At 58.4% G+C, this 230,686-nt stretch carries 188 protein-coding genes, 2 tRNA genes and 17 pseudogenes (1 of these 207 running past the window's edge); 77 read left to right on the plus strand and 130 right to left on the minus strand.

The features are described 5' to 3' along the window. Positions 1-367: 367 nt before the first annotated feature. On the minus strand, positions 368-1,195 hold the full coding sequence (locus BLT55_RS22880; RefSeq protein WP_055000035.1) for a hypothetical protein: 828 nt from the start codon (positions 1,193-1,195) through the stop codon (positions 368-370). Between the two features lie 145 nt (positions 1,196-1,340). Between BLT55_RS22880 and BLT55_RS22885 the strand changes: the two genes are divergently transcribed. After that, positions 1,341-3,275, plus strand: a complete 1,935-nt coding sequence (locus tag BLT55_RS22885) for a RecQ family ATP-dependent DNA helicase (protein WP_074800933.1) — start codon at positions 1,341-1,343, stop codon at positions 3,273-3,275. A gap of 76 nt (positions 3,276-3,351) precedes the next feature. Here BLT55_RS22885 and BLT55_RS22890 read toward each other — a convergent pair whose 3' ends face one another. The 3 genes and pseudogenes from BLT55_RS22890 to BLT55_RS22900 all read right to left on the minus strand — a co-directional run bounded on the left by BLT55_RS22890 (position 3,352) and on the right by BLT55_RS22900 (position 5,523). Further along, entirely contained in the window at positions 3,352-3,795 is a 444-nt protein-coding gene (locus tag BLT55_RS22890; protein WP_042914253.1) for a hypothetical protein, read from the minus strand. Between the two features lie 116 nt (positions 3,796-3,911). Beyond that, positions 3,912-4,112 (minus strand): annotated as a pseudogene (locus tag BLT55_RS22895) (IS5/IS1182 family transposase); the annotation flags it as partial. Positions 4,113-4,293: 181 nt separating this feature from the next. After that, positions 4,294-5,523, minus strand: coding sequence for an IS91-like element ISPsy3 family transposase (locus tag BLT55_RS22900; RefSeq protein ID WP_074801460.1), 1,230 nt, complete (start codon positions 5,521-5,523; stop codon positions 4,294-4,296). Positions 5,524-5,729: 206 nt separating this feature from the next. Between BLT55_RS22900 and hopBM1 the strand changes: the two genes are divergently transcribed. From hopBM1 to BLT55_RS22915, 3 genes and pseudogenes are all read left to right on the plus strand, one after another. Further along, entirely contained in the window at positions 5,730-6,203 is a 474-nt protein-coding gene (hopBM1, locus tag BLT55_RS22905) for a type III secretion system effector HopBM1 (RefSeq protein ID WP_074800939.1), read from the plus strand. Between the two features lie 460 nt (positions 6,204-6,663). Next, positions 6,664-6,852: pseudogene (locus BLT55_RS22910) on the plus strand (AvrPphF family type III effector); the annotation flags it as partial. 85 nt (positions 6,853-6,937) lie between these two features. Then, positions 6,938-7,891: a hypothetical protein gene (locus tag BLT55_RS22915; RefSeq protein ID WP_074800942.1), complete on the plus strand. Its 954-nt coding sequence runs from the start codon at positions 6,938-6,940 to the stop codon at positions 7,889-7,891. Between the two features lie 104 nt (positions 7,892-7,995). Here the strand turns inward: BLT55_RS22915 and BLT55_RS22920 are convergent, their stop codons facing one another. Then, on the minus strand, positions 7,996-8,616 hold the full coding sequence (locus BLT55_RS22920; protein ID WP_074800944.1) for a recombinase family protein: 621 nt from the start codon (positions 8,614-8,616) through the stop codon (positions 7,996-7,998). Positions 8,617-9,095: 479 nt separating this feature from the next. After that, entirely contained in the window at positions 9,096-9,668 is a 573-nt protein-coding gene (locus tag BLT55_RS22930) for a recombinase family protein (RefSeq protein ID WP_004666660.1), read from the minus strand. 179 nt (positions 9,669-9,847) lie between these two features. Here BLT55_RS22930 and BLT55_RS22935 point away from each other — a divergent pair, with 179 nt between their 5' ends. Beyond that, on the plus strand, positions 9,848-10,099 hold the full coding sequence (locus BLT55_RS22935; RefSeq protein ID WP_003108276.1) for an AbrB/MazE/SpoVT family DNA-binding domain-containing protein: 252 nt from the start codon (positions 9,848-9,850) through the stop codon (positions 10,097-10,099). Continuing rightward, complete coding sequence (locus BLT55_RS22940; protein WP_004666661.1) at positions 10,096-10,491, plus strand: type II toxin-antitoxin system VapC family toxin; 396 nt, start codon at positions 10,096-10,098, stop codon at positions 10,489-10,491. Before BLT55_RS22935 ends, BLT55_RS22940 begins: the two co-directional genes overlap by 4 nt. Positions 10,492-10,651: 160 nt before the next feature. On the opposite strand, the gene BLT55_RS22950 is transcribed toward BLT55_RS22940, so the two are convergent. The 12 genes and pseudogenes from BLT55_RS22950 to BLT55_RS23005 form a co-directional block, all read right to left on the minus strand. Next, entirely contained in the window at positions 10,652-11,029 is a 378-nt protein-coding gene (locus BLT55_RS22950) for a hypothetical protein (RefSeq protein WP_004666662.1), read from the minus strand. A 305-nt stretch (positions 11,030-11,334) separates the two neighbouring features. Continuing rightward, on the minus strand, positions 11,335-12,438 hold the full coding sequence (locus BLT55_RS22955) for an IS5-like element ISPsy19 family transposase (protein ID WP_004663854.1): 1,104 nt from the start codon (positions 12,436-12,438) through the stop codon (positions 11,335-11,337). Between the two features lie 207 nt (positions 12,439-12,645). Beyond that, on the minus strand, positions 12,646-13,623 hold the full coding sequence (locus BLT55_RS22960; protein WP_007247761.1) for an IS5 family transposase: 978 nt from the start codon (positions 13,621-13,623) through the stop codon (positions 12,646-12,648). An 87-nt stretch (positions 13,624-13,710) separates the two neighbouring features. Then, positions 13,711-19,881 (minus strand): annotated as a pseudogene (locus BLT55_RS22965) (two-partner secretion domain-containing protein); the annotation flags it as partial. Positions 19,882-19,920: 39 nt separating this feature from the next. Beyond that, positions 19,921-20,454: a toxin-activating lysine-acyltransferase gene (locus BLT55_RS22970; protein WP_054998913.1), complete on the minus strand. Its 534-nt coding sequence runs from the start codon at positions 20,452-20,454 to the stop codon at positions 19,921-19,923. Positions 20,455-20,463: 9 nt separating this feature from the next. Beyond that, positions 20,464-22,238 (minus strand): annotated as a pseudogene (locus BLT55_RS34910) (ShlB/FhaC/HecB family hemolysin secretion/activation protein). A gap of 331 nt (positions 22,239-22,569) precedes the next feature. Beyond that, a complete protein-coding gene (locus BLT55_RS22980) occupies positions 22,570-23,301 on the minus strand; it encodes a hypothetical protein (protein WP_054998914.1) in 732 nt (243 codons plus the stop codon). A 125-nt stretch (positions 23,302-23,426) separates the two neighbouring features. Next, positions 23,427-23,839 (minus strand): annotated as a pseudogene (locus BLT55_RS22985) (type II toxin-antitoxin system HicB family antitoxin). 183 nt (positions 23,840-24,022) lie between these two features. Then, positions 24,023-25,107, minus strand: a pseudogene (locus tag BLT55_RS22990) (type I restriction endonuclease). A 244-nt stretch (positions 25,108-25,351) separates the two neighbouring features. Continuing rightward, entirely contained in the window at positions 25,352-25,555 is a 204-nt protein-coding gene (locus tag BLT55_RS22995) for a hypothetical protein (protein ID WP_054998915.1), read from the minus strand. Between the two features lie 173 nt (positions 25,556-25,728). Further along, a complete protein-coding gene (locus tag BLT55_RS23000) occupies positions 25,729-27,153 on the minus strand; it encodes an IS1182-like element ISPsy6 family transposase (RefSeq protein WP_167359965.1) in 1,425 nt (474 codons plus the stop codon). Positions 27,154-27,291: 138 nt separating this feature from the next. Then, positions 27,292-27,367: transfer RNA gene (locus BLT55_RS23005), tRNA-Thr, on the minus strand. Between the two features lie 768 nt (positions 27,368-28,135). Here BLT55_RS23005 and BLT55_RS23015 point away from each other — a divergent pair. Further along, positions 28,136-29,149, plus strand: coding sequence for a J domain-containing protein (locus tag BLT55_RS23015; protein WP_074800951.1), 1,014 nt, complete (start codon positions 28,136-28,138; stop codon positions 29,147-29,149). A 345-nt stretch (positions 29,150-29,494) separates the two neighbouring features. On the opposite strand, the gene BLT55_RS23020 is transcribed toward BLT55_RS23015, so the two are convergent. The 6 genes from BLT55_RS23020 to BLT55_RS33560 form a co-directional block, all read right to left on the minus strand. Further along, positions 29,495-30,766 carry a methyltransferase gene (locus BLT55_RS23020; RefSeq protein WP_055000900.1) on the minus strand — a complete coding sequence of 424 codons (1,272 nt, stop codon included), beginning with the start codon at positions 30,764-30,766 and terminating at the stop codon, positions 29,495-29,497. A gap of 1 nt (position 30,767) precedes the next feature. Beyond that, the gene (locus BLT55_RS23025; protein ID WP_055000901.1) at positions 30,768-31,457 is read right to left on the minus strand and encodes an ABC transporter permease; all 690 of its coding nucleotides are present in this window, start codon (positions 31,455-31,457) and stop codon (positions 30,768-30,770) included. Further along, complete coding sequence (locus BLT55_RS23030; RefSeq protein WP_055000902.1) at positions 31,454-32,149, minus strand: ABC transporter permease; 696 nt, start codon at positions 32,147-32,149, stop codon at positions 31,454-31,456. Before BLT55_RS23030 ends, BLT55_RS23025 begins: the two co-directional genes overlap by 4 nt. 66 nt (positions 32,150-32,215) lie before the next feature. Continuing rightward, positions 32,216-32,980, minus strand: a complete 765-nt coding sequence (locus BLT55_RS23035) for an ABC transporter substrate-binding protein (protein ID WP_055000903.1) — start codon at positions 32,978-32,980, stop codon at positions 32,216-32,218. A gap of 117 nt (positions 32,981-33,097) precedes the next feature. Further along, positions 33,098-33,871, minus strand: coding sequence for an ABC transporter ATP-binding protein (locus BLT55_RS23040; RefSeq protein WP_055000904.1), 774 nt, complete (start codon positions 33,869-33,871; stop codon positions 33,098-33,100). Positions 33,872-34,086: 215 nt separating this feature from the next. After that, positions 34,087-34,476 carry a hypothetical protein gene (locus BLT55_RS33560; RefSeq protein ID WP_156357545.1) on the minus strand — a complete coding sequence of 130 codons (390 nt, stop codon included), beginning with the start codon at positions 34,474-34,476 and terminating at the stop codon, positions 34,087-34,089. Positions 34,477-34,536: 60 nt separating this feature from the next. On the opposite strand from BLT55_RS33560, the gene gabP reads away from it, so the two are divergent. Further along, positions 34,537-35,928, plus strand: a complete 1,392-nt coding sequence (gene gabP, locus BLT55_RS23050) for a GABA permease (RefSeq protein WP_055000906.1) — start codon at positions 34,537-34,539, stop codon at positions 35,926-35,928. A 66-nt stretch (positions 35,929-35,994) separates the two neighbouring features. Here the strand turns inward: gabP and BLT55_RS23055 are convergent, their stop codons facing one another. After that, positions 35,995-36,924, minus strand: a complete 930-nt coding sequence (locus BLT55_RS23055) for a 2-hydroxyacid dehydrogenase (RefSeq protein ID WP_055000907.1) — start codon at positions 36,922-36,924, stop codon at positions 35,995-35,997. Between the two features lie 283 nt (positions 36,925-37,207). Here BLT55_RS23055 and gabT point away from each other — a divergent pair, with 283 nt between their 5' ends. From gabT to BLT55_RS23070, 3 genes are all read left to right on the plus strand, one after another. Then, on the plus strand, positions 37,208-38,512 hold the full coding sequence (gabT, locus tag BLT55_RS23060) for a 4-aminobutyrate--2-oxoglutarate transaminase (protein ID WP_055000908.1): 1,305 nt from the start codon (positions 37,208-37,210) through the stop codon (positions 38,510-38,512). 77 nt (positions 38,513-38,589) lie between these two features. Then, positions 38,590-39,246 carry an HAD family hydrolase gene (locus tag BLT55_RS23065; RefSeq protein ID WP_055000909.1) on the plus strand — a complete coding sequence of 219 codons (657 nt, stop codon included), beginning with the start codon at positions 38,590-38,592 and terminating at the stop codon, positions 39,244-39,246. A gap of 47 nt (positions 39,247-39,293) precedes the next feature. Further along, positions 39,294-39,782, plus strand: coding sequence for an Lrp/AsnC family transcriptional regulator (locus tag BLT55_RS23070; protein ID WP_002555947.1), 489 nt, complete (start codon positions 39,294-39,296; stop codon positions 39,780-39,782). Positions 39,783-39,809: 27 nt separating this feature from the next. On the opposite strand, the gene BLT55_RS23075 is transcribed toward BLT55_RS23070, so the two are convergent. The 9 genes from BLT55_RS23075 to BLT55_RS23115 form a co-directional block, all read right to left on the minus strand. Continuing rightward, a complete protein-coding gene (locus BLT55_RS23075) occupies positions 39,810-40,268 on the minus strand; it encodes an REP-associated tyrosine transposase (RefSeq protein ID WP_055000910.1) in 459 nt (152 codons plus the stop codon). Positions 40,269-40,634: 366 nt separating this feature from the next. Further along, positions 40,635-42,218 carry an ABC transporter ATP-binding protein gene (locus BLT55_RS23080; RefSeq protein WP_055000911.1) on the minus strand — a complete coding sequence of 528 codons (1,584 nt, stop codon included), beginning with the start codon at positions 42,216-42,218 and terminating at the stop codon, positions 40,635-40,637. A 1-nt stretch (position 42,219) separates the two neighbouring features. Beyond that, entirely contained in the window at positions 42,220-43,242 is a 1,023-nt protein-coding gene (locus tag BLT55_RS23085) for an ABC transporter permease (RefSeq protein ID WP_055000912.1), read from the minus strand. Continuing rightward, entirely contained in the window at positions 43,242-44,309 is a 1,068-nt protein-coding gene (locus tag BLT55_RS23090) for a microcin C ABC transporter permease YejB (RefSeq protein WP_055000913.1), read from the minus strand. The genes BLT55_RS23085 and BLT55_RS23090 overlap by 1 nt, the downstream gene beginning before the upstream one ends. Before the next feature lies 1 nt (position 44,310). Continuing rightward, positions 44,311-46,194: an extracellular solute-binding protein gene (locus BLT55_RS23095; protein ID WP_055000914.1), complete on the minus strand. Its 1,884-nt coding sequence runs from the start codon at positions 46,192-46,194 to the stop codon at positions 44,311-44,313. 144 nt (positions 46,195-46,338) lie between these two features. After that, complete coding sequence (locus BLT55_RS23100; protein ID WP_055000915.1) at positions 46,339-49,053, minus strand: TonB-dependent receptor; 2,715 nt, start codon at positions 49,051-49,053, stop codon at positions 46,339-46,341. Positions 49,054-49,256: 203 nt separating this feature from the next. Beyond that, on the minus strand, positions 49,257-49,658 hold the full coding sequence (locus BLT55_RS23105; protein WP_002555939.1) for an ExbD/TolR family protein: 402 nt from the start codon (positions 49,656-49,658) through the stop codon (positions 49,257-49,259). Continuing rightward, positions 49,658-50,344 (minus strand): MotA/TolQ/ExbB proton channel family protein, encoded by a 687-nt coding sequence (locus tag BLT55_RS23110; RefSeq protein WP_007248263.1) that lies wholly within the window; start codon positions 50,342-50,344, stop codon positions 49,658-49,660. Before BLT55_RS23110 ends, BLT55_RS23105 begins: the two co-directional genes overlap by 1 nt. A gap of 71 nt (positions 50,345-50,415) precedes the next feature. Beyond that, positions 50,416-51,240, minus strand: coding sequence for an energy transducer TonB (locus tag BLT55_RS23115; protein WP_074800957.1), 825 nt, complete (start codon positions 51,238-51,240; stop codon positions 50,416-50,418). A 422-nt stretch (positions 51,241-51,662) separates the two neighbouring features. On the opposite strand from BLT55_RS23115, the gene BLT55_RS23120 reads away from it, so the two are divergent. Beyond that, on the plus strand, positions 51,663-52,736 hold the full coding sequence (locus tag BLT55_RS23120; protein ID WP_074800012.1) for an IS630 family transposase: 1,074 nt from the start codon (positions 51,663-51,665) through the stop codon (positions 52,734-52,736). A gap of 904 nt (positions 52,737-53,640) precedes the next feature. On the opposite strand, the gene BLT55_RS23125 is transcribed toward BLT55_RS23120, so the two are convergent. After that, positions 53,641-54,795 carry a cysteine desulfurase family protein gene (locus BLT55_RS23125; RefSeq protein WP_054999867.1) on the minus strand — a complete coding sequence of 385 codons (1,155 nt, stop codon included), beginning with the start codon at positions 54,793-54,795 and terminating at the stop codon, positions 53,641-53,643. A gap of 531 nt (positions 54,796-55,326) precedes the next feature. Here BLT55_RS23125 and BLT55_RS23130 point away from each other — a divergent pair. Next, a complete protein-coding gene (locus BLT55_RS23130) occupies positions 55,327-55,797 on the plus strand; it encodes an Lrp/AsnC family transcriptional regulator (protein WP_007248268.1) in 471 nt (156 codons plus the stop codon). A gap of 83 nt (positions 55,798-55,880) precedes the next feature. Further along, a complete protein-coding gene (locus BLT55_RS23135) occupies positions 55,881-56,135 on the plus strand; it encodes a hypothetical protein (protein ID WP_007248269.1) in 255 nt (84 codons plus the stop codon). Here the strand turns inward: BLT55_RS23135 and BLT55_RS23140 are convergent. Together BLT55_RS23140 and BLT55_RS23145 are read right to left on the minus strand one after the other, a co-directional pair. Continuing rightward, complete coding sequence (locus tag BLT55_RS23140; RefSeq protein ID WP_074800961.1) at positions 56,057-56,623, minus strand: DUF4411 family protein; 567 nt, start codon at positions 56,621-56,623, stop codon at positions 56,057-56,059. The genes BLT55_RS23135 and BLT55_RS23140 overlap by 79 nt on opposite strands. Next, positions 56,620-57,756: an ImmA/IrrE family metallo-endopeptidase gene (locus BLT55_RS23145; protein WP_054999866.1), complete on the minus strand. Its 1,137-nt coding sequence runs from the start codon at positions 57,754-57,756 to the stop codon at positions 56,620-56,622. Before BLT55_RS23145 ends, BLT55_RS23140 begins: the two co-directional genes overlap by 4 nt. A 14-nt stretch (positions 57,757-57,770) precedes the next feature. On the opposite strand from BLT55_RS23145, the gene BLT55_RS23150 reads away from it, so the two are divergent. After that, positions 57,771-57,959 carry a hypothetical protein gene (locus BLT55_RS23150; RefSeq protein WP_054999865.1) on the plus strand — a complete coding sequence of 63 codons (189 nt, stop codon included), beginning with the start codon at positions 57,771-57,773 and terminating at the stop codon, positions 57,957-57,959. Between the two features lie 28 nt (positions 57,960-57,987). Here the strand turns inward: BLT55_RS23150 and BLT55_RS23155 are convergent. The 6 genes and pseudogenes from BLT55_RS23155 to BLT55_RS23185 all read right to left on the minus strand — a co-directional run bounded on the left by BLT55_RS23155 (position 57,988) and on the right by BLT55_RS23185 (position 61,901). Next, positions 57,988-58,660 (minus strand): annotated as a pseudogene (locus tag BLT55_RS23155) (HAD family hydrolase). Between the two features lie 313 nt (positions 58,661-58,973). Beyond that, entirely contained in the window at positions 58,974-59,477 is a 504-nt protein-coding gene (locus BLT55_RS23160) for a DUF6630 family protein (protein WP_310886902.1), read from the minus strand. Positions 59,478-59,555: 78 nt separating this feature from the next. Continuing rightward, on the minus strand, positions 59,556-59,921 hold the full coding sequence (locus tag BLT55_RS23165; RefSeq protein ID WP_007248273.1) for a histone-like nucleoid-structuring protein, MvaT/MvaU family: 366 nt from the start codon (positions 59,919-59,921) through the stop codon (positions 59,556-59,558). A 287-nt stretch (positions 59,922-60,208) separates the two neighbouring features. Next, positions 60,209-60,973 carry a hypothetical protein gene (locus tag BLT55_RS23170; RefSeq protein WP_054999862.1) on the minus strand — a complete coding sequence of 255 codons (765 nt, stop codon included), beginning with the start codon at positions 60,971-60,973 and terminating at the stop codon, positions 60,209-60,211. 482 nt (positions 60,974-61,455) lie between these two features. Next, the gene (yidD, locus tag BLT55_RS23180) at positions 61,456-61,662 is read right to left on the minus strand and encodes a membrane protein insertion efficiency factor YidD (RefSeq protein WP_074800967.1); all 207 of its coding nucleotides are present in this window, start codon (positions 61,660-61,662) and stop codon (positions 61,456-61,458) included. Next, entirely contained in the window at positions 61,659-61,901 is a 243-nt protein-coding gene (locus tag BLT55_RS23185) for a hypothetical protein (protein WP_007248277.1), read from the minus strand. Before BLT55_RS23185 ends, yidD begins: the two co-directional genes overlap by 4 nt. A 209-nt stretch (positions 61,902-62,110) precedes the next feature. Here BLT55_RS23185 and BLT55_RS23190 point away from each other — a divergent pair, with 209 nt between their 5' ends. After that, entirely contained in the window at positions 62,111-62,476 is a 366-nt protein-coding gene (locus tag BLT55_RS23190) for a hypothetical protein (protein WP_054999860.1), read from the plus strand. A gap of 1,736 nt (positions 62,477-64,212) precedes the next feature. Here BLT55_RS23190 and BLT55_RS23200 read toward each other — a convergent pair. The 5 genes from BLT55_RS23200 to BLT55_RS23220 form a co-directional block, all read right to left on the minus strand. Then, complete coding sequence (locus BLT55_RS23200) at positions 64,213-65,316, minus strand: IS5-like element ISPsy19 family transposase (RefSeq protein ID WP_074800621.1); 1,104 nt, start codon at positions 65,314-65,316, stop codon at positions 64,213-64,215. A gap of 208 nt (positions 65,317-65,524) precedes the next feature. Further along, positions 65,525-66,502, minus strand: a complete 978-nt coding sequence (locus BLT55_RS23205; protein WP_007247761.1) for an IS5 family transposase — start codon at positions 66,500-66,502, stop codon at positions 65,525-65,527. A 141-nt stretch (positions 66,503-66,643) separates the two neighbouring features. Next, positions 66,644-67,045: a hypothetical protein gene (locus BLT55_RS23210; protein WP_055000707.1), complete on the minus strand. Its 402-nt coding sequence runs from the start codon at positions 67,043-67,045 to the stop codon at positions 66,644-66,646. Positions 67,046-67,047: 2 nt separating this feature from the next. Beyond that, positions 67,048-67,452 carry a hypothetical protein gene (locus BLT55_RS23215; protein WP_055000708.1) on the minus strand — a complete coding sequence of 135 codons (405 nt, stop codon included), beginning with the start codon at positions 67,450-67,452 and terminating at the stop codon, positions 67,048-67,050. 73 nt (positions 67,453-67,525) lie between these two features. Next, positions 67,526-67,834 carry a hypothetical protein gene (locus BLT55_RS23220; RefSeq protein WP_139206432.1) on the minus strand — a complete coding sequence of 103 codons (309 nt, stop codon included), beginning with the start codon at positions 67,832-67,834 and terminating at the stop codon, positions 67,526-67,528. A gap of 69 nt (positions 67,835-67,903) precedes the next feature. Between BLT55_RS23220 and BLT55_RS23225 the strand changes: the two genes are divergently transcribed. The 6 genes and pseudogenes from BLT55_RS23225 (at position 67,904) to BLT55_RS23250 (ending at position 71,171) form a co-directional block, all read left to right on the plus strand. After that, positions 67,904-68,161, plus strand: coding sequence for a helix-turn-helix domain-containing protein (locus BLT55_RS23225; RefSeq protein ID WP_445941187.1), 258 nt, complete (start codon positions 67,904-67,906; stop codon positions 68,159-68,161). Between the two features lie 156 nt (positions 68,162-68,317). Continuing rightward, positions 68,318-68,394 (plus strand) — tRNA-Arg (locus BLT55_RS23230). A gap of 108 nt (positions 68,395-68,502) precedes the next feature. Continuing rightward, positions 68,503-69,555, plus strand: a pseudogene (locus BLT55_RS23235) (DUF927 domain-containing protein); the annotation flags it as partial. Positions 69,556-69,647: 92 nt separating this feature from the next. Beyond that, the gene (locus BLT55_RS23240) at positions 69,648-70,538 is read left to right on the plus strand and encodes a coiled-coil domain-containing protein (protein ID WP_055000710.1); all 891 of its coding nucleotides are present in this window, start codon (positions 69,648-69,650) and stop codon (positions 70,536-70,538) included. 16 nt (positions 70,539-70,554) lie between these two features. Beyond that, the gene (locus BLT55_RS23245) at positions 70,555-70,743 is read left to right on the plus strand and encodes a hypothetical protein (protein WP_055000711.1); all 189 of its coding nucleotides are present in this window, start codon (positions 70,555-70,557) and stop codon (positions 70,741-70,743) included. A gap of 62 nt (positions 70,744-70,805) precedes the next feature. Further along, complete coding sequence (locus BLT55_RS23250) at positions 70,806-71,171, plus strand: histone-like nucleoid-structuring protein, MvaT/MvaU family (RefSeq protein ID WP_055000712.1); 366 nt, start codon at positions 70,806-70,808, stop codon at positions 71,169-71,171. A gap of 126 nt (positions 71,172-71,297) precedes the next feature. Here the strand turns inward: BLT55_RS23250 and BLT55_RS23255 are convergent, their stop codons facing one another. Next, entirely contained in the window at positions 71,298-72,722 is a 1,425-nt protein-coding gene (locus BLT55_RS23255; protein WP_055001182.1) for an IS1182-like element ISPsy6 family transposase, read from the minus strand. Positions 72,723-72,846: 124 nt separating this feature from the next. Beyond that, positions 72,847-74,253 (minus strand): type I glutamate--ammonia ligase, encoded by a 1,407-nt coding sequence (glnA, locus tag BLT55_RS23260; RefSeq protein ID WP_007252775.1) that lies wholly within the window; start codon positions 74,251-74,253, stop codon positions 72,847-72,849. Between the two features lie 336 nt (positions 74,254-74,589). Between glnA and thiI the strand changes: the two genes are divergently transcribed. Beyond that, positions 74,590-76,044, plus strand: a complete 1,455-nt coding sequence (gene thiI / locus BLT55_RS23270) for a tRNA uracil 4-sulfurtransferase ThiI (RefSeq protein ID WP_055000943.1) — start codon at positions 74,590-74,592, stop codon at positions 76,042-76,044. Positions 76,045-76,186: 142 nt separating this feature from the next. Then, the gene (gene typA, locus BLT55_RS23275; protein ID WP_055000939.1) at positions 76,187-78,007 is read left to right on the plus strand and encodes a translational GTPase TypA; all 1,821 of its coding nucleotides are present in this window, start codon (positions 76,187-76,189) and stop codon (positions 78,005-78,007) included. 101 nt (positions 78,008-78,108) lie between these two features. Here typA and BLT55_RS23280 read toward each other — a convergent pair whose 3' ends face one another. From BLT55_RS23280 to BLT55_RS23290, 3 genes and pseudogenes are all read right to left on the minus strand, one after another. Then, positions 78,109-78,933 (minus strand): DeoR/GlpR family DNA-binding transcription regulator, encoded by an 825-nt coding sequence (locus BLT55_RS23280; RefSeq protein ID WP_054079881.1) that lies wholly within the window; start codon positions 78,931-78,933, stop codon positions 78,109-78,111. 123 nt (positions 78,934-79,056) lie between these two features. Then, on the minus strand, positions 79,057-79,830 hold the full coding sequence (locus tag BLT55_RS23285; RefSeq protein WP_055000940.1) for an L-iditol 2-dehydrogenase: 774 nt from the start codon (positions 79,828-79,830) through the stop codon (positions 79,057-79,059). Between the two features lie 39 nt (positions 79,831-79,869). Continuing rightward, positions 79,870-81,176 (minus strand): annotated as a pseudogene (locus BLT55_RS23290) (ABC transporter substrate-binding protein). 280 nt (positions 81,177-81,456) lie between these two features. On the opposite strand from BLT55_RS23290, the gene BLT55_RS23295 reads away from it, so the two are divergent. Continuing rightward, on the plus strand, positions 81,457-82,356 hold the full coding sequence (locus BLT55_RS23295) for an AraC family transcriptional regulator (RefSeq protein ID WP_055000941.1): 900 nt from the start codon (positions 81,457-81,459) through the stop codon (positions 82,354-82,356). Between the two features lies 1 nt (position 82,357). On the opposite strand, the gene BLT55_RS23300 is transcribed toward BLT55_RS23295, so the two are convergent. Both BLT55_RS23300 and BLT55_RS23305 read right to left on the minus strand, forming a co-directional pair. Continuing rightward, positions 82,358-83,614, minus strand: coding sequence for a cation:proton antiporter (locus BLT55_RS23300; protein WP_055000942.1), 1,257 nt, complete (start codon positions 83,612-83,614; stop codon positions 82,358-82,360). 274 nt (positions 83,615-83,888) lie between these two features. Beyond that, positions 83,889-84,218: a DUF2790 domain-containing protein gene (locus BLT55_RS23305; protein WP_007252783.1), complete on the minus strand. Its 330-nt coding sequence runs from the start codon at positions 84,216-84,218 to the stop codon at positions 83,889-83,891. A 214-nt stretch (positions 84,219-84,432) separates the two neighbouring features. Here BLT55_RS23305 and BLT55_RS33565 point away from each other — a divergent pair, with 214 nt between their 5' ends. Next, on the plus strand, positions 84,433-84,651 hold the full coding sequence (locus BLT55_RS33565) for a hypothetical protein (protein WP_007252784.1): 219 nt from the start codon (positions 84,433-84,435) through the stop codon (positions 84,649-84,651). A 397-nt stretch (positions 84,652-85,048) separates the two neighbouring features. Here the strand turns inward: BLT55_RS33565 and BLT55_RS23315 are convergent, their stop codons facing one another. After that, on the minus strand, positions 85,049-86,473 hold the full coding sequence (locus BLT55_RS23315) for an IS1182-like element ISPsy6 family transposase (RefSeq protein WP_055001182.1): 1,425 nt from the start codon (positions 86,471-86,473) through the stop codon (positions 85,049-85,051). A gap of 221 nt (positions 86,474-86,694) precedes the next feature. Here BLT55_RS23315 and BLT55_RS23320 point away from each other — a divergent pair, with 221 nt between their 5' ends. Beyond that, positions 86,695-88,047 (plus strand): MATE family efflux transporter, encoded by a 1,353-nt coding sequence (locus BLT55_RS23320; RefSeq protein WP_055000787.1) that lies wholly within the window; start codon positions 86,695-86,697, stop codon positions 88,045-88,047. Between the two features lie 105 nt (positions 88,048-88,152). Continuing rightward, positions 88,153-89,340 carry a phenylacetate--CoA ligase family protein gene (locus BLT55_RS23325; RefSeq protein ID WP_055000788.1) on the plus strand — a complete coding sequence of 396 codons (1,188 nt, stop codon included), beginning with the start codon at positions 88,153-88,155 and terminating at the stop codon, positions 89,338-89,340. Positions 89,341-89,450: 110 nt separating this feature from the next. Here the strand turns inward: BLT55_RS23325 and BLT55_RS23330 are convergent, their stop codons facing one another. Continuing rightward, the gene (locus tag BLT55_RS23330; RefSeq protein WP_055000789.1) at positions 89,451-89,993 is read right to left on the minus strand and encodes a helix-turn-helix domain-containing protein; all 543 of its coding nucleotides are present in this window, start codon (positions 89,991-89,993) and stop codon (positions 89,451-89,453) included. 151 nt (positions 89,994-90,144) lie between these two features. Between BLT55_RS23330 and BLT55_RS23335 the strand changes: the two genes are divergently transcribed. The 6 genes from BLT55_RS23335 to BLT55_RS23360 all read left to right on the plus strand — a co-directional run bounded on the left by BLT55_RS23335 (position 90,145) and on the right by BLT55_RS23360 (position 96,034). After that, a complete protein-coding gene (locus BLT55_RS23335) occupies positions 90,145-90,927 on the plus strand; it encodes an aldolase (RefSeq protein WP_055000790.1) in 783 nt (260 codons plus the stop codon). Positions 90,928-90,958: 31 nt separating this feature from the next. Further along, a complete protein-coding gene (locus tag BLT55_RS23340; protein WP_055000791.1) occupies positions 90,959-91,846 on the plus strand; it encodes a dihydrodipicolinate synthase family protein in 888 nt (295 codons plus the stop codon). A 267-nt stretch (positions 91,847-92,113) separates the two neighbouring features. Further along, a complete protein-coding gene (locus BLT55_RS23345) occupies positions 92,114-93,025 on the plus strand; it encodes a diiron oxygenase (protein WP_223862826.1) in 912 nt (303 codons plus the stop codon). A 2-nt stretch (positions 93,026-93,027) separates the two neighbouring features. Then, on the plus strand, positions 93,028-93,807 hold the full coding sequence (locus BLT55_RS23350; protein WP_055000793.1) for a TSUP family transporter: 780 nt from the start codon (positions 93,028-93,030) through the stop codon (positions 93,805-93,807). A gap of 3 nt (positions 93,808-93,810) precedes the next feature. After that, positions 93,811-94,896 (plus strand): 2Fe-2S iron-sulfur cluster-binding protein, encoded by a 1,086-nt coding sequence (locus BLT55_RS23355; RefSeq protein ID WP_244159010.1) that lies wholly within the window; start codon positions 93,811-93,813, stop codon positions 94,894-94,896. Between the two features lie 34 nt (positions 94,897-94,930). After that, complete coding sequence (locus BLT55_RS23360) at positions 94,931-96,034, plus strand: IS5-like element ISPsy19 family transposase (protein ID WP_004663854.1); 1,104 nt, start codon at positions 94,931-94,933, stop codon at positions 96,032-96,034. A 176-nt stretch (positions 96,035-96,210) separates the two neighbouring features. On the opposite strand, the pseudogene BLT55_RS23365 reads toward BLT55_RS23360, so the two are convergent. The 3 genes and pseudogenes from BLT55_RS23365 to BLT55_RS23375 form a co-directional block, all read right to left on the minus strand. After that, positions 96,211-99,363: pseudogene (locus BLT55_RS23365) on the minus strand (CusA/CzcA family heavy metal efflux RND transporter). A gap of 24 nt (positions 99,364-99,387) precedes the next feature. Next, on the minus strand, positions 99,388-100,656 hold the full coding sequence (locus BLT55_RS23370; protein WP_054998543.1) for an efflux RND transporter periplasmic adaptor subunit: 1,269 nt from the start codon (positions 100,654-100,656) through the stop codon (positions 99,388-99,390). Between the two features lie 67 nt (positions 100,657-100,723). Continuing rightward, positions 100,724-101,950: a TolC family protein gene (locus BLT55_RS23375; protein WP_074801496.1), complete on the minus strand. Its 1,227-nt coding sequence runs from the start codon at positions 101,948-101,950 to the stop codon at positions 100,724-100,726. A gap of 253 nt (positions 101,951-102,203) precedes the next feature. Here BLT55_RS23375 and BLT55_RS23380 point away from each other — a divergent pair, with 253 nt between their 5' ends. The 3 genes from BLT55_RS23380 to BLT55_RS23390 all read left to right on the plus strand — a co-directional run bounded on the left by BLT55_RS23380 (position 102,204) and on the right by BLT55_RS23390 (position 104,769). Beyond that, complete coding sequence (locus tag BLT55_RS23380) at positions 102,204-102,878, plus strand: heavy metal response regulator transcription factor (protein ID WP_003382360.1); 675 nt, start codon at positions 102,204-102,206, stop codon at positions 102,876-102,878. Beyond that, positions 102,875-104,266, plus strand: coding sequence for a heavy metal sensor histidine kinase (locus BLT55_RS23385; protein ID WP_054998970.1), 1,392 nt, complete (start codon positions 102,875-102,877; stop codon positions 104,264-104,266). The genes BLT55_RS23380 and BLT55_RS23385 overlap by 4 nt, the downstream gene beginning before the upstream one ends. A 116-nt stretch (positions 104,267-104,382) precedes the next feature. Then, positions 104,383-104,769 carry an MAPEG family protein gene (locus BLT55_RS23390; protein WP_054998971.1) on the plus strand — a complete coding sequence of 129 codons (387 nt, stop codon included), beginning with the start codon at positions 104,383-104,385 and terminating at the stop codon, positions 104,767-104,769. A 54-nt stretch (positions 104,770-104,823) separates the two neighbouring features. Here BLT55_RS23390 and BLT55_RS23395 read toward each other — a convergent pair whose 3' ends face one another. From BLT55_RS23395 to BLT55_RS23410, 4 genes are all read right to left on the minus strand, one after another. Then, positions 104,824-105,234: a DUF1090 domain-containing protein gene (locus BLT55_RS23395; RefSeq protein ID WP_007252798.1), complete on the minus strand. Its 411-nt coding sequence runs from the start codon at positions 105,232-105,234 to the stop codon at positions 104,824-104,826. Between the two features lie 52 nt (positions 105,235-105,286). Continuing rightward, positions 105,287-106,978, minus strand: a complete 1,692-nt coding sequence (gene ligB / locus BLT55_RS23400) for an NAD-dependent DNA ligase LigB (RefSeq protein WP_054998972.1) — start codon at positions 106,976-106,978, stop codon at positions 105,287-105,289. A gap of 222 nt (positions 106,979-107,200) precedes the next feature. After that, entirely contained in the window at positions 107,201-108,391 is a 1,191-nt protein-coding gene (gene metK, locus BLT55_RS23405; RefSeq protein WP_002555698.1) for a methionine adenosyltransferase, read from the minus strand. A gap of 20 nt (positions 108,392-108,411) precedes the next feature. Continuing rightward, entirely contained in the window at positions 108,412-109,407 is a 996-nt protein-coding gene (locus tag BLT55_RS23410) for an ArsR/SmtB family transcription factor (RefSeq protein WP_054998973.1), read from the minus strand. A 249-nt stretch (positions 109,408-109,656) separates the two neighbouring features. Here BLT55_RS23410 and tkt point away from each other — a divergent pair, with 249 nt between their 5' ends. The 7 genes from tkt (at position 109,657) to fba (ending at position 116,117) form a co-directional block, all read left to right on the plus strand. After that, entirely contained in the window at positions 109,657-111,654 is a 1,998-nt protein-coding gene (tkt, locus tag BLT55_RS23415) for a transketolase (protein WP_054998974.1), read from the plus strand. Between the two features lie 154 nt (positions 111,655-111,808). After that, complete coding sequence (epd, locus tag BLT55_RS23420; RefSeq protein WP_054998975.1) at positions 111,809-112,852, plus strand: erythrose-4-phosphate dehydrogenase; 1,044 nt, start codon at positions 111,809-111,811, stop codon at positions 112,850-112,852. 21 nt (positions 112,853-112,873) lie between these two features. Beyond that, a complete protein-coding gene (locus tag BLT55_RS23425; RefSeq protein ID WP_054998976.1) occupies positions 112,874-114,037 on the plus strand; it encodes a phosphoglycerate kinase in 1,164 nt (387 codons plus the stop codon). 27 nt (positions 114,038-114,064) lie between these two features. Next, positions 114,065-114,298: a hypothetical protein gene (locus BLT55_RS23430; protein ID WP_054998977.1), complete on the plus strand. Its 234-nt coding sequence runs from the start codon at positions 114,065-114,067 to the stop codon at positions 114,296-114,298. Between the two features lie 86 nt (positions 114,299-114,384). After that, positions 114,385-114,579, plus strand: a complete 195-nt coding sequence (locus tag BLT55_RS23435; protein ID WP_007252812.1) for a hypothetical protein — start codon at positions 114,385-114,387, stop codon at positions 114,577-114,579. A gap of 33 nt (positions 114,580-114,612) precedes the next feature. Beyond that, a complete protein-coding gene (locus BLT55_RS23440; RefSeq protein ID WP_007252811.1) occupies positions 114,613-114,939 on the plus strand; it encodes an MliC family protein in 327 nt (108 codons plus the stop codon). Positions 114,940-115,052: 113 nt separating this feature from the next. Further along, complete coding sequence (gene fba, locus BLT55_RS23445; RefSeq protein ID WP_007252810.1) at positions 115,053-116,117, plus strand: class II fructose-bisphosphate aldolase; 1,065 nt, start codon at positions 115,053-115,055, stop codon at positions 116,115-116,117. A gap of 277 nt (positions 116,118-116,394) precedes the next feature. On the opposite strand, the gene BLT55_RS23450 is transcribed toward fba, so the two are convergent. After that, the gene (locus tag BLT55_RS23450; protein ID WP_054998978.1) at positions 116,395-116,760 is read right to left on the minus strand and encodes a DUF3010 family protein; all 366 of its coding nucleotides are present in this window, start codon (positions 116,758-116,760) and stop codon (positions 116,395-116,397) included. A 55-nt stretch (positions 116,761-116,815) separates the two neighbouring features. Next, entirely contained in the window at positions 116,816-117,226 is a 411-nt protein-coding gene (locus tag BLT55_RS23455; RefSeq protein ID WP_007252808.1) for a lysozyme inhibitor LprI family protein, read from the minus strand. 228 nt (positions 117,227-117,454) lie between these two features. Here BLT55_RS23455 and BLT55_RS23460 point away from each other — a divergent pair, with 228 nt between their 5' ends. From BLT55_RS23460 to etfB, 6 genes are all read left to right on the plus strand, one after another. After that, positions 117,455-118,432, plus strand: coding sequence for a dipeptidase (locus BLT55_RS23460; protein WP_054998979.1), 978 nt, complete (start codon positions 117,455-117,457; stop codon positions 118,430-118,432). Positions 118,433-118,515: 83 nt separating this feature from the next. After that, positions 118,516-119,046 carry a DUF5943 domain-containing protein gene (locus tag BLT55_RS23465; RefSeq protein ID WP_054998980.1) on the plus strand — a complete coding sequence of 177 codons (531 nt, stop codon included), beginning with the start codon at positions 118,516-118,518 and terminating at the stop codon, positions 119,044-119,046. Positions 119,047-119,061: 15 nt separating this feature from the next. After that, positions 119,062-121,122 carry a dimethylglycine demethylation protein DgcA gene (dgcA, locus tag BLT55_RS23470; protein WP_074800976.1) on the plus strand — a complete coding sequence of 687 codons (2,061 nt, stop codon included), beginning with the start codon at positions 119,062-119,064 and terminating at the stop codon, positions 121,120-121,122. Between the two features lie 171 nt (positions 121,123-121,293). Beyond that, positions 121,294-123,255 carry a dimethylglycine demethylation protein DgcB gene (dgcB, locus tag BLT55_RS23475; RefSeq protein ID WP_054999603.1) on the plus strand — a complete coding sequence of 654 codons (1,962 nt, stop codon included), beginning with the start codon at positions 121,294-121,296 and terminating at the stop codon, positions 123,253-123,255. Further along, a complete protein-coding gene (etfA, locus tag BLT55_RS23480; protein ID WP_054999602.1) occupies positions 123,255-124,475 on the plus strand; it encodes an electron transfer flavoprotein subunit alpha in 1,221 nt (406 codons plus the stop codon). The genes dgcB and etfA overlap by 1 nt, the downstream gene beginning before the upstream one ends. Continuing rightward, positions 124,465-125,262: an electron transfer flavoprotein subunit beta gene (gene etfB / locus BLT55_RS23485; protein ID WP_054999601.1), complete on the plus strand. Its 798-nt coding sequence runs from the start codon at positions 124,465-124,467 to the stop codon at positions 125,260-125,262. The genes etfA and etfB overlap by 11 nt, the downstream gene beginning before the upstream one ends. Positions 125,263-125,264: 2 nt before the next feature. On the opposite strand, the gene BLT55_RS23490 is transcribed toward etfB, so the two are convergent. The 4 genes and pseudogenes from BLT55_RS23490 to BLT55_RS33570 all read right to left on the minus strand — a co-directional run bounded on the left by BLT55_RS23490 (position 125,265) and on the right by BLT55_RS33570 (position 137,336). Beyond that, positions 125,265-132,374, minus strand: coding sequence for a phosphoinositide-specific phospholipase C-related protein (locus BLT55_RS23490; protein ID WP_223862763.1), 7,110 nt, complete (start codon positions 132,372-132,374; stop codon positions 125,265-125,267). A gap of 906 nt (positions 132,375-133,280) precedes the next feature. Further along, positions 133,281-135,697, minus strand: a pseudogene (locus BLT55_RS23495) (fibronectin type III domain-containing protein). Positions 135,698-135,876: 179 nt separating this feature from the next. Further along, positions 135,877-137,175 carry a glycine-betaine demethylase subunit GbcA gene (gbcA, locus tag BLT55_RS23500; protein WP_054999600.1) on the minus strand — a complete coding sequence of 433 codons (1,299 nt, stop codon included), beginning with the start codon at positions 137,173-137,175 and terminating at the stop codon, positions 135,877-135,879. 23 nt (positions 137,176-137,198) lie between these two features. Further along, the gene (locus tag BLT55_RS33570; protein WP_156357518.1) at positions 137,199-137,336 is read right to left on the minus strand and encodes a hypothetical protein; all 138 of its coding nucleotides are present in this window, start codon (positions 137,334-137,336) and stop codon (positions 137,199-137,201) included. 148 nt (positions 137,337-137,484) lie between these two features. Between BLT55_RS33570 and gbcB the strand changes: the two genes are divergently transcribed. Next, positions 137,485-138,582: a glycine-betaine demethylase subunit GbcB gene (gbcB, locus tag BLT55_RS23510; RefSeq protein ID WP_054999599.1), complete on the plus strand. Its 1,098-nt coding sequence runs from the start codon at positions 137,485-137,487 to the stop codon at positions 138,580-138,582. A 129-nt stretch (positions 138,583-138,711) separates the two neighbouring features. Here gbcB and BLT55_RS23515 read toward each other — a convergent pair whose 3' ends face one another. Further along, on the minus strand, positions 138,712-138,978 hold the full coding sequence (locus BLT55_RS23515) for a hypothetical protein (RefSeq protein WP_054999598.1): 267 nt from the start codon (positions 138,976-138,978) through the stop codon (positions 138,712-138,714). Positions 138,979-139,101: 123 nt separating this feature from the next. After that, on the minus strand, positions 139,102-139,332 hold the full coding sequence (locus BLT55_RS23520) for a DUF6124 family protein (RefSeq protein WP_054999597.1): 231 nt from the start codon (positions 139,330-139,332) through the stop codon (positions 139,102-139,104). A gap of 380 nt (positions 139,333-139,712) precedes the next feature. Between BLT55_RS23520 and BLT55_RS23525 the strand changes: the two genes are divergently transcribed. After that, positions 139,713-140,549 carry a 23S rRNA (adenine(2030)-N(6))-methyltransferase RlmJ gene (locus tag BLT55_RS23525; RefSeq protein WP_054999596.1) on the plus strand — a complete coding sequence of 279 codons (837 nt, stop codon included), beginning with the start codon at positions 139,713-139,715 and terminating at the stop codon, positions 140,547-140,549. Between the two features lie 78 nt (positions 140,550-140,627). Here BLT55_RS23525 and BLT55_RS23530 read toward each other — a convergent pair whose 3' ends face one another. Beyond that, a complete protein-coding gene (locus BLT55_RS23530; RefSeq protein ID WP_054999595.1) occupies positions 140,628-143,726 on the minus strand; it encodes an autotransporter domain-containing protein in 3,099 nt (1,032 codons plus the stop codon). Positions 143,727-143,945: 219 nt separating this feature from the next. Between BLT55_RS23530 and BLT55_RS23540 the strand changes: the two genes are divergently transcribed. The 7 genes and pseudogenes from BLT55_RS23540 to BLT55_RS23575 form a co-directional block, all read left to right on the plus strand. Continuing rightward, positions 143,946-144,842: a TauD/TfdA dioxygenase family protein gene (locus BLT55_RS23540; RefSeq protein WP_054999594.1), complete on the plus strand. Its 897-nt coding sequence runs from the start codon at positions 143,946-143,948 to the stop codon at positions 144,840-144,842. A gap of 16 nt (positions 144,843-144,858) precedes the next feature. After that, complete coding sequence (locus tag BLT55_RS23545) at positions 144,859-145,719, plus strand: ABC transporter ATP-binding protein (protein WP_054999593.1); 861 nt, start codon at positions 144,859-144,861, stop codon at positions 145,717-145,719. A gap of 276 nt (positions 145,720-145,995) precedes the next feature. Beyond that, positions 145,996-146,862, plus strand: a complete 867-nt coding sequence (locus BLT55_RS23550; protein WP_054999592.1) for an ABC transporter permease — start codon at positions 145,996-145,998, stop codon at positions 146,860-146,862. A gap of 38 nt (positions 146,863-146,900) precedes the next feature. Further along, positions 146,901-147,920 (plus strand): ABC transporter substrate-binding protein, encoded by a 1,020-nt coding sequence (locus tag BLT55_RS23555; RefSeq protein ID WP_054999591.1) that lies wholly within the window; start codon positions 146,901-146,903, stop codon positions 147,918-147,920. Between the two features lie 352 nt (positions 147,921-148,272). Further along, positions 148,273-149,697 carry an IS1182-like element ISPsy6 family transposase gene (locus BLT55_RS23565; protein ID WP_055001182.1) on the plus strand — a complete coding sequence of 475 codons (1,425 nt, stop codon included), beginning with the start codon at positions 148,273-148,275 and terminating at the stop codon, positions 149,695-149,697. A 408-nt stretch (positions 149,698-150,105) separates the two neighbouring features. Then, entirely contained in the window at positions 150,106-150,309 is a 204-nt protein-coding gene (locus BLT55_RS23570) for a DUF6124 family protein (RefSeq protein ID WP_055000632.1), read from the plus strand. Between the two features lie 111 nt (positions 150,310-150,420). Then, positions 150,421-150,925 (plus strand): annotated as a pseudogene (locus BLT55_RS23575) (RHS repeat-associated core domain-containing protein); the annotation flags it as partial. A gap of 259 nt (positions 150,926-151,184) precedes the next feature. Here BLT55_RS23575 and BLT55_RS23580 read toward each other — a convergent pair. From BLT55_RS23580 to BLT55_RS23590, 3 genes are all read right to left on the minus strand, one after another. After that, positions 151,185-152,162, minus strand: a complete 978-nt coding sequence (locus tag BLT55_RS23580) for an IS5 family transposase (RefSeq protein ID WP_007247761.1) — start codon at positions 152,160-152,162, stop codon at positions 151,185-151,187. A 106-nt stretch (positions 152,163-152,268) separates the two neighbouring features. Further along, positions 152,269-153,372 carry an IS5-like element ISPsy19 family transposase gene (locus BLT55_RS23585; RefSeq protein WP_074800988.1) on the minus strand — a complete coding sequence of 368 codons (1,104 nt, stop codon included), beginning with the start codon at positions 153,370-153,372 and terminating at the stop codon, positions 152,269-152,271. 206 nt (positions 153,373-153,578) lie between these two features. After that, the gene (locus tag BLT55_RS23590; protein ID WP_007247761.1) at positions 153,579-154,556 is read right to left on the minus strand and encodes an IS5 family transposase; all 978 of its coding nucleotides are present in this window, start codon (positions 154,554-154,556) and stop codon (positions 153,579-153,581) included. 165 nt (positions 154,557-154,721) lie between these two features. Here BLT55_RS23590 and BLT55_RS23595 point away from each other — a divergent pair, with 165 nt between their 5' ends. The 5 genes from BLT55_RS23595 (at position 154,722) to BLT55_RS23620 (ending at position 163,294) form a co-directional block, all read left to right on the plus strand. Then, complete coding sequence (locus tag BLT55_RS23595) at positions 154,722-155,795, plus strand: IS630 family transposase (protein WP_004663932.1); 1,074 nt, start codon at positions 154,722-154,724, stop codon at positions 155,793-155,795. A gap of 859 nt (positions 155,796-156,654) precedes the next feature. Next, the gene (locus BLT55_RS23605; protein WP_223862761.1) at positions 156,655-157,653 is read left to right on the plus strand and encodes an RHS repeat-associated core domain-containing protein; all 999 of its coding nucleotides are present in this window, start codon (positions 156,655-156,657) and stop codon (positions 157,651-157,653) included. Between the two features lie 345 nt (positions 157,654-157,998). Next, positions 157,999-159,117, plus strand: a complete 1,119-nt coding sequence (locus tag BLT55_RS23610; protein ID WP_055000401.1) for an efflux RND transporter periplasmic adaptor subunit — start codon at positions 157,999-158,001, stop codon at positions 159,115-159,117. Further along, a complete protein-coding gene (locus BLT55_RS23615; protein WP_055000400.1) occupies positions 159,114-160,199 on the plus strand; it encodes an efflux RND transporter periplasmic adaptor subunit in 1,086 nt (361 codons plus the stop codon). The genes BLT55_RS23610 and BLT55_RS23615 overlap by 4 nt, the downstream gene beginning before the upstream one ends. Then, complete coding sequence (locus BLT55_RS23620) at positions 160,196-163,294, plus strand: efflux RND transporter permease subunit (RefSeq protein WP_055000399.1); 3,099 nt, start codon at positions 160,196-160,198, stop codon at positions 163,292-163,294. Before BLT55_RS23615 ends, BLT55_RS23620 begins: the two co-directional genes overlap by 4 nt. Positions 163,295-163,346: 52 nt before the next feature. On the opposite strand, the gene BLT55_RS23625 is transcribed toward BLT55_RS23620, so the two are convergent. The 13 genes and pseudogenes from BLT55_RS23625 to BLT55_RS23680 form a co-directional block, all read right to left on the minus strand. Further along, positions 163,347-163,817, minus strand: coding sequence for a hypothetical protein (locus tag BLT55_RS23625; protein WP_007252874.1), 471 nt, complete (start codon positions 163,815-163,817; stop codon positions 163,347-163,349). Positions 163,818-163,954: 137 nt separating this feature from the next. Continuing rightward, complete coding sequence (locus tag BLT55_RS23630) at positions 163,955-164,581, minus strand: class I SAM-dependent methyltransferase (protein ID WP_055000398.1); 627 nt, start codon at positions 164,579-164,581, stop codon at positions 163,955-163,957. 50 nt (positions 164,582-164,631) lie between these two features. Beyond that, positions 164,632-165,276 (minus strand): methionine ABC transporter permease, encoded by a 645-nt coding sequence (locus BLT55_RS23635; protein WP_005765584.1) that lies wholly within the window; start codon positions 165,274-165,276, stop codon positions 164,632-164,634. Beyond that, positions 165,266-166,396, minus strand: a complete 1,131-nt coding sequence (locus BLT55_RS23640) for a methionine ABC transporter ATP-binding protein (protein WP_055000397.1) — start codon at positions 166,394-166,396, stop codon at positions 165,266-165,268. Before BLT55_RS23640 ends, BLT55_RS23635 begins: the two co-directional genes overlap by 11 nt. Beyond that, on the minus strand, positions 166,393-167,181 hold the full coding sequence (locus BLT55_RS23645; protein WP_055000396.1) for a MetQ/NlpA family ABC transporter substrate-binding protein: 789 nt from the start codon (positions 167,179-167,181) through the stop codon (positions 166,393-166,395). The genes BLT55_RS23640 and BLT55_RS23645 overlap by 4 nt, the downstream gene beginning before the upstream one ends. A 256-nt stretch (positions 167,182-167,437) precedes the next feature. Continuing rightward, positions 167,438-168,797: pseudogene (locus BLT55_RS23650) on the minus strand (LLM class flavin-dependent oxidoreductase). Continuing rightward, the gene (locus tag BLT55_RS23655) at positions 168,797-170,002 is read right to left on the minus strand and encodes an SfnB family sulfur acquisition oxidoreductase (RefSeq protein ID WP_055000395.1); all 1,206 of its coding nucleotides are present in this window, start codon (positions 170,000-170,002) and stop codon (positions 168,797-168,799) included. Before BLT55_RS23655 ends, BLT55_RS23650 begins: the two are co-directional and overlap by 1 nt. A 25-nt stretch (positions 170,003-170,027) precedes the next feature. Then, positions 170,028-171,200: an SfnB family sulfur acquisition oxidoreductase gene (locus BLT55_RS23660; RefSeq protein WP_055000394.1), complete on the minus strand. Its 1,173-nt coding sequence runs from the start codon at positions 171,198-171,200 to the stop codon at positions 170,028-170,030. Between the two features lie 332 nt (positions 171,201-171,532). Then, a pseudogene (locus BLT55_RS23665) lies at positions 171,533-172,260 on the minus strand (hypothetical protein). A gap of 676 nt (positions 172,261-172,936) precedes the next feature. Further along, positions 172,937-173,680 (minus strand): L-cystine ABC transporter ATP-binding protein TcyN, encoded by a 744-nt coding sequence (gene tcyN / locus BLT55_RS31145; protein WP_055000392.1) that lies wholly within the window; start codon positions 173,678-173,680, stop codon positions 172,937-172,939. A gap of 3 nt (positions 173,681-173,683) precedes the next feature. Further along, positions 173,684-174,352, minus strand: a complete 669-nt coding sequence (tcyL, locus tag BLT55_RS31150; protein ID WP_074814126.1) for a cystine ABC transporter permease — start codon at positions 174,350-174,352, stop codon at positions 173,684-173,686. Next, on the minus strand, positions 174,349-175,146 hold the full coding sequence (tcyJ, locus tag BLT55_RS23675) for a cystine ABC transporter substrate-binding protein (protein WP_007252862.1): 798 nt from the start codon (positions 175,144-175,146) through the stop codon (positions 174,349-174,351). The genes tcyL and tcyJ overlap by 4 nt, the downstream gene beginning before the upstream one ends. Positions 175,147-175,338: 192 nt before the next feature. Then, complete coding sequence (locus tag BLT55_RS23680; RefSeq protein WP_055000391.1) at positions 175,339-176,337, minus strand: D-cysteine desulfhydrase; 999 nt, start codon at positions 176,335-176,337, stop codon at positions 175,339-175,341. Positions 176,338-176,534: 197 nt separating this feature from the next. On the opposite strand from BLT55_RS23680, the gene epsC reads away from it, so the two are divergent. Next, positions 176,535-177,488 carry a serine O-acetyltransferase EpsC gene (epsC, locus tag BLT55_RS23685; protein ID WP_007252860.1) on the plus strand — a complete coding sequence of 318 codons (954 nt, stop codon included), beginning with the start codon at positions 176,535-176,537 and terminating at the stop codon, positions 177,486-177,488. Between the two features lie 14 nt (positions 177,489-177,502). Here the strand turns inward: epsC and BLT55_RS23690 are convergent, their stop codons facing one another. From BLT55_RS23690 to hutC, 6 genes are all read right to left on the minus strand, one after another. Next, complete coding sequence (locus tag BLT55_RS23690; RefSeq protein WP_055000390.1) at positions 177,503-178,210, minus strand: anti-sigma factor; 708 nt, start codon at positions 178,208-178,210, stop codon at positions 177,503-177,505. Next, positions 178,207-178,773, minus strand: coding sequence for a sigma-70 family RNA polymerase sigma factor (locus BLT55_RS23695; protein ID WP_055000389.1), 567 nt, complete (start codon positions 178,771-178,773; stop codon positions 178,207-178,209). Before BLT55_RS23695 ends, BLT55_RS23690 begins: the two co-directional genes overlap by 4 nt. A gap of 103 nt (positions 178,774-178,876) precedes the next feature. Then, on the minus strand, positions 178,877-179,410 hold the full coding sequence (locus BLT55_RS23700) for a DUF3455 domain-containing protein (RefSeq protein WP_007252857.1): 534 nt from the start codon (positions 179,408-179,410) through the stop codon (positions 178,877-178,879). 105 nt (positions 179,411-179,515) lie between these two features. Then, positions 179,516-180,691, minus strand: coding sequence for a Na+/H+ antiporter NhaA (gene nhaA / locus BLT55_RS23705; RefSeq protein ID WP_055000388.1), 1,176 nt, complete (start codon positions 180,689-180,691; stop codon positions 179,516-179,518). 38 nt (positions 180,692-180,729) lie between these two features. Further along, entirely contained in the window at positions 180,730-181,338 is a 609-nt protein-coding gene (locus BLT55_RS23710) for a HutD/Ves family protein (protein WP_055000387.1), read from the minus strand. Beyond that, on the minus strand, positions 181,335-182,045 hold the full coding sequence (gene hutC, locus BLT55_RS23715) for a histidine utilization repressor (RefSeq protein ID WP_162839085.1): 711 nt from the start codon (positions 182,043-182,045) through the stop codon (positions 181,335-181,337). The genes BLT55_RS23710 and hutC overlap by 4 nt, the downstream gene beginning before the upstream one ends. 187 nt (positions 182,046-182,232) lie before the next feature. Here hutC and BLT55_RS23720 point away from each other — a divergent pair, with 187 nt between their 5' ends. Further along, a complete protein-coding gene (locus BLT55_RS23720) occupies positions 182,233-183,597 on the plus strand; it encodes a formimidoylglutamate deiminase (RefSeq protein WP_055000385.1) in 1,365 nt (454 codons plus the stop codon). Positions 183,598-183,839: 242 nt separating this feature from the next. Here the strand turns inward: BLT55_RS23720 and BLT55_RS23725 are convergent, their stop codons facing one another. The 6 genes from BLT55_RS23725 to BLT55_RS23750 form a co-directional block, all read right to left on the minus strand. Beyond that, positions 183,840-184,418, minus strand: coding sequence for a lipocalin family protein (locus BLT55_RS23725; RefSeq protein WP_055000384.1), 579 nt, complete (start codon positions 184,416-184,418; stop codon positions 183,840-183,842). Between the two features lie 3 nt (positions 184,419-184,421). Next, entirely contained in the window at positions 184,422-184,676 is a 255-nt protein-coding gene (bamE, locus tag BLT55_RS23730; protein ID WP_024675475.1) for an outer membrane protein assembly factor BamE domain-containing protein, read from the minus strand. A 257-nt stretch (positions 184,677-184,933) separates the two neighbouring features. Further along, complete coding sequence (locus BLT55_RS23735; RefSeq protein ID WP_007252848.1) at positions 184,934-185,944, minus strand: class 1 fructose-bisphosphatase; 1,011 nt, start codon at positions 185,942-185,944, stop codon at positions 184,934-184,936. Between the two features lie 134 nt (positions 185,945-186,078). Further along, on the minus strand, positions 186,079-187,428 hold the full coding sequence (locus BLT55_RS23740) for a DUF3999 domain-containing protein (protein ID WP_055000383.1): 1,350 nt from the start codon (positions 187,426-187,428) through the stop codon (positions 186,079-186,081). Positions 187,429-187,454: 26 nt separating this feature from the next. Next, complete coding sequence (locus BLT55_RS23745) at positions 187,455-190,259, minus strand: DUF2339 domain-containing protein (protein WP_055000382.1); 2,805 nt, start codon at positions 190,257-190,259, stop codon at positions 187,455-187,457. 251 nt (positions 190,260-190,510) lie between these two features. Further along, a complete protein-coding gene (locus tag BLT55_RS23750; RefSeq protein WP_007252845.1) occupies positions 190,511-192,961 on the minus strand; it encodes a glycogen/starch/alpha-glucan phosphorylase in 2,451 nt (816 codons plus the stop codon). A 279-nt stretch (positions 192,962-193,240) separates the two neighbouring features. On the opposite strand from BLT55_RS23750, the gene pip reads away from it, so the two are divergent. The 4 genes from pip to mdoH all read left to right on the plus strand — a co-directional run bounded on the left by pip (position 193,241) and on the right by mdoH (position 199,469). Then, positions 193,241-194,212: a prolyl aminopeptidase gene (pip, locus tag BLT55_RS23755; RefSeq protein ID WP_007252844.1), complete on the plus strand. Its 972-nt coding sequence runs from the start codon at positions 193,241-193,243 to the stop codon at positions 194,210-194,212. 42 nt (positions 194,213-194,254) lie between these two features. Continuing rightward, the gene (dtd, locus tag BLT55_RS23760) at positions 194,255-194,692 is read left to right on the plus strand and encodes a D-aminoacyl-tRNA deacylase (RefSeq protein WP_007252843.1); all 438 of its coding nucleotides are present in this window, start codon (positions 194,255-194,257) and stop codon (positions 194,690-194,692) included. Positions 194,693-194,950: 258 nt separating this feature from the next. Then, positions 194,951-196,894, plus strand: coding sequence for a glucan biosynthesis protein G (locus BLT55_RS23765; RefSeq protein ID WP_279615943.1), 1,944 nt, complete (start codon positions 194,951-194,953; stop codon positions 196,892-196,894). Next, the gene (gene mdoH, locus BLT55_RS23770) at positions 196,887-199,469 is read left to right on the plus strand and encodes a glucans biosynthesis glucosyltransferase MdoH (protein ID WP_055000380.1); all 2,583 of its coding nucleotides are present in this window, start codon (positions 196,887-196,889) and stop codon (positions 199,467-199,469) included. The genes BLT55_RS23765 and mdoH overlap by 8 nt, the downstream gene beginning before the upstream one ends. A gap of 441 nt (positions 199,470-199,910) precedes the next feature. Here mdoH and BLT55_RS34915 read toward each other — a convergent pair. The 14 genes and pseudogenes from BLT55_RS34915 to ubiE form a co-directional block, all read right to left on the minus strand. Next, positions 199,911-201,023, minus strand: a pseudogene (locus BLT55_RS34915) (methyl-accepting chemotaxis protein); the annotation flags it as partial. 15 nt (positions 201,024-201,038) lie between these two features. Continuing rightward, a pseudogene (locus BLT55_RS34920) lies at positions 201,039-201,590 on the minus strand (methyl-accepting chemotaxis protein); the annotation flags it as partial. Further along, on the minus strand, positions 201,526-201,852 hold the full coding sequence (locus tag BLT55_RS34925) for a methyl-accepting chemotaxis protein (RefSeq protein WP_375233520.1): 327 nt from the start codon (positions 201,850-201,852) through the stop codon (positions 201,526-201,528). The gene BLT55_RS34925 and the pseudogene BLT55_RS34920, both read right to left, overlap by 65 nt. 202 nt (positions 201,853-202,054) lie before the next feature. Then, a complete protein-coding gene (locus BLT55_RS35120) occupies positions 202,055-202,918 on the minus strand; it encodes a methyl-accepting chemotaxis protein (RefSeq protein ID WP_445941177.1) in 864 nt (287 codons plus the stop codon). 39 nt (positions 202,919-202,957) lie between these two features. Continuing rightward, a pseudogene (locus tag BLT55_RS35125) lies at positions 202,958-203,971 on the minus strand (methyl-accepting chemotaxis protein); the annotation flags it as partial. Between the two features lie 87 nt (positions 203,972-204,058). Next, on the minus strand, positions 204,059-204,766 hold the full coding sequence (locus BLT55_RS23790) for a 16S rRNA (uracil(1498)-N(3))-methyltransferase (RefSeq protein ID WP_055000378.1): 708 nt from the start codon (positions 204,764-204,766) through the stop codon (positions 204,059-204,061). Continuing rightward, positions 204,763-205,563 (minus strand): twin-arginine translocase subunit TatC, encoded by an 801-nt coding sequence (gene tatC / locus BLT55_RS23795; protein ID WP_007252837.1) that lies wholly within the window; start codon positions 205,561-205,563, stop codon positions 204,763-204,765. Before tatC ends, BLT55_RS23790 begins: the two co-directional genes overlap by 4 nt. Further along, positions 205,560-206,027: a Sec-independent protein translocase protein TatB gene (gene tatB, locus BLT55_RS23800; RefSeq protein ID WP_007252836.1), complete on the minus strand. Its 468-nt coding sequence runs from the start codon at positions 206,025-206,027 to the stop codon at positions 205,560-205,562. The genes tatC and tatB overlap by 4 nt, the downstream gene beginning before the upstream one ends. 4 nt (positions 206,028-206,031) lie before the next feature. Continuing rightward, complete coding sequence (locus BLT55_RS23805; RefSeq protein WP_007252835.1) at positions 206,032-206,307, minus strand: twin-arginine translocase TatA/TatE family subunit; 276 nt, start codon at positions 206,305-206,307, stop codon at positions 206,032-206,034. A gap of 44 nt (positions 206,308-206,351) precedes the next feature. Continuing rightward, positions 206,352-206,684 (minus strand): phosphoribosyl-ATP diphosphatase, encoded by a 333-nt coding sequence (locus BLT55_RS23810; RefSeq protein WP_002551631.1) that lies wholly within the window; start codon positions 206,682-206,684, stop codon positions 206,352-206,354. Positions 206,685-206,686: 2 nt separating this feature from the next. Further along, a complete protein-coding gene (gene hisI, locus BLT55_RS23815) occupies positions 206,687-207,079 on the minus strand; it encodes a phosphoribosyl-AMP cyclohydrolase (protein WP_055000377.1) in 393 nt (130 codons plus the stop codon). 67 nt (positions 207,080-207,146) lie between these two features. After that, positions 207,147-208,766 (minus strand): ubiquinone biosynthesis regulatory protein kinase UbiB, encoded by a 1,620-nt coding sequence (ubiB, locus tag BLT55_RS23820; protein WP_007252834.1) that lies wholly within the window; start codon positions 208,764-208,766, stop codon positions 207,147-207,149. Beyond that, complete coding sequence (locus BLT55_RS23825) at positions 208,763-209,386, minus strand: ubiquinone biosynthesis accessory factor UbiJ (RefSeq protein WP_055000376.1); 624 nt, start codon at positions 209,384-209,386, stop codon at positions 208,763-208,765. Before BLT55_RS23825 ends, ubiB begins: the two co-directional genes overlap by 4 nt. Further along, on the minus strand, positions 209,386-210,156 hold the full coding sequence (ubiE, locus tag BLT55_RS23830) for a bifunctional demethylmenaquinone methyltransferase/2-methoxy-6-polyprenyl-1,4-benzoquinol methylase UbiE (protein ID WP_007252832.1): 771 nt from the start codon (positions 210,154-210,156) through the stop codon (positions 209,386-209,388). Before ubiE ends, BLT55_RS23825 begins: the two co-directional genes overlap by 1 nt. Before the next feature lie 142 nt (positions 210,157-210,298). Here ubiE and BLT55_RS23835 point away from each other — a divergent pair, with 142 nt between their 5' ends. The 4 genes from BLT55_RS23835 to BLT55_RS23850 all read left to right on the plus strand — a co-directional run bounded on the left by BLT55_RS23835 (position 210,299) and on the right by BLT55_RS23850 (position 212,797). After that, a complete protein-coding gene (locus BLT55_RS23835) occupies positions 210,299-210,577 on the plus strand; it encodes a polyhydroxyalkanoic acid system family protein (RefSeq protein WP_007252831.1) in 279 nt (92 codons plus the stop codon). 111 nt (positions 210,578-210,688) lie between these two features. Beyond that, positions 210,689-211,438, plus strand: a complete 750-nt coding sequence (locus BLT55_RS23840; RefSeq protein ID WP_082438194.1) for an IS5 family transposase — start codon at positions 210,689-210,691, stop codon at positions 211,436-211,438. Positions 211,439-211,542: 104 nt separating this feature from the next. Then, on the plus strand, positions 211,543-212,016 hold the full coding sequence (locus BLT55_RS23845; RefSeq protein WP_055000585.1) for a phasin family protein: 474 nt from the start codon (positions 211,543-211,545) through the stop codon (positions 212,014-212,016). A 10-nt stretch (positions 212,017-212,026) separates the two neighbouring features. Then, positions 212,027-212,797 carry a phasin family protein gene (locus BLT55_RS23850; RefSeq protein WP_055000584.1) on the plus strand — a complete coding sequence of 257 codons (771 nt, stop codon included), beginning with the start codon at positions 212,027-212,029 and terminating at the stop codon, positions 212,795-212,797. Positions 212,798-212,947: 150 nt separating this feature from the next. Here BLT55_RS23850 and BLT55_RS23855 read toward each other — a convergent pair whose 3' ends face one another. From BLT55_RS23855 to alaC, 7 genes are all read right to left on the minus strand, one after another. Further along, positions 212,948-213,562, minus strand: a complete 615-nt coding sequence (locus BLT55_RS23855) for a TetR/AcrR family transcriptional regulator (protein WP_055000583.1) — start codon at positions 213,560-213,562, stop codon at positions 212,948-212,950. A gap of 51 nt (positions 213,563-213,613) precedes the next feature. After that, a complete protein-coding gene (gene phaZ / locus BLT55_RS23860; protein ID WP_055000582.1) occupies positions 213,614-214,471 on the minus strand; it encodes a poly(3-hydroxyalkanoate) depolymerase in 858 nt (285 codons plus the stop codon). 45 nt (positions 214,472-214,516) lie between these two features. Further along, a complete protein-coding gene (phaC, locus tag BLT55_RS23865; RefSeq protein WP_055000581.1) occupies positions 214,517-216,196 on the minus strand; it encodes a class II poly(R)-hydroxyalkanoic acid synthase in 1,680 nt (559 codons plus the stop codon). 202 nt (positions 216,197-216,398) lie between these two features. Then, positions 216,399-216,770: a gamma-butyrobetaine hydroxylase family protein gene (locus tag BLT55_RS23870; RefSeq protein WP_007252826.1), complete on the minus strand. Its 372-nt coding sequence runs from the start codon at positions 216,768-216,770 to the stop codon at positions 216,399-216,401. A 105-nt stretch (positions 216,771-216,875) separates the two neighbouring features. Beyond that, positions 216,876-218,213 (minus strand): ATP-dependent protease ATPase subunit HslU, encoded by a 1,338-nt coding sequence (hslU, locus tag BLT55_RS23875; protein ID WP_055000580.1) that lies wholly within the window; start codon positions 218,211-218,213, stop codon positions 216,876-216,878. Between the two features lie 66 nt (positions 218,214-218,279). After that, the gene (gene hslV / locus BLT55_RS23880) at positions 218,280-218,810 is read right to left on the minus strand and encodes an ATP-dependent protease subunit HslV (protein WP_003392345.1); all 531 of its coding nucleotides are present in this window, start codon (positions 218,808-218,810) and stop codon (positions 218,280-218,282) included. A 336-nt stretch (positions 218,811-219,146) separates the two neighbouring features. Next, positions 219,147-220,352 carry an alanine transaminase gene (gene alaC, locus BLT55_RS23885; protein WP_055000579.1) on the minus strand — a complete coding sequence of 402 codons (1,206 nt, stop codon included), beginning with the start codon at positions 220,350-220,352 and terminating at the stop codon, positions 219,147-219,149. A gap of 337 nt (positions 220,353-220,689) precedes the next feature. Here alaC and ilvD point away from each other — a divergent pair, with 337 nt between their 5' ends. Continuing rightward, on the plus strand, positions 220,690-222,537 hold the full coding sequence (gene ilvD, locus BLT55_RS23890) for a dihydroxy-acid dehydratase (protein ID WP_007252823.1): 1,848 nt from the start codon (positions 220,690-220,692) through the stop codon (positions 222,535-222,537). A 23-nt stretch (positions 222,538-222,560) separates the two neighbouring features. Further along, positions 222,561-223,840 (plus strand): IS3 family transposase gene (locus BLT55_RS31160; RefSeq protein ID WP_208601290.1). Its coding sequence is split into 2 segments (ribosomal slippage): positions 222,561-222,951 and positions 222,951-223,840, totalling 1,281 coding nucleotides; the frame shifts between segments, so codons are not numbered across the junction. Between the two features lie 102 nt (positions 223,841-223,942). Here BLT55_RS31160 and BLT55_RS23905 read toward each other — a convergent pair. From BLT55_RS23905 to BLT55_RS23940, 8 genes are all read right to left on the minus strand, one after another. Further along, entirely contained in the window at positions 223,943-224,266 is a 324-nt protein-coding gene (locus BLT55_RS23905; protein WP_005888321.1) for a DUF3392 domain-containing protein, read from the minus strand. A gap of 9 nt (positions 224,267-224,275) precedes the next feature. Continuing rightward, positions 224,276-225,490 carry a radical SAM family heme chaperone HemW gene (hemW, locus tag BLT55_RS23910; protein ID WP_055000081.1) on the minus strand — a complete coding sequence of 405 codons (1,215 nt, stop codon included), beginning with the start codon at positions 225,488-225,490 and terminating at the stop codon, positions 224,276-224,278. Continuing rightward, positions 225,487-226,083 carry an RdgB/HAM1 family non-canonical purine NTP pyrophosphatase gene (gene rdgB / locus BLT55_RS23915; RefSeq protein WP_055000082.1) on the minus strand — a complete coding sequence of 199 codons (597 nt, stop codon included), beginning with the start codon at positions 226,081-226,083 and terminating at the stop codon, positions 225,487-225,489. The genes hemW and rdgB overlap by 4 nt, the downstream gene beginning before the upstream one ends. A 30-nt stretch (positions 226,084-226,113) precedes the next feature. Continuing rightward, the gene (gene metW / locus BLT55_RS23920; RefSeq protein WP_055000080.1) at positions 226,114-226,734 is read right to left on the minus strand and encodes a methionine biosynthesis protein MetW; all 621 of its coding nucleotides are present in this window, start codon (positions 226,732-226,734) and stop codon (positions 226,114-226,116) included. 7 nt (positions 226,735-226,741) lie between these two features. After that, positions 226,742-227,881: a homoserine O-succinyltransferase MetX gene (metX, locus tag BLT55_RS23925; protein WP_055000079.1), complete on the minus strand. Its 1,140-nt coding sequence runs from the start codon at positions 227,879-227,881 to the stop codon at positions 226,742-226,744. Between the two features lie 187 nt (positions 227,882-228,068). Further along, positions 228,069-228,659, minus strand: a complete 591-nt coding sequence (locus BLT55_RS23930; protein WP_007252044.1) for a YggT family protein — start codon at positions 228,657-228,659, stop codon at positions 228,069-228,071. A 25-nt stretch (positions 228,660-228,684) separates the two neighbouring features. Next, positions 228,685-229,503 carry a pyrroline-5-carboxylate reductase gene (gene proC / locus BLT55_RS23935; RefSeq protein WP_007252043.1) on the minus strand — a complete coding sequence of 273 codons (819 nt, stop codon included), beginning with the start codon at positions 229,501-229,503 and terminating at the stop codon, positions 228,685-228,687. A 37-nt stretch (positions 229,504-229,540) separates the two neighbouring features. Further along, on the minus strand, positions 229,541-230,227 hold the full coding sequence (locus tag BLT55_RS23940) for a YggS family pyridoxal phosphate-dependent enzyme (protein ID WP_055000078.1): 687 nt from the start codon (positions 230,225-230,227) through the stop codon (positions 229,541-229,543). Between the two features lie 55 nt (positions 230,228-230,282). Between BLT55_RS23940 and BLT55_RS23945 the strand changes: the two genes are divergently transcribed. Then, on the plus strand, positions 230,283-230,686 hold the beginning of the coding sequence (locus BLT55_RS23945) for a type IV pilus twitching motility protein PilT (protein WP_007252041.1). 631 nt of this gene lie beyond the right edge of the window; 404 of the gene's 1,035 nt are visible here — the first part of the coding sequence; the start codon lies at positions 230,283-230,285; the stop codon falls past the right edge of the window.

Here is a 230,686-nt window from a genome sequence, read left to right on the forward strand (position 1 = left end):
CCCTTCTGAGCGTGCAGTGGGAGGGCGGTTATTCTGGCGTCAGGTATTTATTGAATCGTATCGCCTAGCCGACAGCAAAAATGCGGGCAATAAAAAACCCGCCGAAGCGGGTTTGTACCAAGACCATTCCAACTCCCTGTCGGCTGCCTTCCCGGCGATGGTCGATCGTCCCTGATCCTGATGAACTCCTTGTTCACCAGTTGTTGGATCCAATGTTACGGAGCACGCTAACATTGCAAAATAGCCAATTTCCTCGATTACGTGTAAGCCTTAGCCTACATGCGTGTGGGAAATAATCGATTGTCGGCCTTGTCCATTTACCCGCATAAACCCTGCAGGCCTCAGAAACCAAGGCTCTGGCGCAGATTCAGGGCGAAAACGTCGCTGTTATCTCGCAATAACGCTGCTCGGCATTTTTACTCGCTTCATCACGATCTCGCGCCGAACGCTTGCTCCACTCACGACACTGTTCTTTGAAATTGACCTGTGCCGACTTGCGGCATTCGCTTCTTTCCAATGAGTGACTGGCGAAGTTTTCACAGACGCTGTCGCCGTCGATGGTGTTGCCGTACACGCGCCATTGCGCGCTATAGCGATTGCGGCCATTCCATTCACGGATCGAAACGGTTGCAACGCTGTAAGGCCTGGATGACCGCGCAGGGTTACGCGTTGCATTGGTTTTGAAGTCGGCCATGTAGCTCGCAGAGACCATGCCTTTGGCTGCTTCCGCCTGAACGGGGCGCGGCACTTGGCCGAATCGGCAGTTGGCTACGCTCTCATCGATGACATTGCCGTTTTTCATGCAGTTGTCCAGCGGCTGCACGGCGGCGGGGTGTTGCGTGGTTGCTGCGACAGGCAAAAGCTCTGCCGTCTTGCGCAATTGCGCAGGGGCTTGTGCGGCGGCGGGCGCAGGCGCGGGTTGCGGCTCGGTATCGATTGTCGCGGCGTCGGGTGCTGGCTGTTCGACAGAGGGAAGGGGTACCGCTTTGGGACCTTTTAAGTGGGAGGCGATCAGCCCGGCGAGACATAAGGTAACGATCAAGCCCGCCAGCCACAGCCCATAGGGTTTTGAACGGCGAGGCGCAGCAACGCGCTTTCGACGTGGATGCGAGCCCAGCACGACGTCGACCTGACCTGGCACAAGACGCTGGATGCGAATAATCCCGTCGTCCTCGGGTTGCTGTAGGGATTCCATTCCTGCTCCTGATCAAGCGTTGTCCGTGCATGATATTACAACGCTATCGGCCGGGTATCGGGTTTCTGCAACGCTTTGGTGCTAGGTGCATTGAACTTGGCGCGCTAAGGTTGTGGCCGTTTTGATTGCTACGGAAGGACCGCACATGCACCAGCGTCTTGAGCAGGTTTTTGGTTACACGCAGTTCCGGCCGGGCCAAGAGGCTGCAATCAGTGCCGTGCTGGCCGGGCGCTCGGCTGCGGCGATCTTTCCGACCGGCTCAGGCAAGTCGCTATGTTACCAATTGCCTGCGTTGATGTTGCCGCATTTGACGCTGGTGGTCTCGCCCTTGCTCGCGTTGATTCAGGATCAACTGGCCTTTCTGCACCGCCATGGCATTTCGGCAGCGAGCATCGATTCGGCGCAGAGCCGGGATGATGTTGCGGACGTCATGGCCAGGGCACGCTCCGGAGAGCTGAAAATCCTGATGATCTCAGTCGAACGGCTCAAGAACGAGCGCTTCCGGAACTTCATTGCGCAAGTGCCGATTTCCTTGCTGGTGGTCGACGAGGCGCACTGCATCTCGGAGTGGGGGCATAACTTTCGGCCCGATTACCTCAAGCTGCCGGACTACCAGCGCGAGTTCAACATCCCCCAGGCCTTGCTGCTGACGGCGACCGCCACACCGCAAGTCATTATCGACATGCAGGACAAGTTCGCCATTGCCCCCGAGGACGTGATCACCACAGGGTTTTATCGCGCCAATCTGCACCTGTGGGTCAAACCGGTCAGCGGGCGTGACAAGCGGCGACGGCTGGTCGAGTGGCTCGATGGCAAGCGCGGGCAGCCGACCATTGTGTACGTGACCCTGCAAAAAACCGCCGAATACATCGCCGCGCACCTTGAACAGAATGGTCTGCCCGCCAGCGCCTATCACGCCGGGCTGCCCAACGTTCAGCGCGAGTCGATCCAGAAGCGCTTCATGGGCGGCAGCCTGAACTGCATCGTGGCGACCATCGCGTTCGGGATGGGCATCGACAAGAGCGACATTCGCAACATGGTGCATTTCGACCTGCCCAAGTCCATCGAAAACTACAGTCAGGAAATCGGCCGGGCAGGGCGCGACGGGGCTGCATCTGATTGCCTGGTGCTGGCCAACCGCGACAGCCTCAACGTGCTGGAGAACTTCGTGTATGGCGACACGCCTGAGCGCGAGGGCATCGCACGTGTGCTGGACGACTTGCTCAACGCCCGGCATGACGGCCAATGGGAGTTTCTGCTCGGGGCGCTGGCCGATCTGAGCAACATTCGCCAGCTGCCACTGAAAACCCTGCTGGTGCAACTGGAACTGCGCGGCATCATCGCGCCGCGTTACGCGTATTTTGCGGAATACCGTTTCAAGTTCCTGCTACAGCCCGCTGAACTGATGGCGCGTTTCGAAGGCGAGCGACAGCAGTTCGTGCAGGCGCTGATCAACACGTCCAGCCGGGCCAGGACCTGGGCTACCGTCGATTTCGATGCGATGTACCAGCAATACGGCGCCGAGCGCGGGCGTGTGGTCAAGGCGCTGGATTACTTTCAGGAAAAGGGCTGGATCGAGCTTGAAAGTAAGCAGATGACCGAGGTGTACAGCCTGCTGCGCAGCGATTTTGACCCGCAGGCGCTGAGCACTGAACTGCATGACTATTTCGCTCACCACGAAGCCACCGAGGTGGCACGCATTCACGCCATGCTGGAAGTGTTCTCCAGCGATCAGTGCCTGACCCATCGTCTGGCCCTATATTTTGGCGACCATAATGCCCCTGAGCAGTGCGGACATTGTTCGGTCTGCCATGGCGAAGTCGCCCATCTGCCAGAACCGCCTGCTCTGGAACCTCTGGCGAACCGGGACTTTCAGCAACTGTGTGGCGACTTTATCCACAAGCACCAGGACTACACCGGCCAGCCGCCAAGCGCTGAATGCCTGACCCGCTTCCTGTGCGGCATCAGCGTGCCGCTGTTCACCAAACTCAAGGCCCGTGCGACCACAGGGTTTGCCGTGTTGGAGGATTATCCGTATGCGCAGGTGAGGGCGTGGGTGCAGGGGATGTCTGACAAATGACACTTGAGCGTGCCCAAACGAAAACCGGCCGCTCAAGAGCGGCCGGTTCTGGATGTATCAACACTCAACGATCACATCAGTCGCGATCGTGACGGCGATGGCCGTAGTGCTTGTTACGTTTACCCCGATATTCGCGGCCTCCACGATCCCGGCGATCAGCGCTCTGACTCTTGTTGCCAAGATAGCTACCGAGTGCTGCGCCACCGCCACCACCCGCGGCTGCGCCTACCAGGCCGCTTGTACCGCTCCCGCCGCCTAGAACGTTACCGCCTGCTGCGCCCAGACCACCGCCAAGGGCCGCTTCTGTGCGGTTGCGGCGGTCAGCGCCGAGGGCGCCACCTGCAGCGCCGCCCAGACCTGCACCGATCGCCGAAGCGCCAGTGCCGCCGAGCTGCTGGCCAACCGCTGCACCGATTGCACCGCCAGCCGCGCCGCCCAAGCCTGATTCGAGTGTTCCGCCTGCTGATGCGACACCACTTGCCAGAGCAAGAGACAACAACAGTATCGAGGAATACTTCATGTGTGGAATCTCATAGGGATGACGACGCGATATTGGTGTCAAGTGAAGAATGTAGCAATCCAAATCCGACGAGTAACACCTTTGCCACAAATAAGCCTAAGAGGGTGTAGACAAAATCATGTAGTGAGTCGGCGCGCGAGTATTCGAGCCTCGGCCAACCAAACCCATGCCTCGCTTACCGCAAAAAGGCGATCATGATGCATGATCAGTCGCCGAGCTCTCTCATTCCAGGCATGAGTTCGCTCCACTACCCATCGCTTGGGCATGACCACAAATCCAGTCTGAACAGGCTCCACGGAAAATAGATCGCCTTGTTCTTGCATAGGAATTTCAATAATTCCTATGCAAGGTAATCCGCCGAAAAAGGTCCCCTCGGCGCGATGCCAACGTGGCGTCGATGTCGGCAAAAAGCTTTTTTAACCCATCACCCACGCCGAAAAATGGATTGAAAGCGACTTTTCTGTACCTTTTCCAGATTTTGGACGCACCTCTCCCGTATCAGGCCGGCACGTACCTCAATTGCGCGATGCTTTGAGCGTTGTTGATCAAGCCCTGCACGGTCAGGCCGGCGATGGCTGCGGTATAAACCATTCGTGCTCCGCACAGCACGCAGCTGAACGGATCCCGATGCAAGAACGCTTTGCTCATCTGCGCAAAATACAGTTTTTGCGCTTTGCCACGCCTTTCCATGCGTAGCGCCTCATACACCCGGGGTAGCTGTCGGCCACAGACGCGGTTGGCCAGAAATCCAAAATACCGGATCATCCGAAAGTGCTTCTCCGGGATGTGCTGCACCACCCGGCGCAGCATGTCGGGCTGGCTCAGCGTTTCCTGCTGATAGGTCTTGGTGCGGTGATCCAGGTAGGTAAAACTCAAGGTTGCGCTGTTGGTGTAATGGGCCAATCGGCTGCCCGAGATGGGCGGTTTTTTCAGGTAGCGGCCCAGGTAATTGACGGTCTTTTTGCCGTTTTTCGTCTTCTTCGACAAGTGGATGTGCCAGTGCTGACCACCGGCGTTGAGCACAAGGTGACGCCAGTCATTTTCGCTCTGCAGATGAGCGTTTTCAGGTGGGACGGTGGTGTGCTCCCACTGACTGAGCAGGTACTGGCGTACATTCCACATCCAGCGCCGACGCAAGGCTGATGGATGAAACGACAGATCTTTCCAGACACCTGCGTCATCGATCCCACCCAAGGTGACCGAGACATGGATGTGGGGGTGCCAGTTAAGTCGCCGGCCGTAGGTGTGGATGGCGCAGAAAACACCCACCTCCACGCCCCGGCGTCGGCCCGCATAGAGCAGGTTGTCGACGGCCAGGCGACACAAGGCATCGAGCCAGTGACGGTTATGAAAGAACAGCGGCCACAGGGTGTCAGGCAATGTGAACACCAGGTGTTGCCAGGTACACTCGGGTAAGCGGTGCTGTTGATTGGCGATCCACTGATCGGTAGCTTTTTTGCCGCAGGATGGACAGGCGCGGCAACTGCAGGTGTTGCACAGGTATTTGACGTGCGGGCAGCTGTCGTTGCCGCAGGTGTAGTGTTTGACGCCCAGGATCGAGGTGCCGCAGGCCAGCATTTTGGTGATGGACTCGACTTCGATGTCGCGTAAGCCGCCCTCCTCGAGGAGGTGTGCCCAGCACTGGTTAGCGGTGAAGAGGTTTTTGAGCGGTCGAGGCGTGTAGGCAGGACTCATCTGAAGCAGCAGCGGTGGGTAAGCAGGCTTCATGATGATCAATAATGGGCCTCATGGCAAAGCTCAAATCGATGTTCATTGCTCCCCGGCCCTCATATTTCCCCGCAGGCTGGGAACTGCCGGCTGGTGCGGCTCCACTAACACTTCCGTGCTCTCTACAAGCAATCGTATTTTTTGGTTTACGTATAGAGCCTAGTCATTCATTCTATTTATAAGAACCAGACAAGAGGACAAGTGCTATGAACAGGCTTCACAAGACCAGTCTGCTGGCGGCTATATTGACCGCATCCCCCTGCATTATGGCAGCTAACGCTCATGCTATGAGTTGTCCTGTCCCGCAAAGCGTGAAGTACGTTAATGGTATCTATATCGCGCCGGAAACGTTTGCTGGTTGGGAGGGGAACTGGGTTTCTCAACCACACAAGAAACACTCCATTAAAGAGTTTTCCACTGCTTTATATCTTTCAGTGGATAAAAGTCAGAAGGGAGGAACATTGACTAACTGTAGTTATTCACTAAGCGGAGATAATGGCGTAATAGATCTTGAGTATCGAAAAGCAGGAAATGAGAATAGACTAAAGACACTTATCGTTTCCATTGAAGGTCAGCACAATTGGATTAAAGAGCGTGGCGCGGTTGGAATTCAAGGATATGAATGTACAAAGTCAGCATCTGAGTGTCAGTTCGTTCCGCTGCGGCTAAACGAGGACTGATGAGTTTATGCATGGGGATTTTAAGATGCCTATGCATCAAGTTGACGTTATGAAGAAGGCGTCATGTCTTCATAGCCCCCTTCGAGGAGATGTGCCCAATACTGGTTAGCGGTGAAGAGGTTTTTGAGCGGTCGAGGTGCGTAGGCTGGACTCATCTGAAGCAGCAGCGGTGGGTAAGCAGGCTTCATGATGATCAATAACGGGCATCATGACAAAGCTCAAATCAATGTTTCTGCTGCTACGCGATCGTAAGAACGGGCGATTTGCAGCCGCAGGCTGCCCTGTTCGGCAAAACGGCGGATTTATCGAACCGCTTAACTGAGTTGGCTGTTCCATTGCTCCCCGGACCCCTGGCCATGGCCTGCGCCTTCCTGTGGCTACCCATGTGAAACGGGAACAGCCCCTAGGAGTAGCAGCTGAAATTAAAAAAACGTTCGATTTTAATTGAGGGGTGTTGTTTATGGGTAATATTTGTGGTATTTCCGGCTCCCATTGTGTATATAGTCCGCCAGTAAGCCCTCGACATGTATCGGGTTCGTCCACACCGGTGCACAGTGTAGGCGGCCAAGGCCTAACCTCGGTGTATCAACTTTCCGCTGAGGCACGAGATGATTTTCTTGATCGCTTTGACCAAATGCGAAACCTAGGGAGGCGCTGATTTATTCGATTTTTCGTCCCTGCAACGCTCTGGAGGCCTTGATTTATCTGGGGGCAACAGCTGGGTTTTAGAATAAATCAGCGTCTCCCTAGGTCTGAACTCGCATGACTCAGCCCATGAGTGGCAGGTCGTATTTTCAACCGATAGAAAGCAACTCGGCGCCTATCTTCTTGCACGCTATCTTGATGGTCGAGAAGTGAGCGAGTCACACGCACAATCACTTGCAGAGGCTAGTGAAACGCTGAAGGATACACGTGACGCGCTCTCTTTCGGTCGTGGCAATGTTGATGCGGATCTAGAGCTAACGCAAGGCGAAAGTGGACAGCGTGTCGCCGCCAGCCGTGTCGTAAATCAACGTTTGAAGGAAAGCGGCGCCAAACTCGGGACCTCGCATACGGTGGCAATGGCCGAATTGGTGAAAGCAGGCTTATGCTCCGAACACGGCGATGTTGCTGTCCATCGCCATATCCCCAAGTTGAAAACCGGTGAACAGATCCACAAGATCGCAGCCCCTCGCTCCGACCACGGATGGGCTGAACTACGCAGACCAGGCTCACCCAAAGAGAACGCTATCGTCATTGATGCTTGGGCGGAAGGCGGCCCCATCCTTGCTGAGGATGGAAGCTATACCCACCGTCACATTAGCGATGATGCGCGCGTGTCCAGATATGCTTACGGACCTGCTCTGGGACGGCGCGCATTGGCCAGCTTGGAAAAGAGTAGGGCACAGCTGAGCAATATTGCCGTTAGTGTAGAGAGCGCCCGTTCTGAACTGTCTGATAATGGCTACTGGCCTGAATCCGAGCGCATTTGGTCACCGGAGCCGGTCATTGAGAGCGGTTTCGCACAACGTGTCCAAGCGCAGTGCGAGGATAGTAAAAATGCTGAAAGAAACTGGAGCGCCGCGATGAGAATAGCCAGGCAATTAGGGTCTCCTGAAGAGACTCTAGAGAAAAATGCTCGGTCGCTTCTGGAGCTCGCATCCGATTTAAGGCAAGTCCCGCAGAATGCCAAGCGGCCCAACGTTTGACAATGACCAGACTAGGTGAAGATAGCCTCGTCCAGAGCCGGTGGGCTTTTTCAAAAGCGGGCTGGGTGCTTCGTGACGATGAGTAGGTCAGTGCCCTTAACCGACTAACGTTGCGCCAGCTCGTCGCGGACCTTCATGACGGTCGTAGTTGAACACGCAGCGTGCCTCGCTACTGCGCGGATCCCGAGACCTGCAGCCAGCAGCTCACGCACTCGGTTACGCAGTTCTGCGTCTGCGGGTCTGCCTTTGTAGACGCCTGAAGCTTTTGCCTTCTCAATCCCTTGTGCCTGGCGCAGTCTTCTTTGTTGATAGTCCTTCCTGGCGATGGCGGCCATCATATCGATCATCATGTAGTTGATGGCCGCCAGCATGCGGTCGGTGAACTCGTCCCCCGACTGGGCCGTCATGCCTTGATGACTGGTAGGCAGATCCACAGAGACGATCCGTATGCCTCGGTTATCGATTGCTGTTTTAAGGGATCGCCAAGCCTGGTCATCCATCCGCGACAGCCGATCGATGCTTTCCACCAGCAGCACGTCACCTCGGCGAGCATCTTTGAGTAGTCGAATTAATTCCGGGCGGTCGGCATGGCTGCCACTGGCATTTTCCATGTAGCACGATGCGATGGCCTTGCCGTAGCCGGAGACAAACGTTTCCAAATAATCGCGCGCTCGACTTGCGTCCTGGTCATCGGTCGATGCTCGAAGGTATTCACGAAGGAACATCAGTAGATTCGTCTCATTTTGGGTGTAGAGGTCCGGGGATCAATGGAACAGGGAAGTCAGTTAAGGCCTGTGCCTGTCCGTAAACCCGCATGCCGCCTGGCCGGTACGATAAAACCACCGTTTTGTGAAACTACTTCTGCGAGCACCAGGGAAGGTAATAACACCCCGAAAATCGGTTCGATAAACTCGTTCAGCAAATCAGAGTTCGCTAATCCCCACCACCTGAGGGGATTAGCGAACTCTAACCACGTCTTAAGGAGACGCTGATTTATTCTAAAACCCAGCTGTTGCCCCCAGATAAATCAAGGCCTCCAGAGCGTTGCAGGGACGAAAAATCGAATAAATCAGCGCCTCCTTAAGTGCGTTTACGGTTCCATTGCTCCCCGGACGCCTACAAGGCTTCCTGCTCGGCGTCCGACAGAATGGTCAATCGTTCGCTCTTGGCCGCCATTACAGTGCCGCTGCGCGTGAGGCGGTTGTCATTTTTGGAGATCTCGTGCGCTGGTGGATTGCAGAGCTGCATACAAGGCTGTTTTACTCACCTTGAGCCGTGTAGCGGCCTCCCGGACATTTAGCCCGTTGGCGATGTGTTTACGTGCCTGCTGCAACTTGTCGGCGGTGATGACTGGTTTGCGTCCGCCCTTGCGCCCGCGAGCGGCGGCGGCACTCAACCCGGCCTTGGTGCGCTCGCGAATCAGGTCGCGCTCGAACTGGCCCAGCGCGCCGAACACGTGGAAGATGAGCCGCCCGCCCGGCGTGGTGGTGTCGATGGCTTCCGTCAGCGAACGAAAGCCGACGCCTCGCGCTTCCAGCGCGCCTATCGTTTCGATCAGGTGCGGCATGGAGCGCCCAAGCCGGTCCAGCCGCCAGACGGCCAGCACGTCGCCGTTGCGCAGGTAGGCCAGCGCATCAGCCAAACCGGGGCGGTCAGCCTTGGCCCCGGAAGCCGTGTCCTCGAAAACGCGCTCGCAGCCTGCTTTGCGCAGCGCATCCGTCTGCAAAGCGGTGTCCTGTTCCGCCGTTGATACCCGCGCATAGCCGATCAGTGCCATTTGCCACCCATCTTGTCCGCTATTCCGTCCGTCTATTTTATTGTCCGAAAACCCGTTGCACAAGCAGTTTTCAGGACAGCGCCCGGCACGGCCGACTAACGATCGTTTGACGGACAGCACAAGTAAGGCTTTTTTGCATTACTATTGCGTCAACCCATGAGATTGCGAGGCACATCACCATGACCACATTGACCGTTACCGCACGTGGACAAGTGACGTTTCGGAAGGACGTACTGCAACACCTCGGCATTAGGCCAGGCGACAAGATCGAGCTTGACTTGCTGCCAGATGGTCGGGGAGTACTCAAGGCGGCACGGCCCGCAGGGACGATAGCCAGCTTTGTCGGCCTGCTCGCGGGTAAGACGCAGAAGGTTGCCACCATCGAAGAAATCAACGAGGCGGCTGCACAAGGATGGGCAGGCAAGCAATGAAGGTCGCAGTCGATACCAACGTCCTTGTGCGTGCTGTTGTGCGTGACGATCCCGCACAAGCGGACGTTGCCGCCGCAGTCTTGACCGATGCTGAGTTGATCGCGGTCGCGCTGCCGTGCCTATGCGAATTTGTTTGGGTGCTGATGCGCGTCTATGGCTTCCAGCAATCTGACGCGGCCGACGCGATCCGGGCGCTACTGGATGCCGCCAACGTGGAAGTGAACCGGCCCGCCGTGGAGGCCGGTTTGCTGGTGCTCGACGCAGGCGGTGACTTTGCCGATGGCGTCATTGCCTACGAAGGTAATTGGCTTGGTGGGGAAACCTTCGTTTCCTTCGATAAGAAGGCGGTGACACTTCTCTCTGTCCAAGGGCAATCAGCGCGTCTTTTGTGACGGACATGAGAATGAACGAATTTCGCCGACTGGCCACGAAGATCGACCAGCATATGAAACAGCTTGCCACCCAAGGTGTCAGTGAGGCCCATTCCATCATCAATCACATGATGGAGTACGTGCCTGACAACCGTGCAGCTGGGCCAGGTAGAGGGTCGGCTCACACGATCTTGCAAGGGATAGAAGCGTCCTCGTCGAAGCTATAGACGGCGCACAAACGGTGGTAGCCGTCGGCAACTACGGTGCGCTGGCCTTCCTGGCGCACCAGCAGCAGCGGTGACAGAGCGGTGCCGGACTGGATTTTTTTGAGGTCCCTTTCCACGTGTGCATTGCTCATTCCTAGCGGCGAGAGGCCGCTGGCGCGCAGGATGTCCTTGGCCTTGAAGGCCGACATGGGTGCCGCGTGCAGCTTACGCACCAGCTTGGCGCAGTGGGCGTCGTCATACAGCAGATTAAGATAGGACTGCGCAGCCGGATAATCATGTTCCTCCGGTTGAGCCAGCCAGGCGATTGTGTTCTTGTCGGTCTTGTCACCCATTAAAGTGCTCCCTCGTTGGTAGGTAGTGAACCACTGCTTCTTGATACGCCCAGAGTTCTGAACGACGCGAGCAACAAGGGTTGTGTTTCATAGAATAGGAATTTCGTTCCGGCGTTTCGGCCAACGGGAACTGATTACGACCCTGTGGCGACTCAGTTATTAGGCTCTGCACGAAAAGTAGCCGCTCATCGGTGATGCTGCGTTAAAAGCAGGCTCGTGCGCGAGCACGGTAGGGATTGTCATCTACAACCAGTAGATTCCGCTACCGTGCCTTTTTTGCCTTGCCTTAGAGGGTGTAGACAAAATCATGTAGTGAGTCGGCGCGCGAGTATTCGAGCCTCGGCCAACCAAACCCATGCCTCGCTTACCGCAAAAAGGCGATCATGATGCATGATCAGTCGCCGAGCTCTCTCATTCCAGGCATGAGTTCGCTCCACTACCCATCGCTTGGGCATGACCACAAATCCAGTCTGAACAGGCTCCACGGAAAATAGATCGCCTTGTTCAGAGTGCCATTGCCCTGTTCTTCTGTTATTCGGGCCACGGATCACTTGAACATCGATAGCGTGCAGTTGATGGGTGCGCTGTGCCCATTTTCCTGCGTACGCACTATCAACAAAAAGCGTGCTCAGTGACGGATATTTTTCCTTCGAGTACGCCACCGCATCATCCGCCGCGTCACGATCCTGCACGCTTGCAGCACTGATACTGACAGCCAGCAGCAGGCCCAATGTATCGACAATCAGACTTCGTTTACGCCCCTTCACTTTTTTGCCTGCGTCGTAGCCGCTGTCACCGCCTTGAGGAGAACTGCGGGTCGACTGTGAATCCAGGATCGCTGCTGACGGGCTGTCAGCGCGTTCTTCCCGCTCACGCCATTGAGCTCGCAAGCGATCATGCATTTGCTCGAACTTGCCTTGAGCGCTCCACCGGCGGAACGTTTTGTAGACATTGTCCCAATGAGGAAAATCGCGGGGTAGCATTCGCCATGAGCACCCCGTGCGTACGACATAGCAACAGGCTTCCAGCAACGTGCGCCGAGAGTGAAGCGGTGGCACTCCTCGTCCGCCCTGGCTTTCAAACAGGTCGGCGACCAGTGCCCACTCGGTATCTGTCAAGCAACTCGGATATAGCTGCTCCGGCAGTTGGCGGCGGTGGGTTTCATTGTAGCCATAGGCTTTATTAGGTTCAGGTGACTGAAAACTTCCCTTGGCCCGCTGCTTTACACGCGTAATCCCTGCCATTTTCAACGCTTTTGCAAAGGTGTCGGGATGCGCAGTGATACCGGTTTCGGCGAAGAATACGAGCGCCAATTCGGCCTGGCTGGAATAGGGCTGTGCATGAGCGAGTTTCACCAGCACGGGATAGTGCTCGGCGGCAATCGAGCGAGGACGTCCGGTTTTAGGCATGGCTTGAGGGCTATTCAGACAAGGGAGTGAAAGTTTAATTTATTTTGTCTACACCCTCTTAGGGAGACGCTGAACAATTAACCCGTTCGCACCGTCCCCATTTCCAAGCCGGTTTTTTTCAACCTGCCGGCCTTATTTTACGTTTCTCGAGCAGATTTCTGCCCTCATTTTGCTGAAAGGCGGGCCAGTCCCGCCTTTCAGACGGATTTATCCTGCCGTCTGTTGTAAATACCGCTTGGCCAGCATCAGATTGGCCAACCCAAACAAACTGAACAACTGCGCTGTATTCTTTTCCAGCCCACGGTAGCGAACCTTGCGATGATTGAAGCGCACCTTGATTACCTGGAAGGGGTGCTCGACCTTGGCACGCAGTTGCGCCTTGGCATATTCAATTTTGCGCTTGACCCGATACAGCACGCTGCCTTCGCCGTGCTGCTTGTAACTGCTTGGCCGTTCTGCAATCGACCAGATAACGTCCCGTTCAGCATGCTCCGGTCGCTTGGCCGCACCGGTGTATCCAGCGTCACCCGAAACATAGGTTTCGTCACCGTGAAGCAACTGGCCAACCTGGGTGACATCCGCCACGTTAGCGGCCGTCCCTACTACGCTGTGCACCAGCCCCGACGTGGCGTCTACACCAATGTGGGCCTTCATCCCAAAGTGCCATTGATTGCCTTTCCTGGCCTGATGCATCTCAGGATCACGCTTGCCTTCTCGGTTCTTGACCGAGGGCGGCGCGGCGATCAGAGTAGCGTCGACGATAGTGCCTTCCTTGAGCAGCAGCCCCCGGCTGGCCAGATGCTGGTTAATCGTTTCAAACAGCAGCCGGGTTAGCTGATGGACTTCCAGCAAGCGGCGAAAACGCAGCAAGGTGGTGGCATCCGGTGCAGACTCGCGACCCAGGTCGATACCCATAAAACCGCGGATGGCCTGGCTGTCGTAGACGGCATCTTCGCAACCTTCATCGGAGAAACCGAAACACTGCTGCACGACGTACATGCGCAACATGCGCGACACCCCTATCGCAGGGCGTCCGCGCTTGCCTGCGGTGTTGCTATAAAACGGCGCCACTTGCGCCTCCAGCAGGGCCCAGGGCACCAACTGTTCAAGGTCAGCCAGGAAGCGATCTCGGCGAGTCTGCTTTTTCTTGCCGGTATATTCGAGTTCGGAGAAGGTCTTCTGCACGCGCGTAACGCTCACGGAGAGGGAGGCTGTTGAAGGAACTTAGTGTGCCAAGGGTGGGGACAGTTGGCTATTTTTGCAGCGCCTCCCTAAGGTTTTCATACGTTTGTCATCGGTGCGATCTGATGCCACCTTCATACGCTGCGCTGTCTGTACTGCGCTGACTACAGGGTTGGTCAAGGTCAAGCTTACGCCCGACTGCTTAAAGCGTTGCTCCTGTTGCTGCGAACTGAGGTTGCGCGCTTCCAGGATATTGACCTCAGATGCCCTGATTGAAACATCGCCATAGGGCGCATTGACGTTACTGCCTACTTGGCGATATTGACCTCCGGCGCTAATCAGCACGTCGCCCTTGGTCGACCCCACCGTACTCGCCGCTGCGGTCTGGCGGGTAGTGAGGTCCTTGACGCTCTGCTGCTGCGTCCCGAGTGTGACCGCAATGCCGCCGCCGCTGAACAGGCCGCTTTTCTTCACCGACTTGTCGTGACGTTCGCTGCTGCTCTCGGTCGCGGCTTCGATGTTGATGTTGTTGTCAGCCGCCAGAACGGTCTGGTTGGTGGACACCACGTTGCTGCCGCTGACGTTGATGTCACGACCGGCCTGAACATAGGTTTGCTCGGCACTCAGCGTCGAGCCCTGCGCCTGGGTCTGGTTGACGGTGTCGCGTGTGGTGGTGGTCTTGCTGGAGAACAGGCCGTTCTTGCCTTTGAACTTGTGTGCTTCATCGGCGAACTGGGTGTTTTGTGCAGCCGTCAGGTTCACGTCGCGGCCGGCGTCGGCGATGATTGCGCCTTGCTGGCTGGTGACGCTCGCGCCCCGCGCGTTGAGGTCCTGCCCGGCGCTCAGGCGCACATCGCCCTGGCCTTGGACGGTTGAGCCGACTTCGGTCTGGCTTGCGTCCTTGCGCCAGTTGCTGCTGTTCCAGTTGACCGATTGCTGATGGGCTTCGCCAACCGTCGCCAGGTTGATGTTGTTGCCCGCCTGCAGCGACGTGCTGCCGCCCGTACCTGCGTTGACCACTTGGGCGCCGGTCAGGTTGAGGTCTTTGCCGGCGTTGACGTCCATGGTGCCGCCAGCGCCGCTGACGAACAGGCCGGCCACCCGTGACAGGTTGGTGCGCGTGCCCTGAGCGCTGCTGCTGTCGCGACTGCTGGACACGACGTTGACGTTTTGCCCGGCGTTGATGGCGAGGCTGTCTGTTGCGCCGATCAGGCCGCCGAGGTTGTCGAGGTTTTCCCGTGCCGTCAGCGAGACCTTGTCGGCCTGGATGCGGCCGCCGAGGTTTTCGATGTTCTGCGCGGTAATCGCCATCACGCTGCGCCCGGCCAGGCTGCCGCTGTTGACCAGATCGCCCGCGATGTTCAGGTTCAGGCGTTGCCCGGCAATCAGCGAGCCAGAGCCGTTGAGGTCGCTTTCCTGCACGCGCACGTAGACCTGCGGCACCAGCACGTTGCGGGTTTCGCCGCTGGCGAGGGTGACTTTTTTCTGCACCAGCCAGACGATGTCGCTGGTCAGTTGGGCCATCTGCTCGGGGGACAGTTCGACACCCGGCACCAGTTGCCACTGATTGGCGAGGGTGACGGCGTTATCGATCAGCGCCCGGTACTGCGCTTCGTCATTGGCATAGCCATCGAGGAAACGTCGGCCGGTGAGTTGCGCGACCTGTTCGCGAATAAGTTTCTGTTCATAGAAACCATCGCCAAGACGCTGCTGGGTCAGGGCAGGGTCGACTTGCAGGCGTTCCAGCATGTAATCCGAAGACAGCCAGGTGCGATAGCTGGCGAAACGCGGATCGGTTTCGATCAGGTAGTTGCTGGTGGTCTGTGGGTTGGTGGTGAACAGGCTGTTGTTTGGCAATTCTAGGGACGGACCGCCAGTGCGAATCTGCTCAGCCACGCCTTGGGCGTTCTGGGTCGTCTGCGCCGCAACCTGGACAATCGGTGCGACCTGAAAGGTTCGCGCCACGGGTGCGCTGACGGTGCCGGTGGCCGCGATCTGCTGGCCGACCGCCTGAGTGCCGCGCGCGCTGATCTGGGTGCCTGTGCCGCTGACTACCGAGTTTTGCGCGAAGACGGTCGGTTGCAGGGAGATTTCCTGAATCAACGGGGCAGGGGTGTAGGCTGCCGTGTTCGAGCCCTGCCGGTCGCGGCCCTTGCGCTGCATGCGGTAAAAGTTGGTGACGGTGCCGCTGTCGACGGTTGTGCGCTCGCCCGACAGTTCGGTGTTGGTCAGGCTGGTCACGTCGGCCTGCAACAGCCCACCGGCGATGATGTGACTCTTGTCGTTGAGCACATCGCCCGCGCTGATCTGCATCGTCCCGCCAGACAGGATCTGCGCCGGTGCCGAGGTGGCGATCTGGGTTTCGTTCACCACGCGGGTGTAGTCGTAGCGGTTCCAGTTGTCGCGCTGGCCCTCAGGGGTGACCAGGTAATTCACCTCGTCGTTGCGCAGCGAGATCTCGTTGGCTTGATAGCGGTTGGTCGAGCCAGTGAGCTGAAATTCCTGTTCCGGCGTGCGGCTGACTTCTACGTCGCGGGTGCTGAAGTGTTCGTTGGTGTTGCGCACGCTTTGTACGTTCAGCGACAGATTGCCGAGCGCTTCGACGGTCGCACTGGCGTTGGTCAGTAATTGAGCGCGGTCCTGAGCGGTGTCGAGAGCGCTGAGGGCGCCGCCGATGGCGAGGTCGCCGGCACTGAAGATCAGCGACTCCTCGCGGTTGTTCAAGGTGCCGGTGCCGATATTCAGCGACTCACGGGCTGCAATGGTCGCGGCGACGCCGTTTTCATCGAGGTTGTTCAATGTGCTGGTGGCTATCGCCAGTTGATCGCCATACAGGCGCGCGGTGCCCAGGTTGTTGAGCGTTGCGGCCTGCACGCGCACTTGCTGGCCATCGATCAGGCCCCGGTTAGTCAGCGTGTCAGCAATGTTCAGGCGAACCTGGCCCGCGCTGATTTCAGCGTTGGCACTGTTGTCGAGTGTCTGGGCATTGACCTGCAGCGCATTACCCGCCAGTAAACGCCCCGTGTTGTTGAGCGCCCCGGCGGTGTTCAGATCAACGTTATTGTTGGCCTGAATCTGCCCGCTCAGGTCCAGGCCGCTCTGCAAGCTGAAATTGAGGTCACCCAGGCTCAGCGCCCGACCTGTACCGCTGTAATACGCGGCGTTGAGCGACAACAGTTTGCCCGCAATCAGCGTACCGTCGAGGTTGTTCACCGACTGGCGACGCTGCGCAGTATCGCGGTCGCTGATCGTCAGGTCGCCGGTCGACGAGATCAGCCCGTTCTGGTTGTTCAGCGTCTGGCTGACGCCCAGCAGCAGGTTTTCATCGGTGCGCACGGCACCGCTCTGGTTGTCGAGGGTATTGACCGCCAGGTTCATGCTGCGGCCTTCAAGGCCTTGGTTGGTGCCTTGGGTGGCGCTGTTGTCGAGCGCGTCGGTGCTCAGGCTCAATGTGCCGGCACTGCGCACCAGACCGCCCTGATTGTTGAGTGTCTGACCTAGCACCAGCTCGACGTCGCCGAGGCTTTGCAATTGGCCGCCACGGTTGTCCAGTTGTGCGCCTTCGATGTGGACGGTTTTCTCACCAATGATCTGGCCACCGTCGGTGTTGCTCACATCGCTGGCGTTGAGCGACAGGTCGCCCTTGGCGCTCAGAAAGCCTGCACTGTTGTTGATGCTGGCGCTGCGGATGTCCACGGCATCCTGGCCGCTGATGCCTTTGGTGGTGCCCGATTGCAGGTTGTTCAGCGCCTGGCTGCCGGTGTCGATGACCAGCTTGCCGGTGGACTGAATCAGGCCCGCAGCGTTGCGCAATTCGCCGCTGCGCAGGTCGAGCGTGGCGCGCGCATCGAGTGTGCCGTCGCTGTTGTCGGCCAGATTGCCGTTGCTGTTCAGGTCCAGTGCCTGACCACTGATCACACCGCTGCGGTTATCCAGCCCCTGGGCTGAGACGTCGATGGCACCCTGGGCTTCCAGCCGCCCGCCAGTGTTGGTCAGCGCGCCGTTTGTCACGTTGATTGAGAGCCCGGATTGCACCGAGCCCAGCACACCATTGGTGTTGTTGAACTGCCCGGCGATGATCGCCATGCGCTGGGTCGACGCGAGCGTACCGCCGATGTTGTTCAACTGGCTGAACTGCGCTTGCAGCTCGCCACCGGCGCTGACCGTGCCTTGGGTATTTTCCAGACGGGCGCCGTTCAGTTGCGCGGTGCCGCTGGCCGCCAGTGTGCCGCCACTGTTGTCGATCAGATCATCGGCAGTGACAGTCAGCAGGCCGCCGTCAGTGGCGATGACTTTACCGCTCTGGTTGTTCAGCGTGCCGACATTGAGCGCCACAGTGCCTGGGCTGCTGACCTGGCCGCTCTGATTGTCGAATCGCTGGCTGGCGTTGATCTGCAACGGCTGAGCACCGGTTTGCAGAATGCGACCGCGCTGGTTGGACAGGTTGGTGGTGCCTAGGGTGATCTGCCGGCCTTGGGTCAGGCCATCATCGACCAGCACATCGGCGGCCTTGATCGACAGCGCGCCGTTGCTGGCAATGCTGCCTGTGTTGCCATCGAGCCGGTTGGCCTGGATATCCAGCGCACCTTGACCTGCGTGTTCAATGTTGCCGCCGCTGTTGTCGACGCGGTTGGCACGCAGGCGGGTGTTGTTGGCGTTGGAAGCAATGCGCCCGCTGCGGTTGTCGAGGGTCGCACTGGCGTTGATCAAGGTATCGGCAACGCCGGTCTGCACCAGTTCGCCGCCGACGTTGGACACGTCGCTGGCGTTCAGTTGCACGTTGTCGGCGTTGACGCTGGCGCTGTCGGTGCGCAGGGTTTTCGTCGCGCTGGCCGTGAGGGTCTGGCTGGCGTCGACCCGGCTGCTGCTGAGGTTGGCGTCGCCATTGCTGGCGGTCAGGGAGACATTACGCCCTTGAGTCTGGCTGCCGCTGAGGTCCAGATCATCGGCCTGAACGCTGAGATCGCCTGCCGCAAGGTTCTGACCCTGGGCCTTGACGCTGGTGGCGCGAACAGCCAGGTTGCCGCTGCTGCCCAGTTTGCCGTCCTCGCCTGCGCCCGCTGCCAGGCTTGAACCTTTGGTGCTGCGAATCGCCTTGGCGCTGATGCTGGTCTGATTCTGACTGGCGATGGTGCCGCTGTTATCGATATCGCCGGAGCTGGTGAGGTTCAGGTCACTTTTGGCGTACAGCGAGCCGCTGTTGTCGACGCTGGTGGCATTGATCCGGGTCGTTGTTGCGCTGCTGATTGCGCCCTGATTCTGCAATTTGCCATCTGCGCTGATGACCACTTCACCGGCCATGGCACCGATCTGCCCGGCGTTGCGCATGCCGACACCGGACTCGGTGCCCACCAGCATGATTTTCCCGGCGTACATGCCGCCCAGTTGCGGAACGTCGATCGCCACGGCAGGCTTGTCGCCCTCGGCTCCTGCCTGAGGCGCGGCCTGGGTGTTGTCGGCATTAACCTGATTGCGTCCGGCCGTGACCTTCAGATCGTTCGCCCAGATGCCCGCATTGACCTGCACCGTGCGGGCAATCAGGTCGGTGTAATCGGCGTCGCGGGTATCAAGGCCTTTGCCCTGAATAGTGATCGCGCCGCTGTTCACGGTGTAACCGGTGATGGCGCCGTTTTCCAGTTGCGCCTGGCCGGTGCTCAGGGTTGCGCGGTTGGCGTTGATGAAGCCGCAACCGTCACAGGTAATGCCGGCCGGGTTGGCGATCACCACCTGGGCGCGCTGCCCCGCGACTTCGACATAGCCCTGAAGCTGGCTGGGATTGCTGGCGTTGACTTCGTTGAGAATGACCCGCGCGTTGCCTTTGGCCATCGCCGCGTTGCCCTCGATCCAGCCACCCAGTTGCGTTTGGCTGTTGGCGCTGCTGTTGTTGAGGATCACGCCACGCTTGTCGACATCGAACTGGTTGTAGGTGTTGCGCGAAACCCCGGCGGCGCTCGGTGCCTGAATATTCACCTGTGGCGTGCCGTTGGCGCTTTGGATCACCGTCGGACGCTGACCCGCCGCAGCCGAAGGATCGGCCACGATGCCAGCTGCCCATGCTGGCACGACGCTCAAGGACACCAGCCCGATCGCGGTCATCAACGCAAAGCGCAGCGGCCCCAGCGTCGCGGTGCAACCCGGTGCGACGGCGGTGCGACTGGCGCGGGTGCCCGGCGCCTTGACCTGGCTGGCGACGTTCTCCGCCACCACCATCAAAAGACCGCGTGCCTTGTTGAAAACGATTCGGTACAGGTGCTTGTTCATAGCAATTCCATCTGCGGAGTCAGCCCGCGAAACCAGCGTTTATAAGGGGTCAGTTGACGGTGTAGTGGCGACCGGGTGAGCCGCAAACCAGGCCCTGGCCTGTTCAGGGATCACACCGATGCCCTGGAATGTCTTGATCCGCAGGCCTCGCTCTTCACCGCGGTGATAGAGCGCGCGCCCACATTTGTTGGCGAACAGTTGGCGGTGCAACACGCGCGACAGCGCTGCGCTGTGCCCGAACGGCGCTACCCAGTCGTTGAGCCAGATACGCTCGCCGCTGTTCCAGTCGGCCTCTTTCAACATCAGCGGCGACTGCTGCAGGTAGCGCCGCTCGGCCGCCTCATCGACGGTGAGCCAGGACAGGTAGCACACCGGTTTGCCGTCTTCGCTGCCGAGCACGAACTGGCGATGCTTGAGCGCGGGCAACAACAATGTCGGCAGGCTGTGCAGCGGCGCATCGCGATGCGCTTTGGAATGCATCCACAGCCACGTGACCGAGCCGAGCACTGCCGCCTCGTTCCACGGCTCGTCAATCAGGCCGGGTGCGGTGATGTCTAGCGTTTCGAAGCGCATGGCATGACCTCAGAAGGACCAGATGACGGTAAAGGCGCTGGTCACATTGGCGGTCTCGAAGCCATCCGGCTTCTTGAGCGGCGTGCCCACCGACCAGTCATAAGACAGCCCTTTGTAACCGCCGCGCACGCCGACCACGGCACCGGCCAGGCGCTTGCCGATCAGAAACTGGCTGGCCTGACCGCTGACTTCGCCATAGTCGACCCCGGTGTAAAGCTCCTGACCGGTCTGCCCCAGCGCGAGGCCGATTTCGTTGCGCAACGTCCAGCCGCGGTCCGCAGACAGGATGTTTTCCCCGTCAAACCCGCGCACGCTGTAGCGTCCGCCAATCGAGAAGCGGTCCTGAGGCACCAGCGGTGTACGGTTCCACTGCGAGCGCCAGCCGCCGATGTAGCGCAGGCGTTGATCGCTGAGGGTGAACGGCACTTGCAGCTGCGCGTCGGCGGTGATGATCTGCGAGCGCGAGGTCCCTGCGCCCGACGGCTCTTTCGGTGCCTGCAACGAGTCATGCGCGCCGGTGCCGCGCCGATAGGCGACCCCGAGGTCAAGAATCGAAGCACCGATGAATTCACGATGATCGAGGCCAAAATGCCAGCCCGCCATACGCCGATCCTGGTTGCCGATCTCGGTGTCATCGATGAAGTTTTCCGACGACCGTGTCCACACTCCGCCCCATGCCGTGGTCTTGCGCACCGCGTCGCGGTACAGCAGGCGTGACAAGCGCAAATCGTTGTTACGGCTCTCACCACGGTACTGGTAGGTCTGGGTAGCACCTGCGACTGACTGCTCGTAGTTGTACTCGCTGGTGGTGAATGCCAGTAACCGAAGGGCAGCGAGTAGTGGAACGTATTGCCATCCGAGCCGCGCCGCCCGGACTCGCCGCCGCCCAGGTCGTGGTTGAAGCTGGCGTAGAACAGATCGTTGAGCGAGAGCAGGTTGTCCAGAGACAACGACACGTTGCCCTGATATTTGCCAGTGGTCTTGCTGCCCGAGTTATCCACAGACAGGCTCACACGGGCCGGAAATTGCTGGCTCCACTTGATCACCACATCACTTTCGCCGGGTTTGGCATCCGCCGCACGGGCAGGCGTGATCTGAATGTCGGCCTCAGCGGTCGGCACGCGCTTGAAGTTCTCCAGTGCCTGCTCGATGTCACGCAGGTTGAGCAGATCGCCGGGGTTGGCCGGCATCGCATTCCACAGGTTGGCACGGCGGCTGGTGCCTTCCGCAAAACGAATCTCGCGAATGCGCCCCGGCACTATCGTCAGCACCAGAATCCCGCTGTTCAAATCCTGAGCTTCGGCGAGGACACGAGTGGTGACGTAGCCCGCCTCGATAATCGCGTTCTGCATACGCTTCATCGTCATGTTGATGCCCGCGCCACCCAGGCAACGGCCCACGGCAGGATCATCCTTGGGGTTGGCAGCCTTCAACGCCCACTGAAATTTCTCGGATGCCTCGCCAATCAGGCGAATGTCATTGATGGCAAAGCACGGCGCCTCTTTTGCAGGCAGACGCGTGCCACCCTCATCCAGCGTTGGTGCCTGAAGACGCACATCGGGCCGCGATTCCAATTGATCACGCAGCGCCCGCTCACGTTCCTGCTGGCGCAGCAACTCTTCTTCAGGCCCGGCCGCCTGGGCCGTAGCGGCCACCAAGAGTGTGCACATTGCCAACGCCGTCAGCGTGAGGTGTCTGGCATTCAATGACGACAAGCGAGTCACCTCCACAAAACGTCGAGCGGGGCTTGGCTTGAGCAGTGGGCAGCGTGCATCCGGGTGCATTTCACATCCTTGTGGGCAGAATCAGAGGCGCAATAAGTGCACCGCCTGGAACGGCAGTGACACTGAAGAAAGAGAAAAAAGTGAGTATTCGACGTGCAGAAAAAGAAATTTCCTACATGGCGTCGGAGAGTTCAGATAGCGGACCACGCCAAAAGTTTCGTGATGGGTACGCGACTTGATACAAAGTTCAAAAAATGTGACAACTTTCACACAGCCGGTAAGCAATATGAAACGTTCAGGGCCTCGGAATAGAGCGCTGAACGTCCAGAAACGCCGATATTGCGGGAGCATGCGGCCTGTTACCGGCAGGCTGCATACTCATCGCCTCGAATCAGCCCGCCGCTTTCTCCGCCGCTCGCGCAGCAAGCATGGCCGCTTCCGTTTCCTGAGTGTGCAGCACGCCTTTATAGGCAAGCTGATTAAAAAACATGCCATCGAATTGTTCTTTCGACGGCGTCGACGTCTTGGGAATAAACAACGCCCCGAGATCCAGCGAGCTGGCGAAGTTCTCCTTGGTCAGGTTGTAACGACCCAGATAACTGCCGCTCCAGGGCGAATCGGCATCGACCAGATCAATGGCCGTTTCCCGATAAGTAGCCGCTGCCGCTTTCAGCCCGCTGGATGCGTTCAGCAGCGTGTTCAACTGCTTGGTGTCCGCATCGCTCAACTCACCGGAACTGTTAGTCGCCTTCAAGTTGCCGTCAGCCTCGATCGTGAAGCCAAACTTCTTGTCGGCCAGATCCGGATAAACCGACGCCAGCGTCGACTTGAACGCGTCATACGACGTCTTCAACGCCTCCGTCGACGTCCTGTGCTGCGCCGCCATCTGCGGAAACTCAGGCGACTGAGAACGGCCTATCCAGGTCTCGAGCACCTCCATTGGCTCCGTCGTGGCAGGAACCTCAGTGCTTGGGTGATAGATGACAGCGGGCGTGTTGGCGGCAGCGTTCTTCAGCGCTTCTTTCTGCGCGTCCGTGAGCGGCTTCGGAGTGAGCGTCACGCCAGAATGGGGGAGGGTGATGGTTGGAGATGTATTGTTGCCGGGGGTGAGTGAGATAACCATTTCATCGATCCATGATTGCGGGGTGTAAAGAGGGTATCGACGGGGTTGGGGGGAGCTTTAGGCTGGTCACCAGTCAAGCTATTAGGCCTGCCATTTATGCAGGCCCGGTTACCGGGACGCAGAAATCAGATTCGTGATCCTTGCAAGACTTTAAGAGCGGCTGAGGCAAGGAAGGCTGAACGGCTTTTCTCTTCAGGATGGTGCTTTACATACTCATCGATCTTGGTCAGCAAATGACCCGGAAGCGTGATGTTCAGCTTTTCCGCTTTCCCCATGTATTTGGTGACGTCAATATCCACCAGCGCCCAAGTGCAGCCCTCAAAGTCAGGGTTTTGCGCATGCAGGGTAACTTTTTGTGCGATGGGAATCGGTGAACCGTCTTCTGCCAAAGTTTCGAGATGGCCTTCGATGGCTTCGCGAGCCATTGCCATGGCGTCATCAAGGTCATCACCGGCTGAAAAGCAGCCAGGAATATCTGGACCTCGACACCCCACGCGTGCTGCTCATCGCCGGGAAGAATCGCGACTGGATGTAGCAATGTCTTTCTCCTGGGACTGGTGTGGAATACCCCCGGCTCGCTAAAGCTGGGGTGCATTAATCTGGGCTTCGTCGGGTGTTCGAAGTGGTAGTGATTGTCCTTGCCTCATACCAGCCTCCGGCTTCAGTCCCTCCTGAGACGCGAATTGCAGTGGGCTACGATGGCACTTCGGCCGGTCTGGCTTTATTGTTCCGCATAGCTCAAGACGGTGTCTTTGAGAACATCGGTAAAGCCATAGATATCATCAAGCGACGCAATCGGATGACGCGTTTCGCCTTTGTCCTTTTCGAAATGCCGATGTATTTCTGGGCGCGGTTGAAATGCAGGCGGGTGATAGGTTTTCTGTTGTTGTCATCCAGAAGAATCCCGAAATAGCTCTGCGTATCACGATGAGCAATACGCTTTGCGTCCACCACAGTCCTGATGATTGATTTAACGATATGAAAGCCTTCCATCTCCTCCATCGTCGTTACGATGCGATCATCTATGGAGTCGGCTTTTTCGGGCTGGGTATTATTTTCGATAATAGTCTCTGCCACTGTCGGTACCGCTACGCCGCTCATGGCCAGTTTCAGCCGGTCATTGACTTGATCGTTCAGGAATTGCGACGTGGCCTTTCTGGTCAGGATGGTGAACTGCTCACGTACTTTCTGCGTGATCGCACCCTCGTAGATACGCGACGCGAAATAACGCACAAAGTCATCGTCCGGCTGACTGAATTGAGCCGCAATGACACGCTTGATCTGCCCCACGTACTTCAACTCGCCAGCGGCATTGAGAATCGACTCAACGTCAAATGACGACTTGGTCAGCTTCTGCAGTTCCGGTATGGCATGGTCATCAATGGCAAGCAAATCCAGTTCAAGGAAGGGCCTTTCGTCCATCTTGTTTGGTGCGTCCAGATCTGTAAAAAACTTGTAGACCCGGCCATTGGTAAGGATCGAAATCCTTGCGGTGGTTACATGGAAATAGCGGAAGAGCTGGCTGGCATGATTGATGTTCAGCGGCTCGCCAATTTTCTTGGTCTCTATAAGGATCTGAATATTGCCGTCTTTGACGATGGCGTAGTCGATCTTCTCGCCTTTCTTGGTTCCTACATCGCAGGTGTATTCCGGGACCACCTCAGATGGATCGAACACGTCGTAACCGAGTACTGTGTGGATAAACGGCATCACCAGAGCCGTCTTGGTCGCTTCTTCAGTATGGATGGACGCGGCTTGCTGGCGGACTTTTGCGGAAAGGGAATTGAGTGCTTCAGGAAAATCCATTTTTACTGCTCCGTGCCGGGCTCGCAAGCCCTCAGTCCTGTCGATAGAGGCGCAACGCTACTACGTTGGGCTGTGAAATAGCTATCGGATTTTGAGAAGTGGTCCGGGATTTCGGAGAAAATCGGAAAGGTCTTACGCGGGAGTCGACGCGGTAAGAGGCTTGCCCTTAACGCACGCTTTGGTTGCCTGATCTGCTTGGCGATTATGTTGATTAAAAAACAATTATGGATGATAGAAAGCTGCGCTATGTACTGGTTTTACGCGCAATCAATAGCGCGTGCAGAGCGGAAGGTTTGGCGGACCATATCCGATATTCATCCCAAGTCATCCCCAGATACTCATGCAACTCCATGTCTGCACCTTCAAGACCCTGATGCCAGTCTGCCACGAACCGGTCTATCTCATCTTCAAACACGTCACCATTAAGGTAGAGCTCGAAAAATCTCATTTCAGCCTCTCTTGCTCAACACCGAGATGCCCTCTCAGCGAGGTTTTTCAGCAAAAACAAAAAAAACCGCCAAAACAGACTGTGTGAAAACACACTGATGAAGGCCCAAGCAAACGCCCCGACTTGTTCGGGGCGTTTTTTTTGTATTGGCAGCAGACGAAAAAAATGTCCGCTCAGCCCATCAAAGCCATCAGATGGCGCACACCGAGCACTTTAATCGCTCGTTTCAGGTTATAGGCATTCACCGCCAAGGCCATTTCAGCTTTTGTACCCTCCAGTTGTCGCAGCAAGAAACGGCCATTACCAAATAGCCATTGCTTGAGGTTGCCGAAGGGGTGCTCAACGATGGATCTTCGGTTGGCCATCATCTCAGGATGCGCCTGCATTCTTTGCTCCATCCGCTCGAAAGCCTCTTCATGGGCATGTCGTGAGACATAACGGCGCCGGGCTCGAGTGCATTGCGTTTTCAGCGCGCAGTTGGCGCAGTCATCGACCTCAGCCTGATAGATCCGATCACCTTTGTTGTGCTGTTTTAGCGTTAACCATTTGCCTGCCGGACACTGGAAACGATCGTGTCCGGTCTCATAGATAAAGTCTTTTCGCTCAAAGAGCTGCTCTTCCTGACTGCCAGGGTTTTTCGAACGATTGGGCGGTACATAGGCCGTAATCGAAGCATCCTCGCAGGCCTGAAACTGCTTGCCATTGGAGTAGCCGGCATCGGCAGTGACCGTCAGATCATCTTGCTGTAACTCTGCTTTGGCGGCCTTGGCCATCGGCTCCAGTTGCTTTCGGTCATCGCCATCTTGGGTGACCTCATGATGCAAAATCAGGCAATGCTCGGCGTCCACGACGGTTTGCACGTTGTAGGCCACACGTGGCCCTTTGGCCGTGCGCATCATTCGGGCATCGCTTTCATGGGTGTTGAACTGCTCGATGCCCATCGAACGCATCAGTGCCTGGCAACTCTGATTATCCTGTTGTCGAGCCTCAAGCTGTGCCAGGGCTACCTTGATTGCGCTGCGATCAATTGAATCTGTGGTTTCAGCCTTGTCGGCCTCATCCAGCTCGGCCAGATACTGAGCGATGCGCTTATCCAGTTTTTCTTCCTGGCGCTTGAGCTGCTTCAAATTCACATGACGCCGTGAGGATGCGACCGCCTGAAACTTGCTGCCGTCGATGGCCACCAACTCACCGGCGATCAAGCCTGCCGTGCGACAAAACCGAACGAAAGCACGGCAGGTCGCGATGAAGGCGGGTTTATTGTTCTTGCGAAAATCGGCGATGGTCTTGAAGTCGGGCTTGAGCCGGTTGATCAGCCACATCACTTCGATGTTGCGCTGACACTCGGCTTCAAGACGTCGCGATGAGCGAATCCGCTGAAAATAGCCGTAGAGGTAGAGTTTTAGCTGATCGGCGGGATCATAAGCAGGGCGCCCCGTGCTTTTTGGAATCGCTTTATCGAAGCCCAGTTGCACCAGATCGAGCCTGGCAACGTACAGGTCAATGACACGAACGAGGTGATCCTCGGGGATCAACTCTTCCAGCGAGACCGGGAATAGGCTGGTCTGGCCGCGGGACTCACCTTGGATGTAGGCCATAACGAAAAATGCTCTGTATCTTTCGATACGGAGCATTTTCTTTGAGCGCTGCGCAGATTGCTAGGTTTTCACACAGTCTGAAAAGGCGGGTTTTTCGGAGATTCCAAAGGCTGCAAAAGCCACCTTTGAAACCTTGTATGGTGCCGGCACCAGGAGTCGAACCCGGGACCTACTGATTACAAGTCAGTTGCTCTACCAACTGAGCTATACCGGCGTAATGGGCTGCGAGTATATAGCTTCTGATGCGCTTGTAAACCCTAGCTGTCTGATTCAGTTGAAAAAAATTGACCGTTGGCGCCCCAGGTGGGATGTGGGCGGGTGGTTGTGCAGGACGTTTCCGTTGGTTTTGGGGGATTGGTCTGTTTGCTGCGTGCGAGTGCTGGGCTTTTGAGTGGTGATTTTGTCTTTTCGAGAGGGAGGCTCAGCATCAAGAGGCAGTGGATTTTTAACCCGTCCGCGCAAACCGCTGCGTTCAGCGCTGGTGGCGATTCGGGGCATCATCAGGACCTGAGCAAGGCAGAGCGTTTTTGTGCGGTTGCGCAGGGTCGGGGCTTTCCCTAGGCTTGTTCTCAACGGCCCGGCTACTGAGTCAGCAGCACAGGTCGTTAGCTTTTCAGCCAAGTAGATAAGGGACTATCTCATGAGTGGCACGATGGATCGTAACCGGGCTTTCGGGTGTTGTATGCCGCAGGCTGGTCATTCACTGAAGAGTGTGTTGACGTAAATTTGTATCGCGTCTGGCCCTCAGGGCTTTGCGCAAGGTGGGGCTGAAGATTGCTGTCTGAATCGCATGAATGTGCGTCTGGACGCTCACGAAAGCTTCATCGACGTTTAAATAAATGCCCGAATCCTGTGGATTCGGGCATTTTCTTGTGCGCTGGTTCCGGTTTTTCGGTTTGCGTGGCATTCGCATTGGAGTTCGGTGTTTCATGGCCGATACAGGTGTATCAAAAATGGCAGTCGGCCATGGACAGCAAGTGCAATGCAGAGAACACCCACGCATTACGAGCTGCTGAGTGTTGCTCGCGATGCCTCTCCTGAGCAGATCAAGAAGGCTTATCGCAAGCTGGCGCAGAAGCTGCACCCGGACAGGAATTCCGATCCTTACGCCTCGGAGATGATGGGCGTCGTCAATGCATCTCATGATGTGCTGGCGGATGCCGGACGGCGTGCGGCTTATGACGCGCTACTTGCTGCCGACGAGAATAAAGCGCGTGTGGAAGCGGCTCGTCGCAGACAGGCGCAGGCCGCAAAAGGGCAGAAGGTGCATGTTTATGGTTCGGCAGTGGCTCAGACTCCCGCAGCGCCTCAACGTACCGCTCAGCCTGGAGCGGCCGCCAGCGCTTCGTCATCCCCTCGATCACCGTCCAGTGACAAGCGGCGCCGCAGTGCGTGGCGCTGGGCGCTGCTGTTCGTGGTTTTCTGCGCGGGCGGGGCGTGGATGGGGTACGACCCTGGGGCTGGCAAGTCGTTTGTACCGGCCGAACCGCTCTCGGTCGCACAGACGCGGGTCAAGCCTGTGCCTGTGGTTCCGGTTGAGGAGCCTGTGGCCAGCCCCGTAAAGCCGGTTGATCCGGCGGCGTCCGAGTGCGGGGTGCCAGCGCTGGACCCGCTGGGCGCACCCTGGGCTGATAAGCCGGGTTATGTGAAGGATCTGCCGCTGCTCAAAGACAGCGGCTGGTCGCAGATCACGGTGGATAACACGGCGGGTGAGTCAGCCGTGTATGCCAAAGTCACGGATGCGGTGGGGCGCAAGGACTTTCGGCATGCGTATGTTCCGGCCGGGGCGACGTTTACGTTCAGCAAGATGAATCCCGGGCTGTATCTGCTCAAGTACAAGATGCTGAACACCGGCTGCGCTTTTGCGTCGGGGCGTATTTTGCTCGAGGAGACGCCGATGGGCAGTCAGATCAAGTCCAGCGCCTACAAGCTGACATTGCGCAAGCTGGCGAATCGCAGTGTGCCGTTTTCCCGGTTGAAAGATGATCAGTTTTAAAGGCGTAACAATGCAGCATCCATGGGTTCACCTGCCTGCACACTCTTTGAAATCCAACGCCAAAACCGCTTCGCACAGTGTGCGTTGTGCGCACGATTCGGGCGCGGAAAACGCCCGTGCCAGAGCCTTTACCAAATCTTTATGCACAATTGCACTATAAAGATTTGCGCGCGTGACCAGATATGTGCAGTTGGATCGAGTCAAGCGCAAACCACTGTTTTTGCGGGTTAACGGAAGGTTGGCGGGAAAAAATAAGTGGCTTCAGTAACTGGCGCGCCAAGCTTTAACGCACTCATCCACATTTTCATCAACAGACTTATCCACAGGTTGCTCAAGCGTTTTACATCACGCTTTTCGGGCCATAATCAGCAGGTTGCGAGGGGTAAGCTGGCTGTCACAGAAAGTGCCAACGCGAACGCTATAGCCCTGCTCTCGCACATACATCGCGCGATCCAGCACCAGCCAGACTTCCAGTGGGCGTCGAAACAGGTTTCGCAGCAGTTCCAGGTTGCGCACTTCGGCCAGTCGTTGCCAGCCGCTGGCCTCCCATTGCGCCCAGTCCTGCTTGCCCGGTGCCGGCAGGTTTTTCAGATTCGCCAGATGAGCGCAATAGTCGGCGTAGGGCGCGTCCAGCCATGACGTCGGGAGTGAAGGCGTGGGCAGATAATCATCAATGCCACGCAGACTGCGCTGTAGCAGGTCGAAGCCCAGGCGGCGCGCCATCGAGGTGTCACGTTGACGGCGCACGCGGGCGCCTGCCGTCACGGCTTCGCTCAGCGGCAGGCCAAGCTCGTCTCGCGACAGCTTCAGCCCCGAGGCCTTGCCTTCGCTGGACAGCGGCTGATAGATGTCGTGCCGGGTGCGGTTGTAACAGCACGGCGCGATTGCAATGTGCTGGCAGCCGGTCTGGCTGGCCAGTTCCATCAACTGAATGTGCAGATCGCCGCAGGCATGCAGCGCGACTGGCGTGTGATGCGCATGCAGACAGCGCCAGGCGTCATCGGCCATCACGTCCTGTCGCACATGCTTCGCGTCGATGCCTTGTCGGGCACTCAGGGTCAGGCCCGCTTCGATCAGCCCAGGGTCTTGCTCAAGGCAGGTGAGGCTCTGGTCGTTTGCGGTCAGACGACGCCCCAGGTGACCTTTGCCTGCGCACCAGTCCAGCCAGTGAGTCGTGCTGTCGCGCATGTCGAGATGGCTGGCGAACGCTTCGATCTGCTGCCATTTACGGCCAGGCACATCGACGCTCATTCGCATATCGACGGGCTCGAGAGGTGTAACAGGCAGCTCAGCGAGACGGCTCAACGCAACCGCTTCGGCAGCCAGTTGGGTGAAGGGGAAAGGCGCGTCGAGCTGTTCCGGGTGATTGTGTACTGCTTCGGCCTGCTCCAGCATGCGATGTCGCAGCCAGTTCGCCAGTTCCGGGTATTTGTCTTCCCATGGCAGGCGCAAGTGCGTGAATGGTTTCGGCCGCCACAAGGCCTGATGCGCGAACAGAAAGCTGTCCAGCGCACCGAAGTGGCTGCCAAGATGTTCATCCTGCAAGTATGGATCTGCGGGCATATCGGTGGTTTCGCGTGACGAGGTGCTGGCGGGGTTGATGCCAGCACCCTTCATATCAGCGTCCCTGACTTGCGTCTACGCGCAATAGCTTTTCCAGCAGACGGAAACCCTGGACCAGCACGAACGTCATGAGAAGGTAGAACATGCCCGCCGCAAAGAAGATTTCCACCGGCAGGTAGGTGCGAGCGATGATCGTGCGCGCCATGCCGGTCAGTTCCAGCAGTGTCACGGTGCTGGCCAGGGCGCTGGCCTTGAGCATCAGGATTACTTCGTTGCTGTAGGCGGGCAGGCCGATGCGCGCGGCACGCGGCAGGACGATGTAAAACAGCGCTTTCCACTTTGAAATGCCCAACGCCCGCGCCGCCTCGACTTCACCCACCGGCACGGCCTGAATCGCGCCGCGCAGGATTTCTGCGATGTAGGCGGCGGTGTGCAGGGTCATGGTGATCACCGCACGCCAGAACGGGTCGCGCAGATACGGCCACAGTGGCCCCTGACGCACTGCATCGAACTGCGCCAGGCCGTAATAGACCAGAAACAGTTGCACCAGCAATGGCGTGCCGCGAAAGAAGAAAATGTAGGCGTACGGCAGGGCGCGCACCGGCCAGTGCCGGGATGCGCGAGCGATGCCCATCGGGATGGCAAGGATCAGCCCGGCGATGACAGCGATGGCCACCAGCTCCAGAGTCAGAGTCGCGCCCTGCGCCAGTCGCGGCAGCCACTTGATTATCACTTCCCAGTTCATGACGCGCTCCGCAGAAAGCCGCGACCGGCGCGTTTTTCGAGGAAGTACATGCCGATCATGGCCAGTACCGTCAGGCCCAGGTACATGATGGCGGCGACCATATAGAACGTGAACGCCTCTTTGGTGAAGCTGACGGCAATCTGCGCGTGCCGCATGATTTCTTCCAGGCCAATCACCGAGACCAGCGCGGTGTCCTTCATCAGGATCATGAACAGGTTGCCCAGACCAGGCAGGGCGATACGCCACATCTGCGGCAGGACCAGTTTGAACAGGATGCGCGAGCGCGACATGCCCAGTGCCAGTCCGGCTTCGCGATGGCCTTTGGGAATGGCGAGGATCGCACCGCGAAACACTTCGGTGGCGTATGCGCCAAAGCACAGTCCCAGAGCGATAACCCCGGCAGCGAAGGCGCTCAATGCCAGATCGGGGATGCCGAACAGCTCACCCAGCGCACGCATGCCGTTGACGGTGCCGAAGTAAATCAGTAGCACCCAAAGCAGTTCGGGAATGCCGCGTACCAGCGTCGAATAAATACCGCCCAGCCATTGCAGCGGCTTGTAGGGCGAGGTCTTGGCCAAAGCGCCGAGCAGTCCGAGTATCAGACCCAGGCACAGCGCCGAGAGTGCAAGCTGGACAGTCATCAGCGCGCCAGCCGCAAGGGCCGGGCCGAATCCGAGGAGATCAATGTTCATGGGCAGGCTTTGTCAGGACCGGTCGCCGCGCTTCAGCGGGAAGCGGCGGCGACCCTGTCAGGTGAATCAGAGAATGCTGAAAGGGAAATACTTATCGTTGATTTTCTTGTAGGTGCCGTCAGCGATGATTTCTTTCAGGGCAACGTTCAGACGCTCGCGCAGCTCGTCACTGCCTTTGCGCACGGCGATACCAATCTTGTCGTTCTGCACGACAGGCTCGCCCTTGAACTCGAAGTTCTGGCCCGCCTCGCTTTTCAGCCACTCGTAGCTGACGTATTTGTCGGCCAGCATGACGTCGACGCGACCGGACAACAGGTCGAGGAACGCGTTTTCCTGAGTGTCATAGAGCTTGGCGTCCATGATCTCGAGCTTGTCTTCCAGCCAGGTGGCGGCCAGTGTCGAGCGCTGTGCGCCCACTGATTTGCCGGCCAGGCTTTCCTTGGCTTTTTCAATCGACGAAACATCAATGGAGGATGTCTTCGGCGCCAGAAACTGCAGCTTGTTCGAGTAGTACGGGTCGGTGAAATCAACCACCTGCTTGCGCTCTTCGGTGATCGACAGCGACGAGATCAGGAAGTCGAACTTCTGCGCGTTGAGCGCCGGAATGATGCCATCCCAGTCGGACGTCACCACTTCGCACTCGACCTTCATCTTGGCGCACAGGGCATCGCCGATCTCGCGATCAAAGCCGACGACCTGCCCACTCGCGTCCTTGTTATTGAACGGCGGATAGGCGCCTTCAATGCCCATTCTCATTTTTTCGGCAAAGGCACTGCTGCTGAACGCCAGAGTGGCTGCGGCAATCAGCAAGATCTTTTTATACATCTGCATGGGGTGTAGCTCCGTTAGGGAGGCGCTGATTTATTCGATTTTTCGTCCCTGCAACGCTCTGGAGGCCTTGATTTATCTGGGGGCAACAGCTGGGTTTTAGAATAAATCAGCGTCTCCTTAGCAGTGACTCGACATGAATTGTTTGCAGCGTGCCGACAGCGGGTTTTCAAACACTTGCTGCGGCGTGCCCTGTTCTTCGACCATTCCCTGATGCAAAAACACCACTTCACTTGATACCTGACGTGCAAAATTCATTTCGTGAGTCACCAGCAGCATGGTTCGGCCTTCTTCGGCCAGGGCGCGAATGACACCGAGCACTTCCTGGACCATCTCCGGGTCGAGTGCCGAGGTTGGCTCGTCGAACAGAATGACCTTCGGCTGCATGGCCAGCGTGCGCGCAATGGCGGCGCGTTGCTGCTGACCACCCGACAACTGCGCCGGGTAAGCGTGACGCTTGTCCGCGATACCGACTTTGGCCAGCAGTGCTTCGGCCACTTCAACGGCTTCAGCCTTGCTCTGGCCAAGCACGCGACGCGGCGCTTCGATGATGTTATCGAGCACGCTCATGTGCGGCCACAGGTTGAAGTTCTGAAACACGAAGCCGATTTCGCTGCGCAGGCGATTGATCTGCCGGTGATCGGCGGCAATCAGTTCACCGTTGCGCGCAGCCTTGAGTTTCAGCTCTTCGCCGGCCACCAGAATCTGACCCTGATGCGGGTTCTCGAGCAGGTTGATGCAGCGCAGCAATGTGGACTTGCCGGAACCGGATGAGCCAAGAATCGAAATGACATCACCATCACGAGCGGTCAACGAGATGCCTTTGAGCACCTCAAGCTGATCGTAACGCTTGTGCAGGTTGCGGATTTCCAGGGCGGGCGTGGCCTCGGCCATGTGGGGTCCTCATTAAGGTGTGCGCTTATTGCCGGCGAACGCCAAGCTAGGCTCTGCACGTAAAGTGGCTACGCTCGGTGATGCTGCGTTAAAAACAGGCTCGGAATGCTCATTTACAACACGTAGACTCCGCTTCCTCGCCTGTTTTTGCCTTGCCTGACCTTCGCTCGCCGACTTTTCGTACAGAACCTAGCACAGCGTTTGAAGGACAACCATCAGCGTCTTTCGCCCGAGGGGAACGTGTTCGGCGGGTTGTCGCATCTCGGCAGCGGACGGTCGCAAAAAGGCAGATTTGGTGCCCGGCTCAACAGGGTGTGCGCGAAAAAGGCGCGATGTTGCCAGCTTTGGCCGGGTGTTGGAAGCAGCTTTTGCTCAACGGCAGTCTGATCGCTGCACCATGTTTGAGCCTGGCAAGTCGGGTGGGGCATTTTTGGTGCGTGGATGTAGACGAATCTGAGGCGTTCGGTAACAAATCCTACAGGCAGTGCTTGAACATCTTCATTGCGCAGGCTGCGCAGACCAAGCCACAGCGCTTGTATTCTCTGAGCGACGTCGTTTTTGAAATATTTTGGCGCAATTCTTGTTAAAAAAATAAAGAACGGCACCGTAGGTTTCTCTTTACGTAACGCTCCGGTGTGTCTCGCTCGTCTTGCACAGGTGGTTTTATGAGCAGTACCGCTAACTCTTCCGAGCTCGAACAAGGGCTGAAACCTCGACACATCACGATGCTGTCGATTGCCGGCGTGATTGGCGCCGGTTTGTTCGTCGGCTCAGGCCACGCGATTGCCGAAGCCGGGCCTGCCGTGCTGCTGGCCTACGCTGCGGCCGGTACGCTGGTCGTGCTGGTGATGCGCATGCTGGCGGAAATGGCCGTGGCCTCACCGGATACCGGTTCGTTTTCGACTTACGCTGACCGGGCCATCGGGCATTGGGCCGGGTTCACCATCGGCTGGTTGTACTGGTGGTTCTGGGTGTTGGTGATTCCTCTGGAAGCCAACGCTGCCGCGACCATTCTGCATGCCTGGTTCCCGGACATCGCGATCTGGATGTTCACGCTGGTCATCACTCTGGTGCTGACCGCGACCAATCTGTTCAGCGTGAAGAACTACGGTGAATTCGAGTTCTGGTTCGCGCTGATCAAGGTGGTGGCGATCATCGCCTTCGTGGTGCTGGGTGTAGCGGCCATTTTTGGTCTGCTGCCGACCAGTAATGTCAGCGGCGTCAGCCATCTGTTCGATACCGGCGGCTTCCTGCCCAACGGCATGGGCGCAGTGCTGGCGGCAATGCTGACCACCATGTTCTCGTTCATGGGCACCGAGATCGTGACCATTGCGGCGGCCGAGTCCAAGAATCCAGGCAAGCAGATCACCAAAGCCACCAACTCGGTGATCTGGCGGATCTTCCTGTTTTATCTGGTTTCGATCTTCATCGTCGTGTCGCTGGTGCCGTGGAACGATCCGCGTCTGGCCGAGGTGGGTTCTTATCAGACGGTGCTCGATGCAATGGGCATTCCGAACGCCAAGCTGATTGTCGATCTGGTAGTGTTGGTCGCGGTGACCAGTTGCCTGAACTCGGCACTGTATACCGCGTCGCGCATGCTGTTTTCGCTCGGCAAACGCGGCGATGCGCCGGCGTTGTCCAAACGCACCAGCAAGGGCGGCACGCCTTACTGGGCGGTGATCATGTCGACTGCAGCGGCATTCCTGACCGTATTCGCCAACTACATCGCACCGGCGGCGGTGTTCGATTTCCTGCTCGCCAGCTCGGGTGCCATTGCGCTGCTGGTGTATCTGGTGATTGCCGTTTCGCAGTTGCGTATGCGTCAGAAACGTATCGCGGCGGGTGAGGCCATCGACTTCAAGATGTGGCTGTTCCCATGGCTGACCTGGGCGGTGATCGTGTTCATCGTGGCGGTACTGACCATCATGTTGATTCAGCAAGAGCACCGTATCGAAATCATCGCAACCGGCGGGCTCAGCCTGTTGGTGATCGGTGCCGGTATGATCGTCTCGCGCCGCCGCAATGCCGGGCGTGTGGGTGCTGCTGCGCTGGGTTGATTGGTTGATCTGCTGCCTGCTCGTTCCCTGTATCGGCGCGATCAGGCAGCACTGTTTCAGCGACCCTCAATAACCTTGCCCGCGGTCGACCTGGCCCTGCATCGCTTCGCCGCGTTCGAAACGACGGATGTTGTCGAGCAGGCCGGGGAACGCGCTTTCCGGCTGAGTCATGGCGGCCACGTGCGGGGTCAGCAGGATCTTCGGGTGCTTCCAGAAAGGATGCTCGGCGGACGCTGGCTCTTGCTGCAACACATCCAGCACGGCGGCGCTCAGCTGGCCGCTGTCCAGCGCTTCAAGCAGATCGACTTCTACCAGATGCCCGCCACGGCCCATGTTGATGAGTGCCGCACCTTTCGGCAGGCGCTCGAACAGATGACGATTGAGAATGCCCTCGGTCTGTCCGGTCAATGGCAGTACGCACAGCAGAATGTCGCACTGGCCCAGAAACGCATCCCGTTGCTCATCCCCCGCGTAACACGCGACACCGTCGATCTGATGCTCGCGGCGTGCCCAGCCCGACAGCTCGAAACCGAACGGCTTGAGGCTCGACAGAATATGCTGCGCCTGCAAACCCAGGCCCATTACACCCACCCGCCGCTTGTGCGCCGGTATCAGCGGGTGCGCCTTCCACACGCCTTCATTTTGCTGCTGGCGATAACGCAGCATCTCCCGGTGCAGGCTCAACACGGCGAATGACGCGTACTCGCACATGCCGTGACTGATGCCGGGGTCCAGCAGCCGAACCACCGGCAGGGATTTCGGAATACGGCTCAAGTCCAGTTGATCGACCCCGGCCGACAGGGCGAACAGCACTTTCAGGTTGGGCAGCAACGTCTGCACATCGTCCGGTGCCAGCCAGGCGCCCAGATAATGGATGTCGGCCGGATCTCCGATGTCCGGCCACACCCGCCATTCAATGTCAGGCGCGTGCTCGGCAAACAGAACACGCCATCGTTCGGCGCGTGCGGGGTCGGCTTTGTAGAGCAGGGCGGGCATGGGCATTTCCTGAGCGTGAAAGTGGGCCTTCATCATGCCGCAAGTCGAAAGCAGGATCTGTCGAAACAGTTGTCGACAGGGCTTTGCAACGCCTGAAAAGCAGCGTTGTCCGGCAGATTGCGTGGCGCTTCGAGGGTCTGAAGGATTCTGCCGTTTGATGGGCAAAAAACAGTCGATCTGGACATCTGGAGGGGCAAGTTCGGCGTAGATCATTTCGCTGAACGCTTAACCTGAACAGCATCGCAGCCACCCGCCGGCTGCCCGGCCCACGATAGGTATAGCCATGAACAGCAAAGTCGACGAAACCCCTCATCTGCTCCGCCAGCGCGACCAGTTCGTGCCGCGTGGCATCGTCACGGCCCACCCGCTGGTTATCGACCGCGCGCAAGGCTCTGAACTGTGGGACGTCGACGGCAAGCGCTATCCGGATTTCGTCGGCGGCATCGGCGTGCTGAACATCGGCCACAACCACCCGAACGTGGTCGCGGCGATTCAGGCGCAGCTTGCTAAAGTCACCCACGCCTGCTTCCAGGTCGCGTCTTATCAGCCGTATGTCGATCTGGCCAGGCGTCTGAGCCTGCTGATCGCGGGGCAGAGCGGCATCGATCACAAGGCAGTGTTCTTTACCTCCGGTGCCGAAGCGGTGGAAAACGCGGTGAAAATTGCCCGCGCTCACACCAATCGCCCGGCGATCATCTCGTTTCGCGGCGGCTTCCACGGTCGTACGCTGCTTGGCACAACGCTGACCGGCATGAGCCAGCCGTACAAACAGAATTTCGGCCCGATGGCGCCGGAAGTGTTCCACACCCCGTATCCGAACGAGTACCGCGGCGTGACCACTGAAGTGGCTCTGGCGGCGCTGCATGAATTGCTGGCAACCCAGGTTGCACCGGACCGTGTGGCTGCGATCCTGATCGAGCCGATCCAGGGTGACGGCGGCTTTCTGACTGCGCCAGTCGAATTCCTCAAGGCCTTGCGCGCGCTCACCGAGCAGCATGGCATCGTGCTGATTCTCGATGAAATCCAGACCGGTTTCGGTCGTACCGGCAAATGGTTCGGTTTCGAGCATGCCGGCATCCAGCCTGACCTGGTGACCGTCGCCAAGATCCTTGCGGGCGGCATGCCGCTGTCGGGCGTGGTCGGGCGAGCCGAGATCATGGATGCACCGCTTCCGGGCGGCCTGGGCGGCACCTATGGCGGCAATGCGCTGTCCTGCGCCGCGGCGCTGGCGGTGATCGACACGTACGAGCAGGACAATCTGCTGGCGCGTGGCGAACAGTTGGGCGAACACCTGCGTGCCGGGCTGCTCAAACTCAAAGCGCGTTACGCCTGCATCGGCGACGTGCGCGGCACCGGTTTCATGCTGGCCATGGAAATGGTCAAGGACGACGCAGCCCGCAGCCCGGACGCCGATCTCAATCAGAAGGTCATCGATCAGGCGCGTATCGGCGGCCTGCTGGTGATCAAATGCGGCGTGTACCGCAACGTGCTGCGCTTCCTGGCACCGCTGGTGACCACCGAACAGCAGATCGACGAGGCGCTGACCATCCTCGATGCCGCCCTGGCACGAGTATTGAAGTCCAGCTGAGCATAAGGGGGATCGCGGTTGTCGCCTGACGCCGCGATCACCGGTGCTGGTATCACGTAATGGAGACGTTGCCTGCCATGGGGCTTATTGATTACCGCGCACTGCTGATCGATTGTGATGAAGTTCTGGTGGATCGTGATTCGGGCATCTGGTCGGCCTTTCAGCCGTTGCTGGATAACAGCCTGAACACGCCCGGCAAGGATCAGATACTGACTGAGTTCAACGATGTCATCCGCACGCTGTATCCGCGTTTTGACGAGCTGGGTTTCAGCGGGTTGCTGTGCTTTGCGCATCGGCAGCTGGCCGAACGTCTGGGTATCAAGGCGAGTTGGGGGGAGGGCATGACCTTCGCCCGCTCGGTGCCGAACTGGACGCTGTTCGAGGACGCACCGGGCGCGATGCTCTATCTGCGCAAATTCTATCGGCTGCTGGTGTACGCCGACCGCGACGTGCAGGATCGCAGCCTGCTCTGCGAGCGATTGGGCCTCGAACCTGACAGCCTGCTGTCGCTGACCACGCACCCGCTGGACGATCCACGCTGGCTTGCCGAGATGGACCTGGACCCGCGCGAAACCCTGCGGGTCTCCCGTCCTCCGGCCTCGGCGCTGGCGACCGGCGGGCTGTGCCTGATCCGTCGTGGCCGTGAACAGCACCGCCAACCCTGCACGGCCGATATCTGCATCAACAGCATGGCCGATCTCGTGGCTCAGCATCAGCTGTCTTTACGGCGCTGATTTTGCTAGAAGGTAGGCACCGTGAATGGCAATACATGAGGTAGGTAATGGAAGGCTTGGTCAAACTGGATCGGATTGATATCAATATCCTGGTAGAACTCCAGAAAGACGGGCGCATGACCAACGTCAGCCTGGCCGACGCGGTCGGGCTCTCCGCGAGCCCTTGCCTGCAACGCGTCAAACGTCTGGAGTCGGCGGGCTACATCTCCAGCTACAAAGCGCACCTCAACCTCGCAAAAATCACGGAGTCGGTCACCGTGTTCACGGAAATTTCCCTGAGCGACCACAAGCGCGAAGACTTCGCCAAATTCGAAGCCAATATTCGCCATGTGGACGAAGTGCTGGAATGCCATTTGATCAGTGGTGGCTACGATTACCTGGTGCGCTTTATGACCCGCAGCATTCAGCACTACCAGGAAGTCATCGAAGAACTGCTCGACAAGAACATAGGCATCTCCAAGTACTTCAGCTACATCGTCATCAAATCCCCGGTCATGAAAGACGGCGTGCCGCTGCGCAAGTTGTTGCGGCATTGATACCGCGTAAAGTGTGGGTGCGGGGATTCACATCCAGATCGCGTCCCACAAGGGATAATCCCCTATCTTCTTCACCAGCCCTGCGCGCAGCGGATTTGCGACGATATAGCGAGCCAGACCGACCATGTTCTGCTCGCTGCGTACAGCCTGGTCGTGATACCCGGACTGCCATAGCGTTTCATGACAGGCTCTGATTTTCCCGATGGCTATCGAACTGCGTGCTTTGATCTGTCGCATCAGCATGGGCAGGTCATTCTTTTTGAGCTCAAGAAGCCAGTGGACGTGGTCAGGCATTACGACCCAGGCAAGCGATTTGACCAGTCCCTGCTCTTCGCATCGTCTCAGCTCTTGAACCAGCAAGCGCCCGAGTCGAACATCGGCGAATACCGGTTCGCGTCCTAGTGTGACTGACGTCACCATATATATCTGGCCTATTACAGAATATCGGCCTGTGCGCAAACGTCGTGACGCAGAGTAAACATGCATTCCCTTGCTCCTGAAGTCAGTTCAACGTCGAACTTTAGCGCTTGGTATCCGGGGCAACGGAGGAATGCTTTACAGCATGTAATTTCAATGATGCATTCGGTGTTTGATAGTCAGCCTTCGTGGACAAGTCCACTACAGTTGCATAGGTGCATAGGTGCATAGGTGCATAGGTGCATAGGTGCATAGGTGCGTGGGAGCGGACTTGTCCGCGAAGGCGTCAGGCCTGCCATCACCTGATGTGCGGCATAACGCAAATAGTGTATTTCTGAATGTATGCTTGGGCGTGTTTCTTCAATGATGTATTGGGTGGTTGAAAGTCAGCCTTCGTGGACAAGTCCACTCCTACAGTGATCTTTGTGTACAGGCTCATGCAAACACCAGCCCCGACGAGCGCAGCAGTTCTTGGGTGTAGGCCTGCTGCGGTGCGGCGAAGATTTTGCGGGATGGGCCTTGTTCGACCACTTTGCCGTCCTTGATCACGATCAGGTCATGGGCCAGCGCATGCACCACCGCCAGGTCGTGGCTGATGAACAGGTAGGTCAGGCCATGGCGGATTTGCAGGTCGCGCAGCAGCGCAACGATTTGCTTCTGCACGGTGCGGTCGAGGGCGGATGTCGGTTCGTCCAGCAGGATCAAATCCGGTTCAAGCACCAGCGCGCGGGCGATGGAAATGCGCTGGCGCTGGCCACCGGAAAACTCATGCGGGTAACGGTGCCGGGTCGCCGGGTCGAGCCCTACTTCCTGCAGCACCCGAATAACTGTCTGTTCACGCTCTTTCGGTGTGCCGATGTTATGCGTCACCAGCCCTTCGGCGATGATCTGTTCCACGGTCATACGCGGGCTCAGGCTGCCGAAGGGGTCCTGAAACACCACCTGCAACTGGCGACGCAGCGGACGCATCAAGTGCTGGCTGTGCAAACTCAGTTCCTTGGTACCGAAGCGGATGCTGCCCTCTGAATCCACCAGCCGCAAAATCGCCTGGCCCAGCGTCGATTTGCCCGAGCCGGACTCCCCGACAATGCCCAGCGTCTTGCCCTTGAGCAGCTCGAAACTCACCCCGTCTACCGCCTTCACATACTGCGGCTCGCGCTTGAACCAGGCTTTGCCCAGCGGGAACCAGACCTTCAGGTCCTGCACGGACAACAGCGTATTGCTGTGCGTGGACGGTACCGGTTCGCCATCAGGTTCTGCGTTGATCAGCAGACGGCTATACTGATGCTGCGGGCTGTCGAACAGCGCCTGACAATCGGCCTGCTCGACGATCTCGCCCTCACGCATCACACAGACCCGCTGAGCAATGCGTCGCACCAGATTGAGGTCATGACTGATCAACAGCAGCGACATATTCAGCCGCTGTTGCAGCGATTTGAGCAGTTCGAGAATCTTCACCTGCACCGTCACATCCAGCGCCGTGGTCGGCTCGTCGGCGATCAGCAGGTCAGGCTCGTTGGCCAGCGCCATGGCGATCATGACGCGCTGCCGTTGCCCGCCCGACAGTTGATGCGGATAAGCCTTGAGTCGCGACAGCGGATCACGAATGCCGACCAGTTCCAGCAGCTCCAGCGTTCTGCTCAGCGCCGCCTTGCCCTTCAGGCCCTTGTGGGTGACGAGGATTTCGCCAATCTGCTTTTCGACCGTGTGCAGCGGGTTCAGCGAACTCATGGGCTCCTGAAAAATCATCGCCACCCGATTGCCCCGCAGGCTGCGCAATTGCTTGTCGCTGGCCGTGACCAGGTCCAGCCCGTCGTAGCGAATCGAGCCTTGCGTGCTGACAGTTTTTGCCGGCAGCAAACGCAGGATCGAATGCGCGGTGACGGACTTGCCGGAGCCGGATTCACCGACCAGCGCCAGGCATTCGCCCCGACGGATATCGAGGCTGACGCCATGCACCACTTCGTGGCCATTGAAGGCGACCCGCAGGTCGCGAATTTCAATCAGATTGTCTTGCATGTCAGCTCCGAGGATCAAACGCGTCACGGCAGGCTTCGCCGATGAACACCAGCAACGAAAGGATCAAGGCCAGCACCACGAACGCCGTCAGGCCCAGCCAGGGCGCTTGCAGATTGCGCTTGGCCTCACCGATCAGTTCGCCCAGCGAGGCGCTGCCCGCCGGCATGCCGAAGCCGAGAAAATCCAGCGCAGTGAGCGTGGCGATGGCGCCGGTGATGATGAACGGCAGGTAAGTCAGGGTGCTGGTCATCACGTTGGGCAGGATGTGTCGCCACATCAGCGCGGCATCGGTCAGGCCCAGTGCGCGCGCCGCTTTGACGTATTCCAGATTGCGCCCGCGCAGGAACTCGGCGCGCACCACGTCCATCAGCGACAGCCAGGAAAACAGCGCCATGATGCCCAGCAGCCACCAGAAATTCGGTGACACAAAGCCGGACAGAATGATCAGCAGGTACAGCACCGGCAAACCCGACCAGATCTCCTGAATGCGCTGCCCGATCAGGTCGGTCATGCCGCCGTAATAGCCCTGAATCGCCCCGGCACAGACACCAATCACCGTGCTGATGATGGTCAGCAGCAGGGCAAACAGAATGGAAATCCGCGCCCCGAACAGCACGCGTGCGAGCACATCGCGCGCCTGTTCGTCGGTGCCCAGCCAGTTGATGCCATCCGGCCGGCTGGGGGACGGCGCGTCCAGGTCGTAATTGATGGTGTCGTAGCTGAACGGGATCGGCGCGAACAGCATCCAGCCATTCTTCGCGGCGATCAGCTTGCGCACGTAGTCGCTGGCATAGTCCGGTTCGAAGGGCAGTTCGCCGCCGAAATCGGTTTCCATGTAGGTGTGCAGCACCGGGTAATACATCTGGCCGTCGTAGCGGATCAGCAGCGGTTTGTCGTTGGCGATCAGCTCGCCGCACAGGCACACCAGCATCAGGGCGATGAAGATCCACAGCGACCACCAGCCACGCCGGTTGGCCTTGAACAGGTCGAAGCGTCGCCGGGTCTGGGGAGAGAACTCGAACATCAGGCGCTCCTCGCGGAAAAGTCGATACGCGGGTCGACCAGCGTGTAGCACAGGTCGCCGATCAGTTTGATCAGCAGGCCGAACAGCGTGAACAGGAACAACGTGCCGAACACGATGGGGTAGTCCCGCGAGACCGCTGCCTCGTAACTCATGCGCCCCAGGCCGTCGAGGCCGAAGATGGTTTCGATCAGCAGCGAACCGGCGAAGAACACTTCAATCAGGGCCTGCGGGATGCCGGCGATGACCAGCAACATGGCGTTGCGAAACACATGGCCGTACAGCACGCGATGCTCGGTCAGGCCCTTGGCCCGCGCCGTGACCACGTACTGGCGGCTGATTTCGTTGAGGAAGCTGTTTTTGGTCAGGATGGTCAGCGTGGCAAACCCGCCGATCACCAGTGCGCTGACCGGCAGCACCAGGTGCCACAGATAGTCCTTCACCTTGCCCCAGGTGCTCAGGCTGTCGGCGTTTTCCGAGAACAGCCCCTGCGCCGGAAACCAGCTCAGGTAGCTGCCGCCGGCAAACACCACAATCAACAGGATGGCGAACAGAAACGCGGGCGTCGCGTAGCCGATGATCACCAGCGTGCTGCTCCACACATCGAACGCGCTGCCATGCCGCACCGCTTTGCGAATGCCCAGCGGGATGGAAATCAGGTAGGTGATCAACGTTGCCCAGAGCCCGAGTGACAGCGACACCGGCAGCTTTTGCGCAATCAACTCCGTCACTGGCGCACCCCGGAAGAAGCTGGTGCCGAAGTCCAGTTGCGCGTAGTTCTTGAGCATCAGCCAGAGCCGTTCGTGCATTGGTTTGTCGAAACCGTAATGCTCCTTGATCTGCTCGATCAGCGCCGGGTCCAGCCCGCGCGTGCTGCGGCTGGCGGTGCCGCTTGCGGCCACTTCACCGCCGCCGCCACCCACCCCGTTGGGGCTGAAACCCTGAATGCGCGCGATGGCCTGCTCGACCGGTCCGCCAGGCGCGGCCTGCACGATCAGGAAGTTGACAATCAGAATCGCCAGCAGCGTCGGAATGATCAGCAGCAGGCGTCGAATCACGTAAGCCAGCATCTCAATGCTCCTTCGCAGCGGTGGTCTTGCCGGGGAGTGCAGCGGCCTGGGCGTTGGTCAGCGGCGTCGGGCTGATCTGCCACCAGGTTTCCAGGCCCACGTCGTAGATCGGCTCGACCTCAGGCATGCCGAAGCGGTTGGCGAACACCAGCGGTATGCCTTTGGAGTAGTAGTTGGGAATCATGTAGTAGCCCCATTGCAGGACCCGATCCAGCGACCTGGCGTAGAGCACCATGTCGTTGCGCGTGTTGGCGCTCACCAGCCCGTCGATCAGCGTGTCCACCGCCGGGTTGCGCAACACCATTGCGTTGGAACTGCCGACTTCGGTGGCGCTTTGCGAGCCAAACAGGTTGTACAGTTCGCGGCCTGGAGAAATGATCGGGTTGCCGCTCTTTGGCAGGCTGACCACGATCATGTCGTAGTCCCGCGCATTGAGCCGGTTGATGTATTGCGCCGAATCGATGCGCAGGAAATCCAGGGTGATGCCGATCTGCGCCAGAGTGCGTTTGAACGGCAGAATCAGTCGGTCGAAGCCGCCCTGACCGTCGAGAAAACTAAACACCATCGGCTCGCCCGCAGCGTTGACCAGCTTGTTGTCTTTCGGGTGCCAGCCCGCCTCGGCCAGCAGCTTCAAGGCCTGTAATTGCTTGTCACGGATGTAACCGCTGCCATCGGTTTTCGGCGGCTGATACACCTTGGTGAACACCTCATCCGGCACCTGCCCGCGCAAGGGCTCGAGAATCTTCAGTTCGGCGGCGGTCGGCAGTTCAGTGGCAGCCATGTCGCTCTTCGGAAAGTAGCTTTGTTCGCGCACGTAGAAATTGCGCATGACCCGCCGGTTGATCCAGTCGAAATCCCACAGCAGCGACAGCGCTTCACGCACGCGGCGATCCTTGAACACCGGCTTGTCCAGATTGAACACAAAGCCCTGCGCCGGCACTGGACGTTGCTGAGCGGCGATGCGTTTTTGCAGACGCCCGTCGTCGATGGCCGGGCCGCTGTAGCCGACCACGAAACCGGAAGACGAGAACTCGCGGTTGTAATCGAACGTCCCCGCCTGGAGCAGTTGGCGAGCGATTTCCGTGTCGCCGTAGTAGTTCACGGTCAGGCTGTCGAAGTTGTACAGGCCACGGCTGACTGGCAGGTCCTTGCCCCACCAGTCCTTGACTCGTTCGAAGGTGACGCTGCGCCCGGCGTCGACCTTGGCGACCCGGTATGGCCCGTTGCCCAGTGGCGGCTCGAAACCACCGCCGTTGGCGAAGTCGCGGGTCTTCCACCAGTGCTCCGGCAAGATATGCAGGCTGGCAATGTCCAGGGCCAGCATGCGATTGAGGTTGTTCTTGAAGTCGAAGCGAATCTGTAGCGGCCCTTCGATGGTCACCGCTTTGACGTCGGCGAACATGGGGCGATAACTGAAGCTGGCCTTGGTGGTCATCAGCTCGAAGGTGTAGCGCACGTCTTCAGCCGTGACGGGTTTGCCGTCCTCGAAACGCGCCTTGGGGTTGAGGAAAAAACGAATCCACAGACCGTCGGGGTCCATCTCCATTTTTTCCGCGACCAGCCCATAGACCGTGTACGGCTCGTCCAGCGAGCGGTAGGCCAGTGGCGAATAAACCCAGGTGTCGACTTGCACCACACTGATGCCCTGATCGACGTAAGGGTTGAGGTAGTTGAACTGGCCGATTTCTTCCGCCGAACGGGTCAGCGAACCGCCTTTCGGAGCGTTCGGGTTGACGTAGTCGAAGTGCTGGAAGCCAGCCGGGTATTTCGGTGCCTCGCCATAAACAGTCAAGGCGTGGGTCGGCGCGGCTTGCGCGACCTGCCAGCAACTCAATAGCGCTACACCCAGAATCAGGCGCCGCAAAAAACGGGTATGACGCAACATGGTGGGGCTTTCCTCGTACGCACTGAATGACGATGGGTCGCGAAAAAGCCCCCGGCCGGGGAAGGTGGATGAAACCTGGGCCGGAGGGGGCGAGCTCGCAATCTGACGTGGCCCACGGAGCGTGTATGGGCCACGTCGTCACACTCAGAAGTGGTAAGTCGCGCGTGCGAACAGGGTGCGGCCCAACGGATCGGCATAACGAGGGTCATAGCCGGACTGGAAGTTGTAGGCCTGGTTGGAGAACGGCGGGTTACGGTCAAACAGGTTGCGTACCCCGGCATCGATATCCAGCACCTTGTCAAAGGTGTGGCCGACCGACATGTCCCACAGCGCATACGACGCAACCCGCGCGTTGGTGGTGCGGTCGTAGTCGTTGTAGCCGCTGGTGAAGCGGTTGGTGAGGGAGGCGCGGGTGTCACCCAGCGACCAGGTGCCGGTCAACACGTGTTTCCAGCGCGCGATCACGCCATCGCCCTGGAAGTCGCCCACCTTGTCGGTGTACGGGCCGTCGATGATGTTCTGGAAGTCATAACGGGTTACGTAAGTGCCGGTCATGCCCAGACCGAACTGACCGTAAGGCGTGTTCGGAAAGCGATAGTCGAGGGTAACGTCGACACCGCTGGTCTTGACGATACCCAAGTTGGCGTTGCCGGTCACGATGTTGGCAATCGAACCATCGGCGGCGCGGATGTAGCGGTCGGCGTAGGTGTTCGGGTCATCGAACACGGTCGACTCAGGGAACGACTGAATCTGGTTGGAGATGTGAATCCACCAGAAATCCAGGCCCATCGACAGGTTGTTGACCGGCTGATAGACGAAGCCCAAGGTCATGTTACGGGCTTTTTCCGGGGCCAGATCCGTGTTGCCGCCGCTGTTGTTGAGGAATTGCTGCCCGCAGTCGCGACCGGCATTGCCGCCAGGCTGCACGGTGCCGCCTGCACACAGAACCGGATCGTTGTAATAGCCCTGAGTGAAGGTTGTGCTGCGTGGTGCATACAGTTCATAAAGCGACGGTGCGCGGAAGCCTTCGCTGTACGCGCCGCGAACCACCAATTGCTTGAACGGCTGATAACGGAACGAGTATTTCGGGTTGGTGGTGCTGCCGAAGTCGCTGTATTTGTCGTGACGGACGGCGGCAGTCAGCTCGAGGCTGTCCAGTACCGGTACGTTCAGCTCGGCGTACTCGGCTTTGACGCTGCGATCACCGCCTGCGCTGCCCGCCGCATCTGCACCAAGGCTGCTGATGTCGTTGACGAAGGCTTCGTAGGTCTGATGCATTTTCTCTTTGCGGTATTCACCGCCGAGCGCCAGACCTGCAGGGCCTGCGCCGAACCAGTCACCGATTTCCCGACTGATGCGCGCATCGAGTCCGGCCACGCGGCCCACGGCGCTGGAGTACTGGCCGTGGTATTCGTTGGCATCGATCAGCGCCTGGCCCGCTGCAGTTTGAGGTCCGAAGGGGTTAAGCGTGCCATTGGCCAGACCATTGATCATCGCCGCGTCACTGACATAGCCGCTGTCGACCGAGGAGAGCACTTTGTTCTGGTTGTACGAAGCGCCGACGTTGTAGTCCCAGCCGCCCACCAGACCGTCGAAGTTGAGCAGGAAACGCTGACTGGTGTTCTGGTCGCTTGAGCCACGCGCGCCGGCCGCCGTTTCGCGCCAGGCAGTTGTGACGGGTTGGGTCGGATCGAGGGTGAAGTCGGTCGGCGCCGGAGTGATGCCGTTGCCTGGGTAGAACGGCGACGATGAGTCCAGCGACAGGCCGGTGAGCGGCGCGGGACCAATGCCGGTCTCGTTATTGTTGCGTGCCCAGAAATATTCGAGGCTGACGTTGTGATCGTCGGCGAGCTTGCCGGTGGCCTTGCCGAAGAACGAGGTTTTTTCAGTCTGCGGGATCAGATCGATGTAGTTCCGGGTACTGAAGCGGCAGACACCATTGCTGGCAATCAGGTTCGGGCCGCCGCAGTTTGTGCCCAGCGGGTTGGCGGCATTGTCGCCCTGAAAATAGTTAGCGGGGTACGCGGTACCGGAGGTCTGGTTAAGACCGCGTCCTGGCCGATAATCTTTGGCAAATGAACGGTCGTTGGCGTCCAGGTTTTGCTGCTTGTTGTAGTTGAACACGCCCATCACGTTGAAGCGATCTTCCTCCAGATCGCCAAAGCCCCAGCTGGCGCTCATGTCTTTGGTCGCACCGCCGCCGCTGGCAGTCGGCGTTTCGCCGCCCAGCGTGAGGCTGCCGTCAGTCAGGGATTTTTTCGTGATGAAGTTGATCACGCCGCCAATAGCGTCGGTGCCGTACAGCGCCGAGGCCCCGTCACGCAGCACTTCCACACGGTCGATGGCGGCGAACGGAATCATGTTCAGGTCGACGGCACTGCCGCTGGGAACACCGGAAAGCGCGTTGTTGGCCAGGCGGCGGCCGTTGAGCAGCACCAGCGTCTTGTTCGCACCAATGCCGCGCATGTCGGCGTAAGAAGCCCCGCCTGTTCCAGACCCGATCGAACCCGCGCTGTTGTTGATCGACTGGCTGCCGGTGATGCGCTGGACCATTTCCTGAGTGGTGGTCACGCCCTGTTTCTTCAGGTCTTCGGCGCGCAGGATGGTAATCGGCACGGCGGTTTCGGCATCGACCCGGCGGATCGCCGAACCGGTCACTTCAACACGTTGCAATTGAGTCGTGGCAGGCACAACCGCTGCAGTCGAGGACACGGCCGAACTGCTCGTGTCTGCATCGACGGCATCTGCCGCCTGGGCACCGCTCATGCCCATGGCCAATGCACAGAGCAGGGCACGTGGATGACGCCGGACCGCGAGGGCCAGTGGTTTGAGGGTGCAACCGGGAAGATTCATCAGCATGGTTAGTTCCGACTTGATCCAGACATTATTGAAATGGCCTTGTGAGCCCTCTGTTCCCGACGCGGTTGTGCCGAGCGGGTATTCCACTTCTCTTCTTCCAGCAAGCCGCTCCCCTCCAGGGGCTTTTCAGCCCACGGACGACTGCATTCACGGGAGTCGGGTCAGACGGCTTCGCGCGGCGAAGCCCTCGGATCACACTTGGTTCATTTCGCCGTCATCACGGATATCTTCGTGATACCGGAACGCTCGATGGACGCCATGGCCTTGGCCACCTGGCCGTAGTTCACGGCGGTGTCGGCCTGCAACTGAACGCGGATTTCCGGGTCCTTGGCCTTTTCGTCCTGCAGGCTTTTTTCCAGCAGCTCCGGGGCGATTTCCGATTTGGCGAGGTAGAACTTGCCGTCCTGATCAACGCTGACCACCACCGGGTTTTTCTTCTCGGCAGGCGCGACCGCGTCGGTCTTGGGCAGGTTGACCTTGATGGCGTTGGTCATCAGCGGCGTGGTGACGATGAACACCACCAGCAGCACGAGCATCACGTCCACCAGCGGCGTGACGTTCATTTCGCTGAGCACTTCATCGCTGTCTTGAGTGGAGAACGACATTAGCTGGCCTCCCGAACGGCATGGCCGTTCTTGCTGGCGATGGGCTGACGGGTAACGGCAAAGGCGCTGCGCTGGGCGAGGGCGTCGAAGTCGTGGGCGAAGTCATCCATGTCGGCCACGGCGAGCTTGAGCCGGCGCAGGAAAAAGTTGTAAATCAGCACGGCAGGCACAGCGACAGCGATACCCACGCCGGTGGCGACCAGCGCGTGACCGATGGGGCCCGCGACCGCCTCAAGGCTGGCCGAGCCGGTCAGACCGATGCTTTGTAGCGCTTCCATGATCCCCCAGACCGTACCGAACAGGCCGATAAAGGGCGCGGTGGAGCCGATACTGGCAAGAATCGCCTGGCCGCTTTCCAGCGCACGACGCTCTTTCTGAATCTGCTGGCGCAGGTTGCGCTCCAGGCGGTCCGAGCGGTTGATGGTGTGCGCCAGTTGCTGCGTGGTCCGCGGCGACTCATCGACCGCCATCGCCTCGAAACCGCTGTTGGCGATACGTGCCAGGGCGCCAGGGTATTGCGCCGCATGCTCGGCGGCGGTGAGCAGATCCGGCGCACTCCAGAATGCCTTGGTGAACTGTTTGTTCTGCGACTTCTGGCGGACGTACTGCGCCGACTTGATCAGCAACAGGGCCCAACTCAACACGGAAAACACAATCAATGCCCAGAGCACGGCGGGGACGATCATGGAAGAGAGCGATGCGTTCATGGTTTAAACCTCACCAGCTTTAAATGAATTGTCGGTTGTCATGCGCCGGATCATTCCGGCAGCTTGAAGTCGATGGTCTGCGTCGCGAAGCCTTCTATCGGCGTATCGCCCCGCTTGGCCGGGATAAACTTCCAGTTGCGCACAGCCTCCACGGCCGCTTCGTCCAGTACCGGCTTGCCGCTGGATTTGGTCACCTCGACAGCCCCTGCGCGTCCGTTTGGCAGCACCTTGATGCGCAGTACCACGCGACCTTCCCAACTGCGACGCAGGGCCAGCCCCGGATATTCCGGCGGCGGATTGCCCAGGCTGGCGAGCCCGGAAACAGCCGCACTTTCCTTGGCCGGAGCGGGTGGCGCAGCAGGTGCCGGTGGTGCGGGCGTAGGTGTTGGCGGCGCAGGCGGGCTCGGCGCAGCAACCGGTGTCGGTGCAGGCGGCGTCGGCTTTTTCACCGGCTCAACCTTCTTGACCGGCTTGGGCTTCTCGACCTTCGGCTTTTCCACCGGCTTGGGCGGCGGCTCCACGGCGTCCGGGTCTTCGACGGGCTGTTCCGGCTCGGGTGGCGGCGGCGGTGGGGGAGGCGGAGGTGGTGGTTCGGGCGGCGGTGGTTCTGGCGCAGGTGGCGTCGGGCTGGTCAGTTCAATGGTCATTTCCGGAACTTGTGGCGCAACTTCCGGCAGCTCGGGCTGTGCGGTTTGCATGTACCACCAGATGACGCCATGGATAAGGACCGACGCAGTAATCAATACCATTACTTGCGGCCTGTTAAGGCCGCCTGGGCGAGACGTATTGGCTTTGAAAGGGATGCCCTGCCACGCCGTCGACGTTTCATCGGGCGATGGACCGGGGACCGCTTTCATTATAACCGCATCATTCATTAACGCTCCCTCGGGTAGTTGAAGGGCAATAAAAGTCCGTTCGAATATTTCGTGAATATTCGAATGCTGGATAGCCGCACGTTAGTCAGGTGCATGACACCATTGAACCTGCGCGCAGGCACAGGCTCAAACGGGGGAACGAGTTCTAAACCAAGCCATTCGCATTGCTCATCCTTGTGTTCTTATCGTCATGTACCAGGACGTACATTCGTGTTCCTGAAAAGTTACATTGCAACCGCTGTGCCAGAAACCCTCGTGCCAGAGGCTTGATACGCTTCTATGTCGCATTCCTGTAACTATTTAACGAATACAGCTTCCAAGGCGATGAAAGCGGGTCGATCCCCTAGTGTGCTGTTCGCGAAATATCTTTTCGTTATTTTCGGCTACACTTCAGATGTCATCCCAGCCGTGGAGAGCTTATCGTGAGCGCTCTGGACATCACGCTTAGCCTTGAAGAAACGATCGAACTCAAACGACGCGTTCGCTCTGCCACCATACCTCAGCGAGAGGGTCGTCGAGCACGCATAATCCTGCTGGCTGCCGAAGGTGAAACCCGAGACAACATTGCACGTTTGACGGGCTTTTCCTGCCCAACGATCACGCTCTGGTGCCAGCGTTTCCAGGCTCGTCGACTGGGCGGACTGGTCGACGAACCTGGGCGTGGACGCAAGTCATCTTTGCCTGCCGAGACAGTTCGCCGTGTCCTGGAACAGGTCACCCGTCCTCGCATCGGAGAACCACGCTGGAGCTGTCGGAGCATGGCAAAGGCGGCGGGTATTTCCTCGACCACCGTCCATAAGCTGTGGGCTGCCAATGATTTAAAGCCCCACCTGACGCGCACATTCAAGTTGTCCAACGATCCGCAGTTTGAGGAGAAATTCTGGGATGTGATCGGGCTTTATCTGGCCCCACCGGATAAGGCTTTAGTGTTGTGCTGTGATGAGAAAAGCCAGGTTCAGGCGTTGGAGCGAACACAGCCGGGTTTGCCTTTGGGCATCGGTCATATCCAGACTAAATCCCATGATTACACCCGTCATGGCACGGTCACGTTATTCGCCGCACTGGATTACCTCCAAGGAAAATTGATCAGCAGCATCGAGCGTCAGCACCGGCATCAAGAGTGGTTGGCCTTTCTCAAGAAGATCAATAAAGAAACGCCCAAACACCTCCAGCTTCATCTGATCGTCGATAACTACGCGACCCACAAGCATGCCGCAGTGAAGGCCTGGCTGGCGAAGCATCCGCGTTTTCATATTCATTTCACGCCGACCTCCAGCTCTTGGATGAACATGGTTGAACGCTTCTTTCGAGACATCACGGTGTATCTTCGCGACGGCAGTTTTGCCTCGGTTCGCGAGCTGGAGAGCTCCATTACAGCGTTCATGGCGTTACGTAATGCTCAGCCGACCCGATACGTTTGGAACGCAAAGGGAGAGGAGATTCTGAACAAAATTCAACGGGCGCGTGAAGCACTTGAAACCGCAGGCAATAAGTAACTTATTTCGAAAACATCACACTAGAACTTGCTATAAATATGAGGATGTATAGATACCCTCTGATAATTCAGACGAACTGAAAAAGCGTGACCTGGTGGTCGGTTTTCTGGATGCACCAACAAGGTCTGTTGGTGATCAAGTTGGTGCGTTAGTGGGTCATATTTTCAAAAGTGGACACTCCTGACAGGTGGCGATCGATAAAATCCCAAAAATAAATAGCCGCCGAAAGATGATGGCTAGATGAAGCTTTTTTAATAAAAATTGTCTGACAATCAAAGCTTGTTAGTTGCCAGTAGTAGCCGCGAAACAGGCGCTTTGTGTTTAGGAGGCGCGCAAGTACGCAAGGCCCTGATTAATCAATCAGAACAAGCAAAAAACAGCACAAATGATTTACGTAAAAAAGTGCCGGGCTTTCAGAAAAACGCCAACGGGCACAGCCAATGCTGAGGTGGCCGGGCAGGACGGCTCGTCGTCGACCGATAGCGCAGAGGCTGGTCGTCGGTGCAGCACGGGTTTGAAACGGTACTCATTTGGCACGCTTAGATTCCTTTCCTGGTGAGGCGCGAGACTTGTGATCAGGCGCCTGCACTGTTTATGGACGCTTTGGCGTCCGTGGACTGCATTTGGTGCGTGTGGGCACCCCTTCAATGCAGCAAGTGCCATTGGTTTATGGCACGCGTGTTCCACAAGAAAGAACTGTGCCAATTTGTGTCTTTTTGTATCTGGAGGGCTACATTTTCTTTAGGTGCTAGGTGCTAGGTGCTAGGTGCTAGGTGCTAGGTGCTAGGTGCTAGGTGCTAGGTGCTAGGTGCTAGCTGCTAGCTGCGAGCTTTGGAGTATTGGTCGGGAGGGGAAATCGAGGGAGAGCCGCCCATGACGCGGGCGGCTTGAGAGGCTTTGTGAATTACCAGAACGCAGCAGGCGCGCTGAGGGCTTTGTTGAACACTTCAATGGCACGTTCGACATCCGCCTGCGTCGTGTAGCGGCCCAGACTGACGCGCACGCTGGCGAGCGCCTTTGCCGGGTCCATCCCCAGAGCAAGCAATACATGAGAAGGCGCATTACTCGCCGAGTTGCACGCAGAGGTCGAGGACAGCGCCAGGCTGTGCGACAACTGTGAGCTGCTGAAACCGCTGCGGGTGATGCACAGGTTCAGCGTGTGCGGGATGCGCTGTTCAGGACAACCATTGAGGTGCACGTCCGGCAAAGCCAGCAGCCCTTCGCGCAAATGACTGCTCAGTTCCGCGATACGACGGTTTTCAGCCTCGGCCTGATCAATCGCCAGCGCAAACGCCGTGCCCATGCCGACGATCTGATGCGTCGCCAGCGTGCCCGAACGAAAACCGCCTTCGTGCCCGCCGCCGTGGATTTGTGCCTGTAACAGCGAATGAGCACGCGGGCCCACATACAGCGCGCCGATGCCCTTGGGGCCATACGCCTTGTGTGCGGAAAAGGACATCAGGTCCACGGCCAGATTCGCCAGATCGACCTTCACCTTGCCCACTGCCTGCGCAGCGTCCACATGAAACAAAGCGCCATGCTCACGCACCAGTGCGCCAATACTGGCGATATCGGTCAGCGTGCCCAGCTCATTGTTCACCAGCATCAACGACACCAGCAGCGTGTCGTCACGCAAGGCCGCTTGCACCGCCTGTGGCTGGATCAGCCCTTGGGCGTCCGGTTTCAACCAAGTGACCGGAAAACCCTGACGCTCCAGCGTGCTGACCGTATCGAGCACCGCCTTGTGTTCCAGCACGCTGGTAATGATGTGGCGGCGTGGCGCCTTTACGTCGTGAGCGATGCCCTTGATCGCCAGGTTATTGGACTCCGTGGCGCCCGAGGTCCAGACCACCGCCTGCGCAGGCGCACCCACCGCATCCGCCACCTGACGCCGCGCCTGCTCAACAGTCTGCCGTGCGACCTGCCCATAACCATGTCCGCTGGACGCGGGATTACCGAAATGTCCTTCACGGCCCATGCAGGCAACCATGGCTTCGATCACCTGTTCATCGACAGGCGTGGTAGCGGCGTAATCCAGATAAAGCGCAGAGGTGGTCATGAGCAAATTCACTTCGTGATCGGGTCAGAATCAGGGGGTAGCCGTATAAGGCCGATTGCATGAAAGATTACTGATGCAGGAGGGGAAAATTTTTGATATTTGCTCGGGTATCAGCATTTAATGCGAAAAATTATTCGCTTTTGATTGGATTAATACGATTAAAAATTCTAGGATGCTGTCAGGCGTGCAATCTTATAGCCAAGCACTTCTCGTTTCTCACGCTCCACACTCAGGGTTATGCAAGTCGCGATGAGCCCTGAATACGGCGCTGTCAGGCTTCTGCCCGCAGGGCGTGGGATACATCGGTTCTAAAGATTCCGCAGAGTGGGCTTCTGCCCCGAAGAGCGTGGGAGCGAACTTGTTCGCGAAAGGGCCGGTACATTCTCTGAAAATGTATCGTTTGAACTATCGTCTTCGCGAGCAACGCAGATCACCGCCCCGGCCGCCTCACGAGATGTATGTATATGTAAAGCTCAGCGTAGAACACGAAAAACGATCAGCATCTGCCCCGACTTCACTCAGGAACCCCGCATGGACAAATTCGACCGGGCAATTCTCGACATCCTGCAAACCGACTGCACCCGGCCCGTCGCAGACATCGCCGAGCGCATCGGCTTGGGCAGCACCGCATGCTGGCGACGCATACAGAAACTGGAAGAGGCCGGCATCATCGACCGCCGCGTTGCATTGCTCAATCCGCAACGGCTGAATGTATCCGTCAGCGTCTTCGCCGCCATCCGCACCAACCAGCACAACGCAGCCTGGCTCGAACAGTTCCACGCCGCCGTCGGCGACCTGCCCGAAGTGGTCGAGTGCTACCGCATGGCAGGCGACACCGACTATATGTTGCGCATCGTCGTGGCCGACATCGCAGGTTACGACGCCGTCTATAAACAGCTGATCAGCATCCCCGGCATCAGCGACGTGAGCTCAAGCTTCGCCATGGAACAAATCAAATTCACCACCGGCCTGCCACTGCAATACGCATCGTTCGGCGGATAAGCGCCACCACGCTCATCAATTCAATCGAACCCTCAGCGCCACGCCACGTCCACTTTCTTTGGCAAATGAAAAAGGTGGCTGACATGACAACCGATCCGATACTCACCGATCACGTCCCGAAAGAAGACCCGGCCAGCCCGGAGCTGGGTCAATACGACCGCGAAGCCGACCCAGTCCTGGCCATGAATTCAGACAAGCCCGGCGTCGGCTCGGAAAAGGGCGACGAAGTGAAGAAACGCACCGAATACGACGAAGCTTATTATGACGGCGAGCCAGAAGTGTATTCGGATGACCCGGATATCGTGGCGGATGAGGGTGGCGGTGTTTCGCCGGGGTGAGGCAGTACGAACAGGGCGCTGAGGTTGTGTAGCAGCTCAAAGGTGTTCATATAAGGCACGTTGAGCTGCTCGCATAGATTGGGAATGATAAATTTCCGCTTCGCATCCAGATTGCGTACTTCATGCGTCACGACAGTAGCTCCAGAAGTCAGCGCCTTGGCGATTAGCCATGGATCAGCGCCTCTCAAAAACTCTTCCATTGCCCCTGTCTTCATTCCTTGAGCTTGGGCCACTAGTGTTGCGACCCTCACAAAAGCGGTTTGAGTGTCCTCGTCCGAAATGCCTTGAAAAAAGGTCGAATTATCTTTCGCCCAATCTGCCAGCTCATCATGGCCTTTGGTGAGTTCATCTTTGACAGGCTCTATGCTAGCCAAAGAAAATGCCTGATTTTGAAGCAACAACCATTGCCAGTACGCCGGGCATATCTTCATGCCGTAATACCGGTTTTTGGCTTCAATCAACGTGTTGGAGTCGAGAAAATATTTCACAGAGCCATTGTCTCTGACAGCGTTCTCAGCTTGGCAGGCTGTACGCCAAGCAGATTGCCTGCTTCACGCAACAGCATTCGACCGCTCATGGCTTCGATCAACACCGCTCTGCTCAGCCGGGTGCTGTTTTTGGCTGTCGCGTTCCGGTAGTAATTGCCGGCACCACCTTTTTCGTCCTGGAATGCTTTGAGTATTCTTTGGTAATACGCTCCGTACTGCTCTTGTGTGACAAAACCCAGATCCAATGCACGACGACCGATGACAAGCTTACTAACGTGGAACCGCGTGGCAAGTGGGGCCAAATTGCTTTCCCATTCGACGCCGCTATTCCAAAGAGAGCGGAAGCGTTCTTCCGGCACAAGAAACTCACCTGCTACCGCGTTGCAGAAACGCTCTTCTTCTCTGCCGTTTAAAGTGCTTGCGTCAGACACTCCGCTGCTGCCAATCCAGATGTGTGCAAGTTCATGCATCAATGTAAATAAGCGCGCCGTTGGAGCATCAGAGCTGTTGATGAACACGACAGGCGCCAGTGGATTGCTGATGGCAAAACCCCGAAACTCGCTGACTTCCAGCTTGCGATGGGTGTTGCCCAACGCAATACCACTGCGCATAACGAGCACACCGGCCATTTCCGCAGCATCTATCAGCGCACGGCTGTATTTGTCGTAATCGAGGCGAGACGTTTCTGGATCGACGCCGAGGGTCTGACGAATATCGTTCACTACGGCTTTGACAGGCGATCGGCTGTCAAAGCGGCCCACAAATGCCAGCGGCTGTTGCTCGTGGTTGTAGAGATACTCCAGATACCAGTCCTGCTTGCGAATGGCGTCCTTTACCGTATCCAGAAGCTCCAGACTCGGCCGCAGGGGAGCAGAGTTGCCAACCGTTCGTAGGTCAGGCAGCGGAAGCGGCTCGACAGGTGGGTGTAGAAGGAACAAAAAGCCAAAGGGAACATGCGCCACGCTGGCCCACTTTTGAGCCTGAAGAAAGGTCGGTTTTGCCTCGCCCGCTTCCCACTCCTCGACCCGTTCAGGTTTTACAGGTAGCTTTCTGGCGAGCTGAGCGGCAGACAACCCTGCACGTTCGCGGGACCACGTGAGGATGCTGGGATTAACAAACGCGACTTGGCTCATGGCGGATTCGGAATATGAGAAAGGGCTTTATCGAGCTGATCCATGCAAAGGCTGCCGGGCATTGCCTTCTCCTTGGCGATGACGCACCGCAGGCTGCGGCGCATGTCCGTACATTATGGGCTGGCAACGCCACGGTCAATGACAGCGGCGTCGGATATGGCGGCAATGATGAACCTGATAATCAGGAGCGTGTCGGTAAATAATTACCACATTCACCGTATCAGCCGATCTTCAAGGGCGTGAAGCAATCTCGTCCAGATGATTCAGCAAATCCAGCGGATCTTCATAAACCCTCAACGCACCCGCCCGCTCCAGCTCGCCGATGTCATAGCCGCCCGAGAGCAGACCGACGCCGGTGGCCTTGCAGCGCCGGGCCGCGAGCATGTCCCAGATCGCATCGCCGATCACCAGGCACTCTTCAATCGGTGCGCTAATTTTCTGCGCAGCCGCCAGGAACAGATCCGGATCAGGCTTGCCGTAGCTCACGTCATCGCGCGTAACGATGTTGATCTCATCGATATTCAGTTTCAGCGCCTTCAGATTGATCGTCGCCGTATCAATTCCGCCACTGGTCGCGATGCACCACTTGAGGTTCTCTTTATCGAGCGTCTCAAGCAATTCAATGGCGCCCGGTAGCGCAATGATCTGTCCCTGAAGCCGCTCGTAAGCCTGCGCATGTTTCTCGCTGAGCCGCTCGGCTTGCTCTTCGGTAATGCTCAAGCCGGTCTCGCGCGACAACGACTTCAACATCAGCCCGCCGCTCATGCCGATCTTGCGGTGGATGCGCCACATCGCCAGCGGGATGTTCTCCGCATCCAGTGCTTCTTTCCAGGCGGCGACGTTCTGGTAAACGCTGTCAGTCAGCGTGCCGTCGAGGTCGAAAAAAAAAGGTTTGAGGTCTCATAGGGTTACTCTTTTTGAATACGGATTGACCCGTTGGCAAGGTCCGGAGCCTTGTGGACGACACCTGCACGTCGGTATCGGAATGCAGCGATCACGGGTGACGCGAGGGCTGAACCGGGCTTCAAATACGGCGTTGCCAGAGGTAAGGAAAAGGGTTGGTTTTTCAGCTCACAGGCCTTCGAGTGCCTAGTGGGGTGGGGGTTCGATCTTTTGGGTGAGTGGGCAGATCGAGGAGTAGGCAATCTTGACTATCCAAAACTTGTCAAAGCAGTGCCCGCATTGATTGCGGTTTGATCACCAGCCCAGTCTACGTATCAGAATGTCTCTAGCCTCACCTCTATGCCGGCATCTCTGGCCATCGCGATCATGTGATCGACGCAATCGGCATCGGCAATGAAGCCCACATATTCGTCACCATCCGTATTTAGGTGCACATAGCGTTTACCAAAACGGGTCAGCCAGTCATCAAACCTGACCAGCAACTGCGCGACTGTGAGTCCGTCGGCTTGTTCGTAGATATACAGCTCTTGAATCCCTGCGGCCTTGGTGAAGTAGGGCGCCATATATTCAAAACTGTCGAAGCCCTTCCAGTCGACGGCGAGCAGTACGAGTTGCTCGAACGATTGACCCTTGTCCGTATCCAGTAAACCTTCGGTAAGCGCGCTGGCGGGGTCGGCGCCTTGGCTGTAATAACGCATGACTCGCCTGACCAGGCGCGCATGTTCTTTTTCAGGTATGCGCGCCAAGAGATTTTGAGTGAATGCCTTTAGCCCTGCTTTGTAAGGATAGAGCTCACGCATAATTGCAGCATCGCTCAATGACGGCTCGTCAGGCGGGGGCTGAGTGAAGCGGCCACCGAACAATCTGTCCAACATTCCCATTACGCAGAGCTAGCCTTACTTCTTCAACCACCCCTCAACAACATCAGCCCCATGCTCCGCCTTCCATTCCTTCAGGCCTTTGTGATTTCCACCTTTGGTTTCGATCACTTCACCGGTCTTCGGATGTTTATACACCTTCAGTTCGCGTGGTTTGCGAGTGCCCGCAGGTTTTTCCGAGGTTTGGTGGCGGGACGAGGATTGCGGGTCCAGCAGATTGACGATGTGCCTCAGGCTGAAGCCATACTGTTCAAGCAGCTTGCGCAGCTTCGTTTCGAACTCGATTTCTTTCTTCAGTCCCTTGTCGCCTTTCATTGTTTCCAAAGCCTGGAGCTGCTCGGCAAGGTGCTTTTCCAGCTGACGGAATTCTGCGAGTTTGGACATGGTGTTTCCCTTATAGATAGGTGCACGTAGTTATTGAGAGAGATGGCACCTGATACAAGTTCAGCCTATCTTCCGAAGGGGCGGTTGGATTCCAATATGCACCACGGCTGGTTTAATCGCTTTGCCATCAAAGCTTGCATCTGACTGATTTTGATTAAAGGCGCGTTAGGGAGACGCTGATTTATTCTAAAACCCAGCTGTTGCCCCCAGATAAATCAAGGCCTCCAGAGCGTTGCAGGGACGAAAAATCGAATAAATCAGCGCCTCCTTAGGGACAATGACGAGCGCTATCTCTTCGCCAACGACCGCGCCAACACAGCCGTCACCACGACAGCCGACAAAACGGCAGTCGTGATAGACAGAAGCGCGCCCCATTGCAGCAAGGAATACCTGAGGGTCAGGTAAAAACTCACTACCCCGACAGCGCCAATGGCATTGCCCCGGATTATTGCCACCAACTCATAACGCCCGCCCTGAACGTGGACGAACACCGCAAGCGGCCATGCGATCACCGGGATCGGCGCCAGCAGCCCACTGACCACAGGCCCGAGCCAGGTAGCACTTGCGGTAATCGTCAGCAGCAGAAGAGTGGCCGTCAACATCCGCATCGGAATGACCCAGCGCGGCAGCGCAACGTAAGGCGCTGCGTCCGGCGGCGTCTGTTTCGAGGTGGCAAGGACGATCAACCCAACCATCAGCAGCGTGAACATGATCGACAGCGCCAGTGATCCCGACAGGTTCATCAAAAAGGCCGTTGCGCCATACAGCACCAATGCCAGGACGCATCCCGCTACCGCTGAAACGCGGCGAGTGACCAGGAAGTAAAACAGATAAGTCGCCTGAATCGCCGCCAGCCCAGCCAATGCCCCGGGCACCGCCATCGACGCAAATACGGTGCCCTGCTCAAGGCTGAGAAACAGCATGACCAGCGCCGAGGTCATCGGCAAACCAGAAAGAAGCCCCGCCACGCCGGTGCCCCAGCGCCTGGCCGCCAACGAAATAGCCAACATGAGCGCGGGGGTGATGAGTAACTTGAGGTAGAAAGCAGTCATGCAGAAAACTTCACATCTGGAGGTGGGCTGGATGCTAAACGTTTTAGCGGTTGGCAACGATGCGCGGCCGGATTCTGCGATGTTATTTGAGCGGCCATGGACGTATGGCTTGGTCGACACTGCCAGTGTTTGATGTTGTGGGCATTATCTAGCGGTTGGATTACGTTGTGGGGATTTCGCGATTTGGCTTTTCGGTCGCACGAGCGAGAAAATGCCCAGCTTTGCGCGCGCAAAATAGTGAACACTCTCAGACGCCGGGCAATACTCTTCGATTTGGCCAAGGAGCAGGATGTCACGCACTTCTATGAGGTTTACCAGGTTTTGCATCGTGACCGCGCAGCTGCGGCCACTCGATTGCGAACCGATTCAGAGACTAGAGAGCTTATCTTGTCCCTTACGGCTAGTGCCGACGATTAATGCTCACGATTTCCCTGCGGCAAGCTCTCCTGTCGTGACATGGAGCGTGACCCCAGTCAGGTAGCTCATGGAAGGTCCTTGCCGCCATTTGGGTATCGGCATCTGCAGATACGTCCGGCAGCTTTAAGGCAGCCGGTTATAACGCCATACATTTCAATGGTCTGGATTGCGTAGTTTGAGCAGGTCGGTTCGAACCGGCATGCATCTCGCAATCGGGCTGGTGCAACTCGCTGATACCAGCGAATTGCAGCGATGGCACAATTCTTGATCACCGCGGCTTGCGCAACGAAATGACATAGTAGTGGCTCAATACATCTTTCTTACCCAGCAATGCATCGAGGCATCCTGCCTTGACCGAGACACCAATAGTATCGATTCGATAAAACTCCCAGCCATCCTCCGCATGAGAGTTCACTACGTTCTGTAGATAGGCTGCTGCTTCGTTGCCGCGATGTTCCTTTGCTCGAACCTCAATGTTCGGTGGTACCTGAACCATTTTGTAGATATACATCCTTGATACCCTGTAAATGCTTGCATTCCCTTGAACACAAATCGCGGTTGCTTTATAGCTTGCTCTGTGGCGTTTGAGAAGCCTCGCCAGAAATCTGGCTTTCTCATAAAAATCCGCACGGTTTGACAAGCCGAAATCAAAGCCGTGATCAGTGATGCATCACAGATAAAATGGCGAGTGAGCCTTGGTGAATAAATTTAGGAGAAACGATGCTTTTTAGAACAGACGAAGAGATGATTGCCGAGAAGTATTTTCGCTCTTCCCAAGACGTTGGCTCATTGTTCGGAATCAGTGCAGGCCTTAGCTGTCTGCAGTTTAATGACCCGCGCCCATTCGCGATGATCGTTACGGCACTATTTTTCCTGTGGGGCTATTTATCCGGAACCTCTTACCGACGTATTGCTAAAGCGTACCTGAAACAGTATCCAGGCCTATTAGGTGGCATTCGGTTTGCTGTGACCAAATTGCCTCTTGTAGCGCTCTGCCTGTCGTTCCTATCCTTGATCATGATGGGATTCCTGACTGCTGAGCGCATTTCGTCATGGGGGCATTACTTGCCGCCACCACCTTTTTGACCGCTCGTGTTCAGACATCGCAGAAGAGGGAAGCAGCATTTCAACCACTCCGGCCACCGCGGAGCATGGCAACCTCATGGCAAAAACGACTTCAGGGCTAGGAGATATTTCTGGCAGTAGCGCCAACCCTCATGAGCACAAGGCCAGGCGTCGTTTGAACTAGAGGCTGTGATGCCCGGTTTATAAGGATGCGGCAGGTAGTATTTTGGTTAGGGAGGCGCTGATTTATTCGATTTTTCGTCCCTGCAACGCTCTGGAGGCCTTGATTTATCTGGGGGCAACAGCTGGGTTTTAGAATAAATCAGCGTCTCCTTAGGCATACATGTGGGCATACAAGGTGCATCGCGCTGCTGCCTTTGACGTTCTTTGAAAGGCTCGATTGTTAGTCAACGTGACGCACGGTTGTGGGCTCGTCCTGGTGATTCTCTAGCACGGCATATCCACCTCTCTTCGTAACAAGAGAAATGAGCTGCGAGGATTCGCCTCCATCAATGGAAATGCGAACCTCCAGACTCTGATCCTCGAACGAACGAAGCTCTTCTATCAACTGTGCGACGGTTTTGCCGCGACCGATCCATTCTGGGGTCATAAATATTCCAACTGAAGGTATGCGCTGCTGAGGGTATCAGCTGTTGAGCGAAGGTTTACCGGGTCTCGCAGGATTAAGCCGAACCGGGCATTCACGATTAGATTCTGGGGGTTACTCATATCAGATACCGGGTGTGTTGTAGAAAAGACGCTCGGGACCCTGAGGATATCCTGAGGACACGGGGGCGGAGCCCGCGTGGGTTTGGTAGCTGCTGATCGGTTGACGTTGGTTGACCGTTGACGGGTTGACAGTAGCAGATCAGTAGCTGGAGGAATGAACATCTGTGTTCACCATCCGATTGGGTGAGTTCACCGGGTTCACCAGTTCACTAAGCTGTGAAAACGTCCGCTACTCAAGACGCGCGGGTTCCCTGCCCCGTATGCAGTAGAAGTCCTCAGGGTCCCCGGCTTCTGCCGGGCTTCACTCGCTGATGGAGCTCAGTTCGTGGGGGAGGCGGGGCAAGACTTGTCAAATTCTGTGTAACTGGTGTTGCAGGTGTAGCAGGCATGCGTAACTTGTTGAAATAAAAGAATAAAACTTTCGTAACACCAGCTGTAGGACTTTAGTTTATGTGATGTAACAACGCGGAACTGTGTAACGTCGCCTTTGTATATGTCGTTTGGGCAACCTTGTACGATGCCCACTGTATGCTAGAAGCAGCATTTTTGAGTATAGAAGTTAGGGGTGCTTCAAGGGCATGTTAGAGATCGATGCTGACTTGCATTTGGAGAATCGCAGCGACGGCGTCGTACATTAAGCACGACTTGACTCGATCTGGGGCCAGTCTACGCAGGGATGCAGGTCGCTGCCGAGTTAAGGCCGGTGGGCATCGTCGTTTTAGCGTGCAGACTGATGCGTGTTGCCTTGTCGATGTCACTGGCCTTCGTCCGCCTTGCCAGAGGTGCCGAGGTAGGGTTGTCAAAGGCGGCAGTGATGCTGGTGTAGAGAATGGGAAAAGTCATACGTTCAGGATGGGGATGGTCAATTGACTATGGCTTTTAATCGAGTTTAAAGAATAATCCCGTTAGGGAGGCGCTGATTTATTCGATTTTTCGTCCCTGCAACGCTCTGGAGGCCTTGATTTATCTGGGGGCAACAGCTGGGTTTTAGAATAAATCAGCGTCTCCCTAAGAGGGTGTAGACAAAATCATGTAGTGAGTCGGCGCGCGAGTATTCGAGCCTCGGCCAACCAAACCCATGCCTCGCTTACCGCAAAAAGGCGATCATGATGCATGATCAGTCGCCGAGCTCTCTCATTCCAGGCATGAGTTCGCTCCACTACCCATCGCTTGGGCATGACCACAAATCCAGTCTGAACAGGCTCCACGGAAAATAGATCGCCTTGTTCAGAGTGCCATTGCCCTGTTCTTCTGTTATTCGGGCCACGGATCACTTGAACATCGATAGCGTGCAGTTGATGGGTGCGCTGTGCCCATTTTCCTGCGTACGCACTATCAACAAAAAGCGTGCTCAGTGACGGATATTTTTCCTTCGAGTACGCCACCGCATCATCCGCCGCGTCACGATCCTGCACGCTTGCAGCACTGATACTGACAGCCAGCAGCAGGCCCAATGTATCGACAATCAGACTTCGTTTACGCCCCTTCACTTTTTTGCCTGCGTCGTAGCCGCTGTCACCGCCTTGAGGAGAACTGCGGGTCGACTGTGAATCCAGGATCGCTGCTGACGGGCTGTCAGCGCGTTCTTCCCGCTCACGCCATTGAGCTCGCAAGCGATCATGCATTTGCTCGAACTTGCCTTGAGCGCTCCACCGGCGGAACGTTTTGTAGACATTGTCCCAATGAGGAAAATCGCGGGGTAGCATTCGCCATGAGCACCCCGTGCGTACGACATAGCAACAGGCTTCCAGCAACGTGCGCCGAGAGTGAAGCGGTGGCACTCCTCGTCCGCCCTGGCTTTCAAACAGGTCGGCGACCAGTGCCCACTCGGTATCTGTCAAGCAACTCGGATATAGCTGCTCCGGCAGTTGGCGGCGGTGGGTTTCATTGTAGCCATAGGCTTTATTAGGTTCAGGTGACTGAAAACTTCCCTTGGCCCGCTGCTTTACACGCGTAATCCCTGCCATTTTCAACGCTTTTGCAAAGGTGCCGGGATGCGCAGTGATACCGGTTTCGGCGAAGAATACGAGCGCCAATTCGGCCTGGCTGGAATAGGGCTGTGCATGAGCGAGTTTCACCAGCACGGGATAGTGCTCGGCGGCAATCGAGCGAGGACGTCCGGTTTTAGGCATGGCTTGAGGGCTATTCAGACAAGGGAGTGAAAGTTTAATTTATTTTGTCTACACCCTCTTAGGGAGACGCTGAACAATTAACCCGTTCGCACCGTCCCCATTTCCAAGCCGGTTTTTTTTCAACCTGCCGGCCTTATTTTACGTTTCTCGAGCAGATTTCTGCCCTCATTTTGCTGAAAGGCGGGCCAGTCCCGCCTTTCAGACGGATTTATCCTGCCGTCTGTTGTAAATACCGCTTGGCCAGCATCAGATTGGCCAACCCAAACAAACTGAACAACTGCGCTGTATTCTTTTCCAGCCCACGGTAGCGAACCTTGCGATGATTGAAGCGCACCTTGATTACCTGGAAGGGGTGCTCGACCTTGGCACGCAGTTGCGCCTTGGCATATTCAATTTTGCGCTTGACCCGATACAGCACGCTGCCTTCGCCGTGCTGCTTGTAACTGCTTGGCCGTTCTGCAATCGACCAGATAACGTCCCGTTCAGCATGCTCCGGTCGCTTGGCCGCACCGGTGTATCCAGCGTCACCCGAAACATAGGTTTCGTCACCGTGAAGCAACTGGCCAACCTGGGTGACATCCGCCACGTTAGCGGCCGTCCCTACTACGCTGTGCACCAGCCCCGACGTGGCGTCTACACCAATGTGGGCCTTCATCCCAAAGTGCCATTGATTGCCTTTCCTGGCCTGATGCATCTCAGGATCACGCTTGCCTTCTCGGTTCTTGACCGAGGGCGGCGCGGCGATCAGAGTAGCGTCGACGATAGTGCCTTCCTTGAGCAGCAGCCCCCGGCTGGCCAGATGCTGGTTAATCGTTTCAAACAGCAGCCGGGTTAGCTGATGGACTTCCAGCAAGCGGCGAAAACGCAGCAAGGTGGTGGCATCCGGTGCAGACTCGCGACCCAGGTCGATACCCATAAAACCGCGGATGGCCTGGCTGTCGTAGACGGCATCTTCGCAACCTTCATCGGAGAAACCGAAACACTGCTGCACGACGTACATGCGCAACATGCGCGACACCCCTATCGCAGGGCGTCCGCGCTTGCCTGCGGTGTTGCTATAAAACGGCGCCACTTGCGCCTCCAGCAGGGCCCAGGGCACCAACTGTTCAAGGTCAGCCAGGAAGCGATCTCGGCGAGTCTGCTTTTTCTTGCCGGTATATTCGAGTTCGGAGAAGGTCTTCTGCACGCGCGTAACGCTCACGGAGAGGGAGGCTGTTGAAGGAACTTAGTGTGCCAAGGGTGGGGACAGTTGGCTATTTTTGCAGCGCCTCCTTAGGCGAAGATATCCCCAGCGCAGGCGTATCGAGCGCATTCGCCGCTATGCTCGCTAAGCGCCAGACTTGGTGCAATGGCCGCCACGAACAAAATTCTTCACGTCGTTGTAGACCCCAGGCAACGTGCTCCGCGACTCCAGGTAGGTCACCTCTGTTCGCGTGCTGGAGACGCCTTTACCCTTGACCACCGCAATCACGAAAGGTCCTCCACCCAAAGGCCGGGGGACTCCCCAAGAGATACTGAATTCGTTCTTCTCCGGATAGTAAAAGGAGCGGGTCACGGAGAGGTCCTCACAAGTCGTACCAGGCTCAAGTGAGTTGGTCAGTCGGTAGTAGACATCGCCGACTTTTTGATCAACCACAAAGACCTGGCGTCTCCCCTCTGTTTCGACGTCAGATTGGCTGGTTGCACAACCCAGGATAAAAAGCGGAAAGAATAGCGCCAGAATTTTCATGATCAGTTGGCAACTACTTTGGTGGTCATTACGCAGTTCATCGGCGCTTTTTCCCAAGGGTTATCCGACTCGCAAAACGACATCGGGCTCATGGGAGTACCATTCACCGACCAAGAGTTTGAGGGCGTTCGCTCGCGAACATCTTGAGGCTCAATCAGTCCCGAACAGATTTTCTCGGACGAGAGAGCAGTGCCCTTTCCGCCGAATGACGGGCGAGTGTAAAGCTTAGCATCGTAAATTCTGACCACTTCAATGACCGCACATGCGCTGTCTTTTTTCGATCCGGTGTTCATGAACTCGCAATGAGCTTCACCATTCATCTTGGTACTGCAATCTGCTTTCACCTCTGCGAAAGCGACAGATGAAAGCATCATGGTGGATGCGGCCAAAGCTAAAACTTTAAACATTCAGAAATCCCTTTTTTGGAATGGAGTGCCGCTATTTGTCTGGCTGTCAGGGCCAGCTAACTAGCGAGAACTGTTAACGGACGGTGCTGCAATCGTCAGGGCTCAAGCCCCTTGATTGACGGTCTGCGTTTTCACGGACGCCAGCCATGAAGATTGGAAGGTACGTTTTTTGATCTGCCGAGCCAGGTTTGAAACGCCTGTCCATCCAGGAGCCAACTTGGCTCGCCTCACCGGTCACGCTGAGTCCGCAGCCAGCGGCACAGCCCAGCATCACGGCATAGGTAGTTAGTTTGTTTATGTCGGCATCTGAAGCTGCTTGGGCAGAGTTGATGCTGAGTGCTGTGAGAAATGCGAATGCAAGACTCTGGGACTGCGGGCTCATGAAACGGTCCTTGTCACGGGTAAACAGATCGAAAAGCAAAATGCTAATCACAGTCTGTAGAATCCTAGTATGCATGCAGACAAATTTGCAAGCATGCCTATCAAACCAAATGACTGCCCCCTCGTAGCCGTGTTCGCCGCCAACGTCCGTCGCAGACGCCTTGAGCTTGACCTTTCCCAAGAAGAGCTGGCAGAACGTGCAGGTGTCCATCGCACCTACGTGGGGATGCTAGAAAGGAGCGAGAAAAATTGCACTATCTACAACATCGAACGGATCGCCAAAGCGCTTAACGTCGATCCAGACCTCCTTTTGAGAAAGCTTTCCTAGCATCTGCGCGCTTCCTGGCTTGCATCGTCGAAGTCGTCTGAGTAACGTAGTGAGACATTCACTACCCCCACCAATGTGTGACACTGCCCCGAATCTGCCCCTAACCTCGTGCAACTGGACGCCCGCCAACCAGATGAGTATCATGGCGCCCGCATTGCACCAGTAGCTCAGCTGGATAGAGTACTGCCCTCCGAAGGCAGGGGTCGTGGGTTCGAATCCCGCCTGGTGCACCATATATTGCAGCCTGGATGTGTCTTGAGTTTTGGACAGTCCAGGAAATGCCCGAAGCCCGCCTTGTGCGGGCTTTTTTTGTTTTTGGCTTTAGGCGATTCCTAAACGTATCGAACTCCATCGCCGCCGCGCATTACGACAGCCTTCTAGTGCTGGATGAAAACGGCATGTGCGATCCGCGCATCATCGGCGAAACGGTATACATGCTTGGCAACGGCACCGGCAAGGCACGGGCTAATGATCGAGGCCAGGCAGGTCGGCAGGTACAAGAGTGGCGTTTGCTATTCCTCTCCACCGGCGAGAAGACGCTGGCCCAGCACATGGCCGAAGCGAACAAGGAACTGAAAGCAGGCATGGAAGTACGCATGCTGGCCGTTCCAGCCGATGCCAGCAAAGGCCTCGGTATGTTCGATACGTTGAGCGGTTTTGAAGATGCGGCAGCACTGTCCGACGCACTCAAAGCACGAGTTGCGAAATATTACGGCACACCGCTCACCGCCTTTCTCACGGCCCTGTGCGAACCCGACAAACGCCATGCTTGGTCCGCCATTCTGCGCCGCACGCTGGAAGGCTTTATCGCCCAATCGTTACCCGCGTCGGCCAGCGGACAAGCTCACCGTGCCGCCGCTCGCTTTGGCCTCGCCGCCGCAGCGGGTGAGCTGGCCACCGCGATGGGGATAACAGGCTGGCCCGATGGCACCGCCACCACCGCTGCTCGGGTGTGCCTCAACGCATGGATGAACGAACGTGGCGGCGTCGGTAACTTCGAGGGTGACGCAATCGTGTCGCGACTGCGCCAGGTCATCGAGCGCTTCGGCGAGAGCCGATTTACCCGCTGGGAATCGGCAGCGGCAAAGATTGACGAACACGGTCCGCGCACCATCGACAGGCTGGGCTTTCGCAAGACGATGGAACACGGCTTGGGCGACTCCCTGCACACCACTAACACCTACTACGTACTCCCCGAGTCCTGGCGCTCGAAGATCTTCCGGGGCATGAACATCAATGCGGTGAACAAAGAGCTGCTGCAGCGCGGGGTCATCGCGCTGGGGAACGACGGCAAGGCATCGAGTCTGGTGCGCTTGCCCGGGCTAGGCACGCAACACTGCTACATCGTGAAGACGATTCCTGGATTGGCTGAAAGTGAGGCTCGGGCCGCCTGAGTGCGTGCTTGCTGATCGAGGTAGCGCCGGCTGATTCCCGGCCTCGCCAGCCACTCAACCAACCCCAATCGAATTGAACAGAGACCAGACACATGAACGAGATCCAAGAACTGAAAGACCGCCGCGATCAACTGCTGAAAGAGGCTGATCAACTGCATACCCAGCTGCTGCCGTTTGAAGCCGCGCTGGAAAATGAGCAGTCCATTGGGCCTGCCCAGGAACGCGAACTGCGCGATAAGTACAACGAGCTGAAAACGCGTTTCGATGCGCGCAAGCATGAAGCTGACCTGTTTGATCGGAAGATCAATCGCCGCGAGACCCTCATCAACAGCCAGTCCCTGATGGCGGGTTACATCGAGGCCATGAACACCTGGAGAGCCGATGAGCAGGAGCTGAATGAAAAACGTCAGAGCCTCAGCATCCGTCTGGAACAGATCAAACAACAAGCGGTAGAGGACATGGCCAAAGCCCGGCAGGCCGAAACGAACGCCGCGACTGCGTATGCACAGGCCGTCGCATGGGGCGACACCGAAGGCGAAAAGACCGCCAACGCCGATGCGCAAAAAGCCGCAAAAAACCTGGCAACCGCTGCCGAACATGATCGTCGACAAGGCCTGATCATATCCGCACTGGAGCAGGAGCTGCTCACCGTAGATCGATACATCGCCGAAGCGCAGGAAAAGCACAAGGGCATAGAACGCGACGCACTGTGGCTCTCTCAGACGGTCCTTGAAGAGAAATGGAACGAGGCCGCTAGGGCATTGTTTGAAGTGGGGGGAAGGCTCTGGGCGAATTACAACCTGCTCGGACTTGATCAGGTGAGCCTGTTGAAACTGGCGGTTCCGCAGGAAGGCGAAACCGTCGGGAACTGGACGTGGCATGAATTATCCGACCGCGCGCGCAACTACGGCGCGCAGGATCTGCTTCAGCTCGACGACACCCCAGCACGTCAACAGGTTGAACAGACGAGCCACCTGGCCTAACGACAGAGTAATGACAATGACCAAGCGACCCCAGAACGCCGCAAGTTGGTCTGACACGATCAAGGCCCGGAAAGCTCATTTGGAGACACTGTTGAAAACCATCAACGCGGCTCCGGCCAGAACTATTCAGATCCAAGCGCTGACCATCAAGGCAATCAAAGCGGAACTGGTCCACATTGAAAGCCAACTGACACGCCGGAAATAGGCTGAATGCGAACGACGCATTCGATCTGAATAACCACACGCAATCAAAAACAGGGAAAAATAATGTCCAAACTTGCAGAGTACCGCCAGTTGGAAAAACACCTCGCCGAGCAGCTCCAGGCGTTGGAATCGATGAAGGGCAATGAAGGGCTCAAGAAAGAAATCGAGTTCGAAACGAAGCTGCGCAAGCTGCTCGAGCAGTACGGTTTCAGCCTGCAGCACATCATCAATCTGCTGGACCCACCGACTCCGGTACGCCGCTCGGGCTCCGAAAAACCGACAGGCACACGCAAACCACGCGACCTGAAAGTTTACAAAAACCCGAATACAGGTGAAGTGATCGAGACCAAAGGCGGGAATCACAAGGCATTGAAAGCCTGGAAAGCAGAATACGGCGCAGACGTCGTCGAGGGGTGGCTGAGGAAGTAAAGTTGCATCCGCTGAGAAGGGCCCAGCACAGACTGTGTGAAAACACACTGATGAAGGCCCAAGCAAACGCCCCGACTTGTTCGGGGCGTTTTTTTTGTATTGGCAGCAGACGAAAAAAATGTCCGCTCAGCCCATCAAAGCCATCAGATGGCGCACACCGAGCACTTTAATCGCTCGTTTCAGGTTATAGGCATTCACCGCCAAGGCCATTTCAGCTTTTGTACCCTCCAGTTGTCGCAGCAAGAAACGGCCATTACCAAATAGCCATTGCTTGAGGTTGCCGAAGGGGTGCTCAACGATGGATCTTCGGTTGGCCATCATCTCAGGATGCGCCTGCATTCTTTGCTCCATCCGCTCGAAAGCCTCTTCATGGGCATGTCGTGAGACATAACGGCGCCGGGCTCGAGTGCATTGCGTTTTCAGCGCGCAGTTGGCGCAGTCATCGACCTCAGCCTGATAGATCCGATCACCTTTGTTGTGCTGTTTTAGCGTTAACCATTTGCCTGCCGGACACTGGAAACGATCGTGTCCGGTCTCATAGATAAAGTCTTTTCGCTCAAAGAGCTGCTCTTCCTGACTGCCAGGGTTTTTCGAACGATTGGGCGGTACATAGGCCGTAATCGAAGCATCCTCGCAGGCCTGAAACTGCTTGCCATTGGAGTAGCCGGCATCGGCAGTGACCGTCAGATCATCTTGCTGTAACTCTGCTTTGGCGGCCTTGGCCATCGGCTCCAGTTGCTTTCGGTCATCGCCATCTTGGGTGACCTCATGATGCAAAATCAGGCAATGCTCGGCGTCCACGACGGTTTGCACGTTGTAGGCCACACGTGGCCCTTTGGCCGTGCGCATCATTCGGGCATCGCTTTCATGGGTGTTGAACTGCTCGATGCCCATCGAACGCATCAGTGCCTGGCAACTCTGATTATCCTGTTGTCGAGCCTCAAGCTGTGCCAGGGCTACCTTGATTGCGCTGCGATCAATTGAATCTGTGGTTTCAGCCTTGTCGGCCTCATCCAGCTCGGCCAGATACTGAGCGATGCGCTTATCCAGTTTTTCTTCCTGGCGCTTGAGCTGCTTCAAATTCACATGACGCCGTGAGGATGCGACCGCCTGAAACTTGCTGCCGTCGATGGCCACCAACTCACCGGCGATCAAGCCTGCCGTGCGACAAAACCGAACGAAAGCACGGCAGGTCGCGATGAAGGCGGGTTTATTGTTCTTGCGAAAATCGGCGATGGTCTTGAAGTCGGGCTTGAGCCGGTTGATCAGCCACATCACTTCGATGTTGCGCTGACACTCGGCTTCAAGACGTCGCGATGAGCGAATCCGCTGAAAATAGCCGTAGAGGTAGAGTTTTAGCTGATCGGCGGGATCATAAGCAGGGCGCCCCGTGCTTTTTGGAATCGCTTTATCGAAGCCCAGTTGCACCAGATCGAGCCTGGCAACGTACAGGTCAATGACACGAACGAGGTGATCCTCGGGGATCAACTCTTCCAGCGAGACCGGGAATAGGCTGGTCTGGCTGCGGGACTCACCTTGGATGTAGGCCATAACGAAAAATGCTCTGTATCTTTCGATACGGAGCATTTTCTTTGAGCGCTGCGCAGATTGCTAGGTTTTCACACAGTCTGCGAAGGAGGCCTGTTGTCACGCCATCAACGATGGCGCGGCTGGATCAGCAGCTGTAGTACAGCTCGTATTCCAGTGGGTGCACGAAAGTGCGAACGCGGATTTCTTCTTCGCTTTTCAGTGCGATGTAAGCGTCGATGAAGTCGTCGCTGAACACGCCGCCTTTGGTCAGGAACGCACGGCCCTTGTCCAGTTCTTCCAGCGCTTCTTTCAGGCTGCCGCAAACTTGTGGAATCTCTTTGGCCTCTTCAGGCGGCAGGTCATACAGGTTTTTGTCAGCTGCGTCGCCAGGGTGGATCTTGTTCTGGATGCCGTCCAGGCCAGCCATCAACAGGGCAGCGAACGCCAGATACGGGTTGGCTGATGGATCCGGGAAACGTGCTTCGATACGACGGCCGCGTGGGCTGTTGACGTAAGGAATACGGATCGATGCGGAGCGGTTACGTGCCGAGTAGGCCAGCATGACCGGGGCTTCGAAACCTGGAACCAGACGCTTGTATGAGTTGGTCGAAGGGTTGGTGAAACCGTTCAGTGCCTTGCCGTGCTTGATGATGCCGCCGATGAAGTACAGCGCGAGGTCGGACAGACCGGCGTAGCCTTCACCTGCGAAAGTGTTCTTGCCATCTTTGGCGATGGACATGTGCACGTGCATACCCGAACCGTTGTCACCGTACAGTGGCTTCGGCATGAAGGTAGCGGTACGGCCGTAAGCATCGGCAACGTTGTGTACGCAGTACTTCAGGGTCTGAACTTCGTCAGCCTTCTTGACCAGCGTGTTGAATTTCACGCCGATTTCGTTCTGGCCAGCGGTCGCCACTTCGTGGTGGTGAACTTCAACGGTCTGGCCCATTTCTTCCAGAGCGTTGCACATGGCGGTACGGATTTCGTGGTCGTGGTCAAACGGCGGAACCGGGAAGTAACCACCTTTGATGCCTGGGCGGTGGCCTTTGTTGCCGCCTTCCACGTCCTGATCGGACATCCACGAACCTTGTTCAGAGTAGATCTTGAACATCGAACCGGAGATGTCGGATTTAAATTTCACTTCGTCGAAGATGAAGAACTCTGGCTCCGGGCCTGCGAATACGGTGTCACCGATACCGGTGGACTTCAGGTATTCCTCGGCGCGACGAGCGATAGCGCGTGGGTCACGATCGTAACCTTGCATGGTCGACGGTTCGATGATGTCGCACACCAGGATAAGGGTTGGCTCTTCGGTGAACGGATCCAGAACAGCGGTTTCGTCGTCCGGCAGCAGGATCATGTCGGAGGCTTCGATGCCTTTCCAGCCAGAAATGGAGGAACCGTCGAACATCTTGCCGACTTCGAAGAAGTCGTCTTCCAGCGCATCGCGAGCTGGCATGGTCACGTGGTGCTGCGTACCTTTAGTGTCCGTGAAGCGCAGATCAATCCACTTAACGTCATGATCTTTGATGAGTTGAACCGACTTCGACATGGTGTCCTCCGGGTGGCTAGAGACCGCCTTGATATAGGTGTGGTCCCTTGAATTTGGGTGATGCCGGCGCGAATATTCTGCCAAGGCAACCTGCCTCACAAGGGAGCAATTTGCATGCCAGTGCCCCGTGTTGGGTTTTTTGCCTCAAGCGCAGGTTTTCAGGGGGCGAAAACGCACCGCGCGGGAAAAACACGCACCTTTATGGCGCTTCAATTTGGTGCGCCGACTCTTTTTGGTGCGTCGTTGATTGCGTGTACGATAACTGGTTAAACCTTGAGCAATTTCCGCTATAATCCGCGCCCCCCTTTTTTGGTCGGCACCTCACGCTCCGTTTCCATGAAACTAATCGTTAAAGTTTTCCCAGAAATCACCATCAAGAGCCCGCCGGTTCGCAAGAAGTTCATCCGGCAGTTGGGCAAGAACATTCGTACCGTGCTCCGGGAACTGGACGCGGACATTGTCGTGGGTGGTGTATGGGACAATCTTGAGGTCGAGACCCGCCAGACCGACCCCAAAGTGCTGCAGGGCATCAGGGATCGGTTGAGCTGCATGCCGGGCATCGCCAACTTTCTGCAAGTGGCCGAGTACCCGCTGGGTGACCTGGACGACATCGTTGCCAAGTGCAAACTGCACTATGCCGACCTGCTGCCGGGCAAGATGTTTTCGGTGCGTTGCAAGCGCGCCGGTCGCCACGATTTCAGCTCCATGGATGTCGAGAAATACGTCGGCAGCAAGCTGCGCATGCAATGCGGCGCGGCCGGAATCGAGCTGAAAAAGCCCGATCTGGTGGTGCGGATGGAAATTCGCGACCAACGGTTGTTTGTGGTTCACGACCAGCATAAGGGCATGGGCGGCTACCCGCTGGGTGCGCTGGAGCAGACTCTGGTATTGATGTCCGGCGGTTTCGATTCGACCGTTGCGGCCTACCAGATCATGCGCCGCGGCCTGATGGCGCACTTCTGTTTCTTCAATCTGGGCGGCCGAGCCCATGAGCTGGGCGTGATGGAAGTCGCGCATTTCATCTGGAAGAAGTACGGCAGTTCGCAGCGCGTGCTGTTCGTCAGCGTACCGTTCGAGGAAGTTCTCGGAGAAATTCTGCAGAAAGTCGATAACAGTCATATGGGTGTAGTTTTGAAGCGTATGATGTTACGCGCTGCATCCGCGGTGGCTGATCGTCTCGAAATCGACGTGCTGGTCACTGGCGAAGCGATTTCACAGGTTGCCAGCCAGACGCTGCCGAACCTGTCGCTGATCGACGCGGCGACTGACAAGCTGGTGTTGCGACCGCTGGTTGCAACCCACAAGCAGGACATCGTGGACCTGGCGACTGAAATCGGCACCGCCGATTTTGCCCGGCACATGCCTGAGTATTGCGGGGTGATTTCGGTCAACCCCAAGACCAACGCCAAGCGTAATCGCGTTGAGTACGAAGAGAAGCAGTTCGACATGGCGATTCTCGAGCAAGCGCTCGAACGCGCCAGGCTGGTTTCGATCGATCGGGTGATCGACGATCTGAGCCGCAATGTCGACATTGAAGAAGTCAGCCAGGCGCTGGCCGGCCAGGTCATCATCGACATCCGTCACCCGGATGCCCAGGAAGACCAGCCGTTGCAAGTGCCCGGCGTGGAGATACAGACGTTGCCGTTCTACGCATTGAATAGCCGCTTCAAGGCACTGGATGACACGCGCCAGTACCTGCTGTATTGCGACAAAGGCGTCATGAGTCGCCTGCATGCTCACCATTTGCTCAGTGAGGGGCATGCCAATGTGCGCGTTTATCGACCGAGCTAAGTGCCCGGGGCTGTTTGCCTGTGGCTTGCGTCACCGGCCCCCCGACACCAGTCGTCATGCCGTAACGGCTTTTGCCGACTCGAAATAGTAATCGCTGTCCTTAAACAGTCAGCAGACCGAATCCTCTGATCGAGATACACAAGTGATCGAAAATCTACGTAACATCGCCATCATTGCTCACGTTGACCATGGTAAGACCACCCTGGTAGACAAACTCCTGCGTCAATCCGGCACTCTGGAGCGCGGCGAGCTCAACGATGAGCGCGTGATGGACTCCAACGACCAGGAAAAAGAGCGCGGTATTACCATTCTCGCGAAGAACACCGCGATCAACTGGAATGGCTACCACATCAACATCGTGGACACCCCGGGCCACGCCGACTTCGGTGGTGAAGTAGAGCGCGTGATGTCGATGGTCGACTCCGTACTGCTGCTGGTCGATGCCCAGGACGGCCCTATGCCGCAAACCCGTTTCGTGACCAAGAAGGCTTTCGAAGCCGGCCTGCGTCCAATCGTGGTCATCAACAAGGTTGACCGTCCAGGCGCGCGTCCGGACTGGGTTCTGGACCAGATCTTCGACCTGTTCGACAACCTGGGTGCCACCGAAGAGCAGCTGGACTTCAAGGTCGTCTACGCCTCGGCCCTGAACGGCATTGCCGGTCTGGAACACACCGACATGGCTGAAGACATGACCCCGCTGTACCAGGCGATTGTCGATCACGTCCCTGCTCCGCAGGTTGACCGTGACGGTCCGTTCCAGATGCAGATCTCGGCACTGGACTACAACAGCTTCCTGGGCGTCATCGGTGTTGGCCGTATCGCGCGTGGTCGCGTCAAGCCGAACACGCCAGTGGTTGCCATCGACGTCAACGGCAAGAAGCGTAACGGCCGTATCCTGAAACTGATGGGTCACCACGGTCTGCATCGCATCGACGTTGAAGAAGCAGCTGCCGGCGACATCGTCTGCATCAGCGGCTTCGACCAGCTGTTCATCTCCGACACCCTGTGCGACCCGCTGAACGTTGAAGCGATGAAGCCGCTGACCGTCGACGAGCCGACTGTTTCGATGACCTTCCAGGTTAACGATTCGCCGTTCTGCGGCAAGGAAGGCAAGTTCGTTACCAGCCGTAACATCAAGGAACGTCTGGACAAGGAACTGCTGTACAACGTTGCACTGCGCGTTGAAGAAGGCGACACCGCCGACAAGTTCAAAGTCTCCGGCCGTGGTGAGCTGCACCTCTCGGTACTGATCGAAACCATGCGTCGCGAAGGCTTCGAAATGGGTGTCGGTCGTCCTGAAGTGATCATCCGCATGGTTGACGGCGTCAAGCACGAACCGTACGAAAACGTCACCATCGACCTGCCTGAAGAAGCGCAGGGCGCGATCATGGAGCAAATGGGTAACCGTAAAGGCGACCTGACCAACATGGTTCCGGATGGCAAGGGCCGTGTGCGCCTTGAGTACAACATCCCGGCACGTGGCCTGATCGGTTTCCGTAACGAGTTCCTGACCCTGACTTCCGGTGCAGGCATTCTGACCAGCATCTTCGACCGTTACGACGTGATGAAGTCTGGCGACATGTCCGGCCGTCAGAACGGTGTTCTGGTTTCGGTTGCGACCGGCAAGGCGCTGACCTACTCCCTGGAAACACTGCAAGCCCGTGGCAAGCTGTTCCTGGGTCATGGCGAAGACGTGTACGAAGGTCAGATCGTCGGCATCAACAGCCGCGACAACGACCTGGGTGTAAACCCGACTAAAGGCAAGAAGCTCGACAACATGCGTGCTTCCGGTAAAGACGAAACCATCGCTCTGGTTCCGCCTATCCGTTTCACTCTGGAACAAGCGCTGGAATTCGTACAAGAAGACGAACTCTGCGAAGTGACGCCAAAGTCGATCCGCCTGCGTAAGAAAATCCTTGGCGAAAGCGAACGTACTCGCGCTGCCAAGAAGTCGGGCAACTGAGTCATCAGTTAGTCGGCTAGACACAAAAAACCCGGTCGCGAGACCGGGTTTTTTTACGCCTGCATTTTGTGGCCGCTGGCAGTGGCCAGCTGGGTGGCAAGCTACTTCGAACGGCCGCCCACAGGCGCCAGCAGCAACTCGATGCGCTGCTTGCGGATGCCGTCGGCGGCGGCTTCGGCCAGCGCTGCGTCGGTGATGATGGTGTCGAATTGATCCAGCCCGGCCACCTTGTACATGCCGAAGGTGCCGTATTTGGAGCTGGTAGCGATCAATACGGTCTGTGAGGCGGACTGCATCGCGGCCTGCTTGACCTCGACCTTCAGCGCCGAAGGTGTGGTGGTGCCGCGTTGCAGGTCCCACGAACTGGTCGACATGAACGCCACGTCGGTTGCCAGCTGGCGCAGGGTGGCCGCAGCCAGGCCGCCGACGCTGGAGCGGTTCGGGTGATCGAGCAGCCCACCGGTGTGAATCACGTCCACATGCGCCGCGTCGGCCAGTGCGTTGACCACGCCGAAATCATTGGTCACCACGGTCATGCCGGACAGCGCAATTATGTGCGGCACGATTTCCAGCGTGCTGGTGCCTGCGTCCAGATAAATCGTCATGTCCGGGTGCAGCAAACCGGCTGCCAGGCGCGCCATGCCTTGCTTGTGCGGCAGCTCGACCACCGCTTTCGATTGATGGCTGGGCTCGCTGTGCACCTGGCTGGCGATGCGTACACCACCGGTCACCGAGTAGGCCCGGCCTTCCTGCTCCAGTACGGCGATGTCGCGGCGGATGGTCATGTGCGAGCAGTCGAACATCTCCATCAACTGATGAACGCTGAGCACTTGATGCTTGCGCAACTGACGCAGCATCAGCTCTCGGCGCTGATCGGGAATCATAGGTGTACCGCCAGAAATGGCGATCTCCTCTTCAGTGGACATTCGTGCTCCTTGATGGGCCGCGCAAGACAGCAGGCGGTCCGCGCATCTTAGCCAATCGCCTCGGCAATGGAAGTAGCGCCTGGCCTTTTTGCGTGCTCCGGCTCATCTTGCAGCAATCAATGTTCAGCTCATCCAGTTGCCACCATCGACGTTATAGGTCTGCGCCACCACGTATTCGCTGTCGCTGGAGGCCAGGAAAATCGCCATGCCGGTCAGGTCATCCGCCGTGCCCATGCGCCCGTACGGCACCTGTTCGCCCACCAGCTTTTTCTTCTCGCCCAGCGGCCGGTTTTCATAACGGGCGAACATTGCATCGACGCCGTCCCAGTGCTCGCCATCGACCACGCCCGGTGCGATGGCATTCACATTGATGCCGTGCCGGATGAGGTCCAGGCCGGCCGATTGCGTCAGGCTGATCACCGCAGCTTTGGTCGCGCAATACACCGCCACCAGCGCTTCGCCCCGGCGTCCCGCCTGGCTGGCCATGTTGATGATCTTGCCGACGTGGCCTTGGGCAATCATCTGCCTCGCCGCCGCTTGCAAGGTGAACAGCGTGCCCGCGACATTGATCGAAAACAGCCGCTCGTAGCTGTCGCGGGTGATATCGACAATAGGTGCCAGGTCGAACAGCGCAGCGTTGTTGATCAGGATATCCAGCTTGCCGGTCTGCGTTACGACTGCTGCGATGGCCTGATCGATGGACGCTTGATCCGTGACGTCCATTCTTACGGCGTAGGTGTTCGGGCCCAGTTCCGATGCTGTGGCTTGCGCGCGCTGCAGATTGATGTCGGCAATGGCCACGCGGGCCCCTTCGCGAATATAGGTCTGGGCGAAAGACCGCCCGATGCCCCGCGCTGATCCGGTGATCAGCGCACTTTTACCTTCAAGTCGTTTCATGGGGTGTCGTCCGTCCAATACAATTGAGGGCTGCCGGGTTCATTTCGGATAACCGGCACGTTTCATCTCGCGTTCGGTGACAGCCTGTGCGGCAGCGAGCGCCTGTTCAGTGCTGGTCTGCCCGGTCACGGCGGCGGAGAACAGCTTGCCGACCGACGTACCGATGGCCTGAAACTCGGGAATGGTCACGTACTGGATGCCGACGTAAGGCACCGGCTTGGCCGAAGGCTGCGCGGGATCGGCATGTTGCATCATCTGCAAGGTGACGCTGGCGAACGGCGCGGCCTTGAGGTAAGCCTCGCTGTAGGTAGACGTGCGGGTGCCAGGTGGTACGTGAGTGATGCCATCCGTCTTGGCGACCAGATCGATATAGTCCTTGGACGTTGCCCAGGTGATGAACGCTTTGGCGGCCTCCTTGTGCTTCGAGGTGGTCGCGACCAGGCGTAAAGCCATGACGAGCCCTTGTCGGTCACTTCAACCGGCGCAGGCGCGAAGCCGACGCTGTCGACCACTTTGCTTTGTTCCTTGTCGGTAGTGAAGGAACCGGCCACGCTGGCGTCCACCCACAGCGCGCATTTACCGCTGTTGAACAGCGCGAGGGTTTCGTTGAAACCGTTGCTCGACACGCCCGGCGGGCCGTAGTTTTTGAGCGTATTGACGTAGAAATTCGCGGCGTTGGTCCATTCCGGGCTGGTCAGCTCGGGTTTCCATTGCTCATCGAACCAGCGCGCGCCGAACGCGTTGGCGATGGTGCTGAGCAGCGCGATGTTCTCACCCCAACCGGCCTTGCCGCGCAGGCACATGCCGTAAATACCCTTGTAAGGCTGATGCAGCTTTGCCGCGAACTCGCCCAACTGTGTCCAGGTCGGACGCTCGGGCATGCTCAAGCCGGCCTGCTTGAACAGATCGGTGCGGTAGTACGTGATCGTGCTTTCGCCATAAAAGGGCAGGGCGTAGAGGGTGTCTTTGACCGACAGGCCCTGACGCACCGAGGGAAAGATGTCTTCCAGGTCGTATTCCGGCGCAAGACCGGTGATCGGCTCCAGCCATTTTTTCGTGCCCCACAATGGTGTTTCATACGTGCCGATGGTCAACACGTCGAACTGGCCACCTTGGGTGGCAATGTCGGTGGTCAGGCGCTGGCGCAAAACGTTTTCTTCCAGCACCACCCAGTTGAGCTTGATGTCGGGATGTTGCTGTTCAAAGATTTTCGACAGGCGCTGCATGCGGATCATGTCACCGTTGTTCACCGTGGCAATGGTGACGGTGTCGGCGGCCTGACCGGACAGGCTGACAAGAGCGACGGACACGCCTGCGGACAGGATAAGCGCTTTGCGGATCTTCATCGTAGTGCTCTCCACTCCGCGCCATGCGGGCGGGAGCTATTGTTTTTGTTGTTGACCATGGCTGAGCGGCCTTGGTGGACGTCCCGATTACAGCAGTCTGTGCAGCGCCTAACAAACGCAGCAGAAACACCGCGCTGATACTTTTTTAACCGGGCGGCGTCCGGTGGTCTGAAAGCAAAAAAGTATCAGTGTCGATTTGCGCACGAGCTAGCCCTGGCCGAGCGCAAGGGCGTATGTTGAAGCGTCCATAGCGCATTCATAACGATAAAAGGGGCATCCAGTGCCTGACAGTCGAGCGGCCTTGTTCGAGCAGCGTCCCGCCGAGCTCGAGGTCATCCTTCCACAGCCCGACCACTGCTTTCGCTGGTATGAGCACGACTATCCCTACGCATTGGCGCGCAGGAACCACCATCCTGAATTCGAAATTCATCTGATTCGCCGAGGCAGTGGCAAGCTGGTAGCTGGCGATTACATCGGTGAGTTCGCGGCCGGTCATGTGGCGTTGATCGGTCCGGATCTGCCGCATGACTGGATCGGCGATCTGGCCCTCGGCGAGTACTTGGCCGGGCGGGATGTGGTGTTGCAGTTCGATGGTGCAGCGCTGCTGGCGTTACGCAATACATTGCCGGAGATGGGCGACTTGCAGCGGCTGTTCGAGCAGGCACGTCGCGGGCTGGAGTTCACGGGCGAGACAGCGGTGCACGCCGCCCGCCTGCTGGAAGCAATCGGCCCGGCGCAAGGGCTGGAGCGGCTGATTCTGTTCCTGCAACTGGTCAATACGCTGATGAAAGCGCCTGCGCAGGAAGCTCGGCTGCTGGCCAGTGCCTGGTATGCACCGACCCTCGATGCACGCAGCGCTGAGCGGATCAACAAGGCGTTCGATTATCTGCTCACGGAATTGACCAGCGATATTCGCCTGTCGGTGATTGCCCGACAGCTGGACATGAGCGATCCGGGGTTTTCACGCTTCTTCAAACGCACCACCGGTCATTGCTTCATCGACCTGATGCGCAAGTTACGGATTCAGCGCGCGTGCCGGTTGCTGCTGCACAGCGAGATGTCAGTGTCAGACATCTGCTTTGAAGTCGGTTACGCCAACCTGTCCAACTCCAACCGGCACTTTCGCGTGGAGATGCAGCAGACGCCCACCGAGTATCGGCGCGCCGCTGCAACCACCTGAATCAGTGCGGGTCGTCCTTGGCCTGCGGAGCGCGGGTGACGGCATTCACCAGCTTGCCGATGGTCAGGCCCTGCAAGAGGATCGACAGCAACACCACGATGTAGGTGATGCTCAGCAGCAGATCGCGTTCCGGGCCGGTGGGCAAGGCCAGCGCCAGTGCTACCGAGACGCCGCGGCGCAAGCCGCCCCAGGTCAGAATGCGGATCGTGCCGTGCGGCACCTTGCGCCAGCGACGCAGCAGCAGGATGGCCGGGGCCACGGTGACGAAGCGCGACAGCAGAATCGCCACGGCCAGCAGACTGGCGGCAATCAAGTGCTGCCACGAGAACGGCAGCAGCAACAGCTCCATGCCGATCAGCGCGAACAGCAACGCGTTGAGCATGTCATCCAGCAACTCCCAGAAGCCGTCCATGTAACGACGGGTCATGTCGTTCATGGCCAGATTGCGCCCCAGGTTACCGATGATCAGCCCGGCCACGACCATCGCAATAGGACCGGAAACGTGCAGTTCAGAAGCCATCGCCGAACCGCCGATCACCAGTGCCAGAGTCAGCATGACTTCGATCTGATATTGCTCGATGCTCTTGATCATCAGGTACACGGCGTAGCCGATCAGGCCGCCGAACAGCACGCCGCCGACCGCTTCGTGGACAAACAGCAGCGCGGTTTCGCCGACCGTGGGCGTCTCGCCCAGTTGCGCAATGCCCAGCAACACGGTGAACACCACGACCGCCGTGCCGTCATTGAACAGCGACTCACCGACGATGGTGGTCTTCAGAGGCTTGGACGCATTGGCGGTCCGCAGCACGCCGAGCACCGCAATCGGGTCGGTGGGCGAGATCAGCGCGCCGAACAGCAGGCAGTACAGCGGGCTGACGTGCCAGCCGAACAAGGCAAAAATCCAGTACGCCAGCGCGCCAATGACGGTGGTTGCAATCAGCACACCAAACGTTGCCAGCAGGCCGATGGGCCAGCGGTAGTTCCTCAGGTCGCCAAGGTTGACGTGCAACGCGCCTGCGAACAGCAGGAAGGACAGCATCCAGTTCATCAGCAGGTCGCCGAAATCGATTTGGCCGATCAATTGCTGGACGCGATCTTCCAGGCCGGGATAGCCCAGGAAGCTCAGGCCTTGCAGCAGCAACGAGAACATCAGCGCGGTCACCATCACACCGATGGTGGGAGGCAGACCGATAAAACGATAGTTCACGTAGGTCAGCAGTGCAGTGAGGCAGATAAAACCAGCAGCGAGTTCAAGCATCGGTCATTCCAAATCCGTAATTGCAGTTTCTCGATCACCGTAACCGAGCCTGTGTTTGATGGACCGGAGGGGCATGCAGACACATGGCGATACGACACAGCAGGGTCTGCGTTGACCACGCAAAGCCGGTGATGTTGCAAATAAGGCGGGAATAAGCGGTGAGGCGGGTTTCAGAGGGTGTGTTCAGCGGGCGAGAACGCAAAAAATCAGCCCGGAGGATGGTCCGGGCTGATGGGGGATTTAACGCTGGGTGGCCTCCCTGGCAGGTTCAGAATCATTGGCTGTTTCTGCACCCGCCGAGGACCTGATATTGCACGGTGTTCAGCTTGCCTTTAGAGTCCTCGTAGGTCATCAGCTTGGGCATCACCGCACACGATTGCAGGTCCGGGGACTTGCGAATGACTTTGGCGACGTCGAGCTTCATTCCGTATTTGTACTCCTTGATCTCAGGCATCGGCTTGTTATGGATAGCGGCGTATTTCTGTACGCTGGCCTGGTGTTCCTTGATGACCGTTGTCGCCCTGACTTCATCAGTCGTGTAAGCGAAAGCACTCAAGGGCGAAAGGATAACCAGGGCAAGCAACATCGATTTGGCAGTGCGCATTTCTTTTGTCTCCGTTTGAAGGTGACTTGAATCTACCAAGTGCACGCTAACCAGAAAGTGGCTGAAACATTACAAATCAGCAATCTTCCAGATGTCAGTTTTCTAACAGTATTGTCATTGTCTGCTCACCTTCCTGTTAGTTGCCCGGGCGTAAGCTTGTTTCATCCCTGACGAGCAACGAGCTTCTCAGGCACTCCTTTTCAACCAAGAGGTAATGATGATGAAACTGATCAAGTCGATGGTCTTCGCCGTAGCTGCCTTGTCCGCCACTGCAGCCTTCGCCGACGACGGTAACGAGTACGCAAGCATAGCCGCTGACAAGATGCGCCTGGCACAAGAGCTGCGCTTCAAGGAGCAGAACAGCCAGAAGGCCGAGCGGTACGTCAACTCAGACGACAAGAAGGCCGAGCAGACAACCAAGTCTGAAGGCTGATGCCTTTGATGCGCCACTCGCGGCACCCCATTCGCCCTTTGGCAGCTCCCAGCTCCTTTGGTCGGGGCGAATCTTTAAGCGTCCTTCGGGACGCTTTTTTTTATTCCCGCAAATGTCCACGTAGCTATTGCTCACCCACGCTCCAGCGTGAGGAGCGATAATCCCAACTATCGTGCGACGCTCTGCGTCGCATGCCGTTCTGGACGCTCCGCGTCCGATCTTGAATAGGCGCCCGACGCAGATTTGTGACGCTGAGCGTCACCACGCTATTGCGACAGCATCAGTCAAAGCGTCCTTCGCAGACTGTGTGAAAACACACTGATGAAGGCCCAAGCAAACGCCCCGACTTGTTCGGGGCGTTTTTTTTGTATTGGCAGCAGACGAAAAAAATGTCCGCTCAGCCCATCAAAGCCATCAGATGGCGCACACCGAGCACTTTAATCGCTCGTTTCAGGTTATAGGCATTCACCGCCAAGGCCATTTCAGCTTTTGTACCCTCCAGTTGTCGCAGCAAGAAACGGCCATTACCAAATAGCCATTGCTTGAGGTTGCCGAAGGGGTGCTCAACGATGGATCTTCGGTTGGCCATCATCTCAGGATGCGCCTGCATTCTTTGCTCCATCCGCTCGAAAGCCTCTTCATGGGCATGTCGTGAGACATAACGGCGCCGGGCTCGAGTGCATTGCGTTTTCAGCGCGCAGTTGGCGCAGTCATCGACCTCAGCCTGATAGATCCGATCACCTTTGTTGTGCTGTTTTAGCGTTAACCATTTGCCTGCCGGACACTGGAAACGATCGTGTCCGGTCTCATAGATAAAGTCTTTTCGCTCAAAGAGCTGCTCTTCCTGACTGCCAGGGTTTTTCGAACGATTGGGCGGTACATAGGCCGTAATCGAAGCATCCTCGCAGGCCTGAAACTGCTTGCCATTGGAGTAGCCGGCATCGGCAGTGACCGTCAGATCATCTTGCTGTAACTCTGCTTTGGCGGCCTTGGCCATCGGCTCCAGTTGCTTTCGGTCATCGCCATCTTGGGTGACCTCATGATGCAAAATCAGGCAATGCTCGGCGTCCACGACGGTTTGCACGTTGTAGGCCACACGTGGCCCTTTGGCCGTGCGCATCATTCGGGCATCGCTTTCATGGGTGTTGAACTGCTCGATGCCCATCGAACGCATCAGTGCCTGGCAACTCTGATTATCCTGTTGTCGAGCCTCAAGCTGTGCCAGGGCTACCTTGATTGCGCTGCGATCAATTGAATCTGTGGTTTCAGCCTTGTCGGCCTCATCCAGCTCGGCCAGATACTGAGCGATGCGCTTATCCAGTTTTTCTTCCTGGCGCTTGAGCTGCTTCAAATTCACATGACGCCGTGAGGATGCGACCGCCTGAAACTTGCTGCCGTCGATGGCCACCAACTCACCGGCGATCAAGCCTGCCGTGCGACAAAACCGAACGAAAGCACGGCAGGTCGCGATGAAGGCGGGTTTATTGTTCTTGCGAAAATCGGCGATGGTCTTGAAGTCGGGCTTGAGCCGGTTGATCAGCCACATCACTTCGATGTTGCGCTGACACTCGGCTTCAAGACGTCGCGATGAGCGAATCCGCTGAAAATAGCCGTAGAGGTAGAGTTTTAGCTGATCGGCGGGATCATAAGCAGGGCGCCCCGTGCTTTTTGGAATCGCTTTATCGAAGCCCAGTTGCACCAGATCGAGCCTGGCAACGTACAGGTCAATGACACGAACGAGGTGATCCTCGGGGATCAACTCTTCCAGCGAGACCGGGAATAGGCTGGTCTGGCTGCGGGACTCACCTTGGATGTAGGCCATAACGAAAAATGCTCTGTATCTTTCGATACGGAGCATTTTCTTTGAGCGCTGCGCAGATTGCTAGGTTTTCACACAGTCTGTTCGGGGCGCTTTTTCGTAGTGCGATGGCCAGGTTCGCGCGCGTTCTGGAACTGCAATGGTGTTTGGGTCACTCAGTGAGCGCTCAAGAGCGGGGTTGATGCACTGCCGTTGCTCATCGCTCAACTGGAAGAGAAGGGTCAATGGCGGTTACCAAAGCAGTCTTCACCGAGGGCTCGGTGTTGCGGCATGTCGTGTTCATGACCGGCACCAGTGCGACCAGCCTGTTATCGATCTTTCTGATCGAAGTGCTGACGGTGGTCTACATCGCGATGCTGCGTGACGACAGTTTGCTGGCCGCCTTCGCGGTGGCCAAAACCCTGATGTTTTTCCTCATCTCGATGATTCTCGGCATCGCCGTGGCTGTCTCCACCGCCGTGTCGAGAAGCCTGGGCAGCGGCGTACCGGATCAAGCCAGACGACTCGCCAGCAGTGGCTTACTGCTGGGCATCATCGCCGCCGTATGTGGCGCTGCGCTTGAGCTGATAGTGCTTGATCCAGCCATCCGTATGCTGGGCGGCGAGGGCGATAGTTTCACCGCGGCGCGTGAGTATCTGTGGCTGACCCTTCCAGCCTCGGTGCTGGTAGCCGTCGAACTGTTATGCGTGCAGATCCTGCGCAGCGCAGGTTTCGGTAAACAGGCGATGTGCATACTGCTGATCTCGACTGCCGCCGTCGCCATTGCGGATCCGCTGCTTATCGTCGTGTTCGATCTGGGCCTGGTCGGTGCCGGGATCGCCTACTTGATATCGAGCCTGGTGTCGGCATTTCTGGGTTTTTATTACGTCCATCGAGTGGCCCGTCTGACCTGTCAAGTCAGCCTGACGTACCTGTCAGGGGACATCATTGACATCGGCCGAACAGCCATACCTGCGGTCGTCGGAAATTTGGCGACGCCGGTGGGCATGGCCTATGTAATGGCCGCAATGGCGCCGTTCGGATCCCAGGCGCTGGCGGCTATCGGAGCGATCGATCGGGTCATTCAAGTTGCGTTTTGCGTGGTGTTCGCCCTGCCCGGTGCGCTGATCCCGATACTGGGGCAAAACCTCGGCGCCATGAACACCGCCCGTGTTTCGCAAGCCGTAAAAACGACCTACGGGCTGTTGATCTGCTACGGGGCAGCCACGTCGCTGCTGCTGATTCTGTTGGCTGAGCCTTTGGCCAGACTTTTCTATGTTTCTGGCGAAGGACTAGCGGTTTTCTCCGCGTTCTGCCGGTGGGGCGGCCTTTTCTGGACCTTGATCGGGCTCCAGTTCATTGCCACATCCATCTTCATCAGCGTCGGTCGACCAGTTTATGTCACGCTGTTCGGCTGGCTGCGTGCCAGCTTGGGCACGGTGCCGTTCGTGTGGTATGGCGCGCAAGCCTTCGGCAGTGTCGGGGTAATGCTCGGACAATTGTTGGGCAATACCATAGTGGCGTTTTGTGCCTGCTGGCTGGCGTATCGGGTCATGAAAAAAGTGTTGAGCAGTGAGGTTATTGGAATAAGGAACTGATCTCACCATTGGTGCAACTCATAGCCCACGTTCCGCCCGTCAGTCACGGCTGAGGGGTGGGTAATTCGTACAGATAATCAAAAAAATGGACTATAGAGAACTCGCATGACTGCCTACGACGTAGAAAAAGAATGGAGCAGAATTTCCAACACAGCCGCTAAAACCCACCAGAACAACGATTTTGAAGGATTCACCTACCAAGATTTCAGAACACATGTACCGATCATGGACAAGGAAGGCTTCGCAGCGCAGACCGAACGCTGTCTGGAGCGCAACGAGCGAAACTGCCTGATCGGCTTTACCAGTGGCACCAGCGGCAATCTCAAGCGCTGTTATTACTACTACGACTGCGAAGTCGACGAAGACAGTTCACGCTCTAACGTCTTTCGCAGCAACGGCTTCATTCAGCCCGGTGATCGCTGTGCCAATCTGTTCACCATTAACCTGTTTTCTGCGCTGAATAACATAACCACCATGATGGCCGGTAATTGCGGTGCTCATGTCGTGTCGGTGGGGGACATCACGCTGCTGACCAAGAGCCATTTCGAAGCTCTCAACTCGATCAAGCTCAACGTACTGCTCGGCGTGCCATCGACCATCCTGCAGTTCATCGATGCCATGCAGCGGCACGGTGTGCATATCGACATCGAAAAGGTCGTCTTCAATGGCGAGGGCCTGAAAACCTTCCAGAAGAAAATAATCAGGGAAGCCTTCGGCGAGCAGATCTCCATCGTTGGCGTTTATGGCAGCTCCGAGGGCGGAATCCTGGGCTTCACCAACAGCCCGTGCCACACCGAATACGAGTTTCTGTCCAACAAATACTTCATTGAGAAAGAAGGCGACAGCATCCTCATCACCTCGCTGACTCGTGAGAACTTCACCCCACTGCTCAGGTATCGCCTCGGTGACACTGCGACGCTTTCAATGAAAGACGACAAGCTCTACCTGACGGATATCCAGAGGGAGGACATGAGCTTCAACTTCATGGGCAACCTCATCGGCCTGGGCATCATCCAGCAGGCGATCAAACAGACACTGGGCCGCTCCTTGGAAATTCAGGTCCATCTGTCAGTGACCGAAGAGCGCAAAGAGCTGGTGACCGTTTTCGTTCAGGCCTCCGAAGTCGACGAAAATGAACGCGCCAGAATCGAAACAGCCATCGCTGACATTCCGGATATCAACGAGGCGTATCAGAAAGATCAGGGCAGCGTAGTGGTTCTGCGCAAAGATGCCAGAGACTATGCCGTCTCGGAGCGAGGCAAAATGCTTTACATCATTGATCGCAGGCATTGAACGGCTGATCTGAGCGAGTGAACATGCTGCGCCGACGTGGTCTTTGGGCCGTGCTGGCGCAGTTTTGGGGTGGAGGAGGGCCTTGGTAAAAACCCCGGATGATGCTCGATTCACTTTTCATCATGATGGATAACGACCAGCAACTGCGCCTGCTTCTCCCCGACTGAACGGATCCGATGCGGTTTTTGTGCATTGAAATGCAACGCATCGCCGCAATGGAGGATCACTCGCTCATTCATGAAGTCCACCTCGACTTCACCCTCGTGGACAAACAAAAACTCCTCACCCAGGTGCTCTTTGAATGCCGAATCGCCGAAGGTCGCGGGAGGGAAAATGATGAAGGGCAACAGGGTAAGGTCTGCGACTCGGTAGGCCAATACAGCATACTCGGCCTTGTGACTGTCAGACGACAGTGATTGGCGCTGGTTGCTTCTGACCAGGCTGTAGCTGGCTTGCGAGGGCGTTCCTTCAGTAAAAAGCTCTTCGACACTCACGTTGAAGGCCGCCGCGAGCTTTAAAGCTGCTGCAATCGACGGCGTGTTCAACCCTCTCTCCACTTTAGACAGGTAGCTCTTGGTGATGCCCGTTTTTTCGGCAAGTACCTCAAGGGTCATCCCCAGCCGTTTTCTTAATATTTTCAGTCGGATAGACATCAATCATTTCCGTAAAGAGAAAAATTCCACTTGATCGTGACACAAAGTGTCATATATTGTCTCTTGTGTCATATGTATTCTACCCGGTCACCACTCGTGCTGCTGGTGGCACCGTCGGCGGCGTACTTCAGGATGGCTTCTAAGGACGGACATGGCCAAGACATTAGCATTACCAAAGGATCAGCTTGTCAAGCAGGCGCTTGCAGAGATGCAAAGCAACCTCGCTGACAATACGTGGACCGAGCGGCAGAAGCTGGCATTGGCGTGCCGGATTCTTTACGAAAACGGTCACGATTCTGGCCTCTCGGGGCAGATTACGACCCGTGGGCCAGAGCCTGGGACGTACTACACCCAACAGTTGGGTCTGGGCTTCGACGAAATAACCGCAGGCAATCTGCTTCTGGTCAATGAGGATCTTGAAGTCCTTGAAGGTTATGGGATGCCTAACCCCGCCAACCGTTTCCACAGTTGGGTATATCGCACGCGTACCGATGTGAAATGCATAATCCATACCCATCCGATCCATATCGCGGCACTCTCAATGCTCGAACGGCCTCTGGTCGTGTCACACATGGATATGTGTCCGCTTTACGACGATTGCGCGTTTCTGGAACACTGGCCCGGTATACCGGTAGGCAATGAGGAAGGGGAACTCATCACCCGCGCGCTCGGCGAGAAGCGTGCGATTTTGCTGGCCCATCACGGCCAGTTGTCTACAGGAAGAACAATTGAGGAAGCCTGCGTTATCGCACTGCTGATCGAGCGCGCCGCCAAGCTGCAATTGCTGTCCAGCGCAGCAGGCGACATCAAGCCCATCCAGCCGGGATTAGGTCAGGAGGCTCACGATTGGATTTCCAGGCCCAAGCGTCACAGCGCAGCGTTTAATTACTATGCGCGGCAAATACTGCGTCGACATGCCGGCTGCCTGAGCTGAACCAATCCGTTTGCTTTACTGGAGATACATCATGGCTACCCCTTCCATAAATGGAATCATCGGTTACACCATTACCCCCTTTACCTCGAGTGGAGAGGGGGTTGAGCTCGATGCGCTTGGCCGCTCGATTGATCGCCTGATCAGCGGCGGCGTCCATGCAATTGCACCATTGGGCAGCACCGGCGAGGGTGCTTACCTGAGTGACAGGGAATGGGAGCAAGTCACTGAATTCAGTATTTCTCATGTGGCCAAACGCGTGCCTGTCATCGTCAGCGTTTCGGACTTGACCAGTGCGAACGCTGTACGCCGGGCGCGCTTTGCCGAAGCGAGTGGCGCGGATGCCGTCATGGTGCTCCCAGTGTCATATTGGAAGCTGAGCGAGCAAGAAATCCTGCAGCACTATCAACGTATTGGTGACGCCATAAGTTTGCCAATCATGCTGTATAACAACCCGGCTGTCAGCGGTACCGACATGTCTGTGGAGCTTATTCTGCGGATTTTCAATACCGTCGAAAATGTCACTATGGTCAAAGAGAGCACGGGTGATATTCAACGGATGCACAAATTGCACCTTCTCGGAGAAGGCCGGGTGCCATTTTATAATGGCTGCAATCCGCTGGCGCTGGAAGCGTTCGCAGCGGGTGCTGTAGGCTGGTGCACTGCGGCACCCAACCTGATAGCCGACTTGAATGGAGCGCTTTATCGGGCGATTCTCGATAATGAGTTAGATCGCGCCCGCGAGCTATTTTACAAACAGCTGCCATTGCTGGACTTCATACTCAAAGGCGGATTGCCCGCGACCATCAAGGCGGGCCTTCGTATGACCGGGCTGGAGGTCGGCGATCCGCGGCTGCCGGTGTCGGCATTAAGTGAAGATGCCTGTCTTGAATTACGCGGCTTACTGGCTCAACTGCGATAAGACACGTTTATCCATTCGATGATCCACCGCCCGTATCGATCCTGGTGTCATTACGTTGATGGACGAATACATCAGGCCGTGGTGAGTGCTTTCATCATGACAAGCATAACGGCTTGAACCCGATTAGAACCGTTGAATTTTGCTTGCAGCGTCTGCGAGCACGATAGACCTTCAGAACTCCCGAAGAACTAATGGGCCGCATGATTATGTGGCGCCATGGGTTTGCGTGGACTGATATTTAATACAGATCGAAAACAGGAAGTAACCGTGACGTCGCTTAATCAGAGCTTTTGCGAAAATAATCATGTGGGCGCTATGCTCAAGAAATTATCCGGTCTGTGGGTAAACAGGGCTGCCGTCAACAACCCTCCCTTGAGTTATTCCGCGTTGGCGTTTGACCGTAACAAAGATGACTGCAGCGAATCGCTTCTGCCTTTCAAAGACCATGAAGTGTGGCTCGCAGCCCCCGCTCATGTTCGATCCAGATGCCTGTCCTATGCGTGGATCATTTACAACATGAAAACCATCTATATCGAATGCGATATAGTGACGCCGGTGTGTGAAGACCTGATCAAGTCCCCGCCCTCAGGTTCAAGCAACAGGGAGATTATTCAGGAGGCAATGGCCGAAGCACTGCTGGATGAGGCCCTGCATACGAAGATGTCACTGTCCGCCTGCAACTACATCTATAAAATGCGCGGCATCGACTACTTTGATTTCACCGATTTCAATCTGGTGAAATGGCAGCGGGATATTTTGTCATCCTGCACAGCGTCATGGGAGCGACGACTCACTCGATTCGGAATTGCCTGCGCCAGCGAAACATTAATAACGGACTATCTGAAAACCATGTCGGAAGACACCTCTATCCAGCGTATCTGTCATGAGGTCACCAGCGCTCACGCGATGGACGAATGGAGTCACTCAAGCGTGTTCAGTCTGGTCGCCACCGACATCGTTCAGGGGTTGGGCCGCAAAGAACGAGACTACCTTCGCGCGATTATTACCAAAACGGTGAGCATGTTTGCCGACAATGAGCTTGGCGCATGGGAGAAAGCATTCTCGATGGCGGGGCTGCAGAATTACAAGGAACTGCTGCACGATACACAATCGAAGAATGGAATCAGTATTTATACGGGTTCTGTTGAGTCGTTGATCGATCGTATAGGGTTGAACTGATCATGGATGCTTTATATTTTCAGGAAGTGGTCGGGGTTTCTGTCTACGTTGTTCTTTTTCTTATAGCCGGCGCGACGGTTGCCGGCTTTGTAGATTCGATCTGCGGTGGCGGCGGTCTGATATCCGTGCCCGTGTTGCTGCTTGCCGGCTTTACACCTGCCCAAGCCATCGCCGCCAACAAACTTCAGGGAACATTGGGAGGGCTGGCCTCAACCCACTACTATTTAAACAAGAAAATAATTGAATGGGCCGTGCTGAAAAAAATGACCCTTGGCTCCCTCCTGGGCGGGACGCTGGGCACGTTGATGGTCTATTTTGTGGGCAATAGTTTCATGGAGACCGCGCTGCCCATCATGTTGGTGGCCATGGCCTTCTATTTTGCGTTCTCTCCTAAAGTCAGTGATGTCGGCGGCAAGGCAGTCATGCCTATATCAATGCTGGGCGCGTCTGTCATCCCGTGCATCGGGCTGTATGACGGCTTCTTTGGCCCGGGAGCCGGCACGTTTTACTTGATGGCATTGGTGTCGCTGGGAGGGATGGCCATGACTCACGCGGTTGCCTACTCCAGAGTGCTGAACTTGTTCAGTAACGCGATATCGCTGCTGATTTTTATCATGCTCGGAAAAATGGTCTGGGTCGCCGGTTTTGCCATGTCGATAGGCGAGGTGGCGGGTGTTTACCTGGGCTCACACCTGGTCAGGAAGAACGGCACCAGACTCGTAAAACCGTTAGTCGTTATGGCCTGCGTCGGCATGGCCATAAAATCCATTTACAGCTGGTGATGTATGCAAAACAGGAGTTTTCTACGTTGCGAGAGCGTCACTCAAGATACTGCCTGGGTCAGAACATTTTCTTTGCGCGTGCTCGCCAAAGAAATGGCTGAGCAATGTGACATGGGTAGATATCTGATCTTGGAACTGCCTGATCGAGAGGGCGTCATTCAGCAGCGTAATTATTCGATAGTCGGCAGGCCTGAGGCAGATCTGGTCGAGATCGCCGTCAAGGACACCGGCAGGTCAGGCATATCAAGTCAGCTTCATTCAACGGTGGCTGTCGATTCATTGCTACTCTCTGCGGGCGTTGGAGGCCTTATCACGGTAGACAGCCTGGCGGGTGTGCAAAGGGTCGCCATGTTCGCAGGGGGCATTGGCATAACGTTGCCCATGGCGCTCATACGCCAACTGGACAGGCGGGCCAGGAATAAAATAGCGACACCGACTGTTCAACTGTTTATATCGGTGCCCTCACTCGCAGAGCTCCCTTATCTGGATGAGCTTTTGGCGATGTCTCTTTCGAACGCATGGCTCGACGTAAGAATCTTTTTGACGCAAGAAAAGTTTGTCAGCGACTCCAGGCTTTTTACCTCAGGCAGACCGCTGCGAGCTGATTACACGGAACTGGGTACTCCGGAGATTGCCGTGATTTGTGGAAGCCTGGGTTTTGTATCGGAAAACCGTGATGTGCTGAGTCACCTGTTCCCGGAAACAAAACTGCTGATCGAGAATTTCACCCAGGTCTCTGACCAGCCGAGGAATTCTGCGACGAGTGAAGCGGCCTGTAGCGTCACTGTCTACGCAACCGATCAACAGCATCAAGTTGCCACGGACGTTGCTCTGCTCGGCGAGCTGGATCGTTGTAATCTGAAGATCAAGAGTCAGTGTAAGTCCGGTATTTGTGGCAGTTGCAGGGTGAGACTGAGAAGTGGCTCGGTACGAAGTGATGGCGATTTTGCGTTGACCCCTAGGGAAGGTCTGAAAAAGCCTTTTCTTCAAAAGTCGAAGCCAGTAAATACAGGCGCTCCAGCCCGGTTCCTCTCCAAAAAAATGGGCTTTTTCAGAGGATACCTAGAGGGTGTAGACAAAATAAATTAAACTTTCACTCCCTTGTCTGAATAGCCCTCAAGCCATGCCTAAAACCGGACGTCCTCGCTCGATTGCCGCCGAGCACTATCCCGTGCTGGTGAAACTCGCTCATGCACAGCCCTATTCCAGCCAGGCCGAATTGGCGCTCGTATTCTTCGCCGAAACCGGTATCACTGCGCATCCCGACACCTTTGCAAAAGCGTTGAAAATGGCAGGGATTACGCGTGTAAAGCAGCGGGCCAAGGGAAGTTTTCAGTCACCTGAACCTAATAAAGCCTATGGCTACAATGAAACCCACCGCCGCCAACTGCCGGAGCAGCTATATCCGAGTTGCTTGACAGATACCGAGTGGGCACTGGTCGCCGACCTGTTTGAAAGCCAGGGCGGACGAGGAGTGCCACCGCTTCACTCTCGGCGCACGTTGCTGGAAGCCTGTTGCTATGTCGTACGCACGGGGTGCTCATGGCGAATGCTACCCCGCGATTTTCCTCATTGGGACAATGTCTACAAAACGTTCCGCCGGTGGAGCGCTCAAGGCAAGTTCGAGCAAATGCATGATCGCTTGCGAGCTCAATGGCGTGAGCGGGAAGAACGCGCTGACAGCCCGTCAGCAGCGATCCTGGATTCACAGTCGACCCGCAGTTCTCCTCAAGGCGGTGACAGCGGCTACGACGCAGGCAAAAAAGTGAAGGGGCGTAAACGAAGTCTGATTGTCGATACATTGGGCCTGCTGCTGGCTGTCAGTATCAGTGCTGCAAGCGTGCAGGATCGTGACGCGGCGGATGATGCGGTGGCGTACTCGAAGGAAAAATATCCGTCACTGAGCACGCTTTTTGTTGATAGTGCGTACGCAGGAAAATGGGCACAGCGCACCCATCAACTGCACGCTATCGATGTTCAAGTGATCCGTGGCCCGAATAACAGAAGAACAGGGCAATGGCACTCTGAACAAGGCGATCTATTTTCCGTGGAGCCTGTTCAGACTGGATTTGTGGTCATGCCCAAGCGATGGGTAGTGGAGCGAACTCATGCCTGGAATGAGAGAGCTCGGCGACTGATCATGCATCATGATCGCCTTTTTGCGGTAAGCGAGGCATGGGTTTGGTTGGCCGAGGCTCGAATACTCGCGCGCCGACTCACTACATGATTTTGTCTACACCCTCCTAGAGAGCGGGAAAAAGGATATATCCTTGCCTGTTGTTCTTACCCGACGAGTGAGAGCATCTGCATCGAACTGTAGTCACCACTGTTTGGCGGATTCAACGTGTTGTCGAAATAAGCAGAAAGCGCCCCGCGGGGCGCTTTTTTGTTCTGGCGAGGACGTTACTTCTGCTTTTCTGGCTCCTCCTCCCGCCGATGCGCCCACTGATACAGCGCAGGCAACACCAGCAACGTCAGCGCTGTAGACGACAAAATCCCGCCGATCACCACTGTCGCCAACGGTCGTTGCACTTCGGCGCCGGCGCCGGTGCCGGTGGCGAGGGCCATCGGGATGAAGCCCAGCGAGGCGACCAGCGCGGTCATCAGCACCGGGCGCAGGCGGGTGAGGGCGCCTTCGGTGATGGCGTCGTGCAATGAGCGACCCTCCTCGCGCAGGCTGCGGATGAAGGAAATCATCACCAGGCCGTTCAGCACCGCGACCCCCGACAGGGCGATGAAGCCCACGCCTGCGGAGATCGACAGGGGAATGTCGCGTAGCCACAGGGCCATGACGCCGCCGGTCAACGCGAACGGGATACCGGTGAACACCAGCAGGCCGTCTTTCAGGTTGTTGAACATCAGGAACAGCAGCGCGAGGACCAGCAGCAACGCCGCCGGCACCACGATTTGCAGGCGTTTCGCTGCGGATTGCAGTTGCTCGAACTGCCCGCCCCAGTTGGTCCAGTAGCCTGCCGGGATCTGCACGCCGTTGTCGATGGTGGTGCCCGCTTCTTCAACAAACGAGCCAAGGTCACGACCGCGCACGTTGGCGCTGACGATCACCACGCGCTTGCCGTTCTCGCGGCTGATCTGGTTCGGCCCGAGCACCAGATCGAGGCTGGCGACCTGGGACAGCGAGATGAAGCTGATCTGCTGGCTGCCCGCATTTGCAGGTACTGGGATGAGCAGGCTGGAAAGCCCGTCCACGTCAGTGCGCAGTTGCTCGGACAGGCGCACCACCATGTCGAAGCGCCGATCACCTTCATACAGCGTGCCCGCCTGACGACCGCCCAGCGCAATGGCGATGGCGTCCTGCACGTCGGCCACATTGAGGCCGTAACGTGCGGCCTTGTCGCGATCGATATTGATGGTCAGCACCGGCAGGCCGGTGGTCTGCTCGACTTTGACCTCGGATGCGCCCGGCACTTTTTGCAGCGTGGCGGCGATCTTCGCGGCGGTCTGGTTCAGCACGTTCATGTCGTCGCCGAACACCTTCACCGCGACGTCACTGCGCACCCCCGAAACCAGTTCGTTGAAGCGCAACTGGATCGGCTGAGACAGCTCATAGTTGCTGCCTGGCACGCTGGCGGCGGCTTTTTGCAGGTCAGCGATCAGGGTTTCGCGAGACTTGTCCGGGTCAGGCCATTCGCTTTGCGGTTTGAGCATTACGTAGCTGTCGGAAATGTTGGGCGGCATCGGGTCCGCGGCGATCTCGGCGGTGCCGGTACGGGCGAAGACGCGCTGCACTTCCGGCACTTTTTCGATGATGGCTTTTTCCAGGCGCTGCTGCATGTCCACCGATTGAGTCAGGCTGGTGCCCGGCACCCGCAACGCCTGCAAGGCAAAGTCGCCTTCGCTCAGGCTTGGAATGAACTCGCTGCCCATGCGGCTGGCGGTAAATCCGGACAAGACGATCACCACGAACGCCATGCTGAAAGCGATGGCGCGATGGCCCAGCACTCAGCTCAGAATCGGCGCGTAGCGCTGGCGAGCGGTGCGCATCACCAGGCCTTCTTCCTCCTTGACCTTGCCGGTAACGAACATCGCGATGGCGGCAGGTACGAAGGTGACCGAGAGGATCATCGCGCCGAGCAGGGCGATCACTACCGTGAAGGCCATCGGGTGGAACATTTTGCCTTCCACACCGGTGAGGGCAAAGATCGGCAGGTACACGACCATAATGATCAACTGGCCGAAAATAAGCGGTCGACGGGCTTCGCGGGCAGCGGCGAACACCTCGTGGAAACGCTCTGAACGGGTCAACAGGCGGCCGTACTTCTGCTGGGCATGCGCCAGCCTGCGAATGGCGTTTTCGACGATCACCACCGCGCCGTCGACAATGATGCCGAAGTCCAGCGCGCCCAGGCTCATCAGGTTGGCGCTGACCTTGTTGGTGAACATGCCGGTGAAGGTGAAGAGCATGGCCAGCGGAATCACCATCGCGGTAATTAACGCTGCGCGGATGTTGCCGAGGAACAGAAACAGAATCACGATGACCAGAATCGCGCCTTCGATCAGGTTCTTTTTCACCGTCGCGATGGCTTTTTCGACCAGATTGGTGCGGTCATAAACGGTTACCGCTTCGACGCCTTCAGGCAGCGTGCGGTTGATGTCGGCGAGTTTGGCGGCCACCGCTTGCGATACCGTCCGGCTGTTTTCACCGATCAGCATGAACACCGTGCCGAGCACCACTTCCCGGCCATTTTCAGTCGCGGCGCCGGAGCGCATTTCCTTGCCGATGCCGACCTCGGCCACGCTGCTGATTCTGATCGGCGTGCCCTGCACGTTGGCGATGACGATGTTGGCGATGTCGTCCACCGTGCCGAGCTGGCCCGGTGCGCGGATCAACAGTTGCTCGCCGCCGCGTTCGATGTAACCCGCGCCGACGTTGGCGTTGTTGCGCTCCAGCGCGGCCACCAGATCGTTCAGCGTCAGCTTGTAGGCGGCCAGCTTTTTCGGGTCGGGGGCAATCTGATACTGCTTGGCGAAACCGCCGATGGTGTTGATCTCGGCCACGCCTGGCACGTTGCGCAATTGCGGTTTGATGATCCAGTCCTGAATCACCCGCAGATCCGTCGGCGTGTAAGGCGTGCCGTCCTCTTTCAACGCGCCGTCGCGGGCTTCGACCGTCCACAGAAAGATCTCGCCGAGGCCAGTGGAAATTGGCCCCATCATGGCGTCGACGCCTTCGGGTAGCTGATCCTTGGCGATCTGCAGGCGCTCGCCCACCAGTTGCCGGGCAAAGAACAGGTCAGTGCCGTCTTCGAAGATCACCGTGACCTGCGACAAACCCGAGCGCGACAGCGAGCGCGTCTGTTGCAGGCCGGGCAAGCCGGCCATGTTGGTTTCGATGGCGAAGGTGATGCGTTGCTCGGTCTCCAGTGGCGAGAAACCGGGCGCCGAGGTGTTGATCTGCACCTGTACGTTGGTGATGTCGGGAACGGCATCGATGGGCAGTTTCTGGTAGCTGGCAATGCCCAGCCCAGCCATGAGCAACACAGCGAGCATCACGACGATGCGCTGTTCAATCGCGAATTGAATCAACCGTTCAAACATGGGGGTGTACTCGTGTGACGCAGATCAATGGGCGTGCTCGGCGGAGCCTTTGCCCAGCTCCGACTTGAGGATAAAACTGCCAGCGGCGGCCACTTGCGTGCCGACGGCCAGCCCTTTGACGATTTCCACATGACCGCCATCGCGGCGGCCGAGCGTCACCGGCGCCAGTTGAAAACCTTCTTCGTTGCGCACGAAGACCGATGGTTTGTCTTCAATCGACTGGACCGCTGATTCAGGCAGGCTGACGGCGACGCTGGACTGTTCGGCGGCGACTTCCACCGACACAAACAGGCCCGGACGCCAGGCGCCCTGAGGGTTGGCGAGTGTTACTCGCACGGCAGCGGCGCGAGTCTGCTCGCCCAACAGGCTGCCGACATAACCGATCTTGCCATCGACTTTTGCATTCAGATCTGGTGCGCTGACGATCACCGGGGGACCGACCACGACTTTGTCCAGGTCCTTGGGCGCCACACCAAAAGTGGCCCAGACACGGGACAGGTCCGAGAGGGTGAACGCATTGCTCGCTTCGTTGACCATCTCGCCGATGCCGAGGTGTTTTTCCACGACCATTGAGTCAAACGGTGCGATCAGCTCGTAGCGATTGCCTGCCGAAGGGTTGAGGCTGGCACCGATGGCGCTGATTTTCTGCCGGGCGTTGGCGAGGTTGATATCGGCTTCCTGAAAATCCTGGCGTGCCTGCAAGTAATCCTGCTCGGCCGAGATCTTGTCTTCCCACAGCTTCTTCTCGCGTTGCAGGGTCACGCGTGCCAGCTCCTGACGTCGCTGCGCGGCGTTCAGTTCGCTGCGTTGATCCGAGATTTGCTGGCTGGCAATCACCGCCAGCACCTGACCCTTTTTCACGGCCTGGCCCAGGTCGACCTTCACCTCTTCGACCACGCCGCTGACCCGAGGCACGACGTGCGCGGTGCGGTCCTCGTCGAAGCGGATTTCGCCGGGGAAAGTCACGGTGGTGCTCATCTGCCGGGGCTCGGCGGTGGCCAGTTCGATGCCCGCCGTCTTGATCTGCTCGGCGGTCAGCTCGATATGGCCTTCCTCCTCTTCTTCGTGGGGTTGCTCTGCGGCTGCAGCGCCCGGTTTTTTCGGTTCGCTGGCGTGGTCTTCGTCGCCGTGATCCTCCTCCGCCGAATGAGCGTGCTCCTGATCGGAATGCGCTGTGTCAGAAGAGCCGGTTTCAGCGGCAAAGGGCAGCAGCTGCGGGTTCAGCGTCAGACTGCCCAGACCAATAATGGCCACCACCGCCAGTGTGATGGCAATGCTTCGTTTGTTATTCATGAAAGCTCCCGGCGATCAGGTACGTGCAGCACCTCTGGATACGCTCGATGTGGACGGAAAAAGACAGTCAGGGGGTGAAGCTGAACCGGTTGAGATCACCGTGGATTCGTTCGATGGCGACTCTCGCCTCGGTCGCTGTCGCCAGCGATTCCAGGTACTGGCTGCGGGCCGATATCAGCGTCCGTTGCGCGTCTAGCACTTCGAGGAAACCGAACTTGCCCATCTCGAAACCACGGGTCGCGGTGTCGACGGCGCGTTGCGCGGCGGGCAGGATAACGGCGTTGAAGGACTCGACTTCCTGCGCAGCGGTGCTCCACTGATCGAGGGCGGATTGCGTCTGAGTGCGCAGCTTGAGCTCGACGGCATTGCGCAGGTCGCGGGACTGGTCTGCCCGGCGTGAGGCGGCGAGCACATTGCCCTGATTTCGATCGAACAACGGCAGCGGCATCGACAGGCCCACAACGTTGACTCGCTCGCGCTCTTCGCGGCTGTACTGGCTGCCGACGCTGACGGTCAGGTCCGGGATGCGCTTGGCGCGTTCCGAGCCCAAAGCGGCTTCGCGCTGTTCGATCTGGGTCTGGGCGAGGCGCAATTCGGCGGACTGATTGAGGGCGGTGAGCAGCTTCGCCGTCGGTGGCGATTTGCCGGGAGAGAGGTCGGTGTAATCCAGACGCTCGAAAGCGGCGGTAGGCGAGCCGGTGGCGCGCGCCAGTTCCCGGTTGCTGTTGATTTTCAGGGTTTCAGCGCGGCGCACCAGCAAGTCGGTCTCTGCCAGTTGCACTTGCGCGCGAGTGGCTTCCACCGGCGAGACCTTACCCGCCCGCACCCGCCCTTCGGCGACTTGCAGGCCACGTTCGGCAAGCGCCCTGGATTGCCGCGCCAGCTCCAGACCGGCCTGCGCCCGCGCGGCGGCGTAAAACGCTTGAACCACTTCAGCGCGCAGTTCATTGCCGCGCCTTTCAAGCTCCAGTCGAGCGGCGTCCTGGCCCTTGCTGGCCGCCTCGATACGCGCGCCGCGCTTGCCGCCCAGCTCCAGCGCCTGGCTGAGCATCACGGTGGTGGTGCTGGTGTCACGCCTGGTATCTTCGACTTCCCAAGACACTACCGGGTTGGGAATCAGCCCGGCCTGCTGCCGATCCCCCTCGGCGACGCCGATTTCCCATTGCGCGGCGGCAAGTTCCGGGTTGTAGGCAAAAGCGGCTTCCAGTGCCTGCGGCAGGCTGATGCCCTGGGCCGTCGCAATGCCGGGAGCCACAAGGGGTAATAACAACAGACAAAGCGCGCCGACTCTCATATCGGCCACCCCGCCAAATCATCGGTACGCCGAGTGCGCAGGTTGTTCTCCGGTCCCATGAATCACCCCATCAAAGCAAAAAATAACAAACAGGCACGTGGGCGCTGAAGTTGGCAGTGAGGACTTTATGCAATGGGAGCTATCACAGGGATTGCCGGAAAATTACGATTCTGTTATCCAGCAAGATAAGCGTTTCTTTTCAGTACACTGCGCGGCATTGTCATCATCCGTTCATCAAACAGGAAGCCTGATTATGCGAATCCTTGTAGTAGAGGACGAGCCGAAAACTGCCGAGTACATGCATCAGGGGCTCACCGAAAGTGGTTATGTCGTGGACATCGCGGCCACCGGTCTTGATGGGCTCTACCTCGCGCAGCATCAGGCCTACGACGTGGTGATTCTGGATGTGAACCTGCCGGAGATGGACGGTTGGGAGGTCTTGAGCCGTCTCAGGAAAACCGTCAACACGCGCATCATGATGGTCACCGCGCGCGGGCGGCTCGAGGAGAAAGTCAAAGGCCTGGAAATGGGCGCCGATGACTATCTGGTCAAGCCGTTCGAATTTCCAGAGCTGCTGGCCCGGGTTCGCACCCTGATGCGCCGCAGTGAGCAGACCACCACCGCCAAAGTGTTGCAGGTCGGCGATCTGGAACTCGATCAGGGTCGACACCGGGCGTTTCGCGGCAAGCAGCGTATCGACCTGACTACCAAGGAGTTCGCGCTGCTGCACTTGTTGATGCGTCACAGTGGCGAGGTCATGTCGCGTACCCAGATCATTTCGCTGGTCTGGGACATGAACTTCGATTGCGACACCAACGTGGTGGAAGTTTCGATCCGCCGTTTGCGGGCCAAGATCGACGACCCGTTCGAGACCAAACTGATCCATACCCTGCGTGGTGTGGGTTACGTCCTGGAAGTCCGTGAATGAAACCGACACGTCTCTCGACGCGCCTGGGGCTGACGGTTGTCGCACTGATCGCGTGCCTGGTGCTGGTCATGGAAATGCTCGCCTATGCGGCCATTTCCCGGCAGCTCGATCTGCGTGCAGAAGACGGTCTGAACGAGAAGTTCAGGCAGATTGAACACAGCATGAGCGAGGGGTTTCTCGCGATCGAGGACATCGTTCAATACCCGCATACGCTGCGTGACCAGATCGTTGGGCATGACAGCTTCTCGCTCACGGTTTTCGACACTGCCACGCCTCGGCAACAGTTGATGAGCGTGGGCAATGAAGAGGGGCGAAATCTGCCGGTTCCCGAGAGCGAGCCGCTACCGCAACGTTTTCAGGAGGTGAAATCGGCGCAGGGCCACAAAATCCTGCTGGGTTACAAGACGATACGCCTCAAGACGGGTCAGGACATTCTTGTCAGGCTGTCGATGGACAGGGAAAGCGACGCCGAGCTGCTGCACGCTTACGTCAGGTCGACGTACATGGCCTTGCCGGTGATTCTGCTGTTGGTCGGCTTTGGCGTCTGGTGGGTGGTGCGTCGTGGCCTGCGGCCGCTGAGGGCGTTTCGCAAAGTGACTGCGTTGATCTCGGCCCGCGATCTGTCGCATCGCATGAAAGCGCATGGCCTGCCTGACGAATTGCGCGATCTCGCGCACGCGGTCAACTTCATGCTGCACCGGCTGGATGGCGATGTGCAGCAACTGGCGCAGTTCTCCGACGACCTCGCGCATGAATTGCGCTCGCCGATGAACAACCTCATGGGCAAGGCGCAGGTCACCCTGTCCAGGCCGCGTCCACCGGAAGAATACAAGCGGGCACTGGAATCCTGCACCGAAGAGCTGGAGCGTATGTCGCGCATGATCAGCCAGATGCTGTTTCTGGCCAGCGTCAGTCAGCCCGCCGCGCCGTTGCCGCTCGAAGTCGTGGATTTGCGCGAAGAGTCGGAAAAAGTCGCCGAGCTGTTTTCATCGTCGGCCGAGGAACGCGACATTACCCTGCAGGTTCACGGCGCTGCGAAAGTGTCGGGCGACAAGCTGATGATCCAGCGGGCGATTTCGAACCTGCTGTCCAACGCGATTCGTCACGGCCTGACCGGCAGTGTCATCACGATTACCCTCGCGACGCACGGAGATGAAGTGTCGCTGGCCGTGCGCAATGCGGGCGACGGTATTGACGTAGAACATCTGCCGCGATTGTTTGACCGCTTTTACCGGGTTCACGTCAGCCGTGCCCGGCAGCAGGGCGGCACCGGGCTGGGGCTGGCCATCGTGCGCTCGATCATGAGCCTGCATGAAGGGCAGGTGACGGTTCAGAGTGAGCCAGGGCAGTTCACGACCTTCAATCTGATTTTCCCCGGGCTGGTGTGATACAGCCGGTTACAGGTCGCGCGTCGAGAACCTTTCGCTGAGCTATTGTTCATAAGGTTGTAACCGGTGTTGTCCGGCATGCGTCAATCGACGCTGAACCTATAAAGGATGGACGTATGACAGTTGCTTTCTGGTGCGTGCTGGTCGCGATACTGCTGCCGATTATCTGTGCCGGCATCGCCAAGTTCGGCAGCGGACACAATCATGACCCGCGCGCCTTTCTCGACACGCTTGAGGGCTTTCCGCGACGCGCCCATGCGGCGCAGCTCAACAGCTATGAAGTGACTCCGGCGTTCGCTGCGGCGGTGATCATTGCGCACATCGCCGGCAATGCGCAGCTGGTGACTATCGACGTGCTGGCGGTGCTGTTTATCACCAGTCGCCTGTTGTACATCATTTTCTATCTGGCAGACCTCGCTGCCTTGCGTTCCGCTGTATGGCTGGTCGGCATGGGGCTGATCATTGCGCTGTTCGGCCTGTCGGCCTTCCCGGCTGCTGCCTGATACCGCGTTGGCGACGCTGTCTGTAACGGGCAGCGTCGCAACCTACGACGGCGATCAATCGTCCGGCTGGACTTTTTCCAGCTCTGTCTGCGCGTCCTGCAGTTCCTTGCGAGATTCAGCGAGCTTGTCCTTGCGCTTGTTGATCCGCTCCGGATCACCCTTGTCCATCGCTTTGTTCAGGTCGGTCTGACGACGGCTCACTTCACGTTTGGCGTCCAGCACCTTTTGCTCGCGCTGTTTAAGCAAGGATGTTTCGGTACACGTGGCGTTGACCTCGGCAAGGGCTTTTTCCAGTCCGCTCTGCTCGGCCTTGTTGCCTTCGGTCTTGGCGTTCTGAATCTTGCTGCTGATTTCCTGACTTTTGATCAGGCACTCGGAAGGCGGCGGTGCCTGTTCAGCGGCAAGCACGCTTGTTGCCAGCAGCGTGCAACTGGTGAAAAGGATCAATGGTGATAAAAACCGCATGTGAACTCCACTTGAAAATGACAACCCGGACAAGAAAAGTGAACGTCCGCTACTAGAAACCTGAAATACCCTGCGCCTGCAATTGCTGGCTTATTGCCTGTACTTGCGGATCGTGAAAGAACGCTCTGAGTTTCGCTGCCCTGCCTGGACCTATGCCCGGCTCTGCCTGCCATTGCTCGACGGACCGGGCTGCGAGGTCGTGCCAGTTATCGGGCAGTTTCGCAGTGCCTGTGGGTGGCAGGCCAATGGCCTTGAGCCACACCTGAAACGGCCGTTCGCGGGCTGTTTGCAGGCTCGCGAGCAGTTTAGCGCTGCTGCGTTCTGCGAAGCCGGGAATGTTAGCAAGCTCAGCATGATTCAGGGTCATCCAATCGAGTAAGCCTGCAATCCGGCCGTTTTCAATCAGTCTGTCCCAAGTGCCCGGACCGACCCCGGGCAACGCGAGACCTTTCTTGCCGCTGAGCCAGACCAGCCGTGCGCGAAACTGGCTTTCACAGCCGGGTGTGGCTTGCCAGCAGCTCAATTCATGAAAATCACGGGCGTTTGGAGTGCTCATTTCTGCGCGCTCTGTGGCGCGAGATACCACGCTGTCGAGTCGTGGAATCGTCAGCCCGGTCAGGCTCACTGCCACCTGATCGCCGGGCCGGATGTCCAGTGCCTGCCAGCGTTGCAGCGAACCTGCGCTGATGCGGGTGACGATCCGGTCGTCGAGGCGCACCGGCGTCAGTTCCAGCACCGGGGTGATTCTGCCGCTGCGCCCGACAGTGAAGTTGATGTTGCGCACTTCGGCCAGCGTCTGGGCGTAAGGGTGTTTCCAGGCCGCGATCCAGTACGGCGCAGTGGCTTGCCAGCGCTGCGCGGGTGGCCGCTGGCCTTGGCGCATGATCACGCCGTCTGTGGCGAACGGCAGCGGATTGCGATACCAGTGCTCGCGCCACTTCGCCGCCTGAGCGTGGTTTTCCAGCAAATGCGTGTAGCCCACACTGTCGCCAAATCCCATGGCTTGCAGGCCGGCGAGCCGCTGGGCCATATCCGCGGGCCCGTTTGGCCAGTCCCAGACGAACAGGCCAATGGCGTCGGCCTGCTGCGGTTTGATCGTCTGCCGTGCCAACAACCCCGCGACCTTGCTGCGAGCATTGACGCTTCCTGAGGTCGCCTGAATATGCTCGTCGAGCCGCCAGTAGAGCTCGCCTTGCAGGATCACCGATTCAGTTCGGGGCAACTGCCGAGGGATCGCCTTGATCAAACGCGCCTGCGGGGTCCAGTCCTGTCCCTGTATCCCGTCACCACGACTGATCGCCTGCACGAGACGGCCCTCGTCATAAATCAGCGTGACCGCCACGCCATCGACCTTGGGCTGAATCCACAGATCGGTTCGGCCCTTGAGCCAGGCTTTGACGTCTTTCTCGTCCGCGAGCTTGTTCACACCTGTATGCGGGATAGGGTGCGCCAGCGGTCCCGTTGCGGTTGCCAGCGGATTGGCCTCAGGTGTCGATACGGCAAAACATGTACGCCATGCGCTCAGCTTCTGCCGTGCCTGATCGTAAAGCTCGTCAGGGATCAGCGAGATGCCTTGCCGGTGGTAACTGTCTTCCCAGCTGGCTATCTGCTGTTGCAGGGCTGTGATTTCGCTGCTCGCCTTAGCGGGAGACCAGTCAGGGCACTGGCTGGCATGGCTGGCATGGCTGAGCGTTGTGAAGAAAGTCAGAAGGGCGCACGTCATCAGGCGTAGGGCAGGCAACATCGAAGCATCCTTGCTTTAGGAATTGGCTCGATGAGGCTAGCTGCTGGTGCGGTTTACAGAAGGGTTGCCTGGTTACCGGGTTTTGCCAAAACTCTGTGCCGCCTGTTTGATGACAGGACGCAGAGCGTCCAGAACGGCATGCGACGCGGAGCGTCGCACGATAATCTTCAGGCGAAAAAAAGCCCCGAACGACTTAGTCGTCCGGGGCTTCTTCAGGGGTTTTTACAGGCCGGCAGCTGCGCGCAGGGCGTCGGCGCGGTCGGTTTTTTCCCAGGTGAAGGCGGTGAAGGTATCATCGCCAACGGTCATTTCGACCGGAGTACGACCGAAGTGGCCGTAGGCCGCAGTGGCCTGGTACATCGGGTGCAGCAGGTCGAGCATGGTAGTGATGGCATACGGGCGCAGGTCGAAGTTGTCGCGAACCAGCTTGATGATCTTGTCGTCCGACAGTTTGCCGGTGCCGAAGGTGTTCAGCGAGATCGACGTAGGCTGGGCAACGCCGATGGCGTAGGACACCTGGATTTCGCAGCGCTCGGCAAGGCCGGCCGCGACGATGTTCTTGGCAACGTAACGACCGGCGTAGGCGGCCGAACGGTCAACCTTCGACGGGTCCTTGCCGGAGAATGCCCCGCCACCGTGACGGGCCATGCCGCCGTAGGTGTCGACGATGATCTTGCGGCCGGTCAGGCCACAGTCGCCTACCGGGCCACCGATGATGAAGTTGCCGGTCGGGTTGATGTGGAACTGAGTGTCCTTGTGCAGCAAATGCGCAGGGATGACGTGCTTGACGATCAGCTCCATCACGCCTTCGCGCAGGTCTTTGTAGGACACATCCGGGTTATGCTGGGTCGACAGCACGATGGCGTCGACGCCGACCACTTTGCCATTTTCGTAACGGCAGGTGACCTGGGATTTGGCATCCGGGCGCAGCCACGGCAGCAGGCCGGACTTGCGGGCTTCGGCCTGGCGCTGCACCAGTTGGTGCGAGAAGGTGATCGGCGCTGGCATCAGCACGTCGGTTTCGTTGCTGGCGTAGCCGAACATCAGGCCCTGGTCGCCAGCGCCCTGATCTTCAGGCTTGCTGCGGTCGACGCCCTGGGCGATATCCACCGACTGTTTGCCGATGATGTTCATCACGCCGCAGGTCGCGCCGTCGAAGCCGACGTCGGAGCTGTTGTAGCCAATGTCGAGGATGACGTTACGCACGATGTCTTCCAGATCGACCCAGGCCGAAGTCGACACTTCGCCAGCGATGATCGCCACACCGGTCTTGACCAGTGTTTCGCATGCTACGCGGGCGTATTTGTCTTCAGCGATGATAGCGTCCAGAACCGCGTCTGAAATCTGGTCGGCGATCTTGTCCGGATGCCCTTCGGACACGGACTCGGAGGTGAAAAGTGAGTATTCGCTCATCTCTACGGGTTTCCTTCATTTTACCGATGGTGAGTGTCGCCAGCCGGTCGCTGAAAATGGCGAACCTGGATCTGGAAACCATTACGTAAGCCTACATAGAGGCTTTCCCCGGGAACTAGCCCCGCAGCGATAGCCCAACGGGCCAGGTCTTCCTGCTCGAAACCTAACCAGAGATCGCCACAGGCCTCCCTGGCCCAACTCTGGTCATGACTACACAATTCTGTTACCAGCAAGCTACCGCCGGGTTTTACGTGTTCGGCCAGTTGCCTGAGGGCTTCGGCCGGTGCCGCGAAATGATGCAGCACCATGTTGAGGACGACGCAATCGGCGCTGACTTTACTGTCGTTCAGTGCATCGGCCAGTCTCAGCTCAACGTTAGCCAGTGCCTTGCGTTCGCAGACGCCGCGCGCCAGATCCAGCATGGCCGGGCTGTTGTCCATCGCGACGACATGCCGGAAACGCCGTGCCAGTTCCGGCAGGAAGCCACCGTCGCCGGGGCCTACTTCCAGAGCGGTTGCCTGCGCGCCGAGGCTCAGTTTGTCGAGCAACGTCAGAAGGCTTTCACTGTACTGAGCCAGGCCGGCGATCAGGTCTTGCTGGGCGCGAAACTTTTCCGCGGTACGGGCGAAGAAATCCTGACTGGCCATGGCCCGCTGCCTGTGCACCAGACCAATGCGGTTCTGAACCTCGTCGGGCAGGTCCAGTGTATCGACTTCATCGAGCAACGCCGCGTGCAACCTGCCGCCCGGTAATGCGGTGTGGGGCAGGGCGCGGCGGTAGAAGATCGCGTTGCCTTCCCGTCTTGTCGCTACCAGATCGGCTTGCGCCAGGACCTTCAGGTGATGACTCATGCCGGACTGCCCGATCGCGAAAATCTGCGCCAGTTCGAGCACACCGAACGAATCGTTGGTCAGTGCACGCAAGACATTCAGCCGTAGCGGATCGCCGCCGGCCTTGCACAATGCAGAGAGGTCGTCGCATGCATCATGGCGAATTGCGGGCACACGCAGGTTCATAAGCTCCGCAGTCTAGAGAGCGATTCATGGCACCGCAAGGGCAATATCAAAAAGTTTTGATATTGCCCTTGGGTCAGACGTGGTGAACTTGTCGGGGAGCGCTGTGATCCAGTCTTTACGGGCTAAATAATGTCCGTAACGCAGGAAAAGAGCCTATCGTCGACATCTGTCATTGCCCCCGGCCTGTCCGTGAGGGAAAATGAACGTCTTTTTTCCGACCCTAATTTTACAATTCCCAGGAGATCAGCGATGCCAAGCCGTCGTGAGCGTGCCAATGCTATTCGTGCCCTAAGCATGGATGCCGTGCAAAAAGCCAACAGCGGCCATCCGGGTGCCCCGATGGGCATGGCGGATATCGCCGAGGTCCTGTGGCGTGATTACCTGAAGCACAGCCCGAAGAACCCGTCGTTTGCCGATCGTGACCGTTTCATCATGTCCAACGGCCATGGTTCGATGCTGGTCTACTCGCTGCTGCACCTGACCGGTTATGACCTGTCGATCGACGACCTGAAAAGCTTCCGTCAATTGCACAGCCGCACGCCGGGCCACCCTGAATTCGGTTACACCCCGGGCGTCGAGACCACCACCGGTCCGCTGGGTCAGGGCTTCGCCAACGCCGTCGGTTTCGCCGCTGCCGAGAAGACCCTTGCCGCGCAGTTCAACCGTCCTGGCCATACCATCGTTGACCACAACACCTACGTGTTCATGGGCGATGGCTGCATGATGGAAGGCATTTCCCATGAAGTCGCGTCGCTGGCCGGTACGCTGCAACTGGGCAAGCTGATCGCTTTCTACGACGACAACGGTATTTCCATCGACGGCGAAGTCGAAGGCTGGTTCACCGATGACACGCCAAAGCGTTTCGAAGCCTACGGCTGGCAGGTCATCCGCAATGTTGACGGCCATGACGCCGAAGAAATCAAGATTGCGATCGACACCGCTCGCAAAAGCGCTCAGCCAACCCTGATCTGCTGCAAGACCACCATCGGTTTCGGTTCGCCGAACAAACAGGGCAAGGAAGAGTCCCACGGCGCGCCGCTGGGTGCCGACGAAATCGCCCTGACCCGCGCCGCGCTGAAGTGGAACTACGGCCCGTTTGAAATCCCGGCTGATATCTACGCCGAATGGGATGCGAAAGAAAAAGGTCTGGCTGTGGAAGCCGAGTGGGATCAGCGTTTTGCTGCCTATTCCGCCGCCTTCCCTGAGCTGGCCAACGATTTCATCCGTCGCATGAGCGGCGAGTTGCCTGCCGACTTTGCCGAGAAATCCGCAGCGTACGTCGCTGAAGTCAACGCCAAAGGCGAAACCATCGCCAGCCGCAAGGCCAGCCAGAACGCGTTGAGCGCACTGGGCCCGTTGCTGCCTGAAATCCTCGGCGGTTCGGCCGACCTGGCGGGTTCCAACCTGACCATCTGGACAGGCTGCAAGAGCATCACCGGCGAAGACCCTAATGGCAACTACCTGCATTACGGCGTTCGCGAATTCGGCATGGCCGCCATGATGAATGGTATCGCCCTGCACGGTGGCTTCGTGCCGTACGGCGCAACCTTCCTGATCTTCATGGAATACGCTCGCAATGCGGTGCGTATGGCCTCGCTGATGAAGAAGCGCGTGATCTACGTGTTCACCCACGACTCCATCGGTCTGGGCGAAGATGGCCCGACTCACCAGCCAATCGAGCAACTGACCAGCTTGCGGACCACGCCGAACCTGGACACCTGGCGCCCGGCGGATGCCGTTGAATCGGCAGCGGCCTGGAAGCACGCCATCGAGCGTAATGACGGTCCGTCGGCGTTGATTTTCTCGCGTCAGAACCTGACGCACCAGGCGCGTGATGAGGCCCAACTGGCCAACATCGCTCGTGGTGGCTATGTGCTGCGCGACTGTGCTGGCGAGCCTGAGCTGATTCTGATCGCGACCGGTTCGGAAGTCGGTCTGGCTGTTGAAGCCTACGACAAGCTGACTGCCCAGGGCCGCAAGGTTCGCGTGGTGTCCATGCCGTGCACCAGCATCTTTGAAGCTCAGGATGCGCTGTACAAGCAGGAAGTGTTGCCACTTCAGGTCAGCGCACGTATTGCCATCGAAGCGGCGCATGCCGACTACTGGTACAAATACGTCGGTCTGGAAGGCCGCGTGATCGGCATGACCACCTTCGGCGAATCGGCCCCTGCGTCAGCGCTGTTCGAAGAGTTCGGCTTCACACTGGAAAACGTCCTGAGCATTGCTGAAGAGCTGCTGGAAGACTGATCAGCTGTGTGATGTTGATGTTGTGGGAGCGAGCTTGCTCGCGAATGTAGCAACTCGGTAAATCAGGTACACCGAGTGCTCCCATTCGCGGACAAGTCCGCTCCCACAGGTTTTATCGTTTACGCAATCTGATCCATCCCTTGGCGAAAACTCCATGCCCCAGCCCCGCCCTTACAAAGTTGCTCTGAACGGCTACGGCCGTATCGGTCGTTGCGTCGTTCGCGCACTGTGTGAGCGAGGGGCGAAGGCCGGGTTTGAAGTGGTCGCCATCAACGATCTGGCTGATATGGCCAGTCTTGAATACCTCACGCGCTTTGACTCGACACATGGCCGGTTTCCCGGTGAAGTGCGGGTTGAAGGGCAATACCTGCACATCAATGATCACTGCATCAACGTGCTGCGCAGTGCGACGCCGGAAGGTGTCGACTGGGCCGCACTGGAAGTCGATCTGGTGCTTGAGTGCTCAGGTGTCTACAACACCCGTGAAGACGGGCAGCGTTTTCTGGATGCCGGTGCGCCGCGGGTGCTGTTTTCCCAGCCAATGGCCAGCGAGCGGGATGTCGATGCCACGGTGGTGTTCGGCATCAATCAGCACAGGCTGACCGGGCGCGAGCTGCTGGTGTCAGCCGCCTCCTGTACCACCAACTGCAGCGTGCCGCTGTTGCGTTTGCTGGATCAGGCGATTGGTCTGGAATACATCACCATTACCACCATTCACTCGGCGATGAATGATCAGCCGGTGATCGACGCTTATCACCATGAGGATCTGCGTCGCACTCGCTCGGCTTTCCAGTCGATCATTCCGGTGTCCACCGGTCTGGCGCGAGGAATCGAGCGGCTGCTTCCGGAACTTGCCGGCCGAATTCAGGCCAAAGCTGTTCGCGTACCGACCGTCAATGTGTCGTGTCTGGACATTACACTGCAGATGTCGCGGGACACCGATGCTGTGGAGATCAACCGTATCCTGAGTGAGGCCGCTACCCGTGGCCCGCTCAAGGGGCTGTTGGCCTACACTGAACTGCCGCACGCCAGCTGCGATTTCAACCATGACCCGCATTCGGCCATTGTCGATGCGAGTCAGACCCGCGTTTCCGGACCCCGGCTGGTCAATCTGCTGGCCTGGTTCGACAACGAGTGGGGCTTTGCAAACCGAATGCTCGACGTTGCAGATCACTTTCTGCGCGTCGCTGACCAATAACAGTAAAAAACAGGAATGCTCATGACCGTGTTGAAGATGACCGACCTCGATCTGCAAGGCAAACGTGTACTGATCCGCGAAGACCTCAACGTCCCGGTCAAGGACGGCGTTGTCAGCAGTGATGCGCGTATCCTTGCTTCGCTGCCGACCATCAAGCTGGCGCTGGAAAAAGGCGCTGCGGTCATGATCTGCTCGCACCTGGGTCGTCCGACCGAGGGCGAGTTTTCGGCCGAGAACAGCCTGAAGCCGGTTGCCGAGTACCTGAGCAAGGCATTGGGTCGCGACGTTCCACTGGTTGCTGATTATCTGGACGGTGTCGACGTCAAGGCCGGCGATGTCGTCCTGTTCGAAAACGTTCGCTTCAACAAGGGCGAGAAAAAGAACGCCGATGAGCTGGCGCAGAAATACGCGGCCCTCTGCGACGTGTTCGTGATGGACGCTTTCGGGACGGCTCACCGCGCAGAGGGTTCCACCCACGGCGTTGCAAAGTTCGCCAAAGTGGCGGCGGCTGGCCCGTTGCTGGCGGCTGAGCTGGATGCGCTGGGCAAGGCGCTGGGCGCTCCGGCCCAGCCCATGACCGCCATCGTCGCTGGTTCCAAGGTGTCCACCAAGCTGGACGTGCTCAACAGCCTGAGCGGCATCTGCAATCAGTTGATCGTCGGCGGCGGTATTGCCAACACCTTCTTGGCCGCAGCCGGTCACAAGGTCGGCAAGTCGCTGTATGAGCCGGACTTGCTCGACACCGCGCGCGCCATCGCCGCCAAGGTCAGCGTGCCGTTGCCGACTGACGTGGTGGTCGCCAAGGAATTCGCCGAGAGCGCGACTGCAACCGTCAAGCTGATCGCTGACGTCGCTGATAACGACATGATTCTGGACATCGGTCCGCAGACTGCTGCGCATTTTGCCGAATTGTTGAAATCTTCCGGGACTATCCTGTGGAACGGTCCGGTCGGCGTGTTCGAGTTCGACCAGTTCGGTGAAGGCACCAAAACGCTGGCCAAGGCCATCGCTGAAAGCAGCGCGTTTTCCATCGCGGGCGGCGGCGACACGCTGGCAGCGATCGACAAGTATGGCGTGGCAAAACAGATTTCCTACATCTCCACCGGCGGCGGTGCCTTTCTCGAGTTCGTGGAAGGCAAGGTTCTGCCTGCGGTTGAAATGCTCGAACAACGTGCCAAGGCCTGAATGAAGGCGTTGGACAAGGAGTAGGCAATGGTCAGGGCGTTACCGTGGGTGCTCATCGCAGGTTTGCTGGCCGGTTGTGCGAGCAAGCCTGATGCTGAAGAGGTGGATGCAGGCACTCCGAACCCGTTGCTCCAGTTGAGCTGCTACCAGGCGGGCTGGCAGGCCGAGACCGTGCCGGTGATCTACAAGCGTGGTGGTCAGGAAGTCTGGGATCGGTACGAATTCATGCCCAGAACGACAGGTGGTGTGGGCTGCCTGTAGTTCGGGCCTGAAACCCTTTTGGCAACATTGACGCGCTTCGGCGGTCTTCATTGAGCAGATATTTTTTCCGAGGAAGGAGTTTCGTCATGAAGATCGCTGCCCTGGCTTTGATGAGCTGTGTTGCACTGGCGGGCTGTACCGGTTCTGGTTCCGCCAGGACATGCCAGATATTCAGCCCGGCTTCTGTGAATGTGCCAACGACCGAGAACACTCAACGGGTCGAGGCGCACGTCACGGGTGAACCGGCCGACGACAGTAAACAGGAACAGAACTGCCCCTGATTCTACGGTTTGGCAGGGCAGGCAGGAGAATTGATGAAAGGCTTGTTTGCCCTTGTGGCGTTGGCGGCGCTTGGCGGATGTTCGAGCATGAGCACTCCGCAGCAGAATGACCCGTGGAATCGCTGGGTGTGTGACAGCAACGCCGAGGTTCACTGGCGCTATATCGACTCGGCCCAAAAGGAAGTCGATGTGCGTCTGAACCAGAGCGATCAGGTGTTCAGGCTCAAGGCCGAACCCGGCGCTGCCAGTGGCACGCTGTACAGCAATAATGTGTTGGCATTCGTCAACAAGGGTAGCGAAGGCCTGATCTACTGGGACGCTACCAACGATCTGATCGGTCGCGGCTGCAAAGCCAGATAAGTCGGACCTTTGGCACACACGCCTGGTCCTTGCGACCATGCTTATAACTTGAATAGCGGCCGCCACTACGGCAGGCTGCACGATCAACGACCCTACCGGGAGAGAGACAGACAATGGCACTTATCAGCATGCGCCAGATGTTGGACCACGCAGCCGAATTCGGCTATGGCGTTCCAGCTTTCAACGTGAACAACCTGGAACAGATGCGCGCCATTATGGAAGCGGCCGACAAGACCGACTCCCCGGTGATCGTTCAGGCTTCGGCCGGTGCCCGCAAATACGCCGGTGCCCCGTTTCTGCGCCACCTGATCCTCGCGGCCATCGAAGAATTCCCGCACATTCCGGTGGTCATGCACCAGGACCACGGCACCAGCCCTGATATCTGCCAGCGCTCGATCCAGCTTGGCTTCAGCTCGGTCATGATGGACGGCTCGCTGCGCGAAGACGGCAAGTCTCCGGCCGATTACGACTATAACGTCGACGTGACCCGTCGCGTTGTGTCGTTTGCTCACGCCTGCGGTGTTTCCGTGGAAGGCGAGCTGGGCGTGCTAGGTTCGCTGGAAACCGGTATGGCGGGTGAAGAAGACGGCGTTGGCGCCGAAGGCGTTCTGGACCACAGCCAGATGCTGACTGACCCGGAAGAAGCGGCTGACTTCGTCAAGCGCACTCAGGTCGATGCCCTGGCCATCGCCATCGGCACCAGCCACGGCGCTTACAAGTTCACCAAGCCGCCTACTGGCGACATTCTGGCGATCGAGCGGATCAAAGAAATCCACAAGCGCATTCCCAACACTCACCTGGTGATGCACGGTTCTTCGTCGGTTCCTCAGGAGTGGCTGAAGATCATCAACGAGTTCGGCGGCGACATCAAAGAAACCTACGGCGTGCCGGTCGAAGAAATCGTTGAAGGCATCAAGCATGGCGTGCGCAAGGTCAACATCGACACCGACCTGCGTCTGGCCTCTACCGGTGCCATCCGCGAGTTCATGGCTAAACACCCGAGCGAGTTCGACCCGCGCAAGTACCTGGCCAAGACCGTTTCGGCCATGCGTGACGTATGTATCGCCCGTTATGAAGCCTTTGGCACTGCCGGCAACGCCTCGAAGATCAAACCGATCTCCTTGGACGCCATGTTCGAACGCTACGCGCGTGGCGAACTGGATGCCAAGGTCAACTGAGTTGATCGCGCACTGAAAAAACCCGCAGAAATGCGGGTTTTTTTATGTCGGTAGAAAAGTAGTTGTGCGGCAGATGAATGTGACACAAAGCGTTCCGGCTGGATATAAATCCCTTGCTCACGAAAGCTATAGTCCAGCCGCCCGATTTCGGGGGAGGAAGTTGTAGTGCGGGGCTGGCCTCTTCGCGAGCAAGCTCGCTCCCACAAGGCTCGACGTTTGAGCGCTAAACGCTCTTCATCAACCCTGCACACGCCGCCTTGTACGCCTCGTGCTGATATTAGTTCAGGGTATCGGGCAAGGCGAAGTTGTGTTTCTTGTTCTGGGCATTGACGGTCTGTGGCGAGATCAGCAGCACTTCGCAGTCGGACATCAGCTGAAAGATGGTTTCGATCTTGAACGTGGTCGGGCCGCCGGCAAACTCGCCCTTTTTCATGCGTTTTTTGATCACGACATGGCTGACGCCGTTCTCGCGCACGAACCCGGCGAGCTGCGTGGCGAAGGTTTTGACGTTGGCAGCTTCGTCATCGTCCTCCAGTGCAAGTTTCTTCGTAGCGAGCGGCAAGTGCTCGATGCTGCCATTCTGTCGAGTGGCAAGGGCGAAGATGGCTTCACTGCCTTTGATTTCTACACCGCAAATAATCATGAGAAAACCTGATGAGCTTGTTCATATAAAGAAACAGGTTATCTCATCGTAGCGGTTATTCCTGTGCAATCGACTCCAGGTATTCGGAGCGCTCGTCACTCATGCGCGCAATGCAGTCGTTTTCGCTGATGGTGAACGCCTTGCTGCCTGCAGCAGAAGGGAACACTTCAACGGCACAGTCAGCATCGCGGAGTTTTTCCCACGCCTGCTGGGCGGTCTTGAGTTTGCTCGTAAAATCGTTGAATTGCGTCTTGTTGGCGACGAACTGGGATTGAACGCGCTTGAGCAGATTGTCGAAGTTTTCCTTGAGCAACTGTTCAGCGGTCGTCCGGCTGTAAGCCGAGCACTCCAGCGTCTGCTTGTCGTCATCAACACCGTCGCACGGCGTGGCGTCAGGGTTCTGAGCAGCCTGTACGCCTGTCACAGCCGTCGCCATCAGGGCCAGGGTCAGCAAAAACGTTTTCATCGAGTCGCTCCGATCCAGTGATACGCCTGATTCTGTCTCAAGCGCGAGACAATGAACAGGTTTACAACACCGCCCGACGAAGTGCTGTCGCCCTTTGTCGCATCTTGACGCTTTCGGCAAACCCCCTGTCGTTTTTGCACCCGGCTCGCGCGACCCTCCGGCATATGCTGACCCTATTAGCGCCGACAGCCGATTCGGTGCGCCGCAATCAAAAAAGGGGACAGCCTGATGAGCCCAGCCGAACTGCACGCCGACAGCATCGTTATTGACGGGCTGATCATCGCCAAGTGGAACCGCGAGCTGTTTGAAGACATGCGCAAGGGCGGCCTGACCATGGCCAACTGCACTGTTTCAGTATGGGAAGGCTTCCAGGCCACCATCAACAGCATCTGCACCAGCCAGAAGCTGATGCGCGAAAACAGCGACCTGGTCATGCCGGTGCACACCACCGCCGACATCCGCAAGGCCAAGGAACTGGGCAAGACCGGCATCCTCTTCGGCTTCCAGAACGCGCACGCTTACGAAGACCAGATCGGCTATGTCGAGATCTTCAAGCAGCTCGGCGTGGGCATCGTGCAGATGTGCTACAACACCCAGAATCTGGTCGGCACCGGCTGCTACGAGCGTGACGGCGGACTTTCGGGGTTCGGACGTGAAATCGTCGCCGAAATGAACCGCGTCGGGGTGATGTGCGACCTGTCCCACGTCGGCTCGAAAACCTCCAAAGAAGTCATTCTCGAATCGAAAAAACCAGTCTGCTATTCCCATTGCCTGCCATCCGGGCTCAAGGAGCACCCGCGCAACAAATCCGACGCTGAACTGAAGTTCATCGCCGACCACGGCGGGTTTGTCGGCGTGACCATGTTCGCGCCGTTTCTGGCCAAGGGCATCGAGTCGACCATCGACGACTACGCCGAAGCCATTGAATACGTGATGAACATCGTCGGCGAAGACGCCATCGGTATCGGCACTGACTTTACTCAAGGCCACGGTCAGGACTTTTTTGAATACCTGACCCACGACAAGGGCTACGCCCGGCGTCTGACCAGCTTCGGCAAAATCATCAACCCGCTGGGCATCCGCACCGTGGGCGAATTTCCCAACCTGACTGAAACCCTGCTCAAACGCGGCCATCCCGAGCGCGTGGTGCGCAAGATCATGGGCGAGAACTGGGTCAATGTTCTGGCCGACGTCTGGGGCGAGTAACCCGCCAGCCATCGCTAATCGAATTGAACCCCCACGGCCCTGACGGCGGTGGGTGTAACCCGAATCATCTGGAGTTTGACCCCATGGCTAAAATCGCCCCGCAACTGCCCATCGAAGTCGACAGCGAGACCGGCGTCTGGACTTCCGATGCGTTGCCGATGCTCTACGTGCCACGGCACTTTTTCGTCAACAACCACATGGGCATCGAAGAAGTGCTGGGCGCCGACGCCTATGCCGACATTCTCTACAAGGCCGGTTACAAATCCGCCTGGCACTGGTGTGAAAAAGAAGCTGAATGCCACGGTCTGCAAGGCGTTGCAGTATTCGAGCACTACATGACGCGCCTCTCGCAGCGCGGTTGGGGGTTGTTCAAGATTCAGGACATCGATGTCGAGAAAGGCACCGCCAGCGTCAAGCTTGAACACTCCTGCTTCGTGTACGTCTACGGCAAGGTCGGGCGCAAGGTCGATTACATGTTCACCGGCTGGTTCGCCGGCGCGATGGACCAGATTCTGGCTGCCAGCGGCAGCTCGATCCGCACCGTTGCCGAGCAGGTTTACGGGGGTTCAGAAGAGGGCCACGACGACGGACTGTTCGTCGTCAAACCGCTGTAAATCGAGGATCGGGTTATGGCTTTCGAAGCGATGTTCCAGCCGATCCAGATCGGCAAACTGACGATCCGCAATCGTGTGCTCAGCACCGCGCACGCTGAGGTTTACGCCACTGACGGCGGCATGACCACTGATCGTTACGTGAAGTATTACGAAGAGAAAGCCAAGGGCGGTATTGGCCTGGCGATCTGCGGCGGTTCTTCAAGCGTTGCCATCGACAGCCCGCAAGGCTGGTGGAAATCGGTCAATCTGGCGACCGACAGAATCATCCCGCACTTCCAGAATCTCGCCGATGCCATGCACAAGCATGGCGCCAAGATCATGATCCAGATTACCCACATGGGCCGTCGCTCGCGCTGGGACGGTGATCACTGGCCGACCCTGATGTCGCCCTCGGGCATTCGCGAGCCGGTGCACCGGGCAACCTGCAAGACCATCGAGCCGGAAGAAATCTGGCGCGTGATCGGCAATTACGCCAGCGCGGCGGCCCGAGCCAAGGCTGGCGGGCTGGACGGCGTCGAATTGTCCGCCGTGCATCAGCACATGATCGACCAGTTCTGGAGCCCGCGAGTCAACAAACGCACCGATGAGTGGGGCGGCAGTTTCGAGAACCGCATGCGCTTCGGCCTGGAGGTCATCAAGGCGGTGCGCAAGGAAGTCGGCCCGGACTTCTGCGTCGGCCTGCGCATTTGCGGCGACGAGTTTCACCCCGACGGGCTTAGCCACGAGGACATGAAACAGATCGCCAAGTATTACGACGACACCGGCATGATCGATTTTCTCGGAGTGGTGGGCTCGGGCTGCGACACCCACAACACCCTGGCCAACGTCATTCCGAACATGAGTTATCCACCGGAGCCGTTCCTGCATCTGGCCGCTGGCATCAAGGAGGTGGTGAAAGCACCGGTGCTGCACGCGCAGAACATCAAAGACCCGAATCAGGCCACGCGAATTCTGGAAGGCGGCTACGTCGACATGGTCGGCATGACCCGCGCGCACATCGCCGACCCGCACCTGATCGCCAAGATCAAAATGGGCCAGATTGACCAGATCAAGCAGTGCGTCGGCGCCAACTACTGCATCGACCGCCAGTATCAGGGGCTGGATGTGCTGTGTATCCAGAACGCTGCCACGTCCCGCGAATACATGGGCGTGCCACACATTATCGAAAAGTCCGCCGGGCCGAAACGCAAGGTGGTGGTGGTCGGTGCCGGTCCTGCCGGTATGGAAGCGGCGCGGGTGTCTGCCGAGCGCGGCCACGACGTGACGTTATTCGAGAAAAAGGACTTCATCGGCGGGCAAATCACCACCGCATCGAAGGCACCGCAGCGCGACCAGATTGCCGGCATCACGCGCTGGTTCCAGCTGGAACTGGCGCGCCTGAAAGTGGACCTGCGCCTGGGGACTGCGGCCGATGCGGCGACCATTCTCGACCTGCGCCCGGACATCGTGGTGCTGGCGGTGGGCGGTCATCCGTTTCTGGAGCAGAACGAACACTGGGGCGCGGCCGAAGGACTGGTGGTCAGCAGTTGGGACGTGCTGGACGGCAAGGTCGCGCCGGGCAAGAACGTGCTGGTCTACGACACCATCTGTGAGTTCACCGGCATGTCGGTGGCTGACTTCTTGGCTGACAAAGGCAGCCAGGTCGAAATCGTTACCGATGACATCAAACCAGGCGTGGCGATCGGCGGGACTTCGTTTCCGACCTACTACCGCAGCATGTACCCCAAAGAAGTGATCATGACCGGCGACATGATGCTGGAAAAGGTCTATCGCGAGGGCGACAAGCTGGTCGCCGTACTGGAAAACGAATACACCGGCGCCAAGGAGGAGCGGGTGGTCGATCAGGTGGTGGTGGAAAACGGTGTGCGCCCGGACGAAGCGATTTATTACGCGCTCAAGGAAGGTTCGCGCAACAAGGGCCAGATCGACATCGACGCGCTGTTCGCCATTCAGCCGCAACCTTTATTGAGCCAGCCGGGCGACGGTTATTTGCTGTTTCGCATCGGCGACTGCGTGGCGCAGCGCAATACCCATGCAGCGATCTACGACGGCCTGCGGCTGTGCAAGGATTTTTAAGGCTCGCCTGTCTTTGATTCTGGCCGCAGGCCGTGGGAGCGGACCGGGCGACGCTTCGCTTGTTCGCGAATGCGATAGATCAGTCGACATGCAGGTTGTCTGATCCACAGTGTTTGCGAATCAGCGAAGCGTCACCCGGACTGCAAGATCGCTTGGTACCTGGAGCTTCAGATGCTAGACACCCTTCTTCCCATCCTGCTGTTCAGCGCCCTGGCCCTTGCGGCGCTGGGTGCATGGCGGCGGGTGAGCATGTGGCGCAACGGAAGGCCCTCGAAAGTCGACTTGCTCGGCGGTCTGCTGGCCATGCCCAAGCGCTACATGGTCGCCCTGCACCACGTAGTCGCACGCGATAAATACATCGCCAACACCCACGTTGCCACTGCAGGCGGGGCGGTTGCCTCAATCGTGCTGGCGATTCTGGTGCACGGCTTCGGCCTGCATAACCGCGTTCTTGGCTACGCGCTATTGCTAATGACAGCGGTGATGTTTGTCGGCGCGGTATTTGTCTATAAACGTCGTCTCAATCCGCCCGCGCGTCTGTCGAAAGGCCCGTGGATGCGCCTGCCGAAAAGCCTCATGGCGTTTTCCGCGAGCTTTTTTCTAGTCACTTTGCCGGTTGCCGGTATTCTTCCCGAGCACTTCGGCGGCTGGGTGCTGGTCGCTGTTCTTGGGCTGGGCGTGCTGTGGGGCGTGAGCGAGCTGTTCTTCGGCATGACCTGGGGCGGGCCGATGAAGCATGCCTTTGCTGGCGCCCTGCACTTGGCGTGGCACCGACGTGCCGAGCGTTTTGGAGGCGGTCGCTCGACTGGTTTGAAACCGTTGGATCTGAACGACCGCAGCGCGCCACTAGGTGTGGAAAAACCCAAGGACTTCACCTGGAACCAATTACTGGGTTTCGACGCCTGTGTGCAATGCGGCAAATGTGAAGCGGCATGCCCGGCGTTCGCAGCAGGTCAGCCCCTGAACCCCAAGAAGCTGATTCAGGACATGGTCGTCGGTCTGGCGGGCGGCACCGATGTAAAATTCGCCGGTAGCCCTTACCCATCACAGGATGGCAAAGGCAAGCCACTGGGCGAGCATGGCGGCAACCCGCATCAGCCCATCGTCAATGGTCTGGTGGATGCCGAGACGCTGTGGTCCTGCACCACCTGCCGCGCGTGTGTCGAAGAGTGCCCGATGATGATCGAGCACGTGGATGCCATCGTCGACATGCGCCGCCACCTGACCCTTGAAAAGGGCGCTACGCCAAACAAGGGCGCCGAGGTGCTGGACAACCTGATCGCCACCGACAACCCCGGCGGGTTTGCACCAGGCGGGCGAATGAACTGGGCGGCCGATCTGAACCTGACATTGCTCAGCGAGAAAAAAACCGTGGATGTGCTGTTCTGGGTCGGTGATGGCGCGTTCGACATGCGTAATCAACGCACCCTGCGCGCGTTCGTCAAAGTCCTCAAGGCGGCCAGGGTGGACTTCGCCGTGCTGGGCCTTGAAGAACGCGACAGCGGTGACGTGGCCCGGCGCCTGGGCGATGAAGCAACCTTCCAGGCGCTCGCCCGCCGTAACATTCAGACCTTGGCCCAGTACCGCTTCAAACGCATCGTGACCTGCGACCCGCACAGCTTTCATGTGCTGAAAAATGAGTACGGCGCATTGGGCGGTGACTATCAGGTGCAGCATCACAGTACCTTCATGGCGGAACTGGTACAGCGCGGTGCCCTGAATCTGGGCCAGCACAAAGGCGCCAGCGTGACCTATCACGACCCGTGTTACCTGGGCCGCTACAACGGCGAATACGAAGCACCGCGTGAAGTGCTGCGCGCGCTGGGTATCGAGGTCAGGGAAATGCAGCGCTCGGGCTTTCGTTCCCGCTGCTGCGGTGGCGGGGGCGGCGCACCGATTACGGACATCCCCGGCAAGCAGCGGATTCCCGACATGCGCATGGACGACATTCGCGAAACTGCTGCCGAAGTCGTGGCGGTGGGTTGTCCACAATGCACGGCCATGCTTGAAGGCGTGGTCGAACCGCGGCCGCTTATCAAAGACATCGCTGAACTGGTGGCCGATGCGCTGATTGACGAAGTTATCCCCAGCCCGTCTGTTGCCGCTAAGCGTGAACCTGCGGAGGTGCACTGATGAGTGACATTATCCGCCGTGATCCACGCGCCGAGTGGATCGCCCGCAATCGACTGCACCCACTGCACGCGGCCATGCAGCCCGCACAAAGCAGCTGGATGGGACCCAACGGCTTGGTGCGCAAAAACGTGCATGGCCTGGGGTTTATCGGCCCCCACGGCATCAAGCGCATCGACCGCAGCGGCGCGCAGCAGGGCGGGGCGAGCAAGCGTTCGGCGGTGTCCGACGTCCAGCTGCCGCTGTATGTGATCGCTGCGCCCGCGTTCTATATCAACGTTGTTCCCGACATGGTCGGCGGTCGTTTGAGCAGCCATGATCGCGACTTGCTGGGCCTGGCGCGCCAACTGGCGGGTGCCGACGGCGCGGTGCTGGCGGTGGTGTTCGGCGAGCATAAAGAGACGGCGTTCGACAGTGCAGGTGTGGATCGCCTGTTGTTGCTCGACGGTAACGAGTTCGATGGCTACTCCCCTGAACAACGCGTGCAGGGTTTGCGTGCTGTGGATAACCAGTTTGGCCCGCAGCACTGGTTATTTCCTGACAGCCGCACCGGTTGCGGTGAGCTTGGGCGGCGCTTTGCGGCCAGCCTCGGCGAGCGCCCTGCGACGCGGGTCTGGCAGGTCAACGACGGGCAGTGCACAAGCCGCGCCGGAGCAGGGCGCGAAGACCTTGTTCGTCCCTTGGCGCGGTTGATTCTGGTCGACGTCGAGTGCGCCGAGCCGGTCAGTGAAACCCGCCATGAAGCGTTGCCCGTCGAGTTATCCACAGGCGCGGCGCGTAGCCTGTCGCGTATTGAAGACCTGGGCGCAGTGGCGGTCGACCCGGCAGTTATCCCCATGGCCGAGGCAGAATTCATCTTGTCGGGTGGTAACGGCGTGCGGGATTGGGATCTTTTCCACCGCGCCGCTTTGGCCTTGGGCGCAACCGAGGGGGCGTCGCGGGTGGCAGTGGATGACGGTTTCATGGGGCGCGAGCGTCAGGTGGGTGCCAGTGGCACGTGGGTGACGGCGCGGGTTTACCTGGCGGTCGGCATCTCAGGGGCGATTCAGCACCTGCAAGGTATCGGCGCCTGTGACAAGGTCATTGCGATCAATCTGGATGCGGGGTGCGACATGGTCAAGCGCGCTGATCTATCGGTCATCGGCGAAAGCGCCGAAGTGCTCACGGCGTTGATAGCCGCAGTGCAAGCCTGGCGCAGCGGAGGTAAGCGTGATGCAGCCTGAAGTGTCTGTGGATAAGCATGCGGTACAGATCATCAGTCTGGTATCCATCGGGGCGCACCCGACATCAGGTCGTGCGCGCCGCGCCGAACAGGATGCGCGGGCCGTCGAGCTTGGTTTGCAGCTGGCTGGGGATAACTTGCAGGTACTGCACGCCGGCAATGCCGAAGAACCGGCGTTGCGCGCTTACCTTGGCATGGGGCTCAACGAGCTGCATGTGCTGGAGCAACCCGAGGGCGCCGATGCGCTGATTGCGTTGACCGACTACCTCCAGGATTCTGCTGCACAGGTGGTGCTGGCCGGCAGTCAGGCTGAAACCGGTGAAGGGTCGGGCATGCTGCCCTTTCTGTTGGCTGAAAGGCTGGGCTGGCCACTGGTGACCGGTCTGGCTGAAGTCGAGTCGCTGAACAACGGCATCGCGCTGGTGTTGCAGGCTCTGCCTCGCGGCCAGCGTCGTCGGCTGAAGGTCCGCCTGCCGTTTCTGGCCACTGTGGAAAACGCGGCTCCCAAACCCCGGCAGAGCGCATTCGGGCCTGCACAGCGTGGCACGCTGGACACAGAAAGAGTTCAGGTAGTTGCCGATAAGTTATTGACCAACCAAGCGCTGCAGCCAGCCAGACCGCGGCCCAAACGCCTGAAAGTGATCAAGGCCAAGAGCGGCGCTGATCGCATGAAAGCCGCTACTGCCAAGGCCAGTGGCGGCGGGGGCCAGGTGCTCAAGGGGCTGCGCCCTGAAGAGGGCGCAGCCGCGATTCTGAAGCTGTTGATCGAAGAGGGCGTCGTAAAGTAAGGCTAGGGTCTTGTGCTGCCCTCTTTAATGGGCGGTTTGCCTTTCTGCTCGGAGAGAGGCCGGAAGTAGGCATACGAAATACTCCCGTCCAGATCACCGCCATTGCTGACCTCGACTTTGACATCCGCGTTTTCGTAACTGCGATCGAAACTCGAAATCGTGATGGGTAGCAAAATGGCTCGTTTGAACGTCACGCCTGTACGGCCTTGACCAAAGCCTCCGTCCGGCCTGCCAGTCACCGAAAACATCGATCCCTTGCCGGCCTTGAGTATCTTGGCAGAGCGTATTTCATCGTTGTCGCAGCCATAGCTGTTATTGCCACTGCCCATCTTGAATTGTCTGTCCACATTGAAGGGCACCGTGCAGACGATATTTTGTGTTGCCCCATTGCCTTCGTAGAACACAATGCTTGCGTCGCTGATGTCATTGTCATCTGGTTTGTTAAGCACTTTTATACGTGAAACCTTACCGTCAAGCCCGTTATTGCGAGAGGCGAGTTTGCGGTAATAGAACGTATCCGCCGAGCCCTCGAATGAATCGATTCGCACCCGTGTACCCATGGGGACCGATTGTTTGACGTCTATGATCGTAAAGTCATCCTGCCGATCACCATTGGGGTTGTCGTACAGTTCGATACGCGTGCCTGCGCGGACGCCCTCCAGTTCCATGGACCTGAGTTCGTCGTTCTCACACCCGCGTGAGGCGAGCTTCATATCATATTGAACGCCGCTGCTGCCCCCGCCCTGATTGACCGGCAACACGCAAGAGGCGTCGCCTCCACGATCGGCCTTGTTGCGTTCGTAGAAATAAAGACCGCCTTGAGAAAGCGTCGCGGCATAGGGCAGTGCGTCTCCCACCTGGTTGAAATCAATGGCCAGGTAGTTGGGTTTGCGCCAACCGGTCGCTTGGCCGCAATGGTTTTCTACCCGGCGCTGCAACCAGGTCAGGTTGTTGTCCATGTCCCCTGCATGCAGCGTAGTACTGCCCCAGGCATGGAATTGATTGAGGACAAATAACCGCGGCAGGCCGCCGTCTCGGGTGCGTAACGAAAGGTCCATGGAACCGTAGCGGCTTTTGCATTGCCAATCATGAACCAGCGACGTTATACCCAGGTTATAGGTGTTCTCGACTTGTGTATTGGGTGCCCAAAGAACCTCGGCCTGCTTGCCGGCCAGCGTGTACCTTATGGCCACTTCTCCGTTCGATAACATGACGAGGCGTTTGTTACTGTCGATCATTTCCCGAAGTGTTGGCCAACTGTCTCCATTGGACACATGGCTGTAATCTGCCAGTTCTGGCACTTGTTCCAGCACCGGACGCAGTTCGTCTGAGCTCAGCGTCGATTCGAACAGCAGGGAAATGACGGCGTTTCGGTCTTTCTGCATATAGGCAACAAACTCTCTGAGCACGTCGCTTAACAAGGGCGCGTCTGCCCAGCATGCACCGATCGCTGGCAGATGGCATACCCGAACCCGTTTTTGCCCGTTGTAATCGCCCACGTCCATGTGAATATCCAGCATGAACCCCCTGATACCGCGCTCCAGTTGTGGAGTAATGGCGTCCAGATAAGCATTGTGCGCAGTGACCCACGTGTACTGATCGAATGTCCGGGTAAAGTCATTGATGCCCGGCGCGGCATACGTGTCCTTGTTTACCCTGATCCAGTAGGCGTTTTCTGTTCCGGAGGTCGGGTAATACCAGAAATGCGCGGCCGCGTTGCCGGAAAATTTCGAACGGTAAAAAGTGATGTTATTCAGCGAGTGAATGGCGCCTGCGTAAGTAGGTTCGTCCCACTCCTTGGGATCCTGCCATGTTCCTGAATGCTTGCCAGCGTAGGTCCAGAAACTGTTGTCTGTGGCACCAGCCGGGTAATACCAGTTATGTCTGGCCGGGCTGCCTTCCTGCAAGGCCTTAAAGAACAATGTCTGGCCATTGTCATCGTGACGATGAATTTCCCCCACACGCGTAAATTCGCTCCATGTTTTGGGATCGGCGTAGTTACCTTCATTTTTGTAGAGGTATGTCCAGTCTGACGTGCTGTATTCCGAGGTTGGAAAGCAGCGGCCCGTTTCGGACGGACGACCCTCTTTTTCTGCGCGGAACAACAACCGTTCGCCCTGATAGTCGTAGCTGTAGATATCATCCGGGTAGGCGTAGTCGTTCCAGGTATTGGGCACTTTGAACGTGCCTCGTCCCTTGCGGAAGAACTCCCACCATGTAGAGCTCTTGTCGGCAACAGGGTCGCCTTTAGCGGGCTGCTCCTTGGGGTAGTCTTTCTTTCCGGTGAACTTCGACCTGAACAACATGCTTTGATAGTCGATGGTTGTCTGATGGACAAGGCCATTCTGTGTCCAGTCAGCCAGGCTTTTGGGCTGATCGCGTGTTCCATTGAGGTGCGTGACCTGAAGAAACTTCCAGGCCGGTGACTGTGCGAGGCCGGCAGAAGACTTCCCGACTTCAGCCGCATCCAGGGGCGCACTGGGCGGCAGCGTCCATTGATCATGTTCTGGAATACCCTCCTTGTGCGAGTTCACGCTAAACAACAAGCGCATCCCGCTGACACTGCGCACATGAACGGCACCGCGCCAGCTGACCTCGTTCCATTCTTTAGGGTCATCGACGGTCCCGGCGTTTCTGGAGATGCCATAGAAAACCCAGTTTTCGTTGTCTTGTTGATCGGAGGGGGTTGGCCAGCCGTTCAATGAAGGAACACCGCTGTTTTTCGCGATGAAATAATGATCACCATCCTCATGCGTGGTGGTTACATAGTCGCCTGGTATGACGGGCTCGTTCTCATCCTTGGGATCGCTGATAGTACCGGCGTGTCTTTCAGTTGCTGCGTATATGTAATAGGTATTGCTCGTGGCGTCTGTGGGGTAGGTCCAGTTCTGCTGGTTGGGTATCCCGGCGATCCTCGCTTTGAAATAGAAACGTATACCGTCTTTTTCTACGCGATGAATCGCTCCCCTCCACGTGACTTCATCAGGCCTATGAGGGTCGGCAAAAGTGCCTGCATGCGACGTCGTGCCGTAATAGGCCCACTGCTCGGTGCTGCTTTCATCTGTCGGGTAGTACCAGCCATGGTCTGACGGTGTCCCCGTCATCTGTGCACGAAAATAGAGTGTTTTGCCATCATGCTCATAGCGATGCAGACGTCCGGGCCAAGTGTATTCATCCCATTCCTTGGGATCAGTGTCGGTTCCAGCGTGTCTGCTGATGCCCAGGAAGTGCCAGGACTCGTTATCCGTCGGCGTGGTTGGCCGTTCGCCTACCTCTTTACCCATTTCGCCGGATTTTTTGGCTTCGAACAGAAACCGCGTTTCCCGGTCCAGATGGATGGCGCCCGCCCAGGTTGGCTGATCGAAATACTTGGGACTGTTCAGTGTGCCTTGAAAAATCGAATAGCCAACCTGTTCAAAGTTGTCGTTGTTTCCGTAGCCCTCTTCGTCGTCCGTTACATGCCCCCAGATTTTCGATCTGTAGAACCATCGGGTAAAACTTTCGCCAATGCCGGTTGGGATTTTCACCACGTGCAGCGCGCCTGGCCAGGTTGCATCGGATTCAGGTTTCGGATCGAGCCAGCTGCCCGCGTGAATGCCCATGTCCAGATAAGACCATTGCTCGTTACTGTCAGGCGGTGTCGGATAGTGCCATCCTTCCAGGCCGGGCGCGCCGTCAATGAGGGATCTTGCGAAGTAAGCCTTTCCATCGACTTCAAAGCGGTGAATCGCGCCAGGCCAGGTGATTTCGTAAGCATCCTTGGGCGATTGCAAGGTGCCTGAAAACGCACTTTTACCCACATAAGACCAGTCGTCATTGCTGTGCTGTGATTCAGGCAAAGGATGCCCAGTATCGAAAACACCGGCAAAACGAGCCTGGTAATACTCGTCCGTGGTATGGATGACCCTGACAGTGTCTCCGGGCCTGATCATCTCCCCGGCCTGCACTGGATCAGTCAGTGTGCCTTGATGAGAGGCTTGCCCTACGAACTCCCACCATGCGTTGCCGGCTGCTTGCAGCGGAAGCGGGTGATCGATACCGATGACAGCGAGATTGCCCACAATCTTCGAGCGGTAATAGCGTCTGGTGTTTTCGACCTCGCGCATATGAATCGCTCCGGTCCAGGTCACTTCCTGCTGATCCTTGGGGTCGATAATATCGCCCGAATGCCTGGATTCCCCGACCACTGTCCAGTAATCATTTTCTCCGTCCAGCGGAATCGGCCAGTCGTGTTCGGCAAACAGTCCATCGACTTTGGAGAGCAGATACAGCGTACGGTCTCGGGCCTGCATCGCGTGAATGCTGCCGGGCGTGGTAAATCCGGAGGTGTCTTTCGGATCGGCCCAGGTGCCCTCGGGAGCGTTTGTGCCCAAATACTCCCAGTGCTCGTTGTCGGTCCCGGGCGCTGGGTAACTCCAGTCATTGGCTTGAGGTACGCCTCGTGCGAGGGCGCGGTAATAGATGTGTTGGCCTTCAATGGTAGTGGCGTGAATCAGCCCCTGGCTGGTCATTTCATCGAAGTCTTTCGGGTCGGCAAACGTGCCTTTGTGTCGGACCAGGCCCATCACTTTCCAATACTCCGTGTCCCCTGCAGTCGGGAGGGGCCAATGGTCGGCGATCGGGTTTCCCGACTGCTGGGCGATGTAAAGCTGGCTTCTGCCCGATGAGCTGTACTCGTGAACAGCTCCAATCCAGGTCTGGCCGCTCATTGATTTGGGGTCGGCATAAGTGCCCGCCTGATCGGAAGTAAACATGAACTCCCAGAAGTCTGTGCTTGTCAGCTCTTCGGGATAAGGGGTTTGCGAGGAGGGCTTTCCGGTCATCTTCGATTTGAGAAACGCTCGTTGGCCATTGATGGTTGCTACGTGTATCGCATCTGGCCAGGTAGGATCGGTAAAGGTTTTTGGGTCCGAGAAGGTGCCGGCATGTTCTCCGGCGTACTCATAGAACGCGTTGGATTCTTCACCTGAGGGATAGAGAGCACCTACATCCTGGGCAAATCCGGAAAATCTGGAGCGGAAAAGTTTTTGATGGGTCAGGCTAAGCTGGTCGGCAAAGATTGCGCCGGGCGTGTTGATGTCGTTACGTTCGCGCGGCGTTTCGGCAGTGCCTCCGTTGAGTGAGGTCACGTAGCTCCACTGCTCATCGCTTGTTTCGCCCACCGGATAAATCCAGCCCCCCGCAACCGGTTGAGCCTGCTGTCGGGCCGCAAAAATGATGTGCTGATCGTCATCCAGGTGAAGTGCGCCCGGCCACGTGGCGTCATCACGGTCTTTGAGGTCGTCTGCCGTGCCGGCATGTTTGAACACTGTGACGAACTCCCAGTGTGTGTTACTGGCGAGATCATTCGGGTAGGGCGTCGTTGCGGAGGGCATGCCGTCGAACAGTGAGCGCAGTACTACACGCTGACCCTTGATCGAGGCCTCATGCAGTGCGCCGATCCGGGTGAAGTCATCGAAGGGTTTGAAGTCACTCCATGTGCCTGCGTGTCTGCCGGCGTAGACCCAGTACGGATCGACGATGCCCACCGTCGAGAAGCTGTCGAGATCATTGGCGGGATAGCCTTCGTAATTGGAAACATAGAACGTGCGCGAGCCCGGAACAGTGCCATCCACGTAGACCGAACCTGCCTGGCTGTAGTCAGCGAATTGCCTCGGAGCTTCGAAAGTGCCTAACGGCTGTATCACCGGAATATATGACCAGTGTTCATTGCTTTCTGGTGTGGTTGGCAGCGGCCAGTCCTGCTCGGAGGGAAAGCCCTCTGCCAGCGATACGAAATAAACGGGAGTGCCGTCGATCAGCGTTTTATGCACCGCGCCGGGCCAGGTAAATTCCTGTTGGGTCTTGGGGTCGGCCACTGTTCCTGCATGGAGAGAAGTCCCCAACGACTGAAACTCGTCGGTCTCGCTATAATCCCAGCCGGTTGCCGGCGCGGTCCAGGACGTCAGCGAACGGTACAGCGCTTTCCCCTGGCCCTGCGGAGCTGAATGGATAGCGCCGACCCAGGTCTCGGTGTCCAGATCAGTTCTGGGGTCCCACCAGGTTCCGGCATTCTGGGTGATGCGGCGCACTCCCCAATAAGTGGTATTGGCAGGCCAGGTTGGGTAAGGCTGTTCAACTGCCCCCGCGAAGTGCGCCGCGAATAAAACCCACTTGCCCTGCAGTTTGGCGCGATGGAGTTTTTCGAGCGCCGTGTTTTCTCCGAAGGCTTTCGGATCTGTATGTGAGCCTTCATGTACGCCGCGATAGTCCCAGTTGTGATTGCTCTGCGCGCCTTCGGGGAATTCTGCATTCAGAAGGGGCGCAAACCCGATAAATGTGGATGCGTAGTAGTGGCTGCGTAGCGGGGTGAGCGGGTTGCGATAATAAGAGCCCTTCGACGTGCTCATGTCGGTCCAGGGTTTGGGGAGGGGGACCAGGATGCCTGACAGGGTCCCCGCAAACTTCCAGTACCCAGCCCCTTGCTCTGTGCCGGGTGCAGGCCATGCATCGATACTTGGGCGTCCGGTGTGCTGTGCCAGATAAACGCTTTTGGTCTGCTCGAAATATACGAAGAGGCCAGGCCATACCAGATCCTGATCGGTTTTCATGGCTTCAGGTGTTCCGGATTTATCAAAAAAGCCTATGAAATCCCAGAAATCATTGCTCTGTGCTGTGGTGGGATAGGGTGTTTCGGCGCTTGGCGTGCCGTCCACTTTGGAGCTTAACAAAGCCTTTTTGTTATCAATCAGGCCCATGTGCAGTGCACCCACACGGGTAGGCTCATCGAACGACTTGAGGTCCGGCCCTAGACCTGAATGCTGGCCGGCGTAGGTCCAGAATTCGGTTGAACGTGGCGTATCGGGAAAAGCCGGATCAGCCTGATCAGGCTGGCTATCGAACACAGCGGTATAGAACACGTTGCCTTGCTCGGTCAGGTCGAGGAATACCGCGCCTTTGAAAGCAGGTTCTCCTGCCAGCCGTGGCTGCTCGAAAGTGCCCGCATTCGCTTCTTCACCGGCTGCCCGAACGGGAACAGTCAAGGCTGATGGAGAGGCTTCAGAAGGGCTTACGCCGGGGGCCGCGGTGACCAGCCAGGCCAACAGAAGGCCGCTGGCAAATGCCACCGACATTACAATCCTTTGATATTTTTTCACGGCACACCCGAGTCCATTCTCAGTGAGTTGGTAATGCACTCCCCGTCCATGGCAATGCATTGAAAAATCCTATACGCACAACAGGCGTTCAGATACCTATCAAACCTGACAGGTCAGTGCGTAAATGTTCTTTTCGGGAAGACTTACACACAAACCCTGTGCGTGTGCCTGTGGATAATGTGTTCGTGAACGTCTGAAGGGCTTGTAGAACGTGGCTTTCGGAGTGGTGCTCAAAAAACGATCAATCTAACTCGTTATTTTTATTGCATTTTTTTATGGATAAATCCGCACAGCCATCTGCCGACCACCGGGTTTGCCCACAATCTCTGTTAGCGTGCCTGTGGACAAGTTGTTTGTGATTACCTGCAAGCCTTGTAAATAAAGGCTTTTGAGGTTTTGTACGAAAAGTGATCAAAGCAGGGTTTTGCGTGCAGTGGTGGATCAATCGGGTGATTTTTCAGCCATTTCATACATTGTCCACAGCAGGCAAGCTGATGTGGATGAAGTTGTACCCAAAGTCTGTTGGCGCTTCTGTGGATAAGGTGTTTGTGCTCTTCTGTATCCCAATGAATACAAGGGTTACAGGGGGTTGCGCAAAAAATATACAGGTGTCGTGCTGGAGGTGAACACCAAGTAGGTCCTCACGAACTTTAGGGAGGCGCTGATTTATTCGATTTTTCGTCCCTGCAACGCTCTGGAGGCCTTGATTTATCTGGGGGCAACAGCTGGGTTTTAGAATAAATCAGCGTCTCCTTAGTAGTTATAGCCGGCGGATCGACTTATCCATAAACGTTTGAGTAACGCTGTGGATAAGTCGATTGGTCGTTACGTTGACGAGCTCTTTTCAGAGGCTATGACAGCAGATACACGACAGTACGAGAATCACTGCCATTCTTTCGGAAAGTCGCGAAAACGCCAGGCGCCTTCCTGCTCTGTCCAAAGCGCCCATAGCGTCGGCACGGTGCCCGGCTGCCAGTCTATTTGTGAGTGGTGAGGATTAAGGCAGATGTAGGTCGCATTACCATGGGTTACTTTATCCCCCTTCAGGTAGTCGGTATTTTTTTCCCATTTAGGCAACGCTGCGCTGGTGGTGAACGCCTGTACAACATTACTCGGGCCAGATAGTTCGTCCTCTTTATCGTATGCGCCGACGATAAAATGATACATGGTGTCTGTGGTCAAGCCTTCAATGGTGCACGCGAGTACCTCTGGCCCGACAGGCACCCGGTCAGCGCCAATCCGATACACAAAGTAAGATTTGATACCTGGACCACTTTCAGACTTGTCCCAGGCCAACGAAACACTGGTCTCCGTTACGCCGGTCTGACGCAAGTTGCCGGGTGGCGTAGGTCGATCAGGTGATGCCTCGGTTTTTGTCGTTACCAGGATTTCTTCAGAAAGCTCGGAACTGTTCCCCTGGCTGTCGATGGCTTTGATCTGATAGCCGTAAAGGTTGCCTTGCGAAAGACCGTCGTCGGTAAAGGGAGGAATTGCGTCGCTACCCAACGAGAGGGCATTTCTGAAGAGCTCATACTTGAATGGGCCGCCGGGGCCCGTCGAAAGACTCCAGTCGAGCGTCACCGATGAAGTGGTTTGTTCGGTTGATCGCAAACCAACAGGCACTGACGGTTTACCAGGTACAGGTGTTTCGCCAGTCGTCGAGACCTTTAATAGATTACTGACCTCTGACCACTTAAGGTTGGAATCTTGTGCCACGACGTAGTACTCATACTCGGTATCGGCAGTGACGTTGTCATCGGTGTAGTGGGTGGTTTCACGATTGACCGCTTCAATAGGCCAGCCATTCCGGCCAATTTGATACCTTTCGAGTCCGATGTCGCTGATAGACGCCGTCCATGTCAGCGACACACTTTTATCGGTGACGCCTGACAGGCTCAAGACCGGTGTTGTCGGTTTCGCACCACCGCCACTTCCTGCCTGTGTACTCACGCTGATCGCTGTGGAGAATGCCGAGGTGTTGTCCATGACATCAATGGCACGTACCTGGTAGCTGTAAGTGGTGCCGGGCTGAAGGCCGGTATCTTCAAAGTCAGGATGGCTCACAGTAAAGAAGAAGGTGCCGTTACGGCGAACTTCATATTTCAGAACCGGGTTCGTGCCTTCCGAAAGCGACCAGGCCAGTTTCACCGACGTTGGGGTTTGCTCGGTTGATCTGAGGTCAGTGGGCACTGAGGGGGTGTCAGGTACAGGTGTTTCGCCTCCGGTGAGATAACCGTAGCGTTTGGCAAACTCCCATTCATATTTGTGCCCGTCTTTACTGATGCCATCGTCCCAGTTGACTGACCATGTCATCAGCCCGCGAATAGGGTTGCCGTCGGACTGCAGTTTGTCCAGGGCGTATTTCACGTCGTCCGGGTTGATCACATAACCTGTCGCGGCGGCGTCATTATTGGTGGGTAAGCCGATCGCAAGCTTGTTCGCCGGGATTTTGGTAAAACCACGCGTGCCGTGGATCAGGCTGTCGGTCAGGTAATAGAGAAATTCCTTCTTGTGGGCATCATTGTTTTGCGTCACCCACAGGCTGAGCTCATCGACCCATATGCCATCGCCGCCCTGGTTGTAATACTGAGGCGCGATAAAGTCATAGATGTCTTCCAGCGCATTGATGTAAGCAAGGTAGGCACCGCCGGATCTCAGGGATTCGAGAAAGGTTACAAATTCTTTCAGGAAAGGAAATACGTCGTGATCTCTTTCAATATCGGCAGTTTTTTGCTGGCCCTCAGGTAGGGGAACTCGGGGGCCATACTGATAATGAAGTGCTTTCCTTCTGTCTCGTAATGTTCGCGCACCATCCTCAACGCAGCGGGTAATACGGTCCGGTTATCGGCAAAGGTAATAGCAGCTTGTTCAAGGTCGATATCCAGGCCGTCAAAGCCATAGGTTTCAACCAGACGAATAATTTCATAGGCCAGTGCATCTTCCTGACCGGTATATAGCTCAATATGCGCGTCAGCCCCGCCAAGGGAAATCAGCACCGCACGTCCTTGTGCATTCAGTGCTGCCACTTGGGCGCGAAACGCAGCATCGCTCAGGTTATAAGGCTTGAATGTAGGAATGCCGGCACCTTTCATGAAGGCCACGGCCACGACGTTATACGCTTCGGGTATGTCGGTCAGCGCCATCTCTTTGAACAGGCCTTGCTGGTAACCTTGACCGGGTTCGGAAGGCCAGTTATGCCAGAACCCCATGAGAATATTTTTGCCTCTTATGTCCGGCATGGCTGAGGCTGCATCGACTGTTTTATTTTTATATTGATTAATGTTTTTTGGGTTGAGCATGGTCCGTGTCTCCGTCCGTTGGATTGACTGCAACGGGAGTTGATCACGAGAGGCGTTCTCAGGTAACTGTTAGAAATGATGGTATCGGCGTGACGGCTTTTGTGTCGGTGTGGCCAAGGCAGACTCACTTCATGATTGAAGTGAGTCTGCCTTGTAGGATCGCGTTGGCGGGATAATCTCTACTCGTGATTCACCGCCACACCTTTGAGGTAAGGAGCTGGCTCTGCGCCAAGGTTTTCCAGCATGCGCGCGCTGTACCAGTCGATGAAGTTGACCACGCCGAACTCATAGGTTTTCGAGTACGGGCCGGGCTGATAAGCGGTGGAGTTTATGCCGCGCTGGTTCTCTTCGGCCAGACGGCGGTCCTGATCGTTGGTGGCATCCCAGACCTGACGCATGCGCGCTACGTCGTAGTCCACGCCTTCCACTGCGTCCTTGTGGACAATCCACTTGGTGGTGACCATGGTTTCCTGCGCGCTGATCGGCCACACGGTGAACACGATGATGTGATCGCCCATGCAGTGGTTCCAGGAGTGGGGCAAGTGCAGGATGCGCATCGAGCCCAGTTCCGGGTTCTGGATGCGGCCCATCAGTTTTTTACAGCCGACCTTGCCGTCCATGGTCATAGAGACGGTGCCCTTGAGCAGCGGCATGCGCACGATACGGTTACGCAGGCCGAAGCTGGCGTGGGCGTAAGGGATTTTCTCGGCGTCCCACGCAGCGGCTGATGCGGCGACGTGGTCCTTGAACGCCTGATCGGCACGCGGGTCGGTGACGTCGTCCCATTCCAGCAGGGTCTTGAGCAATTCCGGGTGTGCACCGCCGCAGTGATAGCACTCGCGGTTGTTCTCCAGCACCAGCTTCCAATTGGCCTTCTCCATCAAGGTGGTTTGCACCGCCACCTTTGTGTTCTCCATGTCATAGGGTTCCATGTAGTGCTTGAGTGTCGCGAGGAACTCATCAATGGCAGGCGGGTTCTCCGCCAGGCTGATAAAGATGTAGCCGCCTGCAGTCTTGACGTGCACCGGCTTGAGGCCGAACTGCTTCATGTCGAAGTCGTCGCCCATTTCCGTGCCGGCATACAGCAGACGTCCGTCCAGTTCGTAGGTCCATTGATGATAATGGCAGACCAGTTTCGCGACTTTGCCTTTCTCGGCGGTGCACAGACGTGAGCCGCGATGGCGACACACGTTATGAAACGCGTTGACTGCCCCGTCCGGGCCGTGCACCACAAGGATCGGGTTCTTGCCGATCTGCAGTGTCAGGTAGTTGCCCTTGGTCGGGATTTCGCAGGTCATCCCGGCAATCAGCCATTCCTTGTGGAAAATTTCCTGCATGTCGATTTCGAACAGCCGTTCATCACTGTAAAAAGGCTGCGGTAGCGAGTAGGTGCGCTCGCGGCTCTGCAGCATTTCTGCAGTGGCCTTGCGTGCAGGTTCCAGCGGATCGCCCAGGCTCAAGGTTGCGGTGACGTCCATCGTTAAAATCCCTCATGACCGCGTCATGGGCGGCCTGCGAATGTGGCTGATACGGTTGTTGTCGCGTTGCACGCAAGACGCTGGATCAGTCGTTCATGCGGATTGCCCTTGATGTCGAGTGTGTAGCCGGGCGCAGGGCGAACCTTATCCATGGGCGACATGGCCGAATCCGTTCCCGACGCGAGAGCCCTTGTTCTTCGGGGCTGGTCGCGGTAAGTACGTGAATGTCGTTGATAGGTAAACGGCCGCCTCGCGCGTTACGCAGAATCCGCAGTATGAGAGGCCGACAGTCGGCTGTGGAGATCGAGTATGTCCCAAAGTTTCCTGAGCCCGGTCACGACCCAGACTTGGGCCAACGGGCGTCACCAGGTGCGCGTCGTCAAAGTCATCCAGGAAACCTGGGATGTACGCACGTTCTGCTTCATGGCCGACCAGCCGATCATGTTTTTCTTCAAGCCCGGGCAGTTCGTCACCCTGGAGCTGGAGATCGACGGCGTGCCGATCATGCGTTCGTACACCATCTCCAGTTCGCCGTCAGTGCCCTACAGTTTCTCGATCACCGTCAAGCGCGTGCCGGGTGGCAGGGTGTCCAATTACCTGCATGACACCTTGCACGAAGGGCAGGAGCTGGCAGTGCACGGACCGGTCGGGCTGTTCAATGCCATTGATTTCCCGAACCCGAAAATTCTCTACCTCAGTGGCGGTGTAGGAATTACCCCGGTCATGTCCATGGCACGCTGGTTCTACGACACCAATGCCAATGTCGACATGGTCTTCGTGCACAGCGCGCGCTCGCCCAAGGACATCATCTACCACCGCGAACTGGAACACATGGCCTCGCGTAACAACTTCAGCCTGCATCTGGTCTGTGAAAAACACGGGCTGGGCGAGCCCTGGGCGGGTTATCGCGGTTACCTGAACCAGAAGATGCTCGAACTGATGGCACCTGACTTCATGGAGCGCGAGGTATTCTGCTGCGGGCCGACGCCTTACATGACGGCGGTCAAGCGTCTGCTGCTGGAAAACGGTTTCAACATGGCGCAGTACCATGAAGAATCGTTTGGTGCGACGCCGCCTGAAGCAAGGGCCGATGCCGTCGAACAAGCCGAAATCGCTGCCGACGCCCCCGATGTCGACGCCGCTGATCTGCATCAGGTGGAATTCACCGACACCGGCAAGAGCATTCGCGTGGCCCCGGGCGAAACCGTCCACGCCGCCGCCGCCAAGCTCGGCCTGATGATCCCCAAAGCCTGCGGCATGGGCATCTGCGGCACTTGCAAGGTCATGAAGCTGAGTGGCGAAGTGGAAATGGAGCACAACGGTGGCATCACCGACGAAGATGTTGCAGAGGGCTACATCCTGTCCTGCTGCAGCGTGCCGAAAGGGGATGTGCGGATCGAGTATTGAGACAGGACGCAGAGCGTCGGACGATAGTTGAGATTATCGTTCCGCACGCTCCAGCGTCGGAATATATTGCGTGACGCTCTGCGTCACAGGTTCTGCGCTGCGCCGCGTAGTCAGGGTTTTGCTGGGCCTTCATGCCCCATTCTGACTCTGCCTGAAAGCCGCCAACGCAGGCAGCAATTGCTGGTCGATGGCCTGGCGGACGGCGGGGAGGAGGGTGGCGCTGCCGGTCAGGAGCTGTTCTACCATGCGGCGCAAGGCGGTGGCGCGTTCTGCGTTGAGGCCGCATACCGCTTGTGCGCATGCTTGTTCGGCTGTGGTGCCGCCTGGCGTTTCGAACCCCAGAGCTCTGAGCTGGCCAAGCAGGTCTTCCTGGTCAATCAAGTCCGCGTGCATCATGGCGTCTGTTCCTGTGATCGGGCTTTTTTCCGATTCTGGTAGGACGACGGGCTGCGGGCAACCCCCGCCTATCACGCGTGGCCGGATTGGCTACACGCACGTCGTTTTCAGTTCACGGCGCGGTCATGGGGCCTGGGGATTGTCTATCGTGCTGTCGATCATCACTTTTGCCATTTCCACCAGATGCATGATCGACAGCGTCATGTCTCGTTGCGTACCGGTCATGCTGTCGCTGAACTCGGCGGCGCTGGTCATGGCGCAACGCAGCAGGTCACTGGCGTGCATGAGTGCGTCTTCATGGCTGATGTTCGGATTAGCACTGAAGAGGGGCAGGTCGGGGACGATTTTCAGCATGTGAGACTCCTGATCGATCACTGGAAGGTCGTCACTCCGGCTACTGATCTGAAGGTGGCGGCCGAACGCAGGTAGTAGCCCGGTGATTAGGAACCGGTGCATCCGAAGACGCCCCACGCACGGCCACCATAGAGAGGCAGGCCGTAAAAAAGCGCCTTGCACAAGGTGGCGCATTGCGCCTGATCACATCGAGGGCTACTAATCCTCATCGCTGAATATGCAGCGACCGGCGCAGAGTAGAGATTGAAATCGGCCGGCACAATAGGCCGCGAGCTTCTCGGAAATTTCCTTCAAGCTAAAGAGACGAGTCCTGCAAATGCGCGACAGATTCTTGTTCATTGTTCAGGTTTGCTAGACTGCGCAGCTTGCCAGGAGCTGCCATGAATTACCGTCACGCCTACCATGCCGGCAACCACGCCGATGTGTTCAAACACCTCACGCTGACTCGCTTGATCGCCCTCATGGCGCGCAAGGAGCAGCCATTCGCCTATCTCGATACCCACGCCGGTCTCGGTCTTTACGACCTCAAGGGCGATCAGGCCACTCGCACGGGTGAATGGCTCGAGGGCGTCAGTCGTTTGTGGAATACCGAAGACTTGCCTGCGCTGGCGGCCGATTATCTGCAAGTGCTGCACGACATGAACCCTGATGGCGAACTACGCTACTACCCCGGCTCGCCCGAACTGGCCCGCCGCTTGACCCGCGAGCGCGAGCGTGTACTGCTCAACGAGAAGCACCCTGAAGACGGGCGTCTGCTCAAGGAAAACATGAAGGGCGACCGCCGCGTGGCGGTGCACTTGGGCGAAGGCTGGCATGTGCCGCGTGCCTTGCTGCCGGTCGCTGAAAAGCGCGCGATCATGCTCATTGACCCACCCTTCGAGCAGCTCGACGAAATGAAACGTTGCGCCGTCGCCCTCAAGGAAACCATCGGGCGCATGCGTCAGACGGTGGCGGCGATCTGGTATCCGATCAAGGACCCGCGTCTGCTGCGGCGCTTTTATCAGGATCTGGCAGACACCGGCGCGCCGAAGCTGCTGCGCGTCGAGCTGTACGTCCATCCGCTGGACACCCCGGCGAGCCTTAACGGCTCAGGCCTTGCCATCGCCAACCCGCCATGGGGCCTGGAAGAAGAGTTGCGCGAGCTGATGCCGTATCTGGCCGGGAAGCTGGGTCAGACCCAGGGCGGCTGGAAGATGGACTGGTTGATTGCGGAGTAAGTGAGCAGGCCTTGAGTGCCCGAAGGGCGCAGCACGAGTGTCGATTATCCTATCGACTCTCGTGCTGTGACGTCAGGCTCAGAACGCCAGCGTCACCCGTGCATTCAGCGTCTGATCAGACGCATCGCTGATCAACTGACCGTTGTAACTCACCCCGACGCTCAGCGTGTCGCTTAACCCCAGATCGACACCTGCGCCGAGCACCGCGGCACTGCGCGAGATCGGTGCCCCGGACAGTTCGAAGGTATCGCCGCCGCTGAAGGCTGCGCGGCTCTCTGGCGTCACGTCGCCGTAGGCACGACGCCAGCCCAGTGTCGCGTTGGGTTTGATCGCAACGCTGCCCGCATTCAAGCGAGTGGCGGCACGCAGGCCGACGGTGCTGAACGTGATGCTGTTGTCCTGAGACTTGTTCTCCAGTCTGACTGCGTTGCTGTTCTCATCGAAGGCGTCCGTGTCCAGTCGCACATGCGCGAGGTTGGCGAAGGGCTCAAGCTGCGCGTTGCCCAGCTCGATGGCGTAACCCAGCTCGCCAAACACCTGATTGGTCGCCGCTTTGTAGTCTTCTTTGAAATGCTCGGAAGAGCCCGGCAAGTCCAGTGTGCGCTTGGCTGTCAGCTCGTGCCAGGTGTGTACCGCGCCGAGGCGCAGGCCAAGCTGGCCCCATTTGGCGCCGGCATAAACGCCCAGATGGTAATTGTCGCTGTCAGTAGAGCCGGAGGCATGCCGCAGATCGAAGCTGCTGTTGCTGAAACCGGCCAGCGCGCCCAGACGCCAGGTGTCGTCGAGCGGCACGTCTGCGCCGAACAGCAGGCCGCTGGTATGCGTGTCGAGGCCCGACACATCACGAGTGCTTTCGGTCTTGCCGGTCGCGCCAATGGCCTGAGTCCAGACCACGCCACGCGTGTCATCACCGGCGAGAGTTTGTGTCGTGCTGCCGAATACGGGTGCCGACTGCGCTTGCTGCAGGCGATCGTTCATGGCGTTGCGCACCAGGCGACTGTCTTCGATCAGCGCCGATTGCGTCGACGCATGCAGCTCATTGGACAGTGCCTTGAACGTGGCCTGAGCGGTTGACGCGTCATCCTGCACCACCTGACGCCAGAGCGCATTGCCTGCGCCAGCGCTGTCCAGACCTTGCGCGACGGCTCGTGCATTGCGGCTGGTCGCCAGGCTGGAGAAGGTTCGTGCGTTACGGTCCAGCGTCAGCCCGACATCGGTTGCGGTGTAGTTCAACGTCGGGGTAAGGAAGGCGAAATTGGTTTGCACGGTGGCAAACGCACCACTCACGCCGCCGGCTGCCGAGAGGATCGAGTAACGGCTCGCGGCCAGCCAGTTGCCGCCTTCGACCAGTGAGAGTGTGCTGTTATTAATCGTCGCCCGGCCGCTGGCGACGATGCGGTCGGCATTGCCATTGGCGTCTGACTCGACCTGATAGACCGAGCCCTGAGCAAGGTTTACATCACCGTTGACGTTCAGTTGCCCGACCGAGTTGCCCGGCGCAACCACGCCGCTCTGCGCGACATTGATGCCGCCGACTGAGCCGTTGCCGCCCAGCGTTGCGCCTTGCTGCACGCTGACGATGGAGTTACCGAGGTTACCGTTGACCGCCAGACGACCCGCTTGCACGGTTGTCGCGCCGGACAGGCTGTTGTTACCGGTCAGGTTCAGCGAACCGGCACCACGCTTGATCAACGCACCGCTGCCTGCCAGCGTGTTGGCCAGGGCGTCGTTGGTCGATTGATCGACCACCAGCGTCGCGTTGTCGGTGATCGTGCCGCTGCCAAAGGCCTGAGCGTGACCGGTCAGCACGCCGCCGTTGATCACGGTGCCGCCCGAGTAGGTATTGTTGCCGGTCAGCATCAGGTTACCGGTGCCGTTCTTGATCAGCGCGCCGCTGCCGCTGATGTCGTTGCGCCAGGCGTCGATGGCGTTATAGCCGCCCAGGCTGGCGTTCATGTTGACCGTGACGTTGGCATTGAACGCTGCGTAGCCATCGCCTGCTGCGTACAGGTTCAGACGGCCATAGCCGCCGGACTGATCGATCACCGCGTAGCCCGACGAAATTTCAGTGGTCGCCAGGATCTCGCGGCGCTGACTCGCGTCCAGATACGGGAAGCGTGTTTCCAGCAACACTTCGGCGCTGACCGGCACTACGGGGGCCAGGTTGGTCGGGCCAACCGGGTCGAAGCCATAGGTCATGCGCGAGGTGTACAGCGCCTTGTCCAGCGCGTGTTGGGAGGTGCGGTCGGTGGCCGGGTCGATGGTTGCCATGCAATTGTTGACGTCGCCGCCGCACTGCGCGGTGAAATAACTCAGTGCCTGGGCGCGGGCGTCGGCGCGCAGTTGCGCGTTGGCCGGGTTGGACAGGTTGTCGATGGCAAAGTAGGTGGCGGTGATGCGCCCGCCCATCACGTCGAACGGCGAGTGCATGCCGGCTTCGATGCGGTTGTTGCCAATCTCCGAGGCGCGCAGCATCAACTCGCTGAAACGCTCAGGGATGGCGTAGCCCAATGCGTAGGAAGACAAATAGGCTGCGTTGGTATGCCCGCTGGGGAAACCCGAGTCGCTGGCTGGCGTGGTGCTTTGCGCCGGGCGCAGGGAAGGTGCAACCACGAACGCCAGGCTTTGCCCGTCCAGACTCTGACGCCACGGGCGCGGGTACAGATAATGAGACTTGGCCGGCGTGGTGGACGCATCGTTGCGCACGGCACCGACCAGATCGACCACCTTACCCAGCGCCGACGTCGAGCTGCCTGCGCCATTGCCCTTGTCGTCGTATTTGACGGTTTTGTTGCTGTCATCGAATTGCGTGATGGTGGTGAAAGCGCCAGCGCCTGCTCTGTAGGCCGCGGTCAACGAGCCCAGGCCGCTGGTGGCGCTGTAGCTCTGGTCACGGCGATCATCGAAATAGGCGGCGGTTTCCTGAGCCAGCGTGCGCGAGTTGGCGCGGTCAACCACGATTTGCAGGTTGCGCCGCAGCAGGCTCTGCCCCAGCGCGGTCGGTGTGCCGGTATCCCAGGTCGCACCGGTGGTCCACAACGTGTCGAACCCGGAAAGCAGATCGACGCCGTTGATCCTGTCGTCACCTGAGCGTCCTGCCGCATGCACTGAAACGGCCAGCATGGAAAGTATCAGGGACGACACCATGATCTGGGCAACCGGTTTATTGCATCGCATAGCGTGCGCCTTCACTCAATTCGAATAAGGCGCAGACCCTAGCAAGCAGGTCTTACACTGAGATGTATCTGCCATGACACATTTGTGGTGGTTGAGGGTGTATGCCGGATCGATGGAGCATACAGCGCTATCGATATTCTCTAACGGTATTTAAAATCTCTTTCTTATAGCTATACAGTTCCTTCTTTCAGTCATGCACGTTCTGGAGTCGGAGTTCTCATGCCAGCAGCCTCCCTCGCTTCATCGCCCACTCACATCGCTTCACAAGCGTTTGATGTGCGTCCATTCACCGACAGGGTGGGCGCGGAAATCGTTGGGCTGGACCTGTCCAGACCGCTGAACGATGTCGACTTCGCACGCGTGCATCAGGCGCATCTGGATCATCATGTCGTGGTGTTTCGTGACCAGCACATCACGCCGCAACAGCAGGTGGATTTCAGCCGTCGCTTTGGTGTGTTGCAGATCCACGTGCTCAAGCAGTTTCTGCTGGCCAATCACCCGGAAATCCTCATCGTTTCCAACATCGTCGAGAACGGTCAGCCGGTAGGTCTGGGCGATGCCGGTAAATACTGGCATTCGGATCTGTCCTATAAAGAGCTGCCGAGCCTGGGCTCGATGCTGTACGCCCAAGAGCTGCCGAGTGAAGGCGGCGATACGCTGTTCGCAGACATGCATCAGGCCTGGGATACCTTGCCGCAACACTTGCGCGATGCGGTTGAAGGGCGCTTTGCTGTTCACAGTTATACCGCGCGCTACGCCGAGGGCCATAACGCGGCCAATTGGCGGCCGACCCTGACGGCAGAACAACTGGCACAGGTGGTCGAAGTCAGCCATCCGGTTGTGCGCACTCATCCTGAAACCGGTCGCAAGGCGCTGTTTGTCAGCGAGGGCTTCACCACGCACATTCTCGGCCTGCCGGAAGACGAAAGTCAGCAGATTCTCCTTGAGCTGTACGCCCACAGCGTGCGCCCCGAGCATATCTATCGCCACCAGTGGCAAGCCAACGACATGGTGTTCTGGGACAACCGTTCTCTGATTCACTTGGCCGCCGGTTGCCCGGCCCATCTGCGCCGCAAACTGCATCGCACGACCATTCAAGGCACTGCGCCGTTTTGATTCAGGAGAGCCGTTCATGAATGCTGTCGCGCAAGGCCACACGGTCAGCACGAGCGCCCAACCGCAAGAAGCGCTGTTGCAGGTTCGCGGCGTCAGCCTCGAATACCGCACGCCAGAGCGCGTGGTGCGGGCGACGCATCAGGTCAGTTTCGAGATCGACCCTTCTGATCGCTTCGTCCTGCTCGGCCCGTCCGGCTGCGGCAAGTCCACGCTGCTCAAAGCGGTGGCCGGGTTCATTCAGCCCAGCGAGGGCGAGATTCGTCTGGCGGGCAGTCAGGTCACCGAGCCCGGCCCTGATCGTATCGTGGTGTTTCAGGAGTTCGACCAGTTGCCGCCATGGAAAACCGTGATCGAGAACGTCATGTTTCCACTGCTGGCGTCACGCACCTTGAAACGGCCCGAGGCACTGGAGCGCGCCCGTTATTACCTGGAGAAAGTCGGTCTCAGCGCATTTGCCGACGCCTATCCGCACACCTTGTCCGGCGGCATGAAAGCCCGTGTGGCGATTGCCCGCGCCTTGGCCATGCAGCCGAAAATCCTGCTGATGGACGAGCCGTTCGCCGCGCTGGACGCACTGACCCGCCGCAAGATGCAGGAAGAGCTGCTGGAGCTATGGGATGAAGTGCGCTTCACGTTGTTGTTCGTCACGCATTCGATCGAAGAAGCGCTGGTGGTGGGCAATCGCATCCTGCTGTTGTCGCCGCATCCGGGCCGTGTGCGCGCGGAAATCAACAGCCACCAGTACGACCTGAAAAGCCTCGGCGGCGTCGGCTTCCAGCAAACCGCACAGCGCATTCATCGCTTGTTGTTCGATGAAGGTGATGCCGGGACCGTCGAGCAGGAATTGAATTTTCAGGATATCCGGATTGCTTATTGATACGTGATTAATCGTTCGCTCTGCGCTCATCGTTATGCACTGGTATTGATACTCCGAAAACCGGGCTTCTGTGGGAGCGGATCGGTTGACGCTTCGCTTGTCCGCGAAGACAAGCTTCTGTGGGAGCGGACTTGTCCGCGAAGACGGTATTTCAGACGATGCATCTTCGGAGAATGTACCGGACCTTTCGCGAACAAGTCCGCTCCCACGTGACCATAAGCGCTCCAGAGCATTGGCACGACAGTCACAAACTGATTACTACCGAGAACCTAAACCATGAGCCTCGCACCGCCTGTTCGCGAAGAATACGAAGTCACGCTGGAGCCTTTCACGCAGGAAGACCTGGCCCGCGACCTGCCGCTGGCGCAGCGCATCTGGCAACTGGGCTGGGTGCGCAAAAGCGTGATCATGATCGCTCTTGCAGTGATCTGGGAGCTGGCTGCGCGCCTGCAAAACAACGACCTGCTGCTGCCGGGTTTCCTGCAAACGGCCGCCGCTTTTTATGACGGGCTGATCTCCGGCGAGCTGCCGAGCAAGGTGTGGATTTCCCTGACCGTGCTGATTCAGGGCTACCTGATCGGCATCGTGCTGGCGTTCGTCCTGACCACGCTGGCCGTGTCCACCCAGTTGGGCCGTGACCTGCTCACCACGCTGACCGCCATGTTCAATCCGCTGCCGGCCATTGCCTTGCTACCGTTGGCGCTGTTGTGGTTCGGGCTGGGGCAGAACAGCCTGATCTTCGTGCTGGTACATTCGGTGCTGTGGGCGCTGGCGCTCAATACCTACGCGGGTTTTCTCGGTGTCTCGGAAACCCAGCGCATGGCCGGGCGCAACTATGGCCTCAAGGGTTTGCGCTTTGTCTGGCATATCCTGATTCCCGCCGCGCTGCCCTCCATTCTCGCCGGCCTGAAAATCGGCTGGGCCTTTGCCTGGCGCACCCTGATCGCCGCCGAGCTGGTCTTCGGCGCATCGTCCGGCAAGGGCGGTCTGGGTTGGTACATCTTCCAGAATCGTAACGAGCTGTACACCGACAAAGTCTTCGCAGGCCTGGCAGCGGTGATCCTCATCGGTCTGCTGGTCGAGAACCTGCTGTTCGCCAACATCGAGCGCCTGACCGTCAAGCGCTGGGGCATGCAGCGTTGATTCGCCGTCTTCTTTTGAATAATCAGGGTGAGAACAACATGACAACTGCATTTCACCGCCCGGCACTGAGTGTGCTGGCAGCCACTCTCGGCCTGTTCGGCGCACTGGTCAGCAGCGGCGCGCAGGCGGAAGGCAAGATCAGCATTGCTCAGCAATTCGGCATCGGCTATCTGATCCTCGACGTGGTGCGCGATCAGAAACTGATCGAAAAGCACGGCAAAGAGCAGGGCCTGGACATCAAGGTTGACTGGAACAGCATCTCCGGCGCCACGGCAATGAACGAAGCGCTGCTGGCCGGTGCCCTGGACGTGGTGTCGGCAGGCGTGCCACCGATGCTGACCATCTGGGACCGCACCAAGGGCAAGCAGAACGTCAAGGCCATCGCCTCGCTGGGCTCGATGCCCAACTACCTGCTGACCAACAACCCCAACGTGAAAACCATCAAGGACTTCACTGACCAGGACCGCATCGCCGTGCCTGCTGCTGGCGTGGGCTTCCAGTCGCGCACCTTGCAGATCGAGACGGCCAAGGTGTTTGGTAACGACAACTACAAGAAATTCGACAACATCTCGGTGAGCCTCGCGCACCCGGATGCCACCGCAGCATTGCTGGCGGGCGGTTCGGAAATCAACTCGCACTTCTCCAGCCCGCCGTTCCAGTACCAAGCGCTGGAAAACCCCAACGTCCACAAAGTGCTCAGTTCCTATGACGTGCTCGGCGGTCAGGCCACGTTCAACATGCTCTACACCACCGAAAAATTCCACGACGAAAACCCCAAGACCTACAAGGCGTTCTACGACGCGCTGGCCGAAGCCGAGAAGATCATCAAGGCCGACAAGCCCGCTGCCGCGCAGACCTACATCCGCGTCGAGCAATCGAAGCTGCCGCTGTCGCTGGTAGATAAGATCGTTTCCGACCCGGAAATCGACTTCACCATCACCCCGCAGCGCACCTTCATCTACGCCGAAAAACTGCATGAACTGGGTGTGCTGAAAAACAAGGCGGCGAGCTGGAAGGACTACTTCTTCGAAGAAGCGCATGGCACCGAGGGCAGCTGATCGGCGCGGTTTGAAGATGACGCGGAGCGTCATGAAGGGCATTCCCACGCGGAGCGTGAGGAACGATAATCTCAACTATCGTGCGGCGCTCCGCGTCGCATGCCGTTCTGGACGCTCCGCGTCCTCTTGGCGACGCAGAGTGTCACGAACGGTAGGTTGTCCGGGAGATCACTTATCGTTCCAACGCTCCGCGTAGGAATGCCGTTCTGGACGTTCTGCGTCCTCTTCTGAAAGAATCAGGTTACTTCTGCTCACGAAAAACCTGTCCTGCACAGACTGTGTGAAAACCTAGCAATCTGCGCAGCGCTCAAAGAAAATGCTCCGTATCGAAAGATACAGAGCATTTTTCGTTATGGCCTACATCCAAGGTGAGTCCCGCAGCCAGACCAGCCTATTCCCGGTCTCGCTGGAAGAGTTGATCCCCGAGGATCACCTCGTTCGTGTCATTGACCTGTACGTTGCCAGGCTCGATCTGGTGCAACTGGGCTTCGATAAAGCGATTCCAAAAAGCACGGGGCGCCCTGCTTATGATCCCGCCGATCAGCTAAAACTCTACCTCTACGGCTATTTTCAGCGGATTCGCTCATCGCGACGTCTTGAAGCCGAGTGTCAGCGCAACATCGAAGTGATGTGGCTGATCAACCGGCTCAAGCCCGACTTCAAGACCATCGCCGATTTTCGCAAGAACAATAAACCCGCCTTCATCGCGACCTGCCGTGCTTTCGTTCGGTTTTGTCGCACGGCAGGCTTGATCGCCGGTGAGTTGGTGGCCATCGACGGCAGCAAGTTTCAGGCGGTCGCATCCTCACGGCGTCATGTGAATTTGAAGCAGCTCAAGCGCCAGGAAGAAAAACTGGATAAGCGCATCGCTCAGTATCTGGCCGAGCTGGATGAGGCCGACAAGGCTGAAACCACAGATTCAATTGATCGCAGCGCAATCAAGGTAGCCCTGGCACAGCTTGAGGCTCGACAACAGGATAATCAGAGTTGCCAGGCACTGATGCGTTCGATGGGCATCGAGCAGTTCAACACCCATGAAAGCGATGCCCGAATGATGCGCACGGCCAAAGGGCCACGTGTGGCCTACAACGTGCAAACCGTCGTGGACGCCGAGCATTGCCTGATTTTGCATCATGAGGTCACCCAAGATGGCGATGACCGAAAGCAACTGGAGCCGATGGCCAAGGCCGCCAAAGCAGAGTTACAGCAAGATGATCTGACGGTCACTGCCGATGCCGGCTACTCCAATGGCAAGCAGTTTCAGGCCTGCGAGGATGCTTCGATTACGGCCTATGTACCGCCCAATCGTTCGAAAAACCCTGGCAGTCAGGAAGAGCAGCTCTTTGAGCGAAAAGACTTTATCTATGAGACCGGACACGATCGTTTCCAGTGTCCGGCAGGCAAATGGTTAACGCTAAAACAGCACAACAAAGGTGATCGGATCTATCAGGCTGAGGTCGATGACTGCGCCAACTGCGCGCTGAAAACGCAATGCACTCGAGCCCGGCGCCGTTATGTCTCACGACATGCCCATGAAGAGGCTTTCGAGCGGATGGAGCAAAGAATGCAGGCGCATCCTGAGATGATGGCCAACCGAAGATCCATCGTTGAGCACCCCTTCGGCAACCTCAAGCAATGGCTATTTGGTAATGGCCGTTTCTTGCTGCGACAACTGGAGGGTACAAAAGCTGAAATGGCCTTGGCGGTGAATGCCTATAACCTGAAACGAGCGATTAAAGTGCTCGGTGTGCGCCATCTGATGGCTTTGATGGGCTGAGCGGACATTTTTTTCGTCTGCTGCCAATACAAAAAAAACGCCCCGAACAAGTCGGGGCGTTTGCTTGGGCCTTCATCAGTGTGTTTTCACACAGTCTGTGCAGGACCTTTCTTTCAGTCTTTTCTCTTTCCTGTGTATGACCTTTCCTAGAAAATCCCGGGCCCTTGCGCCTGCCACATCTGCACACCAGGCTGCGTCGGTCGCTGATTTCAGCGATCGGGTTTAGCAGCCTGTTTGTGGATTACAAGTGGCGCAAGTGCCGTTTATGGCGGCTTTGCGTGGGGCACCTTCGGGTGCGCCGGTTGCTTGCGCTTGTTCCACACCGGTCTGCTAACCCGCGTCAAAGTCGCCACCCTTGTTTGTTTAGCAGCAAGCATCGAGTGGTCTTGTCAGCTAAAGGAATAAGCGATGATCAACTCAACCCCGTCCCCGCCGCTCCCCAACTCTCTTGAAGATTCCCTGATACAGGTCAGCGAAATACTGCGCTGTGCCTCTGCTACCGCTTACGAAACCGGTGACAACCTCGATGGCCTGAAACGTGATCTGGCGTTCTCGGTGGTGCATCTGATCAACATGGCCAAGGCCGAGCTGGAATGTGTTCAGAGCCACTGACAGCCCCTGACGCAACCTAGCAGTTCTACGAGTAGCCGCTGCGGTCCCGGCAATGCATTGTGTGCCTGAAGAGGCCTGCCTCGCTGATCAAGACCACTCCGGTTACCCGCCATGCGCCAGCAAGCTACCCTGTGCCGTTACCGCTATGACGCGCTTGACCGGCTCGCGACTCGTACGCCGATGGCGGGTGCCATTGCCCGCTCGTTCTATCAGTCCGAGGCCTTGGTCAGCGAGATTCAAGGTGCAGAACACCTTCGATTCCTGCGTCACGGCCGTCAAGTGCTGGCCACACAGGCAGCGCTTGCCACGCTGTTGATCGGCTCAGACCGACAGCACAGCGTGTTACACACCGTATCGGCCAACTTGCCTGACCCTATCGCCTACACACCCTACGGGCATCGGCAAGCGTTGCACCAACTGCCAGGCTTCAACGGTGAGCGGCCTGACCCGTTGACCGGTCATTATCTGCTGGGCAACGGCTATCGCGCCTACAACCCCGTTCTGATGCGTTTCAACAGCCCTGACAGCCTCAGTCCGTTTGGCAAGGGCGGAATCAACGCGTATGGGTATTGTGCGGGGGATCCGGTCAATCGATCTGATCCCACGGGGCATGGACTCGTTGATGATGTGCAAACGTCCATCTACCTTGGCGCAGCCCTTTTTACCGGAGTTATTGGTCTTCTGATGGCTCGTTCGTCTATAAAGGCTGTGCTAAAGGGAGTGAAGCTAGGGAGACGCTGAACAATTAACCCGTTCGCACCGTCCCCATTTCCAAGCCGGTTTTTTTCAACCTGCCGGCCTTATTTTACGTTTCTCGAGCAGATTTCTGCCCTCATTTTGCTGAAAGGCGGGCCAGTCCCGCCTTTCAGATGGATTTATCCTGCCGTCTGTTGTAAATACCGCTTGGCCAGCATCAGATTGGCCAACCCAAACAAACTGAACAACTGCGCTGTATTCTTTTCCAGCCCACGGTAGCGAACCTTGCGATGATTGAAGCGCACCTTGATTACCTGGAAGGGGTGCTCGACCTTGGCACGCAGTTGCGCCTTGGCATATTCAATTTTGCGCTTGACCCGATACAGCACGCTGCCTTCGCCGTGCTGCTTGTAACTGCTTGGCCGTTCTGCAATCGACCAGATAACGTCCCGTTCAGCATGCTCCGGTCGCTTGGCCGCACCGGTGTATCCAGCGTCACCCGAAACATAGGTTTCGTCACCGTGAAGCAACTGGCCAACCTGGGTGACATCCGCCACGTTAGCGGCCGTCCCTACTACGCTGTGCACCAGCCCCGACGTGGCGTCTACACCAATGTGGGCCTTCATCCCAAAGTGCCATTGATTGCCTTTCCTGGCCTGATGCATCTCAGGATCACGCTTGCCTTCTCGGTTCTTGACCGAGGGCGGCGCGGCGATCAGAGTAGCGTCGACGATAGTGCCTTCCTTGAGCAGCAGCCCCCGGCTGGCCAGATGCTGGTTAATCGTTTCAAACAGCAGCCGGGTTAGCTGATGGACTTCCAGCAAGCGGCGAAAACGCAGCAAGGTGGTGGCATCCGGTGCAGACTCGCGACCCAGGTCGATACCCATAAAACCGCGGATGGCCTGGCTGTCGTAGACGGCATCTTCGCAACCTTCATCGGAGAAACCGAAACACTGCTGCACGACGTACATGCGCAACATGCGCGACACCCCTATCGCAGGGCGTCCGCGCTTGCCTGCGGTGTTGCTATAAAACGGCGCCACTTGCGCCTCCAGCAGGGCCCAGGGCACCAACTGTTCAAGGTCAGCCAGGAAGCGATCTCGGCGAGTCTGCTTTTTCTTGCCGGTATATTCGAGTTCGGAGAAGGTCTTCTGCACGCGCGTAACGCTCACGGAGAGGGAGGCTGTTGAAGGAACTTAGTGTGCCAAGGGTGGGGACAGTTGGCTATTTTTGCAGCGCCTCCCTAGGAGGGTGTAGACAAAATCATGTAGTGAGTCGGCGCGCGAGTATTCGAGCCTCGGCCAACCAAACCCATGCCTCGCTTACCGCAAAAAGGCGATCATGATGCATGATCAGTCGCCGAGCTCTCTCATTCCAGGCATGAGTTCGCTCCACTACCCATCGCTTGGGCATGACCACAAATCCAGTCTGAACAGGCTCCACGGAAAATAGATCGCCTTGTTCAGAGTGCCATTGCCCTGTTCTTCTGTTATTCGGGCCACGGATCACTTGAACATCGATAGCGTGCAGTTGATGGGTGCGCTGTGCCCATTTTCCTGCGTACGCACTATCAACAAAAAGCGTGCTCAGTGACGGATATTTTTCCTTCGAGTACGCCACCGCATCATCCGCCGCGTCACGATCCTGCACGCTTGCAGCACTGATACTGACAGCCAGCAGCAGGCCCAATGTATCGACAATCAGACTTCGTTTACGCCCCTTCACTTTTTTGCCTGCGTCGTAGCCGCTGTCACCGCCTTGAGGAGAACTGCGGGTCGACTGTGAATCCAGGATCGCTGCTGACGGGCTGTCAGCGCGTTCTTCCCGCTCACGCCATTGAGCTCGCAAGCGATCATGCATTTGCTCGAACTTGCCTTGAGCGCTCCACCGGCGGAACGTTTTGTAGACATTGTCCCAATGAGGAAAATCGCGGGGTAGCATTCGCCGTGAGCACCCCGTGCGTACGACATAGCAACAGGCTTCCAGCAACGTGCGCCGAGAGTGAAGCGGTGGCACTCCTCGTCCGCCCTGGCTTTCAAACAGGTCGGCGACCAGTGCCCACTCGGTATCTGTCAAGCAACTCGGATATAGCTGCTCCGGCAGTTGGCGGCGATGGGTTTCATTGTAGCCATAGGCTTTATTAGGTTCAGGTGACTGAAAACTTCCCTTGGCCCGCTGCTTTACACGCGTAATCCCTGCCATTTTCAACGCTTTTGCAAAGGTGTCGGGATGCGCAGTGATACCGGTTTCGGCGAAGAATACGAGCGCCAATTCGGCCTGGCTGGAATAGGGCTGTGCATGAGCGAGTTTCACCAGCACGGGATAGTGCTCGGCGGCAATCGAGCGAGGACGTCCGGTTTTAGGCATGGCTTGAGGGCTATTCAGACAAGGGAGTGAAAGTTTAATTTATTTTGTCTACACCCTCTAGGGAGACGCTGAACAATTAACCCGTTCGCACCGTCCCCATTTCCAAGCCGGTTTTTTTCAACCTGCCGGCCTTATTTTACGTTTCTCGAGCAGATTTCTGCCCTCATTTTGCTGAAAGGCGGGCCAGTCCCGCCTTTCAGACGGATTTATCCTGCCGTCTGTTGTAAATACCGCTTGGCCAGCATCAGATTGGCCAACCCAAACAAACTGAACAACTGCGCTGTATTCTTTTCCAGCCCACGGTAGCGAACCTTGCGATGATTGAAGCGCACCTTGATTACCTGGAAGGGGTGCTCGACCTTGGCACGCAGTTGCGCCTTGGCATATTCAATTTTGCGCTTGACCCGATACAGCACGCTGCCTTCGCCGTGCTGCTTGTAACTGCTTGGCCGTTCTGCAATCGACCAGATAACGTCCCGTTCAGCATGCTCCGGTCGCTTGGCCGCACCGGTGTATCCAGCGTCACCCGAAACATAGGTTTCGTCACCGTGAAGCAACTGGCCAACCTGGGTGACATCCGCCACGTTAGCGGCCGTCCCTACTACGCTGTGCACCAGCCCCGACGTGGCGTCTACACCAATGTGGGCCTTCATCCCAAAGTGCCATTGATTGCCTTTCCTGGCCTGATGCATCTCAGGATCACGCTTGCCTTCTCGGTTCTTGACCGAGGGCGGCGCGGCGATCAGAGTAGCGTCGACGATAGTGCCTTCCTTGAGCAGCAGCCCCCGGCTGGCCAGATGCTGGTTAATCGTTTCAAACAGCAGCCGGGTTAGCTGATGGACTTCCAGCAAGCGGCGAAAACGCAGCAAGGTGGTGGCATCCGGTGCAGACTCGCGACCCAGGTCGATACCCATAAAACCGCGGATGGCCTGGCTGTCGTAGACGGCATCTTCGCAACCTTCATCGGAGAAACCGAAACACTGCTGCACGACGTACATGCGCAACATGCGCGACACCCCTATCGCAGGGCGTCCGCGCTTGCCTGCGGTGTTGCTATAAAACGGCGCCACTTGCGCCTCCAGCAGGGCCCAGGGCACCAACTGTTCAAGGTCAGCCAGGAAGCGATCTCGGCGAGTCTGCTTTTTCTTGCCGGTATATTCGAGTTCGGAGAAGGTCTTCTGCACGCGCGTAACGCTCACGGAGAGGGAGGCTGTTGAAGGAACTTAGTGTGCCAAGGGTGGGGACAGTTGGCTATTTTTGCAGCGCCTCCCTAGTGTGCTGTTCGCGAAATATCTTTTCGTTATTTTCGGCTACACTTCAGATGTCATCCCAGCCGTGGAGAGCTTATCGTGAGCGCTCTGGACATCACGCTTAGCCTTGAAGAAACGATCGAACTCAAACGACGCGTTCGCTCTGCCACCATACCTCAGCGAGAGGGTCGTCGAGCACGCATAATCCTGCTGGCTGCCGAAGGTGAAACCCGAGACAACATTGCACGTTTGACGGGCTTTTCCTGCCCAACGATCACGCTCTGGTGCCAGCGTTTCCAGGCTCGTCGACTGGACGGACTGGTCGACGAACCTGGGCGTGGACGCAAGTCATCTTTGCCTGCCGAGACAGTTCGCCGTGTCCTGGAACAGGTCACCCGTCCTCGCATCGGAGAACCACGCTGGAGCTGTCGGAGCATGGCAAAGGCGGCGGGTATTTCCTCGACCACCGTCCATAAGCTGTGGGCTGCCAATGATTTAAAGCCCCACCTGACGCGCACATTCAAGTTGTCCAACGATCCGCAGTTTGAGGAGAAATTCTGGGATGTGATCGGGCTTTATCTGGCCCCACCGGATAAGGCTTTAGTGTTGTGCTGTGATGAGAAAAGCCAGGTTCAGGCGTTGGAGCGAACACAGCCGGGTTTGCCTTTGGGCATCGGTCATATCCAGACTAAATCCCATGATTACACCCGTCATGGCACGGTCACGTTATTCGCCGCACTGGATTACCTCCAAGGAAAATTGATCAGCAGCATCGAGCGTCAGCACCGGCATCAAGAGTGGTTGGCCTTTCTCAAGAAGATCAATAAAGAAACGCCCAAACACCTCCAGCTTCATCTGATCGTCGATAACTACGCGACCCACAAGCATGCCGCAGTGAAGGCCTGGCTGGCGAAGCATCCGCGTTTTCATATTCATTTCACGCCGACCTCCAGCTCTTGGATGAACATGGTTGAACGCTTCTTTCGAGACATCACGGTGTATCTTCGCGACGGCAGTTTTGCCTCGGTTCGCGAGCTGGAGAGCTCCATTACAGCGTTCATGGCGTTACGTAATGCTCAGCCGACCCGATACGTTTGGAACGCAAAGGGAGAGGAGATTCTGAACAAAATTCAACGGGCGCGTGAAGCACTTGAAACCGCAGGCAATAAGTAACTTATTTCGAAAACATCACACTAGGGAGGCGCTGATTTATTCGATTTTTCGTCCCTGCAACGCTCTGGAGGCCTTGATTTATCAGGGGGCAACAGCTGGGTTTTAGAATAAATCAGCGTCTCCCTAGGGAGCCGCTGATTTATTCGATTTTTCGTCCCGGCAACGCTCTGGAGGCCTTGATTTATCTGGGGGCAACAGCTGGATTTTAGAATAAATCAGCGGCTACCTAGGTATCCTCTGAAAAAGCCCATTTTTTTGGAGAGGAACCGGGCTGGAGCGCCTGTATTTACTGGCTTCGACTTTTGAAGAAAAGGCTTTTTCAGACCTTCCCTAAAGCCCGATGTAAACGCTATCGATAATGTCCTCTCCAAGACGCCCGCGCTCAGAAGATCGGCGAACACGGCGGAAAAAGTCTCAGGAGCCATTGGTGTCGGGGCGCTTATTGCCAGTGCGACATGGACCGCATCTTATATTGCAGGAAAGTTTGAAAGTAATTCGCTGGCGGTTCGCACGCTGAGAAGCGTTGCTATAGTTGTTATTATCCCTGTCGTCGGGCTGCGTGGCTGGACGTATAATCGTTCCAGACTTGCAGGGCGAGCTGCAAAAAAAGCTGCGAAGTTGGCGCCGATCGCAGTACCTGACGACCGTATCATTCACGCCTCAGGTTCAAGCATTCGGAGCGGCGATCCAGAGATTGAAACAACTTATCTTTGAACGTCCTCTTCGCTCTTTGCATAAACCCTGCCGCTGGTATTTCTACCAGTAGACCGGTATCCCGACCTGGGTCACGCTAAAGCCCTGACTTTATCATCATCAGGGAAAGATAATGGCTACCCTCTGCAAGTAAACCTACGACCCGCTGGACCGTGTGTCCACATTGACCCCGCTGGCTCAGGCCGTCTCCAACCGGTTCTACAGCGGCGAGCAACTGATGACCGAGTTGCAGGGCGACAGGCAACGAAACTGTATCCGCGCAGGCGGCCAGCTATTGGCGCAGCAGAGTCGCGAGGGCGAAGAGGTTGTGACGACGATGATCGCCAGCGACCTGCACAACAGCGTTCTGTACGCGAGCGAAGACGGGAGGCAGGCTGATATCGTCTATACGCCGTTCGGGCATCGTCAAGCCGAGCAGACTATTGCCGATCTACCCGGTTTCAACGGCGAGCAGCCTGACCTGGTAACCGGCCACTACCTGCTCGGCAATGGCTATCGTGCCTACAACCCTGTGTTGATGCGTTTTAACAGCCCGGACAGTTTGAGCCCGTGTGGTGAGGGCGGGTTGAATACGTATGCGTACGGGCTAAACAATCCGATCAAATACATAGACCCGACCGGGCATTTTTCGTCTTTCTTAAGTGGGATTTTGGCAGCTGGGTTATTGCTCACTGGAGGTGGGTCAATTTATGTGTCTACTCACGTAAAAGAATCGAATCCAACACTCAGTGGGGTGCTTATGGGCGTGGGCAGTGCGTTAGCTGTTGTGGGCGTTGGTTTTGCTCTGAGTTCAATTGTAAAGAAGGCTGCTGGAGTGGGGCGTTCAATCCCTAACCTGAAGAGTATCGAGCTTGCTAGACGGAACCGCGGTTTGGCAGTCAGAAATCCGCTAATACTTTCAACTCGACTTCCTGAGCAATCCGCTGCTGGGTTGCAGGCTACACCCTTTACATTGCTACGACCAAAACTATCATCACCAAACGTTGCACCGGCAACGTCGTCTATTCGCAGAGCAGGTTACCCTAAATACAAAACTATAAGAAAGCCTGTTTTTAAAGCGTATTTATCTGGTGTCCACAAGATGCCAACGATTATTGAAGAGTTGCCGACTACCATTCGCCAGGGTACTGAATCGTTGGCTTAATCGATAAGCTACGCTTAATTTCGGCAGTGACGCTCAAGGCAACGTCCCTGCCGAAATTCGAACCGGCAAAACTCAAAAGAAATGAGCTGAGTCCCTTTGGGCCAATCACTCATTTGAAGGTCTTTCTTGTCTACCCGCTTTCTGCCCCGTTAAGGAGACGCTGATTTATTCTAAAACCCAGCTGTTGCCCCCAGATAAATCAAGGCCTCCAGAGCGTTGCAGGGACGAAAAATCGAATAAATCAGCGCCTCCTTAATGAACCCTCCCTCTCGCGCACAGTCGCATACTCACGCTATTCTCTCGCCCTGATCACGCCCGCATCCGGCAGTTGCACAAGGAGTCTGCATGCCCGTTCGTATTTCACAACTGGTTACGTTCGGTCTGGCCGCTGCCTTGGCGGCGCTGGCAGGCTGTGGCGAGGAGAAACCGCTCGCGCCGGAACTGCCAAGGGTTTATGTGCAAAAGGTGAAAAGCGCCGATTTCGCGGCCAGCGTGGCGCTGACCGGTGACGTTCAAGCCCGTGTGCAGACCCGCCTGTCGTTTCGGGTCAATGGCAAGATCATTCAGCGCAATGTGGATGTCGGCGACCGGGTCACTGCACGGCAGGTGCTGGCCCGACTCGACCCCAAGGATTTGCAGATCAATGTCGATTCGGCTGCTGCCTCTGTGGCCGCCGAGCAGGCTCGCGTGAGTCAGGCCAGCGCTGCTTTCGTGCGTCAGCAAAAACTGTTGCCCAAGGGTTACACCAGCCGCAGCGAATATGACTCCGCGCAGGCGGCCGTGCGCGGCAGCGAAAGTTCGTTGAAAGCCGCACAGGCGCAGTTGGCCAATGCCCGCGAACAGTTGAGTTATACCGCGCTGGTCGCGGATGCGCCGGGGGTGATCACTGCGCGCCAGGCGGAAGTCGGGCAGGTGGTGCAGGCGACGGTGCCTATTTTTGATCTGGCGCGTGATGGTGAGCGTGATGCGGTGTTCAATGTTTACGAATCACTGTTCGTCGAGCCGCCTACCGACCAGATCGTGCAGGTCACGCTGCTCGATAATCCGAACATCAAGGTCAGCGGCAAAGTGCGTGAAGTGACCCCGGCGGTTTCGGCGCAAACCGGGACTTTGCAGGTCAAGATCGCTCTGGACCCGCTGCCGGAGGGCATGGACCTCGGTTCGGTGGTCAGTGTGGCGCTGAGCGCGCGAGCCAATGCCAGCGTCGAGTTGCCATGGTCGGCGCTGACCAAGGACCTCGGCGAGCACTTGGGTAAACCCGCTGTGTGGGTGGTAGACGAGCAGGGCAAGGTCAATCTGCGCAAGGTGACTGTTACCCGTTACCTGACCTCCAAAGTCATCATCGGCGATGGGCTTAAAGGTGGAGAGAAAGTCGTGGTCGCTGGCGGACAACTGTTGCACCCGGACATGCAAGTCGAAATTGCCGAGCAACCGCAACCGCAGCATGCGCAGGTGCAGCCATGAAGCGCCTGTCCTGTGTTTTGATGAGCAGCGTTCTGTCAAGCAGCTTTTTGTTGAGCGGCTGTGGCAAGGACGAAGCACCTCCCGAGCCGATTCGACCGGTCGTGTTCGTTGAAGCCCAGCCAGAGTCGATGCAGGATTTCGGACGTTTCGCTGGCAATATCCAGGCGCGTTATCAGAGCGTGCTGGGATTTCGGGTGGCAGGGCGCATTGCCCGCCGCAACGTGGACGTCGGCAGCGAAGTGAAGAAAGGCGATCTGCTTGCAACCCTCGATCCGACCGATCAGCAGAATAACGTGCGCGGTCGCCAGGGCGATCTGGCCAACGTTGAAGCGCGGTGGATCAACGCCCAGGCCAATGCCCGCCGTCAGCAGGAACTGTTCGACCGCGGTGTGGGTGCCCAGGCGCAACTGGACATCGCGCAGACCGACCTGAAAACCGCACGTTCATCGCTGGAGCAGGCCAAGGCCGCCGAGCAGCAGGCGCGCGATCAGTTGGGCTACAGCGAACTGCGCAGCGATCATGACGCGGTGGTCACCGAGTGGAAGGTCGAAGCCGGGCAGGTGGTCACCGCCGGTCAGGAAGTGGTGACGCTGGCACGTCCTGACATCAAGGAAGCCGTTATTGATATGCCTGCCGCATTGGCCGAGCAACTGCCCGACGACGTGGTGTTCACCGTTGGCAGCCAACTGGATCCGCAGGTGAACACCACGGCGATCATTCGTGAAATCGAACCGCAGGCCGACCGTACAACGCGCACTCGCCGTGCGCGGCTGTCGCTGACTGACACGCCGCCTGCGTTCCGGCTCGGCACGGCGATCAGTGTGACGCTCAGCTCGCGCATCACGCCGCGCATGCGCCTGCCGATCAACGCCTTGCAGGACGTCGACGGCAAGCGCCGCATCTGGGTCATCGATTCGCAGAGCCAGACGGTCAACCCGAGAGAAGTGAATATCATCAGCCGTGACAGCGACAGCTTTGTGCTGGCAGACGGCGTCAAAGCGGGTGAAAAAGTCGTGAGCGCAGGCGTCAACAGCCTCAAGCCGGGTCAGAAAGTCAAAGTCGATGAGGAAAGCCCGCGATGAAAGGGAATTTCAATTTATCCGAGTGGGCCATCAAGCATCAGTCGTTTGTCTGGTACCTGATGTTCGTCGCGCTGTTGATGGGCGTGTTTTCCTACATGAAGCTTGGGCGTGAGGAAGACCCGTCCTTCACCATCAAGACCATGATTATTCAGACCCGTTGGCCGGGCGCGACGGTGGACGAGACCCTGGAGCAGGTGACCGACCGAATCGAAAAGAAACTTGAAGAGCTCGACTCACTGGACTACGTGAAGAGCTATACCCGACCGGGCGAGTCCACGGTTTTCGTTTACCTGCGTGACACCACCAACGCCAAGGCGATACCGGAGATCTGGTATCAGGTGCGCAAGAAGGTCGACGACATTCGTGGCCAGTTCCCGCAAGGGCTGCAAGGCCCGTCGTTCAACGACGAGTTCGGCGATGTGTACGGCTCGATCTATGCGTTTACCACCGACGGCTTCTCAATGCGCGAGTTGCGCGATTACGTCGAGAAGGTACGTGCCGACATCCGCGACGTGCCCGGTCTGGGCAAGGTCGAGATGATCGGCCAGCAGGATGAAGTGCTGTACCTGAATTTCTCCACGCGCAAACTCGCTGCGTTGGGCATCGACCAGAGCCAGGTGGTGCAGAGCCTGCAATCGCAGAACGCGGTGACGCCTGCCGGGGTCATCGAAGCCGGGCCGGAGCGGATTTCCGTGCGCACGTCTGGCCAGTTCGCTTCCGAGAAGGACCTGGCAGCGGTCAACCTGCGGATCAACGACCGCTTTTACCGCCTGAGCGACGTTGCCGACATCACTCGCGGTTACACTGACCCGCCCAAACCATTGTTTCGCTTCAACGGCAAACCGGCCATCGGCCTGTCCATCGCCATGCAGAAGGGCGGCAACATTCAGGCGTTCGGCAAGGCGCTGCACGAGCGCATGGACGCCACCACCGCCGAGCTGCCGGTGGGCATCGGCGTACACAAGGTCTCCGATCAGGCCGAGGTGGTGAACAAGGCCGTGGGCGGCTTCACCAGCGCGTTGTTCGAGGCGGTGATCATCGTGCTGCTGGTCAGCTTCGTCAGCCTCGGGTTTCGCGCGGGGCTGGTGGTCGCGTGTTCTATTCCGCTGGTGCTGGCGATGGTGTTTGTGTTCATGGAATACAGCGGCATCACCATGCAGCGAATTTCACTCGGCGCGCTGATCATCGCCCTCGGTCTGTTGGTGGACGACGCCATGATCACCGTGGAAATGATGGTCACACGGCTGGAAATGGGTGAAACCAAGGAGCAGGCCGCCACTTACGCCTACACCTCGACAGCGTTCCCGATGCTCACCGGTACGCTGGTGACAGTGGCCGGCTTTGTGCCGATTGGCCTGAACAACAGCTCTGCGGGGGAGTACACCTTCACGCTGTTTGCCGTGATTGCCGTGGCGATGCTGGTGTCGTGGGTGGTTGCCGTGCTGTTCGCGCCGGTGATCGGCGTGCATATTCTGAGCGCCAACATCAAGCCCAAATCCGAAGAGCCAGGCCGCGTCGGGCGGGCCTTCAACAGCAGCATGCTCTGGGCCATGCGCCATCGCTGGCTGGCGATCGGCATCACGGTCGGGTTGTTCGCCGCGTCGCTGCTCTCCATGCAGTTCGTGCAGAACCAGTTCTTCCCGTCATCGGACCGCCCGGAAATTTTGGTCGACCTGAACCTGCCGCAAAACGCCTCGATCAACGAAACGCGCAAGGTGGTGGACCTTTTTGAAGCGAGCCTCAAGGACGACCCGGACATCGAGCGCTGGAGCACCTACATCGGGCAGGGTTCGGTGCGTTTTTACCTGCCGCTCGATCAGCAGCTGGAAAACCCGTTCTACGCCCAGTTGGTGATTGTCAGCAAAGGCCTGGAAGAGCGGGGCGCGCTGACTGCGCGTCTGCAAAAGCGCCTGCGTGATGATTTCGTCGGCATCGGTTCCTACGTGCAAGCCCTGGAAATGGGCCCGCCGGTGGGGCGTCCGCTGCAGTATCGCGTCAGCGGCGAGAATATCGACAAGGTCCGCCAGCACGCTATCGAACTGGCCACGCTGCTGGATCACAACCCGCATGTGGGCGAAGTGATCTACGACTGGAACGAGCCGGGCAAGGTTTTGCGCATCGACATCAATCAGGACAAGGCCAGGCAACTGGGGCTGTCGTCCGAGGACGTCGCCAAACTGATGAACAGCGTGGTCAGCGGCTCTACCGTGACGCAGGTGCGTGATGACATTTACCTGATCAATGTGGTCGGACGTGCTGAAGACGCCGAGCGTGGTACGCCGGAAACCCTGCAGAACCTGCAGATCGTGACCCCGACCGGAATCTCGATTCCGCTGCTGGCGTTTGCGACTGTTGGCTATGAGCTTGAGCAGCCGCTGGTCTGGCGACGTGATCGCAAGCCGACCATCACCGTGAAAGGCTCGGTACGCGACGAGATTCAGCCGACCGATCTGGTCAATCAACTGAAGCCGGAAATTGACAAGTTTGCAGCCGGTTTGCCGGTGGGTTACAAGGTCGCGACCGGTGGTACGGTTGAGGAAAGCAGCAAGGCACAGGGGCCGATTGCCAGCGTTGCGCCGCTGATGCTGTTCCTCATGGCGACGTTCCTGATGATCCAGCTGCACAGCGTGCAGAAGATGTTCCTGGTGGCCAGTGTCGCGCCGCTGGGGCTGATCGGCGTGGTGCTGGCGCTGATCCCGACGGGTACGCCATTGGGGTTTGTGGCTATTCTCGGGGTGTTGGCGCTGATCGGCATCATCATCCGCAACTCGGTGATTCTGGTGACCCAGATCGATGCCTATGAAAAGAGTGGTTATCTGCCGTGGGACGCCGTGGTCGAAGCCACCGAACACCGCCGTCGGCCGATTCTGCTGACGGCCGCAGCGGCCAGTCTGGGCATGATCCCCATTGCCCGCGAGGTGTTCTGGGGGCCGATGGCCTATGCCATGATCGGCGGCATCATCATCGCCACGCTACTGACCTTGCTGTTCCTGCCAGCGCTGTACGTGGCCTGGTATCGCATCAAAGAGCCGACCGACGAACAGCGTCGCGAGGCTTCGGACAAGGGTGACGACGAGCAGGTGCCTGCGCATTGAGTCATACGGGCCCTGCCACCTCTGACAGGTAGCAGGGCGGTCGATGCGATAATCAGTCGGCCAGCGTCAGGCTGAAGCTGGCGAACCGCACAGGGCCGAATTGTGAGGCGCGTGTTACGCCTGAAGGCGAGAAGCTGGAGGTGTCTGCCGGGGCCGACATGGTCAAGAAGCAGTCCTTGAGCTTTTCCTGGAAATCGAAGCCGCCAGAATAGTGGACCCACTCTTGAGTTGCCAAGCTGACGACCTGCGTCAGATTCATCGTACCCTCTTCGTTGTAGCCTCCCACGACCACAACGAAGAACACGTCGCCTAAGCGCTCTGCGCTATGCACGTCGAACTCGAGATGCAGGCGCGTGCCCGGAAGCTCAGTAACCGATTGACTGACCGTCACGCCAGTATTCAGCTTGATGCTTTGCCCTCTGCCTCCCTCCATGGGCTTGAAGTCTGGCTCAAAGCCCGCCGGCGTTACCCAGTGGGCAAGGTCTTCGCTGAAGTCGCCATTTTGCAAGTATTCGGTCGCCATGATCATTTCCTTTGATCAGTTCAAATGGATTCCATTGCCAGCCGCCTGTGTAGACCGCCGTGAGTCCATCCTAAAGCGCGTGGTTTTTTACCGATACTGTCAGAAGTAACAGCTCGCGTCGTTCACAGTGCCGGACGTTACAGGCGCCGCCAGACGCTCGCCAGCCACGGCTGCTGATCCCTCGGCAGCCCGGCGGGGCGGTAGTAGTGTTCCAGTTCGGTAAACCCGGCGTCGGTCAGCAATTGGCGCCATGTTTCGAGGTCGTGATACGCGCCATACCGCTCGCCGTTCCAGCCTTCCTGGTTCTGACCGCGCGGGTTGGAGCTGAACAGCACGCCGCCCGGTTTAAGCGTGGCATACAGTTCGCGCAACACGCGTGGCAGTTCCTGCCTGGGGATGTGGAACAGCACCGCATTGGCGAAAATGCCATCGAAGCGGCGTTGCGGCAGGTCGAGCTCAAGGAAGTTCTGCTGAAAGACTTCGCAACCGGTTTCGGCACGGGCCATCTCGGCGAAACGTTCGGAGCCGTCAAGCCCGACCGCCACATGCCCCATCGCCGTGAACGTCTTCAAATCACGTCCCGGCCCGCAGCCGAAATCGAGAATCTGCCACGGCGCCGATCCTTCGACATGGCGCAGCAGCGCGTCGATGTTCTGGCTGACGTCGTGGTCGCGGGTGCCTTCGCGAAAGTCGTCGGCCACGCGGTTGTAGTTGCCGAGGGTGGCGGAGGTGATCTGGGCGAGGGCTTGAGGGTCGAGTTTCATCAAGGCGGTCCGGTAAAGGAAGACCGCCAATATACCTCAGGGTCGGCTGCTCAGCGTCTGTCGAAGCTGCGTGCCAGCCGGTCGCCGCCCAGTTGCACCAGCGCTACCACAGCCACCAGTAACACAATTACCGTCAGCATCACTTGCGTGTCGAAACGCTGATAGCCATAGCGATAGGCAATGTCGCCGAGCCCGCCTGCGCCGATGGCACCGGCCATGGCCGATGAGTTGATCATGGTCACCAATGTGATGGTAAAGCCGCCAACGATGCCGGGACGCGCTTCGGGCAGCAGCACATGCCAGATGATGTGCCAGCGCCGACAGCCCATCGCCTGCGCCGCTTCGATCAGCCCGTGATCGACCTCGCGCAGGCTGACTTCGGCAATCCGCGCAAAGAACGGCGTGGCGGCGATGGTCAGCGGCACGACCGCCGCCCACACGCCATACGTGGTGCCGACGATCATCCGCGTGAACGGGATCAACGCCACCATCAGGATCAGAAACGGGATGGAGCGAAACAGGTTCACAAAGCCGCCCAGCACCCGATTGATCGCCGGTGCCTCGTAGATGCCGCCTTTGGAACTGGTGACCAGAATCACCGCCAATGGAATGCCCAACAGCAGCGCGATCAATGACGACACACCGACCATCAGAAACGTGTCAAGAGTGCCTTGCAGCAAGCGATCAACCCACATAACCCAATACCTCCACGCGCGGTGCCAGTTGGCGGGCACGTAACAGCAGTTCTTCACGACTGTGCGGCAAGCCGGCAACCGACAGAATCAGGTGCCCGATAGCCCGCGCCTGAATACGCTCGACCCCGCCTTGCAGCAGTTGCACCTTGCCGCCCAGCGTCGCAAACAGCGCCGCCAGATCCGGCCCTTCGTCGCTCACTCCGGTGAAATGCACATCCAGCAAAATGGCCGCATCCGGTCGTTGCGGCCGGTCGCTCCGGCGCTCGGCCCACTCCTTCGGCAGCCCGAGTTGCAGCGGCGCGAGCAGGGTTTTACTGACCTCGTGCTGCGGGTCGCCAAACACTTGCCAGACCGAGCCTTGCTCGACGATCCGGCCCTGTTCCAGCACCACGACGCGGTGGCAGATATCGCGGATCACCGCCATTTCGTGCGTGATCAGCACAATGGTCAGGCCCAGGCGCTGGTTGATCTCGCGCAACAGGCCGAGGATCGACTGGGTGGTCTCCGGGTCCAGCGCCGAGGTGGCTTCGTCACAGAGCAGAATCGCCGGGTCGTGCACCAGCGCGCGGGCGATGCCGACACGCTGTTTCTGCCCACCGGACAATTGCGCCGGATACGCCTTGTGCTTGTCCTGCAAACCCACCAGCTCCAGCAACTGGGCGACCTTGCGGGCGCGTTGCTCTTTCGGCACGCCAGCGACCTTTAGCGGTAGCTCGACGTTTTGCCAGACGGTCTTGGCCGACATCAGGTTGAAGTGCTGGAAGATCATGCCGATGCGTCGGCGCAGTTCCACCAGCGTGTCTTCGTCGAACTCGCCGATATCCACCTGATCGATCAACACCCGCCCGCTGCTGGGTTGTTCGAGGCGGTTGATGGTGCGGATCAGCGATGATTTCCCCGCGCCACTGCGGCCGATGATGCCGAAAATCTCGCCGCGCTGGACCGCCAGATCGATATTGCCCAGCGCTTGCACCGGACCTTGTTTGCCGTGGTAGGTCTTGCCGAGATTGATGAAACGCACGTGCGCGTTGTGCAGTTCAGGGTGCAGTTCTTCCCGTTGCGCCGATTGACCTGCGCTCGGGGTGTCGAGTGGCAGTTGCCGATGCGCGGTAGCGGTCATTCTTTCCATCCCACCTGATAAAGCTTGCCATTGACCTTGTCCAGCGCCGCCCGGACGACCGGCGAGTGCTGATAGATGTCGACGAACTTCGCCAGACGTGGATCGTCCTTGTGGTCAGGTTTGATGACGAACTGAATCACGTATTCCGGGTGATCCATGCCGTCGAACAGAATTGCCGAGTCGGCAGGAAAGGTCTTGGCCAGGCGGATGTAGGCGGGGTAGCCCTGCACCAGATCGGCATCATCGTAGGCGCGCACCAGTTGCACGGCTTCGACCTGAATGAGCTTGAGTTTCTTCGGGTTGGCGGGGATGTCTTCTTCGGTGGCCTTGAAGCCGACGCCCGGTTTGAGGGTGATCAGCCCGGCCTTGGCCAGCAGTTGCAGACCGCGTCCGCTGTTGATCGGGTCGTTGGCGATCGCCACAGTGGCGCCGGTCGGCAACTCGTCGAAGCTTTTGTACTTTTTCGAGTACAGCCCGACGTTATTGATGATCCCCGGCGCGTAGGGCACGAGCCCGAAACCGGCGGCTTCATTGGCGTTAGTCAGAAACGGGATGTGCTGAAAGTAGTTCACGTCAATGTCACCGGCGGCGAGGCTGACATTGGGTGCAATCCAGTCGGTGAACTCCACCAGCTCGACTTTCAGGCCCTGCTTGCCAGCTTCTTCGACAGCGGCTTCCAGCGGTATGGCAAACGCCGCCGTGGTGCCGACTTTCAGGGGGTTATCGTCGGCGTAAGCGGTCAGGGTCAACAGGCCAAAGGCCAGTGCTGCGAGGGTTTTGGTCATGGTGCGGTCCTTGAATAAATGCTTGTTCCTGCGTTCTGCACACAGTCCTGAGATTCCTTGAATATTGAGCTTTTGTGGGAGCGGACTTGTCCGCGAAAGGGCCGGTATATTCTCCGAAAGTACATCGTCTGAACTACCGTCTTCGCGGACAAGTCCGCTCCCACGGCCTTCGGCCGGAATCAAGAGCAGACTTATGTGTAACGCCGAGCAATTTGCGTGGTAATGCCGTTGTGGACGCTCTGCGTCCGTTCGATAATCAGGGCTGCCGGTGTGCTGCCCCTGCATGCCGTTGCGGTAAACGATCCGTACCTTCCGGAAACAGTTTTTTGCGCAGGCTGCCGTCTTCGTAAGCGGTCTTGTATGACCCGCGGCGTTGCAGCTCCGGGATGACCAGGTCGATAAAGTCTTCGTACACTCTCTGGCGTGACGATGCGGGTCAGGTTGAAGCCGTCCAGGCCGGTTTCTTCGATCCACGATTCCAGCTCATCGGCGACCTGTTCAGGCGAGCCGATCAGCGTGATGTAACGGCCGCCCAGCGCGTGCTGGTCGAGCAGTTTCTGACGGGTCCAGTCGTTGTTTTTCAGGTTTTTGGTCGCCGACTGAATGGCGTTGCTCTTCACGTACTGAATGGGTTCGTCCAGCTCGTACTCAGCGAAATCAATGCCGGTCGACGCCGCAAAGTGCGCCACGCCGGCCTCGGCGCTGGCGTAGCGGCGGTATTCGGCGTGTTTCTCGCGGGCTTGCGCCTCAGTCGCCGCGACAATCACGTTAAGGCCCATGAACACTTTGATGTCCTGCGGATTACGCCCGGCCTGCACCGCGCTGGCCCGAACCTTGTTCACCTGCTCGCGGGTCGCGGTCTTGTTCTGGCCACTGATGAACACGCATTCGGCGTTCTGCCCGGCAAACTGCAAACCGCGCTCCGAGCTGCCCGCCTGAAACAGCACCGGCGTGCGTTGCGGCGACGGTTCGCAGAGGTGATAGCCCTCGACCTGATAGAACTCGCCTTGGTGCCGAATCTTGTGCACCTTGCCCGGCTGGGCATAGACGCGCTGTTCGCGGTCGTTGATTACCGCGTCGTCTTGCCAACTGCCTTCCCAGAGTTTGTAGAGCACTTCCAGGTATTCATCGGCCTGATCGTAGCGGCGGTCGTGTTCGTTCTGCTCGCTCAGGCCCATGGCCCGCGCCGCACTGTCGAGATACCCGGTGACAATGTTCCAGCCCACCCGGCCACGGCTCAAGTGATCGAGCGTCGACATGCGCCGGGCGAACAGATAAGGCGCGTCATAGGTCAGGTTGGCGGTCAGGCCGAAACCCAGGTGTTTCGTTACTCCGGCCATCGCCGAGACCAGCAGCAGCGGGTCGTTGACCGGCAACTGAATGGCTTCCTTGAGCGTGACGTCTATCGAGTTTTGATAGACGTCATACACCCCGACGATGTCGGCGATAAACAGCCCGTCGAACAAGCCACGTTCCAGCAGCTTCGCCAGATCGGTCCAGTAGTCCAGGCTGTTGAATTGCGTTGAGGTGTCACGCGGATGCGTCCACAAGCCGTGGTTGATGTGGCCGATGCAGTTCATGTTGAAGGCATTGAGGAGGATCTTCTTGCGCGCCATCAGATCGTCCCCCGCAACGGCGGGTTTGTGTCGTTCAGGTAGTAATTGCCGATGGCGTGAAACTTCCAGCGCACCGGATCGTGCAGCGTGTGCACGCGAGCGTTGCGCCAGTGGCGATCCAGGCCGTGTTCGGCCAGGGTCGATTGGCTGCCTGCCAGTTCGAACAGCGTGCTGCCAGCCGCCAGAGAAATCTCCGTACTGATGGCGCGGGCTTCGGCCACGGCTATCGAGGCCGCGGCGACGTGCTCGGCAGTGCTGTCGGCCTGGGCGACATCAAGAAATTCCCCGGCCCGCTCCAGCAAGGCTTCGGCGGCGTGCAGGCGAATACCGAGCCTGCCGAAGCTGTGCAGCGTCAGCGGGTCGTCCACGGCTTTTTCGATACCCGAATCGATCCATGGCCGCGTGCGGGTACGAACGAAGGTCAGCGCGTCCTCGAAGGCGGCGCGGGCGATGCCGGTGTCGATGGCTACATGGAGAATCTGCGCCAGCGGGCCGACCGTGGTCGGTCGCTCGAAGGCACTCTGAAACGGCACCACATCGGCCGCGCTGACGTATACATTGTCGAAGACCACCGAGCCGCTGCCGGTGGTGCGCTGGCCGAAACCGCTCCAGTCATCGACAACCGTCAGCCCCTCGCTGTCATGCGGGACGAACGCCAGTTGCTGCACGCCGTTATCGTCAATCACCGAGGTGGGAATGCGTTGCGCATACAGCGCGCCGGTTGCGTAAAACTTGCGGCCTTTGATGCGATAACCGTCGCCGTCTCTTGTCAGGCGCGTGGTGCGATCATGGGCGGTTTTGGTCCCCAGTTCAGCCAGCGCGTTGCCGAAACGCACGCCCGTCAGCGCTTCGGCGTACAGCCGTGCCTGCTGCTGCGGGCTACCATTCACACGCAGCACTTCAAGGGCATAAAAATGGTTCTGCGGAATCTGCCCCAGCGAGCCGTCGGCTTCGGAAATCAGCTGGATCACCCTGGCCAGCGTCACGTTTGAAACGCCCGCGCCGCCAAAGGCTTTCGGGACACTGATGCCCCATAAACCGGACTGGCTGTAGATGTCGAGTTCTGCGTGGGGTAAACGACGCTCGCGGTCGCGCTGGGCGCTTTGGGCCTTGAACTGCGAGGCCAGTTCGCGGGCTACTTGCAGGGCCTGAGCGTCACTGGTGATCAGCACTGCGTGGTCGCGCGCCTGTGGGTTGAAACTCATGAAAAGTGTTCTCCAGTGGTCTGGTTCAGATCCAGGAATGGCGAGCGGGCAGGGTGCCGTTCAGGTGCCAGGTGCCGACCGCGTGGTATTTCCAGCGCACCGGGTCATGCAGGGTATGAACGCGCGCGTTACGCCAGTGGCGGTCGAGGTTGAACTCCGCCAGGGTCGCGCGGCTGCCTGCCAGTTCGAACAGCTTTTCGCTGGCCAGCAAGGAGATTTCGGTGGTCAGCACCTTGGCGCGTGCCACGGCAATCGACGCACGCGCGGCCGAGTGTTCATCGATGGGCGCAGCGTTGATCTCATCCAGTTCCTGCCCCGCTTTACGCAGCAAGGCTTCGGCGGCGTGCAGTTCAAGTTTCAGCTTGCCGATCTCGGCGATTACGTACAGGTCGTCACTGGCGCGCTCGACCTTGGCATCGATCCACGGACGGGACTTCTCGCGAACGAAGGCAATCGCATCATCGATCGCGCCGCGTGCAATCCCTGCATCGATGGCAGCCTGAATCAGCTGCGACACAGCACCCTGTATGTTAGGCGTCAGTGCCAGACGCCAGTTGTCGACGACCTGCTCGGCATCCACTGCCACGTTTTCGAGCAACACCGTGCCACTCGCCGTGGTGCGCTGCCCGAAGCCCGACCAGTCGTCAACGATGCGCAGGCCCGGCGTGCCGCGTTTGACGAAGGCCATGACCTGTCGGCCCTGATCGTCCAGCGCCTTGACCGCGACCCAGTGCGCAAACAAGGCGCAGGTGGAATAGAACTTCTGGCCATTGATGATGAATCGGCCGCCGTTGGCGGTGATCCGTGCTTTGAGTTCCAGGGTGTTTTTGGTGCCGCGTTCAGGCCCGGCATTGCCGATCCGCCAGCCGTCCAGCACGCTCTGGAACAGCGTGCGTTTCTGCTGCTCTGTGGCGCTGCTGTGCAGCAGGTGCAGAATGCCGAACTGGTTTTGCGGGATCTGCCCCAGCGCCGGGTCGGCGGTGGAGATGATCCTGAAGACTTCTGCCACGGTGACGAAGGACACCTGTGGCCCGCCATAGGCCCGTGGGACGGAAATACTGCCTAGGCCGCTGCGGGTGAATTGTTCGATTTCAGCCCACGGCAGCGCGCGTTGACGGTCACGATGGGCGGCATTGAGCCGCGCTGTTGCGGCCAGTTGGTGAGCTGCGGTTATGGCCTCGGCATCGTTTTGCAACACCGAGGCCGATAGCCGGCGGGGAGCGACGTCTGGCTCTTGTGAAGCCGTGACGGTGTGGGCCGTTACGTTCGCCGGATCAGACTCGCGTCGCTCACCGGCATTCGCTACCGCCTTGGGCTTATCCACAGGGGTGGTTGTGAAAGGGACCATCGGAACCTCGAAGAAATAGACCGCAGTGAATGCGGCTGGAAAACTCACGATGTCCGGTGGTCCGGTGTATATACCCTAAGCGTGTATCAAAGTTTTTAAAACGCGATTTTTGGAATAAGCATAGACAGCATTCGTCACCCGTCGATTCAGTACCTGAGTGGCAGTGCTGCCTTATTCATTGTTCATTGGACCGGTTCGCAGGGTAGACGGATTCTTATCTCCCGTGGCGGTGCCCACAGCGAGTTGTTTCCGACCCGGTCGATGATGCAGTAAGTCACTTCCAGCAGCTGCTCGTCACCGCCTTCCATGATCAGCGCAGGCGGTATGACCAGGTCGACAGGCTCGCCTACGTCCTCTGCGGTCAGCGGGGGCAGGTCCATGCGCACATCCCCCCAGCGCACCGTGATTTCGTCATGGACCGCCATGTTCAGGTAAGGCTCGATGGCCATTGGCAAACCTGCATCCAGATGTCGTTGAGACAATCCGCGTCGCACTACCGAAGGCGCGACATGCAAGGGAGCCAGGCTCTGATTTTCTTCCGCATTCGCGCTGACCAGCCGGCCACCGGGTGTATCCAGTTTGACCCATAGTTTGCGGCACGGTGACGTCAGCGGTGTTCCACCTACTTTCATGATTCTGTAATAAGTTCGTGCCTTGCCATTTTGAAGAAAGCTTTCTGGCACGCGTAGGACAATAGCGTTGTAAATGTCGGATGCTGTTAAAATTTTCGACGCCACGTAACAGCCGTCCCAGAATAATTCGATCAGGTCGCCTTCATCCATATTGCAGTACGGCTCGATATGAACCATGAGGTTAGACGCGATGCGTACACCGATACCGTGCCGGCTGGCCTGCGGCAGGGAAGGGGGTAGCAGGTCCGAAGGGCTGTTTTGCAAGTTGTGCGACTCATAGCAATGTGCTCCTGCTAATCAATAATCAAAGTAAATAATCGTCATAAGTTGCCATGTTTAACAAAAAATAAAGCCCGTTCAAGGCTGCGAGATAAGTACCTTAAATGTTCAAGTCATGGCAAACATTACAAACTGTCAGGGTTTTAAGCTTGAAGTTTTGGCGATGTGCAAAATGAACGATTAGAGTGAGCTAATGTGCTTTGCGTTTACTTGTCAATATAAGGCGACGACTTAAGGAGACGCTGATTTATTCTAAAACCCAGCTGTTGCCCCCAGATAAAACAAGGCCTCCAGAGCGTTGCAGGGACGAAAAATCGAATAAATCAGCGCCTCCTTAATAACATTTTACTGAAAAAACGGATAATTCCTACATGTTATAGTTAGAGCTGTTTACTGCCGGGTAAACGACTGTCCTACTACAAAGTGTCATGCGTGATGAATTTGCAGCTCTACGGATAAACGCACTGCGCAGGCTGCCATCCGGCAAGCGTTGCAAACGTCTGGCGCGGATTACTCAGACGAGAGGGCACCCTCGTCGGGTTTCATTAATTCGATGATTTTTCTGAAAATTTCGCAGGAACTCAGCAAGGATTCTGAACGATTAGTCCTTTCTGAAATGTAAGAAAAAAGCAGCGCCGACGAATCGGGGCTGCTTTTTGTAAGAAGAATGTAGGATCAGGTCCGCGTGCGCTCCAGAAACTGCCTGGTCCGTTCTTCTTGCGGATGGGCAAACAGCGCCTTGGCTTCGCCTTGTTCCACGATCACGCCCTTGTCGATGAAGATCACCCGGTTGGCGACCTCTCGTGCAAAGCTCATTTCATGGGTGACGATCACCATGGTGCGTTTTTCTTCTGCCAGCGAACGGATGGTGGTCAGTACTTCGCCGACTAGTTCAGGGTCCAGCGCCGACGTTGGTTCGTCGAACAGAATCACCTGCGGCTCCATCGCCAGCGCCCGGGCAATCGCCACGCGCTGCTGCTGTCCACCGGAAAGTCGGCGTGGATAGGCGTCTTCCTTGCCGGTCAGGCCGACCTTGGCGAGTAATTGCCGACCCCTTGCCTCTGCCGTTTCGCGAGCGATCTTCTTGACCACCAGCGGGCCCTCAATCACGTTCTCCAGCGCGGTGCGGTGCGGAAACAGATTGAAGTTCTGAAACACGAACCCGACCTGCTGGCGCAACTGGCGGATCAGGCCTTGCTGCTGGCTCACAGGCCGCGAGCCATCGATCTCGATGTCGCCAACCTTGATCTTGCCGCTGTCAGGCATCTCCAGCAGATTCAGGCAACGCAGCAAGGTCGTCTTGCCCGAGCCGCTGGGGCCGATGATGGCAACGACTTCGCCAGCCTCGATGCGCAGATCGATGCCCTTGAGCACCTGATTGCCTTTGAATGCCTTGGTGAGTTTTTCAACCACGATCATGTGTCAGGACTCCAGATCATGCCGGTTGACCCTCGCTTCGAGCCTGTTTTGCAGGTACGAAAGCGCAGTGGCAAGGATCCAGTAGATCAGTGCGGCGGCCAGGTACATGGTGAAAATTTCGAAGGTGCGTGCGGTGATCAACTGCGCCTGGCGGAACAGCTCGGGCACCTGAATGGTGGCGGCCAGCGCGGTGTCCTTGACCAGCGAAATGAAACTGTTACCCAACGGCGGCAGCGCGGTGCGTGCCGCTTGCGGCAGGATCGCCCGACGCAGGGTCTGCCAGCGGGTCATGCCGATACTCGCAGCCGCCTCCCACTGGCCGCGCTCGATAGAGCTGATGGCGGAGCGGAGAATTTCGCAGGCATAGGCGGCCATGTTCAGCGAAAAGCCGATCAGCGCTGCGGTCAGTGGATCAAGCTCGATGCCCAGCTCCGGCAGCCCGTAATAAATCAGGAACAGCTGCACCAGCAACGGCGTGCCGCGAAAGAATGACACGTAGATACGCGCCAGCCAGTTCAGCGGTTTGAAACGCGACAGGCGCATCAGCGCCAGGCCGAAGCCCAGCACCAATCCGAAAAACATCCCGCCCAGGCTGAGGAATACCGTGTAGTACGCGCCCTTGAGCAGAAAGGGCGCGGAATCCAGCGCGAGCTGAAGGCTCTCTTCGATCATTGGGTGACGTCAGCGTTGAAGTACTTCTCCGACAGTTTTTTCAGCGTGCCATCGGCGCGCAGCTTGTCGAGGGCCTGGTTGATGGCAGCCTGCAACTCTGGCTCGCCTTTACGCAGAGCAATGCCGGACGCCTGACGGGAGAATGCAGCGCCAGCGGGTGCAAGCTTGCCTTTGGTCTTGGCTGCGATTTCCAGGGCGGCCAGTCGGTCAACGAGGATCGCGTCGATACGGCCTACGCTCAGGTCCTGAATCTTGGTCGGGTCATCTTCGTAGGTTTTTACCACGGCGCCCGGTACGTTTTCCTTCAGCCACTGCTCATAGTTGGTGCCCAGGCCCACGCCGACCTTTTTGCCGGTCAGGTCCTGAGCCGATTTGATGGCGTCTGCATTCTTTTTCAGAACCAGTGCCTGAATGCCGGAAACGGTGTAGGGCTGGGAGAAATCGTATTTTTTCTTGCGCTCGTCGGAGATCGTGACCTGGTTGATCACCACGTCCAGACGCTTGGAATCCAGCGCGGCCAGAATGCCATCCCATTTGGACGGTTGCACTTTGGCCTTCACGCCCAGTTCTTTGGCCAGCGCTTCGGACAGTTCGACTTCAAAGCCGGTGAGCTTGCCTTTCTCGTCCACGAAGCTGAACGGTGGATAAGTGCCTTCGAGGCCCACATTCAGCGTGCCGCTTTCCTTGATTTTCTGCAGTTGCTCACCGGCCATGGCCTGCCCGGCAATACCGGAACCGAGCATCAGGCTCAGTGCCGAAAAAAGAAACGTGCGACGAATAGCGGAAATGTTCATGCGAGCCCCTGTTGGTGTGGAGGTGTCTGGTCATCTCTGACCGGACCGAAGCGACTTGGTGCTGATTATTCAGCTCTTTTCAAGCAATTACGGCAGTGACGCGCGCCGCCGGGCGCGACTATATCGCCAACTGCTTATGAAGAAAAATAACTAAAAAAGCGTTTTCTGCATGGGTTTGGCATAACAGGAGCGTCAATGACTGAACGCGTCCGGGTACGCAAACAATGCAGGCGCGCCGCCGGTGTGCAGGAAGATCAACGGCCCGTCATTGAAACGCTGACGGCCTATGCCATCCAGCAAGCCGGACATGGCTTTACCCGTGTAGACCGGGTCGAGCAGCAGGCCTTCATGGCTGGCCACCAGCTTGATCGCCGACAGCGTACCGGCGTTCGGCTCGCCATAGCGCGGCGCAAAATATTCGTCCCACAACTCGACTTTGAAGTTCTCCGGCAGCGCGATGTTCAGCAGCTCGGCGGTGCGCTCGGCCAGGCCTTGTACTTTCGGCAATTGGGCTTCTTCACTGCGTGACACAGTGACGCCGATCACTGGCAATTGCGGCAGCTCATGAGCCAGCGCCAATGCCAGACCGCTGTGCGTGCCTGCGCTGCCGGACGCCAGCACAACGGCGGCGAAATCGATGCCGGTCTGCTTGATCTGCTCGGCCAGCTCGAGACCGGCGCGCACGTAACCCAAAGTACCGATCGGGCTGGAGCCGCCGATCGGCACCAGGTAAGGATTTTTGCCGCTGGAGCGCAGGCGAGCGGCCAGTGCGTGCAACTGGTCGTCGGCGTTGTCGAGGTTTTCGACCAGCTCTACCCGCGCGTCGAACAGCTCCAGCAGCAGGCGGTTGCCGTTGTGCAGGTAGTTGGGGTCTTCGGTGCCGATCGGGTTTTCCAGCAAAGCCACGCAGCCCATGCCCAGTCTGGCCGCCAGCGCAGCGGTCTGGCGCACGTGGTTAGACTGGATCGCGCCGGCAGTGATCAACGTATCGGCACCTTGGGCCAGCGCATCGGCGGCCAGGTACTCGAGTTTGCGGGCCTTGTTGCCACCGAGTGCCAAGGTCGTGGTGTCATCGCGCTTGATATAAATGTCGCGGTCTGCCCACGTCGACAGGCGTTCGAGTTTCTCCAGGGCCGTCGGCGCGCTGATCAGGTCCAGACGATTGAAGCGGGCGAGCTGATGTTTGATCATGGTGATAGGTAAGCCGTGTAAAGAGTCACCGGACTATAGGCAGACGTATCCTGCACGGCAACTTCTCTGTGCTTATGGTCTGATCAGGCTGTTCCTACAGAAATTGTTGTTCTTTCCGTCTGAATGTTTGCCGTAGAGTGAAGGCATCAGCGGCCGTCACTGTCGGTCGACACCCTTTGCATCAAGGAGAGATCAGCGTGAGCGATATTCCAGAAGCCTCCGCCGACGGCCGTTCCAGCCATTGGCAGTTGCAGCGGATCGTCAGCCAGCTGCGCGGTGCGCGTGAAGACTGGCGCGCGCGCAACCGGCGCGTGAGCGGCGAACACGGCGGGCGCGAGCTGCCATCGCGCGCGGCGATGGGCGATATTCTCGAAGCCCTGAGCGGGGCATTGTTCCCGATGCGCCTGGGGCCGGTCGACCTGCGCGAAGAGAGCGAGGATTTCTATGTCGGGCACACGCTGGACGTCGCGCTCAACGCGCTGCTGGCCCAGGCGCGCCTTGAGTTGCGCTACGTGGCCCATCAGCAGGGTGGCGACCTGAAGAGCATCGATGCCCACGCGCTGGAGCTGATTCAGGATTTCGCCACGGCCTTGCCGGGCATTCGTCTGTTGCTGGACACCGACGTGCTGGCCGCCTATCACGGCGATCCGGCGGCGCGCAGTGTCGATGAAGTGCTGCTCTGCTACCCGGGCATTCTGGCGGTGATTCATCATCGTCTGGCGCACCACCTGTACCGGGCCGGATTGCCGCTGCTGGCGCGCATCAGCTCGGAAATCGCCCACTCGGCGACCGGCATCGACATTCATCCCGGCGCGCAGATCGGCCCGAGCTTCTTTATTGATCACGGGACAGGCGTGGTGATCGGCGAAACGGCGATCATCGGCGAACGCGTGCGCATCTATCAGGCCGTGACGCTTGGCGCCAAGCGCTTCCCCTCAGACGAAGACGGCCAGTTGCAGAAAGGTCATGCACGCCACCCGATTGTCGAGGATGACGTGGTGATCTACGCCGGAGCGACCATTCTGGGTCGCATCACTATTGGCAAGGGCTCGACCATCGGCGGTAACGTGTGGCTGACCCGCAGCGTACCGGCAGATTGCAACCTGACTCAGGCCAACCTTTTGCAGCAGGACCACTGCTCGAAAAAGTGATAGCTGGCTGAGTGTCAGATGACCTTCACCGCCCGCCCGATGAACTGAATCGGGCCAGTCGGTTTGCCGATGGGTGAGCCGCTGGATTTTTCCAGGGTCAGCTCGAACAACTGGTTGGCCTGTAGCGGCGGCAGCTTGTCCAGCGCGATCTTGAGGCTTTGCCCCGGTTTGACCAGCCCGAGGGATACCGGGCCTTGCCAGTCGTCACCCTTGGTCCAGAATTCCAGCGCCTTGTCCGCCGGGACTTCGACCACGCCCAGCGGAATCAGCTGAATTTCCTGTGAATTGCTGGCCTGCACGACCCAGCCTGGCGACTTGTCTTGTGGTCCGACCAGAACCACCAGGTAGGAAGGCTGCGCAGGTGCGCGGGTCAACAACGTCATGCCCAGCACCAGCGACGCCGCCAGCCCGGCCCCGGCCAGCCCGCGCCAGACCGACAGATTGTCCCACCAGCGCACGCGCTGCCGGTGTGCAGGTTTGGCAGGCGCGGTCATCTCCAGCAGGTTGCGTTCGATGCGCTCCCACAAGCCGGGCGATGGCGTGACCGGTTCAGCCAGTGCGGTCAGGGGCAGCAGGCGCTGCTCCCAGGCGTCGATGGCTGCCTGCAAGTCAGGCTCGCGGGACAGGCGACGCTGTACGTCGAGCCGTTCCTGCGCCGACAGGGTGCCGAGCACATACTCGCCCGCCAGATCGTGAATGTTGTCGTCTAAAGGCCGGGTCATCCCATGCACTCCCGCAAAGCCGTCAGGCTGCGCTTGATCCAGGCTTTGACCGTACCCAATGGCGCGCCGATTTTCTGCGCGATTTCCTGATGCGAATAACCGTCCACGTAAGCATGAAGCACACAATTTCTTCTGACCGGCTCCAGTTGCTCCATGCATGCCGTAGTCCGTCCTGGATTGACCCGCCAATCGAAGGCATCATCGGTTTCCTGCCAGCCTTCCAGCGTCGCCGGAGGGTTATGATCCTGGTTTTCATCATCGTCGACCCGCACTTCGCGCGCCGTGTTGCGCAAGCGGTTGAGCGCCAGGTGCCGGGTCAGGCTGAATATCCAGCCGCGTGCCGAGCCACGAGCGGCATCGAAACTGGACGCATGCGTCCAGATTTTCAGAAAGGCGTCGTGCACGATGTCCTCGGCCAGCGCGCTGTCACGCACCAGTCGCTGGGCAACGCCGAGCAGTCGGGCGCTTTCCTGTTGATAGAGACGCTGCAGCGCCTGCTTCTCACCGCGAGCGCAGGCCTGCAACGTAGCTTCGTAATCAAAGAGAGATTCGTGCGAGGACAAGATGATCCGCCATCAATGGAAGATTACTGCCCCGCTGATAGTGCGAGGCTCCCGCGCAGCAGCATAGCTCACTGTTGCGCGGTCACCCGGTGAATAGTGGCGATCAGCTTGCGGTCCAGAACAGGTAGTCAGCCTGATACTTGACGACTTCTTTGGCGCCTTTGTTGCTTTCTGCGCAGGGCTTGGCTGGTGCCACGCCGCCTTTCAGGGCGACACGCTGAATGTACGTCACGCCAGTCATTGCGCCCTTGCCTTCGGCCGGGTTGGCTTTGACCAGTTGATAAGGCAGGTTGCCAGCGCTCGATGGGGCCACGGCAACCTGAGTGCCGGTCACTTTGGAGCCGTCTTTGGCTTCCCAGGTGGCAGGCGGGCCGTAGTAGGTGCCGACCTGTTTGCCGCTCTTGTCATTGAGCACGGCTTTGGGGCCGACAAAAGCCCACTCCATTTCGTTAGGCATGTTGGCTTTGGCGCGGCACTCGTAGGTAATTTCGCCAACCCCGGTAGTCGTCATGCCGACTTTGTTGCCGGCCGGCACACGGACGCTCTCGGGGAGGTCGGTCTGAGCCATGGCAACGGACGACAGGCACGTGAAGGCCAGGGTAGTACCTGCAAGGCAGAGCAAGCGTTTTGCGTTCATGCAGAAATCTCCAGATTGTTTAACCGCGCTCAGCAACTCGAAGTGGCTGCTGACTGTACTACCCGCGAGAAACGCATCTGGATGCAGTGATTTGAAAATATTTTTTCAGTGCCGACTGAAACGGCTGCGCAGCAGCACAATCCCGGCAATCGCCGCCAGGCCCGAACCGATCAGCACGCCGACTTTTACCTCGTCGATCAAGTGTTGTTCGCCAGGGAAGGCCAGGTTGCCGATGAACAGGCTCATGGTGAAACCGATGCCGCAGAGGATCGCCACGCCATACAGTTGCACCCAGTTGCTGCCTTCCGGCAAGGTCGCCAGCCCGGCACGAATCGCCAGCACGGCGGCGAGGAACACGCCGATCTGCTTGCCGACGAACAGGCCCAGTGCAACGCCCAACGGCACCGGGTCGACCAAGTTTGCCAAGGTAATGCCGGAAAGCGATACGCCCGCATTGGCAAAGCCGAAGATCGGCACCACCGCGAAGGCCACCCAGTAATGCATCTTTTCTTCAAGGAACAGCAGCGGCGAGCGGGCTTCCTCTTCGGGCTTGCCCATCGGGATGCACAACGCCAGCGCAACACCGGCCAGCGTGGCGTGAACGCCGGATTGCAGGACAAAAAACCACAGCAGCGCGCCGAGCAGCAGATAGGGCAGCAGGCGGCGGACGTTCAGGCGGTTCAGCGCGATCAGTACGGCTAGGGTCACGAACGCCGCAGCGAGCATCGGCAGGTTCAGGCCGGAGCTGTAGAAGAACGCGATGATGGTCACTGCGCCCAGGTCATCGAGAATCGCCAGTGCCGCCAGAAAGACTTTCAGCGACGTGGGCACGCGATTGCCCAGCAGCGACAGCACGCCGAGGGCGAACGCGATGTCGGTGGCCGCCGGGATCGCCCAGCCGCTGAGGGTCTGCGGGTTGCCCCAGTTGATGGCGATGTAGATCAGCGCGGGCACCAGCATGCCGCCCGCCGCTGCGAAGCCGGGCAGGGCGCGTTGCCCCCAGGTCGCCAGGCCACCGGCCAGCACTTCGCGTTTGATTTCCAGGCCGACCATCAGGAAGAAGATCGCCATCAAGCCGTCGTTGATCCACAGCTCGACCGACAGGCCCAGCCAGACGCTGTGCAGGATCGAGAAGTAACCGGCAGAAAGCGCAGAGTTGGCGACGATCAGCGCGGCCAGTGCCGCTGCCATCAAGACAATACCGCCTGCTGATTCAGAGGCCAGAAAACTGGCGAGAACGGCAATGGCGCGGGGTGTTTCCCGGTGGGGAGCTTGAGTCATGGTCTTCCTTGAAGCGGAAAGCTGTTTTTGTTGTGGTATCAGGAATGCGGTTGCTGGCCCGTGGAGCTGAGTTCGATCAGACAGCAACGACTGACGCGGGGTGATTGCAATTCGATTTCCAGCAGGCCGTCGGGGTTGTCCACCTGCGCGCAATCATGTTTGCCGAGGACCTCCCACGCCTGACCGTTGACGCTGATCGCCACTTGCTCGGCCACGCTGAACAGCACGAAGGTGCTGGCCGAGCTGAACAGCCGTTGCGGATGGCGCACATCGATCCAGTGCAGGCGTGCAGTATAGCGGTGTGCGGCATAGATCAGGTTGAAGTCGCGAATCGGCCCGTCGAGCAGTGTGCAGCTGACTTCACTGTCGCCACTGAAAGCAAATGGATCGGACGGCAACAACGGGCGACTGGCCTTGCCGTCCACGGTCAGCGTCATGCCCGCACCCTGCAATACGGTAATGATGCGTTGATAACCGGCGAACACCGAGAAGCCGCCCGAGGTTTCGATGTCGGCAATCGACAGGCGCCAGCCGAAGCCGTCCAGGTCCTGGCCGGCATCGCGAGCGATCTCTTCGGTGCTGCCGCCACCGTTCTTCCACGGCATGCGCGGGTAGTCGGCAGCACGCAAAATACGGGTCTGGCTCATTTGGTAAAACGTCCTTCGAGGCGATGACGGGAACCGGGGTGGATCAGGCGCGCCGCAGTGACGGGCTGACGACCGGACCAGGTGCGGCGGCGAATCAACAGGCAGGGTTCACCCGCATCGATCTGCAGCAGCCTGCACTCGTCGGCTTCGGCCAGAATCGCTTCAACCACGTGCTCGCCCTCGGTCAACGGTGCGACTTGCGACAGATAGGCGTAGGGCGTCTGCAAGGTGAAATCCTGCTTGAGGTAGTCCGGTGCGACCTGAGCATTCACGAATCGGTCTTCGATCTGCACCGGAATGTCATTTTCGAAATGCACGATCAGCGAATGAAACACCTTCTGGCCTTCACGCATGTCCAGCGCCAGCGCGCGCTCCGAGCCTGCGGCTTCCTCCTTGAGCACCATCACCTTGCAGGTATGGCGATGGCCGCGCGCGGCAATTTCGTCCGCGATGTTATGCACTTCGAACAGCGCCGACTGGCTCTTCGGTTCGGCGACGAAGGTGCCGACACCCTGCATACGCACCAGCAGGCCTTCGGCGGTCAGCTCGCGCAGCGCCCGGTTGATGGTCATGCGGCTGAAACCCAGCTGCGTCACCAGTTCGCTTTCCGACGGCACACGATGGTGCGGCGGCCATGTACCGTTCTGAATCTGCAGGGCAATCATGTGTTTGACGCGGGCGTACAAGGGTGCGGGACTGTCGCCCATCTGGGCTGCCAGGGGAAATGCGGCGGGCGGAGTCGACACGGGTGAGTCCTTGTTCGAGATGATTCAAATGCAGCAAAGCGTCAACGCTAACCATTAAGCGGGGGCACGGCAAGCGTGCGAACGGTTTACCGGTCGCTTGAACATCTGTATATGTATATACAAATTACAGTGATGAGGTGTGAAGTCAATGTCAGCCTTCTTTGCCGAGCGTGCGTTACTCCCCGACGGCTGGGCCAGCAATGTGCGTCTGGAGGTCAGCCAGGAAGGTCTATTGACCCGCGTTGAAGCCAATGCCGACCGGCAGGGTGCTGAAATTGTCAGCGGTCCGTTGCTGCCCGGCATGCCGAACCTGCATTCGCATGCGTTCCAGCGGGCGATGGCCGGGCTGGCCGAAGTCGCGGGCAACCCCAACGACAGCTTCTGGACCTGGCGTGACTTGATGTATCGCCTCGTCGGGCGGATCAGCCCGCAGCAACTGGGGGTGATCGCGCGTCAGCTGTACATCGAGATGCTCAAGGGCGGTTACACCTCGGTGGCGGAATTTCATTACGTGCATCAGGACCTGGACGGCAAACCCTACACAGACCCTGCCGAACTGGCCATGCAGATCAGCCAGGCGGCGGGGGCGGTGGGTATTGGTCTGACCTTGCTGCCAGTGCTCTACAGCCACTCTGGGTTTGGCGGGCTGGCGCCGAATGAGGGGCAGCGCCGGTTTATCCACAGCACTGACAGTTATCTGGAGTTGCAGGCGCGTTTGCGACCGCTGTTGGCGGCGCAGCCTGCTCAGCGGCTTGGCCTGTGCTTTCACTCGTTGCGCGCGGTCACTCCACAGCAGATCAGTGAAGTGCTTGCCGCCAGCGACCTGCGGTGCCCGGTGCACATTCATATTGCCGAGCAGCAGAAAGAGGTCGATGACTGCCTGAGCTGGAGCGGTCGGCGTCCGTTGCAATGGCTGTATGAAAACACTTCTGTGGATAACCGCTGGTGCCTGGTCCACGCGACCCACGCAGACGCGGATGAGGTGCAGCTGATGGCGCAGAGCGGCGCCGTGGCGGGGTTATGCCTGACTACCGAGGCGAATCTCGGGGACGGGATCTTTCCGGCAGTGGATTACATCGCGCAGGGCGGGCGCTGGGGGATCGGTTCCGACAGCCACGTGTCGCTCAGCGTGGTCGAGGAACTGCGCTGGCTGGAATACGGGCAGCGCTTGCGTGACCAGCGTCGTAACCGGTTGTATCGCAGTGATCAGCCCATGGTCGGCCGCACGCTGTACGACGCCGCCCTGGCCGGAGGCGCGCAGGCGCTGGGTCAGCCGATCGGCAAACTGCAAGCAGGGCAGCGCGCCGACTGGCTGGTGCTGGACGGCAACGACCCATACATCGCCACGGCGTCCGGCGACGCAATCCTCAACCGCTGGCTATTCGCCGGCAGCGACCGACAGATTCGCGACGTGGCGGTGAACGGGCGCTGGGTCATCCGCGAAGGAAGACATGCCGCAGAAGAGCAAAGCAGTCGCGAGTTAGCGCGGGTGCTGAAGGAATTGCTGGATTGATACAACAAAGGACGCAGAGCGTCCAGAACGATATGCGACGCAGAGCGCTCAGTGTGATACACGCGTCTTGTGGGAGCGAGCTTGCTCGCGAAGAGGTGGGCTCAGTCCCGGCGATGGGGCGTTTGAGCTATTGCTTTCGTGAGCAAGCTCACTCCCACAGAGGCTGCGCCCGCTTTTGAGTATGCGGCGTGGCGCAGATTTGTGACGCGAAGCGTCACTCAAGTAACTCCCACTGCGTCCGCTTACTTCTCGGCCTTGCCAATCTTCGAGTCATCCTCGCGCCAGATCAGGCGCGAGGTGTCGTAGCCTTGCTGGCGGGCTTTGCTCAGCATGTTTTCCTTGTCTGCCTGAGACACGGCAGGCGTGCGCGACAGCAGCCACAGGTATTTGCGATCCGGGTTGCCGACCACTGCGGTGCGGTAGCCTTCGCTGACGTCCAGAATCCAGTAGTCACCCTTGGCGACGCCCGGCAGCAGGCGCGAGAACCAGTTATCGAACACTACCCACAGCTTGTCGGTCTTGCCCGTAACCTGCGGCGAGGCGGTGCCGGTGGCTTCTTCCCACTTGCCTTCAATCGTACGGCAGCGGTTGGTTACCGCAATGTTGCCGTCATCCTTGAGCGCATACAGCGCTTCGGACTGGGCGCACTTGCGCTGGAAGAACATCGGCAAACGGGCGATCTCGTACCAGGTGCCCTGATACTGCTTGAGGTCGACGCCATCAACCGTCTTCGGCTCAAGGTTGTCAGCCGAGTGGGCGAAACCGATAGCCAGAAAGCTGGCCATGACAAAAATTCCAAAACGAACCGGTAACTTGACCATGTGTTATTTCAGACCCTGACCCGAGAACAGTACAACCTTGTCTGCCGCGTATTGCACGCTGATAAAGGTGTTCTGGTCGCCCCATGTGCAACTGGACATCCCCAGTGCGCCGGAGCATTCGGTCGGGCTGCCCAGCAAAGACTCAACCTGAGCCTTCGGCATACCGGCGGAAATCTTCGAATAGTTTTCCTGAGTGATCTTGCTGCAGGCAGCCAGCAGCACGCAGAACGAAAGTAACGCGACAGAGCGCAAGGACATGGATGTAGCTCCTGAACGGAAGGGGGTCGCGTCGCAATGCAGGCTGATTCAGTCTGGCGCTGGCGCAATACCGCAAGCTTAGAAGAGGAAAAGGGGATCTGGTTCCCGGAGCGGGAAAGGATTTGTGCCGCGTATCGGTTCGATGGCCCGCAGCCTTGCGCTACAGGCACTGTCAGAATGCTCATTTACCTGAGCATTTACTGGCGTGCGGGCGATTCGACCGGGCCGAATCGCCGTTCATGCATGAGCGAGCGCTATTACTCTTTGTGATAGGCCGTGACGCGCTCGACTTCCTGTTTGGAGCCCAGGTAAACCGCCACACGCTGGTGCAGGCCCTCCGGCTGGATGTCGAGAATACGCTGATGGCCATCGGTCGAAGCGCCGCCTGCCTGTTCCACCAGGAACGACATCGGATTGGCTTCGTACATCAGGCGCAGTTTGCCCGGTTTGGACGGCTCGCGGCTGTCGCGCGGGTACATGAACAGGCCGCCACGGGTCAGGATGCGATGCACATCGCCAACCATCGCCGCCACCCAGCGCATGTTGTAATTCTTGTTCAACGGACCGTCTTCACCGGCCAGCAACTCGTTCACGTAGCGCTGCACCGGAGCTTCCCAGTGACGCTGGTTGGACATGTTGATGGCGAACTCCTGAGTGGCCTCAGGGATTTTGATGTCTTCGTGAGTCAGCACGAAGCTGCCCATTTCGCGGTCCAGCGTGAAGCCTTTGACGCCGTCGCCCAAGGTCAGCACCAGCATGGTTTGCGGGCCGTAGATCGCGTAACCGGCAGCCACCTGCTCGGTACCGGGCTGCATGAAGGCTTTTTCGTTCAGCGGCTCGTTCTGGGTCAGGTACTGGTTAGGGCAGCGCAGCACCGAGAAGATGGTGCCGACCGGTGCGTTGATGTCGATGTTCGACGAGCCGTCCAGCGGGTCGAACACCAGCAGGTATGCGCCCTTCGGGTATTTGCCCGGAATCTGGTAGGCGTTGTCCATTTCTTCGGACGCCATGCCGGCCAGGTGACCGCCCCATTCGTTGGCTTCGAGCAGGATCTCGTTGGAGATCACGTCGAGCTTCTTCTGCACTTCGCCCTGTACGTTTTCGGTGCCCATGCTGCCCAATACGCCGCCCAGCGCGCCCTTGGAGACCGCGTGGCTGATTTCCTTGCAAGCGCGCGCCACAACTTCGATCAGGAAGCGCAGATCGGCAGGGGTGTTGTTACTGCGGGTCTGCTCAATCAAGTAACGACTTAGTGTGACGCGGGACATGGATAGCTCCGAAAATAGGGGGTATGAAAACCCGCGCAGTTTAACGCGAGTGGCGACGTAATACTGCTATCAGACTGGCCGATGACTGTTTCAGTTCAGATGTCGGGCAAACCGACGCGCACGAGCCGTGCGTTTCAGCGTTTCGACGTACGCAAGGTGCTTAACGCCATCCAGCCCAGAAACAGCACGCCCACCACCAGAATCGCCCACAGCCCCATGCGTTTGAAGTCAGTGCTCTGCTGCACCGCTGGCGGTGTCGCCGTCATGTCGGCGACGGCTGCCGTGGCGGGTTGCGCGGTGCCGATCAGGGCAAGCTTTTGCGGGCTGAAATCAGGGATCAGAGTCGCCAGCGACAGGTTCGCCGCCTTGGCCGTCGGATTGCCGACCGCCAGTGTGAACGGTCCGTTGCCGCGCGCCAGAAACACCACTTCGGTCGCCGGCACGGCCACGCTCAACTGCGGAGCCTCGCTGCCCAGACCGCCGCCGCGGTCATCCACCACCAGCTTGAGCTGCTGGACGATCCGCCCGGACAGTTGCAGTTGATCCTGCAAGACATCGCTGTTGTTCTGTGACAGGCGATACAACAGGCCGCTGCTGACCGGTTGCCACGGCTGTCTGGCATCGACACGCCCATAAAGAATCGCAGGCGCCAGGCTGTTGGGCTGGGCAATATCGACTTTCACGCGCCCTATCGGCAAACCTGCCGGTAACTGCCAGACGTATTCGTTGGGGCTTTCGACAGTGCCTTTGACCGGCGGCGACCAGGTCAGTGGCGGTGTCGGGTTGTCGCTGCCGGCACTCAGCAGATGGGCAGAAATCAGCAGCGGCGCACTGTGCGGCGCGCGCCACAGCAGGCGCAGATAACGCGCACTTTGACCCAGCAGGCCAACTTCGCGCTGCTCGACCACTTCATCGGCAAACGACAGGCGTGCAACTTGCCCTTCGCCCCAGTCACGCCAGTGCTGCAGGTCGTCGCTGGCCTCGATGCTGAAGTGCTGGAAGCCTTCGCGTTCGGTGCTCCAGTCGATAATCAGTTGTTCCAGTGGCGCCTTGATGGCGCTGGTGTCCAGCAGCCAGCCGCGCAGCACTTCTTCGCCGGCCTCGATGTCGCTCTGCGGCTGGACTTCGATCACGCTGCCGTTGCTCGAGCGTTCGATGCGAATCACCGGCACGGCGTCGCCTGCTTCCTGAGTGCTGTACAGCGCAAACCATTTGACCTCGACGGGCGCGGGCTCCTGCTCGCGCGCAGGCTCACGCGGCGTGATCGCGTAGGCCTGCGGCTGCCCCTCGGCGTTGAACACGCGAACGTCACCCAGATCAGCCTGTCGCGCATTCAGTTGCACGGCGAGCGGCAATTCAATGCGATACCACGGCCCCTCGCCGCTGAGTGTCAGTGGTGTCTGACTGGCAAAATCCGCCGGTTTGTCCTGAGCGCTGGCGCTGATCGCCGCACACAGGGCAAGGCCAAGTACGGCGATTTTCATGGCAGGATGACTCAAGAACGGCTTCCTCATGGAGTGTAGGGCGCGGCAGTCGGGCCGGGCCCTGGGTCTGCGCCAACGTTATGCGCAGGACGTTTCGGCGGCAAGGGTGCGAAATATCCCACCACCAGTAGCAAAATGCCAACGCCGATGAACGAGACGATGCGCTCCATGCCGCCGCGATTGCTCAGTTCGACGAAGAACAGCTTGATCACCACCACCCCGATCAACGCTGCGCCGCCCAGCCACAACTCGCGGTTGGCGCGCACATGGCCGCCGATCATCAAGGCCAGCGCCATCAGCGTCCAGACGATCGACAACCCGGCCTGAACGCGCATCGACGCCAGCAGATCCTCGCTGGACCACGGTACATCGGCCCAATGATGGGCGGTGCGCATGACCATGGCCGTGACCAGTGCGAACAGCGATGCGCCTGCCAGCAACAGAGTGTGATTGCGCTTGTGCGTCAGGTACTTGCGCATCCACAGGCACACGCCGGCCAGCGCCAGCAAAAGGCCGATTTCCAGCGGGTTGAGCAGCGGCACATAAGGCAGCGGGGCGGCTGCGCCATCGCTGAACAGGTTCGCCAGCCAGAACCACGCCAGCATCAGGATCGCCAGTGGTGCCGCAGCGCCGACATGATAGGCCTCGGGGCAGGCTCTCACCGGCCACGGCCAGTCACGGCCGGAACTCATCGCCAGCAAGAACAGGCTCGGCAGGATCGCCCAACCCAGCCAGCGCCAGGCGTTGTAATACTCGGACAATTGCAGCAGGCTGAAACGCAGCTCCAGCGCCAGTACACAGAGCAACAACAGGCAGCCAGCAGTGTGGGCGACTCGTTTGGCAAGGAGCGATTGCAGTTCCGCCAGATGGCGCAGGGTCAGCAGATGCACGATGAACACCGCGCTCCAGGCCAGCCAGCCGCCGCTGGCCGCCGGGTTGTCATGCCAGTCGAGCGAGATCAGCAGCAGTGGTGCGCAGACGGGCGTGAGTACGCTGCACAGTGCGGCCAGGTCTGTCCAGCGCAAACGCCTGGCGAGTGCGGCCCAGAGCGCTACGCTGAGTGCGAGTGCGATCAGCAGCGCTGCGGTCTGGAAGCGCGCTGACGCGTACAAATCTACAGCGCTGACCAGCGACACCATCCACCAGAGCGCGCCCCAGATGACCAGCACTGCTCTGGCGTGGTTGGGTGCCATCAGCGTCATCGCGTTGAATTGGAACACGCACCAGGCGCTGATCAACGCCGCGACAGCCAGAATCATCGGTGTCCAGTAGTCGCTGGCAAAGGCCTGCGTCGAGCTGTCGCTGATCAGAATGGCGCTGGCCCCCAGTTGCAACAGCAGGCCGAACACCTGAGCCAGTCTGCGTTGCTGACGCAAGCCCAGCCAGAACACCGCTGCGCCTTCCACCGCCCAGGCACTGGTCGTCCACTGCGAACCGAGGCCTAGCGGGATGGCCAGGGTGGCAAACACCACGCCCAGCGCCAGGCAGGTTTCCATCAGCAAAACAGTTCGGCCGGGCGCGCGCGTGGTCAGCCAGCGCGCCAGCGCCATGTAGATCAGGCCCAGTGCGAGCGCACTGAATGCGGCGCCAAACTCAAGGTGCTCGACCAGCGCGTATTGCAGGCCGAAACCGACGATCGGCGTGCCGAACAGCAGCGTGCCGTCGACGTAATCACCTTGGCGCGCCGACCAGCGCAGCATGGTCTCGCGCGTGTCATCGGCTGGCGCTTCAGTGATCTCCAGTAACTTGCGACGAGCGAACAGCAGGCCGATGGCCAGGTACATCAGGAAAAACAGAATCAGGAAGGGTTCAGTGCTCCAGAACAACTCGGGCGTATAGGCCCTGAGGCCCCAGGCAAAGCCGATGCCGAACGTGCCGAAGAAACCGATCAGGTTGAGGATACGCCAGGCCTTGAACCAGGCGATGGCAATGATGCCGACGTTGAGCAGGGCAAAATAACTGAACAGCGAAACATGACTGCCTTGCCCGGTGGAGGCCAGAATCGGCGCCGCAAACCCGCCGAGTGCACCTGCGCAGGCCAGTGCCAGCGAGTTCTGGGTCAGCGCGAGAATGGCCGAGAACGCAGTGACGGCGACCAGCAGCGCAAAGCCCAATGCCGGGTCCAGCAGCGCATGCAGTTTCATCGCGGCAAATACCGTCAGGTACAAAACGCCGATGCCGGTGCCTTGCAGCATCAGTGCGTAAGGCCCGTTGCGCAGCCGCAGCCACCACCCAAGCCCGAGCAACGCCAGCGCACTGGCGGCGACCCCGGCATAGCGTGCTTCAATCGGCACGACCAGGCCTTCGGTGGCGTAACGCAGCAGAAAAGCCAGCCCGAGAAACAGCACGACCACGCCAACCCGCAGGACCGTATTGCCGCCCAGCAACCAGTCTTTGGCGCGGGTAATTGCGCTGTCCAGCAGGTTGGGCTGTGGCGGGCGTGATGGCTGACGGGCCGGTATTGCGGGCTCGACTGTCGGTGTGGATTGCGGCGTTTCGTCAGGCAAGTCCCAGATCAACTCGGGACCTTCGGTGGGTGCGGCGAGAATGATGGCGTCCAGCGGCAACGGCGCGTTGTCCTGAGCAGGCGGTACGCCAGGCACTGACTGACCTTCGAGCACATTCAGGCGCTGCTGGAGGATGTCGATGTCTTTGCGGGTAGCGAGCAGCTGTCGCGACTGGTCAGCAGCCTGGTTGCCCAGCACGCGCATGCGAATGCCCGCCCAGACTGCCCCGCCCATGAGCGCGCCAATCAGCACACCGGTCCACTCGTCGTAACTCAACGAGTAGCCCAGCAACGCACCGCCCATCACCAGACAAATCCAGAGCACGCGACGACATCCTTTTCGATGGGTGAAGGTTTATGGTGGGCAGTATATAGAGGCGGGCGGACATCGTTTGTAATGTTTTATATGGCCCGCAGACATGAGGGTTTTGGCAGGACGAAGACAAGCCCATGAAGCGCTTGTGGCCCCAGTGGGAGTGAGCTTGCTCACGAAGAGGTCAGTACAGCCAATGAAGATTCGCTGATCAATTACTCCGCCTTCGCGAGCAAGACTTGCGTATAACGCTCAGCGCTGGGTCAGTCCAGCGCCTTCCAGATATCCCCCGCGTATTCACGAATGGTTCGGTCCGAGGAGAACCAGCCCATGCGTGCGGTGTTGAGGACCGCCGAGCGCCACCATTCCTTGGAATCGTGCCAGCGTTCTTCGACCTTGGCCTGGGCGGCCCAGTACGAATCGAAGTCAGCGCAGACTAGGAAGCGGTCGTACGCCAGCAACTGATCGACCAGCCCGACATAACGGTTCGGATCATCCGGCGAGAACACCCCGCCACGAATCGCCTGCAATACGTCGTTCAGGCGTCCCGATGCGGCCACGTCGGCATAGGCGCTGAAGTCGCCGGCCTGCTTGCGGGCTTCGACCTGTTGCGAGGTCATGCCGAAGATGAACATGTGCTCCAGCCCGACCTGCTCGCTCATTTCCACGTTGGCACCGTCCAGCGTACCGATGGTCAGCGCGCCATTGAGGCCGAACTTCATGTTGCTGGTGCCCGACGCTTCCAGGCCCGCCGTGGAAATCTGCTCGGAAAGGTCGGCGGCCGGGATGATGCTCTCCGCCAGGCTGACGTTGTAGTTGGGCATGAACACCACTTTCAGCAAGCCACGCACCGTCGGATCGCTGTTCACGGTCCGCGCGATGTCGTTGGTCAGCTTGATGATCAGCTTGGCCGAGTGATAACTGGCTGCCGCCTTGCCCGCGAAGATCTTCACGCGCGGTACCCAGTCGGTACCAGGCTCGGCACGAATGGCCTGATACAGCGCCACGGTGTGAAACAGGTTCAGCAACTGGCGTTTGTATTCGTGGATACGTTTGACCTGAACGTCGAACATCGCTGCCGGATTGACTGCAATCCCCAGACGTTCATGAATGATCGCGGCCAGTGCGCGTTTGCTGTGCAAGCGCTGATCAGCCATCTGCTTGCGGAACGAAGACTGTTCGGCAAACGGTTCAAGCTCTTTGAGACGGGTCTCGGCGTTGTCCAGCACGTCTTCACCCAGCGCCTCGACAAGCATTTCAGTGAGCTTCGGGTTGGCCTGGAACAACCAGCGGCGGAAGGTAATGCCGTTGGTCTTGTTGTTGATCCGGTCCGGGTAGATCTTGTGCAGCTCGGCGAACACGGTCTTGCGCATCAGTTGCGTGTGCAACGCCGAAACGCCGTTGACACTGTGCGAACCGAGAAACGCAAGGTTGCCCATGCGCACGCGACGACCGTTGTCTTCTTCGATCAGCGACACCGCACGCAGCACGTTGACGTCGTCGACACCTTTGGCGCGCAACGTATCGATATGTTGCGCGTTGATCAGGTAGATGATCTGCATGTGGCGCGGCAGCATGCGCTCCATCAGGCCGACCGACCAGGTTTCCAGCGCTTCCGGCAGCAGCGTGTGGTTGGTGTAACCGAGGGTGCCAACGGTGATTTTCCAGGCGGTGTCCCATGGAATATTGTGGTTGTCGATCAACTGACGCATCAGCTCGGCCACTGCAATCGACGGGTGCGTGTCGTTCATCTGGATCGCCGCGTGCTCGGCCAGATCGGTCAGCGTCGCGTGCTGGTTCAGGTGGCGACGCAGCAAATCCTGCAGCGATGCCGAAACGAAGAAGTACTCCTGACGCAGGCGCAGCTCTTGTCCGGCCTCGGTCGCGTCGTTCGGGTAAAGCACACGGGAAATACTTTCTGCACGAACCACTTCGGCAACGGCGCCAAAGTGGTCGCCCGCGTTGAAGCGTTCCAGGTGCAGGTCTTCTACCGCGCGGGCACGCCAAAGACGCAAGGTGTTGACGCTCTTGCCGCGCCAGCCCACCACGGGGGTGTCGTAAGCAATGGCTCGCACCGTTTCGCCCGGACGCCAGACCTGACGCGATTCACCGGTTTCGGTCGGAACGGTATCGACGCTGCCGCCGAAGCCGATGGAGTACACCACTTCCGGACGCTCGAATTCCCACGGGTTGCCGAAGTCCAGCCAGTTTTCGGTCTGCTCCTGCTGCCAGCCATCGACGATGCCCTGACGAAACAGGCCGTGCTCGTAACGAATCCCGTAGCCGTGACCGGCAATGCCGAGGGTCGACATGCTTTCCATGAAGCACGCTGCCAGGCGACCCAGGCCGCCGTTGCCCAGAGCCGCGTCGGGCTCGAGCAGGCGAATGCGCTCGATGTCCACGCCCAGTTCGGTCAAGGCTTCGCGGGCGATCTCCAGTAGACCGAGGTTGCTCAGGCTGTCATACAGCAGCCTGCCGATCAGGAATTCCAGCGAGAGGTAGTAAACCCGCTTCTGGACCTTGCGATAGATATGGCGCGTGTGATCCATCCAGTGCTCGACCATGTGGTCGCGGGCAGCAAGGGCGGTCGCTTCAAACCAGTCATGCTCAAACGCATGGTCGGGGTCCTTGCCCACCGAATAGGTGAGTTTGGCGAGCACAGCGGCGCGGAAAGCAGCCACATCAGCGTCACGAACAAGTGGTTCCTGAGACATCGATACAACCTCAAGTAGTCTGACGAATGGGGGATGGGACTCTTAGACTGTAGGCGTGTCGTCAGTTATTTCCTGTAAATAAAGAAATAATTCGGTTTACGACTCACGCTTCGACCCAGCCTGACTGTTCTGGTTCGCTATTCGGGCAAATTGGCAAAACGCTTGCATTGATTGTTCCATGTTAATCAATGACGTGCAGCATGCTGATTCTTCGTTTCGGGTTTATGATGCCCGACGGCAGGACATCAGAAGCCTCTTGACTGGACTTATGGAGCACTTATGCAGACTTTGTACCCGCAGATCAAACCCTACGCCCGGCACGATCTGGCCGTGGAACAACCGCATGTGCTTTACGTCGACGAAAGCGGCTCGCCTGAAGGTTTGCCGGTGGTGTTTATCCACGGCGGTCCGGGTTCCGGGTGCGATGCGCACAGCCGCTGCTATTTCGATCCGAATCTATACCGCATCGTCACGTTCGACCAGCGCGGTTGCGGCCGCTCGACGCCGCACGCCAGCCTGGAAAACAACACCACCTGGAAACTGGTCGAAGACCTCGAAGTGATTCGCGAGCACCTGGGCATTGAAAAATGGGTGCTGTTCGGCGGTTCGTGGGGCTCGACCCTGGCGCTGGCTTACGCTCAGACTCATCCGGATCGCGTGCATGCCATGATTCTGCGTGGCGTGTTTCTCGCCCGTCAGCAGGAAATCGACTGGTTCTATCAAGCCGGTGCCAGCCGCCTGTTTCCGGATTACTGGCAGGATTACGTCGCGCCGATCCCGGCCGATGAGCGCCACGATATTTTGTCCGCCTTCCACAAGCGCCTCACCGGCCCGGACCAGATCGCCCAGATGCATGCCGCCAAGGCCTGGTCGACCTGGGAAGGCCGTTGCGCAACCTTGCGCCCCAACCCGCAGGTGGTCGACCGCTTCACCGATCCGCACCGGGCGCTGTCCATCGCGCGCATCGAATGCCATTACTTCATGAACAAAGCGTTTCTGGAAGAAAATCAGCTGATTCGCGACATGCCGAAAATCGCCCATCTGCCGGCGATCATCGTCCACGGTCGCTACGACGTTATCTGCCCGCTGGATAACGCCTGGGAGCTGCACCAGAACTGGCCCGGCAGTGAATTGCAGGTGATTCGCGAGGCGGGGCACTCGGCCTCCGAGCCGGGTATCGCCGACGCGCTGGTGCGTGCCGCAGCGCAGGTGGCTCAGAATCTTCTTGATTTGCCACCCGAAGAAGCCTGATCGCTTTACAGGTTTGTTTGTTTACCAAGTCTGGAAGTGTTTATGAAAGGTTTGTTGCAGCGCGTGCGCAGTGCGCGCGTCGAGGTCGGTACAGAGGTGGTTGGCGCTATCGATCAGGGCGTTCTGGTATTGGTGGGCATCGAGCCTCAAGACACCCGGGCCAGTGCCGATAAGTTGCTGCACAAGCTGCTCAATTATCGGGTGTTCAGCGATGCCGACGGCAAGATGAACCTGTCGTTACGTGACGTGAACGGCGGATTGCTGCTGGTTTCGCAGTTCACGCTGGCTGCAGACACCAAAAGCGGGTTGCGCGCAGGGTTCTCGAAAGCCGCTGCTCCGGCGCTGGGTGCTGAGCTGTTCGATTATTTATTGAGTCACGCCAGAATCGCGCATCCGGTCGTGGCGGCGGGCCAGTTTGGTGCGGATATGCAGGTGCACCTGATAAATGATGGCCCTGTGACATTTCTGTTTGAGACATAAGCTACGATTTCATCGTTACACCCGGCGAATTCAACGTTCGTTCAGGAAATAAATACTTTGTCATACCTGATGCGTTGTAACGCGAGCTACTGGATAATCGCGCGCTACGGGGATCGGCACTGGTTGGTCCATTTGGTATGACAAAAGCGGTTCTGACGCCGGTTGGGGAATCATTAAGCCCATTTGGAGTCGGAACAATGCTCGCCAACCCGGCATTGATAGCTGGCCGTTGGTTTTTTCATCTGTTTTCGGCGAGGGTTGCTCGTGATTGTTAGTCCCTGTGATGCTCCAAAGACACCCGTCAAGCGGTTGCGCAGTGCGCTTCTGGCAAGCTCTGCCCTTGTCTGCCTGTTCAGTGCAGGCCAGCTCTGGGCGTTCAATCTTGATGATGTAACGGCGAAGGCCAAAGAAATGGCCGGGCAGAAGTTCGAGGCTCCGAGGAGCAATCTCCCGAACGAACTGCGCGAAATGAAATTCGCTGACTATCAGAAGATCCGCTTCCGTGACGACAAGGCCGAGTGGGCGGGCGAAAAGACGCCGTTCAAAGTGTCTTTCTACCACCAGGGCATGCACTTCGACACGCCGGTCAAAATCAACGAAGTGACCGCGACCAGCGTCGACGAAATCAAATACGACGCGAACCGGTTCGATTTCGGCGATCTGAAGATCGATCCGAAATCCACCGAGAAACTGGGTTATGCCGGTTTCCGTGTCCTGTATCCGATCAACAAGGATGACAAGCAGGACGAAGTCATGACCATGCTGGGCGCGAGCTACTTCCGCGTGATCGGCAAGGGTCAGGTCTATGGTCTGTCCGCGCGCGGTCTGGCAATCGACACTGCACTGCCGTCCGGCGAAGAATTTCCGCGCTTCAAGGAGTTCTGGATCGAGAAGCCGGGCCCGGATGACAACCATCTGGTGATCTTTGCGCTGCTCGACTCGCCGCGTGCCACCGGTGCGTACCAGTTGACCCTGCGTCCCGGCACCAACACCCTGGTTGACGTCAAATCGCGCATGTTCCTGCGTGACAAGGTCACCAAACTGGGTGTGGCGCCACTGACCAGCATGTTCCTGTTCGGTGCCAACCAGCCTTCGCGCGTGCCTAACTTCCGCCGCGAACTGCACGACTCCAGCGGTCTGTCGATTCAGGCAGCCAATGGCCAATGGCTGTGGCGTCCGCTGAACAACCCTAAACATTTGTCCGTCAGCAGCTTCTCGGTCGAGAACCCGCGTGGTTTCGGTCTGCTGCAACGCGGCCGCGACTTCAGCCAGTACGAAGACCTCGATGACCGTTACGACAAGCGCCCAAGTGCCTGGATCGAGCCAAAAGGCGACTGGGGCAAAGGGACTGTCGATCTGGTCGAGATTCCGACTGCCGACGAAACCAACGACAACATCGTTGCGTTCTGGAAGCCTGACACTCTGCCTGCTCCGGGCGAGCAGATGAACTTCGATTACCGTCTGCACTGGACCATGCAGGAAAACTCGATCCACTCGCCGGATCTGGGCTGGGTCAAGCAGACTCAACGCTCCATCGGTGATGTGCGTCAGTCCAACCTGGTGCGTCAGCCGGACGGCAGCCTCGCGTTCCTCGTCGACTTCGTCGGCCCGGTATTGGCTGCCTTGCCGGAAGACAAGACCATTCGTAGCCAAGTGACCACCGACGACAACGTCGAGCTGGTCGAAAACAACCTGCGTTACAACCCGGTCACCAAAGGCTATCGCTTGACCCTGCGGGTCAAGGTCAAGGACGCTGGCAGGCCGACCGAGATGAGCGCTTACCTGCTGCGCGAAATCCCTGCCGAACCGGGCAAGGAACCTGCACTGCTGGTGGCTGATAAAGCTGACGACAAGAAAGCCGCTTCCAAGGAAGCCGCCAAGCCGACTGCGGTCAAGGAAGCTGCTACCAAGGAGACTGCCAGCAAGGAGTCCGCTAACGACCAGGTAGAAATTGCCAAGGCCGATGCGCCGAAGTCTGAAGCCGCCAAGTCCGAGACCGCCAAAGCCGAAGCGAGCAAGGCTGATGCAGCCAAAGCCGACGCAGCCAAGGGTGATGTTGCCAAGGCTGATGTGGCCAAGGACAAGGACGGTGAAGAGATCCAGCAGCCTGAAACCGAGGCCGCGCCCACCCATCCAGAACCGGCCAAGACGTTGCAAGTCATGACCGAGACCTGGAGTTATCAGTTGCCGAGCGATGAGTAATTCTCTACCGGTGCCAGTGTCTCTGAACGAGTACCTGGCGCATTTACCGATGAGCGACGAGCAGCGGGCAGAACTTGCCGGCTGCAAGACCTTCGCCGAGTTGCATGAACGCCTGTCGGCACAGCCGCTGAACGACCCGGCCGAGGCCGCTCAGGCTTCGGTGGGCCGTCGCCTGCTGTTGTCCACAGCGGACGAGTTGCAGGACGCCGAGATGCTCGACGTCGATGCGAGCGGGCGTTTGCGCCTCAAGGCGACGCCGCCGATCAACCGGACCAAGGTTGTGCCAGAGCCATGGCGCACCAACATTCTGGTGCGCGGCTGGCGTCGCCTGACCGGCAAGAAAAACCCGCCCAAGCCGGATCACAGCGATCTGCCTCGGGATTTGCCGAAGGCTCGCTGGCGTACCGTCGGTTCGATCCGCCGCTATATTCTGCTGATCCTCATGCTGGGTCAGACGATTGTGGCTGGCTCGTACATGAAAGGCATTCTGCCGTATCAGGGCTGGTCGCTGGTTTCGCTGGACGAAATCACTCGTCAGACCTTCGTGCAGACCGCTTTGCAGGTTCTGCCTTATGCCTTGCAGACCAGCATCCTGTTGCTGTTCGGGATTCTCTTCTGCTGGGTATCGGCCGGTTTCTGGACCGCGCTGATGGGCTTTCTGGAGCTGCTCACCGGGCGCGACAAATATCGCATCTCCGGTGCCAGCGCCGGCAACGAGCCGATCGAAAAGGGCGCACGTACCGCGCTGGTCATGCCGATCTGCAACGAAGACGTACCCCGGGTTTTCGCCGGTTTGCGCGCCACGTTCGAATCGGTAGCGGCCACGGGTGACCTGGACCGTTTCGATTTCTTCGTGCTCAGCGACACCAACGAAACCGACATCGCCGTTGCCGAGCAACAGGCCTGGCTGGACGTGTGCCGCGAGACCAAGGGCTTCGGCAAGATCTTCTATCGCCGCCGTCGCCGTCGCGTCAAACGTAAAAGCGGCAACCTCGACGACTTCTGCCGTCGCTGGGGCAGCGAATACCGCTACATGGTCGTGCTGGATGCCGACAGCGTCATGAGCGGTGAATGCCTGACCAGTCTGGTTCGTCTGATGGAAGCCACGCCAGACGCCGGTATCATCCAGACTGCGCCGCGCGCATCGGGCATGGACACGTTGTATGCCCGCATGCAGCAGTTCGCGACCCGCGTCTACGGTCCGCTGTTCACCGCCGGTCTGCACTTCTGGCAGCTGGGTGAATCCCACTACTGGGGTCACAACGCGATCATCCGTATGAAGCCGTTCATCGAGCACTGCGCCCTGGCGCCGCTGCCCGGTAAAGGTGCATTCGCCGGTGCGATCCTGTCTCACGACTTCGTCGAAGCTGCGCTGATGCGCCGTGCGGGCTGGGGCGTGTGGATTGCCTACGATCTGCCGGGCAGTTACGAAGAGCTGCCGCCGAACCTGCTGGACGAACTCAAGCGCGACCGTCGCTGGTGCCACGGTAACCTGATGAACTTCCGCCTGTTCCTGGTCAAAGGCATGCACCCGGTTCACCGTGCGGTGTTCCTGACTGGCGTGATGTCGTACCTGTCGGCGCCGTTGTGGTTCTTCTTCCTCGTGTTGTCCACAGCCCTGCTGGCGGTGAACACCCTGATGGAACCGACCTACTTTCTTGAGCCGCGTCAGTTGTATCCGCTGTGGCCCCAATGGCACCCGGAACGCGCCGTTGCATTGTTTTCGACCACCATCGTTCTGCTGTTCCTGCCTAAACTGCTCAGCGTCATTCTGATCTGGGCGAAGGGCGCGAAAGGCTTCGGTGGCAAGTTCAAGGTCACTGTTTCGATGCTGCTGGAAATGCTCTTCTCGGTGCTGCTGGCCCCGGTGCGCATGCTGTTCCACACCCGTTTCGTACTGGCTGCCTTCCTGGGCTGGGCTGCGACCTGGAATTCGCCGCAACGCGACGATGACTCCACGCCGTGGATCGAAGCGGTCAAGCGTCATGGTCCGCAAACATTGCTGGGCGCGTGCTGGGCACTGCTGGTGTTCTGGCTGAACCCGAGCTTCCTGTGGTGGCTGGCGCCAATCGTGGTGTCGCTGATGCTGTCGATTCCGGTGTCGGTGATTTCCAGCCGTACCGGTTTGGGCCTCAAGGCGCGTGACGAGAAATTCTTCCTGATTCCTGAAGAGTTCGAGCCACCGCAAGAGCTGATCTCCACCGATCAGTACACCCACGAGAACCGTTGGCACGCGCTGAAACACGGTTTCATTCGGGCGGTGGTCGATCCTCGTCAGAATGCGCTGGCGTGCGCTCTGGCAACCTCGCGTCACCGTCAGGCTCAGCCGATTGAAGTGGTGCGCATGGAACGCGTCGATCATGCGCTCAAGGTCGGTCCGGAAAAACTCGATAATCAGGAACGCCTGATGCTGTTGAGCGACCCGGTTGCCCTTGGCCGCCTGCACGAGCGCGTCTGGAGCGAAGGTCACGAAGAGTGGCTGGCCGCGTGGAGAGCTTCCATCGAAGCTGATCCACATGCGCCGTTGCTGCCTTTGCAACCTGCTGTAAAAGCACCGGAGCCGGTCCTGGTCTAAAACCACCCGGCAGCGCAAAAGCCCCTGAAGCATTGCTTCAGGGGCTTTTTATTGGGTGTGTGCCGAGAAAAGGTTTTTTGTGGGAGCGGACCGGGCAACGCTCCCACAGTTACGTTACCGGCCCCTTCGCGGACAAGTCCGCTCCCACGCCCTTCGGACAGAAGCCGGCAGTTGATGCGGCCCCAAAACTGCATCGGCAGGCTGAACGCAACCCCTTGTGGGAGCGAACTTGTTCGCGAAGGCTTCATTCCTGACGATACATTTTTAGCGGATGTACCGGCCCCTTCGCGGACAAGTCCGCTCCCACTTGGGCAGAATCAAAAGCAGACTTCTTTCCGAGGGGTAGGAGCGAACTTGTCTACGCCCGTTAAGCAGAATCAAAAGCGGGCGGGTGTATAACGCCAAGCGCTCCAGCTTGGGAATCCTTGCATCGCAGATCCATCAACTCACCTTGAATTTCCCCACCAGCCCCTGTAAATGTGAGCCCAGTCGGGCCAGTTCGACGCTGGATGCTGCGGTTTGTTCGCTGGCGGCGGCGGTCTGATCGGAGATGTCGCGTACGCTGATGACGTTGCGGTTGATCTGCTCGGCGACCACGCTTTGTTCTTCGCTGGCGGTGGCGATCTGTTCGTTCATGTGCTGAATAGTCGCCACCGTGCGGGTAATGTCCTCCAGTGCACTGCCCGCGCGACGGCTCAGTTCGACCGTGCTGTCGGTCAGGCTACGGCTGCTGTCCAGGGTGCTGGCGACCTGCTGGGTGCCGGTTTGTAGCGCGGCGATCAGATCCTCGATTTCCTCTGTGGATTTCTGGGTTCGCTGTGCCAGCCCGCGCACCTCATCGGCCACCACCGCAAACCCGCGCCCGGCTTCACCCGCTCGGGCTGCCTCAATGGCCGCATTCAGCGCCAACAGGTTGGTTTGCTGTGAAACCGACTTGATCACGTCAAGAACGCCGACGATCTTGCCGCTTTCCTGCTTGAGCTGATTCATGGATTGGGTGGAGTTAGCCATTTCACGCGCCAACTGCTCGATCTGCGTAATTGCGCGTCCGACCACTTCATCGCCGCTGCGCGCCTGTTGGTCTGCCTGAACAGCCGCCTGGGATGCCTCCTGTGCACTGCGCGCCACCTCTTGCACGGTTGCGGCCATTTCATTCATGGCGGTTGCCACCAGATCCGTCTCGTCCTTCTGGCTATTGACCCCTGAACAGGTTTGTTCAGTGACGGCCGAAAGCTGCTCGGCTGCACTGGCAATCTGCGTGACGCCATCACTGATGCCACCTATCAACTCGCGCAGGCTGACGGTCATGGTCTGCATACTGCGCTGCAACTGACCCATCTCGTCACGACGCTCTACCGACATATCGCGGCTCAGGTCGCCCTGAGCAATACGTGCTGCGGCAATCAGGGTTTGTTGCAGCGGGACAGTGATTTGTCGGGTCATGACCCAGGCCGCCAGCAATCCGATCAGCAATGCCAGGCCGGCCACACTGGTCAGCATCGTTCTGGAGTTTGCCGCTTCGCTGTCACGTTGCGCGGTTTGCAGCAGGGTCAGCGCGGCCACAGATTCCAGCAGCTTTTCACCAAGGCTTTCCATGGACTCCTGATCCGCCTCGGCCTTGGTCTGTATCTGTTTGAACTCGCTCAGGCTGTCCCGATAACCTTTAAGCGCCTCGGTAGCGGGTATCAGCCCTTGAAGCGGATCGTTACCCTGGTTTTGAGCGATCTGCTCGACCTCCTTGAGCGCTTCGTCGATGGCGGTAATGGCGGCGGTTTCATCTGCATCTTTGGTGGTAAAGGTGTAAGCCTGTACCTGATAACGCGCGACCTGAATCTGCTGCCTCAGTTGCGAAATATTGGTGAATTCTTCCATGCGCTCGCTGCTGTCCTGCTCCTGGCTCACGCTCTTGAGCACTTCGGTTTCGACCTGCGCGACCGCCTGCAAGGCTTGCTCTGAATTTTGATCCAGGCGCTGACGTATCTTGTCGCGGGTTTGCCGATTGCTGCGAACGTCGGCGAAGGATTTCTCCAGTTCGCTCACCGCCTGAAGCTGCCCATTAAGCAGGGTGATGGTTGCCTGCTCCGTGCTCAGCCGGTGCAGCGATGTCAGGTGGGTTTTCATTTCGTTGAATTTTTATCACCTGCGCTGTCGTCTCCGGGGTTTTTTGCACCCGATCAGTGATCCTGTCGGCGCGTAGGTCTTTGGTAAGGCTGGTGAGCTGAGCGACGTCCGAAAGCGACTCGGAGCGGTCAATCATGGTGTACAGGCCATGCCAGCCGGTGAGTGTGATGATCAGCGTCAGTAACAGCACCAGGCCAAAACCCAGGGACAGTTTGAATCTGACGTTCATGTTGCCGAGCGCGTGATTGATCAGTCGGAACATTGGAATCTCCTGCAGTGAGCGAACAAAAGCAGGCCCCGTATGAGTCAGGACGTGCGTTGTGAGCGCATCGGCATGACGATCCATTGTGTGACCTGAGAAGGTCGTAGGAGATTTCCGAGAAGAAACGAGGGGTGACGGGCGTCACATTTAGCGAAGACAGTCAGGCCCGTGCGCGCAAATAGCACGGGCCTGATGCGCTTGATCAGACGGTAAAGCGGCTCACCAGGATTTGCAGGTGGTTGCCCAGGCGCGCCAGTTCGACGCTGGACGCGGCGGTTTCTTCGCTGGCTGACGAGGTCTGTTCCGAAATGTCGCGCACATTGATGATGCTGCGGTTGATCTCTTCGGCCGTGGCGCTCTGCTGCTCGGCGGCGGCAGCGATTTGCTGATTCATCGACTGGATCGCCGAAACGGTTTTGGTGATGTTTTCCAATGAGCTACCGGCCCGACGGGTCAGTTCCACACTGCTGCCGCTCAGTTCACGGCTGCTGTCCATGACCGTTGCGGCCTGCTGGGTGCCGCTTTGCAGGCTGGCAATCAGCGACTCGATCTCTTCAGTGGACTTCTGAGTGCGTTGCGCCAGGCTACGTACTTCGTCGGCGACCACGGCAAACCCGCGACCCGCTTCGCCGGCCCGGGCAGCTTCAATGGCGGCGTTCAAGGCCAGCAGGTTGGTCTGTTGTGCAACTGACTTGATAACGTCCAGCACGCTGCCGATCTTCTCGCTTTCCTGTTTCAGAGCGCCCATCGCTTCGCTGGAGTTGCCCACGGCTACCGCAAGACGTTCGATTTGCGCAATCGCCTCATTGACCACTCGCTCACCGTCACGGGCCTGCTGGTCAGCGGCAACAGCCGCTTCAGAGGCCTCTTCGGCGTTGCGCGCGACTTCCTGAACCGTTGCGGTCATTTCATGCATGGCCGTGGCCACCTGATCGGTCTCGACCTTCTGGCTGTTGACCCCGGCACTGGTCTGCTCGGTCACGGCTGACAGTTCTTCTGCGGCGCTGGCAATCTGCGTCACACCATCGCGAATCCCGCCGACCAGCTCACGCAGGCTGACGGTCATGCGTTGAATAGTGCTTTGCAGCTTGCCCAGTTCGTCCTTGCGATCAACCTGCAGATTACGACTCAGGTCGCCAGACGCGACGCGCTCTACCACCTCAAGGGTTTCCTTGAGCGGCGTGGTGATCTGGCGGGTGATGATCCATGCCGCCAGAATGCTCAGCACCAGCGCCAGAAGGGTAGCCACGGCGATCATCATGACTGACTTTTCGCTGTCGGCATCCCGGCTTTTGTTTTGTCGGGTGATCATGTCATTGCTGATCGCCAGCATGTCGGTGCCCTCGGCCGTCATCTTGTCCAGCGCGGCCTTACTGGCGGCCTGCGCGTCGCGATACTGCCCAACGGCTTCGCGATAGCCCTTGAGCCCGACCACCGCCTGCTGCAGCAGTGGCTGGTATTCAGAGGCAAGGTCTCCGGCCAGGGTGTTGATACCGGCGACGGCATCATCGATGGCCTGATTGGCGTTCTTTTCAAAGTCGGGACGGCCGCTGTAGGTGTAACCGCGCACCTGGAAGCGTGCCTGTTGAATCAGCTTGCTGACGCCGACGATGCGATTGTAGGCGAGGATGTTGTCCGCTTTGAGCAACTCGGCTTCGACCTTGTCGGCCTGATCCACCGCTTTGTCGGCGTTGGCGCCCATCCGGGTGCGGCTGGCCTCGCGGATGTCGATGGCGTCGGTCATGTCCTTGAACGACTGGCGATACTCGCGGGTGGTCTGAATCTGGCGATCCAGAAGCTGAATGTTTTCAGGAGAGCGCAACAGGTTTCGGGCGACCAGCAGGGCGGCGTCGAGTTGGTCGAGGGTGGTTCTGACCGTGGCGGCGGTCTCTGTGTCATACAGATCCTCATAGCGCATGCGGTTGATGCGCAACTGAAGTGTTAGCTCGTTGATCTCGGCAATGGCCGTCACGCGATCACCCCGATCGATCAGTGCCTGGTTGCTGAACCAGGCGGTTGCCGAAATCATCAGGGTCATCATAAGCACCAGGCCGAAGCCCACTGCCAGTTTCAGGCTGACGCTCGCATTTGCGAGACTTCGAGATAACCCACGAGACATGACTGCTCCTTTGTCTGTTATTGATTCATTCCATTTGCATCGGCCGCGCGCCTTCTAACTGAAGCGATTTAGTCGATGTAAAAGAACTCAGAACAGACGCGCGAGAAGGGCCGTGACAGCGGTTTCGACACGCAGAATGCGTTCGCCCAGTTGCACGGGTTGCAACCCGGACTGACGCAACAGGTCGACTTCATATGGAATCCAGCCGCCTTCGGGGCCGATCGCGAGGGTAACCGGACCTGTGACCGCACGCGGGCAGGCAGGGAAGTCGCCCGGATGGCCGACCAACCCCAACGTGTCAGCAGCCAGTTGTGACAAACGGTCTTCGACAAACGGTTTGAAGCGTTTTTCGATGACGATGTCGGGCAGTACGCTGTCGCGCGCCTGCTCCAGACCGAGAATCAACTGCTCGCGGATGGCCGCCGGCTCCAGAAAGGGCGTCTGCCAGAAGCTTTTTTCGACCCGATAACTGTTCAGCAGCACCACTCTGGGAATGCCCATGGTCGCGACGGTCTGAAACACCCGACGCAACATCTTGGGACGCGGCAGCGCCAGCAGCAGGGTCAGCGGCAGTTTTGCGGGCGGCTCGGCGTCCAGCACCACACGCAGTTCGGCTTCATGGGCTTCGAGGCGCAGCAGTTCGGCATTGCCCAGCAGGCCGTTGATGCGGCCGACCCGCACGCTGTCACCGACCTCCGCGCGATGCACCTCTTGCATGTGCTTGAGGCGCCGGTCGCGCAGGACCACCCGGTCGGTCGCAATGAAGTCGGCCTCTTCGAGCAGCAGCAGGTTCACGGCGTGGTCGCGGGTGGCTGATCTGGCTTGTCAGTGTCTTCCACTTGATCGTCCGGGTGCTCGCCGCGCTTCTTGATCATCGTGCTGCACAGGATGCCCAGTTCGAACAGCAACCACATCGGGACGGCCAGCAAGGTCTGCGAGAAGATGTCCGGCGGGGTCAGAATCATGCCGACCACAAAGCAGCCAATGATCACGTAAGGACGGATCTTCTTCAGGTATTTCACGTCGACAACGCCGATCCACACCAGCAACACCACGGCCACCGGGATTTCGAAGGCCACGCCGAAGGCGAAGAACAACGTCATCACGAAGTCCAGGTAACTGGCGATATCCGTCATCATCGACACGCCTTCCGGCGTTACGCTGGCGAAGAAGTGGAAGATGATCGGAAAGACCAGAAAGTAAGCGAACGCCATGCCTGCGTAAAACAGGATGATGCTGGAGACCAGCAGCGGAATGGCCACGCGCTTCTCATGCTTGTACAGGCCGGGAGCGATAAAGCCCCAGATCTGATGCAGGATGACCGGCATGGACAGGAACAGCGCCACCATCATGGTCAGCTTGAATGGCGTGATGAACGGCGAAGCCACGTCCGTGGCGATCATCGTTGCGCCTTCGGGCAGATAGACCCGCAGCGGAGCAGACACCAGGGTGTAGATCTTCTGCGTGAAGTAGAACAGACCGGCAAAAATCAGAAACACTGCCGCAACACAGCGCAGCAGACGTGTACGCAACTCGGTGAGGTGCGAGATCAGCGGCATTTGCTGATCGTTTTCCGGGATATCAGCGCTCATGGGGCTCGCGGTGGCAATGACGAATCGTGGACGGGAGGCGTCGGAGGCGGCGCAGAAGCGTCAGTCGGCTTCGCGGTTTTCTCCAGCGACAGCCCGGTTTTCGGCACCGCAGGTTCTGCGGGACCGATCTCGTGGTGAGCGGTGGCTGCGGGTTCCGCCGGTGCTGGTGCTGGTGTCGGCGCCGGGCTTACCGGTTCGTAAGGGGTCTCGGGATGCTGATTCTGAGCGAACATTTTCCGCGCTTCATCTTCAAGCGAAAGAATGTGCTCGTTATGCAGCTGCCGACGAATTTCGTCGGCCCCGATTTCACGTTCAACTTCCTGTTTGATCGCATTGAAGCTGCGCTTCAGGCGACCGATCCATAAGCCTGCGGTGCGTGCCGCACCCGGCAGGCGCTCGGGACCCAGTACCAGCAAGGCAACCAGGCCGACAAGCAGCAGTTCAGAGAAGCTGATACCGAACATGGGCTTAAACCTGGTCTTTGCGGATCGGCTCGTCGACTTTGTGCGCTTGCGCGTCGATGGTGTGCGGCTGATTCAGAGGCGAGCCCTGAGGAGCCGGTTGGGCCTGCTGCGGCTGGGCAGCCGGTTGCTCTTCCGGTTTGTCATCGTCGTGCATGGCCTTGCGAAAGCCTTTGATCGACTCGCCGACGTCACTGCCCAGGCCCTTGAGTTTCTTGGTCCCGAAAACCAGTACTACGACGATCAGGATGACGATCCAGTGTTTCCAGTCAAAAATACCCATGAAACAGTCCTCGTAGAAGATTTCAAGCTTGAAAGGGGTAAGCGTTATTCTGCTGTGCGAGCGGCTTTTTCAGCGTGTCCGGACAGCCCGAACCGGCGATCCAGCTCATCGAGCACGGCCTGCGGATGCTGACCGAGCGCGGCGAGCATTACCATGCTGTGAAACCACAGGTCAGCCGTTTCGTAGATCACGTCGCTGCAGTCACCGCTGACCGCAGCGTCCTTGGCGGCGATGATCGTCTCAATCGACTCTTCGCCAAGCTTTTCCAGAATCTTGTTCAGGCCCTTGTGGTACAGGCTGGCGACGTAAGAGCTGTCGGCGGCCGCATCCTTGCGCGATTCCAGCACCTCTGCCAGGCGGGACAACGTATCAGTCATGTTCAGTGGCCTGCTGGGTAAATAGCATCAGGATCTTTCAGCACCGAGTCTACGGTCTTCCAGCCTGAGTCTTCATAAACGCGGTAGAAGCAACTTTCGCGGCCGGTATGGCAGGCGATGCCGCCGATCTGCTCGACCATCAGGATAATGACGTCGGCGTCACAGTCGAGGCGCAGTTCATGCAGCTTTTGCACATGACCCGATTCTTCACCCTTGCGCCAGAGTTTGCCACGCGAACGCGACCAATAGATTGCACGATTCTCGGATGCGGTCAGGCTCAGCGCTTCGCGGTTCATCCAGGCCATCATCAGTACCCGGCCGGTCTTGTGATCCTGAGCGATTGCAGGCACCAGACCGTCGCTGTTCCAGTGAATCTCGTCCAGCCAGTCTTTCATATCTACTCCGGCAGCCGGACTTCAGGCCCGGCGGATTGAACAGTGTGCCAGCGCCATACGCTGCTGGCTATCGGCGAACGATCAGATACAGCCCGGCGATCAACATGATCGCGGCCGGCCAGGCAGCCAGCGTCAGCAACTGCGTGGCTGCCTCGCTCATCACCCAGCCCTGTATCGCGCCACCCACCAGCAATGCCGCACCGATCAGCCGCAAGACTGGCTCGTCCTTGCGCTCGTGCCAGGGGCGTGGCGGGTCCGAAGCATGCGGCCGCGACATGCGCTCCAGCAGATCGCGCGTCATGCCCGCAATGTGCGGCAGTTGCTCGACCTGCGATTGCAGGTTGCCCAGCAGCGTTTTCGGACTGACCCGCTCACGCATCCAGCGCTCCAGATACGGCTGCGCGGTGCTCCACAGGTCCAGTTCAGGGTACAGCTGACGACCCAGTCCTTCGATATTGAGCAGGGTCTTTTGCAGCAGTACCAGTTGCGGCTGGACTTCCATGTTGAAGCGGCGCGCGGTCTGGAACAGGCGCATCAGCACCTGACCAAAGGAAATATCCTTGAGCGGCTTCTCGAAAATCGGCTCGCAGACCGTGCGGATGGCGGCTTCGAATTCGTTGAGCTTGGTCTCGGCCGGGACCCAGCCCGAATCGATGTGCAGCTGTGCAACCCGGCGATAATCGCGTTTGAAGAAGGCAAACAGGTTGCGTGCCAGATAATCCTGGTCTTCCGGGGTCAGGCTGCCGACGATGCCGCAGTCGATGGCAATGTATTTCGGGCTCCACGGGTTGACCGTGCTGACGAAAATGTTGCCGGGGTGCATGTCGGCGTGAAAGAAGCTGTCTCGGAAAATCTGCGTGAAAAAAATCTCGACGCCACGTTCGGCGAGCATTTTCATGTCGGTGCGTTGATCGGCCAGCCCGGCCATGTCGGTCACCTGAAGGCCGTAGATGCGCTCCATGACCAGCACTTTCGGGCGGCACCAGTCCCAGTAGACCTGCGGCACGTACAGCAGTTCGGAACCTTCGAAGTTACGCCGCAACTGGCTGGAGTTGGCCGCTTCGCGCAGCAGGTCCAGCTCGTCGTAGATGGTTTTTTCGTAGTCCATCACCACCTGCACCGGGTGCAGCAGGCGTGCATCGGCGGAGACGCGTTCTGCGATGCGGGCTAGAATGAACAGCCACGCCATGTCCTGGCCGATGATCGGCTTGAGCCCCGGCCGTACGACCTTGACCACAACTTCTTCGCCGGTCTTCAGGCAGGCCGCATGCACCTGTGCCACCGACGCCGACGCCAGCGGTGTTTCGTCGAAACGGCTGAACACGTCGCAGATCCGCGCGCCCAACTGCTCTTCGATCAGCTTGATCGCCAATTGCTGGTCGAACGGCGGGACGCGGTCCTGGAGCAGCATCAGTTCGTCGGCAATGTCCTCTGGCAGCAGATCGCGCCGGGTGGACAACAATTGCCCGAACTTGATGAAGATCGGCCCGAGGTCTTGCAGTGCCAGGCGAAAACGCACGCCACGGCTCAGCTCGGACTTGCGTCGCGGCAGCCAGCGCCAAGGCAGCACGAAGCGCACCGCGAGCATCCACCACGGCAGGGGCAGGGCGAACAACAGGTCATCGAGGCGATAGCGGATAACGACACGTTGAATGCGAAACAGACGGCGTACGGCAAGCAGCTTCATGCGTTATCGCTGGTGTTGAGGGAGTGGGCAAGGCGGGCAAAACGCGCCTCGAGACGTTCCAGATCCAGTTTGATCTGATCGAGTTCGGCAAAACGTGCTTCGGCTTCGTGCTTGCCCACCAGCGTACGCGATTCTTCGCTCAGGTAGTCGGCCACATTCTGCCTCAGGCTCGCAGCACTTTCACGTGTCCAGCGGCTGCTGTTGCGCAGTTGGCTGCTGAATACCTGACTGGCCACCGGGCCCATCCATCTGGAGAGTTCGTGTTCCCAGTCAAGCTCGAGGTCTTGAAGAATGCCCACCAGTTCCAGCAGCATGCCGCTGTCCCCGTCGAGCTCGACGTCAGGGCCGTGCAACACCGCCGTCTTGTCCTTGCTCAGGGCCAGACGCAGCAGGCTGGAAGCCGGTGCGCGCAGGGTGCAATCGGCATCGGCCGCCCATTCAGGGGCCAGCAGCAGGCCTTCATCACTCGGCAGGATAAACAGTTTCAGGGACGGATCGCGGCAATCGACCGCAATGACGTGCCCGGTCAGGCGCGCCATACGCGGCAGCGCGGTGCTGTCGAGGCGCAACACCCGATTGATCCCGTGCTCGATGCTGGCGAGCAGCCCCCGAAGCAACATCAGGGTTTGATACCGCGATGCAGGGCGACGATGCCGGAAGTCATGTTGTGATAGGTCACACGATCAAAACCGGCTTCGACCATCATCGACTTCAGCGTTTCCTGATTGGGGTGCATGCGGATCGATTCGGCCAGATAGCGGTAGCTTTCTGCGTCATTGGTGACCAGCTTGCCCATCAACGGCATGAAGGCGAACGAATAAGCATCGTAGGCCTTGGTCATCAGCTTGTTGGTCGGTTTGGAAAACTCCAGCACCAGCAGGCGGCCGCCGGGCTTGAGCACGCGCAGCATGGAGCGCAGCGCGTCTTCCTTGTGCGTCACGTTGCGCAGGCCGAAGGCGATGGTCACGCAGTCGAAGTGGTTATCCGGAAAGGGCAGCTTTTCAGCGTCTGCCTGGACGAATTCCACGTTACCAGCAACGCCGAGGTCGAGCAGACGGTCGCGACCGACCTTGAGCATGGAAGCGTTGATGTCAGCCAGCACCACATGGCCGGTCGGGCCGACCAGTTTCGAGAACTTGCGGGTCAGGTCGCCTGTGCCACCGGCGATGTCCAGCACACGGTTGCCCGCGCGAACGCCTGAAAGCTCAATGGCAAAACGTTTCCACAGGCGGTGCATGCCACCCGACAGAAGGTCGTTCATCAGGTCGTACTTGGCCGCAACCGAGTGGAAAACCTCAGCGACTTTTTCGGCCTTCTGGCTTTCCGGCACATGTTTGTAACCGAAGTGAGTCGTAGGTTCGGCATCGCTGCCTTTGCGCTGATCGTTCATATCGCTTCACCGGAATAGAGTGCGGTCATTCTAATCGCCAAGGCCGGCTTTGTCTTGACAAGGCTCACCAGCAACGCTTTCTTGGCTGCGGGCGGGTGTATTTAGTTGCTCCGCATTTTATCCGACGATCAAGGAACACCCCATGGCCAAGATAACCGTTGAACGCCCGCACACGCTGGGCCTGGAAAAGGCCCGTGAGAAGGCCGATCAACTGGTCGAGAAGCTGGCGGAAAAATACGGCCTGGCCCACGAATGGGCGGGCGATACAGTGAAACTGGAAGGCAAGGGCGCCAAAGGCCGGGTCGACGTCGAAGAAGCGCTGATTCGCATCAACATCGAGCTGAACTTCATCCTTTCGACGATGAGCGGTTCGATCAAGACCGAAGTCGAGCGCGTGCTGGACAAGGCACTGGCTGCCTGAGCCCGGCTTTTTCAGCCTAGGGTCTGTTCCCGTTTGCACGTAACCCATTGATCCTTATGAGAACAGCCCCGTATTGTTGGAGTTCTCACACAACACCAATACGAGCCTGCAATGCCCCGATTAATGCTCAGTGATGAGCACTGGCCGAAGCTACGAGAAATTTTGCTACACGAATCGATCTACAACAAGCGAGATTTGCGCACCACGGTTGAAGGCATGCTGTATCGCATGCGTGTGGGTTGCCCTTGGCGAGACCTGCCGAAAGCGTTTGGAAACTGGAGCAAGGTCTACAAGCGGTTCAATGCCTGGTCTGCTTCAGGCAAGTGGGTCAAGGTGCTTGAGGTGCTGATGACTGATCCTGACATGGAGTGGGTCTTCATTGATGGCAGCTATGCCAAGGCTCATCAGCACAGCGCAGGTGCTGCCAGCACGCAGGACCAGGCCATCGGAAAAAGCCGAGCCGGTAACACCAGCAAGATTCACCTGGCTGTAGACGCTTGTGGGCTGCCTATTGCATTTGACGTGACCGCAGGCCAGACCAATGATTGTTCGCAGGCGGCCTCGTTGATTGCCAAGGTGCCCGATGCAGAAGTGATCATTGCGGACAAGGGCTACGACACTGAAGCGATACGGGCTCAGGTCGAGCAGCAAGGCAGCAAAGTGGTGATTCCACGAAAGCGCAATTCTCTGAAAGGGAACGCAGATCTGGACAAAGGGTTATATCGCAATCGACATCTCGTAGAAAACGCCTTCGCCCGGTTGAAGCATTTCCGGGCGGTGGCTTCTCGATTTGACAAACTCAAGAGAAACTATGAAAGCGTCATAGCAATGGCCTGCGCTTTTCTGTGGCTACCAATGTGAAACGGGAACAGACCCTAGGGTGAGCATTCTAATTTTTCTCCGTAGCGTGATGCCCATGCCCTTTGAAAGGGCGGTTCCTTCAACTTTCGAGCATGAGGTGCAGCATGGCCAACGCGAACACGAAGAAAAAAATCGAAGACGAGCAGGCATCCGCGCTTACTGATGTGCGGCGGTATGCGCGCAAGATATGGCTGGCCGGGCTCGGTGCCTATGCCCGGGTCAATGAGGAAGGCTCGCAGTACGTCAAAGAGCTGATCAAGGCTGGCGAAGAAACCGAAAAAGATGTCCGCAAAACCGTCGACGCACAAAGGCTTGCCGCCAACAGCGAGATCGATTCGGTCAAAGGCGAAGTGTCGTCTGCCAAGGGGCGTGTCGAGGCTCGACTCGACAGAATCGAGAGCGCTTTCGACCGTCGCGTCGCAAAGGCCTTGAACCGGATCGGTATCCCGTCTAAACATGATGTAGACACGCTCTCTGCCAAGCTCGACGAGCTGACGGCATTGCTTGATCGTGTCGGGCCTAAAAAGCTCGAACGCGCCGGGCCACAACGGCTCAAACGTTCCGAGTCTGGACAATAAGGAGAGCAGGATGGCTGGCAAGAAGAAAATCGACAAAGAAGGCAGTTCATGGATTGGCGAGGTTGAAAAATACTCTCGGCAGATCTGGCTGGCGGGTCTGGGGGCTTACTCCAAGATAAGCAACGACGGCAGCAAGCTGTTCGAGACGCTGGTCAAGGACGGCGAAAAGGCCGAGAAACTGACCAAGGTCGAAGCGCAGAAGCAACTGGATGACGTCAAGGACACGGCCAAATCGGCCAAATCCCGCGTTGGCGACGTGAAAGACCTCGCGCTCGGCAAGTGGAGTGAGCTGGAAGGTGCGTTCGACAAGCGCCTGAACAGCGCCATTTCGCGTCTGGGTGTACCGAGCCGCAATGAAGTCAAGTCGCTGCACAGCAAGGTCGATCAGTTGACCCGGCAGATCGAGTTGTTGACCGGCGAGAAAGCCAAGCCTGTTGCATCGAGTACGCCAGCCGCCAAGCCGGGGCCGAAATCTGCGGCCAAACCGTTGGTCAAGGCCGCCGCCAAAAGCGTCGCTAAAACAGCGGACAAGGCAGCAGCCAAAACCGCAGCGGCCAAACCTGTTGTGAAGAAAGCAGCAGCCAAGCCGGTAGACGCGGCCAACAAGGCGGCGACGGCAACCGCCAGTAAAGCCAAGGCCGCAGCCAAACCTGCCGCTGCGAAAAAACCAGCGGCTAGAAAACCGGCTGCCAAGCCAGCCGCATCGGCAACTGCGTCCACCACCCCGACCACCGCCCCCGCGCCGTCGGCGGCCCCGGAAACGTCAGCCAGTCAGTCCTGACAACAGGCTGCACAACCACAAAGCCCGCTCTGCAAAACAGGCGGGCTTTTTGTTGTTTCAGACGCACACTGAAGATCGGACGCAGCGCGTCCAGAACGGCAGGCGGCGCGGCGCGAGATGTGTCCAGAAGAACGCTTATCGTACCCACCTCTACCCATCCAGATACTCCATCGCCAACCGCTCCGCCGTGTGCCTGGAGGCCGGCAGCAGGTGTGGCGTCACCAGCATCATGATCTGGTAAACCACCACTCGCACTTCTCCTTCACGGCCCAGAATGCGCTGGTAGTCCAGGGAGAACAGCAGGGTCATGGTGATCTGTTCCACCAGTTGCCCCAGCGCCCGGGTTTCGCTGACCAGTTGCCCTTGAGATTTCAGGCGCGCCAGCAGTGACGCCAGGGTGCGTTTGAGTGAGTTGAGCAGATTGCGGATGCCCCGCGCCAGTTTGGGCAGCCGCCCCGCGAGATTGGACAGGTCTTGAAACAGAAACCGATAGTGCGCAAGCCGCTCGACGATCAGGTGCAGGAACATCCAGTAATCTTCGGCCTCGAGCCGGGCATCCGATGGCGGGTCGAGCAGCGGCGCCAGCTCGCTCTGAAAGCGCTCGAACAGCCCCAGAATCAGTGGCTCTTTGCCGTGAAAGTGGTAATACAGATTACCGGGGCTGATGCCCATTTCATTGGCAATCTCCAGCGTCGACACGTTGGGCTCGCCCTGTTGATTGAACAGCGTCAACGCATATTCAAGGATACGGTCGCGGGTCTTCATCCGGTCTTCTTGTTCGAGAGTCTGAGATCCGTGAGCGGGGCCAGGCCCGGGTCATCGGGTTCTGGGGGGGACGGGCTGCGGGTGCATGACCGCGCGCTGCCGCTCCTGCTGTAAAAAACCCATGATGATCGGCGCCACGGCCTCGGCCCGGGTGATCAGAAACAAATGCCCGTCATCGATGATGTGCAGCTCGGCATTGGGTATTCGCCAGGCCAGCAGACGCATGTTGACCAGCGGGATCAGCGGGTCGTCATCGCCGGCCAGCACCAGCGTTGGCTGATGGATTTTGTGCAGCCAGTGCACGCTGGTCCAGCCCATCCCTGCGAACAGTTGCCAGTAATAACCCAGCTTGCCGGACGAGCGCACCTTGGCCGCATGGTTGGCGGCCAGATGGGGATCGCGTCGAAACGCCCCGCCGTAGATTTCCGGCGCGATGCGAATCACATGCGACGGCTGTATATAGCGCCGTGGGCTGGCCATCAGCCACAGCACTCGTGGCTTGCCCGGCACCATCGCCATGCCCGCAGACGTCGCCGCCAGCACCAGTTTCTTGCAGCGTTCGGGATAGTCATGGGCGAACTGCTGAGCCAGCGCACCGCCCCATGACACGCCGATGGCATTGACCTGCCCGTAGTTCAGGTAGTCGAGCATGCGCGCTGCCAGCTTCGCCAGGCCGGGAAACCGATAAGGACGTCGGGGCGTCGATGAGCCGCCCACCCCCGGCACATCGAACGCGATGACTTCCAGGTCCGGGTCCAGCGCGTCGACAAACGGAAACACCAGCTCCAAATTGGCGCCGATGCCGTTGAAGATCAGCAGGGGCGTCAGATGATTCTTGCCCGGACGCACCGCCGTGCGGATGGTGTGCCCGTTCAGATCGATGGAGCGAAAAACAAACGGTTGCGGCATGCATGAAGCCCTGTTGGTTGACCCGCTGAAAACGCAGCCTTGAGCCTAACGTTCGTGAACGTAGGTTCCGGGCGCTGCCTGGGCTGGCGGGAATGCCTTGTTGCCGAGCGCGGTCGGGGCCTTTTTCAGTTTGCCCGAGCGCGCGGCCAGCCAGTCTTGCCAGTGCAGCCACCAGGAATCCGTGTGCTTAGTGGCGTTTTCCTGCCAGACCGCCGGATCTTCAGGCAGCTCGTCGTGAGTCATGTAGCGCGACTTGGGGTTGCCCGGCGGGTTGAGAATGCTCTGGATATGGCCGCTGCTGGACAGCACGAATTCCGTCTTGCCGCCAAACAGGCGCGCCGACTTGTAACAGGATGCCCACGGCGTGATGTGGTCGTTGGTGCCCGCCAGACAGAACACATCGGCAGTGACCTGCTTGAGGTCGATGGGCGTGCCGCAGACCTCCAGCGCATTGGCGCGGGTCAGCGGGTTGTTCTTGAACATCTCGATCAGATCGCCATGAAACGCGGCGGGCAGGCGCGTGGTGTCGTTGTTCCAGAACAGGATGTCGAACACCGGCGGCTCGTTGCCCAGCAGGTAATTGTTGACCCAGTAATTCCAGATCAGATCGTTGGGGCGCATCCAGGCGAACACCTTGGCCATGTCGCGGCCTTCCAGCACGCCGGCCTGATAGGAGTGGCGCTTGGCGCTTTCCAGCGTCTGCTCGTCGACGAACAACGCGACTTCGGTGTCCAGCGTGGTATCGAGCACGCTGACCAGCAGCGTCATGGCATTGACCTTCTTTTCGCCCCGCGCGGCGTAATGCCCCAGCAGCGCCGTGCAGGTGATGCCGCCCGAGCAGGCACCGAGCATGTTGATCTCTTTGCTGCCAGTGATCGCCAGCACCACATCGACCGCTTCCTTGAGCGCCTCGATGTAGGTCGACAGCCCCCATTCACGTTGCACCTTGGTCGGGTTGCGCCAACTGATGATGAACGTCTGCACGTTACTGCGCAGGCAAAACCGCGCCAGGCTCTTTTCCGGGCTCAGGTCGAAAACGTAAAACTTATTGATCTGCGGCGGGATCACCAGCAGCGGACGCTCGTGGACCTGTTCGGTGATCGGCGTGTACTGAATCAGCTCCAGCACCTCGTTACGAAACACCACCGAGCCTTCGGTGATGCCCAGGTTCTTGCCGACCTCGAAGGCATCCATATTGACCTGGCTCGGCATGCCGCCGTTGTTGACCATGTCTTTGGCCAGGTTCGACAAACCATCGAGCAGGCTTTTGCCGCCGGTGTCGAAAAAGCGCTTCACGGCTGCCGGATTGACGGCAGAATTGGTCGGCGACATGGCTTCGGTCATCAGGTTGATGACGAAGTGCGCGCGGCTGATGTCCTGCGGGGTGAGGCTACTGCCGCCGATCCAGTCATGCAGTTCCTTGCGCCAAGCCAGGTACGTCTGCAAATAGCGGCGATACAGCGGGTTCTGGCTCCAGGCCGGATCATTGAAACGACGATCTTCCGGGGTCGGTTGCAAGGCCGACTTGCCGAACAGCACGCTTCTGAGTTCGGCGCCCAGATGCGCAACGTGCCTGATGCTATGGATGGGTTGTTTGAAGGCCTGGCGCAGCACCATGCGGGCGGTGCTCAGCAGATCCTTGCGCTGCAGGCCCACCACCGGGTTAAGGCCCAGGGTGTGCTCGGATGCCTGTCGTTGCAGGTCATCGTCTTTCGGGTTACTCATCTACGACGCTCCGTTGTCTTGAGACGAACACTGACATTCCTTGCCTGTGAACCAGTGACACAGGCGTGTTAGCCGGTACTACTGCTCGTGTGACTTGCCGACAGCTTTTGCATCAATCCGACGCGGGCGCTTGCCACACCCTATTGGTTACGCGAGATTTCAGAAAATCGCAAGCAGCGTCGATCATTGACCGCTGCGAGGATCAGAGCATCAGCTTGATGACGTGCTCGGAAGGGTCGCGGGATTTGCCGGCTTTCTCGAGCGCCTGCAAGTAGTCATCCCACAGAGAAGCCTGGCGTCTGGCCAATTGGTACAGGTAATCCCAGGTAAACAGGCCGCTGTCGTGGCCATCGTCGAAGGTCAGCTTCAGCGCGTACTGACCCGCAGGCTCGACCTTGGTCAGGCCGACGCCCAACTTGCCGAATTGCAGAATCGGCTTGCCATGCCCCTGAACCTCGGCAGACGGAGAATGCACGCGCAGAAACTCGGCAGGCAGGTGATATTCCTCATCCGGCGCGTATTTCAGGGTCAGGGTCCTGGAGGCTTTGTGCAGCTGAATGGCGGTGGGGAGCATGGGTAACAGCCTCAAGTTTCAAGCTGCAAGCTTCAAGCAGAAGCAAAAAAGCTGCAGGAGTAAACGACCTCTTGCAGCTTACAGCTTGAAGCTTGCAGCTCATGTTTAAAGAATATAGCGCGACAGGTCTTCGTTTTCCGCCAGGTCGCCCAAGTGGCTGTTGACGTATTCGGCGTCGATTTCGATCGGTGCTGCGTCCGGGCTGATGGCCAGGTCGCCTGCGCTGAACGAGACTTCCTCCAGCAGACGCTCAAGCAGCGTGTGCAGGCGGCGAGCGCCGATGTTTTCGGTCTTCTCGTTGACCTGCCAGGCGATCTCGGCAAGGCGCTTGATGCCTTCCGGCTTGAACTCGATCTGCAGGCCTTCGGTTTTCAGCAGTTCGCGATACTGCTCGGTGAGCGACGCGTGCGGCTCGCTGAGAATGCGTTCGAAATCCTGCGGCGACAACGCTTTGAGTTCGACGCGGATCGGCAGGCGGCCTTGCAACTCAGGCACCAGGTCGCTCGGCTTGCTCAGGTGGAACGCGCCGGACGCGATGAACAGGATGTGGTCGGTCTTGACCATGCCCAGCTTGGTGTTCACGGTGCAGCCTTCGATCAGCGGCAGCAAATCACGCTGTACACCCTCGCGCGACACATCGACGCCGCCCGAATTGCCGCGCTTGGCGACTTTATCGATCTCGTCGATGAACACGATGCCGTGCTGTTCGACCGCTTCCAGCGCCTTGGCTTTCAGCTCTTCTTCATTGACCAGACGCCCCGCTTCTTCTTCGCGCACCAGCTTGAGCGCTTCCTTCACCTTGAGTTTGCGGCTCTTGGTCTTGCCCTTGCCCATGTTGGCAAACAGGCTTTGCAACTGATTGGTCATTTCTTCCATGCCGGGCGGCGCGGAAATATCGACACCTACGGTCTCATTGATGTCGATCTCGATTTCCTTATCATCCAGCTGGCCTTCGCGCAGGCGCTTGCGGAACAGCTGACGCGTATTGGAATCGCTGCTCTGTACCGGGTCTTCGTTGAAACCCACGCGCGCAGGCGGCAACAGGGCATCGAGGATGCGTTCTTCGGCCGCATCTTCAGCGCGGTGCCGGACTTTGACGATTTCCTGCTCGCGCAGGAGCTTGATCGCTGCATCAGCCAGATCGCGGATGATTGACTCTACATCGCGACCCACATAGCCCACTTCGGTAAACTTGGTCGCTTCGACTTTGATGAACGGCGCGTTGGCGAGTTTGGCCAGGCGACGGGCGATTTCGGTTTTGCCGACACCGGTCGGGCCGATCATCAGGATGTTCTTGGGCGTCACTTCGACGCGCAGTTCTTCGGGCAACTGCATGCGCCGCCAGCGATTACGCAGAGCAATGGCGACGGCGCGCTTGGCATCGTCCTGGCCTATGATATGGCGGTTAAGTTCGTGGACGATTTCGCGGGGAGTCATGGACATGGTTATTCACGGGCCTCTGGCACAGCAAAGCCGATGGGGCCGCAACGCGTGCGGCCCGGCAAGGGCTTAGCCAGCGAGGTCCTGCTCCTCAATGGTGATGTTATGGTTGGTGAACACGCAGATATCGCCGGCGATATGCAATGAAGTTTCGGCGATTTCGCGGGCTGACAGATCGGTCTTGAGCAGCAGGGCGCGCGCGGCAGCCTGAGCGAATGCTCCGCCGGAACCCATGGCGATCAGGCCATCCTCGGGTTCGACGACGTCACCATTGCCGGTGATGATCAGCGAGGCGTCCTTGTTGGCAACCGCCAGCATGGCTTCAAGACGGCTCAACGAGCGATCGGTACGCCAGTCCTTGGCCAGTTCGACAGCTGCGCGAACCAGATGCCCCTGGTGTTTTTCCAGCTGGGCCTCAAAACGCTCGAACAGCGTGAATGCATCGGCGGTCGCGCCAGCGAATCCGGCGATCACTTCACCGTGATACAGGCGGCGCACCTTCTTGGCGTTGCCTTTCATGACGGTGTTGCCCAGGGAAACCTGGCCGTCGCCAGCCATGACGACTTTGCCGTGACGGCGCACTGATACGATGGTGGTCAAGGGGAGAATCTCCACACTGCGGGGCGAAAATGCCCTGATGCAAACTCATATGGGGGTGGGGGTGGGGATTTCAACCTTGAGGCTGGAAGTCGGGATGCAGAATGAGCCGATACATTTTTGTAGAACATACCTGCCTTTTCGCTTGTCCGCGATTGATGGGATGTGGGAGCGGACTTGTCCGCGATCTGTCGGGAACCGACAGTAAAACCGGCGCACATGGTGCATCAGAATGTAGCCTGTTTCAGGGCCGCTTCGCAGCCCATCGCAGCCGTCGTAACCTCCTGAAGCTTCCGCGCCCTGCGGGCAGAAGCTGCATCCGGCCTCATCCACATTTTGCTACTTGAGCTTCTCGTCCGCGCGGAACATGGTGCGTATTCCGCGCACGGCCTGGCGGATGCGGTCCTGGTTTTCGATCAGCGCGAAACGCACGTGATCGTCGCCGTATTCACCAAAGCCGACACCTGGTGAAACACAAACCTTGGCCTCGGCCAGCAGTTTCTTGGCGAACTCCAGCGAGCCCAAGTGCGCGTAAGTCTCGGGGATCTTTGCCCAGACATACATTGATGCCTTGGGGTTTTCGACCATCCAGCCCAGCTCATGCAGGCCCTTGACCAGCACGTTGCGGCGCTGACGATACTGTTCGGCGATGTCGAGTACGCATTGCTGATCCCCCTCCAGCGCCGCAATGGCGGCGACCTGCAGTGGCGTAAACGTGCCGTAGTCGTGATAACTCTTGATACGGCCCAGTGCGCTGACCAGTTCCGGGTTGCCGACCATGAAGCCAATCCGCCAGCCCGCCATGTTATAGCTCTTGGACAGGGTGAAGAACTCGACCGCAATGTCCTTGGCGCCCGGCACCTGCATGATCGACGGGGCTTTCCAGCCGTCGTAGACAATGTCGGCATACGCCAGGTCATGCACCACCAGCACGTCGTACTGCTTGGCCAGCGCCACCACGCGCTCGAAGAAATCCAGCTCCACGCATTGCGCGGTCGGGTTCGACGGGAAGCCGAGAATCATCATCTTTGGCTTGGGGATCGAGCCGCGAATGGCTTTTTCCAGTTCAGCGAAGAAATCCACGCCCGGCACCAGCGGCACCGACCGCACCTGGGCGCCGGCAATCACGGCACCATAGATGTGGATCGGGTAGCTCGGGTTCGGCACCAGCACCGTATCGCCCTGATCCAGCGTGGCGAGCATCAGATGCGCCAGGCCTTCCTTGGAACCGATGGTGACGATGGCTTCGCTTTCGGGGTCGATATCGACCTCGTAGCGCTTCTTGTACCAGTTGGAAATGGCCCGGCGCAGGCGTGGAATCCCGCGCGAAGTGGAGTAACCGTGGGTGTCTTCGCGCTGGGCGACGGTGACCAGTTTTTCGACGATGTGCGGCGGCGTCGGCCCGTCGGGGTTGCCCATGCTCAAGTCGATAATGTCCTCACCACGACGGCGAGCAACCATTTTCAGCTCGGCGGTGATGTTGAACACGTAAGGGGGGAGTCGATCGATGCGCGCAAAGCGGCGCGGCGAACCTTGGTCGGCCATGGTTATCTCGCAAACGTAAGCGCCCGGAACCGTCCGAGCGACGCGGCCACATGAGGCGGCCTGGGGAAGAAGATAAAGGCGCGCCCTGCATTTTGTCCACTGCGATTTACAGCGTATTACCGGTGGCGATATTCGGACCCCATCGAATGACCCAGCGGTGTAGAATCGGCGCTATTCATCGCCAATCATCCCCGGCGGGTTTATGAGCTCAGGCCGAGTGCACGGTGATCCCGTGGCGTTCGGTTTCTTCGCTGCCTGCGGTCACTGCCGCACGCCCGCGACGTCAATAGAAGCTCACTCCCTTCCTGATCAGCCTTATTTTTGCCGGAGTGCTCCAATGCCTGATTACCGCTCGAAAACGTCTACCCACGGCCGCAACATGGCCGGCGCCCGTGCCCTGTGGCGCGCCACGGGCATGAAAGACGAAGATTTCAAGAAACCGATCATCGCCATCGCCAACTCTTTCACCCAGTTCGTACCGGGCCACGTCCACCTCAAGGACATGGGCCAGTTGGTCGCTCGTGAAGTCGAACGCGCCGGTGGCGTGGCCAAGGAATTCAACACCATCGCGGTCGACGACGGCATCGCCATGGGCCACGACGGCATGCTCTATTCGCTGCCAAGCCGCGAGATCATTGCCGACTCCGTGGAATACATGGTCAACGCGCATTGCGCCGACGCCATCGTGTGCATTTCCAACTGCGACAAGATCACCCCCGGCATGCTGATGGCGGCCCTGCGCCTGAATATCCCGGTGGTCTTCGTGTCTGGCGGGCCGATGGAAGCGGGCAAGACCAAACTGGCCAGCCACGGCCTGGACCTGGTCGACGCAATGGTCATCGCTGCCGACTCCACCGCCAGCGACGAAAAAGTCGCCGAGTATGAGCGCAGCGCCTGCCCGACGTGCGGTTCCTGCTCGGGCATGTTCACCGCCAACTCGATGAACTGCCTGACCGAAGCGCTGGGCCTGGCCTTGCCGGGCAACGGTTCGGCACTCGCCACCCACAGCGATCGCGAGCAACTGTTCCTGCAGGCTGGCCGCACCATCGTTGACCTGTGCCGGCAGTACTACAAGGAAAACGATGATTCGGTGTTGCCGCGCAACATCGCCAACTTCAAGGCATTCGAAAACGCCATGACGCTGGACATCGCCATGGGCGGCTCGACCAACACCATCCTGCACCTGCTGGCGGCTGCTCAGGAAGCCGAGATCGACTTCGACCTGCGCCACATCGACCGTCTGTCACGCAAGGTTCCGCAGCTGTGCAAAGTCGCGCCGAACATCCAGAAGTACCACATGGAAGACGTGCACCGCGCGGGCGGGATCTTCAGTATCCTCGGCGAGCTGGCCCGTGGCGGCCTGCTGCACACCGACCTGCCGACCGTGCACAGCAAGACCCTGGCCGAAGGCATCGCCAAATGGGACATCACCCAGACTGACGACGAAGCGGTGCATACCTTCTTCAAGGCCGGCCCGGCCGGTATTCCGACGCAGACCGCGTTCAGCCAGTCGACCCGTTGGGAAAGCCTGGATGACGACCGTGAAAACGGTTGCATCCGCAGCGTCGAACATGCCTATTCGCAGGAAGGTGGCCTGGCCGTGCTGTACGGCAATATCGCGCTGGATGGCTGCGTGGTGAAAACCGCCGGTGTCGACGAGTCGATCCATGTTTTCGAAGGCAACGCGAAGATCTTCGAAAGCCAGGACAGCGCCGTGCGCGGGATTCTCGCTGACGAAGTGAAGGCGGGCGACATCGTCATCATTCGTTACGAAGGTCCGAAAGGCGGTCCGGGCATGCAGGAAATGCTCTACCCGACTTCGTACCTGAAGTCCAAAGGGCTGGGTAAAGACTGTGCGTTGCTCACCGATGGCCGTTTCTCGGGCGGTACGTCCGGTCTGTCCATCGGCCACGCCTCGCCGGAAGCTGCGGCGGGTGGTGCGATTGGTCTGGTCCGCGATGGCGACAAGGTGCTGATCGACATTCCGAATCGCTCGATCAACCTGCTGATCGACGACGCCGAGATGGCCGAGCGTCGCGCCGAACAGGACAAAAAAGGCTGGAAGCCGGTCGAGTCGCGTCCACGCAAAGTGACCACCGCACTTAAGGCCTACGCCCTGCTGGCGACCAGCGCCGACAAGGGTGCTGTGCGTGACAAGGCGTTGCTGGACAAACTGGTGCCTTGATCCGTACCGCTGTCCCGTCCTGAATAAGGTTTACACCTTCTGACCTTTCCTCAGGAGGACTCAATGAATTCGGGCAAAGGCGCAGCCAGCGCGATTACACGCTAGCCTTTAAATTATCGGTCGTAGATCAGGTTGAAAAAGGCGAGTTGAGTTATAAAGAAGCCCAGCGACGCTATGGCATCCAAGGCCGGTCGACGGTGCTGGTCTGGTTACGAAAGCACGGTCGACAGGATTGGAGCCAAGGCGCATCAATTCGAGAGCCGAGGAACAGGTCCATGACCGAGCCAACACTCCCGCCGACACCTGAGCAGCGGATTAAAGAGCTTGAAGAACAGCTGGTGCTGAGCAATCAGAAGGCCCAGTTCTTTGAAGCTGTCGTGAACGTCTTGAAAAATGACTACGGTGTTTCCATCGTAAAAAAGCGACCCGGCAAGTCCTCTCGCAAGGGCAAATCCAAGACCTGAGCATTACCAGGGCTTGCCTGTTCATGGGTATTTCGCGTCAAGCGTATTACAAGCGTAATCGCGCTTTTGACGCGAAGGTCCGCCAAGACCAAGAGGTGGTGGACTTCGTCCTGGAAAAGCGGCGTCGCCAGCCCAGGCTGGGAACGCGCAAGCTGCACTACTTGATGAGCGTCGAAGCTCCTGCGTCGTTGTGCGTGGGTAGAGACCGTCTGTTTACCATCCTTCGTGATGCGCGCGAGCTGGTTCCGCGCAAACGGGCTTATCACAAGACCACTCATAGTCATCATCGCTTTCGCCGCCACCCCAACCTGCTCAAAGCAGGTCCTGAACAAGTCGTGGCCAATGGACCCGAACAGGTCTGGGTTGCAGACATCACCTATCTGCCTACACAGGAAAGCGTGGCCTATGTGAGCCTTGTGACAGATGCGTACTCACGCAAGATTGTTGGTCATCATGTGCATGAGAGCCTGCATACACAGTCGGTGATAAAGGCACTGGAAAAAGCGGTAGGAGAGCGAAAAACCGATCAGATGCTGATTCATCATTCAGATCGCGGTGCCCAGTACTGTTCCGACCTCTACCAACGTCTGCATACCAGGCATGAAATCCGGTGCTCGATGACTGATGGCTATGACTGTTACCAGAACGCTATGGCCGAGCGAATAAACGGAATTTTGAAGACCGAGTTTCTACTCCATCGGCCTAAAGACTTGGCAGATGCAGTGAAAATGGTGGATGAATCGGTGCAGATCTATAATGGGGAGCGACCGCACCTATCCCTGAAATACAAAACGCCCGACGCGGTGCATCGGGCGTTTTTGAGCGTGAAACAGGTGTAAACCTATTTCAGGACTAGACACGCTACACACAAAAGCCCGGCAGAGATGCCGGGCTTTTTGTTTCCCGATGGTTTTACGCTGTGGTGATTGCGAACGGAGCGATTACTTGCGGTCCGCAATCACCCCGATCAACACCAGCACTACCAACAGCACCGGCGCCAGGCTGTAGTTGTTGAACTGGCTGAGGCCGCGCACTACCCAAGGCGTGGCGTAGATCAATGCCGCGCCGCTGCCGACCGCGCAGAGCAGGGCGATGAGCGGGATGCGCAGGGCGCCGGTCATGCTGCTGATGCGCTGTTCGATCCAGCCTTTGATGTCTGCGCCGAACAGCACCAGCAGGCAGCCCACCAGTGCCAGGGCGATTTCCGAAAGATTGCTGCGACTCCAGCGCGAAACGGTGGCGAGCAAGTCGAGTACGAAATCCATGCAGGGTCCTTAGATCAGAAAGTATTGCAGCAAGTCATTGAGGAACAGCTGGCCTTGCGGCGTCGCGATCAGGCGTGCCGGATCTTCATGCAGCAGGCCTTTTTGTTCGGCTTGCCTGCGTGCCTCGGCGAGCGAATCGAGGCTTAGACCCGTCCTTTCCCGAAATAACGCAGCGTCCACACCATTTGTCAGTCGTAATGCGTTCATCAGAAATTCAAACGGCAATTCGTCCAGCGGCAACAGCTTTGAACCGGCCTGAAACGGTTTGTCCGGGTTCAGGTAATCCTTCGGCAAGCGGGTTTTCCAGGTACGAATAATGCGCCCGTCCGGATGGCTCAACTTGCCGTGTGCGCCCGCGCCGATGCCGATGAAATCACCGAACGCCCAGTAGTTGAGGTTATGCCGCGCCGGTTTACCGGATTGCGCATAGGCCGACACTTCGTACTGCGCGTAACCCTGAGTGGCCAGCAATTGCTGTCCGGTTTCCTGAATATCCCAAAGAATGTCGTCTTCAGGCAAAACCGGCGGCTGGTTCCAGAAGACGGTGTTGGGTTCCAGCGTCAGTTGATACCAGGACAGGTGCGTCGGCGCGAGGGCGATGGCCTGACGCAGGTCATCCAGCGCTTCATCCTGGGACTGGTCCGGCAGGCCGTGCATCAGGTCAAGGTTGAAGTTGTCGAAACCGGCCTGGCGCGCCATGTCGGCGGCGCGAATCGCCTCGTCGCCGTTGTGGATGCGGCCCAGCGCCTTGAGTTTGGATTCCTGAAAGCTCTGAATGCCGATGGACAGCCGATTGATCCCCAGACCGCGATAGGCGCTGAACTTGGCCTGTTCGAAGGTGCCGGGGTTGGCTTCCAGCGTGATTTCGATGTCGCTGGCAAAGCGAATGCGCTGTTCGACGCCTCGCAGCAAGCGGCCCAGCGCGTCGGCGCTGAACAGGCTCGGCGTGCCGCCACCGAAGAAGATCGATTGCAGTTCGCGGCCGTAGACGTGCGGCAGGTCAAGGTCCAGGTCGGCGAGCAGCGCGTCGACGTATTCCTGCTCCGGCAGCACGGGGCTTGCCGTGTGCGAATTGAAGTCGCAGTACGGGCATTTGCGCACGCACCACGGGATATGGATGTACAGCGACAGCGGTGGCAGGTTCGGCAGCGCAGGGCGCGGGCCCTCTGACGAGAAGCCGCTCTCGCCGAGAAACAGCGGCTGCGCAGGCGAGTCGTCGGTCATTGCAGACCCAGGCGTTCGCGCAACAGAACCATGGCGCGGGCGCGATGGCAGAGCTGGTTTTTCTCGCTCGGGCCCAGTTCGGCGCTGGAGCAGTCACGCTCCGGCACCCAGAACAACGGGTCGTAGCCAAAGCCGTGTTCGCCGCTGGCAGCGTGCAGAATGCGCCCGTGCCACAGGCCTTCACAGAGGATCGGCAGCGGATCGTCAGCATGCCTTACCAACGCCAGTACACAAACGAACTGCGCGCCACGTTGCTCGTCCGGCACGTCTTTGAGCGCCTCCAGCAGCTTGGTGTTGTTGGCCGCGTCACCTTTGCCATCGGCGTAGCGTGCGGAATAGATGCCCGGCGCGCCGCCGAGAAAGTCCACCGCCAGCCCCGAGTCGTCGGCCAGCGCAGGCAGCCCGGAGAGGCGCGAAGCGTTGCGCGCCTTGAGGATCGCGTTCTCGACGAACGACAGACCGGTCTCTTCCGGTTCGACCAGGCTGAATTCGCTGACCGAGCGCAGCGTCACGCTGCCGCCGAGCATGGCCTGGAGTTCCTTGAGTTTGCCGCCGTTGTGGCTGGCCAGTACGAGTTGGGTGAGGTTCATGATTGGCCTGTGGTGGTGCATGAAAACGATCGGTTAAACGGCAATCTGGTGATCGGTCAGCCCCGGGCTGGTGACCCGATAGATGCCGATTTCGCCCAGCAGGTTGGGCCACAGCTTGCTGGCCCAGCCGTGACGGTGTTGCTGATCGACCGCCAGCCTGTCGAGCACTTTTGCATCGCGTTCGCGGCACAGCTCTTCGAAGTCGCCGAAGGTGCAAAAGTGAATGTTCGGCGTGTTGTACCAGGTGTAAGGCAGGAACTCGGACACCGGCATGCGCCCTTTGCTGGCCAGATACCAGCGGCAGCGCCAGTGGCCGAAGTTCGGGAAGGTGATGATGCACTGGCGACCGACGCGCAGCATTTCGTCGAGAATTCTGTCCGGGTAATGCACGGCTTGCAGGGCTTGGGTCATGACCACCACGTCGAAGCTGTTGCTGGCAAAATTGCCCAGCCCCTTGTCGAGGTCCTGTTCGATGACATTGATGCCTTTGGCCACGCATTCGGCGATGTTCGCCGCGTCGTTTTCCAGCCCGTAGCCGGTGACTTGCTTGTTATCACGCAGCCAGGTCAGCAATTCGCCGTTGCCGCAGCCCAGATCGAGCACGCGGCTGCCTGCGGGAATCCATTCCTGGATGATTTCCAGATCGGCTCTCATGACGTCCTCACAACGAAATTCGGTTCATGTAATTACCGAAAGCCTGCAAGTAGCGCGGAATCGGGATCAGGAAGGCGTCGTGCCCTTGAGGCGCGTCGATTTCCAGGTAGCAGACGTCCTTGCGGGCCGCCATCAGCGCGTCCACCAGTTCTCGCGAGCGAGCCGGCGAGAAGCGCCAGTCGGTGGTGAACGACATCACGCAGAATTTGGCGGTGGCGTTGGCGAATGTCTTGGCCAGATCGTCGTTGAAGTTGGCGGCCGGGTCGAAGTAATCCAGCGCTTTGGTCATCAACAGGTAGGTATTGGCGTCGAAACGCCCGGAAAACTCTTCACCCTGATAACGCAGGTAGCTTTCGACCTGAAACTCGACGCTGTGGAAATCGTAGTTGAGCTTCTCGCTCTTCAGGCCACGGCCGAATTTCTCGCCCATCGAGTCATCCGACAGGTAGGTGATGTGCCCGACCATCCGCGCCAGCATCAGCCCGCGCTTGGGAATCACGCCGCGCTCCTGGAACGAACCGCCGTGGAATTCCGGGTCGGTGAGAATCGCCTGACGTGCCACTTCGTTGAAGGCGATGTTCTGCGCCGAGAGCTTGGGAGCCGAGGCAATTGCCAGGCAGTGACGCACGCGGTCCGGGTAGCTGATGGTCCATTGCAGCGCCTGCATGCCGCCCAGGCTGCCACCGATCACCGCGGCCCATTGCTCGATACCCAGCACATCGGCCAGCCGGGCCTGACTGTTGACCCAGTCTTCCACGGTCACGACCGGAAAGTTGGCTCCAAACGGCTTGCCGGTGTCCGGGTCGATGCTGCTCGGGCCGGTGGAGCCATTGCAGCCGCCCAGATTGTTGAGGCTGACGACGAAGAATTTGTTGGTGTCGACCGGTTTGCCGGGGCCGATGCAACTGTCCCACCAGCCGGGTTTGCGGTCATCGGCGCTGTGAAAGCCAGCGGCATGATGATGCCCGGACAGCGCATGGCAGATCAGCACGGCATTGCTGCGTGCAGCGTTGAGCTGACCGTAGGTTTCGTAAATCAGGTCATAGGCTGGCAACGAACGACCACAGGCCAGCGCCAGAGGCTCGCTGAAATGCGCCGTTTGCGGTGTGACCAGTCCGACAGAATCGTGGGGGAATACCGTGGGCATCGACCCTGCTCTCGCGTGAATGAGGCGTAAGTCTAAAGACCGCGGGGTGCAGCGGCAATAAGGGATGTTGTGCAAATCAACGGCACGATAGTTGAACGCCTTCGCGGACAAGTCCGCTCCCACGGCCTTCGGCCAGAATCAAAAGCAAACTTGTGTCTAGCGCTGAGCGTGAGAGCGAGATATACGTTTACATCAACAACCGCAACACATCCGGCATGCCGCTCATGGCAGCCAGGTTGTTGATGACCAGCATATCCAGCAGTTTGAGCACCAGGAACGCGAGGATCGGCGAGATATCCAGGCCGCCCAGATTCGGGACGATCTTGCGGAACGGCGCCAGCGCGGGTTCGCAGATCTGGTTGACCAGTTCTGCGCCAGGGTTGTGGCTGGCCGGGGCGACCCACGACAGGATCACGCTGATGATCAGGGCAAAGAAGAAGATCTTCAGGAACAGCGCGGTCACGCCGATGATCGACCAGAGCAACAAGTGCAACGGGTCGCCAGTGGTGCCGAACATCAGCAACAAGGTCAGTGCCATCAGGATCATCTGTACGATGATCGCCAGCACCAGCGACGACATGTCCAGCCCGAACAGGCTGGGAATGATACGGCGCAGTGGCTTGAGCAGCGGTTGCGTGGCGCGCACGATGAACTGGCACAGCGGGTTGTAGAAATTGGCCCGTACCAGTTGCAGCACGAAGCGCATCAGGACGATCAGCAGGTACAGACTGCCGAGCGTTTGCAGGACGTAAATTGCAGCGGTGTTCAATCCGATCATCAATCTGCTCCAGAGAAAGCCTAAATTATTTGCCCAGTTGTTCAGCCAGTTCGGCTGCACGGTGATCGGCGGCGCTCAGCGCGGTTTCCACCAGCTGTTCAAAACCGCCTGCCTGGAATGCCTTGATCGCAGCTTCCGTGGTCCCGCCCGGCGAGGTCACACGGCGACGCAATTCTCCTGCAACCAACTCACTGCCAGAGGCCATCAAGGCCGAGCCCAGCGCGGTTTGCAGGGTGAGTTTTCTGGCGATGTCTTCCGGCAGACCCAGCTTCACGCCTGCGGCCGTCATCGCTTCCATCAGCAAAAAGAAATACGCAGGACCGCTGCCGGACACTGCCGTGACCGCATCCACCTGTTTTTCCTGCTCGACCCAGACCGCCACGCCGACTGCCGACAACAACTGCTCGGCCTGCTCATGTTGCGCTGGCGACACGTTGTGGGTCGCGTACAGCCCGCTGGCACCCTGACGCAGCAATGATGGGGTATTGGGCATGCAGCGCACGACGGGCCGCTCGCCCAGCCATTGGGTCAGGCTGGCGCAGGTGATCCCGGCCGCAACCGATACGATCAACTGATCAGGCTCAAGGCTGGATTTCAGCGCCTGGCAGACGCTTTTCATCATCTGCGGTTTAACTGCCAGCACCACGACGTCGGCGCCTTTGACGGCTTCGGCATTGTCCGCGAATACCTTGATGCCGTGCTCGGTGGCAATCCGCTCGCGGGTTTCGGCGCCCGGCGCGCTGGCGCAGATCAGTGACGCTTCGACGCCTTGCGCGCGCAGGCCGCCGATCAGGCTGGCAGCCATGTTTCCGGCGCCGACAAAGGCGATACGAGTCTTGCTCATGACAGGTTCCCTGTATGCAGATTCAGTGTGTGCAACGTTACGGCTGCCCGTAGTCGCGGGCGCCAAAAAGGGCAGTGCCGATGCGCACCCAGGTTGCGCCTTGTGCGATGGCGGCTTCCAGGTCGTGGCTCATGCCCATGGACAGTGTGTCGAGCGGCAAGCCCAACTGCGCCTGCAAGGTGCGCACAGCGGCAAACGACGCCGCCTGTTCGAGCGGATCATCCGTCGGCTCGGGAATCGCCATCAGCCCGCGCAGCTTCAAGTGCGGCAGGGCGCTGATGGCGGCGGCCAGATCCGGCAGGTCCTGAGGCGTACAGCCCGACTTGCTGGCTTCACCGCTGACATTCACCTGAATGCAGATATTCAACGGCTCAAGCCCCTCGGGGCGCTGTTCGGACAGGCGTTGCGCGATTTTCAGGCGGTCCACTGAATGCACCCAAGCGAAGTTCTCGGCGATAGCGCGCGTCTTGTTCGATTGAATGGGGCCGATGAAGTGCCAGCACAAGGGCAGGTCGCTCAGTTCTGCCTGTTTTGCCAACGCTTCCTGCAAATAATTTTCGCCAAAGTCGCGCAGGCCTGCGGTGTAAGCTTCACGCAGGTCGCTGGCAGGCTTGGTTTTACTCACCGCCAGCAGGCCGATGGACGCCGGGTCGCGGTCAGCTGCGAGGGCGGCGTCGCGAATTCGCTGTTCGAGCGTTGAAATGTTCGCTGCTATCGTGGACATTGATTTGCGCCAGTCAGGCTAAGGTCTGCGGCATTCTATGTGATTGAGGAGCTGTATGGATATTACCGAGCTGCTGGCCTTCAGTGCCAAACAGGGCGCGTCGGACTTGCACCTCTCTGCAGGTCTGCCGCCGATGATCCGCGTCGACGGCGATGTGCGGCGCATTAACCTGCCCCCGCTGGACGCGAAGGAGGTCAAGGCGCTGATCTACGACATCATGAACGACAAGCAGCGTCAGGATTTCGAAGAGCGCCTAGAAACCGATTTTTCCTTCGAAGTGCCTGGTGTGGCGCGGTTCCGGGTCAACGCGTTCAACCAGAATCGCGGTGCCGGCGCGGTATTCCGGACCATTCCGTCGAAAATCCTGAGCATGGAAGATTTGGGCATGGGCAGTGTGTTTCGGAAGATTACCGACGTGGCGCGGGGGCTGATTCTGGTCACCGGGCCGACCGGCTCAGG

It is taken from the genome of Pseudomonas cannabina (genome assembly GCF_900100365.1).
In the GTDB taxonomy this organism is placed as follows: Bacteria; Pseudomonadota; Gammaproteobacteria; order Pseudomonadales; family Pseudomonadaceae; genus Aquipseudomonas; species Aquipseudomonas cannabina.

Bases quoted from the DNA above. Each gene is read 5' to 3' on its own strand.
- BLT55_RS22880 (WP_055000035.1), bottom strand. From the start codon at position 1,195: ATGGAATCCCTACAGCAACCCGAGGACGACGGGATTATTCGCATCCAG.
- BLT55_RS22885 (WP_074800933.1), top strand. From the start codon at position 1,341: ATGCACCAGCGTCTTGAGCAGGTTTTTGGTTACACGCAGTTCCGGCCG.
- BLT55_RS22890 (WP_042914253.1), bottom strand. From the start codon at position 3,795: ATGAAGTATTCCTCGATACTGTTGTTGTCTCTTGCTCTGGCAAGTGGT.
- BLT55_RS22900 (WP_074801460.1), bottom strand. From the start codon at position 5,523: ATGAAGCCTGCTTACCCACCGCTGCTGCTTCAGATGAGTCCTGCCTAC.
- hopBM1 (WP_074800939.1), top strand. From the start codon at position 5,730: ATGAACAGGCTTCACAAGACCAGTCTGCTGGCGGCTATATTGACCGCA.
- BLT55_RS22920 (WP_074800944.1), bottom strand. From the start codon at position 8,616: ATGTTCCTTCGTGAATACCTTCGAGCATCGACCGATGACCAGGACGCA.
- BLT55_RS22930 (WP_004666660.1), bottom strand. From the start codon at position 9,668: ATGGCACTGATCGGCTATGCGCGGGTATCAACGGCGGAACAGGACACC.
- BLT55_RS22935 (WP_003108276.1), top strand. From the start codon at position 9,848: ATGACCACATTGACCGTTACCGCACGTGGACAAGTGACGTTTCGGAAG.
- BLT55_RS22940 (WP_004666661.1), top strand. From the start codon at position 10,096: ATGAAGGTCGCAGTCGATACCAACGTCCTTGTGCGTGCTGTTGTGCGT.
- BLT55_RS22950 (WP_004666662.1), bottom strand. From the start codon at position 11,029: ATGGGTGACAAGACCGACAAGAACACAATCGCCTGGCTGGCTCAACCG.
- BLT55_RS22955 (WP_004663854.1), bottom strand. From the start codon at position 12,438: ATGCCTAAAACCGGACGTCCTCGCTCGATTGCCGCCGAGCACTATCCC.
- BLT55_RS22970 (WP_054998913.1), bottom strand. From the start codon at position 20,454: ATGCGCTTCGAAACGCTAGACATCACCGCACCCGGCCTGATTGACGAG.
- BLT55_RS22980 (WP_054998914.1), bottom strand. From the start codon at position 23,301: ATGGTTATCTCACTCACCCCCGGCAACAATACATCTCCAACCATCACC.
- BLT55_RS22995 (WP_054998915.1), bottom strand. From the start codon at position 25,555: ATGAGATTTTTCGAGCTCTACCTTAATGGTGACGTGTTTGAAGATGAG.
- BLT55_RS23000 (WP_167359965.1), bottom strand. From the start codon at position 27,153: ATGGCCTACATCCAAGGTGAGTCCCGCGGCCAGACCAGCCTATTCCCG.
- BLT55_RS23015 (WP_074800951.1), top strand. From the start codon at position 28,136: ATGCAGAGAACACCCACGCATTACGAGCTGCTGAGTGTTGCTCGCGAT.
- BLT55_RS23020 (WP_055000900.1), bottom strand. From the start codon at position 30,766: ATGAAGGGTGCTGGCATCAACCCCGCCAGCACCTCGTCACGCGAAACC.
- BLT55_RS23025 (WP_055000901.1), bottom strand. From the start codon at position 31,457: ATGAACTGGGAAGTGATAATCAAGTGGCTGCCGCGACTGGCGCAGGGC.
- BLT55_RS23030 (WP_055000902.1), bottom strand. From the start codon at position 32,149: ATGAACATTGATCTCCTCGGATTCGGCCCGGCCCTTGCGGCTGGCGCG.
- BLT55_RS23035 (WP_055000903.1), bottom strand. From the start codon at position 32,980: ATGCAGATGTATAAAAAGATCTTGCTGATTGCCGCAGCCACTCTGGCG.
- BLT55_RS23040 (WP_055000904.1), bottom strand. From the start codon at position 33,871: ATGGCCGAGGCCACGCCCGCCCTGGAAATCCGCAACCTGCACAAGCGT.
- gabP (WP_055000906.1), top strand. From the start codon at position 34,537: ATGAGCAGTACCGCTAACTCTTCCGAGCTCGAACAAGGGCTGAAACCT.
- BLT55_RS23055 (WP_055000907.1), bottom strand. From the start codon at position 36,924: ATGCCCGCCCTGCTCTACAAAGCCGACCCCGCACGCGCCGAACGATGG.
- gabT (WP_055000908.1), top strand. From the start codon at position 37,208: ATGAACAGCAAAGTCGACGAAACCCCTCATCTGCTCCGCCAGCGCGAC.
- BLT55_RS23065 (WP_055000909.1), top strand. From the start codon at position 38,590: ATGGGGCTTATTGATTACCGCGCACTGCTGATCGATTGTGATGAAGTT.
- BLT55_RS23070 (WP_002555947.1), top strand. From the start codon at position 39,294: ATGGAAGGCTTGGTCAAACTGGATCGGATTGATATCAATATCCTGGTA.
- BLT55_RS23075 (WP_055000910.1), bottom strand. From the start codon at position 40,268: ATGCATGTTTACTCTGCGTCACGACGTTTGCGCACAGGCCGATATTCT.
- BLT55_RS23080 (WP_055000911.1), bottom strand. From the start codon at position 42,218: ATGCAAGACAATCTGATTGAAATTCGCGACCTGCGGGTCGCCTTCAAT.
- BLT55_RS23085 (WP_055000912.1), bottom strand. From the start codon at position 43,242: ATGTTCGAGTTCTCTCCCCAGACCCGGCGACGCTTCGACCTGTTCAAG.
- BLT55_RS23090 (WP_055000913.1), bottom strand. From the start codon at position 44,309: ATGCTGGCTTACGTGATTCGACGCCTGCTGCTGATCATTCCGACGCTG.
- BLT55_RS23095 (WP_055000914.1), bottom strand. From the start codon at position 46,194: ATGTTGCGTCATACCCGTTTTTTGCGGCGCCTGATTCTGGGTGTAGCG.
- BLT55_RS23100 (WP_055000915.1), bottom strand. From the start codon at position 49,053: ATGCTGATGAATCTTCCCGGTTGCACCCTCAAACCACTGGCCCTCGCG.
- BLT55_RS23105 (WP_002555939.1), bottom strand. From the start codon at position 49,658: ATGTCGTTCTCCACTCAAGACAGCGATGAAGTGCTCAGCGAAATGAAC.
- BLT55_RS23110 (WP_007248263.1), bottom strand. From the start codon at position 50,344: ATGATCGTCCCCGCCGTGCTCTGGGCATTGATTGTGTTTTCCGTGTTG.
- BLT55_RS23115 (WP_074800957.1), bottom strand. From the start codon at position 51,240: ATGAATGATGCGGTTATAATGAAAGCGGTCCCCGGTCCATCGCCCGAT.
- BLT55_RS23125 (WP_054999867.1), bottom strand. From the start codon at position 54,795: ATGACCACCTCTGCGCTTTATCTGGATTACGCCGCTACCACGCCTGTC.
- BLT55_RS23130 (WP_007248268.1), top strand. From the start codon at position 55,327: ATGGACAAATTCGACCGGGCAATTCTCGACATCCTGCAAACCGACTGC.
- BLT55_RS23135 (WP_007248269.1), top strand. From the start codon at position 55,881: ATGACAACCGATCCGATACTCACCGATCACGTCCCGAAAGAAGACCCG.
- BLT55_RS23145 (WP_054999866.1), bottom strand. From the start codon at position 57,756: ATGAGCCAAGTCGCGTTTGTTAATCCCAGCATCCTCACGTGGTCCCGC.
- BLT55_RS23150 (WP_054999865.1), top strand. From the start codon at position 57,771: ATGAGAAAGGGCTTTATCGAGCTGATCCATGCAAAGGCTGCCGGGCAT.
- BLT55_RS23165 (WP_007248273.1), bottom strand. From the start codon at position 59,921: ATGTCCAAACTCGCAGAATTCCGTCAGCTGGAAAAGCACCTTGCCGAG.
- BLT55_RS23170 (WP_054999862.1), bottom strand. From the start codon at position 60,973: ATGACTGCTTTCTACCTCAAGTTACTCATCACCCCCGCGCTCATGTTG.
- BLT55_RS23185 (WP_007248277.1), bottom strand. From the start codon at position 61,901: ATGTATATCTACAAAATGGTTCAGGTACCACCGAACATTGAGGTTCGA.
- BLT55_RS23190 (WP_054999860.1), top strand. From the start codon at position 62,111: ATGCTTTTTAGAACAGACGAAGAGATGATTGCCGAGAAGTATTTTCGC.
- BLT55_RS23200 (WP_074800621.1), bottom strand. From the start codon at position 65,316: ATGCCTAAAACCGGACGTCCTCGCTCGATTGCCGCCGAGCACTATCCC.
- BLT55_RS23210 (WP_055000707.1), bottom strand. From the start codon at position 67,045: ATGAAAATTCTGGCGCTATTCTTTCCGCTTTTTATCCTGGGTTGTGCA.
- BLT55_RS23215 (WP_055000708.1), bottom strand. From the start codon at position 67,452: ATGTTTAAAGTTTTAGCTTTGGCCGCATCCACCATGATGCTTTCATCT.
- BLT55_RS23220 (WP_139206432.1), bottom strand. From the start codon at position 67,834: ATGAGCCCGCAGTCCCAGAGTCTTGCATTCGCATTTCTCACAGCACTC.
- BLT55_RS23225 (WP_445941187.1), top strand. From the start codon at position 67,904: ATGCATGCAGACAAATTTGCAAGCATGCCTATCAAACCAAATGACTGC.
- BLT55_RS23240 (WP_055000710.1), top strand. From the start codon at position 69,648: ATGAACGAGATCCAAGAACTGAAAGACCGCCGCGATCAACTGCTGAAA.
- BLT55_RS23245 (WP_055000711.1), top strand. From the start codon at position 70,555: ATGACCAAGCGACCCCAGAACGCCGCAAGTTGGTCTGACACGATCAAG.
- BLT55_RS23250 (WP_055000712.1), top strand. From the start codon at position 70,806: ATGTCCAAACTTGCAGAGTACCGCCAGTTGGAAAAACACCTCGCCGAG.
- BLT55_RS23255 (WP_055001182.1), bottom strand. From the start codon at position 72,722: ATGGCCTACATCCAAGGTGAGTCCCGCAGCCAGACCAGCCTATTCCCG.
- glnA (WP_007252775.1), bottom strand. From the start codon at position 74,253: ATGTCGAAGTCGGTTCAACTCATCAAAGATCATGACGTTAAGTGGATT.
- thiI (WP_055000943.1), top strand. From the start codon at position 74,590: ATGAAACTAATCGTTAAAGTTTTCCCAGAAATCACCATCAAGAGCCCG.
- BLT55_RS23280 (WP_054079881.1), bottom strand. From the start codon at position 78,933: ATGTCCACTGAAGAGGAGATCGCCATTTCTGGCGGTACACCTATGATT.
- BLT55_RS23285 (WP_055000940.1), bottom strand. From the start codon at position 79,830: ATGAAACGACTTGAAGGTAAAAGTGCGCTGATCACCGGATCAGCGCGG.
- BLT55_RS23300 (WP_055000942.1), bottom strand. From the start codon at position 83,614: ATGCTTGAACTCGCTGCTGGTTTTATCTGCCTCACTGCACTGCTGACC.
- BLT55_RS23305 (WP_007252783.1), bottom strand. From the start codon at position 84,218: ATGCGCACTGCCAAATCGATGTTGCTTGCCCTGGTTATCCTTTCGCCC.
- BLT55_RS33565 (WP_007252784.1), top strand. From the start codon at position 84,433: ATGATGATGAAACTGATCAAGTCGATGGTCTTCGCCGTAGCTGCCTTG.
- BLT55_RS23315 (WP_055001182.1), bottom strand. From the start codon at position 86,473: ATGGCCTACATCCAAGGTGAGTCCCGCAGCCAGACCAGCCTATTCCCG.
- BLT55_RS23320 (WP_055000787.1), top strand. From the start codon at position 86,695: ATGGCGGTTACCAAAGCAGTCTTCACCGAGGGCTCGGTGTTGCGGCAT.
- BLT55_RS23325 (WP_055000788.1), top strand. From the start codon at position 88,153: ATGACTGCCTACGACGTAGAAAAAGAATGGAGCAGAATTTCCAACACA.
- BLT55_RS23330 (WP_055000789.1), bottom strand. From the start codon at position 89,993: ATGTCTATCCGACTGAAAATATTAAGAAAACGGCTGGGGATGACCCTT.
- BLT55_RS23335 (WP_055000790.1), top strand. From the start codon at position 90,145: ATGGCCAAGACATTAGCATTACCAAAGGATCAGCTTGTCAAGCAGGCG.
- BLT55_RS23340 (WP_055000791.1), top strand. From the start codon at position 90,959: ATGGCTACCCCTTCCATAAATGGAATCATCGGTTACACCATTACCCCC.
- BLT55_RS23350 (WP_055000793.1), top strand. From the start codon at position 93,028: ATGGATGCTTTATATTTTCAGGAAGTGGTCGGGGTTTCTGTCTACGTT.
- BLT55_RS23355 (WP_244159010.1), top strand. From the start codon at position 93,811: ATGCAAAACAGGAGTTTTCTACGTTGCGAGAGCGTCACTCAAGATACT.
- BLT55_RS23360 (WP_004663854.1), top strand. From the start codon at position 94,931: ATGCCTAAAACCGGACGTCCTCGCTCGATTGCCGCCGAGCACTATCCC.
- BLT55_RS23370 (WP_054998543.1), bottom strand. From the start codon at position 100,656: ATGAATAACAAACGAAGCATTGCCATCACACTGGCGGTGGTGGCCATT.
- BLT55_RS23375 (WP_074801496.1), bottom strand. From the start codon at position 101,950: ATGAGAGTCGGCGCGCTTTGTCTGTTGTTATTACCCCTTGTGGCTCCC.
- BLT55_RS23380 (WP_003382360.1), top strand. From the start codon at position 102,204: ATGCGAATCCTTGTAGTAGAGGACGAGCCGAAAACTGCCGAGTACATG.
- BLT55_RS23385 (WP_054998970.1), top strand. From the start codon at position 102,875: ATGAAACCGACACGTCTCTCGACGCGCCTGGGGCTGACGGTTGTCGCA.
- BLT55_RS23390 (WP_054998971.1), top strand. From the start codon at position 104,383: ATGACAGTTGCTTTCTGGTGCGTGCTGGTCGCGATACTGCTGCCGATT.
- BLT55_RS23395 (WP_007252798.1), bottom strand. From the start codon at position 105,234: ATGCGGTTTTTATCACCATTGATCCTTTTCACCAGTTGCACGCTGCTG.
- ligB (WP_054998972.1), bottom strand. From the start codon at position 106,978: ATGTTGCCTGCCCTACGCCTGATGACGTGCGCCCTTCTGACTTTCTTC.
- metK (WP_002555698.1), bottom strand. From the start codon at position 108,391: ATGAGCGAATACTCACTTTTCACCTCCGAGTCCGTGTCCGAAGGGCAT.
- BLT55_RS23410 (WP_054998973.1), bottom strand. From the start codon at position 109,407: ATGAACCTGCGTGTGCCCGCAATTCGCCATGATGCATGCGACGACCTC.
- tkt (WP_054998974.1), top strand. From the start codon at position 109,657: ATGCCAAGCCGTCGTGAGCGTGCCAATGCTATTCGTGCCCTAAGCATG.
- epd (WP_054998975.1), top strand. From the start codon at position 111,809: ATGCCCCAGCCCCGCCCTTACAAAGTTGCTCTGAACGGCTACGGCCGT.
- BLT55_RS23425 (WP_054998976.1), top strand. From the start codon at position 112,874: ATGACCGTGTTGAAGATGACCGACCTCGATCTGCAAGGCAAACGTGTA.
- BLT55_RS23430 (WP_054998977.1), top strand. From the start codon at position 114,065: ATGGTCAGGGCGTTACCGTGGGTGCTCATCGCAGGTTTGCTGGCCGGT.
- BLT55_RS23435 (WP_007252812.1), top strand. From the start codon at position 114,385: ATGAAGATCGCTGCCCTGGCTTTGATGAGCTGTGTTGCACTGGCGGGC.
- BLT55_RS23440 (WP_007252811.1), top strand. From the start codon at position 114,613: ATGAAAGGCTTGTTTGCCCTTGTGGCGTTGGCGGCGCTTGGCGGATGT.
- fba (WP_007252810.1), top strand. From the start codon at position 115,053: ATGGCACTTATCAGCATGCGCCAGATGTTGGACCACGCAGCCGAATTC.
- BLT55_RS23450 (WP_054998978.1), bottom strand. From the start codon at position 116,760: ATGATTATTTGCGGTGTAGAAATCAAAGGCAGTGAAGCCATCTTCGCC.
- BLT55_RS23455 (WP_007252808.1), bottom strand. From the start codon at position 117,226: ATGAAAACGTTTTTGCTGACCCTGGCCCTGATGGCGACGGCTGTGACA.
- BLT55_RS23460 (WP_054998979.1), top strand. From the start codon at position 117,455: ATGAGCCCAGCCGAACTGCACGCCGACAGCATCGTTATTGACGGGCTG.
- BLT55_RS23465 (WP_054998980.1), top strand. From the start codon at position 118,516: ATGGCTAAAATCGCCCCGCAACTGCCCATCGAAGTCGACAGCGAGACC.
- dgcA (WP_074800976.1), top strand. From the start codon at position 119,062: ATGGCTTTCGAAGCGATGTTCCAGCCGATCCAGATCGGCAAACTGACG.
- dgcB (WP_054999603.1), top strand. From the start codon at position 121,294: ATGCTAGACACCCTTCTTCCCATCCTGCTGTTCAGCGCCCTGGCCCTT.
- etfA (WP_054999602.1), top strand. From the start codon at position 123,255: ATGAGTGACATTATCCGCCGTGATCCACGCGCCGAGTGGATCGCCCGC.
- etfB (WP_054999601.1), top strand. From the start codon at position 124,465: ATGCAGCCTGAAGTGTCTGTGGATAAGCATGCGGTACAGATCATCAGT.
- BLT55_RS23490 (WP_223862763.1), bottom strand. From the start codon at position 132,374: ATGTCGGTGGCATTTGCCAGCGGCCTTCTGTTGGCCTGGCTGGTCACC.
- gbcA (WP_054999600.1), bottom strand. From the start codon at position 137,175: ATGGACGTCACCGCAACCTTGAGCCTGGGCGATCCGCTGGAACCTGCA.
- BLT55_RS33570 (WP_156357518.1), bottom strand. From the start codon at position 137,336: ATGTCGCCCATGGATAAGGTTCGCCCTGCGCCCGGCTACACACTCGAC.
- gbcB (WP_054999599.1), top strand. From the start codon at position 137,485: ATGTCCCAAAGTTTCCTGAGCCCGGTCACGACCCAGACTTGGGCCAAC.
- BLT55_RS23515 (WP_054999598.1), bottom strand. From the start codon at position 138,978: ATGATGCACGCGGACTTGATTGACCAGGAAGACCTGCTTGGCCAGCTC.
- BLT55_RS23520 (WP_054999597.1), bottom strand. From the start codon at position 139,332: ATGCTGAAAATCGTCCCCGACCTGCCCCTCTTCAGTGCTAATCCGAAC.
- BLT55_RS23525 (WP_054999596.1), top strand. From the start codon at position 139,713: ATGAATTACCGTCACGCCTACCATGCCGGCAACCACGCCGATGTGTTC.
- BLT55_RS23530 (WP_054999595.1), bottom strand. From the start codon at position 143,726: ATGCGATGCAATAAACCGGTTGCCCAGATCATGGTGTCGTCCCTGATA.
- BLT55_RS23540 (WP_054999594.1), top strand. From the start codon at position 143,946: ATGCCAGCAGCCTCCCTCGCTTCATCGCCCACTCACATCGCTTCACAA.
- BLT55_RS23545 (WP_054999593.1), top strand. From the start codon at position 144,859: ATGAATGCTGTCGCGCAAGGCCACACGGTCAGCACGAGCGCCCAACCG.
- BLT55_RS23550 (WP_054999592.1), top strand. From the start codon at position 145,996: ATGAGCCTCGCACCGCCTGTTCGCGAAGAATACGAAGTCACGCTGGAG.
- BLT55_RS23555 (WP_054999591.1), top strand. From the start codon at position 146,901: ATGACAACTGCATTTCACCGCCCGGCACTGAGTGTGCTGGCAGCCACT.
- BLT55_RS23565 (WP_055001182.1), top strand. From the start codon at position 148,273: ATGGCCTACATCCAAGGTGAGTCCCGCAGCCAGACCAGCCTATTCCCG.
- BLT55_RS23570 (WP_055000632.1), top strand. From the start codon at position 150,106: ATGATCAACTCAACCCCGTCCCCGCCGCTCCCCAACTCTCTTGAAGAT.
- BLT55_RS23585 (WP_074800988.1), bottom strand. From the start codon at position 153,372: ATGCCTAAAACCGGACGTCCTCGCTCGATTGCCGCCGAGCACTATCCC.
- BLT55_RS23610 (WP_055000401.1), top strand. From the start codon at position 157,999: ATGCCCGTTCGTATTTCACAACTGGTTACGTTCGGTCTGGCCGCTGCC.
- BLT55_RS23615 (WP_055000400.1), top strand. From the start codon at position 159,114: ATGAAGCGCCTGTCCTGTGTTTTGATGAGCAGCGTTCTGTCAAGCAGC.
- BLT55_RS23620 (WP_055000399.1), top strand. From the start codon at position 160,196: ATGAAAGGGAATTTCAATTTATCCGAGTGGGCCATCAAGCATCAGTCG.
- BLT55_RS23625 (WP_007252874.1), bottom strand. From the start codon at position 163,817: ATGGCGACCGAATACTTGCAAAATGGCGACTTCAGCGAAGACCTTGCC.
- BLT55_RS23630 (WP_055000398.1), bottom strand. From the start codon at position 164,581: ATGAAACTCGACCCTCAAGCCCTCGCCCAGATCACCTCCGCCACCCTC.
- BLT55_RS23635 (WP_005765584.1), bottom strand. From the start codon at position 165,276: ATGTGGGTTGATCGCTTGCTGCAAGGCACTCTTGACACGTTTCTGATG.
- BLT55_RS23640 (WP_055000397.1), bottom strand. From the start codon at position 166,396: ATGACCGCTACCGCGCATCGGCAACTGCCACTCGACACCCCGAGCGCA.
- BLT55_RS23645 (WP_055000396.1), bottom strand. From the start codon at position 167,181: ATGACCAAAACCCTCGCAGCACTGGCCTTTGGCCTGTTGACCCTGACC.
- BLT55_RS23655 (WP_055000395.1), bottom strand. From the start codon at position 170,002: ATGAGTTTCAACCCACAGGCGCGCGACCACGCAGTGCTGATCACCAGT.
- tcyN (WP_055000392.1), bottom strand. From the start codon at position 173,680: ATGATCGTGGTTGAAAAACTCACCAAGGCATTCAAAGGCAATCAGGTG.
- tcyL (WP_074814126.1), bottom strand. From the start codon at position 174,352: ATGATCGAAGAGAGCCTTCAGCTCGCGCTGGATTCCGCGCCCTTTCTG.
- tcyJ (WP_007252862.1), bottom strand. From the start codon at position 175,146: ATGAACATTTCCGCTATTCGTCGCACGTTTCTTTTTTCGGCACTGAGC.
- BLT55_RS23680 (WP_055000391.1), bottom strand. From the start codon at position 176,337: ATGATCAAACATCAGCTCGCCCGCTTCAATCGTCTGGACCTGATCAGC.
- BLT55_RS23690 (WP_055000390.1), bottom strand. From the start codon at position 178,210: ATGACCCGGCCTTTAGACGACAACATTCACGATCTGGCGGGCGAGTAT.
- BLT55_RS23700 (WP_007252857.1), bottom strand. From the start codon at position 179,410: ATGAACGCAAAACGCTTGCTCTGCCTTGCAGGTACTACCCTGGCCTTC.
- nhaA (WP_055000388.1), bottom strand. From the start codon at position 180,691: ATGACTCAAGCTCCCCACCGGGAAACACCCCGCGCCATTGCCGTTCTC.
- BLT55_RS23710 (WP_055000387.1), bottom strand. From the start codon at position 181,338: ATGAGCCAGACCCGTATTTTGCGTGCTGCCGACTACCCGCGCATGCCG.
- hutC (WP_162839085.1), bottom strand. From the start codon at position 182,045: ATGGGCGACAGTCCCGCACCCTTGTACGCCCGCGTCAAACACATGATT.
- BLT55_RS23720 (WP_055000385.1), top strand. From the start codon at position 182,233: ATGTCAGCCTTCTTTGCCGAGCGTGCGTTACTCCCCGACGGCTGGGCC.
- BLT55_RS23725 (WP_055000384.1), bottom strand. From the start codon at position 184,418: ATGGTCAAGTTACCGGTTCGTTTTGGAATTTTTGTCATGGCCAGCTTT.
- bamE (WP_024675475.1), bottom strand. From the start codon at position 184,676: ATGTCCTTGCGCTCTGTCGCGTTACTTTCGTTCTGCGTGCTGCTGGCT.
- BLT55_RS23735 (WP_007252848.1), bottom strand. From the start codon at position 185,944: ATGTCCCGCGTCACACTAAGTCGTTACTTGATTGAGCAGACCCGCAGT.
- BLT55_RS23740 (WP_055000383.1), bottom strand. From the start codon at position 187,428: ATGAAAATCGCCGTACTTGGCCTTGCCCTGTGTGCGGCGATCAGCGCC.
- BLT55_RS23750 (WP_007252845.1), bottom strand. From the start codon at position 192,961: ATGTCTCAGGAACCACTTGTTCGTGACGCTGATGTGGCTGCTTTCCGC.
- pip (WP_007252844.1), top strand. From the start codon at position 193,241: ATGCAGACTTTGTACCCGCAGATCAAACCCTACGCCCGGCACGATCTG.
- dtd (WP_007252843.1), top strand. From the start codon at position 194,255: ATGAAAGGTTTGTTGCAGCGCGTGCGCAGTGCGCGCGTCGAGGTCGGT.
- mdoH (WP_055000380.1), top strand. From the start codon at position 196,887: ATGAGTAATTCTCTACCGGTGCCAGTGTCTCTGAACGAGTACCTGGCG.
- BLT55_RS34925 (WP_375233520.1), bottom strand. From the start codon at position 201,852: ATGTTCCGACTGATCAATCACGCGCTCGGCAACATGAACGTCAGATTC.
- BLT55_RS35120 (WP_445941177.1), bottom strand. From the start codon at position 202,918: ATGACCGTCAGCCTGCGTGAGCTGGTCGGCGGGATTCGCGATGGTGTG.
- tatC (WP_007252837.1), bottom strand. From the start codon at position 205,563: ATGAGCGCTGATATCCCGGAAAACGATCAGCAAATGCCGCTGATCTCG.
- tatB (WP_007252836.1), bottom strand. From the start codon at position 206,027: ATGTTCGGTATCAGCTTCTCTGAACTGCTGCTTGTCGGCCTGGTTGCC.
- BLT55_RS23805 (WP_007252835.1), bottom strand. From the start codon at position 206,307: ATGGGTATTTTTGACTGGAAACACTGGATCGTCATCCTGATCGTCGTA.
- BLT55_RS23810 (WP_002551631.1), bottom strand. From the start codon at position 206,684: ATGACTGATACGTTGTCCCGCCTGGCAGAGGTGCTGGAATCGCGCAAG.
- hisI (WP_055000377.1), bottom strand. From the start codon at position 207,079: ATGAAAGACTGGCTGGACGAGATTCACTGGAACAGCGACGGTCTGGTG.
- ubiB (WP_007252834.1), bottom strand. From the start codon at position 208,766: ATGAAGCTGCTTGCCGTACGCCGTCTGTTTCGCATTCAACGTGTCGTT.
- BLT55_RS23825 (WP_055000376.1), bottom strand. From the start codon at position 209,386: ATGTTGCTTCGGGGGCTGCTCGCCAGCATCGAGCACGGGATCAATCGG.
- ubiE (WP_007252832.1), bottom strand. From the start codon at position 210,156: ATGAACGATCAGCGCAAAGGCAGCGATGCCGAACCTACGACTCACTTC.
- BLT55_RS23835 (WP_007252831.1), top strand. From the start codon at position 210,299: ATGGCCAAGATAACCGTTGAACGCCCGCACACGCTGGGCCTGGAAAAG.
- BLT55_RS23840 (WP_082438194.1), top strand. From the start codon at position 210,689: ATGCCCCGATTAATGCTCAGTGATGAGCACTGGCCGAAGCTACGAGAA.
- BLT55_RS23845 (WP_055000585.1), top strand. From the start codon at position 211,543: ATGGCCAACGCGAACACGAAGAAAAAAATCGAAGACGAGCAGGCATCC.
- BLT55_RS23850 (WP_055000584.1), top strand. From the start codon at position 212,027: ATGGCTGGCAAGAAGAAAATCGACAAAGAAGGCAGTTCATGGATTGGC.
- BLT55_RS23855 (WP_055000583.1), bottom strand. From the start codon at position 213,562: ATGAAGACCCGCGACCGTATCCTTGAATATGCGTTGACGCTGTTCAAT.
- phaZ (WP_055000582.1), bottom strand. From the start codon at position 214,471: ATGCCGCAACCGTTTGTTTTTCGCTCCATCGATCTGAACGGGCACACC.
- phaC (WP_055000581.1), bottom strand. From the start codon at position 216,196: ATGAGTAACCCGAAAGACGATGACCTGCAACGACAGGCATCCGAGCAC.
- BLT55_RS23870 (WP_007252826.1), bottom strand. From the start codon at position 216,770: ATGCTCCCCACCGCCATTCAGCTGCACAAAGCCTCCAGGACCCTGACC.
- hslU (WP_055000580.1), bottom strand. From the start codon at position 218,213: ATGTCCATGACTCCCCGCGAAATCGTCCACGAACTTAACCGCCATATC.
- alaC (WP_055000579.1), bottom strand. From the start codon at position 220,352: ATGGCCGACCAAGGTTCGCCGCGCCGCTTTGCGCGCATCGATCGACTC.
- ilvD (WP_007252823.1), top strand. From the start codon at position 220,690: ATGCCTGATTACCGCTCGAAAACGTCTACCCACGGCCGCAACATGGCC.
- BLT55_RS23905 (WP_005888321.1), bottom strand. From the start codon at position 224,266: ATGGATTTCGTACTCGACTTGCTCGCCACCGTTTCGCGCTGGAGTCGC.
- hemW (WP_055000081.1), bottom strand. From the start codon at position 225,490: ATGACCGACGACTCGCCTGCGCAGCCGCTGTTTCTCGGCGAGAGCGGC.
- metW (WP_055000080.1), bottom strand. From the start codon at position 226,734: ATGAGAGCCGATCTGGAAATCATCCAGGAATGGATTCCCGCAGGCAGC.
- metX (WP_055000079.1), bottom strand. From the start codon at position 227,881: ATGCCCACGGTATTCCCCCACGATTCTGTCGGACTGGTCACACCGCAA.
- BLT55_RS23930 (WP_007252044.1), bottom strand. From the start codon at position 228,659: ATGATCGGATTGAACACCGCTGCAATTTACGTCCTGCAAACGCTCGGC.
- proC (WP_007252043.1), bottom strand. From the start codon at position 229,503: ATGAGCAAGACTCGTATCGCCTTTGTCGGCGCCGGAAACATGGCTGCC.
- BLT55_RS23940 (WP_055000078.1), bottom strand. From the start codon at position 230,227: ATGTCCACGATAGCAGCGAACATTTCAACGCTCGAACAGCGAATTCGC.